This window comes from Alcaligenes ammonioxydans, assembly GCF_019343455.1.
Classification (GTDB): Bacteria; Pseudomonadota; Gammaproteobacteria; order Burkholderiales; family Burkholderiaceae_B; genus Alcaligenes; species Alcaligenes ammonioxydans.
Map to the genome: position 1 here is coordinate 1376790 of NZ_CP049362.1, position 230686 is coordinate 1607475.

A 230686-nucleotide genomic window follows, 5' to 3' on the forward strand; every position below is an offset into this window, starting at 1 on the left:
TCCAGTCCGGACAGACGCAGGCGCTTACCCTTGATTTCCTCCAGGTTGCGAATCGGAACGTTGGTATGGAAACCGGATTCATTATTGGTGATGGCGTAGGGGAGGTAGACCATGCCATATTTGCCATAAATCTCGTTATAAAGCTCGGCGCCTCCCCATTCCTTGATCCAGTTGGCGTAGTCCACCGCATTGAATAGACTGGAGTGAGTCCCCAAGGGGGAGAAGGCCGGGTTGCGGCCTGCCCAGTACCCTGGCCAATCAGCCCCTGCCTGAATGGTGCCGGACTCAACGGCACTAAAGACCTCGCCGGTAGGGACAAGGGCGCCGCCTTCGTAGAACTCGATTTTCAGTTCATCTCCAACCAGTTTATTGGCTAGATCGACCCATTTTTTGTCCAGTTCCACCAATTCGATCGAGGCTGGCCAGGTGCTGGTCATGGTCCATTTCTGGGCGGCCTGGCTCAGGCCCGTCATGCCTAGCAAAGCCAGACCGGTCAAGGCGCCAAGTGCCTTTTTTGTCAGTTTCATTATGTCTCCTTGTTGTATTAGGTTCCGTACAGCACGGTGGGTAACCAAGTGGCCAGACCAGGGAAAATGGCCAGCAAGATGCACATCAAAATAATCAGGCCGATAAAGGGGATGACGCCGGTAATGATCTCCATGGTCTTGACCGATTTGGGTGTGATGGCCCGCAAATAGAACAGGGCATAACCGAAAGGCGGGGTCAAAAAGGACGTTTGCAGGACAACCGAAACCAGAATCACAAACCAGAGCAGGCTGATGCCCATCTCCTGCACAATCGGCAGCAGGATGGGGAAAGACAGCAGGACGATGCCGGTCCAGTCCAGAAAGCAGCCCAGAATAAAGATGATCAGCAGCATGACGACGATCAGCAGCCAGGGTTCCATGTCTAAACCGCGCATGATGTCCTGGGCAGCGCCCAAACCGCCGGTGATGTTAAAGACCCCGGTAAAGGCCGTGGCACCGACCACAATGAACAGAATCATGGAGGAGGTGCGACCGGTTTCATACAGGGCATTGAGAAAAATGGACCATTTGAACTTGCCCCGGAAAATCACGATCAGCAAGGACAGCAGCACCCCGATAGCGGAGGCTTCGGTGGCCGTGGCAATGCCGGCCAGCATGGAACCTAAAATGCCCAGAATCAGAAAGATGGGTGGCACGGCTTCCACCAGCAGCATGCGGATCAAGGCGGGCCTGGAGATCTTTTCATCGGGCTCCACGGAAGGGGCGCGTTCAGGATGACGCCAGGCAACAAACACGACCCACAGGGCATAGAGCAGGCCCAGCAGCACGCCAGGAATCAGCGCGCCGGCAAACAGCTCGCCAATCGACAGTGGGGAGTAGCTGGCCATCAGGATCAGCATGATGGACGGCGGGATCAGGATGCCCAGGCAGCCCGAAGCGGCAATCACACCGGTGGTCAACTTGGGGCAATAGCCATAGCGCAGCATGGGGCGCAGTGCCATCATGCCGGTAACCGTAATCGAGGCGCCGATAATGCCGGTGGTGGCTGCCAGCAAGATGGAGATAAATACCACAGCCAGCGCCAGCCCACCCCGAACGCGAGACATCAGCAGGCGCAAGGCCTCAAACATCTTGTCGGTGACTTCTGAGTCGGACAGAAAACGTGCCATCAGAATAAACAGCGGGATGGCAATCAGCGTGTAGTTGTCCAGGACATCGCCGTAAATGCGGTTAACCACAATGCCCAGAACCATGGGTTTGCCCGCCACCAGCGCGCCGATGACAGCCGTGCTGCCCAGAACAAAGGCCAAGGGGTGTCCCATGAACAGCCCCAGCAACAGCAGGCCACCCATGACAAGTGCAATCAATTCAGGCGTCATGGCGGGGGGCGTCCTTCTGACTGAGCAAACGGATAACTTCAGCAATTCCCTGGAGCAGCAGCAAGGCGGCCGCCAGAACCATGGAGAGTTTGAGTGGATAAACAGGTAATTGGACCGCGCCGTAGGTGGTCTCGCCTTGAGCCCAGGAGCGCATGGCAAAGTCATAGCTGCGGGTCAGGAAAACCCAGGCGAAGGGGAAAAAGAAAATCAGGTAACCTGCAATTTCCGTCCATTTGCGGACGGCAGGAGAAAAGCGCTGGATGAGCAGATCGACGCGGACGTGGGCCTGGTGCTTGAGTGCGTAGGCGCCCAACATCAGAAAGTAAAACCCATATAGCTGCTTGGTGACGTCAAAAGTCCAGCGTGTGGGCTGGTTCATCACGTAGCGCATGAAGACTTCGTAAATAATGATGGTGGAAAAAATGATGGCGATAAAGGAAATAAGCTTCCCTATCCATTCATTGAGCGAGTCGATTAGACGTAAAACCATGCTTGTCCCTTTTGTACATTCTTATTGGCTACACATCGGGTTTAGTCTATGAGTAAGCTTTGCCGTGTCACAACTTGGGTTTACCCTTACGTCAACCTGAGAGAAGGCATTAAGGGTAATAAGGTGTAAATGAGGGCGTGTAAAAGGTTTTTCCGTCTGAATCTGTGTTATTGGCGTGAAATATCGGGGGCCTAAAGGGTTGGGGGCTCTCGGCTACCGCTTGTCTGCACATAGAAAAAGCCACCCCAAAGGGTGGCTTTCGAGTGCCGGGCTTCAGCCCTTGCTCCAGGTCTACTCTCCCACGATTGCAGGATGAGAGGTCGTCTGTGGGTGCGGACCTACGCCTGTGGAGCCAGCCCCTGGCTGCGGCAACACGGCCCCTGGCAGGGCCGTGTTGGGCGCAGGGGATCTTAACGGACGCTTTGCGCCGCCAGGCCCAGGGCCAGATGCTGTTTCATGCGTTTCTTGTAGAAAGGCAGGCAGATGAACAGCGCCAGGAACCAGAACGGCGTGGCAATCAGGCCGATCAGGGTTTCTTCTTCCTGGCTGAACAGATAGAGCGCGAAGGCAAAGAAAGCCAGGGTCAGGTAACACATGGGAATCGCAAAGGGCATTTTGTAGCTCGATGCGGCATGGGCTTCGGGGCGAACCCGGCGGTACTTCAGGTAGGTGATCAGGATCACGGCCCAGACAAAGATAAAGCAGATGCTGGCCACGGTGGTCACGATGGTGAACACACGCATGACATCGCCTTCTGCATACAGCAGGAACAGGCTGGACAGCAACAGGGCGCAAGAATAGATCAGGCCATTGCGGGGGGTACCATTGCGCGACAGCTGGCTGAATGCTTCAGGAGCCAGCTTGTTCTTGGACAGACCGTACAACATGCGGCCTGTCGAGAACATGCCGCTGTTGGCCGAGGACAGGGCCGAGGTCAACACCACGAAGTTGATGATGGCAGCGGCTGCACCTACGCCGATCAGCAAGAACATGTTCACAAAGGGGCTCTTGTTGGGGGCCACAATATCCCAGGGAGTGACGGTCATGATGGCGGTCAGGGCCAGCACGTAAAACACAATCACGCGAACGGGAATCTTGTTGATGGCTTTGGGCAGGTTCTTGGCAGGGTCCGCTGTTTCAGCCGAGGCCGTACCCACCAGCTCAATACCCACGAATGCGAAGATGGCGATCTGGAAGGCAGCAAAAAAGCCACCCAGGCCATTGGGGAACATCCCGCCCCGATCCCACAAGTGGGTCAGGCTGGCTTTTTCACCGGTTGGGCCCACAAAGCCGGTAAACAGCAGATACGCACCCACGCCAATCAGGGCCACAATGGCAATAATCTTGACCAGTGCAAACCAGAACTCCAGCTCACCAAATAATTTGGCCGACAGCAGATTAAAGACCAGCAAAAAAGCAATGCAGGCCAGTCCTGGTAACCACAATGGAATATCCGGCCACCAGAATTGGGTATAGCCGGTAATGGCCACAATATCTGCAATCCCAATGACTACCCAGCAAAACCAATAACTCCAGCCCAGAAAATAGCCCATGGTCGGGCCTAGAATATCGGCGGCGAAATCGACAAAAGATTTGTATTCCAGATTATGCAGAAGCAATTCTCCCATTGCCCGCATAACAAAAAACAAAAAGAACCCGATGATCATGTACGTAAACAAGACCGAGGGGCCGGCCAGGCTGATCGTGCGGCCTGATCCCATAAATAGCCCTGTGCCGATAGCGCCTCCAATTGCTATCAGTTGCAGGTGCCGGTTTTTCAACGAGCGCTGCAGTCCAGATGAATGTTGCTGAGACACACTGTTCTCCTGATTTTTATTCGTTCAAATGCGTAATTATGACTGTGCTGCGAGAAAACAAAGGGTACAACCCGTCCTCAAGGACGGTTTTCTTGATACCGATCTAAATATGATGGGGAGCGCACAACAGTCCTCCTTGTTCTGATGACATGAAATGTCAGAACAGACCTGTGTGCGATTAAAAATAGAAATAAAGTAGTGGTGGGTCAGGCGTCCAGAAAAGGCACCTGACTATCTGCTCATAGATAGACTCCGGACAAATAGGTGAACAAAGACCATATGGTCTCTGTACCCCCTCTGTCCGTTTACCTGAGAGCTTATCCATCGGTTCGCGATGGTCCCCTTCGGTGGGCACGGGTGTGCCTCTCTCCAGATGGTCAAAGGTTCAGGATTCTTTTGCCTGAGAGATTCCGGGGTCGTTGCTCCGTCGGCGCTTCATCAATGTGAAGACTCTCACCTGAACCGTTATTGACGCCGCTATTGTATAGACAGGCAAAAAGCGATGACTACTAGCGTTAACCTGTAGTGTTTTAAGACGGGTAATTCTTGTTTCTTGGCCGGTTTTGTGGCTATGTGGGACCGCAGACATGAGGCGCAGAACGCTTGGCAGCTGGGCACTGAAGCGGGCCGATGCGATGCATCAGAGGGTCGACAGGCTTAAGAGCGTTTAGCAAGCGGGTGTCAATGACAAGCAAGGCGTAACGCAAGGGGAGTGACTAAGGTTATGGCGGGTCCTGCTCAAGCCGCAGCTCGCGGCTATGAATCGTGCGACCGAAGTGATGTTTCCACAGCTTGATGCCCATCGCGCCGGATCGATCCAGCGATGAACCCACGGTTAGATCGGTAATCAGGGTGGGATGCAGCCCAGCATCAAACAAGGCAAAACCCGCAGCCAGCACGCAGGTATCGGTCTGAATACCGCAGACCAGAATGCGATCGGCCTGATACTGCCGCAGATACTCCATTGCAGCAGGGCTGGGTGTGTAACCATGCTTGATGAAGATGGCGTCGGCATCGATCAGGCAGCAATCATCGCGCGGCGGACACCAGCCGAGCTGACTGAGGAAAGGGGTTTGGGACTCGTCATGCTGCTCGATCAGCGCCTGCAGCAATGCTAGCCTCAGGAGCGTCGGGCAGCCTGCAGGGTGGTCCATCAAACCCCTATTGAAACACGGGCTCAGGAGTTGGGGCGTGCCCAGACCAGGCGCGAGCCAATCACGATCCCCAGCACCGCCAGCAAGGAGGTGGCGGACAAGGTAGACAGGCCACTCAAGCCCTGGCCGATGGTGCAGCCCAGGGCCAGCACACCGCCTACGCCCATCAGGGTGCCGCCGGTCATGGCACGCAGCATGTGGCGCGGTGATTCAAAGCCTTCCAGTTTCCAGCGTCGGCGCAGCAGAGCACTCAGGCAGGAACCGGCCAGCACACCCGCCACCATCAGGATGGTAAAGCGTGGACTCATGCCGGTGGAGATCATGGCGTATTGAATACTTTCCCCAATCGGGGCCACAAAGCTCAGCGAGCTGACGGGCACAGGCTCGAAGGGGTCATCGCCCAGCCAACCGGTGGTCAGCCAGCCTGCTACGATCAGCAGCCCGATAAAGGCGCCTGCCAGCAGATCACTCAGCCGCTGGCCGTCCAGACGGGGGCGCAGGGAAAAGGCGATTAAAGCGGCAACGAGCAGCGCAATGACGATGGATCGTACGGGGCCTGCGGGCAGGGTGACGGCAGGCAGGGTGATGCTGCTGACTTGGGCGAGGTTCATGCGTAGCGGGGCCAGCAGTCCGGTCAAGGTCATGTAAGCGGCGATACCCAGGCATAACAGCACTACAAAAGAGCGCAAATTACCTTGCCCCAACAGAATCAGAGCGCGGGCACCGCAGCCATTGGCCAAGGTCATTCCTATACCAAACAGCACGCCACCGACCGGCACCAGCAGCCAGGAAAAGGTCGGATTCAGGTACAAGACCTTGTCCAGGCTGATCAGCCCACTGCCTGCAGCCAGTTGTGTACCGGCCAGGGCCACGGCCAGCGCCAGGGCAAAGCCCTGGAGCTTGTAGCCGCTGCGCCCGGACCAGCGCTCGGTTAAACCACGATAAAAGCAAAAACCACTGAGCTGGCCACTCATGCCAAAGAGCAGACCAATGGCCAAGCTGACCCACAGTACAAGTTCTGTATTCATCATGTGCGCTGGAGAGGGAACGGGATTGAAACCACTTAGCCTTGGGTGCCCCAGATGTCGCGACTGATTGCGGCATACCAGGCCTCGCCATACTGGGCTTCCTGCTTGCGAAAGGCCGGGCTGGCTTCTTTGGGGCTGACCCCGCCGGAGGCTTCGGCCAACTTGTCATCGGCAAAGGCGTACAAATGCCCCACGGAAATGCCATAGTCAGGAGCGATCAAACTGTAGCAGGTATTGCTCAGGGTCGCCTGTGGCACGGGCTTGCCGTTCAAGGCATTGATGATGGCAGCCGCTGCCAGCTTGGCTTGTGTGTTGGCCGAGAAGCCGGACTTGGGCATGGGCGAGGCAATGGTGGCATCGCCCACCACATAGATGTCTTTGACCTGCTCGGATTCGAAGGTATGCGGGTCAATGGGCACCCAGCCGCTGGCGTTGGTGACACCGGCCTGTTCGGCAATGGTTCCCGCTTTTTGAGGCGGAATCACGTTGAGCACATCGGCCTTGTGGATTTCGCCAAACTCGGTTTCCACGCTGAGCTTGGCGGCATCCACGCGGGTGACTTTGCCGTCCTTGGAGAAGGGCACCCATTCGATCATGTCGCCATAGACGTGTTTCCAACCGTCCTGAAACAGGCCTTGTTTGGAGAAGCTGTCTTTGGCATCCAGAATCAGAATCTTGGACTTGGGTTTGTTCTGCTTGAAGTAGTGAGCCACCATGCTGGCGCGCTCGTAGGGGCCAGGCGGGCAGCGGAATGGGTTTTCGGGGGCCACCATAATAAAAGTGCCGCCGTTGGGCATGGCATCGAGCTGGCGTTTGAGCAGCCGGGTTTGCTCACCGGCTTTCCAGGCATGCGGCGCCAACAAGGCGGCGGCCTCGTCATACCCTTCCAGGGTGTTCCAGCGAAAATCAATGCCAGGCGAGAGCAGCAGCTTGTCGTAGGACAGCGTCTGGCCTTTGGACAGGCTCAGGGTTTTGGCCTGGGAGTCCACTGCCGTTGCCCGATCGTGGATCACCTCAATACCCGCTGCACGCAGGTCCTCAAAGCCGTGGCCCTGCTGTTCAAAGCGGCGCAGACCGGCCAGATACAGATTGCTGAATGGGCAGGTGTAGAAGGTGGTGGCCGGTTCGATCAAGGTTACTTTCAGGGATGGATCGCCGCGCTTGAGGTAGCGGGCCGCAGTGGCACCGCCAAAGCCGCCACCGACCACAATCACATGGGCGGAACGGCTGCGTGCATACACCGGCAAGGCACTCAGAGCCAGGCCAGCGGCACTGGTCTTACCGACACGGCTCAGCCATTGGCGACGGGAGGAGTTTACGGGTGTGCTCATGCTTAACGTCCTTGCGCCATGCTGACAGGGGTGGAGGGAAGTGTCGAGAAGTACTGGGCCAGAGCTTGCAGATCCGCATCCTGGTAGCCTTTGACCAGACGGTTCATGATGGTGGTGCCAGCCGGGGGATTGTCAGAGGCAAAGGCACGCAACTGCTCCAGCAAGGCGGCCTGGGGACGGCCTGCCAGCGAGGGAATGATGGTGGTGGAACGTCCATCCGGGCCGTGACAGTTCGCACAGGAGCTGGCTACGGTCTTGATATCCAGCGTGGAACTGGCCCAGGCCGGTGCCGCGGCACTGCTGGCCGCCAGCAAGGCGGGGGCGAAAAGGAGACGACCTACCAGAGAGAGGGACATGGGCATTCTTCTTGTCAATGTGCTTCGTTGCAGGAAAAGACGCTCAGCGTAGCATTCTCCTTACGCCCACTTTGTATGACTATATAGAACGCTGTTATGAGTTCAGCGCCCAATAGGGGCGCCGAGATGGGGGTAGGGAGTCTGATGGGAACCGAGCAATAATCAGTCGCTGATGCTCAGCTCGGTCTGGCCGGTGATGACAGCGCCCTGGTCGTCCGTCCAGCTCATCTCCAGAACCCCTGAGCGTCGTGCGACAAAAGTAAATTCAAGGTAGGGGTTTTGGGAAATGGCGGTTTCCGGTTGCCAATTGAACAAGAGTTCACCGTTAAAGGTGGCCTTGAATTCGTGGATGATGTTGCGTGGCACAACCTGACCTTCTTTGTTCAGGCGCAGGCCGCTTTCCATGCGGTGTTCTACCAGCGCACGCACGCGCACGATCTCGCCTGTCTTGGGCGTGGCGTTGCTGATCCAGATACGGGGTTTACTCATGAGGGGCTCTTGTTTACATGCCGCAGCCGCCAGCGGTCACGGTGATGTGATGCTGGGCGCTCAGAACGCGGCCATCGCTCAACCGTGCCAGGGCACGGATGGTTTGGGTTTCAATCAGACGCAGGCGCACGGCGACTTCCGTTGTACCTGCCAGGGCGGTAAAGCGAAAGCGGCAGGCCAGGGGGTGTGGGTTGCCCTGGGCCAGAATGATCAGCTCCTGGCAGTACAGCTCGTCATTGACGGGTAGGTCCAGCACGACCTTGACGGGCACTGCGGCGGGGTTGTCTCCAAGGGCGGGCATGTCCAGTTTCAAGCCTTTTTCCTCAGGGGTCGCGCCGTTCAGGAACTCGTTCACCACCGCCTGGACCTGGGCGGCGGTGGCCGGCTTGAGCAATTGATCAAAAGCGACTTGTGCATGCAGATTGACGGGCAGCCAGGCGGCGCCCAGTCCGGCCGCACTGCCCAGCAACAGCTGGCGACGACGCACGAAACGGGAGGGAAGTTTAGAGGAAGTCATTGAAACGGCTCTGGATCCACTGAAAATCTTCTTGAACAAGGTCGGGGGTGCGAACATCCATATCAATCTGTGTTTGCAGCACCTTGCCGCTGGCATCCAGCTCGTACTCAAACTTGACCGAAATTTCTTCTTGCGGGTCCCCATTCACCATCATGTAGCACAGGTTGTCGGGGAGTACCGGCACGACTTCCTTGCCTGCAATCCGTTCGGCCAGGTTCTGGGAAACGATTTTCGCCACGGCATGCGCAACGTGCGCGCTCTTGGGATAGTGGCCGAACTGATCGGAAATAAAGCCCATCGAGTCACCCACCACATAGACATTGTCGTCGTCGCGTGCGGTGAACAGGCGCGGATCAATATTGGCCCAGCCGGTGGGTTTGCCGTCAGGGCCTGTGCCCACCAGACCCGCGTTCCAGACCATGTCGGCCGCCTGATGCGGAGGCATGAGCACGGCATCGTCGAAATCAAAGTCGCCTGCAGTGGTCTTGATGTGTTTTTTGAAGGGGTCGACTTCACGCACCCGTGCATTGGGGACATGGGTGATGATGTCCGGGTACAGCTCCTGGAACGCGGCGCGGTAGCCCTCGCCAATCGGGGCGATATTGGGCTTGGGGTCCAGAATGATGATCTTGCCTGGAATCTTGTTGGTCTTGATGTGCCAGGCCATCAAACAGGCGCGTTCGTAGGGCGAGGGCGGACAGCGGTGGGGCGGCGGGGGCAGCGTCATGACAATGGTGCCGCCCTTGAAGGCCTTGAGCTTGTTCTTCAAAGCAAACATCTCGGCGTTCGGGATGTAGGCATTGGGAAAGTGCTGGCGTGTGTATTCCGCGGCGTAGGTGTCATTGCCAAACCAGGCGTCATAGGCATTGCGTATGCCGCCCGACAGGATCAGGTAGTCGTATTCCAGCGCGCCCTGGGTGGTACGTACGGTTTTCTTGTCGCGTTCGATGGCTGTGACTTCGGCATGCACCAAGCTGTACCCATACTTGATCGAAGGAGCCAGCATGTCATGGTTCAGGAAATCAGTGTTGACGATATCAATCAGCCACTTGTTGCTCATGGGCCCCGACCAGAAGGTGGGGTTGCGCTCGATCAGCACAACCTGAGCTTGGGGAACCAGCTTGGACAGATACTTGGCAGCGGTCATCCCGCCCCAACCGCCGCCACAAATCACAATGCGCGGGCCTTTGGTGTGGCGCGGCAGGATCTGACTGGTGTTGGTGATGATGGCGGGGGCTGAAAGGCTGGTGGAAGGAAGAACAATTGTTCCGAGTGCGGCGGCTGGGGTGGCCAGCAGAAAATTTCTACGATTCATTGTTATGTTCCTCGTGATCATGACATGACACACGTCAATCCTGGTAAGTAGACCGCTTGGTGCGAGCCAGTATAGCCAAGACTGTCGGGGCTGCGTGGGGTTTTTTGCCGGGCCAAGGCGTTGAAACCAAGGTTAGAGGCCGCTCAGGCACGGTGCAGCAGCGCAGTTCAGTGCGGGTGGGGGAAGAACGAAGTGGGGGGGAGGGCTGGTCGTGCGGTGGAAACGTCGGACTGCGGGTAAGGGTTAACACTCGGAAATGCTCAGGAAACAACAGAAAAACCGGATTTTTTGGATTAAAACGTAACGGCGCTATCTTTGTGCACAAAATCGGAGGATAGTGCAGGGAGAGAAATTTTTTCTCTGTTCGTTTTTACATTTAGGACTTATTTTGAAGACAGAAATTGGTATTGTGAAGTGGTTCAACAGCGAAAAAGGCTTCGGATTCATCGTGCCGGAGAACGGCGGCAAGGATCTCTTCGCACACCACAGTGAAATTCAGGGAACCGGGTTCAAAACATTGGAAGAGAACCAACGCGTTTCCTTCATCGAAGGTGCAGGCCAAAAAGGCCCATGCGCAACTAAAATCCAAATTCTTTGATGATGGGCTTGCCTGAACCGGCAAGCACCGCGTCAAACTGAAAAGGCCGGAACCCGCCAAGGTTCCGGCCTTTTTTAATGCTTGGCAAGCTGCCACCTGCAATCCAGAGATGGGCGCTGCGTGCTCTACCAGCAGTAGGTCCGATGTCGGGCAGCTGGAGCGACACGTCGCTTTAGAGCGGCGTTGACGCGCTTAGTGGTACGGTTAGCCGAGCCTCCAGACCGCCACCTTGCCGGTTCAGCAGCTCCAGCGTTCCTCCATGCTGGGTGGCGATGGCGTTCACGATGGACAAGCCCAGTCCGTAACCGGCCTGTTGCTGTGAGCCACGCCAGAAGCGGTTCATAGCCAGATCGCGTTCGCTCTCGCTCAAGCCAGGGCCATTATCCAATACGCTGATACGCAGGTATCCCGGTTCTCCCGCCTCAATTCGCAGGCTGATGGCTGCCAAGGCCTTGGCATAGCGCAGGGCATTATCGATCAGGTTCTGTATGGCTACTGTCAGCAAGGACTTTTCAATTTGCACCGGTCCGGGTTGAGTGTGTGTGTCCAGCGTGATGGCGTCGATGGTGTCACCATGGATGGCCTTGAGCGCATGTAAAGCTGCATAGACGGCTTCATCGGCCTGACTGCTTTCCTGACTCGCGCCCTGGCCGTCCAGCCGAGCCAGCTCCAGCAGCCTTTGCAGGATATTTTGCAGTTGCTGCACACCCTGATCGGCCTGACTTAAGGCGGCATCCAGCGTGTCACGCTCGCCAGGACGTTGGGCCGCCAAATGAGCCACTTGAAGGTGGGTTTTGATGCCTGTCAGCGGGGTGCGCAATTCGTGGGCTGCGCTATCGGTAAAGCGGCGTTCACGCATGATGGCGGCCTGTTGCCGCTCCAGCAGCGCTTCAATCGTACGCAGCAGCGGCTGCAGCTCCACCGGGGCTTTGACCTGGGGAAGCGGGCTGTCGTCACCGGGACGGCGGCGGGCCAGCAAATCCCGAATCCGCTCCAGAGGGGCCAGCCCGTGACCGATCCCTATCCACAACAGGAGCAGACTGCCAAACAGGGCCACTACGAAAGGCAGCCCGGCCGAGAGCATGATTTCCCGTACCAGGGATTCGCGTATCTCGATGCTGTCAGCGGCGGCAATCTGGATATGCCCCTCGCGCAGGACAAAGGTGCGCCAGCGCTTGCCGCCATGGATATGGGTGCCAAAGCCCAAGGCCACTTGCGACATGTCCGGACTGCCGGCGGTACGGCTGACTGCCTGAATCTCCACTTCACTGCGCACCACGCTGATCTCGCAGGCAACCCCGTCGCGGGCAATGATGTCCAAGGGGCGTTCGGCTGACTGGGCCAACTCCTGTAGATTCGGAAATTGGGCCACCAGCCCGGCCACCATTCGCGCCGAGGCCGCCAGACGGCTGTCCAGCGCCTCACGCAGGGAATGGCGCGCATCCATCAGCATCCAGGCCGCCACGGCACTCCATAGCACGGTCAGGGAAATGCCGATCACCAGCAGCAACCTCAGGCGCAAACTCATGTTGTTTCTTTCCTAGCCCGCCGGCCCCAGTCGGTAGCCCAGACCGCGAACGGTCTCAACGATATGGCTGCCCAGCTTGCGCCGCAAATGGTAGATATGGACATTGATGGCATTGCTTTCCAGATCCTGGTCGTACCCGTAGACGCTGTCACACAGCTGTTCGGCACTCAGAATGGCATGGGGTTTGTTGAGCAGGGCGCGCAACAGGGACAGTTCGCGCCGGGCCAGGCTGACTGGCTTGCCATCCAGAGTGACATGGCCGGTCGACGCACAGAAGCTTAATCGTCCATATTCAATGCAGTCGGTTTCGTGACCGGCCAAGCGTCGTGTCAGCACATGCAGACGCGCCAGCAGCTCGTCCAGGTCAAAAGGCTTGATGACGTAGTCATCGCCTCCGCCCAACAAGCCCTCGACCCGGTGATGCAGCGCATCGCGGGCGGTCAGGATCAGAATGGGCAGTTTGCGGCCCTGATCGCGCCAGCGGCGCAGCAGCGTCAGTCCGTCCTGATCGGGCAAGCCCAGATCCAGAATACAGACATCAAAGTGCGAGGACAGCAAGGCCGTATCGGCCAGACTGGCGGTGCCTACGTGGTCCACCGTCAAGCCGTGCAATCGCAGGCCGGCCACAATTCCGCTGGCGACCAGCGCGTCATCTTCAACCAGTAAGACGTGCATTCTCCCCCCTTGTCGCGAATGCGGCGTGTTCAGGCAAAGCCTGATGTTCATTACGTTTCGGCGTTCATGTTAGCAGTCTTGAGGCGGGCGGCAAAAGGCGCCTCTCTCTTAATTTGGCCTTAATCCTGATCCTCTACTGTGAGCTAGATTGCATTGCATTTGCATCTCGGTACTTACTTTTTTAATAAAACCGGCTGGGGCAATGACGTTTCTCCAGGCTTAGCCGCATGATCGATCTCGGGCATTTATTCACATGACTCCTATATTGGGAATATTACTGGCGACCAGTTTTGTCGCCTCTTTGGTGGCACTGGGCATTCTTGTCTGGGCCGTTGCAAACAAACTGATTTTCGTCGGCAAGAACGAGGCTGAAACCATCTTCATGAAAGGGGAGTTGGGCCAGCCTGACGATAGCGCTTCCTTTGGGGAGAAGAGCGAGGCGCAGGCGCATCGTTTTGACGTGTTGCGTGCCGGCATTGATCGCAGTGGCCGAGGGCCGGTTTTGCTGTTGGTGACGGTCGGAATTACCTGGCTGCTGATAGGCTCGGTGTTTGGCGTGATGGCATCGCTCAAACTGCACTGGCCCGACTGGCTGGCCGATGTGGCCCAGGTGACGTTTGGACGGGCGCGCACCTTGCACCTGAATATTGTGGCCTATGGCTGGTTGTCGGTGACCGGAATCGGTGTGGCCTTGTGGCTGTTGCCACGCATTTTTCATACGCCCTTGCGACGGCCCAATATGGTGTACTTCGGTGCCGCCTTGTGGACCCTGGGGGTCTTGGGCGGCACGCTGGCCGTTGCCAGTGGCTGGTCCGATGGCATTGAGTGGCTGGAGTTCCCCTGGCAGATCGATATTTTGCTGGCGGTAGGCGGTTTTTTCCTGGCCTGGCCGGCTATTGAAACTGCGGCCAAGCGCAAGTCGCGCCATATCTATGTGTCAGGCTGGTACTTTCTGGCTGGCATGGTGTGGTTTCCCTTCCTTTTCCTGGTATCGAATATCCCGGGCCTGCACATCGGTGCTCAGCAAGCTACCGTGAACTGGTGGTTTGCTCACAATGTGCTGGGTCTGTGGTTGACGCCGATGGGCGTGGGGGCGGCGTACTACATCATCCCTAAAATCATTGGCAAGCCCGTGTATTCCTACAACGTGTCTTTGCTGGGTTTCTGGAGCCTGGCGCTGTTCTACAGTCAGGTGGGCATGCATCACTTGATGGGGGGGCCGGTGCCGACCTGGGCCGTCACCCTTTCCGTGGTGCATAGCATCATGATGTTTGTGCCTGTGATTGCGGTAGCCATCAACCAGCACGTCACGGTGGCGCAGAACTTGTGGGCCTTCAAGCAATCCATGGCCTTGCGTTTTGTCTGGATTGGCGCACTGATGTACACCCTGTCCTCTTTCCAGGGGTCGCTGGAGGCCATCCGTTCGGTGAACTCGGTGACGCACTTTACGCATTACACCGTCGGTCACGCCCATCTGGGCGCCTACGGCTTTGTGTCCATGGTGATGTTTGGCACTTTGTATTACATGATGCCGCACATTCTGGGACGTCGCTGGCCCTTTCCGGCGCTGATCAAGACCCATTTCTGGCTGGTGACGGCAGGCTTCACGATTTATGTGCTGGCCTTGAGCATTGCCGGGGTCGTGCAGGGCATGGGTCTGATGGACCCGGGCGCCAGTTTCGGCGAGATCACTCGCAAGATGGTTCCGTATCTGGAGGCCCGCTCGATCGGCGGCACCATGATGACCTTGGGTCATTTCATTTTTGCGGCTCACTTTGCCTTGCTGCTGTTGCGCAAAGACACCGCTGTTAATGCGACTCCTACACTTGCTCGGGCAGATGCATCATGAACCGACTCTTACCTTTACTCATCGGAGCCATTGGCGTTTTGCTGCTGGCCACTCTCATGCTGGTGATTCTGCCGGCTTGGCAATTGCGCACCTCGGAGCCTCCTGCGCCATTGAAGCCCTATACCGTCCAGCAGTTGCAGGGCCGTGATCAGTACGTGGCGAACGGCTGCTTGTACTGTCACAGCCAGCAGCCCCGCTCGAGCGGTCAGACTCTGTTTGACACCGCCCGTGGCTGGGGGCGTGCTTCTACGCCCGGTGACTATTTTTACGACTCGCCCCACTTGCTGGGAACGATGCGTACCGGTCCGGACCTGTTCAACGTCGCAGCGCGCATGAAAAGTCGGGATTGGCACTTGACTCACCTGTACCAGCCGCGTGCGATTTTCGACTGGAGCCTGATGCCATCCTACCCTTATATGTTCGAACTGAAAGCTCAGCTCGAACCGGGCGATGTGCTTGTGCGTCTTCCCGAATCCTTGCAGCCAGAGGGCAAGCATGTGGTTGCCCGCCAGGAAGCCCTGGATCTGGTCGAGTATTTGCTGGCCTTGGATCGCACCTACGCGACTACAAGCCAGGAGTTGGATAAACGCGACCGCGGCTACGACCGCCGCCCTGGCGAGACCTTGATGGACTCGGGCGCTCAATAGGACATGTCATGACAAAGAAAAAAGATTCGAGTTCGCCTCTGGTCGAGAATATTGACCCTAGTTTTGAGCCATGGGAGCCACCGCGTCCCATTCCGATTTTTCTGCTGGCCGTGCTGGTGGCGCTGGCCTTGGCGGGCGTGGGCCTTTATCTGCATGATCTGGCCCCGCATGCCGCGCCAGATGAGTCCACTGTCATCGGCTCTCACGGCGGTGGTACGCCAGTCGTGCCGGCAATGGCTGCTTCAAGGGATGCACCGGTGCTGGTGCATTCGGGGCAGGGCAGTGTGTGGAGCTGCGCCTCCTGTCACGGTGAGGCGGGTGAAGGCGCGGGTATCACCCCTCGTCTGGCCGGTATTTCAGAGGCATATCTGCTCAAGCAGCTCGAGGATTTTGCCAGTGGCGCACGTTTGAATGAGTCCATGCAGTATGTGGCTCGTGGCTTGCAACCGGCGGATATGAAAGAGCTGGCCAGCTACTACGCCAAGCTGCCTGTCCCCGCTATTGCAGTACCCAGTTCGGACGCGGATCTGGCGCGTGGGCAGGCCTTGTTCCAGAAAGGAGACTGGAAGCAGAACGTGCCCGCCTGCATCAGCTGTCACGGCAGCCAAGGTGAAGGGGTAGGGGCTGCGTTCCCGCCGCTGGCGGCTCAACAGGCGGACTACCTGTTCAGTCAGCTGTCGGCCTGGAAAGGCGGTCATCGTCACAATTCGCCGCAAACGCTGATGGATGATATTGCCTCGCGCCTGTCCTACGAGGACCTGTATGCGGTTTCCTACTACGCCGCCTCCTTGCCAGCCCCTGGCACGCAGGCGAAATAAGATCAGAACAGAGAGTTTTTTATGAAAGATACGCAAGAGCAGGGTCGTGGCAAACCCGTCATGTCGGGCGGACGCAGACTGGCCTGGGGGGCCGGTATAGGGGTATTGCTGTTTGCCATCGGATATGGTCTGAACGCCAGGGGCTGGTTGTCTTTTTCCCTGGGCTCGCCCGATTCGGCGACGATTAAGGTGGGCGATGTCGGTTACAGCCGTGAGGCCATGCAAGCCGATCGAGAGGCGCAAAGCAAGGACAAGCTCGCGGTCACGGCGGGAATGCCGGTGGGCCCGGACGGCTACTTTGTGCCGCCTGCCGAGAGCAGCATTCCCGACACACCATACGGGGAAGCCGTTCGGCGTGGACAACAGATTTTTATGGAAACCTCCACGACAGTGTCGGATCACGTGGGCAACACACTGGCCTGTGTGAACTGCCACCTGGATGCCGGGCGCCGTGAGCATTCAGCGCCCATGTGGGGGGCTTATGTCAGCTACCCGGCGTACCGTTCCAAGACCAAGGCCATCAGTACCCTGGAAGATCGCATTATTGGTTGTTTTACCTATTCGATGAATGCCCAGGCTTCTTCTACGGGCGTGGCGCCACCGGCAGGCAGCGACGTCTACCGTGATTTGATGACCTATATGTACTGGATGTCTGACGGGGCGCCGACCGGTCAGAAGTTGCCTGGCGCCGGCTTTCCCAAGGTGAAAAAGACGGAGCTGGGCTATGACGTCGCGCGGGGTAAAGAGGTTTACACCAATAATTGTGTGCTGTGTCACGCGGTGGATGGTCAGGGACAGAAGGATGCTGAAAGTGGCGTGGTCTTCCCGCCTTTATGGGGGAATAACTCCTACAACTGGGGAGCGGGGATGGCACGTATTGATACGGCAGCGGGTTTCATCAAGGCCAATATGCCTTTGGGTAAACCATTTTCCCTGACCGATCAAGAAGCCTGGGATGTTGCCGCTTACATCAACAGTCATGAGCGTCCCAAAGATCCTCGTCAGACAGGGACGCTGGAGCAGGCTCGCGTGGAATTTCACGATGGAGAGGAAAGCTACTACGGCAAGAAAGTGAACGGCCTTGTGTTGGGTGGGGGCGTGGACAAGTAAATGTTGGGCTGTTGGAAAGCGAGGTCGTAGGACGCCGGTACTGGGGATTTGCCGATTGATTGCTTCCTTGGACCCATAAGCAAAGTAATTGGGCAGCGGTTTGTGCCGTAAACACCCAATGAAATCAGGTCGATGGATGTTATGCACAAGCAGTTATCGGCAGTTGCAGCATCCGGCTGTCCAGTGACCTTGATGGACTGGGCTGAAAAGCACCCCATTAAACGGCGGATTATCCAGCATATGGTTGTTATTAATATCATAAAGAGATAAAAACCATACCTTATCTGCTTGGCACTCGCCGACCTGTTCCAACTTTTTTGACCTCTTTTTTCGAATGATTCCCTTTAAACAACTTGGCATCTGCGCCTTTGCTCTCGTGCTGGCAGGCTGTGCCGCACATCGGGCTCCTTCCCGCTTTGAGGGCAAACCTGTATCGGAAGCCGTGAACGCCATGCCCAAACGTTTGCAACAGTCTGGAATAACCAACGATGGCAAACCCTACTATTACTGGATATTTGACGAAGTTGAAACGGTGACATTCACAGATAGCTACGCCTATCACAACACCGATCGGCCTGGTATGACCACAGGCCTGTATTTTTATGAACGCGAACTGCCTCGCAAGTGCTCTGTGGTAGTGGTGTATGACGAAGCCACGCAAATCGTGACCGACTTCCAGGTCAATAAAACCCGCAACGCCAAATGCCGGAAAATGGAATCGTATCTGGACGGCAGCGCCTACAAACCCGGCTTTCTGCTGCAGTTCAAAGATCCTCTGCGTTAGAGACATCATTACAGACAGCAGAGTTAGGGCGATGTCTTGATGGGGTGGTCATCCGCCTGTTCTTTTCTAGGGGATGACCGATGTTCAAGCCGGTGCAGAGACAGCGTGAGGGAAGAAGCCCGCACCAGCATTGACGAAAAACGCCTACAAAGCCACCAAGCGCTTCAAGTCCAGCAAGGTGAAATGCCCATGATCCAGCCACCCGCCGGTATCAATGAAAAACACATTGCCCAATTGCCGCATTTTGTGCGTTGTCTGGTGCCCATGCACCAAGGCTCGCACGCCACTGACCAGACCGTCGTAGCCCGTCACATAGCGGTCTCTGGACCACATGCAAACATAGCGGTCATTGGCATCGAAAGCCTGGGTATGGATGTGTTGCCAGTCTTCGTAGGGGAAGTCGGCATGCACCATACCCACTAAACCCAGGGGCGTTTCAATTTCCATTGCCAAAGGCAGGGCTTGCAGGCGTTGCGCGATAAGGGATTGTTCGTCCGGTGTGCAGTCGTCCAGCCATAGCCCGCCATGCACACGATGGTCTACTTCTTGAATCGCTTGTCCAATCGCCCGCCGCCAGGTCAGTTGTTCGTGATTGCCACAAATTGCGTGAAACCAGGGCAGGTCAAGCCAGTCTAGAACCTGGTGCGACTCCGGGCCGCGATCTACCAAGTCCCCCACTGAAAAAAGCCGGTCCTTGGAGGGATTAAACCGAATCCGTTCTAAAGACTTCTTCAGCTTGGTGAAGCAACCGTGAATATCTCCCACGGCAATATCGCGTCCCAAGGTATTTGGCTTAAAGCGGGCTACATGCATTGTCATGTTCGGGCTGGGTGATACGTGCCCATCACGGTACTCATAGCCGGGACTGGAGTCAAGAAAGGCACGGCCTGGCGTAACCTTGCGTGTTGGACAAGCGGTCACGCCCGCCAGGCATCCGGGTAGCGTCAGGGTTGATCGGCCTGCTTCCGATAAACCTTAGTCTGAGCAGACTACGCGATGGGACAAGCAGACCGTGTTGGATGGCTTGGTCTAAAATCCCTGGAGCTTACTATTTTTTCTCTCTGAATTCCGAGGTTTTCATGTCTCACACCAATACGCCTGTTGATCCGGACGGCCTGCTTGAGTATTCGGTGGTCTACACCGATCGCGCGCTAAACCACATGTCGAAAACCTTCCAGGAAGTGATGCGCGAAATCTCTCGCACGCTCAAGCTGGTCTATCAGGCTCACTCGGCGATTGTGGTGCCGGGCAGCGGGTCGTTCGGCATGGAGGCGGTCGCCCGTCAGTTTGCGACTAATCGCAAGTGCATGGTGATTCGTAACGGCTGGTTCAGCTACCGATGGACGCAGATTTTCGATATGGGCTCCATCCCTGCCAGCACGACGGTTCTGAAAGCTCGTCCGATCGAGCCAGGGACGCAGGCGGCCTACGCGCCTGCGCCTGTCGAGGAAGTGATCGCCGCGATTCAGGCTGAAAAGCCGGCCCTGGTGTTTGCCCCGCATGTGGAGACGGCCTCGGGCATTATGCTGCCAGATGACTATATGCGTCAGGTAGCAGATGCGGTGCATGCGGTCGGCGGACTGTTTGTGCTGGATTGCATTGCCTCTGGCACCGTCTGGGTGGATATGAAGCATGTGGGCGTGGATGTCTTGATTAGCGCGCCACAAAAAGGTTGGACCGGTTCAGCGTGTTGCGGCCTGGTGATGTTGAGCGAGCGGGCTCGTCAGCACATTGACAGTACAACCAGCACCAGTTTTGTCTGCGATCTGCGCAAGTGGCTGCAGATTATGGAAACCTATGAAAATGGGGCTCACGCCTACCACGCGACTTTGCCTACGGATTCGTTGAAGGTTCTGCAAGAGGCGATGGCCGAGACCGAAGCGCTGGGTTTTGACTGGGTCCGCAATCGTCAGCTTGAGCTGGGTCGCAAAGTGCGCGCTCTGTTGAGTGAGCACGGTTTTCGCAGCGTGGCCGCGCCGGGTTTTGAGGCCCCGGGCGTTGTCGTGTGCTACACCACGGACGACGGGATTCATTCGGCGGCGAAGTTTGCCAAGGCTGGCTTGCAAGCGGCGTCGGGCGTGCCTTTGCAGTGTGATGAACCTGCCGATTTCAAGACTTTCCGCATTGGTTTGTTTGGCCTGGACAAGCTGACTCATATCGAGCGTTCTGTAGAACGCTTGGCCCAAGCCCTGGATGCCATTGAGGCGCAGTAAGGCGTGGGTGCACACCTTTTTTGCCCCCATGAAAAGGGAGCCGCGAGAGGCTCCCTTCGTGGATGACTGGGCTCGGCCGGAGCCCCTGCCCCGATTGACTGGGCCGGCATTCGAGGCAGGCCCAGCCGGATGGCAGGGTTGGCCAGCCGCCGCTGCTTAAGATTGAGGGTTTAGGGCTCTTTGGGCGCCTGGTTGAGTTCACCCATGGCAAAAGCGAGATTGACGGAGCCCACCAGCCCTGCCGTATGGGCCAGAGTCTGGGCCTCCTGGGCGCCCAGCAGCCCCGTGTGGGCTTCGGTCAGCAAGGTCATGCCGGTCAGACCTTCCTGATAAGACTCCAGCGCGCCCTGGTAGGTGATCTGGGCGGCCTCGACCAGACTGCTGGCGGCCTGGTGGGATTCCAGAGCTGCGCGCAAGGCATCGGCGGCGATGATCAGTTGCTTGTAGGCATCCTGCTCGGTCTTGACGACACGTTCGCGCGCAGTGTCAGCGCGTAACTGGGCTTCGCGCACTTGCTTGTTGCGCAATCCTGCATCGTAAAGCGGGATGCTTAAGGCCAGCACGGCCCCCCGGGAGGAGGCTTGGGGGCTGATCTCTGGCAGGCTGCCGACGCTCAGTGAGCCCATGCGCTTGGACATGAAGCCCATGAGTGCCAATTTGGGCATGAAGCTCGCTTCGGCAGATTCGATGCCCGCCAGACTGGCTTGATGCGCGGCTTGCAATGCCTGAACATCAGGGCGCTGTGCAATGGCTTTTTTCAGGATTGCGTTGCCGGGAATGTCCAGGTCTTCCGGCAAGGGCCGCGAGGCGCTGTCCGCGACCGAAAGCTCCGCCTCGGGCGACAGGCCAATGGCCCCCAATAACGTCTGATAGGACTGCCGTGCCAGTGTGCTGGCATTGACGTGATGCAAACGGGCCTGTGCCTTGAGTTGCCGCGCCTGGGCCACTTCGATCTGGGTGCCCAGGCCATTGCGTTGCCGCTCCAGAGCAATGTCTTCGATCAAGGTGGCATTTTTCAGACCTTGAGCAGAGATGCGCGCGCGCTGACGGGCCGAGTTGTAGTTGAAATAGCTGATGGACACCTCGGCAATAACGGCCTGGTGGACACCGCTGAAGGTGATCCGGCTGGCCATGGCCAGTTTGTCCGCCGCCTTTTGCAAGGCTGCCCGCTTGCCAAAATCGAACAGCAGCCATTTCAAGGTAAGCGAAGGGACGGCACCACTTAAATGGGTGTCGTAGTCCACATCGATTTCTCTGCCCAGAATGTGAACACTGTCATCCCGATCACTGCGTATATAGCCGCCCACCACACTGGCAGAAATAAGCGGCAGGTAGGCGCTTTGCACCATGCCGGCGGCTTCCGCAGCTTGCTGGGCCTCGCCCCAGGCGATACGGGTGCTGGGATTGAGGCGTTGCGCCAGATCGATCAGTTCAGGCAGGCTGTATTCGTGACCCGCCCGGATCGTAGGGATGGGCTGGCTGGACTCGGGGCCCGGCTCGTTGGCCAGTGTCAGTCGGGGCGGCTCAGGGGCATCCTGGCCGGAGGCGGGTGAAGCGACGGACCGATGATCCGGAGCCGCACAGGCCGTCAGGATCAGGACGGCGGTCACGCTCAGGCTAAGACGCAGAGCAGGCAAACAAGACATAAACATACACTCAGGAGGCGGCAGAATGGGTTAGCAGCGTGGCAGCATACTGCTGACCGCCTTCCAGGACCAGCTGCACGGCCATGCAAACCAATAAAAACCCCATGATGCGTGAGATGGCATCGACGCCGCCATGACCAATGACACGCACGATGCTCAAGGAGGAGCGCAGGCAGATGAAAAAAATCAGGCCGATCAGAACCGCCAGAATCACAGGGGCCACCATTAGGACCCATTGGGCATACTGTCCGCGCATGCCATGCATTTGGGACGAGGCACTGAGGACCAGAGCCATGGTGCCGGGCCCCACAGTGGATGGCAGCGTCAAGGGCACAAACGCGATATTGTTGTGCGAGGCCGTATGTTGATCGTTGGCCTGGGACACCATGTCACTGACAGCGGGAGGAAACAGCATGCGGAAACCGATGTAGGCCACGATCAGGCCGCCCGCGATACGTATGTCCACCATGGAAATGCCCAGGGCCGATGTAATCCACAACCCGGCGTAATAGGTCACCAGCAGGGCCAGGATCACGCATAGCGTTGCCTGGCGCAGCTGCTGTTTTTTTTCCTCTGCACTCAGGCTCTCGCCTAAAGACAAGTACATCACCATGGCGGTTAAGGGGTTGGCCATGGGCAGCAAAAATGCCAGCCCCAGGCCGATCAGTTTGAATAGCTGCATGATGTCGTCTGGCATGGGATCTCCTGGGGGTGAGGGTCAGGCGGGCAGGGCGTTCTTGTAGATTTTGCCATCCTTGATGATCAGCAGCAGGTTCTGGTCGGGCTGTTCCAGAAAGTCCAGACTGTGTTCGGGCTCGCCATCGATCAGCAGCAGATCGGCCAGAGCGCCAGGGCGAATGACGCCGAGCTCGCCTTCATATGGCTGGCGCAGGCCGGACAGTTGCAGCAGGCGGCCATTGTCTCCTGTCGCCATTTTCAGCACCTTGAGCGGTTCATAAAAACGGGTCAGTTTGGACAGCATCCGGCCGTGATGGGGAAGATGAGCGGGGGTAAACAAAATATCCGTGCCCCAGGCGGTCTGGATCTGGTATTTGTCGGCCAGTTCGTAGGCACGTACAGTGCCCACGGCAACCTGCTGCTGCTTGGCTTTGCTGTGTGGGTCGCGCTGGACGTTGGCATCCTCGTCGGCCAGGAATGGTTGCAAACTCCACCACACGCCTTCGCCGGCCATCATGCGGGCCGTTTCGTCGTCTGCCAGTTGGCCATGCTCGATGGATTTGACTCCCGCCTTGATGGCACGCTGGATGCCGCGCGCACAGTAAACGTGCACCATTACGTAGGTGCCCCAGTCGCTGGCGGCGCCGACGGCGGCGCGCAGCTCTGCATCGCTAAACTGCAATCCCTCCAGGGGGTCGTACAAGGACGTCACTCCGCCCCCAGCCATCAGCTTGATCTGACTGGCCCCCAACATCAGTTGCTCACGCACGCGACGCAGAACCTGGTCGGGCCCATCGGCAATACAGGTGACCCCGGCCCGTTCGGTGTGACTCAGATCGCCCTGCGCCCGGGGGACTTCGTAACGCATCCGGAAGTCGGCGTGCCCCCCGGTTTGCGCAATCATCGCCCCGCTGGGGTAGATGCGGGGACCGTGCAGCAAGCCCATATCAATACCGCGTTTTAGCGAGAAGCTGGGGCCACCGGCATCGCGCACGGTGGTAAAGCCGCGCAGCAAGGTACGCTCGGCTTCTTTGCTGGCAATCAAATGCAGATCAGCCGGGTCGGCCATCATGGCGGTCATCTGGTCTACTGCACACAGCAGACTATGCCAGTGTGCGTCAATCAGCCCGGGCATCAGCACTTTATTCTGACAATCCATGACGGTGGCATCGGCGGGAATCTCGGCTACCGGCATGACCGCTGTGATTCGACCCTGATCAATCTGAACGGCCAGACCGTTTTTCAACTCGGTGCTCTGGCCATCGAACAGGCGCAGATTGCTCAGAATGAGTTTTGGGGACAGGGCGAGCGGCTTTTGCTCCAAGGCATTGTTGGACTGGAAGGCCGGACCTGTTGGGGTGGCGTTGGGAGCAAAGCTGGCCGCTGCGCTCAGACGCTTGTGAATGAAAGGGATGGAGGGGTGCGCGCAAACACAGGCCGGCACACCGTGGCGATAAGCCAGACGTTGTTGGCGCAGAGCAGGGGAATGGCCCAGGTAAGAATAGGTCTGCATGGCATCCTGAAAAATCAAAGGTAGGGGAAAGAGAAAGAGCGGACTCAAGACATGCGCAATTCGATCAGGTCCAGTAATCGGACCCGTTCGCGAGCGATTTCATCGGATATCTGACGGGTACGCGCCAGGGTGTAAACGGCGTTGCGAGCCGCGCGGATGGCTTGGATTTGCATGTTTTTCTCCAACTCCTGTTCGGCCAGATCCTGGTCAACCCCTTCGGCGGGCGGGCTATGGGCAATGGCGCTCAGGACCCGGTCGGCCATGGCGGTGTAGCGCGTTCCGGAGGACTCGGGATTGTGGGCAATCAGTTCATTCAGTGTTTGCGCGACCGATTGCGCACTGGCGTGTCGCACGGCCTGCTCGGCCAGTTCTTCCTGCTCCTGGCGGCGTCGCAAAGTCGGAAAGGAGACGCGTTTCATCAGGGGAGGTAAAACCAGGCTGGCGGTCAGCAGCGAGACGATAATGACGACCGAGGCCAGAAAGATCGCCAGGTCGCGGGCCGGGAAGGGACTGCCGTCCGTTAAGGTCAGCGGCAAGGTCATGACACCGGCCAGGGTGACGGCGCCCCGCACCCCCGCAACCGACAGGACCAGCACCAGCAGCGGATTGGCCTGAGCGGTTTCGTCGTGATGACGCAGCCCCAGTAGTGAAAGGCCTCGTCGCAGCCATAAATAGCCGTACACGCATAAAAACCGCAGTGCAATCAAGGTGGTACACATGGCCACCGCATACACCAGCAGCCAGGCAGGATTGTGGTGGCCGGTTTCTTGGACCACCTGTACCGCGCCCCGAAAAATGGCTGGCAACTGTTCGCCCAGCAGGACAAACATCATGCCGTTCAAGCTCAGTTGCACGGTGTCCCACACGGTCTTGCGCTGCATGCGGGTGGCGGCCAGCGCATTGCCCGAGAGTTCGGCATAGCTCATGGTAACGCCCGCCGCTACAGCAGCCAGAATGCCGGACGCTTCCCATTGCTCGGCCAGGTAGTAGGACGCAAAGGGCAGCAGCAGGCTGAACAGGACTTCGGCCCCGGGCTCCTCGCCCCAGCGGCGCACAAAGAGATTGCGCACCAGCAGCAGGGCGCGCGTGGTTGCCACACCCACGGCCAGGCCGACAAGCGTTAGCCACAGGAAGTTCTGGCTGGCTGCCGTGACTGAAAAAGAGCCGCCCAGAGCCAGGGCGACAGCAAGCCGAAACGCCACCAGTCCGCTGGCGTCATTGAACAGGGATTCACCTTCGAGCAGGGCTTGCAGTCGTGGCGGCAAGGGCACGCGCCGGGTAATGGCGGAAACGGCGACCGGGTCGGTTGGCGAAACAATGGCGGCCAATGCAAAAGCGACTGGCAAGGGCATGGCGGGAATAAGCCAGTGCAAAACATGCCCCAAGCCGAACACGGTCAAAAATACCAGAATGAAAGCCAGAACCAGAATGCCGATCCGATCTCGAATTAAACCTTCTTTGGAAATGCGCCAGCCGTCCAGAAAGAGCAGGGGCGGCAGAAACAGATAAAAGAACAGGTCCGGATTCAGGGTGATGCCGTGATTGAACCAACCTGCGATCAAAAAGCCGATCAGGATCTGCACCAAAGGGGCAGGGATGGCAACGGGAATCATCTTTACCATGCTGTTGCTGATTAAAACGGCAGCCAGCATGCTCAAGGTCAGGTTTACGTCGTCCATGGCGATTCTGTATAAATGACGGTGGTCATTGAGGCCCTATCAGAAAGTTGCTTGTCACTATACGCGTAAAAATGCGAGAGACACAGATGTACGATCCGGCAGGAATAAAAGGTCTATGCCTGAAAGGGCTCAGGTACAATTCCTCGCAGTTATCTGAGCAAGATACGGGGATCGTATTAAAAATAATCGGGGGGGTGCCACGCATGCGTGCGCTTACAGCCAGTCTGACAGTGCTGCCTTTGTTGGGCGGATGTTCTCTTGCGCCTTCGGTCTATATGGCAGGCTCGTATTTCCCCGCCTGGCTGGTGTGCGTGCTGCTTGCCGTGCTGTTGACCGTGTTGATTCGTTGGGGGTTGATCCGTGTGGGTGTGGACGATGCCCTGCCCATGCGCCTGCCCGTCTACGCCTGTTTGACGCTGGCATTGACGTTTGCCGCACTTCTTCTTTTCTTCGAGTAACTGAGCCATGACCCAGGCACAGACATCTTCTTCTCGTAAAGGCCTTGCCCGTGTATTGAGCGTGCTGATTGTTGTTGCCGCGCTTATCCTGGCCTGGTGGTATTTGCAGCGTTTGGCCAATAATCCCCTGTCTGAAGATGCGGTGATTGGCGCTGACGTTGTTCACATTTCCAGCTCCCTGCCCGGGCGCATTGAGCGCATGGCGGTGCAGGATGGGCAGTATGTCAGCCGCGATGACTTGCTCTTTACCGTAGACCCGGTGTTTTATCAGCTGCGTCTGGAGCAGGCCCAGGCAGAGCTGGCGCTGGCTCAGGCCACGCTGGACATGAAGCAGCGGGCCGTGCGGGCAGAGGGACATAATGCGGTCATTGCCGACGACCAGATCACCCGCGCCAAGACCAATCTGGCCATGGCTGCGCAAAGCCAGCGCCGCCTGGCGAACCTGGCGGCCAAAGGCTACGTTTCTCAGCAGCAGCTGGATGAGGCCAATACCTTGCTGCGCGATGCCCAGGTCACCTTGAAACAGGCCACAGAGCAGTCGGGTGCTGCCCAGGCGCTGGTGGGCAATACCCAGGCCGAGGAAGCGATGGTGCAAGCGCGCCAGGCCGGCTTGGCGATGGCCCAGCGCGATCTGGAACATACCCAGGTCAAGGCTCCGCACAATGGCCGTATCGTCGGTCTGCGTGTCGGGTCGGGAGAGCATTTGATGCCGGGCATTTCTGTGTTCACCTTGCTTGATACCGACTCCTGGTATGTCACTGGCATGTACCGTGAAACCGACCTGAAAGAGATCAAGCCTGGCCATTGCGCGACGGTCTACGTGCTGTCGGACCCTTCGCGCAAGCTCTCGGGCAAAGTCGAGGAAATCGGCTGGGGCGTGAGTAGTCAGGAGCAGATCAACCTGCCGCGCAGCCTGCCTTACATACAAAAATCCCTGAACTGGGTACGGGTGGCGCAACGCTTCCCGGTGCGCATTCGTCTGGATGCCCCCCCTGCGGATCTGATGCGCATGGGCGCCTCGGCCACCACCATCATTCATCGCGATGGCAACTGCTGAAACCGGCTCGCTGGGTCTGGCCCGGCTGGTCTGGCAGGATCTGCAGCCCACTCCCGGCCGTTTGGCGCTGAGCTGGCGCGTAGCAGTCTTGTGCGCCCTGATGGTGTTGTTGGCCATGAACTACGGCATTCCCGAGTCGGCCGTCAGCTGCTTCGTCATCTTTTTTGTGATGAAGTCCGATGCGGGTGAAAGTTCGGTGCTGGCCCTGGCGCTGGTCGTGCTGGTGTCGGTGGTGGTGCTGTTGATGGTGCCGTTGATTCAGGTCACGATCCAGTTCCCGGCCTGGCGTCTGCTGGCCATGGTGCTCACTTCCTTTGTGCTGCTGTTTCTGGGCGTGGCCAGCAAGCTGGGGCCGCTGGGGGGCATTATTGCCTTGGTCATCGCTTTTGTACTGACCTTGCTCGGTTATGTGCCTTTTGGCGAAATTGCTACCCGTGCGGTGCTCTATGCCTGGTTGATGACCGCCTCGCCCATGGCCTTGGTACTGATCTTCAATCTGTGTTTTGGTTTGTACCCGCACAAGGTGTTGCGTCGCGAACTGGCTGCTCGTTTGCGACTGGCCGCGCAGGGCTTGCAGGGGCAGGCCGATACACAGGATTTGTGGGATGAACTGGCGTTGGGCGTCAGCGCCCAACAGAAGCGATTGGGATGGATCAGATTGTTTCACTTGCGGCCTGCTCATGAGCAGGCAGAGCTGGAGCAAGCTATTCTCAATGTGTACCGAGCCTTGCTGGCGGTGGCTGTCTTGCGGGATCAAGGTCTGGATACGGAGCAGTCGGCCGTCTTTGCTCCGTATTGTGAACGCAGTGCTCAAGCCATCGAGCAGGGGCGCCTGCCGTCAGGTCAGGACTTGCCCGAGCTGTCTGCTTCCAGTGCCTTGGCCGTGCAGGACTTGCGCGATGCCTTGTTGGCCTTGTCGGGAGCCGTGTCCATTGGCAAGGCGGACCCCGAGAAGGAGTCTTTCATGGTCCCTGATGCGTTCCGTAACCCGGTTTATCAGCATCATGCCCTGAAGGCGACGGCAGCCGCTGTATTGTGTTATCTGATCTACAGCGCGGCGGACTGGCAGGGTATTCATACCGCCATGATTACCTGTTATGTGGCTGCCTTGGGTTCGACCGGGGAAACCGTTCACAAGCTGGCCTTGCGGATTGTGGGATGCCTGCTTGGGGCGGCGCTCGGCTTTGTGACGATCTTGTTCATCATGCCGTATTTGCAGGATATTGGCGCCTTGATGGCTTTGGTGTTTCTGGTGTCCTTGCTGGGTGCCTGGGTGTTTTACGGGCCCGAACGTATTTCTTATGCCGGTATTCAAATTGCTTTTGCCTTTTATCTGGTGGTTTTGCAGGGCTTTGGCCCCAGCTTCGATCTGGACTCGGCCCGTGACCGGGTGATTGGTATTTTGCTGGGCAATGCGGTGATGTATCTGATGTTTACCCAGGTCTGGCCTGTCAGTATCGCGGGGTCGGTGCGTCAGCGCCTGGGCAAGGCAGCGGAAGGTCTGGTGGGTTTGGGAGCCATGTGGCAAACGCGCCCGGCCCAGGCCGTGCAGCAGTCGGCCAGCGTGGCCCAGGAGTTGTCGGCAGCCAAATATGGGCTGGCCCTCATGCAGCTTGAACCGGGACGCCTGCGCCCCGAGCCCGCGCAGATTCAGGCGATGCAGGCCCAGTGGCAGGAGCTGCGACAGCAGTTCATCGGCCAGGCCTATGTGCCGGTATCGGACCGGCAAAGCGATTGATAACCCTCATTACCCAGAGGTGATTTTCCTGTCCCGGACGGCTCGTAGAATGAGCCTCACTTCCCATTATCGGGATCAAAAGAAGCGCCGCAAAGGCCTCGGTTCGGTCGGAGACACCCCCGTATACCTCTTCTTTCTGCCCATGTCTGCATTCTGTTGCGGGCAGGGGCAGGACTTGTCTTTGCTCAACGCCCGCTTTTGATTCAGGTCGTGAGAGGCGCCTTGCCCCTGGGGGGGCGGGACCTGTCCATTACTGATTCCTGATGACGGCAACGCACCGTTTCAGACATCACAATACTGATAAAGGAGCATGGAGTATGGCTGAGCAAGAATCCGCATTGCGGCCAGGGCAGGAGGCCTTGGCTCCGCCGCTTACGGGTGGTTGGTTGCAACAACATTTTGCGTATACAGAGCGCGGCAGTTCCCTGCGTCAGGAGGTATTGGCAGGGCTGACCACCTTTCTGGCAATGGTGTATTCCGTATTTGTCGTGCCTTCCATGCTGGGTAAGGCGGGTTTTGATACTTCCGCTGTTTTCGTGGCGGTCTGTCTGACCAGCGCCCTGGGCTCTTTGCTGATGGGGTTCTGGGCGAATCTGCCTATTGCCGTGGGCTGCGCCCTGTCTCTGACGGCATTTATGGCTTTCGATCTGGTTCTGGGGCAGCAGCTCAGTCCAGCCGTGGCGCTGGGCGCGGTCTTTCTGATGGGTTTGATCTTCACCCTGATTTCGGCCACTGGCATTCGTACCTGGATCTTGCGCAATCTGCCGTTGGGAATCGCGCACGGCACGGGCATAGGCATTGGTCTGTTCCTATTGATGATTGCCTCCAATGAAGTGGGCCTGGTCACTCGCAATACGGGCGCCGGTTTGCCAGTTGCTTTGGGGGATGTAACTTCCATGCCAGTCTGGCTGAGCGTCGTGGGTCTGGCAGCGATTTTTGGACTGGAGCGACGCCGCGTAACCGGGGGCATTTTGCTGGTGATACTGGGCTTGTCTGCCATCGGCCTGGTGTTCGATCCCAATGTGCGTTTTACAGGCCTGTTCGCCATGCCCAGCTTGTTGGGGGAGCACTCTCTGATTGGGACTATGGATATTGGCGGCGCTTTGAACGCGGTTGTGTTGCCCAGTGTGCTGGCCTTGGTGATGACAGCGGTGTTTGATGCGACAGGGACGATTCGCGCGGTGGCAGGCAATGCCGGACAGTTGGACAAGGACGGCCAGATCATCAATGGCAGTCGTGCCTTGACAACGGACTCCCTCAGCTCCCTGGTGTCGGCCAGTCTGGGGGCGTCGCCCGCTGCTGCCTATATTGAGTCTGCTGCCGGTACCGCGGCAGGGGGGCGGACTGGTTTGACCGCAGTGGTGGTCGGGCTGGGCTTTTTGATGCTGATTTTCCTCTCGCCTCTGGCTGCATTGGTACCCTCCTATGCAACGGCACCGGCCCTCATGTATGTGGGCTTGCTGATGTTGGGTGGCGTGCGTCATCTGAATACCGACGATACGGTCGATACGATGGCAGGCCTGGTGTGCGCGGTGTTTATCGTGCTGACTGTCAATATTGTCACGGGCATCATGCTGGGTTTTTGTACGTTGGTGCTGGGGCGCCTGTTTTCAGGTGAGCTGCGCCGCCTCAATGTAGGTACCGTGCTGATTGCCCTTGCCTTGGCCGTCTTCTATCTGGGTGGTTGGGCCTTGTAAAGCTTGACTTGGGAAGCATGGCTTTCCCCCGTACACTAGCTCTTTTTTTCCACAATGAAAGGGGCGCGTGTGCTGGTCGCATTTGATTTTGATGGCACCATTACAGACCGGGACAGCTTGCAGGACTTCATCCGTCGCATGCGAGGCTGGCCGGTCTGTATTCGGGCCTACCTGGCTTGTGTGCCGCGCTTTCTCGTTTGGGATCGGGGGCCGCTGCGTCGTCAGGCGATCAAGCATTGTTTTCTGCGCAGTGCCCTGGGTGGATTGAGCCGTGCGCAGGTTCAGGCCTTGGCAGACGTTTATGTACGGGATTATCTGCCACGGATTCTACGCCCGGAGATGATGGAACGGGTTCGTGCGCATCGTGAGCGAGGGGACACGGTGTTGTTGGTCAGTGCCTCGCCGTCCATATATTTACAGCTCTGGGCGCACGAGCAGGGGATGGCTCAGGTGCTGGCGACCGATTTGGCATTTGATGAGCACAAAGGTTGTAGGGGCCTGGCCAGCGCCAATTGCTGGGGAGAGGAAAAAGTGCGTCGCCTTCAGGCATGGCTGGGTGACAAGCCCGTGGAGCTGGACATGGCTTATGGTGACAGCCCAGGTGACGGACCGATGCTGGCGCATACGCGCCAGCCCTGGTTGCGGGGGCGTGATGCGGCACTGCCGAGAATGGAGGGCTGAACAGAGGCGGCTGCTTTCGGGGCCGACAATCTGGGTGCCCACGGCGAGATCGTAAAATGCCCGACCCACATGTGTTGCGGGACGGGCATGGTGTGATGAGCCAGTCAGGTCAAAGACGCTCGTCGTGTTCAGGGCGGCGAGCACTCAGGGTCGGCTCAGGTGACATCAGGCTTCGTTGCGTTTGATGGCCATGCCCAGCAACAGGCTGGCCCAACCTTGAGTCAGCAGGTCGATCCCCAGGATCAGGCCTAAAATCCAGACACTATTGCCTGGCCAGCCAGCAGCAATGATCAGCCCCGCCGCCAGCGTGATCAGTCCGGAAAAGGCCATCCAGCCGCCGCCAGCCTGGGCGCGATTCTGAAACCAGATCCACAGCCGGAATGCTCCGGATGCGATCAGGAAAGCGCCAAAAACCAGGGTCAGCACTGTCGCGCCCATCAGAGGATTGCTAATGGCAATCAGACCGGCGAACAAGTACAAAATGCCACTCAAACTCCAGAATAGAAAGCCACGCCAGCCTTTGGAGCTCCAGGCATGGATAAGATGCAGCACTCCGCCTATGCTCATCAGGATACCGATGTAAACGACGCTGGCAACCGTGGCACCTACGACATAGATCAAGGCGATCAGACCCAGAATAATCAGGGCGATGCCCAGACCAATAAACCATCCTGGCTTCAAAGGTAGTTGACGTAGCAATTCAGAGCGATTGGTGTCATGAGGACGTGAGGCCATCTGCATACTCCTTGCAAGGTTAAACCGGCGCTACGGTCTTAACTGTACTCCAGACCCGGGCAGGGGCCTAGTGTTACGCAAAGGCAGGGGCATTGTGTCTGAAGGGCGACGGCCAAAAGACGAAGGCCAAAAGACGAAGGCCCTACCGTTGCGGTAGGGCCTGTGGCCGCTCTGGCGGCGGTGAACTACCATGATGGCAGTTTTGGAAAGCTACGTTTCAGGCAGCTTACTGACACTTTGTCAGTGATTTCACTGTACGTCAGCTAATCAAAACCTGCCAATTATGGAAAACCCGCAAATGTGAAACCCGGCCTTTTCTTCCATGAACGGAGCGGCTATCGGGCCGGATGACACGGGTTCAATGGCCGCCGTGCGCACCGTGGTGGCCTTGGCCCGCCTTGCTGTTCAAGGCGCGTACGGGGGCATGAACCTTCAGCTCCTCTTTCTGGCCGGCGGCATTCAGGATCTCCAAAGTGAGATCCACGGAGCTGCCCACTTCAAGCTGCTTGTCCAAACCCAGCAGCATGATGTGGTAGCCGCCCGGTTTCAAGTCCACTGCTGTATCCGCGGGCAGGTCGATTTTCTCAACCTGGCGCATACGCATGACCTCATTGTCCATAGCCATTTCGTGCACTTCAACCTGTTTGCTCAAGCTGCTGCTGGCACCCAGCAATTGGGCGTTGTCAGTGGACTTGAGCACCATGAAGGCGCCGGTCGCCTGTTGGCCAGGAACGGTGGCGCGTACCCAGGGATCAGTCACAGTGACTTCGGCCTGCGCCAGAGTGGGCAGGCTCAACAAAGCGGCCAGGGAGAATAGAGAGCTCGCAATCGTACGTTTCATATTGGTTATCCTGTTGGGGTTCACTTGCTCAAAGCCAGCACCTGGCGGATATCAGCCGCGGCTTCGTCAGCCGTTTGCGTATGGCGCAGGGCAATTTGCAGCTTGCCTTGGGTGTCATACACATAGGTCAAGGCACTGTGGTCCATGGTGTAGCTGGAGCCGGTCGGAACCTTTTGGTAAAAGACTTTGAAGTCGCTGGCGGTTTTGGCCAGCTCTTCTTCGGTGGGGCGCAGAGCCACGAAACCGGGGTCAAAAGCTTGCATATAGGCACGCAGCAGTTCGGGCGTGTCGCGCTCTGGGTCAATGGAGATAAACAAGACCTGCAGCTTGTCGCCATCCTCACCGAGCTGCTCCTTGATGTCGACGGCACGAGTCAGTGCAGTCGGGCAGACGTCAGGGCATTGGGTAAACCCAAAAAAGATCAGCACGATCTTGCCACGGTAGTCCGCCATCGTACGACGTTGGCCTTCGGTATCCAGCAAGCTGAAATCCTTGGCAAAGTCGGCGCTGCTCATGTCCACCCCTTCCAGGTTACGGAAGGCTGGTTGCTTGGGGGCCTTGTCGCCGCAGGCGCTCAGGACCAAAGGAGTCGCCAGCATGGCAAGCAAAAGCTGGCGGCGAGAGAAGGAGGCGTTCATAGAAATATCCCGCTAATTGACAACATAAGGTGGCCGCGTCGGGCAGCCGGGGCAGGTCAGCAAGCGAGCGAGGAAGGCGGGCCGCGCGCACTCAGGGGCGGGCCCGTTAGGGGAAGAACGGGAGCCGCCGCCTGTTGGGCAGTGTCCCAGATATGAGGGAGTGTGGGTGCCAGATCCCAGGCGGGACTGGGCCCATCGTTAAGAGCTTTTTGCGCCTGGGCCTGCGCGAACAGACAGGCGGCATGCAGGCTGTGCTGCTCATCGTGTTTTGGGTCGGGGAGCTGAGCGCTCCATTGCGCCAGGAAGGGGTCGCCTTGAACGCACAGGCTCAGGGCGGCGGCGTTGTCCGGATTGGCACTCGGCATGTAGCCGTTGGGGATCAGTCCGCGCAGCAGCAGGGCGCACAGTGCCAGCACCAGTAAAAACCGGCTGCGAGTACCCGAGAAGGAAAGTGCGCAGTGCCTGATCATGATCTCAGCATTCTAGTACAGATGGAAATCTGTTTGCCCAGATTCTGTGGCACAGTATTTGCCTATCATCAAGGAGCTTGATATGCGACAGATTTATGGAGTGCTGGGCGCTTTGCTCATGGTCGGCGGACTGATGGCGTGCTCAACTGCGGATCGTTCCTCTGACACAGGCTGGAGTCGGTCATCCGGCGTGCAGGTGTATGGAGAAGTGGATGCCGGAATAGGGACAGTGCAGCAGTCTCGTTAGGGAGACTGCCGCCATCGCTGCTCAGGCCAGCGCCTGGCCCGCGCTGTCAGCCATATCCTGTTTTTTGATGATGTCGTCCGGCTCGGCCTCATCGTTCAGGTACGACAAGGCTTTGCTCAGGCTGTAAGCCGGCTCGAAAGAGTCGGGGTTGGCCATGGGCCAGCCCACCCGGAAAATGGTTTGGCGGTAGTGGCCGCGCAATAGCTCACCTTTCTTCAAATCGGGGAACAGGGCCGACAGAACCCGGACTTCGCCGTTGCTGATGCGGCGGGCAATATGGTGGGGGCGCAGCTGGTTAGGGTGCTCCAGCCCGGCAGCACCCAGCAGCTCGGCCAGCGCTTTGAGCGTATTGCCGTGGAAACTGGCCACGCGCAAGGATTTGTCGTCAACCACCAGCGCTTTTTGACGCTGCGGGTCTTGGGTAGCCACGCCTGTCGGGCATTTGTCGGTATGACAAGCCTGGGCCTGGATGCAGCCCACCGCAAACATGAAGCCGCGGGCGCTATTGCACCAGTCCGCGCCCAGGGCCATGATGCGTGCCATGTCAAAAGCACTGATGATCTTGCCCGAGGCGCCCAGACGAATCTGCTCACGCAGGCCGATGCCGACCAAGGTGTTATGAACCAGACGCAAGGCTTCGCGCAAGGGAGTGCCCACATGGTCAATGAACTCGACGGGAGAAGCTCCGGTTCCGCCTTCGGCCCCATCGACGACGATAAAGTCGGGAGTAATGCCGGTTTTGAGCATGGCTTTGGCAATTGCAAACCATTCCCAGGGGTGTCCGATGCACAGTTTAAAGCCCACCGGTTTGCCGCCGGACAAGGTACGTAGTTGAGCGACGAACTCCAATAGCTCCACGGGTGTGCGGAACGCGCTGTGACTGGCCGGGGAGTTGCAATCCACGCCCTCCGGGACGCCCCGCGCCAGCGCGATTTCGGCCGTCACTTTGGTGCCGGGCAAGATGCCGCCGTGGCCAGGCTTGGCCCCTTGCGACAGCTTGATTTCAATCATCTTGATGTGATCCTGGGTCGCACGCTCGGCGAAACGCTCGGGTGAGAAGTTGCCGTGCTCATCGCGGCAACCAAAATAGCCCGACCCGATGTTCCAGATCAGATCTCCGCCATGGCGCAGATGATACGTGCTGATTCCGCCTTCGCCTGTATCGTGGGCAAAGTTGCCCATTTTGGCGCCCTTGTTCAGCGCCAGAATGGCATTGGCCGACAGCGCCCCAAAACTCATGGCCGAGATGTTCAGCACAGACAGCGAGTAGGGCTGCGTACAGTCTGGCCCGCCCACCTGCACTCGGAACTGCGAGTCCTTGATGTGTTTGGGCGTCATGGAGTGGTTGATCCACTCGTAGCCGTTGTTATAGACCTCTTGATGGGTGCCAAAGGGCTGCTTGTCGATCTGCTGTTTGGCACGCTGGTACACCAAGGAGCGATCGGCACGCGAGAAGGGCAGTTGCTGCTCATCGCCTTCCAGGAAGTACTGGCGAATTTCAGGTCGAATGGCTTCAAAAATAAAGCGCAGATTGCCAATAACCGGGTAATTGCGACGAATGGCATGACGAGTCTGAGTGATATCGACCAAACCTTGCACGCATAGGGCCAGCCCGGGAATGGCCAGCCATAACCAGCTCGCGCTCTTGAACAGGGACAACAGCAAGAAAAAGGCGGTAAGACCAATGATGATGTAGAAGGCGGTGTAGCGTGTCAGCCACTTTTGCATAAAGACTCCTGCCATAAAAACGGGGTGAGGGAACAGGATTTCGGGTACCTGCCCATCAGGATGCCCACATCATAGAACGGCCCCGTACGGTTTGACTATGCCTGGGCTGCGATAGTTAATGAAAACTGACAATGAAAGGCGACCTTGCAGAAAAAGTCCCGATTTGCTGCAAAGGGTTGACGTAGAAAAAGCCTTGGAAACGGGGCAGACAGGCTTGTGCCGCCACGGCGAGCAGCGGTTTGCATTCGAGCGCCAGGTCCTTGAGACAAGCCGTAGCGCAAGTGGCACTCTGCGCCACGACTCGACAATTGAATAGATAGGTGAGCTATCTATATAATTGAAGTTTCGCTCGTTTAGACGTCCCTTTCTTTTATGTCTGTTTCTTTTCCCTGGCTCCAGCTGGACAGGCCTGCGCTGCTGCATGGTTTAAACATGGCGTTGGCTGCCGGCTTGTCGTTTGCGATTGCGGTTTTGCTGTCTGTCGACAACCCGTTCTGGGCCGCCATGCCAGTGTGGGTTCTGTCCCAGCCCTATCGGGGACTGGTGTATGAGCGCGCCTTGTGGCGAATAGTGGGAACCCTGGCAGGGGCAGGGCTGGGGCTGGCCTTTCTGCATTTGCCCCACCCTTATTGGCAATTGCTGGGCATGGCCCTGGTAGTCGGGGTGGCCTCCGCCTTGACCCATGTGTTGCGGGGTGCCTTGTCATATTTGCCCATGTTGGCGGGCATCACGATTGGCGTGGTGGTCCTGCCCTCGGTGCTCTCGCCAGACAGCTCCTTGGATCTGGCGTTGTCGCGCGTGCAGTGCACCCTGATCGGGGTAGTGGTCACTACCGTCCTGTGCTCCCGCACGACGCCGCATAGCCAGCGCCAAACGTATTACCAACGGGTGCGTGTTCTGGCGGCGGACGCTTTGCGTCTGGCGGCGCATGCGCTGGGCCCTGCTTATAAAGAGTCGGACCCGGCCCTGTCCGCACGGATAAGGCAGGAAATAGTGGACTTGGATGCTCAGGCCCGTATTACGGCTGCCGGTTCCTGGGATGCTTATCGTCGCCTGCCCTATGTGGACGTATTTTTATATGCCGTGATCGAGCTGTTGGCCGCCAGTGAGCTGATTGTGCGCCAAAGAGAGCGGGGTCGTTTGCCCGCCGCCGATGAGGCGCAGTTCTTGCTGGAGCAGGCGCAGCGTCTGGAGCAGGGGCATTCTTTGACGGTGTTGGAAAAAACCGGCGTCAGGCCGCCCGAGCAAATCAGTTTGGCGCGGTTGCGTCGAGCCATGGGGCAGATTCGGCGGGCTGAAACGGGTCTGTTTGCCGCTCGGACACCAGCCCGTCGGGGCCCTCACCGGTTCTTGGCCACCCCGGCACGGTCGGTGGACTGGCCTCTGGCAACACGTACCGGCTTGATTAGCGCCTTGGCTACCTTCAGTGCAGGGGCGCTTGCCTTTGCCTTGTCCAGTCCGGCACTGGAGCTGATGGCGATGGGGGTATGTACTTTCTCCATTATTTTGGGCTCCATGCCACGTCCGCAGCTGATGAGTCGCACCATGTTCACCGGAATTACGGTGGGCGTGCTGGTGGCCAGCCTCTATCGCTATCTGATTCAGGGCTATTTGGTGACGGACTGGCAGGTCATCGTTTCAGTGCTGCCTTTTGTGGTGGTGGGTGGTTTGTTGCGGGCCAATCGCCCCACATCTGCTTGGGCGCTGGATGCCAATATGTGTTTCCAACTGGCCAGTCAGGCGGGTATGGCAGCCGTTAGCTGGCCGTTCATCATCAAGGAGTCCGTGCCTTTGCTGGCGGGTTCTGCGGTGGTATGCAGCGCCTTTTTTCTGTTGCCGCGTCGTACCCACCCGCGTGGGCAGGCTTTGGTGCGGCGGGTGGTGCGCGAGCTGTATCCCTTGATCCGTCGTTCCCGGCCACGCCTGTTTCGCGTCTGGCGGGCACGGGTGGCCCGGCAGTGGGTGCGCCTGCTGCACTGGATGGGGGAGCAAGCGCCGCAGGGTCTGGTGTCGCTGATCAATCTGGGGCATGGGATTGTGGCATTGAAGCGTCTGGGCAGGCGGGGCGCGCCGCAGCAGACTTGCGTCAGTCTGGTATGTGAACTGCTGGAGGGGTTTGAGAGCCAGCCGCAGGAGCTGGCTCAACAGTTGCTGCGTATCAGTCAATCTTGTGCCGATCCTGTGCTGGCAGAGGCGATCCGGGATGTTGCTCAGTCCTTGCTGGGGGCTACTCCCGTTCTGGTTTATGCTTACCCCCCTAATACGGTGCCTCGTGCTGTGGAGTCGACCTGATGAATCACCAACTGTATGAACGGTTTGGCTTGTCCATGATTGTGCTGGCGCGTCTTTACCGTCGTGAGCTGGATCAGACGCTGGGGCGTTACGGTGTGTCCGAGGCCACCATCCTGCCTATTCGTTATCTGGCTCAGCTGGGCGAACCCATACGTCAAGGCCAGTTGGCGCGCATGATGCGTCTGGAGGGCCCGACACTGGTTCGTCTGATTGATCAATTGGAATCGACGGGTTTGCTCGAACGTGTGCCCGACGAGCAGGACAAGCGGGCGCGGCTATTGTGTCTGACGGACAAAGGACGTGACTTTCATGCGCATTTGCTGGAACTGTTGCGCCAGTCGCGCGCCCCCTTGTTTGCCGGCATTCCCGAACAGGATATTAAGGCGGCCTTGCGCTGTTTTGACATGTTGGCCAGCAATCTGGGCCTGAAAGCCAGCGATATGAGCAGCCTGTTTGGACAGCATTCAGGGCAGGTTGCTGACACGTAAGCGCATGTTCCAGATGGTGAGAGAACGCGGAACTTTATTTCCTGCCGTATTTCTTTATGTTTGAATAAACCGTCCTTGTGTCCTGATAAGGAGGGTTTGTCATGAAAGATCTGGATCTGGCTAGCCTGGTCAATATCCTGAGCGATGCCAAGCTGACGCTGGCAACGGCGGAATCATGCACGGCGGGTTTGATTGCATCCACCCTGGCCGACCAGAAGGGGGCGGCAGCCGTACTCGACTGCGCGTTTGTGACCTATTCGCCACAAGCCAAGTATCGTTGTCTGGGCGTGGACCAAAGCGTGCTGTCGGAAAACAATCTGTGCAGTGAAGCGGTAGCCAGAGCCATGGCCAAAGGCGCAGCGCAACTGACTCCGGCCAATCTGATCATTGCCAATACCGGCGTGGCCGATGATATTGCCGAGCCACAGATTCCCGCCGGAACGCAGTGCTTTGCGTGGCTGTTCAAGCCGCAGGACAAGTTTGATCCTTTGGTCGTGTATACCGAGACGATTGTGTTTGACGGCACACGGGATGAAATCCGTCAGCAAAGCGCGCGCTATGCCCTGGGCCGTATAGAACACTGGCTGCGGCTGGCCAAACAGGAACGCCAGGGCGTGGGCCCTGGCGTTTGAGAGAAGCGACAGCCTGTTGGCCTAAGCCAGGGTAGGCTTAGTCCTCCAGGTACTTGCGCCAGACGCGGGGCAGGATGCCGCCGTGACGCCAATACTCCATGTCCTCGACAGTATCCAGTCGTACAGTGACCGGTACGGACTGGGTGCTGCCATCCAGACGGTGGATAATCAGCTGGGCTTGCGAACGTACGCCCAGGTTTTCTTCCAGACCCTTGACGTCAAAGGTTTCGGTTCCATCCAGGCCCAATGTGTCGGCATTGGTGCCTTCCTGAAACTGCAGGGGCAGCACACCCATACCGACCAGGTTGGTGCGGTGGATACGCTCGAAGCCTTCGGCAACCACCGCTTTCACCCCCAGCAGTGCCGGACCTTTGGCCGCCGAGTCACGGGACGAGCCGCAACCGTAGTTCTTGCCGGCGATGACCAGCAGCGGAACCTGGCGTTCCTGATAAGTTTGAGCAGCTTCAAAAATGCGCATCACTTCACCCTCGGGCATCACCTTGGTGACCCCGCCTTCCACGCCGGGAACAATCTTGTTGCGCAGACGGATGTTGGCGAAAGTCGCACGCTTGACCACTTCATGGTTGGCACGGCGCGTGGTGTAGTTGTTGAAGTCTTTTTGCTCCACCCCCTTGGACAGCAGGAAGTCAGCGGCAGGCGTGCCCAGGCTGATCGAACCGGAGGGCGAGATATGGTCCGTGGTGATGGAATCACCCAAAATGGCCAGTGGGCGCATACCGTGCAAGTTGGCCACGGGGGCAGGCTCGCGCTGCAGGCCGTCAAAGTAAGGCGGTTTGCGGATGTAGGTACTGTCGGCTTCCCAGGGGTAGTGACCGCCATTGCTTTCGCGGGCCAGGGCGTCCCAAGGCTCGCCACCGTCGTACAGCTCGGCGTAGCGTTCGATGAACAGATCGCGGTCGTAAGCGCCGTGGATGGCTTCTTGCACTTCGGCGGATTTGGGCCAGATGTCGCTCAGGTAGACGTCTTTACCGTCCTGATCTTTGCCCAGCGGGTCGCGGGTCAGGTCCACATTCAGATTGCCGGCCAGGGCGTAGGCCACGACCAGAGCGGGTGATGCCAGGTAAGCGGCACGCACGTTGGCGTGAATGCGGCCTTCAAAGTTGCGGTTGCCCGACAGCACGGCGGTGGCGATCAGCTTTTCCGATTCAATCGCGTTGACGATATTGGCAGGTAGCGGTCCCGAACCACCGTTACACGTGGTGCAGCCAAAACCGGCAATGTTGAAACCCAGCACGTCCAGATCATCCTGCAACTGGGCGCGTTCCAGCACGTCGGCGGTCACCTGGCTACCTGGCACCAGCGAGGTCTTGACCCAAGGTTTGCTGCGCAGGCCACGAGCGACAGCGTTACGCGCAAGCAGGCCGGCGGCCATCATATTGGCGGGGTTGGCCGTATTGGTACAGGAGGTAATGGCGGCAATGACCACATCGCCATCATTTAACACGAAGTCCTCGCCTTCCACGGGCACTGCGCGTTGCGGATCGTAAGGACGGCCGGCAATTTTCTGGTGATGGGCGGGGAAGGACTGGGCCGCGGTATCCAGATCCAGGTGATCTTCAGGATTGCTGGGGCCGGCCAAGCTGGGTTTGATGCTGCTCAGATCCAGCTTCAGCACGGTGTCGTACACGGGAGCGGGAGCGGCCGGATCACGCCACAGCTTTTGTACCTTGCTGTACTGCTCGACCAGATCAATCTGCTCTTGTGGGCGGCCTGTCATGTGCATGTAATGCAGTGCCGCGTCATCGATCGGGAAGAACACCGCAGTGGCGCCGTATTCTGGTGCCATATTGGCGATCATGCCGCGGTCGCCCAGGGACAGCTCGTCCACGCTGGGGCCAAAGAACTCGACAAACTTGCCCACTACCCCCAGCTCGCGCAGTTTCTGGGTAATGACCAGCACCAGATCGGTAGGCAATACGCCGTCGTTTAGCTTGCCGCTCAGTTCAATGCCGACCACCGCTGGCAAGGCAATCGCCACGGGCAGGCCCACCATCACCGCTTCAGCTTCAATGCCACCCACGCCCCAGCCTAGAATGCCCAGGCCGTTGACCATGGGCGTGTGGCTGTCGGTGCCCACGCAGCTATCGGGGTAGACCAGATCCACATCCTTGCCTTCTTCGGTCCAGACGACCTGACCAATATGCTCAATGTGCAACTGGTGCATGATGCCTTTGCCGGGCGGAACCACTTTGACGCCGTCAAAGTTGCTCGAACACCAGCGCAAAAAGGCAAAGCGTTCGCCATTACGCTCGTACTCGCGGGCCAGATTGATGTCGGCTGCCTTGGGGTTGGCCCAGCTGTCCACTTGCAGGGAATGGTCGATAATGACGTCGATAGGGACTTGGGGACGCACGCGGCTGGCGTCGCCTCCGGCCGCTTGTACGCCTTCGCGCAAGGCCGCCATGTCCAGCAACATTACCAAACCCAGAATGTCCTGACCAAATACGCGGGCAGGGTAGAAGGTGATGCCATCGCCCACCTTGCGCTGGAGCAGGGAATCGATTTCCTGATCCACGTCGGCGTGACGCACGGCCTTTTGACGACAGAGGTTTTCCAGCAAGACACGCAGCGAATAGGGCAGCTTTTCAATACCGGGTATGTCGGCAATGGGAACGTAACGCACGGAACGTCCGTTCAGGGACAGCGTTTGTAGGGCAAGAGACTGGGACATGGCAAACGATTCATCCGTAGTAAGTAGCCAGACAGACAGGGCCCGCCTGGGCAAGAGTAATCAATAAAGTTATGCGTCTGGAGCCTTGAAAAAACAATTGAATTGTATTTTGTTTGTATATAGTACAATAAAATGATTGAGAATCGCGTTGATTTTTAGGAAAACCGGCATGAAAGGCCAATCCAATTCTTTGCATGTCACCTTGGCGCATCGCCTGCTGGACTACGTGCGGGCAGGGCATTTGCAGGCCGGGCATCACTTGACGGAACAATCGCTGGCCCACGCGCTGGGTGCATCGCGCTCGCCCATACGGGGAGCGCTGGCCTATCTGGCGGAAAAAGGCATTGTGGGCGCCCAGCCGCCCCGGCGGGGTTTGTACCTGTTGAAAGGGGCCGATCAGCTCGGTGTGATCGAAGAAGAGCTGGGCACCAGCCAGGATGACCAGATCTATTTGCAGCTGGCTCGAGACAAGCTCTCCGGAATTTGGGGCGACACCTTGTCGGAAAACGATGCCATGCGTCGTTATGGCCTGACGCGTGAGCGTGTGCGTCGTGTTCTGGCCCGCGCCGCCAATGAAGGCTGGATGGAACAGCGTGCCAGCAAGGGCTGGTCGTTTCTACCCATGATTGACGGCCCCCAGGCTTGTGAGGAGAGCTATACCTTGCGGCAGATGCTGGAGCCGGCGGCCATGCTGCTGCCCAGCTTTGCAATTGACTCGGCCGTCTTGCGCCGGGTGCGTCTGCAACAGCAAGCCTTGGCCGATGGGGGGTGGCGATATGCGGGACATGCTGAAATGTATCAGGCCAATGCGACGTTCCATGAGGCTTTGGCCTCCTTGTCGGGCAATCGTTTTATCGCTCAGACCGTCACCCGTCAGAACCAGTTGCGGCGCCTGCTGGAATACCAGGAAACGCTGGATCGGGAGCGTATTCGTCGTCAGTGTCTGGAGCATCTGGCGATTCTGGATTTGCTGGAAAAGGGCGAACGCGCCCAGGCCTCAGCTTTGCTAGCCCGCCATCTGGGCAATGCCAGTGAGGAAAAAGTGCAGCAGTTGGAACGACAACAGCGCACGATCCGATCAGACTTTGTTAGTGAACCGATAGTCTCTCACGCCGAACCCATGCAGGAGACGGCGCAGTTTTCTTTAATGGCGCAAGCCAAGAACCAGGAATGACGTGATGAAACAAAAATCCCTTCCCGCCGTGTTCATGCGTGGTGGCACCAGCAAAGCCTTGATGCTCAATATCGCAGATCTGCCTGCCAAGCGCGAGGACTGGACACCGTTGTTTGCGGCGGCCATGGGCACGCCCGACCCGTACGGTCGTCAACTGGACGGTATGGGTGGCGGGGTCTCCTCACTGTCCAAGGTGTGTATTATCGGCCCGTCCAGCCATCCGGACGCCGATGTGGACTACACCTTTGCACAAGTGGCGATCAAGGAAGAGAAGGTGGATTACCGCGGCAACTGCGGCAATATGAGCTCGGCAGTCGGCCCCTATGCCGTTGAACAAGGCATGGTCAAGGTGGAGGATGGCGAAGCGTGTGTGCGCATCCTGAACACCAATACCAACAAGATCATCCATGCGCATTTCACCGTCGAAGATGGCCAGCCCCGGTATGACGGTGATCTGTCCATTCCCGGCGTAGGTGGTACCGGTTCGCCTATCCGTCTGGACTTTGTGGAACCGGGCGGTGCCTCGACCGGCTCCCTATTGCCTAGCGGTGAATTGACCGAATGGCTGGATGTGCCGGGCGTGGGCCGTATTGAAGTCTCGCTGGTGGATGCAGCCAATGCCGCTGTTTTTGTACGCGCTGCCGATGTGGGTCTGACTGGTCTGGAACTGCCTGATTGGCTGGAGGCGCATCCTGACGTGCTGGAGCGTCTGGACGCCATCCGCGTGCAGGCTTCGGTACGCATGGGCATTGCGCCCGATGTGGAAGCTGCGCGTCAGATTCGCATCGTGCCGTTTGTCTGCATTGTGTCACCTGCCCAGGACAACCCCACGCTGTCGGGTGAGGTGGTGCCTGCCAAGGATATTGATCTGGTGGCCCGTGTGATTTCCAATGGTCAGCCGCACCGCGCCTTGCCTTTGACGATCTCGCTGTGTACCGCGGTGGCCGCTCGGCTGACGGGCAGCCTGCCCTCACAATGTCTGTCCGACTCCGTCGCTCCTCAAGGCCCCTTGCGTCTGGGCATGCCTTCCGGCGTGCTGACCGTAGGCGCGGAAGTGGAAAAGAAAGACGGCCAGTGGTTTGCCAAGGCCGGTTCGTTCTACCGTACGGCGCGCCGTCTGTTTGATGGCCGTGTCTGGGTTCCCGGCAAGGCCTTGAAAGACTAATCGACGATGCGCAAGTCCTGCGAGGGCGAACGCCCGAAGCGGGACTTGTAGTCGGCACAGAAGCGGCCGAAATGGTTGAAACCGCAGCGCAAGGCAATCTCGCTGACCTGGGTGCCAGGTGTGGCGGTGCGGATAGCCTGCTGGGCCGCTTCCAGACGAATCTGCTTTAAAAATTGCATGGGGCTCAGGCCCCGTTCCGTACGAAATGCCAGCGTCAGGCTGCGGACACTGGCACAGGCTGCGGTAGCGATTTGTTCCAGCGTCAGGGCCTGGTCCAGACTGGCGCGCATGAAATCTTCCGCCCTTTGTACCCGGCGCGAACTGGCCGGGCGCACAGTTTGCTGCAACTGCCGGCTGTAATTGCCGGGTTGGGTATGAAACAGATGCAGCAACAGATTGTCCTCGGCCTGGCGCGACCATTGATCCATTTCCGGAGGCAGATGTCCGCCATAAGCCAGCAGGCTGCCAATTTGATGCTGCCAGGCACAGCCTTGCGGTGAGTCCAAGGGCATGCCAGCGGCAAACTCAATGGGCCGGTCCAGGCTCAGGCCCAAGGTTTGGCGGGCCACCTCTTCCAGCCTGTAGCGCGGGATCTTCACCAAAAACTGTTCACAGCCTTGCTCCCAGTCCAGCTCGACTTGCAAAGAAGGGGAGATGACGCTGGCGACTTTGGGGTTGGCCTGGACGTACTCCCGACCAACCCGGATACAGGATCGTCCCTGTATCGGCACCTGAAACAGCAGGAAATCTTCCAGAATCCCCGGCGACACCTGCACGGCCGCACCATATTTAAGCAAGACAAAGGAAAAGCTGTGGCTGCTCGCATAGCGCAGCGAGGCATCGACCGGGCCGTCATTCCAGGTCAGGCGATGCTCGGTCAAAAAGCCGGCAGTCTCGCTGCGAGTCTGGTCTGGGCAGCGCGATTGAAAACGCGGCGCACTGTGTTGCAAGGGGGCCAAGCCTGACATAAACCACGCTTGCATGATGGGTGTCTCCAAATTTTTGCCGGTTAGGGATAAGGCTTGCCATATCTGGATAGCCGCCTGTTCTGAGCCGGTCTAATGTATTTCAAACCTAAAACAGTAATCCTGTCCCGGCACCTTAGCAGATTGGGATACGACTGGGAATTGCTGTATTCACGTAGTCTATTGGGCCCGTTTCCCCAGGCCTGCAGGACAAGCGCCGCACAAACCACCGGCGTCAGTGATACACAGTTTCCGGCGTATTGGGGGTGATCCCAGGCAGACCTAAAGTCCAGTTTTTTGAAAGACAGAGGACGGAGACAAACATGAAAAAGCAAGTGGCGTTTTGCATGAGCACGCTGGCCTTGGCCCTGGCCTGTAGCCCGGTGTCCAGTCAGGAAGTATTCAAGGTCGGTTTGCTCACGACCTTGTCCGGTCCCGGAGCGGCCATTGGCGCAGAAATTCGCGATGGGTTCGAGCTGGGCCTGACGCACTCGGGCGGCAAGCTCGGTGGCGTGGATGTGGCCCTGACGGTGCTGGACGATCAGCAAAAACCGATGGAAGGCCGTCAGGCCGTTGACCGTCTGGTCAAGCGCGACAAGGTCGACGTGATCACCGGCATGGCCTTCTCCAATGTGCTGCTGCCCGTGATGCCGACGATTTTGAACAGTGACACCGTCTACATTTCCGCCAACACCGGCCCGGCCGATTACGCAGGCGAGCGTTGCCACCCCAATTTTTTCAGCGTGTCCTGGCAGAACGAGGATATTCCCGCCGCCATGGGCAAGTACGTGACCGATCAGGCGCACAAGAAAGTCTATTTGATCGCCCCCAACTATCCCGGTGGCCGTGAGTCCATTGAAGGCTTCAAGCGCTTGTTCAAGGGCGAGATTGCCGACGAAGTCTATGTGAAGGTCGGTCAGATGGATTATGCGGCCGAGCTGGCGCAAATGCGTGCGTCGGGCGCGGATGCGGTGTTCTTCTTCCTGCCCGGTGGCATGGGTGTGTCCTTTATCAAGCAGCTGATCAACTCGGGCCTGTCCACGCAATTGGCGGTGTACACCCCCGGCTTCTCGGCCGATCAGGACACCATTGCTGCCATCGGTGAGTCCATGAAAGGCATGGCCAATGCCGCTCAATGGTCACCGGATCTGGATAATCCGGTCAATAAACGCTTTGTAGCGGATTTTGAAAAAACCTATGGCCGCTTGCCGTCCATGTATGCCTCTCAGGGGTATGACGCTGCCCTGTTGCTCGATGGCGCACTGAAGGCCGACCCGAAAGCGGCAACCGATCGTGAGGCCTTGCGTAAAGCCTTGCGCAGCGCGCCGTTTGAGTCTGTGCGCGGGGCCTTTGCTTTCAACAACAACCAATATCCGGTGCAGACCTATTACATGCGCGAAGTGGCCCCGAATGACAAGGGCCAGATGAGCAACAAGATTGTGTCCACCGTATTTGAGCAATTCCAGGATCATTTTGCGCCGCAGTGCAAGATGGAAAAGTCATAAGGAGGATGCGTCAAGCATCCGGCAGCAAGGAGGTTAATGATGAGCTATAGCAACGAACAGCTGGCCGCACTGGTGCGGGGAGACAGCGTACATAAATCGGTCTATACCGACCCTGAAATCTTCCGTCTGGAGATGGAACGCATTTATGGCCGTGCCTGGATTTACATTGGTCACGACAGCCAGGTGCCCAATCCGGGCGACTACCACACGACCTTGTTGGGTGGTCAGGACGTCATCATGGTTCGCGGCAGCGACAAGAAGGTGTACGTGCTGTACAACCGCTGTCCCCATAAGGGTGCCAAAGTGGTGGCCGATGGGTGTGGCAATGCCGGCAAGTTCTTCCGTTGCCCCTACCACGCCTGGACGTTCAAGCTGGACGGTCAGCATTTGGCTGCGCCCATGAAAAATGGCTTTGAGGGCACCTGCTTCGACCCCAAACATCCGGACTTTTCCATGCGCCGTGTGGCTCGTGTGGAAACGTACCGTGGTTTTGTGTTTGCCTGTCAAAGTGCCCACGGCCCGGATTTGAAGGAGTTTCTGGGGCCCATCATTAGTTCCATCGATAATCTGTGCGATCGCTCGCCGGTGGGGGAAGTGGAAGTGGCCGGCGGCAGCTTCAAGGTCTGGCAGCCGTCCAACTGGAAAGTGTTCTACGAGAATCTGCACGACACCATGCACGCGAATGTCACGCATGAGTCATCCTACGTGGCGGCCCGCGAGCAGGCCAAAGATTATGGCTCCATGCCGCTGGAGCTGCACATCATGGACGGCAACGGCGAGCCTTACGGTTTCTGGGAAAAGCTGGACTTGTACGCCTTTGATAACGGACATGGCTACATGGAAGGCATTTTCAATCCCGGTGCCATTGAGACTGATCCTGTCACCAAGGCGCACTACGAAACCCTGAAACAAGCCTATGGCGAAGAAAAAGCCCTCAACATTCTGGGCGAGAACCGCCACAACAGCATCATTTACGGCAGTGGCTCGCCCCATACCGTATTCCAGCAGTTTCGCGTGATTCGTCCTGTGGCGGTGGATCGCACACATGTCGAAATTCAGTTGTTCCGCCTGAAAGGGGCGCCGGATGAAATTTACAAACGCGGCCTGATGTATGCCAACCTGATCAACTCCCCCTCGTCCAACGTGATGCCGGACGACATTGAGGTCTATGGTCGTTGCCAGGAAGGTAATAAAACCAACGGTGGCGACTGGATCAGCATGCATCGCTATGACGGCACTGACAAGGAAATTGAAGGCGGTATGGTGGCGACCAATGGCACCAGTGAACTGCCCATGCGTAACCAGTTCCGCGCCTGGAAGCATTTCATGACTACCAGCCTGTACGACGCGCCAGCGCAGTCGGAAGACAGTGGTAAAGCCACGGTGCGTTCGGCTTCCGGTGAGCCTATCGCCCCCGCCTCACAGGCTTAAGCGGGCTGCTGTCCGAGCCAAGGAGAATTCTTATGTTGTTTGATATTGATTTTGACGTCAGCGTGGATCAGGTCACACCTGTGAACCTGAGCCTGGAAGCCATCCGCGAAGTGGAGCAGTTCATCTATCACGAGGCCCGCTTGCTGGACGAGCGCCGCTGGCAAGCATGGCTGGATCTGTGGACCGAGGAAGGCATGTACTGGATTCCTCACAGCTACGATCAGCAAAGCCCGTACGAGCACATTTCCCTGTGCTGGGAAAACAAGCTGCTGCGTGAATTGCGTATTCGCCGCCTGGAAAACCACCGCAACTGGTCCCAGCAGCCGATTACCCAGTCCTGCCGCGTGCTGGGTAATGTGATGATAGACGGGACCGATCCTGAAGGTTATCTGGTGGTGCGTTCCAGCTTTCACTCCATGGAATGGCGCGGCAAAGATCCGGTCCACCGGGTGGGTAGCCTGATTCACAAGCTGCAGGCCCAGGAGGGGGGTGGCTGGAAACTGCGTATGAAGCAGGTGAATCTGGTCGATCGTGATGCGGTCCACGGCGCCATTCAGGTGTACATCTGATGTCGGCAGCCCATCACACCGCCTTGCTGGCTCTGCATTACCAAAACGACGTCCTGCATGCTGATGGCCTGATTCGTGTGGGGGTGGAGGCTGACAGCCCCCAGCGTCAGGCGCTGATCGAGGCCGCAGGCCGTCTGCTGGCACAGGCGCGTGCACAGGGCGTGCCCATTGTGCATGTGCGGGTGGGCTACCGGCCAGACTATGCCGATCTGCTGTGCAACGCCCCGATTTTGCACAATGTGAAACGCATCGGTGCCATGCAGACTGGCAGTTGGGGAGCCCAGTTCTTTGACGGGCTGGCTCCCTTGCCCAACGAGTTTGAAGTCCATCACACGCGCATCAACGCTTTCTTTGGTTCCGCGCTGGAGCCGGTGGTACGTCGTTTGGGCGTGGAGCGCTTGGTGATTGCCGGTGTGGCCACCCATTCCGTGGTGGAAAGCACGGTGCGCCATGCGGTGGATATGGGCTATGAAGTGGCGGTGGTGGCCAGCGCCTGCGGCGCACCGCCCGCCACGCATGAAGCCTCCCTGGCCAGCATGAGCCTGATAGCGCATATTGATCGTGACGAAGATTGGGCAGCCGTCTTTGGCGCGCCACAAGCAGAGTAGGAGAAGCCCATGCAACAGGATATGCAGGTGAATTTACACGCTAAAGTTGCCATTGTGACCGGAGCTACCCAAGGGCTGGGAGCGGATATCGCTCTGGCTCTGTGTGCCGCTGGTGCGTGGGTGTTGGTGGTGGGTCGCAGCCAGGAAGAGGGACAGCGCACTGAAGCGCGCCTGCAGGCTGTGGGCAAGGCCCAGTTTCTGGCTGCCGATATTTGTGATGATGCGCAGCTCGATGCCTGCGTGCAGGCCGCATTGGCACAAACCGGACGCATCGACATTGTGGTGAACAATGCCTGCTCCTACGGGGACGAAGGGCTGGCTTCCAGCCGCGAGTTGTGGCATCAGACTTTGGATGTGAACCTGATCTCCAGCGCGATTCTGGCCCAGAAAGCCACGCCGCATATGGGCCCAGGCGGGGTCATCATCAATATGGGCAGTACCGGTGGGAAGTTTGGCGTGGCCGGACGCGCGCTGTACCCAGCGTCCAAAGCGGCCATTTTGCAGTTCACTAAAAGCTTGGCGGTGGAATTGGCCCCATCGGGGATTCGTGTCCTGACGGTTTCGCCCGCCTGGACCTGGTCGCCGTCCGTTGAGCGCATGAGCGGTGGCTCGCGTGAACTGGCCAATCAGGTGGGCGCACAAGTTCATCCGTTGGGCCGAGTCGGTTCCGGCGAAGAGGTTGCCCAGGTGGTGTTGTTTGCTGTGTCGGGTGCCGCTTCCTGGATGACAGGGATCGACCTGCCCGTCGACGGTGGCTTTTCCGTGCTTGGGCCAGAGCAGGGCAAGTCGCCCCGTCACTGGTTTGAACGCTGGCAGGCGCAGTCGTCTGGCTCATAAATAGAAAAGTGCGGTAAAAGATGCCCAGGGCTTGTTGACAGCTGTTTCTTGCGGCATGTTTACAAGCCCTGAACCCGTTCAGGGCAATTTACAAAAAGGTGTGGGATGACAGATTCAACAAATAACAAGTCATATGCCGTCATTGTGGTGGGCAGTGGCATTAATTCCTTGGTGTGTGCGGCCTTGCTGGCCCAAAAAGGCAAGCAGGTTCTGGTGCTGGAGCGTAACGACCGTGCGGGTGGGTGTATCCGCACCGAGGAGCTGTTCCCCGGTTTTACCCATGAGCTGCTGTCATCCTGGTACCCCTTGTTTACCTCCGGGGCGGCGTATGCACGCCTGAAGGATGATCTGGCTGCCCAAGGGGTGGAGTTTCTGGAAAACGGCTATACCACCGGCGTGGTGGGCAGCGATGGCAAGGGCATGGCCCTGCGTCACGATGTGGGCGATTCGATTCAACGTATCAATGCTTTGCAAACAGGCGATGGCGACGCCTTCGGTGCCATGTGCAGCCAGTTGTTCGAGCGCGATGCCGGTCTTACCTTTGGCTTGCTGGGCACCGAGCCTTACAGCCGTGGCTTGTTGGGTCTGCTGTTTTCGCAATGGCGCAAGCGTCGCATGGACGGCATGGTTCAGTACGGACGTGAGTCCCTGGAGTCCTTTCGCCGCTGGGCCGATCGTGAACTGAAAGATGACCGGGTGCGCGGCATGATGGCTCCCTGGGTCTTGCACTCGGGCCTGGGCCCTGACGACGCCTGCTCGGCCCTGATCGGCAAGCTGACCTTTGCCGCCGTGGTGGCCGGTGGTATGCCGGTGGTGAAAGGCGGTGGCCAGAATCTGGTGCGTGCGCTATGCGCCATTATTGAAAAAGCCGGTGGCCGTATTCAACTGAACACCGAAGTAGAAGAAATTGTGCTGGAAGGACAAAAAGCCCGTGGCGTGCGTGCCGGTGGCCAAGTCTACGAAGCCAGCCATGTGGTGTGCAACGTCACTCCGCCACAGCTTTATGGTCGTCTGTTGCCGGGCGCACCCGCTCAAGTACGCGAGCAAGCCAATGCCTACCGCTTTGGCCGTGGCGACATGCAAATTCATCTGGCGCTGGACAGCATGCCGAACTGGAGCAATCCAGAGCTGCTGAAAGTACCGTTGCTGCACCTGTCCGACAGCCTGGAAGACGTCAGCATGAGCGTGGCCCAGGCCAATAATGGCCTGATTCCTGCCAAGTTCACCGTGGCGATTGGTCAGCCTTGCGCGGTGGACCCCGGCCGAGCACCCCAAGGCAAATGGATTTTGTGGATGCAGATGCAGGACATGCCATCGAAGCTGCGTGGCGATGCGGCTGGCAAGATCGACGTGCCGGAAGACGGAAAATGGACCGAAGAAGTCAGCAAGGCCGTGGCCGAGCGCATTATCGACCAACTGGAAGGCGTCATGCCCGGTCTGCGTCAACAAATTGTGGGCCAGAAAGTGCTTTCGCCCGCCGACCTGGAATCCATCAATTGCAATCTGGTGGGCGGCGACCCGTACTCGGGCATCTGTTCGCCCGACCAGTTCTTCTGGATGCGCCCCTTTGCGGCCAGTAACGGTGCGCGCTCCCACGCAACCCCGTACAAAAACGTCTACCACATCGGTGCGTCTACTCACCCAGGTCCAGGCTTGGCAGGGGCGTCCGGATTCATGGTGGCGGAGCAGATTCGTTAGGGAAGCACGTTTCGGAAAACATAACAGGCCAGACAGACCGTCGTGCGGTCTGTCTGGCCTGTTTGCATGGGGTAGGCTTGGCGGTCCAGGCATCGTATCCTCCCCGAAAGGCGATCGCCGGATCACCGAAGAAGCGGGCGCCTTGCAGCCCTGAGGCTTATGGCTTGAATGTCACGCGCTTGATGTTGACCAGATGCCGTCAATGCACGGGTTCGGAAATATTGCCTCCCCAAAAACCCGACCCTTGCATGAATGAGAGCGCAATATCCGAGCTGATGCCCAACATGCCTTGGGTAGCGGGCATATTGACCAGAATGCGTCCGGCGGGCAGGGTGCTGGCAAACTGATGAATCTCGTCCTGATCTTTGCTGTGGATGACGGCCGAGTGTCCGGCTCCTTCCTGCCACAGCAATTTTGCAGCCAGACTGATTCCCTGGCCGGCCTCAGATTTGGACCGCGTCACAACCGGAGCCATTTTTTCCCGGCTCAGGAAGGCGTGCCGCTCGGGATCGGCGGCAAGCCAGGTCAGCAGGATCATCTTCAAACCTGCTTTGGAAATACGGTCGCCAGGTGCTAGCACAGCGTCGCGTATGGAAAATGCTCCGTTAGTTAGAGGCTGATTTCGTAGTTCATGCTGATAGCCAAGCGGTTCCAGACGTTGATCAAACCGACCAGATACGTTAGATCCACGATTTCCTTGTCATTGAAGTGGGCCTTGAGTTCATGCAGTGGCGTCTGCTTATCGTCCAGATTCTGAATAAAAGTCACTTGCTCAGCCCAGCGCAGCGCCGCCTGCTCCTGCTCGGTGAACAGGGGGGCTTCTTTCCAGGCATTTAAAAGCAGGAGTTTTCGTTCGGAAATGCCTAGACTCAGTGCATGTTTGCTATGGACATCAATGCAAAATGCGCAACCGTTCAGTTGCGAGATTCTGACCTTGATCAGCTCGATCAACTCTTTGTTCAGCGTAGTCTCGCTGTAGATCTGGGCGTCGTACTTGACGAGGGTCTTGTAGATGTTGGGGGACAAATTAGATGGGTTAAGTCGAGTCTTAGACACGGGATCTCCTGTCAGTGGGAAAAGGGTCGGGGCGGGCATGTGAATACGCCGGTTTTAGCCTTGGGTTTTACTATCGTCAGGGCAGGTTCGGTAGTTTTCGAGTTGCCGTAACAGAAAGGTGCTGGCTGAGCAGCTTGGCGTGAGAATGGCGCTTAAAAGAAGCCAGGCAGTCAGGGCCGCTACATCTGGATGGAACCGGTTCATTCCGCCCTAGGTGATATCGACATTATTCAGTGTCCCCCAACTCCCGAAGCGGTCTGCCACCGCAGATAAAAGAGTGAGGTTAAGTGACGGTCTTAAAAAACCACGATGAATGTCATTTTGGTTGCGTTGCTGTGTTCGAGAGGGGGCGCAATGATTTCTTTCTTTGTGTTTAAGAAAATGATTTCATATTTCCTGATTATTTAAGGGCTAATTTTTTAATCTTCGTTTTGCTGTTTGCTATCTAATTGCCTGTTTCCTTGTGTTCTGTGTTTTTTCTTGCCGTCTTATAGTTAAGAAATGCTAGAAGAATAACTTGGTTTTTAATCAAAATAATGATTATTGATAGTGTTTTTTGTTTTATGGGTTTTTATTTTTTTAATTTTCCTTGATTATTTTTTTGGGTTTCATATTTTTTGCGCTTGGTTTTAAGGGTGGTTTTTAGAGCTTGGTTGCGTGTACTGAGCGGTCTGTTGTCCGGGGCGACTCGAAGTTGACCGTGGCAGAATGGGTAGGGCATGCAGTGCAAGGCGATCTGAGCCGGTTGAGAGAGAGGGATTTTTCGTTTGTCCCTTCTGTGTTTTGTGCCAAGAGGATGATTCTTTCGGTATTCTGTGCATGTTTGTGCTGCCCGTATCCCTGTCGGGGCGTGGCCTGATTGTTTAGCCGGAGTTTTATTAATGCGCGCTTTTCGCTGTTCGCGCCTGTGTGCCTTTTTGGCCTTGTGGCTGCTGGCCGTGGTGCTGGCTGTTACCCCTATCCCTGCAGCAGCCGAGACTGCGGCCTGGACGCCTGCACAGGCCAGTGAATCCCTGAATGAATTGCGGGACACGCTGCAAACGGTGCAGCAGCGTTTGCAGAAAAAGGACGGCTTGGGAGATTCTGATCTGGTCGCCTTGCGCAATCAGTTGCTGGCGGCACAGGAACAGGCCCAGGAAATGAGCGTGCGGCTGGAGCCTGAACTGCTCAGTGTGACGGCCCGTTTGAATCAGTTGGGGCCGGTGGACGACCCGGCGGGCGAGTCCGATGACATCGCACGCCAGCGGGCGCAGCTGCAGCAGTCGGTCACCGAGCTGGATGGCATGATCAAGCTGGCCCGCCTGATCGGCGTAGAAACCACCCAAGGGCTGGATTTGGTGTCCAAGCAGCGTCGGGCGATCTTTCAGGCCGAGCTGGGCCTGCAGTCACAGTCGGTTTTGACGCCGCGTTTCTGGAGCAATGTGTCGCGCGACCTGCCCGGCGATCTGGCCCGGGTCGATCGCATGCGCAAGGATCTGGCACAACGGCTCTTGGACTTGCCCACGTATGTGCTGTGGTCAGCAGCAGGCCTGGCGCTGGTTTGGCTGGGTCTGGCGGTCTGGGCGGTGCGCGGGCTGGAGCGCTTTACCATCAGCCATACCAAACCCTCACGTTTGCGGCGTTCTTTCTACGCTGCGGCCCTGATTGTGCTCTATAGCCTGGTGCCCGGGGTTCTGGCCTCCTTGGCGGCGGGCCTGTTTTATTGGAACGGAAATCTGGCTCCCGACTTGTCCAGCTTCGTGTCCAAATCGGTGTTTGCCCTGTATCTGGGCGGCTTCGTGACCGGCATGGGGCGGGTGCTGCTGTCCGCACAGCGGCCTAGCTGGCGCTTGCCTCCGATCCCCAGCAATGTGGCGCTGAAACTGGCCTGGCTGCCGCTTGCGCTGGGCGTAATGGTGGCCCTGACCTGGATGTCACAGCAATTGTTGGGGCTGGTCAATGCGACGCTGAGTACCACCTTGCTGGTCAACAGCTTCAATACGCTGACCCTGAGCATTTTTATTGCCATCGCCGCCTGGAATTTGAGTCAAGGGCGCGAAAAGCCCCCTGTGCCTCAAGAGGGTGACGACCCGCAGAAAACCGTCCCGGTACAACAAGGGTCGACCTGGCTGCGTGCCATTCCCATCACTCTGGGAGTGGTGATCGGGCTGGGAATGATCGCCTTCTTGCTCGGGTACATCGCGTTGAGCAGTCTGATTGTGCAGGAAGTCCTGTGGCTGAGTCTGGTCATTTGTACCTGCTATGTGCTGGTGGCGCTGATTGCCGATATTGGCCAGAGCCTGTTGCTGCAGTTCAAGGAAAAGCGGGCCTCCAACGAGTGGACCAGCGCCCAGGTGCGGGGCAGCAGCCAGATCGTGATTGTTCTGTCGGGGGCGCTGCGCCTGTGCCTGATCATTATGGCCGTTACCCTTGTATTGCTACCGTTTGGCGAAGACCCCACGCAGTGGCTGCAACGCCGTTTGGGCTTTTTGGTCACGGGTTTTTCGTTGGGGCAGGTTCAGCTCAAGCCCAGTTCCGTGCTGCTGGCCGGGATGATTCTGGTATTGGGTGTGTTGTTTGTCAAAGCCCTGCAGCGCTGGGTAGCTAACCAGCTTTTGCCTGCCACCCGTATTGACCCTGGAATGCGGGTCTCGACCGCGAATCTGTTCAGCTATGTGGGCTATTTTGTGGTGGTGGCCACGGCCATTTCTTCCTTGGGCATTGGCCTGGAGCGGATGGCTTGGGTGATCTCTGCCTTGTCGGTGGGGATTGGTTTTGGCCTGCAGGCAGTCGTGCAGAACTTCGTGTCGGGGTTGATCCTGCTGGCTGAACGTCCCATCAAGATTGGCGATTGGGTCAGTTTGAACGGCGTGGAGGGCAATGTGCGCAAGATCAATGCGCGGGCCACGGAAATTGAGATGTTCGACCGCTCGACCCTGATTGTGCCGAACTCGGAGTTCATCACCAAGACCGTGCGCAATGTGACCTTGAGCAACCCCTTGGGTGTGGTGAAGGTCAAGATCAATATGCCCATTGACACAGACGCTAAACGGGTGCGTTCTATCATGCTGGAGGTGATGCAGAATTACAGCGATGTGTTGGCCGATCCTGCGCCAGAAGTGACGCTGGACGGATTTGATGCCAACGGTTTGCAGTTCACCGCCACTTGTTATGTATCCTCGCCGCGTGTCAGTGGCCGGGTGCGCAGCGTCCTGATGTTCGATATTTTGGATGGGTTGCGAAAAGAAGGTCTGGCGCTGCATCACACTCAAACCATGACGGTATTGCCGACCTTGCCGGTGGCCAGCCAGACCGAGGGCGGCAATCCCTTGTTCAATAATTGAACGTTAAAAAAACAGATCGGTCCCCGGGAGGCAAAAGCCATGAAGCCGCTACGACGATGTGCGCAGGTCTTGCTCGTTTTGCTGAGCTTGATGGTGGGCTGGGTGCCGATGGTTCAGGCGCAAGCCCTGTCCGAGTCCGAGCAAGAGCGTCAGATGATGCGCGAGTTGCAGCAGGCCCAGGACGAGCTGCGCCTGATGCAGTATGGCCTGGAAGGCAATCAGGCCTCGATACGACCTGAGCGCAGTTATGAGCAGGATCAGAAACTGCAGCGAACGCAGGACTTGTCCAGCCGCGTGGTGCAATCGCTGGAGCGGCGCAGTCGCTTGTTGCAGGCCCGTCTTCAGGAGTTGGGCGAGGACGCCGGCGATGAGGCCGATCAACTCACACTGCACAATGAGCGTATGCGCCTGCGACGTGCGGATGCCGCCTTGCGCGCGGACTTGCGTGTCGCCCGCCTGGTGCAGTTGGAGTCTCAACAGACCCGTCAGTTGCTGCATGAGGCGACAGCTCGTTATGCCAAAGAAAAACGCTGGCAACGCAGTCCCTCCTTGGTTTTGCTGGAAAGTTTGCCCGAGCTAAGGGCGGCTTGGCCCGAGGATCGTCAGAAGCTGTCCGATCTGGCCGGGCAGTGGCGGCAAACCTGGAAAAACAGCAGTTGGCAGCAAAGCAGCGCCTCCTTGTGGCTGGTGGCTGCTGTTTTGATGCTGGGGATGGTCCTGTTTCGCATGACGCCCATTTGGATCAGTCGTTACCTGCCAGCCGGACGTTTACGTCGATCCAGTCTGACGATCGTCAATTTTTTTCTGTGGTTTATTCTCAGCTGGGTTCTGGTCGATCAACTGGTTGAGTTGGTGATGGAGCGGCCTGGCCTGTCCACCATACAGTACGAACTGCTGGCCTATCTCAACTTGGCGGCATGGCTTGCCGCGGTAGTGCTGGCATCGATCAAGGGCATTGTCATACAGCCTCGCTCTTCCTGGCGCTTGATACCCGTGTCGGCCCAAACCCAAGGTCGCTTGCGTTATTTTGCCTACGCTTTTTTTCTGGTCGCCTATCTGGATGTGGCGGAGAGCTTCTTTCGCGGTTCCATCGGCGTGTCGGATGCGTTTCAGGCCCTGCTCGATGGGGTGAGCAGTGTGCTCTATCTGCTGTTGTATGCCTATGGCTTGTGGGTCATGCGCGATGAGCTGTTTGATCGTACCGAGATACAGGGGCAAAGCGCGGTTCGCACGGGGCGCAGTTGGGCACGTCTGGCCTTTAAAGGCGCTGTCGTGGTTTATGTTCTGGTCTTGGGCTTGTTTATTGGCGGCTGGCAAGTCCTGTCTGATGATTTGATGACTCATTTCATGACGATGCCGCTGGTGTTGGGTCTGCTTGCCTATGTGTTCATGGTCTGTTTGCAGGACATGTCCGATTCCTTGCTGGCCTATCTGCGCAATCGCAGTCGTGACCCGGAAGCGGCGCCGATTCGCGTGCAAAGCCAGCTCGTTGTGGTCTTCTTTGCGCTCGCGCGTATGACCGTGCTGGGTCTGGCCATCTGGATGGGTAGTGGGGACTGGTTGAACGAACCCAAACAGATGCTGGAGTCCGGCCTGGGCGTTTCACGCGATGTCCTGCGACTGGGCGCTGTGCAGTGGCGCCTGGATTTGTGGCTGATTGCCTTGGGCGTCATGTTGGTGGGTGCGGTCCTGATCCACTGCTTGCGGGTCTGGCTGCGTCAGCGCTACATGCCTAACACCACGCTGGAGCCCGGCCTGCAAAATGCGATTGTCGGTGTGGTGGGATATATCGCCTATTTTGTTCTGCTGGTGATCTGCCTGTCTATGCTGGGGGTGCCGATTGAGTCCGTAACCTGGGTTTTCACCGCCCTGACGGTGGGCCTGGGTTTTGGTTTGCGCGGCATTGTGCAAAATATCGCGTCGGGTCTGATGCTGATGGTCGAGCGCCCCGTGAAAGTGGGGGATTGGGTGGAAGTACAGGGCAGTGAAGGCAATGTGCGCCAGATTCGCCTGCGGGCCACCTATGTGGAACGTTTTGATCGCACGATGGTGATGGTTCCCAACTCTCAGATGATGGGTCAGCAGGTTCGCAATCTGACCTACACCCCTAGCTCCCTGGGGGCGATTGAGTCCCGGCTGCTGTTCCCGCTGGATGTGGATGCGGATGCCATCATGCAGATTCTGCGTGAAGCCGTCATGTCCGAACCGGAAATTCTGGACGAGCCGGCCCCCGTCCTGTCGTGTGACGGGATTTTTGGCGATGGTTTGGCTTTTAGCATGCGCTGTTTCATCAACAGCATGCGGGTACAGCGCCGGGTCCGGAGCAACCTGATGCTGGAGATCTTGCGTCGCCTGCGCCAGCAGGGCATTACCTTGCACCCTGCACAGCGCTGGGTGCAACAGGCCATGGATAAAGACAGGGCGCAAGAGCCAGATTTCTAGGGTTTTCCCAGTGATTGAAAGCTGAAATATTCATCCGTATAATTTGTTTAGCCACACTAAACAAAAAAGCGCGTGACGCGCATCAGGATGGATGAGACATGAGTAAGCAACAGCCCCTTCAGGGTCCGGCCCCCGTTTCGCCCTGGCGTGCTGCCAGTGCAGCCGGCTTGGGCACCATGATCGAATACTACGATTTTCAGCTCTATGGCGTGTTGGCCGTGACGCTTAGCGTGCTGTTTTTCCAGACGGGTGATGAAAGCGCTGCTTTGCTGTCCACGCTGGCCGTATTTGGCGGCGCCTTTCTGGCCCGCCCCTTGGGGGGCATCTTTTTTGGCTGGTTTGGTGACAAGCATGGCCGTACCGCTGCTCTGATGTTCACAATTGTGGGCATTGGGGTCGCCAGCGCCTTGATGGGCATGCTGCCGACCTATGCCACCTTGGGGCTGGCTGCTCCCGCCTTGTTGCTGTTGTGCCGTTTACTGCAGGGTTTTTTTGCCGGGGGAGAGATTACCGGGGCCGCCACCTATGTGGCGGAATGCTCGCCAGTGGGCAAACGCGGTTTTTTCGGCGCATTCAATCCGGCCGCGGCGACTCTGGGTCTGTCCCTGGCTACGGGGGTGGCGGGCCTGGTCACCAGTATCGTCGGCAAGGACGCCATGCTGGAGTGGGGCTGGCGGATCCCCTTTTTGTTGTCCATTCCCCTGATCGTGTTGTGTGTCTGGGCTCGCTCGCGTATTGAGGATTCACCGCGATTTAAAGAGATGCTCAAGCGCCATCACCCTGAGCATTCGCCCTTGTCCCTGATTGTGCGTGATTACCGTCGCCCCTTATTGCAGGTGATCGCCATTGGCTTTGCCCAGAATGCGGCCGGCTATGTTGGCGTGGTGTATCTGAGCACCCATTTGATCCATACCCTGAAATACGACGGCACCGCGGTGTTCTGGCTGATTTCCCTGGTCACCTTGTGCTCGGCCTTCATCATGCCTTTTGCCGGCAGCCTGTCTGACCGTTTCGGTCGCAAGCCCTTGCTGACGATTGGCCTGCTCGGTTATCTGGTGCTGGTTCCCTTGACGATGTGGGTGGCCTCCTGGGGCAGCTTCCCGCTGGCCGTCATTGCGGTGGCCGTGTCCATTCTGCCGTTCATTGTGGTCCAGGCCGTGGGTTACCCCCTGTATGCCGAATTGTTTCCTACCCGAGTGCGCTACAGCGGTGTGTCGCTGGGCTTTAACATCGCCACCATTCTGGGTGGAGCGACGGCCCCTTTTGTCGCCTCCTGGCTGACAGGTCTGACTGGTTCGAGCATGGCACCTGCGTTCTATGTGATGGTGGTGGCATTGATCGGGATGGTTGCCTTGAGCACGGTGCAAGAAACCTCGGGTCGCCAATTGGCTGATTGATTTTCAAGGATGTAAACGATGTCTGGGTATTTTCTGTATCACTCCATTGGCATGTTCGAGGGCAAGGAAGCCGCCATGCGTGCCGAGCTGGATCAGTTCAGTCAGGTCTGGTCGGCACCGGATGATGCGCAGTGGGGCTACGCCTTGGGCCAGAAACAGGCTTTCATGGATGCCTGGGCCAGCCTGATTGGCGCTGACTCCAACGATATTGCGCTTAGTGAAAACGTGACCGGCGGCCTGTACAGCATTCTGGGCTCCTTGCCAGCGCACGTGCTGAAAGGACGTACTGTGCTGGTGGCGGCCGATTGCTTTCCCAGCCTGCATTTCCTGCTGCAAAAGCTGGCCCTGCGTCTGGGTTTCACCTTGCGCACCGTGCCTTTGAGCGCCGGTCTGTCCTATGTGACCGATGATGATTTCATCCATGCCTGGGATGACAACGTGGGCCTGGCCCTGGTGACCTGGGTCAGCTCTACCTCCTCGCACCGCGTCAATGTGGACCGTATGGCGCAGTGTGCGACAGAGCATGGCAGCCTGATGGCGCTGGATTTGACGCAAGCGGCCGGTCTGGTGCCGTTTACCGTGCATGAAGGCGTCGCCTTTACCTTGTCTGCTTCCTTGAAGTGGGCTTGTGGTGTGTCGGGAGCCAGCCTTTTGCACGTGCGTGCGGATTTGATCGAGCAGTGCGAGCCCGAGTTTCGTGGCTGGTTCAGCCAGGAAAATCCCTTTAACTGGAATCTGGACCAGTTCAGCTATGCTGACGGTGCGCGTCGTTTCGACCATGGCACACCGGCTGTTTTGGGCAGTATTGCCTCGTTACCCGGCCTGCGTTTCGTGCTGGAAACCGGCGTGGAAAAATTGCTGGAACAAAACCGGGCATTGACGGCTATCTTGCTGGATCGCGCCGCCAAGGCCAAGTGGCCGGTGCTGACGCCTTTGGCCGAAAGTGAACGTGGCGGCAGCATCATGTTGCGTGCCAGCAGTGCCCAGCGTGCGCAGGCCATGGTTGATCGGTTGCGCGAGCAGGAACTGTATTGCGATCAGCGTGATGGCGTTTTGCGCCTGTCCCCCGGCAATGTCTGCACCGAGCAGGATGTGCTGCGCTTGTGCGACACCTTGCAAGCCGGCTGGTAAAGGAGGAAGGGCTATGGATAGTCAAACTTGGGCGCATCAGGCCAGCCGTCGTATCGAGCGATCAGCCAAGGTCGTAATGGACTATATGGCCGATCTGGATGCATTGGGGCGCTGGTCTTTAGGATGCTTGAATACGCAAGGTGTGGGGCCTGGGCTGGTGGTGGGCACTTCCTTGTTTGATGGTGGGCAGACGCACGTCAGCGTCGAGGTTCTTGCTGAGCAAGGCCTGATCCGCTATTGGGTGGGCAGCGCGATACAACGTACGCCGCGCATCAGCGCCATGGTGCAGGCGCTGGATGAGCAGACCTGCATCTTGATCCTGCTGGCCACACGCGCTACGGATATGGATGAAAATCGGTGGTTGCGTTTGCAGCGTTGCCACGAAACCGAACTGGATCTGATCCAGGCCCAGTTGCACCGCGGGGGCTGATCCTCGCGCTCAATAGCTGGGCGGGGTGATCGCTACAATAAAACGCACATCCTGCTCGTAAGGATTGCGATAGGCGTGAGGCAGACTGGAATTGAAGTAACAGCTATCGCCTGTTTGCAAGCAGTGTTGATCATCCCCGACATCAACCAGTAACTGGCCTTCGGTGACCAGCACACATTCTTCGGCAGGGTGGCTCCAGCGCTGCCCAACCGAGCTGCCGCCCGGCGGTAAAAAGCCCGCCAGCATTTCAATACTGCCAAAGCCCGGCGACACCCGCTGGTATTGCACGCCAGAGGCGGACTGAATGCTCATGCGTTCGTTCTTACGCACCACGGCCACTTGTTCCACATCGTCTTCCAGGAGGGAAAACAGGGGCGTATCCAGTGCGCGGGCGATTTGGCGCAAGGTGTCCAGGCTGGGTTGGGTCAGACCTCGCTCTACCTGGCTGATCAGGCCAGGGGAGACTTGCGCCAGCTCGGCCAGCTTGCGCAATGACAGTTTTTTGTGAAGTCGGACCTGGCGAATACGCAATGCGGCCATGGAAAAGCGAGCGATAGGTGAGAAAGACGGTATTGTAAGACAAGCTCGCCAAGCTGAGGCGCCGACAGTTCGGGGCTGTCGGCGTGCAGGCTATCGCTGATATCCGGTACAGACCTAGTCGGCGCGCTTTTGCTCGTCGTTACCTGTCCGGGCACGCACGTTGGATTTCACGTCAGAGAAGGTCGGTGGCCTGGTGCCCAGGGTGTCAGGGTCGTGTTAGTGAGGGCTGGGTGTTCTAGGGTGTGGTGTGCTGCGGTTCATCCGCCCATTTTTCTTTGATGTGCAGCATTTCGGGCAGGCACTTATCCAGCAGCGCAATCAGTTGAGGATCAAAGTGCTGACCGGACTGCTCACGCAGATAGCTGACGCATGTCTCCACACTCCAGGCTTTTTTATAGGGCCGCTCGCTGGCCAGTGCATCAAATACATCTGCAACAGCTACGATGCGGGCAGGCAGGGGAATGTTCTCGCCTTTCAAGCCGTAGGGGTAGCCGCTGCCATCCCATTTTTCGTGATGATACAGGGCAATAGTGCGAGCCAGCTTGAGCAGACCATGTGAATGCTGGCCGATAATGCGCGCGCCAATCAGGGTATGCGTGCGCATGATGTCCCATTCTTCGGGGGTCAGTTTGCCCGGTTTTTGCAAAATGGAATCAGGGATGCCGATTTTGCCTATATCGTGCATGGGCGCAGCATGCAGCATCTCGTCGGCCGCTTCGTTGGAATACCCCAGCCAGTGGGCCAGAATGCGGGTGTAATGGCTCATGCGGATCACATGCCGGCCAACTTCGTTGTCTTTGTACTCGGCGGCCGTACCCAGACAACGAATGATTTGCAGACGGCTGTCGCTTAGCTCCTGCATCTGTACCAGGGACAGGTGATTGCGTATGCGTGCTTTGAGAATGGCCGGGTTAAAGGGCTTGGAGATATAGTCCACTGCGCCCAGGTCCAGGCCCATTTGCTCATCGTGGGGTTGCGAGAGTGCCGTGACAAAGATAATGGGTATATGGCGGGTTCTGGGGTCGGCTTTCAAGGTCCGACACACGTCGTAGCCCGAGAGCTGCGGCATCATGATATCGAGCAAAATCAGGTCGGGCACATCGCGTTGAGCCAGTTCCAGCGCCTTGGCGCCTTCTTTGGCAAAGAGCAGGCGGAAGTCCTGCTGCAGGGTGTGGCGCAGAATCTGCAGATTGGCCGGCTCGTCATCAATGAGCAACAGTGTCTGGCGTGGCGAGCTAAATTCATTCATGGCGTGGCGGATCCTTGGCCAGGCTGGCATTCAATTCCGTGATTAGCGCAGTCAAGATGCTGCTTGCCTGCACAAAGTCAAACAAATCAATGGTTTTATTCAGATTATTCAGCGTCTCGCTTTGTCCGGTACTTTCCAGGTACTGACAGATCGCCTGCAAGGCAGGCTCATCGAGCTCATTGAGTTGCACGCTGCTATGCAGAATGTGCAGGTAATTCAACACCACGTCGGGGCTGTGTACCACGCCTGCTTGTGAATCTGTATAGGGGGCCGGTGGACCATGGTGGCTGAGCTCCTGGGCAATGCGGTTGAACATGTCCTGCAACTGCTCGATGCGTCCGCGCATCTGGCGCGTCTGGCCACGACGGATTTTTTCTTCCAGCTCGGCGCTCAGTAAGGAAACCTGTGGCAGGCCCAGATTGCCTGCCGTGCCGCGAATACCATGCAGACTGCCCAAGACAACTTCCCAGTTTGGTGAAGCCTGTTTGATCTCATCGAGTGGGTAGCGGGTATGCAGATCCGACAAGAAACTAAGCAGCGCACGGCGCAAACGCACTGGCGAGCCCCACAGGCTCAGACCCAGGTCCCAGTCGATCAGGCCGCTTTTCTGGGGCTCGACGCTGTCGTCTGGTGAGCTGGTTGTGGCCAGGCCCATGACTCGTGCAATTTCCTGCATCAAGGCAGGCAGGTCCAGCGGTTTGGTGGCAAAGCCGTTGATGCCGGCTTCCTGTGCAGCGTGGCGATCGGACTCCATGACACTGGCTGTCAGCGCAATCAGCGGTAAAGGCAGGCGTGCTTCACGACGTTCCTGTTCGCGCCATCGACGGGCGGTCTCCAGTCCGTCCAGTTCAGGCATGTGAACGTCTAGTAAAACGACGTCAAAGTCTTCTTTGTCCAGCAGCTCCAGCACCTTGTGGCCGCTGTCGGTGGCGGTGACCGAATGGCCGTGCTGTTCAAGCGTCAGGGTCAGCAGTTCCTGATTAAGGTTGATGTCATCGGCTACCAGAATTCGCAGGGGGGGCAGGTGGGGCACGGCTTGGTTTTCCGGGCTCAGGCAGGGTTCGTTGCCCGGCTCCAGGGGGATGCGGACTTCAAAGACGCTGCCCACACCCAGGGTGCTTTGAACCTCCAGCGTGCCGCCCATCAGGTCCACCAACTGGCGGGCGATGGACACGCCCAGGCCCGTGCCGCCAAAGCGACGGCTGATGGAAACGTCGGCCTGAGTGAAAGGGGTAAATACATGACGCAACTGCTCAGGACTCATGCCGATGCCGGTGTCGGTGACACGGATGGAGACTGCATTGCGTCCGGGCTCGGGGTTGACCTCGACCCGCACTGCACCACTTTGAGTAAATTTGATGGCATTGCCGATCAGATTGTTGAGTACCTGCTGGATGCGCATCGGGTCGCCCTTGTAAAAAGGGTGCAGCTCGGGCGCACAGCTCAGACGGAACTCCAGGTTCTTGGCATCGGCCGCCAAGCGTAAAGAAGCGACGACCTGCTGGCACAGGTCGATCAGAGAAAAGTCCACCTGTTCCAGTTCGACCGAGCCCCGCTCCAGTTTGGTGGTGTCCAGAATATCGTTGAGCAAGGCTAGCAAGGAGCGCGCTGACTGATTGATAATGTTCAGGTGTTTGCTCTGTTGGGCAGTGAGCGCGTCGTTGAGCATCAAGTCGCTAAACCCAATAATCGCATTGAGCGGAGTCCGTATTTCGTGGCTCATATTGGCCAGGAAGGCGCTCTTGGCCTGGGCTGCCTGCTCGGCTTTCTCCGCGCTTTGACGCAAGGATTCCGTCAAGGCGTTGTAGCGGCTCATATCGGTCACAAAGCCGACAAAAATGGGGTCCCCCGGCTGACGCACCCGACCCACCGCCAGCCGCATGGGCATCAGGCTGCCATCCTTGCGCAAGCCGGTGACATCGCGGCCTACGCCGATCACTTTAGGGTCATTGCTGCGCAGATAATTGGACAAATAGCTGTCATGGCGAGAGCGGTCTGGTTCGGGCATGAGCATATTGACGTTACGCCCCAATACTTCACCCGCTTTCCAGCCAAACAGACGCTCTGCCGAATGGTTGAAATCCAGAATAGTGCCGTTGCTGCTGATCGTGATGATGCCGTCAATGGCCGTATCTACAATCGCGCGGTTATGCGATTCACTCTCTTCCATTTTCAGGAACAGTTGACGGTAGCGCAGCAAGCCATTGGCGGCGGCCACCAGCACCGTTACGGTAATGGTGAACGTGGACAGCACCATGGAGGCAAAGGTGCTGTTGAAGATGATCAGGTCATCGGGCGGGGTAGTCTGACCGATAAAACGGGCCGCCGCCATGCCGGTGTAGTGCATGCCAGAGATGGCCAGCCCCAAGACGATGCCACTGATGACCACGCGCTGCAGCAAGGTCAGGCGCGTACGGTGCAGGCGAAAGCGTATCCACAAAGCCAGGGTGGCCAGAATGACTGCGACGCCTATCGACAGGAAGAACGTGACGGGTTCATAGCGCAGCAGGGGAGCCATGCGCATGGCGGCCATGCCGCTGTAATGCATGGTGCCGATGCCCAGCCCCACCAGAACCCCGCCGATAATCAGGTGCGAGCGCTGGACACGGGCTTGCGAGAGAATCTGCAGGGCCACCCAGGACGCGCCTACGCTGGGCAGCACCGACAACATGGTGATGGCCGGATCATAATGCACGCTGGTACAGAGCTCGAAGGCCAGCATGCCGATAAAGTGCATGGTCCAGATGCCACCGCCCAGGGCAATGGCGCCTGTGCAAATGGCGATCTGGCGATGCAGACGCAAATCGGCCATGCGGGCAATATGCGCGGTATGCAGAGCCATGCCCGACGAAAAGATGGCAACCAGCAGGGACAGGATGACCAGGCCACTGTTATAGCTGCCAACCAACAAGGGAGCCATGGGGTCCGCACTGATGAAGAACTGGTCGAGTATCCGCATAGGTGCTGATGTCCGAAGCGGCCCACGGGGGCAAGTTAGACGAAATGTGTCAGGCTCCCTCTGCATAGCAAGAGGGAATGTAACGATGAAACCCGGATAGGTTACCGAGTTTGTCTCTTACTGTGCAGCTTTTTACATGGATTGACGAAAAATATTCATGTTTAAAGCAAGGTTCCGGTCAGCAGCAGCGCCGCTACTGAAAAGTAAATGACCAGCCCGAGCACATCCACCAAGGTGGCAACCAGGGGAGCCGAGGCGCTGGCCGGGTCAAAACCGACGCGTTGCAAGATAAAGGGCAGCATGGAGCCAATGCAGGAGCCAAAGGTCACAATGCCCACCAGAGCCAGCCAGATCGTAAAGGCAATCAGCAAGGAGTGTTCGCCGTAATCGTACAAGCCCAGATGTTGCCAGACTTCAATACGCACAAAGCCGATGGCCCCAAGCAGGGTGCCCAGCACCAGACCGACCGGCAGCTCGCGCAATAGCACACGCCACCAGTCTCGTACCCGCACCTCACCGAGCGCCAGGCCCCGAATCAGCAAGGACGTGGCCTGCGAGCCGGAGTTTCCTCCTGAACTCATGATCAGGGGAATGAACATGGCCAGCACCACAGCCTTTTCCAACTGTATTTCGTAATACTGCATGGCGCTGGCGGTGAGCATTTCGCCCAGGAATAAAATGGCCAGCCAGCCCCCCCGCTTGCGGATCATGGTGCTGAAGCCGGCCTGCAAATAGGGTTTGCCTATATGCTCGGCGCCGCCAAACCGGTTCATGTCCTCATCGGCTTCGTCCATCAAGGCGTCAATGACATCATCTACCGTCACAATGCCGATGATGACCTGAGCCTCGTCGACCACCGGAATAGCCAGAAAGTCGTGTCGCCGAATAAGCTGGGCCACAGCCTCCTTGTCAGTGAGTGCCTGCACCGTGATGGGGCTGTCACCGCTCCACAGATCGGTCAGGGCCGCTTGGGGCGCAGCACACACCAGCTTGCGCAAAGGCACCACAAATTGGAGCTGCTGCTTGTCATTGACGACGTAAATGGCATAGACCGTCTCGCGCGTGCTTTCCACCTCCCGGATGTACTGTAGGGTCTGGGCGACGTTCCAGCTCATGGGAACCTGCAGAAACTCCGTGGTCATGATGCCGCCGGCCGTATCGGCGGGGTAGTACATCAGCCGCATGACGGAGGTACGGGTGGGCTGGCTCAAACGGCTCAGAATCTGCTCCTGATCCTGCGGGTCCAGGTCTTGCAGCAGGTCGGCCATGCGGTCTTCAGCCAGTGTTTCCAGAACAGGCAGGCGTTCTGGCCGACGCAGCTCCATCGCAATGGCGCTGGCCCAGCGCAGTTCGGGTCGTTCCAGCAAAGCCTGCAGTCGCTCATTGTCCAGCTCCTGGGCAGCGAGCAGGGCGGGGCCGCGCTCGAGCTGGTTCAAGGCCAGGACAATATCGGCAATCGGAGTGGGGGGGCCAAGTAGGTCAATAGATGGATGCTTGGGCATGCAATACTCCAGTGGACGTGCAAGTACGGAATGTCGTGGCTTGGCGTGGTGACTGTTGGGCGCGGGGTTCTTGTAACGATCTGCCAGGATTGATTGTCCTGGGCCAGAATGGTGCTAGGATACGAATAGTGTTAACCAGTGGAGCATCTTATGGACATGAAGGCCAAACTGACAGCCCTGACAATCACGGTATTGATGGGCGGAGCCGTTATTCCAATGGCTCAAGCGCAATATGTGGGTCCCTCCAGCCAGAAAACATTCACTAAAGTTGAACAGCTTGTGAACAACGCCAAGGACGATGATCCGGTCGCCTTGCGGGGCAAACTGCTGCGCAAACTGTCCGATGAAACGTATCTTTTTGCCGATGAAACCGGCGAAATTCAGGTCGAGATCGATGACAAGATTTTCCCCCAAGAGCCGGTGGATGCTAACACAACCGTCGAGATCGTTGGCGAGATGGACAAGGCCATCGTTGGCACCAATGAAGTGGATGTCAAGACAATCACTATCGTTCGGTAAACGCGTATCTTGAATGTAAAAAAGCCCGCCGACCCGGTTCGCGGGCTTTTTTATGGTGCCGGCGATGCTATAGTGCCCGCTCTCGCCCCCTGTACTCAAAGGATAAGTTCAGGACACGGCGATTTTGTCCGCTACAAGACCAGGAACCACCATGAGCACCGCAATTAATTTTGATAAAGGCAACTACCGCTTCATTCCGACTGGCGTGAATCGCTTTTCGGGCGGGGTCGCCGCTCAGCCCGGCTATGAGATCTGTCGGGTCGTGTTCTCCGCGCCCGTCCCTCTGAAAGAGGGTTTTGATTTGATTCAGGCCGTGCTGGAAGCCGAAGAACGTCCTTTGACGGCTTTGTGCGCGTGTGAATTGCGTTCGCCTGAGCCTGTCAGCGACAGTGACTTCAATAAATTCAATGAGTTGTACCTGGAAACCCTGAAAGAGTGGGGTTTGCTCAAAGGCAAACATAATCCGGTTGCACGCAGCAATGTGTCGCCTTTGGTGGGGGCTCCGGCCGAGCCCAGCTTTTATGCCTTCAGCTACACGGTGGAAACCGATATTGAAGAGGCCACCTTTGTGATCGCCGGCAGTTGCGAGGTTCCCGAAACCCCGGACGATTACATAGAGAGCATTGTGGCGTATCAGGACGTCTCGCTCGAAGGCCTGTTAAAAAAGGCCCAGTGGGTGCTCGATGAAATGGAGCGTCGCCTGGAAGTGCTGGGTCATGAGTGGGCCGATACGACGGCCACTCATGCTTACACCGTGCATAATCTGCATCCTTTCATGGCCAGTGAGCTGGCCCAGCGCGGCGCGATCAATCATGGTCTGGGCTGGCACTTGGCACGACCTCCGGTCAAGGATCTGGAATACGAAATGGATTGTCGTCGTATTTTGAATGAGCGAATTCTCACGATTGATTAAGCTGCCTGATCAAGCGGCAGACAGGCCCACGCTTGCGTGGGCCTGTGTGTTTTACGCCTGACTGTATACCGGCTCAGCGGCTGAGCGTTGATAACGGCGACGTACCATCAGTCCCCACAGCAGACCCAGCACAGCTGAGGCTAAGGAGCCGCACAGCACGCCCAGCTTGGCCGCATCCAGCAAAACGGGCTCTGCAAACGCGAGGTTGGCAACAAAGATCGACATGGTAAAGCCAATACCGGCCAGCAAACCAATCAGGGTGACGCCGGCCCAGCTCATGCCGGCTGGCAGAGTGCATAGCCCCAAGCGTACAGGCAGCCAGGTTCCCAGCAAGACGCCCAGCGGCTTGCCCACAATCAAGGCAATCGCCACACCAAACAGAGCACTATGTGCACCGGCTGCATTCAGGTCTAAACCGTTCAGGCTGACACCGGCATTGGCCAGGGCGAAAACCGGCATGATGATAAAGGCCACCCACGGATGCAGCAGCGCGGGAATACGCTGCACAGGGGGCAGGATCTCACGTTGAGCAAGTTGCATTTTTTGCAGCGTATGCATGATTTCCTGTGTGTCATGCTGGCTCTCCAGCTTGGTCGCCAGCTCCAGATTCAGATGGCGAGCCTTGCGCGGCAGTGGCAGCGTGCGCACCGGGCTCATCATGCCTAGAACAACGCCGGCCAACGTGGGGTGAGCACCCGTTTTCAAGAGCCCAAACCAGAGAATGGCGCCAGGAAGCACATAGGCCCAGGCCGAACCTATTCCCATTTTCTGTAAGCCCAGCACTGCCGCAATGCCCACGGCGGCGATCAGGAAAGCGCTGTAGTCCAGCCCACCCGAGTAGAAGAAGGCGATGATCAGAATGGCGACCAGATCATCAATGATGGCCAGAGCCAGCAAAAAGACGCGCAGGCTGGGGGGCAGGGAGCGACCCAGCAGAGCCAATACGCCTACTGCAAAGGCAATATCGGTGGCGGTTGGAATAGCCCAGCCCATCAGAACCTGCGGCTCGGGGTTCATTGCCGCATAAATGAGTGCGGGCAGGGTGATGGCAGATAGGGCGGCGCAGATTGGCAGCATGGCCGAGCGCCAGTCGGACAAGGCCCCGTCATGGATCTCACGACGGATCTCCATCCCGACCACTAGAAAGAACAGGGTCATTAAGATATCGTTGACCCAAAAATGCAGATCTTGCGAAAAACGCCAGCTACCCAGCTCCAGGGTGATTTGGGTATGCCATAAGGCCGAGTAACTGTCAGCAAACGGGGAGTTGGCCCAGATCAGGGCGACAGCGGCGGCCATCAGCAAGATGACGCCGCCTAGGGCTTCAATGTGCAAAAGACGCTGAAGTTGGGCCTGTAGTTGGCGGGTCAGGACATGGGCGCGCGGTAAAGGCGCGCCGGAAGAGGGGTGAGACATGGTCGGCAATTCTCCACAAGGCGGCCCGACCCTGCGTAAGCATTTAACCTGCCCTGCTGCACCATGCCAGCAAAACACCCTGCGCAATTATAGGGAGGGAGTTTCTTTAAGGCAAATGTCAGCTTGGGCGGGTCTCGGGGATGATATGCAAGGGAATGGTGACCGGGCCATCATTGATCAGGCTCAACTGCATGTCGGCGCCAAACACACCGCACTGTGTATCGGGCACGCGCACGCGAGCCATCGCCACCAGTTCATCGAACAGCGGCTGGCTGATGGCCGGTGGCGCGGCGCGGCTAAAACCGGGGCGGTTGCCTTTGCGTGTATCGGCGGCCAAGGTGAACTGGCTCACCAGCAGCAGTTGCCCCCCGGCTTGCAGCAGATTCAGGTTCATCTTGCCCTGCTCATCTGAAAAGATGCGTAGAGCCAGTAGTTTGTCCAGCAAACGCGCGGCCTGCTCACTGGTGTCCCCGTGCTCTGCACAGACCAGAACCGCCATGCCGGCACCGATTTTTGCGACAGTCTGGCCGTCAATATCGACCTGGGCCCGCCGTACTCGTTGAATCAAGGCAATCATTGTGTTTCAGTAAAATCAGTGGCCGACGGTTTCAGAGAACAGGTTCACGATCAAGACGCCCACCACAATAAAGGCGATGCCAATCATAGCGGCCAAATCCAGTTTCTGCTTAAAGAACACCCAGCCAATCAAGGAAATCAGCACAATACCGACGCCGCTCCAGATGGCGTAGGCCACGCCCACGGGCATTACCCGCAGGCTTAGGGACAGAAAATAAAAGGCAGCGGCGTAAAACAGAATGGTAAAGGCGCTGGGCATCAGACGGGTGAATTGCTCAGAGCGCTGCAACAAGCTGGTCGCGATGATCTCAAAAATAATCGCGAAGCACAAATGCAAGTAGGCGAGGCTGGCGGGAGTCATTGAAAATCAGGGTTGAAAACTGAGCCAGCCGGGCAAAAGCAGCACACTGGCCCACAGCGCGGCCGAGGCCCAGGAAGAAATATGAAAGCTGAGGGGCGACATGGAGCAGGTGCCGGCAATCAGGGGCACGGTCGAGCGCAAGGGGCCGATAAAGCGGCAAGCCACAATACTAAACCATCCCCAGCGGGCAAAAAACGCTTGTGCCTTGGCATACAGATGTAAACGCTTGCGCGCCCATTCAAAATGGAACAGGTTGCCGCCGTAACGCTGGCCCAGGTAAAAGGAGATGGCGTTGCCCACACCAGCCCCCAAGGTGACGGATAACCAAACCGGCAGCAAGCTCATTTCACCGGCACCGACCAAGGCGCCGACGGACAGAAGAATGGCGGTGCCTGGTATGACCAAAGCCAAAAAGGGCAGGGATTCGATCAGACACAGGGCAAATACGGCGGGGGCAACCCATTGGGGGTTGGCGCTGATCAGCGCCGTGGCTTGCTCTGCAAAATTACTTAAAGTGCTCAGCATATCAATCAGGGAGAGGTGACAGCGACAGGCCGTTCTTTATTTCAAGGCAAGGCTCAGGATCAGACGGTCCTTGTGCTGCAAACCATCCTCAAAAAGAGCCTCGTCGTAATAGCGTAGGAAGTAATCAGGTTCTACCGCCACGACCCGAAAGCCGGCGCGCTGATAGAAAAACAGCGGATACCCGATGGTCCCAGTGGCAACAGTGAGCGTATGGGCACCCTGAGCACGTACATAATCAATGACAGTCGATAACAGTTGCGCACCCAGACCCCGGCCCTGATGCGACGGCGCTACCGCGATATTCATCAACTCCCAGCTCTGAGCATTCTGGGGCTGCACAATGGCGGCCGCAGCCGTGTGCTCCTGATCGTCGATACGCCAGGCATGGGGTGTGTGTCGATATGTCTCGATCAGACGCGGGCTGGGGTCGGCGTGCAAGAGCAACGACAGGGGCAGGCTGGACCCGTGTACCTGCTGTGGGTGGCCCGGCTTGCGGGACGGGTTCATGAGAACTCACCGTCCACGTAAAACCATTGCCCCTGCTCCAGCACAAAGCGGCTGACCTCGTGCAGACGGTTAGCCCGTCCGTGCAGCCGATTGCGGGCGACAAACTCCACAAGAGCGTGCGTGTCGGAAATGCGCTCATGACGGCGCACTTCCAGCCCCAGCCATTGCAAACCTTCCGCATTGGGCTCAAGCGAGTGCGGGCGGGTGGAACTATGCCAAGTGGCCAGCAGGTAGTCCAGGTCGTCGCGTACGAAAGCGCTGTAACGCGAGCGCATCAAAGCAGCGGCATCCGGGGCTTGCAAATAGAGAGGGCCTTGGTGCCAGGGACCACAGCAGGTTTCGTAGGGTTTGGGGTTGCCGCAAGGGCAGGTGTTTTTCGAAAAGGAAGTCTTTTTCAAGGGCGTTACTGCCAAGATCGAACAATGGCACAAGCATACCTGAAAGCAGCGGTGGCTTTAGAGCAATGGCAGCGACCAAACGTAACGGAGCCCGGTATCAAAAAACCCGCCCGCAAAAGCGGACGGGTCAGGGCGAGATGTCAGATCACCTTAAAGCGGCTTATTGGGCTGCGTCAATACGCTGCTGCATACGTTGGGCACGCTCCTTGGAGCCAGGGTGAGAGCTCATGACGCTGCTTTGTCCGCCGTCCAGGGCAGCCAGTTTTTCAAATGCCGTCACCAGCCCTTGGGTCTTGAGCTGGCGCTCGCTGAGCAGTTCAAACGAGTAGTCGTCTGCATCGGACTCTTGCGATTGGGAAAACTGTGCGTTCAGAAAAGCTTCAGACAGCTCGCCCAGCTGGCTGGCGTTCAATTGAGTCACCAAGGTGTTGCCTGTGGCGGCGGCCGCATCACGAGCCGCGGACAGGCTGTAGGCTGTTTGCATGGCTTTCTTGCTGTGGCCCAGTTCCACGTGGCCCATTTCGTGGCCGATGACGCCGCGCAGTTCATCGTCATTCATTTGGTCCATCAGACCCGCGTAGACGCGGATGCAGCCATTGGCCATGGCCCATGCGTTGACTTCCTGGGTCTGGTAGACCTTGAAGCTCGGGGTTTGGCCATTTAACGGTTTCGTCAGCGGCTTGACGACACGTTGCAGGCGCTGGTTGTACTTGCTGTTGGCACTGGCCACTTTATGTTCAGCGTCCATTTGTTGGCAAGATTGATCAGACAAGGCGATCACTTCCTGATCGGACAGACTGAATGCCTGCACGGCCTTGCTGCCAGCGCCTACCATGCCGCCCATGTCCATGGTTTGGCAGCCCGCTGTCAGACCAGCGAGGGCCAGCATTGCGGCCAATGTTCCGATACGAGACATCATCAACTTCCCCTTCTGTTTATGCAAAGAGACGGAATTTTAATGATGAGGTGGCTAAGGAGTGGCTTATAAAACAATATTTAACATTGTTCCGGGTGTGCTTACACAAAGGAAAGGAGACGCTGAAACGTACCCGGCAGGCTGATGTGATGCCGGCCACGGGGATCGGCCTGACCATGACAGGCCTTGACCTCCTTGAGTTTCGGCGAGCCAGATCCGAGTGAATTTAAACGCTGCCTATCAGGGGGCAGTGCTACTATCAAACTCACAAAAACGACAGGGAGGACAAGTAAATGAGTAAAAAAATCATAGTCTTACTAGGGGTTGTGGCACTGACGGCCTGTACGACTCAACCCCGTCAGGAGCGGCATGCGGCTGTCCAGACCAGTGAACGTTGCGCGCCGATTGACGAGGCCAGTGTTGCCGCCTTGTTTGAGCGCTGGAACACGTCGCTGCAAACCGGCCAGCCCGAGGAAGTGCTTGAGAATTACGCAGAGCGTTCGATTTTGCTGCCAACTTTGTCTGGGGTGAACCGTATCAGCCGCGCAGAGAAAGAAGACTATTTTGAGCATTTCTTGGCCGCTCGACCGCAGGGTAAGGTCACCGAAAGGCAAATTACCTTGGGCTGCAACATGGCCGTGGATTCGGGCTCCTATACCTTCCATATGGGAAATAGCGGCGAGGACGTCAAAGCGCGCTACACCTATACCTACCAATGGGATGGCAAGCAGTGGTTAATTGTCAGTCACCATTCCTCGTTGGTGCCAAGGGATAAATAAGGCTTTTATGAGGTTTTCAGTGCCTCCGGCCAGGGCCGGAATGGGCGCTGAACCAGATGGGAGCGGGGTTTGAAGGAGCACTGGGTGCCAAGCCCGGCAGGTAGTGGTGCGAGAATATCGGGGCCTGAGCCTGTGGGGCCTGCATACCGACGACGTTACCCTGTTTTTCATGAACGCAGTCTGAATGAAAATCTCAGAACAGGTTCAGATAGTGGTGCTCATAATAAGGCCAGGCTTGTATGAACAAGCCTGACTTTCCTACTCAAGGAGCTTTATCATGAAACGCTCGACATTGATTTGTACTGCACTGATAAGCGTGACGGGTGCCTTGGCCGGTACAAGCGCAATGGCCCAAAAGCCAGCGCCCATGCCCCATGCCCCCGCCCATACTGCCACGACGACGGCCCCCAAGGCCAAAGCTCCGGAGGCTCCCAAGGCGACCGCGGCTCGTGCCGCTCATAAACCCACCAGCCACACGCCTGCCAAACACACGAAACCTACTCGATGAGCACGTCATCTGGCGCCGTTCTGACAGAACCCGTGCCGCGTTCACGTTTCCTATGGGTCAGGCCTTGCCTGGCCCCTTTTTTTGTCCAGAGCGAGCGAGTACCAACAAAAAAGCCCGCGCGATGGCGGGCTACCGGCGAGGGCGTCAAATTTTCCCCCACTATTATTTTGCGCGAGATTCCAAATTCTCATGAAACCCGCAAGTTATTTGGTGCCCCCCCCGTGAGTCGAACACGGCACCAACGGATTATGAGTCCGCTGCTCTAACCAAGCATGAGCTAGAGGGGCAACAAGTCCGCAATTATTACATAAAGTCCTTGTTTGTGCCTAGCGTGGCCAGTTGTCGAGCCGGACTTTCAACTGTTTGTAAAATGAACAGTATTTTCTCGCGATTGGTAGCACCTTGTTGTCGATCCTTGTAGCACAATGAGCGCGTCTTTCACCCGGGGAAATAAAATTATGAGAACCCTTCTTGTGGCCGTGACCTTGACGGCTATTTTATCTGCCTGTGCCGTCTATACGCCCAGAGGCTCTGTCATTGTCGATCCCGATGGCTATGGCGGCTATGGACAACGTCACTGCCCGCCTGGCCAAGCGAAAAAAGGCAATTGCTAGTAAACGGTGCCGCGTTTGCTGCGCTATTTGCGCTGATATCGTTTGCTGCCCGTGCTGGTTTCGCAATAGTGTCCGCCTCGCGGTCCTGTGCAATAAGTCTGGCTGGAGCAGGGGCAACTGCTGGTGGAGCGCAGGGTTTGAGGGGCGGGCCTGGTGTTGCTTGCTGCAGTACCTGTGTACGCTGGGCAAGACCGTTTGCTGGCGCTGGCTGAGCCATCGCGACAAACAAAGACTTCCCCTTCGCAATGAGAAATGCCGCCTTTTTTTCCCGAACAAGGGGTGTTTCTTGCCTGCGTATCAAGAGGGAGTAGGGTCAGGATCAGGCACAAGAATAGCCACTTCATACTTGTCTCTCGCTGGAAGTCCGTTTTTTGCCCTGGCAATGGCGGTTGGCAGGACACGGATACAGTAATGATTGTTATGCTCTGCGATAAAGCAGATTTTTATTCATGGATGAGCTCATGCGAATCTTAATGCTTGTTCCCGCATTTTTGTTGGCCGCTTGCCAAAGTGCCGTACCCACTGAGAAGGTGGGCAGTTACGCCTGGCTGGAAAAGGTGGATCGTCAACTGGCCGTGTCCGATGGCCAGGGACATGGGCCGGATTACGCCTCGCAGGAATGGTGCAATGTAGTCCATTTCCGTTTGTATGGCCAGATAGCTGAAACCCCCGTGCCGTGTGATCAGGCATGGATGGAGCAGGTCGATCAGCAGTTGAAAAAACGCTAGGCCCTTTATGGGCTTACAAGTAGGGTGGCGAAATGCAAACCCATGCTCTGTCTGTGCTTTGTCTGGCCCTCTCTCCCCCGCCTTAACCCGATTGCTAGCTTGGGTCATCCATCGTGTGCTCGAATCGAAGTGATGTCATCTCCTTAACGCTCCAAGCCGTTAGCCTGATAAAACAAGCTCAGTTCGCGCGGGTTGCGCAGCCTGACTTTAGCTAAACTGCTTTTCTCGAAAACAGTCAGGTATTTATGGCGATTGGGCGGGGTGACAATGGCGATGTGTCGGATCATGTCCCATTTCAGACGGTCTTTGCTACCTGGCAGCGCACCCTGTCGTTTACGTTCCAACAGGGTGCGCCGAAAATAGCGCAGCAAACTAGCTGCCGTGGATATTTCCAGCACGATAAAACCGGTGGCCCGTTCCAGACGAGGGGCTAGGTAGCGTGTGTAATTGCCGTCCATCACCCATTGTTCCCGCGCAATTGCGGCAGCATGTAAGGCGGCAAATTCAGCGTCGGGTCGCGGTACCCAGTCCGTGTGCGGCAGGTGGTAGAGCGGATCCAGGTGGATGGCGGGAAGTGCAAGCTTGCGTTCGATGGCTTTAGCCAGGGTGGATTTGCCGCTATTGGAGGGGCCCAATATGCAGATGCGCGGGCCCAGTTGTTCAAGAGAAAGCATGGTGCAAAAAAAGAGTAGGTTGAACAAAAGTCTTTCGGCTTGCGAATAGGGCTGCCTGATTATCCCCATATCCGCTGTCTGAATGTGACGCTACACTGCTGGGGTCGCGGCACCGGCCGTTTTTACTTTTTTGTGTCCATCATGGCTAAGATCCTTCCTATCTTGATGTTGGTCGTCTCCAATGTGTTCATGACGATTGCCTGGTATGGGCATTTGAAGTATCCCAACAGCCCCCTGCTTAAAGTGGTGCTGATCAGTTGGGGCATTGCCCTGGTGGAGTACTGCCTGGCAGTACCGGCTAATCGTTTAGGACACACCGTCTATAGCGCAGCCCAGTTAAAGACCATGCAGGAGGTGATTACCTTGCTGGTCTTTGTCGTGTTTTCGGTGCTGTATCTCAAAGAGAGCTTCACACTCAACCATCTGCTGGGCTTTACGTTGATTGGTGCGGGGGCATTTTTTATTTTTTACGGACCCTTGAAGTAGCCCATAGGGGGCGTGTCTGTGGCATAAAAAAAAGCCTCGCATGATGCAAGGCCCCAAACCGGATAAATAGGGAGGTGAAAAATGTTATCCGGTCATTCCATACTACGGACGGGCGGGGGCGCTGACTAGGTTCAAAGCATAGCAGTGAGTAACTATTTGTGGCTCATGCGCATAACGTTGTCAGACCCAGGGGAATGGGTCTGGGTCTAAGCATGCCGCTCCATCACAAGTTCCGAAGCTGCCTCAACAATAAACCCCAAGGCCGAAGCAAACTCCAGCCTTGGGGCAGGTGAACCGATTTCTGGCTCGTTCAGTCGGGGCGAGCCCCTTACTGGCTGACTTGCTCAGACTCCACGACCATGTCCAGCACGTCGGCCTTGGATGAGGCGTCGGCGGGCACATTCTTTAGTTCATACCGATTGATGCGCAGTACGTTACGCACGCCAGGGGTATGGGTGTAGCCTTCGATATCACCGTAGTAATACATCCATTCACCGGTATGGGTTTTGACGCCTGCATCGTTATATTGAATTTCTCGTACTTTCAGGCACTGATAGTTTGGCATCATGGGGTGTGAACATGCCTCGCGCTGAGCCGCCACTTCCAGAAACACGCGGGTGGGTTCGCTGCCGTAACGGGTGGAAGCTGTCGGTTCACCCTTCAGGCGCCATTTGGTACCGTCCTTGAAGTTCAGGGTCAGAACGGGGGCGGGGTTGTCCGGGGCGGAATCCGCCTTGGCCATGCTCCAATCTGTTGCCGTCGGAAGCAGTTTGCCCACGGCCTGCTCATTGCGCATCAGCTCGGGGTCTGAACACATTTTCATCGTGCTCACGGGCGAGGTAAACGTGATCTTGGAGCCCTTGATGGTGTAGCCGCTACCCAGAACATTGCACAGATTGTCTACTGACATCATGTTGTCGGTGAAATTCAGGGTAACTGGCTCTCCGTTTGCACCCGTTATGCCAGGGGCTTGCTGGCCACTTTTGTCGGCGGTCGCAAACAGGCGCCAGTGGTAAGCCTGTAAAGAGTTTTCTTTGTCCATCTGGCGCTCGGAAGGGGCGGTATTGCTGCTGTTTGGAGCCGCACAGGCGGCCAGACCCATTAAGGCCAGTGAACCAATCGTCAACTTGAGGGTTTTTGTCATGGGTGGTTTCCTTGATGAGTCATTGGGCTACCGGATGGGGTAGCCCTGGGTTGAAAATAGGCAGTCAGGGTGGGAGTGGCCGGATCGGTCAGTCCCCGCTGCCGGTTCAAGATTGAGGCAAAGCCTGTATCTGATTATCGAGACTTTCGCGCAAGGAATCTGGCAAGGATAGTAAACGTGCCAGCTCGTCCAGATAGGCGCGTTCCATATAGCTTTGTTCATCAATCACCAGAGCGCTGGTCAGATAAATTTCGGCCGACATCTCGGGGGTCTGAGCCAATTGGGCAATGGCCTGAGGATCGACAGGTTTGTGCAGTTCTTGCGAGAACCAGTGACGGGCCTGCTCGGGGGCGGGCATCTTGTTGATCTCTGCATCGATCAGTTCACGCTCGGCATCACCAATATGACCATCTGCCTTGGCAGCGGACACCAGGGCGGCCAGGATGACCATGGCGTGCGTGTCGGCTTGCCCAGTGGCTGCCACTGGTAGCGGCGCGGCCGGAACAGCTTGCACTGGCGCGGGTGTCGCTTGCTTACCCGCATTCTGTTCCTGCCAGTTTTGATAGACTTTGACGGCCAGCGCGCCCAGCGCGGCTGCTCCCCCATAGGCAGCCATGGAGCCGCCCATTTTGCGGAATTTTTTGTTGCCCAGCAGTACGCCCAGAACGCCGCCAACTACGGCGCCGCCGCCAAAACCGCTGGCCTGCTCACTCAGTTTTTTCCCCAGTCCGGAAGAATTCAACTGACCTTGGCCCTGTTTCAGCGCGCCTTGGCCGCTTTGCAGAATTTGTTGCAACATTTGCTGTAGTGACATGGATTCGCTCTATCAGAGGTAAACAGTAGCTTCGTTATAAACTACTTTATTAGGTAAGCCCGCGTACAATTGTAAGCAGACCTGCCGAAGAAGATGCCCTAAGAGGACACGTGCGGCACGGAGAATTTGCTATCGTATGTCCAGATCAATCCATATAGGCGCGGGCGCGCCGATATCAAGGGGGGAAGGGCTTAACTCGCTCTGCATATTATGAAACTGACACGCACTGTCTTTGCTTTATCCGTTGCGCTGGCTGCCCTGGCCGCTCCGGCCCATTCCCAAGTCAAAATCGGCGTTATCGCTTCGGCGACCGGGCCGACGGCGGTCGTCGGTTTGCCACAGCGCAATACGGTTCCTTTGCTGCCGACCAAGATGGGGGATCTGACGGTGGAGTACATCTCCATGGATGATGCCAGTGATCCGAATCAAACGGTGACCTTGTTCAAGAAAATGATCTCCGAGGACAAGATCGATGCCTTGATTGGGCCGACAGGCTCGCCCAATGCCATGGGGCTGATTCAGTTTGCGGCCGATTCGGGCACGCCGGTATTGGCCCCGGTGGGTGCGGCCTCGGTGGTGCTGCCCATGACCGAGCAGAAAAAGTGGATTTTCAAGACCACGCAAAATGATGACATCATTGCGCAGGCCCTGGTCAAGCATATGGTCGACAATGGTGTGAAGACCGCAGGTTTTCTGGGTTTCAACGATGCGTATGGCGAGAGCTGGCTGACGGTGTTCAAAGAGCTGGCCGAGGCGAACAATATCGACATTGTGGCGACCGAACGTTATGTGCGCTCGGACACGTCGGTCACCGGCCAGGCCTTGAAGATTTACGCGGCCAAACCGGATGCGGTGCTGGTTGCAGGTACGGGTGCTGCGGCGGTGTTGCCCCAGGTGACCCTGGTCAAACAGGGTTACAAAGGGCAGATTTATCAAACACACGGGGCTGCTTTACCGGCTTTTCTGAGTCTGGGCGGCGAACAGGTGGAGGGGACGATTCTGGCAGCCAGCCTGATGCTGGTCTTGCCAGAGATTGCGGACAGCAATCCAGCCAAACCCATTGCGCAGGACTATATCCAGCGTTATACCGAACGCTACGGTCAGGCTCCTGCTACCTTTGGCGCCAATGTGTATGACGCGGGTCTGTTGCTGGAGAAGGCGGTTCCGGTTGCTGCTGCCAAGGCCAAGCCCGGCACCCCCGAGTTTCGTTCCGCTTTGCGTGATGCTCTGGAGCAAACGCGTGATCTGATCGCTACGCAAGGTGTCTATACGATGACGCCTGAAGATCACAGTGGCTTTGACGAGCGTGGGCGTGAGCTGATTACGGTGCGTGACGGCCAGTGGCGTTTGCTCAAGCCCTAAGAAACAAGCCTTACGATGAAAAAACGCGGCTCGGGCCGCGTTTTTTCTGGTTAAAGACTGCAGAACAAGCCAGCCTGTTCAAGTCGCTTGGTTGGGCAGGCTGAGCAAAATGTGAGGCTCTTCAACTTCCAGCTCTGTTTTCAGGTACTTGGAACCAAAACGGCTAAGCGCCACGATCAGTTTGGCGGGAATGCCATCCAGCAAAATGTAGTAGTCCTGCTGGCCTTGCTCGATATGTCGGACAACCTCGGGTTGTGAGTGTTGCCAGCCTGCGCCTCCAAGATGGGTGATTCGTTCGTAAGGGTCCCGACGCATATCTTTCGTGACGTATGCAACCTCGATCATTTGCCACCTCATGAAGTTCTTGTTGGGACCTTCATCATTGGGCATATGCCGGTTGGCAGCCATTAGGGATTTTACGAAGCTTAAGACTTAGACTTTCAAGGCCTTGATTAAATAGGGGTCCAGATCCGGCTGGCGCAGCAGCCAGTTTTTATAGTCTTGTGGCACATCGGCAATGGCCATGCCCTTGTGCTTGCCAAAGTGCAGTGTGGTCGGGATACGAGCGTGTTCAGAGAGCTGCCATAACTGCTCCCAAGTATGAATATTCTGGGTCAGGCCCAACAGATGCTGCAGAAGCGACAGACAATTGCGCACATCTGCCAATGCACTGTGCGCATGACGCAGACGCTCACGCGCGTTGGCGCGGTCAATATGATAGATCAGGGCAGATTGGCTGTAGCTGTCCAGTCCTGGTATCAAGTGACGGGCCAGGGCCAGCGTGCAAATGCGCTTGACCGCCGGGTAAGCGGCCACACCCCAGTCATAATCGACGTTATGACCAATAATGTATTGGGTGTCGGCAGGCAGCTTGAACTCGGTATGAGAAGGGCAGTCTTGTAGCTCTTCGTCGTAAATGTGGTGCGTGGCCAGAGCGCCCAGAGTATTGGGCTCATCGGGTCGGTAGCGTTGTTCGAACTCTTCGTTGACCAGCAAGAAGACAGGGTCGCTCAAACGCAGCCAGGCCGCCTCAATCACTTGAGGTTTGGCGGAGCCGGTGGTTTCAGTATCAAACAGCAGGGCAGACATACGCAATCGCTAACAGACAAAGCTGTCATGGTAGTGCATGTGTTCTGCTTTGCCTATACAGGTTTGAGCCGGAAGCCTTCGGGAATGCCCCAGCGGTTGGTGCGCAACAGCCAGTGAGTCTGACAGCTCAGGCAACGGTACTGGGTTTCGTGCGCCCCGTCGGCAGAAGGGGGGTGCTGACCGAGTAAGCGCAAATCAGCGTGCGCTTGGCTGGTGCTTACTCCGTGCGGCAAGGTCAAACACGCCTGGCACAAAGGTGAGGCATAAACTGACGCCATATTACCGCTCCCTGATGGTTTGTTTCGTTTTGACACATCAGTATCGGTTTGCTTACGGGTAACGTCAAGTCCCTGTTTGGGGTTCGGGAAACGGGTAGGAAAAGCTCTGGTCCCGGCCCGCCCGTTTAGCCTCATACAGGGCTTTGTCGGCTTGGCGAAGCAGGGCATGCAGATCCAGGGTGGAAGGCTCCAGAGTGGCAACCCCCAGGCTGGCGGTCATGGTCAGTTGCTGCTGATTGTCCAGAGAAAACGGCAGCAAGGCGATGCTTTTGCGGACTCGCTCGGCCACGGTATGCGCTTGAGCGGCCCCGCAGTCTGGCAGCAAAATGCCGAACTCCTCACCTCCTAGCCGCCCGCATAAGTCGGTATCGCGCAACGCCAAGGAAATGCGTTGCGTAATGGCGCTCAGGGCCAGATCGCCGACATGATGGCCATGCGTGTCGTTAATGGGCTTGAAGTGGTCGATATCCAGAACAATGACGCTGACGGGGATATGTTTCAGGCGGCATTGGGTCAATGCATCCTGGCTTTGCTGGTAAAAAGCCTGTTTGTTGAGCAGACCTGTCAGGGCATCGCGGTGCGCCAGTCGCTGGAGTTTCTCCACCGCCAGATTGCGTGCCGACATCAGGCTGGCGCAGGTAATGCAGGCCAGGGCAATAGAAGCGATTCCAATCCGCAAGGACAACAAATCCAGCGATGTGTGTAACTGGCTGGGCAGAAAGTACACCGGCGGGTTCAGGGCGAAAAGTGTCCAGAGTACGTAAAACAAGGTCAGTAGCGTGGTGGAAAAGAGCGAATAGCTCAACGCGCACCACAATAAAGGCAGAACGGGAAAGGCCATTGAGCCTGGGCCGTCAATCAGCAGGCTCAATAAGCTGGTCAGCAGTAACAATAAAGCGGGTGCCAACTGAGCCAGGCTTGTCAGGTGAGGTTCATTCCAATATTCCAGAAAACGGCGTAGGGGACGGGAAGGGGCCGTTAGAATGACCGGAAGGATCGCCGCGTAGGAAATCATGCCCGTCAGCATCCAGGACAAAATGGCCAGTGACAAAGGCTGGGAGGTATGCAGATACAAGGCAAGGCCGCCTAGCAAGGCCGACACCACGCAAGCCAGACTGCAGTAGGCAGCCAGGGTCAACATGGCCTGGGGGCGACGCAAAGATAGATCCAGCAAAGGGTTGTGCGTGATGAGCCAATAAGCCAGGCCCAAGCCGCTGGCGTCGGCCACGGTCAGTAATAGGGCGATAGGCAAGGGGTTGCCGGCAATCAGTTCGGCACACAGGTAGGCCACTACCACAATGGTCCAGTTAAGAACCTGCCGCCCCCAATCCGGGCGTCGAAGAAACAGCCCCAGAAGCACCGCTTCGGCTGGCCAGAAAATGGTCAGAGCGTCGTAATGGCGCAAGCGGGTACCCAGCAGGGTCAAGACCAAGACCAGGCTGAATAGAAGAAAACGAGAGAGAAAGGAGTGGCGCCGGGATGGGCGCAAGCAGAACGCCTGCTTTGGGTTCATATCCGTTGCCATAGGAGCGCCTGCTCGTCGTGGACGCTTTACAGCGTCGGATAAGTTTCAAGCCGCTACTATTTTAGGATGAAAGCGGAAATGTTTATTTCAAATTGTAATTATATGTTCTTAAATGAAATTAATGCGGGGTATTCCGCTTACCCCGCATTATCTGGCACACATCGCTTTAGTTCAAGGCGGGCATAGGATGACGAGGCGCCACGTGATGCACGTCCTGCAAACGGAAGCGGAACCGCACATTCGCATCCTGACTGTGAGCATCGGCCGTGTAGGTCGTGCAGCCATGTACGGGTGAACTGAAGATCACCGTGCCGGCCATGCGCGGGCCGTTTTTGGGTTGTAGATAAACCGTATCGCCAATGCGAATATCGGTTTTGTTCAGGGCAATATGCTCAGGACGCGAGATCAAGCCAGTTGGATAGATATTTTTCATGTTTTTTTCCTTATCGTGTGGCGTCATTACATCGTTTTTTTATTGAGATTTGATGACACCATGATGGACCGGACTCCACACGGAGACCAGGCCATTACTATTTCAATGTAGATCTTTGCTGACTGGACGACAAATGCACCAGACAAACAAGCTCTGTTGTGGCATGGACAGCGCCTTATTCGTTTGCCAAGCAAATGGACGCAGCGAGACCGCTACGATGCAAAAAATAAGTCTGGATGTGGCTGTCGTCGCCGTAGTGAATGAATACCCGCATGTTTGGGGGACATGCCAAAAGGTCAGCAGGACCTAAGTAGATGGGTACATTCCAAAAAAATTTGACCGCATATTTTTAATCTAATGGATGTGTTGCTGCGATCTGTCGTCTATTAAGACATGATTCGATGGCTTTGTCAAGATATAAAGCGGCAAAGTTATCGGAGGGCGATGTTTCTGACCCACGTCGTGGGGAGTGCTTGTCTTGGTATTTGGGGCTGCCTGTTCTGGCTGATCTAGAATGGATTCCTTGTCTTTTTGCCTTTTGTTGTCGCGACTCATGATTACCATTACCGGTTTGTTTACTCATCCCATCAAGTCCTGCGCAGCCCAGGCGCACCCGCAGGGGGTGCTGGCGAGTGTGGCAGGCCTGGCTTACGACCGAGAGTGGGTGGTGGTCGATCAGCAAGGCGTATTCATGACCCAGCGCCGCTGGCCCCGAATGGCTTTGATTCGCCCTGTTGTGCAGGATGGGCGAATCACCGTCCAGGCGCCCGGTATGGAAACCTTGTCCTGGTCTCTGGACGCGCCGGTCGGCGAGAACGTCGCCGTGTCGGTGCGTATCTGGAGCTCGGACACCTTGGGCCGGGATGAGGGCGACTTGGTCGCACACTGGTTCAGTGATTTTTTGCAAACCCCGTGTCGGGTGCTGCGCAGGCATAGCCGGGCCCGTCGTCATGTCTTGACCGAACGTGTGCGTCCCTGGGAAGAAAAGTCACAGGGCTGGCGTTCAATCGGCGATCAGCAACAGGGTTTTGGCTTTGCGGATGCACTGCCTTTCTTGTTTATCAATGAAGCGTCCGTGGAAGAATTGAATCGTCTGGTGCAGCAGTCCGGTGAGCAGGCCGTGCCCGTCGATCGTTTCCGTGCCAATGTGGTTTTCAAGGGTCTGCCTGCCTACGAGGAAGATTATGTCCTTGGCCTGAGCAGCGAAGGATTAAGTTTTGCCTTCGTTCGCCAATGTACTCGTTGCCCTATGCCTAACGTGAATCAGCTCACCGCCGAGATCGGCACGCAGCCAGGCCTGGCCTTGGCGCAAAGTCGCCAGTTTGCACAAGGTACCTTGTTCGGCATGCAGGCCATGCTGGTCGAGTCACCCGCTCAGAGGCTAACGATTGGTCAGACCCTGGATGTGGAATACAGTTTTTAGGGCGCTGGCGGGCTTGAGTGCCTGAGGGGCGGGCAAGAGGCTTCAGGCATAGTCCAGGGGCAGGCGTGTCGTGAACTTGATTTGCTCCATGGCAAAGCTGGAGCTGACATCGGTCAGCTCAATTTCCGAGATCAGGCGCTGGTAAACACGATCAAAACTCTTGATGTCCGGTACAACGACGCGTAGTAAATAATCGGTATCGCCGCTCATGCGATAGAACTCCACGATCTGAGGAATGGCCTCGACCACGGCGGAAAACTGGCTGTACCACTGCTTGTTGTGCTGATTCGTTTTGATGGCCACAAATACCGTGACACCCACATTCAGCTTTTCCGGGCTGAGCAGCGCCACTCGCTTTTCGATATAGCCATCTTGCTCCAACCGTTGTATGCGACGCCAGCATGGGGTGCTGGACAAACCGACACGATCGGCAATGTCCTGGATGGGCGAAGTGGCGTCGTTTTGCAGTATTTCCAGGATGTGCTTGTCGAACTTATCCAGCATAAGAAAAAATTCCCAATAAAAAGGATGGATGAGGATTTTTATTCTATTTATTCTCCCTATCCTAGGGTGAAAAGGCAATAATTGCCTGCCTGCTCTTGCGTAGACTGTTTCCATTCATCTCTTGTGAACAGGACCAGGAAAACAGCATGCAGGATTGCGATTATCAAAATACCCGTTTGACGCATATGGGTCGGGACAGCCGTGTGTCAGGCGGCTTTGTCAATGTACCCATTTGCCGGGGGTCGACCATTTTGGCCGACAATCTGGAGCAATGGACACAGCGCAAAGAGCCTGAAAACCCGTACGCCTCTTATGGTCGTTTCACCAACCCCACCTTGCAGACCCTGACACAGGCCGTGGCCGAGCTGGAAGGGGGATTTCAGGCCAGCGTGTTTCCTTCCGGTCTGGCTGCTTGTACCCACACCTTGCTGGGCATGCTGGAAGTGGGTGACCATTTGCTCTTGCCTGATTCGATTTATGGTCCGATGCGCACGTTTGCGCAGCAGGTGCTGGCTGGCCGGATGCGTATTCAGGTTCAGTTTTACGAGCCCTGCATCGGAGAGGGGATCGCCAGTCTGATTCGTCCCAACACCAAGGTCGTGTATGTGGAGTCCCCGGGTTCTGCCACTTTTGAAATCCAGGATATCCCCGCTATCGCGCGTTGCGCGCATGCAGCCGGGGCCTATGTATTGCTGGACAACACGTGGGCCACACCGTTGTTTTTCCAAGCTTTTGAGCACGGTGTGGATGTGTCCATACAGGCCGCCACCAAGTATTTGACCGGGCATTCGGATGCCTTGCTGGGGGTTGCGACTGCCAATGAGCGGGCTTGGCCTTTGCTGCGCCGTGCGGCACATGATTTTGGCCAGACAGCGGGGCCGGATGATGCCTTTTTGGCGTTGCGAGGCTTGCGCACCTTAGGCGTGCGCCTGCGTCAGCATCAGGCCAGCGCCTTGCAGATTGCGCGTTTTCTTGAACATCATCCGCAGGTGCGTCAGGTATTGCATCCCGCACTGGAATCGCACCCCGGGCATGCTATCTGGAAGCGGGACTTCACCGGCGCAACTGGCCTGTTCGGCGTGGTGCTCGAGCCCTTGAGCCACGAGCAGCTCTCACGCTTTTTTAAAGCCTTGCAACTGTTCGGTATTGGCCTGTCCTGGGGCGGCTTTGAAAGTCTGGCTTTGCCCATCGATATGCCCAAACGCAACGGGCGTGCCTTGTTTGGCGAAGGACAACTGCTGCGTTTGCATGTCGGGCTGGAGGAGCCCGGGCACTTACAGCAGGATCTGGCGCAGGCACTGGACGCGGCCTATGCGGTGGAAACGTCCGAAAACTCCGTAGGCTTGCGCTTAGTTGCCCAGCAGGCTTAATTGCTGGTTTTCTTGCCGGGCGATCAGGCGGCGTGTCTGCTCCTCGCTGATATCCAGGCTGGGGTCATCCAAGGATGGCTGCGCCGGGCTGGAGATGCGTTCTGCAATCCGGTTCCAGCGCAAACCCAGTTTGCTGGGCTTGGCAGGACGGCGACGACTGCGAGGAGCGGTTTCGTGTTGGTCCGGTGAGTATTGGGTGAGATCAAACTGGCCGGTCACAATCCCCACTTGCTTGAGCAAGACCATGGCTTGCAGGGGGCTTTTGAAGCTGCGTGGATCTTTACTGCGGGCGGTGACCAGCACCGCCTGTCCGGCACGCGTGGCTACCTGTACAAAAAAATGATTGCCTTGTCCTTTGATGGACACACCCAAAATTCCCCCTGCCTGCGTGGCGGCACGCAGTTGCTGAAGGGTAAAGGTGACGATTGCGCCTTGACAGGGCAAAGAGGACATAAATTAGCGCTCAATAAAAAAAGCCCGCCGTGGCGGGCTGGCCGGGCAAATAGCTGCGTCCCCCAAGAGGAGACTCAAGGGCGACATTATGCCAAAAAATAGTCGGCTCGTGGTTTGTGCCGCGCAAGAGAGCTCGCCTCAGACCCAGTCACCTCTCAGGCGCTTGCCGGAGCGCACAGGCGCGGCAAAATGTGATTGGCCAGCAAGGGGGCGAGGGTCAGAGAACGGATTTCTTGAGGGCTGACCCAGCGGGCTTCCTCCAGTTCGGCTGCCGCCTGGATGTCGCGCTCTACTGATAGCGTAAACACATGGGCATGAACCATATGGCCGGGCTCGTTGGCGGCGGGACTTTCAAAGTACGCCTCATAGCGGGCCTGCGCGGTTTCCTGTGCTGTCAGCCCAAGCTCTTCCTCCAGTTCACGCTGCAAGGCTTGTAAAGGCGTCTCACCAGCCTCCAGCTTGCCACCCGCCTGCATGTAATAGGCGCTGCCACGTTTGCGGACCAGCAGGATTTGTCCGGCAGGATTGGTGATATAGGCCGCGGCCAGCAAGATGACAGGAGGAGACATGGAATCTTCAAGCAAAAAAGGAAGCCAGGATCGGTTCAAGCAGGCTATTTTTGCACAGGGCCTGAAGACGTGTCATCCAGGGTTTTGCTGCGGAGCAGATAACGGGTGGCAAAAATGCCGGGAATCAGCAAACCCAGACGGTACCAGCCCAAGTGGCTGGTCAACCACGCGGACACTGCCAGCGACAGCCACAAGATGATCAATGCTCGACGCTTGGCCTGGCGTGTCAGCCCCTGGCCGTTCTCCCAGTTGCGCAGGTAAGGGCCAAGATGGCGCTGATTCAGCAGCCATTGGTGAAAACGTGGGGAGCTACGCGAAAAGCACCAGGCGGCCAGCAGGACAAATGGCGTGGTGGGCAGCAAAGGCAAAATAGCGCCGGCAATGGCCAGCGCCACACAAATCCACCCGGCGCACAACAGGGCGTAGCGCATCATTGTTTAGCGTGGGACACGGCCCAGCATATAAAACTCGTCATTGCAGCGCATGGACATGAAATTGGCCATGCGATTGCTCAAACCGAAAAAAGCACTGATGCCGGCAATGTCCCAGGCGTCTTCGTCGCTAAACCCGTGCTCGTGCAGCGCCTGGAAGTCGGCCTCGTCAATATCCTGGGCGTTTTGCGAGACTTTCAGAGCGAAAGCCAGCATTGCTTTTTGGCGAGCGCTAATGTCGGCCTTGCGCCAGTTGACGGCAACCTGGTCTGCCACCAGCGGGTTTTTGGCGCGGATACGTAAAATCGCGCCGTGGGCGATCACACAGTAATGGCATTGATTGGCCGCCGAGGTGGCCACCACAATCATTTCCCGATCAGCCTGGCTCAGGCCGCTGGGTTTTTCCATCAAGGCGTCATGATAGGCAAAAAAGGCACGGAACTCGTCAGGCCGATGAGCCAGGGCCAGAAACACATTGGGTATGAAGCCGGATTTTTCCTGCACTGCTTCAATACGGCTGCGAATATCGTCGGGCATTTCGGCCAGGGCAGGGACGGGGTAGCGGCTGATGGCAGCGTGAGCGGGTGTCTCGGGCATGGCAGGTCTCCAAGTAAAAAAGCGTGTTCTAGTTCATCGGGTAATTAAATCCAGCTACGCAAAGGTGTCCAGGGTCGGTCAAGGCGATATAATGACATATTGATCCGGCCGCGGGCAGGGCTCTTGTCGAGAGCCTGACAGGCGGAACTGTACTTGCACACCACTACTGACGCGATAATGACAACCATCCTTGAATCTCTTCCAGTCGGCCAGAAGGTCGGCATTGCCTTTTCCGGTGGCCTGGACACCAGCGCTGCCCTTTTGTGGATGCGCAATAAGGGCGCCATCCCTTACGCCTACACCGCCAATCTGGGTCAGCCCGACGAGCCCGATTACGATGCCATCCCTCGCAAGGCCAAGGAATACGGCGCCACCTTGGCCCGCTTGGTGGATTGCCGTCAGCAACTGGTGGCCGAAGGGATTGCCGCTTTGCAGTGCAACGCTTTTCATATCACCACGGGCGGTGTCACCTACTTCAACACCACGCCTATTGGCCGCGCTGTAACCGGTACCATGCTGGTGGCCGCCATGAAAGAGGACGATGTTCATATCTGGGGCGATGGCAGCACCTACAAGGGCAACGACATTGAGCGTTTCTACCGCTACGGTTTGTTGACCAACCCCGAACTGAAGATTTACAAACCTTGGCTAGACCAGACCTTTATTGATGAGCTGGGTGGCCGTGCCGAGATGTCCGAGTACATGCAGGAAAACGGTTTCGACTACAAGATGTCGGCCGAGAAAGCCTACTCCACCGATTCCAACATGCTGGGTGCCACGCATGAGGCCAAGGATCTGGAGTACCTGAATGCCGGCATCAATATCGTCAAACCCATTATGGGTGTCGCGTTCTGGCGTGACGATGTGGCCGTGCCTGCTGAACAAGTGCGTGTGCGCTTTGAGGAAGGTCAGCCTGTTGCTCTGAACGGTGTGGAATTCTCCGACCCTGTGGAACTGATGCTGGAAGCGAACCGCATCGGCGGCCGTCATGGTCTGGGCATGAGCGACCAGATCGAAAACCGCATCATCGAAGCCAAGAGCCGTGGCATTTACGAAGCCCCCGGCATGGCTTTGCTGCACATTGCTTACGAGCGTCTGGTAACGGGTATTCACAACGAAGACACCATTGAACAGTACCGCATCAACGGTCTGCGTTTGGGTCGTCTGCTGTACCAAGGCCGTTGGTTCGATCCACAAGCCATCATGCTGCGTGAAACCGCCCAGCGCTGGGTGGCTCGTGCGGTGACTGGCGAAGTGACGCTGGAACTGCGCCGCGGTAATGACTACTCCATCTTGGATACCGTCTCGCCTAACCTGACCTACAAGGCCGAGCGTCTGAGCATGGAAAAAGTGGATAGCATGTTCTCGCCACGCGACCGTATCGGTCAGTTGACCATGCGCAATCTGGACATCGTGGACACACGCGACAAGCTGTTCACCTACACACAAGCTGGCCTGTTGGCTCCTGCGGCCGGTTCGGCTGTGCCTCAGCTGAAAGACAGCAAGAAGTAAGACCTGCCTTGCAGATCGGGGTGTCTCTGAACGGAGCGCCCTGGTTTGAGGCAGCGCCAACAAAATACCCCAATCCCTGTTGGATCAGGCATTGGGGTATTTTTGTGCATGCGGCGAGTCCCGGTGTGTCTGGTAACGATCCTGTTTAAGCGTTTCAGCGTTTGCTGATCGCGCCGGGCCAATGGGTTGCATCTATCTATCCTCAACCGGGGTTGAGGGGGGCAGCAAGGCCGCGCTACCCAGAGAAAGTGCTGCGCAGCGAATCAGTCGATGAGTTTGCCACTGGGTTCATGGAAGGCGAAGGGGCCGTCGAACTGGCCCACCGTAGCGGTGTGAGTGACAATCTGCCCGTGGCTATCGAGGGCGTGGACAGCATAGCCCGACGGCTCCAGCGTCCAGGCAGAGGCGGCATCATCAGCCAGGTCCAGACACACCTGGTGCGCGACTGAAGGGGCCGTGCTGGCTATTGTTCCACCAAAACGGATCTGGATACTACGATGCAAATGCCCGCTGATGACCCGTTCGACCTGCGTGTGCTGACGAACAATCGCTTCCAGTTGCGCTGCGCCCTGCAGCAGGCCAATCCTGTCCATATGGCCGATCAGGGTGTTGAACGGCGGGTGGTGCAGGGCAATGACAGTGGGACGTGTAGCGTGCTTTGCCAGTTCAGCAGCCAGCCAATCCAGTTGCGCCTGATCCAGGCTGCCTGCGCTGGCTCCCGCGACGGCACTGTCCAGCGCCAGCAGTCTGAGCCCGCCGATATCGACGCCGTAGCAAACCGGCCCGGTTTTGCCCAAATACGTATGGTCGGGGAAGCTTTCCCGTAGTTGCTGCCGGTCATCATGATTGCCAGGCAGCAGGTAGACGGGAATCGAGTCCAGCGGCGCGAGCAATCTGCGCAGTTGCGCATATTCCCGGGCTCGCCCAAAGTCAGTCAGATCGCCTGTCAGCACGATGGCATCCGGTCTTTGAGGCAGCGCCAGAGCATGGTCGATGGCAGCCTGCAAATAGGGGGCGGTATTGAGTCGTCCGTAGGCCAGTCGGCCTTCTTCCCGTATATGCGGGTCGGTCATTTGAATCAGTAGGGTGTTGAGCATCGGTATCAGGTCGCGCTGTGCGCTCCGTGTTGTTATCAGGTGGGGGCCCAAGGGAACCAGGCCTGGGCTGACCGGAAGGTGTGACTGCCTCAGGACATCGGCACCGAGCCAGGTATCAGCGAGTCCGGGTTGAGCTGAATACCCACTGTGCTGCCGAGCACGGCGGCATGGTCACGATCTACCTCGGCAATCAGGGGAGCTTGTCCGGCGACCTCCAGGGTCAACTGGACCCGCCCGCCCATAAAACTGCGTTGCTGAACACGGGCCCGTGCCCAGCCAGCCGGTGCCTCCATGCACACACGGATGTCCTCTGGGCGTAATAGTAATTCCTGTGACCCGCGTAAAGCCTCGGGGCAGGGCAGGCGCAGGTCTGCCAGCCGCACATCGTTATGAAACAGGCTTTGTGCGTTACGTTGCAGGACGTTGACGCGCCCCAGGAAAGTGGCGACAAACGGATGGGCGGGATGCCGGTACAGGCTTTCTCCGTCGCCAATCTGAATAATGCGGCCTTCGTGCATGACGGCCAGCCGGTCAGCAATGGCAAAGGCTTCCTGTTGATCGTGGGTGACGTGAACGGCGGTAATGCGCAGGCGTCGCAGCAGCTCGGCCAGTTCATCGCGCAACGAGACTTTCAGCTTGGCATCCAGGGCAGCCAGGGGCTCGTCCAGGAGCAGGACACGGGGTTGATTGGCGATGGCGCGGGCGATCGCAACCCGTTGTCGCTGTCCACCGGACAGGGCAGAAGGCAGGCGTTTTTCCAGACCATTCAGGCGCATCAGATCGACCAGCTCGCCAACCCGTTGCTGGCGCTCCGCTAGGGCCATGCCCTTGATTTTCGGGCCATAGCCGATGTTCGCCTCAACCGTCATGGCCGGAAACAGGGCGTAATGTTGAAACACCATGCCGACTTCGCGTTTTTCAATCGGCAGATGGGTAACGTCCTGTCCGTCGAACAGGATGCGGCTACCGGCATCGGGCATTTCCAGACCGGCGATCAGCCGCAGCAAGGTGGTCTTGCCGCAGCCCGAGGGGCCCAGCAGCGCCATGACTTCACCCGGGGCGATATCCAGGGTGCTGGGGTGCAAACCCCGTGTGCCATCCGCATAGGTTTTGGCGCATTGTTCAATGCGCACGGGTACGTGTTTAGTTTCCATATTGTTTCTCCAGCAAGCGCGCCAGGGCTTGCAGTGCCCAGAGCACGGGCAAGATGACAAGCATAAAAATCAGCGTATAGGCCGAACCCACTTCGATGCGCATGGAGGCGTAGCTGTCGGCCAAGCCCACTGGCAAGGTACGTGTCAGGGGGGTGTGGAGCATCCAGGTCAGGTTGAACTCCCCCAGCGACAGGGTGAAAACCATCAGGCTGCCGGCGACAACGGCGGGCAAGATGGCGGGAAGTAAAATCCCGAAAAAGATTTGAGTGAAACTGGCCCCCAGGGATCGGGCTGCTTCCTCCAGATCAACCAGGCTGCGTTTTTGCAGGGCGGCGGTGGTAGTGCGCACCATAAACGGCAGGGTAAATACAATGTGACCGACCAGAATGAACCAGAAACTCTGGCGAAAGCCTTGCAGTGAACCGTAAGCCAGCAGCAGGGCAAGGGCGGAGGCCATGCCGGGCACGGCCACGGGCAAGGTCAGCAGCTCCTCGAAACTGCGAGCCAGGCGGGAGCGGCTACGGGCCAGTGCATAGGCGCAAGGCAGTCCCAGTACGATGGCCGCCAGGACACAGAGCAGGGCCAGTTGCAGCGATAGCCAGACCGTACCGCCGTAGTTTGCCCAGACTTGTTCGAGCCATTTCAGCGTTAGGCCGCTTTTCAGACCGATGCGGTAGTTGTTGACCAGTCCTGCCATGACCGAAACCAGGATGGGGCCCAGCAGGAACAGGATGGTCAGGCCGGTAAGCGCCAGGAGCAGGGGAGCGGGCCGCTGAGGATGGGATAGCATTTTTGTGCTCATGATGTCCTCACACCACCACCGCGGGGTCGCGCACCACGCGCCGGGCCAGCCACAAGGTAAACCATGTCAGCAGCCCCAACGATATGGACAAGCTGGCAGCCAAGGTGAAATTCGCATAGTTGGTAAATTCGTTGTAGATCGTGATGGGCAAGACTTCGTAGCGGCTGGACAAGGTGAAGGCCGTCCCGAAGGCACCCATGGAAGTGGCAAATACGATGGCGCCGCAGGACAGCGACGTTGGCGCCAGCTCCGGTATCCAGACGTCCCGGGCAATATCCCAGCGTGTGGCACCACAGGAGCGGGCCGCTTCCTCCAGATTGCGGTCTATGGATTGGGCCGCGGCGGTGTAGGTGGCAATGGCGCGAGGCAGGGAAAAGTACAGATAAGCCAGAAACAGACCCAGCAGGCTATAGGCAAACGTGATCCGCCCCAACCCCAGATCCTGGGTGATCTGGGCCAGCAGCCCCTGGCGACCACCCAGCAAGATGATGAAAAAACCCACGATGACGCCGGGAAAAGAGAGGGGAAGCGTCATCAAGGCGAGCAGCAGGCGTTTGGCAGGCACGCGGTGGCGGGCCATCACGATGCCAACGATGGCGCCGAGCACCAAGGTGGCCAGGGTCACCAGAGCGGACAGGAGCAGCGTTTGCAGCAGGGCCTGCAAGTACCGTCCCGATGTCAACACGACCCAGTAGGTGTCTATGCCTTCCTGAGCGGGCAATGCCAGAAGCTGTATCGCCGGCAACAGCCAGAACGCGGCAAAAAAAGCGACGGCAGGTGCCGAGCACAGGGGCAGCAGGTAGGTGGCTTGCATACGCTAACTCCGTCTGGACCGCTTAGCGGACCTCAGCCAGGTAACGCTCAGCAAAAGGCTTCTGACCTTGTGCCATGCGTGCGTAGTTAACGGCCTTGGCGCGCGCGTAGTCGCTGTCAGGCAGGAAGCGTGACTGTGCCTGCTCGCTGATGGCACTGCTGCGAATCGGGCGCAGGAAGGCATTGGCCCAGATAGCCTGGCCTTGCTCGGAGAGCACGAAATCCAGTACTTTGCGTCCCTGTTCGGCATGTGGGGCGTTCTTGACCAGCGACATGACGTACGGCACCACAATCGTGCCTTCCTGGGGAATGACGAATGCTACATCTTCCCCGTCTTTATATTGTGCGCGGTAGGCGCTGAAATCATAGTCCAGCAAGATGGGGATCTCGCCGGAAATCAGGCGAGCATAAGCGGTTTGCTTGGGGACGATGGGATTGTTCTGTTGCAGGGCCTTGAACCAGTTGATGGCGGGGTCAAAGTTGTCCATATTGCCGCCCAGGGCCTCGTTGATCGCAACGGCGCCGACATAGCCCACGAAGGCAGAGGAAGGGTCCAGATAGCCCACCAGACCTTTGTATTCTTGCTTGAGCAGATCGTTCCAGGACGTGGGCACTGGTACATCGCCCAAGGCCGATTTATTGACCATGATGCCCATGGTGCCCGAATGAATCGCGAACCAATGCCCTTGCGGATCTTTCAATCCTTCCGGAATCTGTTCCCAGCCTTCGGGTTTATAGGCTTGGGTCACGCCGTCTTTCTGGGCCTGGATGGCAAAGGTGATGCCCAGATACGTGACGTCAGCGACCGGATTGGCGGATTCGGCCAGTAGTTGAGCCAGTGACTGGCCGGAGTTCTTGTTATCGGGCGGCACGGTAATGCCGGTATGTTGCTTGATGGCTTCGATCTGGCTGGCCCAATCGGCCCATTCAGGGGGACAGTTGTAGCAAATGGCGGTCTGCGCGGCGACTGCGCTTCCCATTGTCATCAGGGCCAGGGGCAGTGCCACGCGGCAAGCCAATGTGCTCAGCATATGTTTCATGGTTGATCACTCCAGTTAGTAAGTGGTGTCAGGCAAAAGCCGGGAATGGCTTGAACGCAGGGGTGGTGGGAAAGAGTCCCACAGAGGAAAGGGGCCTCATCCTGTATGGGCCCTTGGTGAGCAAGGGGCAGGGGCGCAGGACTCGCCCCGGTCGAAGGTGTAGGGCAGCAGAACCGAGGCCTGCGCGGAAACTGTTTTTTGCTGGGCCACTGCCTCCAGCAGCAGGCCGATGCATTGGCGACCAATTTCTTCATTGGGCTGTGCGATGGTGGCCGGACGCGGAAACAGTTCAGCCCCTAGCGCAATGCCATCAAAGCCGATCACGCTGATATCGTTGGGAACCTGCAGGCCAATCTGTTGCGCTGTGCGCAGACAGCGAATGGCAATCAGATCATTGGAGCCAATCAAGGCCGTGGGACGTTCGGGCTGGCGCAAAAGTCGGGCGACGCTGGCAAGATGCACACCGTCAGAATGTGGCGTTTGCTCCTCTTCGCCCTGATCCATGAACGGCACTTCCAGCAGTGGCATGGGCGCCAGACCCGCCTTGTCCATTCCTTTTAGATAGCCATGGCTGCGTTGCTGGGCGCGATCAGACACATGCAGATGACCGCTTACCATGGCAATGCGGCGATGGCCCAGTGTGGCCAGATGGTGGATCAATTCAATCATGGCCTGCTCGCCGTTGACGGTGACGCAAGGATGCTCGGGGTGCTGGTTGTAAGCCAGTACGTAGGGACAGCGAGTCTTGCCCAGTCGCACTAAAGCAGGGGAATGAGCCGGGTTGGAGACCACCAGCACAATGCCTTCCACATTGCTGGCCAGGAGCAAGGCGACTGCCTGGGATTCACGTTCAAGGTGGTAGTCGGTAAAGAAGGGCAAGATGGCATAGCCGCCGCGGGCTGCCGTATCGGCGATGCCTTTCAAACACTCGGCAAAAACGGGGTTGAGCAAGGTAGGCAAGACGACGCCGATGACCCGACTGCGTTGGCTGCGCAGACTGCGTGCCGAGGCATTGGGCTCATACCCCAGCGCGTCGATCGCGGCTTGCACGCGAAGGCGGGTCTTTTCGCCCACCTTTTCTGGCTCATTGAGCACGCGCGATACCGTGGCAACCGATACCTGGGCTGCTCTGGCGACATCCAGTATTCCTACATTGGCCATGACACCCAGCCGTCAAAATGAAAACGATTACATTTGAGCAAAGGCATATGTCAGGCAAATGACGAACTGTGTTTTTGTTTGCAGCAGACATCCCCTTGATGCCACTTATACGAGCCTGATCGCAAACAGATCCTGGTCTTGATACGGCCAGTTCTACAGTGAGTTCTCTTGAACAACAGGCCTGCGCGGTCAGGCATTCACGTCATGAAACCCATTCTTGTTTTGCAGCACGAGGCCACGCAAGGGCCGGGAGTGCTGCTGGATCATCTGGAGAGCCATGGTCTTCCCCATCACTTGTGCATGTCGCCGCTGGAGGGCGGGGCGCCGGTATCCGCTCGTGATTACAGCGGGGTGGTCGTGCTGGGCAGTGACCGCAGTGTCCATGATTGTTTGCCCTGGATAGAGCAGGAGCACGAACTATTGCAGGACGCGGTTCGGCGCCATGTTCCGGTTCTGGGCCATTGCTTTGGGGCGCAATTGCTGGCTCGTTGCCTTGGGGCTCAAGTGCAGCGCAACCCATATCCGAACATAGGTTGGGGCCAGGTTTGGAGCAGCCCTTACGCGCAGCGTGTCATGGGCCTGCCCAAGCGTGCCATGCTGTTTAACTGGCATTACGACACCTTCCAGATTCCCTCGGGGGCCAGCCGGACTTTATACGGTCCTCATTGCTTGAATAAAGGTTTCTGCCTGGGTCCGCATTGGGCCTTTCAAGGCCATCTGGAAGTGACCGCCGATAGCATCCGACAGTGGTGCGACCACGGCCGCCACGAGCTGGAGCAGGTATACGGTCCTGCGGCTCAGGATGCACAACATATCTTGTGGGGCCTGGATCAGCATTTAAGCCCCTTGCACCTTATTGCCAGACAGGCCTATCAACGCTGGACAGACCAGTTGATGGAGCGTGCCGGCCTCGCCCTGGTCCAAATCCATATGCCGTCTTTATACGTGGGCCAGTAAACACTGCTCTGAATTTATGCCGTCACTCCTAGACTGTCTCTGTCTGCTGCAAGTCAGCATTGATCGGGAGTTCAGGATGACAGCGTCCTTTTTTACGGTTCTGGCAGCAGGGGTATCGCTGGGGCTGTTTATCTATTTGTTCTATGCCTTGCTCAAGGCCGAAAACTTCTAAGTTCAGGCTGGCAAGTGTTCATTGTTTGGAACAGGTGTGCATATGAGTGATTTTTTATTCTTAGCGGTGCTGTTCGCATTCTTTGCGATGGCGACCGGATTTGTGCTCGGTCTTGAAAAACTGTAAGAGGGGCTGTCATGCTGGACGATTTGATGCAGTTCCTGGTGGTTCTGGCCGTCTCTACGGTCTTGTTAGTGGTGGTGGGCAAGTGGATTGCCCATTTTTTCTGTAGCCCGAAGCACAGTTTGATTGAGCGTGGCACGTATCGGCTGTTGGGGGTGAACCCGGACGAGAAGATGTCCTGGAAGCGATATGCGCTGGCGCTGTTGTTAAGCAATGCCGCCATGTTGCTTTTGGGATATGTTCTTTTGCGGGTGCAGGGCGGGATACCGGGAGACAGCCTGCAGCGTGTGGCCCAGTCTCCTGACCTGGCTTTTAATACGGCCATCTCCTTTACGACCAATACCAACTGGCAGGCGTATTCGGGGGAGTCCAGTCTGTCCAATTTTTCCCAGATGGTGGCCATCACCTTTCTGATGATGATCAGTGCCACAACAGGTCTGGCGGCGGCAGGCGGTTTCATCCGTGGTTTAAGCCGGAAAAGTTCGGCTGATATTGGCAACTACTGGGTGGACTTCACTCGTTCTTTGTATCGCCTGCTCTTGCCGTGCAGCTTCTTGCTGGCCTTGCTTTATATCTGGCAGGGTATGCCGCAGACACTGGCGTCTGATGTCGTGGTCAACACGCTGGAAGGGCTTAAGCAGCAGATTATTCTGGGGCCAGTGGCCAGCCTTGAAAGCATCAAGCATGTGGGAACCAATGGGGGCGGTTTTTTTGGCATGAATGCGGCCCATCCTTTTGAAAATCCCACCCCGCTGACCAATACCATTCACATGCTCAGCATGTTGCTGGTTCCCTCGTCCCTGACCTATGCCTTTGGCACCATGCTGAGCCGCCGTCGCCAGGGTTGGGCATTTTTTGCCGCTTTTCTGGTGATGTTCGTGGGCTTTCTGGCCCTGATTTATAGCGCCGAACAGGCAGGCAATCCTTTGCTGACTTCCCTGGGGGTGGACCAAACACAAAGCAGAACGCAGGGTGGAGGCAACCTGGAGGGTAAGGAGCTGCGTTTCGGGGTGGCGCAAAGCAGTCTGTTTGCCACAGTGACCACGGCCGCGACCACTGGCTCGGTCGATGCCATGCATTCGTCGCTGACTCCTTTGGGTGGTCTGGTGCCGATTGCTCAAATGATGCTGAACAATGTGTTTGGCGGGATCGGGGTGGGCTTTATCAGTCTGGTCAGCTACGCCATTTTGACGGTCTTTCTGGTGGGGATGATGATAGGGCGCAGCCCCGAGTTTCTGGGCAAGAAGATTGAGGCGCGGGAGATGAAGTACGTGATGCTGGCCATGTTGGCGCATGCCTTCAGCATCCTGGGCTTTACCGCTTTGGCCAGCCTGCAGCCCTCGACCCTGGACAGTCTGTCCAATATGGGCCCGCATGGCTTTAGCGAGGTGCTCTACGCCTACACCTCGGGCACGGCCAATAACGGTTCAGCCTTCGCAGGCTTTAATGCGAACACTCCTTTCTTCAATACGACGATAGGGCTGGCGATGCTGGTTGGGCGGTATCTGACCTTGCTGCCCTTGCTGGCTTTGGCCGGTGTGCTGGCCGCCAAGAAAGCGGTTCCTGCGGGTCCAGGCACCTTGTCGACGGCTACCCCCTTATTTACGGGTCTGTTGATTTTTGTGGTTCTGGTGGTGGGCGGGTTGACGTTCCTGCCTGCATTGGCGCTGGGCCCGATTGTGGAGCACCTGTTGATGCTCGATGGCATTACTTTTTGAGGATTGACCGTCATGTCTACCCATCACTTTTTGGTTTCGACACTGGCTGCCCCGACGATGAGAAGCTTGTTGCGGCCGGTATTGGTGTCTGCTGTGTTTTTTATGCTGTTGACGGGCATTGCCTACCCCTTGGCCACGACCTTTATCGGCACCGCCCTGTTCCCGGATCAGGCAAAGGGCAGCCTGATTCAACGTGATGGCCAGGTCGTAGGCTCCCGCCAGATTGGCCAGTACTTCAGCCAGCCCGCGTACTTTCACGGCCGCCCCAGCGCGACTGTGGGAGTGGACCCGGCAGATCCTTCCCAAAGTATTGCCCAACCCTATAACGCCGCGGCCAGCGGGGCTGGCAATCAGGGCGTGTTAAGCAGCAGTTTGCTGGATGCTGTGGCGGAGCGCAGCAAGGCCTATCGCCTGATGAACGGTTTGGCAGAGGATGCACCCGTGCCGGTGGATGCCGTGACGGCGTCGGCATCGGGGCTGGACCCCCATATCTCGGTAGCCAATGCCCGTTTGCAGGCCGCTCGTATTGCCAGGATGCGGGACATGTCGCTGGCTCAGGTCCAGGTCTTGATCGATCGCTACACCCAGGCCCGTCAATGGGGAGTGCTGGGCGAGCCGCGTGTGCAGGTCTTGGAGCTTAATCTGGCACTGGACAGGGTCAAGCCTGTTCAGCCCGCCGTGCGTTAGGAACAGGTGTCATTATGTCTATTACTGATCTGAAAGCCATGCAAGAGGCGGGTCATTCATCGTCATTGCGCGCCATACCGTGGGGAACGGTGTGCAAGGAAGCCTTCAAAAAACTCTCGCCCCGGGCGCAATTCAAAAACCCGGTGATGTGCGTGGTGTATCTGGGCAGCATTGTGACCAGCTTGCTGGGCATGCAGGCTCTGCTGGGCCAGGGTGAGGCTCCGGCCGGATTCATCTGGTCGGTGTCGGCCTGGTTGTGGTTTACGGTCCTGTTTGCCAATGCGGCCGAGGCCGTAGCGGAAGGGCGGGGCAAGGCGCAAGCCGATGCATTGCGTTCCACCCGCAAGCGGGTCATGGCCAGGGTATTGAAAGAACCCGCGCGCGATAGCCGTGCCTGGCCGGTCCCCAGCGACGAGCTGCTGCCGGGCGCTTACGTGTTGGTTGAGGCAGGCGAGATTATCCCCGCCGATGGGGAGATTTTGCAGGGTGCCGCCTCGGTGGACGAGTCTGCCATTACAGGTGAGTCGGCGCCGGTGATCCGTGAGTCCGGGGGAGACTTCTGTTCCGTCACGGGCGGTACCCGGGTGCTGTCAGACTGGATCGTGATGCGGGTGACCGCCAAACCGGGTGAGGCCTTTCTGGATCGCATGATAGCAATGGTGGAGGGGGCCAGGCGTGGCAAAACCCCCAACGAGATTGCTTTGACGATTTTACTGGTGGCCTTGACGCTGATCTTCTTGCTGGTGTGCGTCACCTTGTTGCCTTTTTCCAGCTTTGCGACGGTGCTGACCGGACAAGGTTCACCTGTCACGATGACAGCCCTGATTGCTTTGTTGGTGTGCCTGATTCCCACCACCATCGGCGCCTTGCTGTCGGCAGTGGGGGTTGCTGGCATGAGCCGCATGATGCAAGCCAATGTGCTGGCGAGTTCTGGCCGCGCTATCGAGGCAGCCGGGGATGTGGATGTTTTGCTGCTGGACAAGACCGGCACGATCACGCTGGGCAACCGGGAAGCCTGGGCGTTTCTGCCCGCGCCGCAGGTGTCTGAGCAGGCTCTGGCCGATGCCGCCCAATTGGCCTCGCTGGCGGACGAGACTCCCGAGGGGCGCTCCATTGTGGTCTTGGCCAAGCAACTGTTTCATTTGCGAGGCCGTGAGCTGCATGGCGCGCGAACCATTGCCTTTAGCGCCCATACCCGCATGAGTGGAATTGATATTGACGGTCGTCAGATCCGAAAAGGCGCGGCGAGCACGATGCGCGCTCACATTGAATCGTTGGGAGGTATTTTTCCGCCTGAACTGGATGGTCTGGTCAATGAGCTGGCGCGACGGGGCAGCACGCCGCTGGTGGTGACCGAAGGCAATAAAGCGCTGGGTGTGGTGGAGCTGAAAGACATCGTCAAAGGCGGGATCAAGGAGCGGTTTGCTGAGCTGCGGGCTATGGGGATCAAGACCATCATGATTACCGGGGACAACCCGTTGACGGCCGCAGCCATCGCGGCCGAGGCCGGGGTGGATGACTATCTGGCCGAAGCCACGCCGGAGGACAAGCTGCAGTTGATCCGGCGTTATCAGGATGAAGGGCGACTGGTTGCCATGACGGGTGACGGGACCAATGATGCTCCTGCGCTGGCCCAGGCTGATGTGGCCGTGGCGATGAACAGTGGCACGCAGGCGGCCAAAGAGGCGGGCAATATGGTCGATCTGGACAGCAATCCCACCAAGCTGTTGCGAGTGGTGGAAGTGGGCAAACAGATGATTATGACCCGCGGCGCCTTGACGACTTTCAGTATTGCAAATGATCTGGCCAAGTACTTTGCGATTATTCCCGCGGCTTTTGTAGTCACTTATCCCGCTCTGGGTGCCTTGAATGTGATGCAGTTGCACAGCCCGGCCACTGCCATTCTGTCTGCAGTCATTTTCAATGCCCTGATTATCATCGCTCTGATTCCCTTGGCCTTGCGGGGGGTGAAATACCGTGCCGAACCGGCCAGCCGTTTACTCAAGCGAAACCTCTTGATTTACGGCCTAGGCGGGCTGATCGCTCCGTTTGTCGGCATCAAGTTGATTGATCTGCTGCTGACGCCGTTTTTTGGATAAGAGCGTAAGATCATTACCAGTTTTCTGCAGGGAGTACACAGATCCATGTCGCTTGAAGATAGGCCGGACCCGGATGAGCTGTTGCAGGTGGTTGGCGAGGACCCGCACCAGCCTCGCCGGGGGCAGCTCAAGATCTTCTTTGGAGCGTGCGCCGGTGTGGGGAAAACCTACGCCATGCTCAAGGAAGCGCATCAGCGTCAGTCCGAGGGAGTGTCCGTTGCGATTGGTATTGTGGAGACGCATGGCCGTCAGGAAACACAGACGTTGCTGCAGGGGCTGCCCGTACTGGCGCGCAAGGAGTATCAGCGCCAGGGTCGGGTGATCACCGAGTTTGATCTGGATGCGGCCCTTGTGTCGGGGTATCAGTTGCTGCTGGTCGATGAGCTGGCCCATTCCAATCTTGAGGGTAGCCGTCATGCCAAACGCTGGCAGGATGTGGAAGAGCTGCTGGATGCGGGAATCGATGTGTATACCGCGTTGAATGTGCAACATCTGGACAGCCTGAATGAGGTGGTGGGGGGCATTGTCGGGGTGCGGGTTCGGGAGACCGTTCCAGACCGGATATTTGATCGTGCGGCCGATGTGCTGCTGGTGGATCTGCCCCCGGATGATCTGTTGGCTCGCTTGAATGCCGGCAAAGTGTATCTGGCGGACTCGGTGGCCCAGGCGCGTCAACACTTCTTTCGTCGGGGCAATCTGATTGCCTTGCGTGAACTGGCCTTGCGTCGCGTGGCGGACCGGGTCAATGCCGATGTGCATGTCTACCGAATCTCCCATGCCATACGAACCGTCTGGCCTACTCGTGAACTGTTAATGGTGTGCGTCAGTGCGGACAGTGCCCAGGAAGCGCTGATTCGGGAGGGGGCGCGGCTGGCCCAGCAATGGCAAACGCCCTGGATCGTGCTGCATGTGGACACGCCATCGGAAAGCGGTCAGATCAAGGCGCAGGAAGCGTTGGTGCGCCTGGCGGCCAGTGCGCAGCATGCCGGCGCTGAGTTTGCCAATATTGCCGGTCAGGATGTGGCTCATACCGTCCTGGCCTACGCACGGCAACGCAATGCCACCAAGTTGATTCTGGGTAACTCCTCGGCACGTTCGCGCTGGCCCTGGCGGCCTGCCTTGTCGGAGCGGCTGGCGCGTAGCAACCCCGAGATTGGCCTGCTGCTCGTGCGTGTGGATACGGTTCAGCGACCTATCCGCCCCCTTGAGCTGGAGACCCCCATGGCGCAGGGCAAAGCCCTGTCGATTGCCTCCATCATCTGTGTGGTGACGACCTTGCTGGCGGAGCAGTTGTTGCCGTTTTTTGAACTCTCCAATGTGATCATGCTGTTTTTGATCACGGTGGTCTTTACCGCCTTGCGCTTGGGACGGTTGGCCGGTGTGTGGGCCTCGCTGTTGTCGGTGGCCTTCTTTGATTTTTTCTTTGTGGAACCCCGCTATTCGTTTTCGGTTACGGATACCCAGTATGTCTTCACGTTTGGTGTGATGTTGGTGGTGGCCTTGATTATTGGTCAGCTGGCAGCCCGTTTGCAGGCCGAGGCACGAGCGGCGCGCGATGGCGAGCGCCGGGCGGCGGCGTTGACGCGTGTCAGTCGGGATCTGGCCGGGGCGCTGGCATTGGAGCAGGTGCTGGCCGTGTGCCGCGATACCCTGGAGCCTTTGTTTGAGATGCCGATGGTGCTGGTTGTGCCGGATCAGCATAATCAGCTGGTCGCAACTCGCCATACGAGCTTTGTGGAGCTTTCAGTCGCGCAATGGGTGTTCGACCACATGGAAGCGGCGGGCAAGGGAACTGAAACCCTGAATGGGGCCAGTGCCTTGTACTTGCCCTTGAAAGGCCCGATGGCCCCGCGTGGTGTGCTGGTGGCACAGTCTGGTGCGGCAGCTTCGTTACGAACACCCGATGGGCGGCGCTTGCTGGATGCGTGCTGCTTTATATTGGCGCAAGCTCTTGAACGCATTCACTATGTGGCCATCGCCCAAGACACAGTGCTCCGCATGGAGGGGGAGAAAATGCGCAATACCTTGCTGTCGGCCGTCTCGCATGATTTACGTACGCCCTTGACTGTGATCCGGGGTCTGGCTGAAACCCTGGAGCAACCCAAGGGCCTGGGTGAAACAGAACAGCGCGATATTGCGAGGGCCATACGTGTGGAGTCTGATGAGTTGCGTCGTCAGGTGTCCAACTTGCTGGACCTGGCCCGTATGCAAAATGAAGGAGTCAAACTGCACAAGGAGTGGCATGCCTTGGGCGATATTGTGGGGATTGCGCTTGCCCGTTGCGCGGCCGCCTTGCAGCCTCGTCAGGTCGTGACCGAGTTCGCTGCGGACCTGCCGTTAGTCGAAGTCGATGGTGTCATGTTGGAGAGGGTGGTGACGAATCTGCTGGATAATGCCGCCAAGTACACGCCCGATACCAGCACGATCTGGCTGAGGGGGGTGTGGGCGGGTCAGTCCATGTATTTGCTGATCAGCGATGATGGTCCCGGTTTGCCACCAGGGGATCCCGAGCGATTGTTTGATACTTTCACACGGGGACAGAAAGAATCCTCCGTGGCGGGGGTGGGCTTGGGGCTGGGACTGTGTCGAACGATTATTGCTGCACATGGTGGTACGATCAGCGCCAGGCCGCGCTTGCCGCAGGGGGTGGTCTTTGAGATTCGCCTGCCCTGGAAAGCGGCCCCCCGTATGGAGAGTGACGAGCTACCGACATGAACAAAGCCCAGATACTGATCGTGGAGGATGAATCCAATATCCGTCGTTTCGTACGGATTGCCCTGGAGCAGGAGGGCATGGCCGTGATCGAAGCCAGCACCTTGGCGCAAGCGCGTATGGACGCGGCAACCCGTCGTCCCGACTTGATGATTGTGGATTTGGGTCTGCCAGACGGAGACGGCAAGGACTTGATTCGCGATCTGCGCGGCTGGGTCTATTCTCCGATTCTGGTCCTGTCTGCCCGGGATCGAGAAGAAGAGAAGGTGGCGGCCCTGAATGCCGGCGCGGATGACTATCTGGCCAAACCCTTTGGCGTGCCGGAGCTGTTGGCCCGTATACGCGCTTTGTTGCGGCGCTCCCAATTGGTGCCAAACGTGCAGGTAGCCTCGTCGCGGGTCCGCTTTGGAGGGGTGCAGGTCGATCTGGCGTCTCATGAGGTGACGCGGGATGGGCAGGCCGTGCATTTGACGCCTATTGAGTTTCGTCTCCTGACGGCCCTGATTCGGGGGCATGGCAAGGTATTGACGCATCAACATTTGTTGCACGAAACCTGGGGGCCTGCTTACTCAGACCGGCCGCATTATCTGCGGGTGTACATGATGCAGTTGCGTCAAAAGCTGGAGCAGGATGCCGCACAGCCCAAGTATCTGCTGACGGAACTGCAGGTGGGGTATCGCTTGGCGGGTCTGGAAGTTCAGGCGTAAAAAGAAAAAGGGGATACAACGTATCCCCTTTTACATTGTTGAGCCGTTGGCGTGGCTCTGTGGTGTTCAGGCTTGCTGGCGTCCCAGAATCAGGAACTCCATCAATGCTTTCTGAACATGCAGGCGGTTTTCAGCTTCATCCCAGACCACACTTTGTGGGCCGTCGATGACTTCGCCGGTGACTTCCTCGCCGCGATGAGCGGGCAGGCAATGCATAAAGAGGGCGCTCGGGTCCGCCACATCCATCATCTCCTGATCCACACACCAGTCTGCAAAGGCTTTGCGACGCTCTTCGTTCTCGTCTTCGTAACCCATGCTGGTCCACACGTCCGTGGTAACCAGGTGCGCGCCCTTGCAGGCTTCCAAGGGATCGTCGAATTCGCGCAGAATGCTGGAGTCCGGGTTGCCGGTGCGATCCGACTCCAGGTGGTAGCCGTTAGGGGCCGACACATGCAGCGTGAAGCCCAGAATTTCTGCCGCTTGCAGCCAGGTATACGCCATATTGTTGGCGTCTCCGATCCAGGCCACGGTCTTGCCCTTGATATCGCCGCGATGCTCGATAAAGGTAAAGATGTCGGCCAGAATCTGGCAAGGGTGAAACTCGTTAGTCAGTCCATTGATGACCGGCACTCGCGAGTGGGAGGCAAAGCGTTCCAGGCGGGTCTGCTCGAAGGTGCGGATCATGACGATATCGACCATGCGCGAAACCACGCGTGCGGTATCTTCAATGGGTTCGGAGCGGCCCAGCTGCGAGTCAGTGGTGGTCAAATGAATGACCGAGCCGCCCAGTTGATACATGCCGGCTTCAAACGAGACACGGGTACGGGTGCTGGCTTTTTCAAAAACCATCGCCAAGGTGCGGTCGTGCAATGTGTGGTGCGGCTGATAGCGTTTGAACTTGTCTTTGATCAGGCGTGCGCGTTCCAGCACATATAAAATTTCGTCGTGAGAAAAGTCGCGAAATTGCAGAAAGTGCCGAAGCGGTCCTGCTTGCACGATGGCATCCATAAGAAAATCCTGCGGATAAAGAAAGCCATCTTAACCTGTCCGGCTATTTAGAGCAAAGTCGGACCCTGACGGGGGCAGGACGGGGGTGGGCGTTTGGATAAAAAGGGCAGGGCAAAGTAATGCTTGGCAATAAATTGTCAAGTGGCTAATTTATTGAATCCCGGGCTTTGCGCGGCTGCGATCGGATACAATGCGGAGCGACAAAGGAAAAAGTGCAGCCGACCTGTACTGCACGGTGAGCGATTAATTGTTATGACAGAGCCAGTGAAGCAACTTGTAATCCATGGTGTGACCCGGCAGGATCAGCGTTTTCGTCCCAGCGACTGGGCAGAACGCTTGGCCGGTGTAATGTCCCAGTTTCGCCCGGCTGGGGCGATGGGTGGCCATTTGACCTACTCGCCCTATGTGGTGCCGCGGCTGATTGACGGCGTGCGCTGCGTGGTGGTGGATGCTCGTCTGCGAGAGCTCGAGCCTTTGGCCTGGAAATTCGTCTGTGGCTTTGCGCAAGACAATAATTTGAAAATCAGCGGTATCGATCCCGAGAATATGGACCCTGTTGAGTCCTGATCCTGATTTTGCGCAGTCTGCTCAGTCGCCCCCGTTAAACGGCAGGCGACTTGTTTTTTTATAGTGTCAGCGGCGTCAGTACCTTGCCCGTTTTCTGAAACTGCAAGATGTTTTCCAGTGTCAGCGAGAGCATGGCTTCGCGTGTTTCCCGGGTGGCGCTGGCGGTGTGCGGCGCCAGGACAACCTGGTTCAGATCGCGCAAGGCCGCAGGAACCTGGGGTTCCTTTTCGAAGACATCCAGCCCTGCCGCGCCCAGCCGTCCCTGTTGCAAGGCGGCAATCAATGCCGTTTCATCGACGACACTGCCTCGGGCAATATTGACCAGAATCCCGTGCGGGCCCAGGGCGTTCAGGACGTCGACATTGATCAGTCCCCGTGTTTCATCACCGCCCACGGCGGCGATCACCAGGAAATCTGCCCAATAGGCCAGTTCGATCAGGGACGGTTCATAGTGCCAGGGCACATCGTGGCGCGGACGGCGGTTGTGATAGCGCAGCTCCATATCAAAGCCGCCGGCTCGGCGGGCAATAGTCTGTCCAATGCGGCCTAGCCCCACAATACCCAGTTTCTTGCCGCTCACTCGCGTGCCCAGCCCGAAGCCATTTGGTCGGTCCCAGTGGCCAGCGCGCACATAGCGATCGGATTCAGTGACGCGGCGAGCCGCGTCCAGCAGCAAGGCCCAGGCCATATCGGCCACGCAGTCGTTCAGAACGTCGGGGGTGGTGCTGACTTGAATCCCGCGCTGCCTGGCCGCCTGGACGTCGATAGAGTCGTAGCCTACCCCTACACTGCAAATTGCTTGCAACGCAGGCAGGCGCTCCATCAAGGAAGCGGGGGTGGCGGTGACAGCGCTGGTTAACAATACCTGGACGCGTGCAATCTGCTCGTCAGAGAGCTGATTCAGGTCTTGAAGGGAGATGCGCTCGAAATGACGGTCGATATCGTCAAAATAGGGGTGCTGGGCCAAAGATGCCAGTTGCAGCACGATGGGACGTGTCATGGGGACTCGCTCATGAAAACGCAAATCCATAACTTAGCACGATTGGCCTGCACGTTCAGGCAATGGTTTTGTGGCTAATAAAAAAGGGGTGCTAAGCACCCCTTTTTTAACTGGTTTTTAGGCCAGGGCCGATTAAACCATTAAAAATCTTCAGCAATCAGGCCAGTGCCTTGATAGCAGCAGACAGGCGGCTCTTGTGGCGGGCAGCCTTGTTCTTGTGAATGATGTTCTTGTCGGCAACGCGATCAATGATGCTGGTCGCTTTGCGGAATACTTCGTTAGCAGCAGTTTTGTCGCCGGCTTCGATAGCCTGGCGAACGCGCTTGATAGCGGTACGCAGCATGGAACGGATGCTGGCGTTGTGTTTGTTGCGAGCCACTGCTTGGCGGGCGCGCTTGCGTGCTTGTGCGGTATTAGCCATTTTTAATAAAGCCTAAGTTTTAAAGTTTAATCGGCAAAGACAAATATTCTAGGATACTAAGTGCGCTTTGTAAAGTAAGAGGGCCGAATGCCCACGATAAACAACATACCGAAATAGGAAATGCCGCTGGCAGCCAACACCCCACTCAGGGCCAGTACACGCAGCCAGGGGCTTGCCCCCAGACTGATCCAGTCGATGTGGCGGTCTGCCAGCACGAGGATCGCGGCCAAGGCGAGCAAGGCCGGAATGATTCTCAGGAAAAAACGCAACCAGTCGGGATGGGGCTGGTAAATGCCGCGTTTGCGCAGCATCACCAGTAAGGTCAGGGCGTTGACGGTGGCCCCCAGTCCGATGGACAGCGCCAGTCCCGCATGGGCGAAGGCAGGTACCAGCACAAGATTGAAGAGCTGGGTAATGATGAGAACGGCAATGGCGATACGGACGGGAGTGCGGATATCCTGGCGAGCGTAAAAGCCGGGTGCCAGGATTTTGATGGCCAGCAGGCCGACCAGACCGACTGAATACGCTCCCACCGCCAGGCGGGTCTGAGCGACGTCGGCAGCGGCAAAGGCCCCGTAGTGAAACAGGGTGGCCACCAGGCCATCCGAGAGCAAGGCCATGCCCAGTGCAGCAGGCAGACCCAGCAACAGGACCAGGCGCAGGCCCCAGTCAAGCAGGGCGCTGTAGTTCTTGTCATCCTGACCGGCATGGGCGGCAGACAGCTTGGGCAACAGGACGGTACCCAGCGCCACCCCGAGCAGTGCGGTGGGAAACTCCATCAGGCGATCGGCAAAGGATAGCCAGGTGACGCTGCCCGACTGCAGCCAGGTAGCAATATTGGTATTGATCAGCAAGGATATCTGCGCCACAGATACCCCCAGGATGGCGGGCAGCATCTGTTTGAGAATGCGTTGCACGATGGGGTCGCGGCGTGCTTCTCCCAGCCGTAGCGAAAATCGTGGCAGCAGTCCCAGGCGAGCCAGGGCGGCCCACTGCACCAGCAGTTGGGCCAGACCACCGGCCATCACCCCGATAGCCAGGGCATAAATGGGGGTTTCCATGTGTTGGGCCAGAAACAGACTGGCGCCAATCATGGACAGATTCAGCAAGATAGGCGTGAAGGCAGGAATCGCAAAGCGACTCCAGGTATTGAGTACGGCAGAAGCAAACGCCACCAGCGACATGCAGATGATGTAGGGGAACATCAAGCGGGTCATGGTGATGGCGGCGCCAAATTCGGTGTGCCGCTCGGGCGAGGTCAAGCCACTGGCCATGGCGCTGACGACCCACGGCGCCGCCACTATACCGATGATGGTCACCAGCATTACGGCAAAGGTTAACAGCAGCGCAACGCGGTCCAACAACTGCTGGACCTTGTCCTGCTCGTGCTCTTTGCGTACCTGCCCCAGGATGGGAACGAAAGCCTGCGAAAACGCGCCTTCCGCAAACAAACGCCGCAGCAGGTTGGGAATGCGAAAGGCCACCCAGAACGCATCGGTAAGCGGGCCCGCCCCAAAGGCGCGGGCAATCAGAATATCGCGTGCCAGTCCGGTAATGCGCGAGAGCAGTGTCAGGCCACTAATCGTGGCCGCCGAGCGAAACAAACCCATTGGAGCCGATGCAGAAAGTTATTTTGGTGCCATACGAATGGCGCCATCCAGACGGATGGTCTCGCCATTGAGCATTTCATTATTGATGATGCTCTGCACCAGTTGGGAGAAATCTTCAGGGCGACCCAGACGTGATGGGAAAGGGATGCTGGCTGCCAGGGAGTCCTGAACTTCCTGGGGCATGGCAAACATCATGGGGGTGCCAAAGATGCCGGGAGCAATCGTCATGACACGAATACCGGTCTGGGCCAGATCGCGAGCCAGGGGTAGGGTCAAGCCCACGACGCCGGCTTTGGAGGCACCGTAAGCGGCTTGTCCGATCTGCCCGTCGTAGGCGGCAACCGAAGCCGTATTGATCAGCACGCCACGCTCGCCCGAGGCTTCGGGGGTATTGCTGCTCATGGCAGCGGCGGCTAGACGACACATATTGAAGGTGCCGACCAGGTTGATCATGACGGTTTTCTGAAACAGCTCCAGCGTGTGTGGGCCATTACGTCCTACGGTGCGCGAGGCAGGGGCCACGCCAGCACAGTTGACCAAACCGAACAGGGGGCGGGCACTGTCCTGGCAAGCCAGATCCACGACGGCCTGGGCGTCTTGCTCCGAGGTGACGTCACAATGCAGGTAATCTTGGCCCAGCTCTTGGGCCAGCGCCTGCCCGGCTTCATCCTGAATGTCGGCAATCACCACACGCGCACCGTGTTCCACCAGCATGCGCACAGTGCCTGCGCCCAGACCGGATGCGCCGCCCGTCACGATAAAAGTCTTGTTATTGATTTGCATGAGCTTGTCTCCCTTGAATAATGAACAACCGGCCCTGGGGGCCGGTTGAATATTGGCTTAGCTTGCCAGGGCGTCCAGGATACGCTGGCGAATCTCATCGACGCTGCCCACGCCGGAAATCTTGCGATAGGCCGGAGCGTGTGGGTCGCCGGTGGCTGACCATTGCGAGTAGTAATCGACCAGAGGGCGGGTCTGCTCGCGATAGACAGACAAGCGGTGGCGGACGGTTTCCTCACGATCATCGTCGCGCTGAAGCAAGGGTTCACCGGTCACATCGTCTACGCCGGGGGTCTTGGGCGGATTGAAGGTGACGTGGTAGCTACGACCGCTGGCTGCATGGATGCGGCGGCCACTCATGCGTTCAATAATGCTCTCTTCGGGCACGTCGATCTCGATCACGAAGTCCAGTTTGACCTGGGCATCTTTCAAGGCGTCGGCCTGGGGGATCGTGCGAGGGAAACCGTCAAACAGGTAGCCGGGCTCACAGTCTGCTTCTTTCAGACGGTCGCGAACCAGCCCGATGATGATGTCATCGGAGACCAGGCCGCCGGCGTCCATGATTTTTTTGGCTTCTACACCCAGCGGGGATTGGGCTTTGACAGCGGCACGCAACATATCGCCCGTGGAAATTTGTGGAATACCAAATTTCTCGGTAATGAAAGCAGCTTGAGTGCCTTTGCCGGCACCAGGGGGCCCGAGCAGTATGAGTCGCATGAATTCCTCCAGGAAATGCGTCGATCCGATTCTCGCTTGATGATGCGTTGCAGCATGTTTAGCGCATTTTTTATTCGGAAAGCGCAGAAAAAAGATCTTTTATAACCGATTTGCGAAGTGAGCGCGTACTCTTTCCAGGTCTTGCTCGGTGTCCACGCCTGCAGCAGGAATCTCCTGAAGGCGGTGAACCATAATCTGGAAGCCATTTTCCAGGGCTCTGAGCTGCTCCAGAGACTCAAAATGCTCCAGCGGCCCACGCGGCAACTGGGCGTATTGCTGCAAGAAGCGATTTCGGTAGGCGTACAGGCCAATATGGTGCAATGCGGGAAGCTCGTCGGCCAATATCCGGTCTCCCTGGGCCAGGGTATCACGCGCCCAGGGAATGGGGGCGCGAGAGAAATACAGAGCGCGGTCGTTGAGGTCGCACACGACTTTGACGGCATTGGGATTGAACAGCGTCTCGGCGTTGGTGATCGGAGCCGCCAAGGTGGCAATGTCAGCCTGTCCGCTGCGGGCCAGAAGCTGGGCAGCCGCATTGATATGCTCAGGCTGGATCAGTGGTTCATCCCCTTGCACATTGACCACGATTTCGTCTTCGGCCAGGTCCAGCAGTCTTGCCGCCTGGGCCAGTCTGTCGGTGCCAGTGGGGTGTTCGGCATCGGTCAGCAGGGCATGGAAACCATGGGCCTGAACCGCCTCCAGCACCTGCGGCGAGTCGGTCGCGACCCAGACTTGACGCGCCGCGCTTTGCGCTGCCTGTTGAGCACAACGCACGATCATGGGTTGGCCTGCAATATCGGCCAGCGGTTTGTTGGGCAGGCGGGTTGAGCCCAGGCGGGCCGGGATGATGACGGAAAAGGTCATATCAGCGGCTGGCAGGTTCCTGCGCGTCTAGTTGACGAGCTTCGTTGATCAGCATGGTGGGAATGCCGTCCACAATGGGGAAGGCCAGTTTGTCGGCCTTGCAGACCAGTTCTTGCTGTTCGCGGTCGTGGCGCAGCGGGCCTTTGCACAAGGGGCAGACCAGCACTTCGAGTAGGCGAGCTTCCATTATTGAACTCCGGGTAATGAGGGTGAGGTTGAGCGCCGTTCGCGCAGCAGGCTATCCAGTTCAGCAATCCAGTCTGGGCGTGAGAACACGGGCTGGACATCGACAACCCACAGCCGTGGGTCATTCAGGTGCTGGCATTTTACGGCGTCTTTGCGCGTCATGAGTACTGGCCCTTCATGCAGGCCCTGAAAGTCCTGTGCTTGCAAGGCGGCATGGTCGGGCAGGGGGAAAGTCCGGCTTAATTGCAGACCACAGGCGCGCAGCATGGTGAAAAAGCGGGCAGGCTGGCCGATCGCGGCCAGCGCTTGCAGATCCTGATGGCGGTACTCTGTTAGCCAGGCGGCCCAGTCCATGCGACGACCTGAGGCGAGATGCTCCACTTGATAGGGACGCAGGCTCATGGTCAGGGACCGGCCTGACTCAGGAGCTTGAGGCATAGCGGGCGGGGGCTGGTCGGCCACAACCTGGCTGATCAGCCAGTCTGCCTGGTGCAGACGCTCGGGGCCTTCGCGCAGAGGGCCGGCCGGTAGCAGCAAGCCGTTCCCGACACCGCGAGCATCCTGGACCACGACTTCCATATCGCGTTGCAGGGCCAGATGTTGCAGACCGTCGTCCGAAATAATCAGATCGACGGCAGGGAAAGTCTGGAGCAAAGCCTGGGTGGCCAGAGCGCGGCGAGGATGAACGGCGATCGGTGCCTGGGTCTGGGTGGCGAGCAGAGCCGGTTCGTCACCAAATTGCGTTGCGGCTAATTGACCTTGACCAACGCGAGGGGCCGGGCCGATGTCTACGCCATACCCGCGGCTGACAATACCGGGTGTCCATCCCAAAGCGCGCAATTGTTCGGTCAGGGCCATTACGACGGGTGTCTTGCCAGCACCGCCCACGATGATATTACCCACGACAATCACCGGCACCGGACTGCGGTAAGAGGCGTGAGGATCGTTCTCATAACGCTGCCGCTTGCGTCGGACAAAAAAACCGGTCAAGACGGACAGTGGACGCATTAAAACGCTGAACCAGCCTTTCTTCTGCCACTGGCGATGCAGCCAGTTGGTCAGGCGCACGCGCACACTCATGGCGCCTGGGTGGCAAAGTGAATACGGTGGATGCCCGCTTCACGAGCGGCCTCCATGGCCTGGACTACCGTAAAGTGCGGAGCCTGTGCATCGGCCAGAATCAGCAGACTGGTGTTTTGATCCATTTTCTCGCCCGTCAGGGCTTGGCGAAGTGGGGCGCCGCTACTGGCATCCAGCCACAGGCCGTTCAGGGCATACCGTCCGTCCTGGCTGATGGCCAGTAAAAGTTCGGCTTCCTGGGACACCTGGGCCTGAGCCTGGGGCAAGGAGACATCCAGTTGGCGGTAGCGAACAAACGTGCTGGTGGCGGCCAGAAAAATCAGCACCACCAGCAGGACATCAATCAGAGGCACCAGATTCAGCTCCAGGGTGTCTTGATCTTGTGCTCGGCGAAAGCGCATCAGCCAGCCCTCTGAATTAGCAGGCGGTTCAGTGCGCCAGCCTCACATTCCAGACAATGCAGCAGGTAGTCTGCACGGCTACGGAAGTAGCGATGAAAGATCATGGCTGGAACAGCAATCAGAATCCCTAAAGCGGTGTTGTAGAGCGCAACGGAGATGCCGCGAGCGATCAGACTGGGGTCGGCACCGCTGGGGTCGTAGGCGGCAAAAATGTCGATCATGCCGATCACGGTACCAAAAAGGCCCAGCAACGGGGCGATCACGGCCAAGGTGCCCAGTGCCGGGATGTACTTGTTCAACTGGTAGCTGACCTCTCTGCCTTGCGCCTCGACCGCCGCCTCGCGCACAGCGGCAGGCTGATGCCGGTTGCTCAGCACAGTAGCCAGCACACGGCCCAAGGGGGAGTTGTCATACAGTCGGGCTAAGGACTCGTCCTGTATGCGGTTTTGGGCGGTCAGCTCAGTGATCTGGCGGGCCAGGCCGTCCGGTAAGATACGTTTGCTGCGCAGGGCCAGCAGGCGTTCCAGGATCAGTCCCAGGGCTAGAATAGAGCAGGCCAGCAAGAACCAGACGGGCCAGCCGGCGGCATGGATCAAAGTAAGCACAGGTGGAGTTTCCGGTCGCGAAGTAAACCAGTGCTTATTGTAGAGCCCCCGTTTGGATTGCGGGAATGTTCCGGTGTGACCGGAGTACACTTTAGGATCTTTTCTTCCCCCGACGCAGGTACGCCGCTGATGTATGTGAAGTCATAGATGGAGTTCTAAAACTATCCACAAAAACTGTGGATAATTCTGTGTATAAAATGTCCCATAGTGGCTCGGGCGGTGGTTTAGAGGTTCCCTGGCTAATTTTCGACCATCTGTATGTTTTATCAAATGTCTTTTGTTTTCAATGACTTATTGGATTTACATAAAGTTTCGCATCAAGTGTTGAACGGAAGCTATTGTCTTGGCGTCTATTTGACAAACACATGACAGTTGTGGATACGAATCGGTGGAAAAGTGGTTTGGGGCGAAACAAAAATAAAGAATATGATGCATTATCAAGAATCTAGAGCGCCTGTCGTGTGGACAGTGGCACAGTTGAACCGCCGCGTCAGTCAACTGCTCGATGAGCATATGCCAGTGGTGTGGGTTAGTGGCGAAGTGTCCAACTTTACTCAGGCTGCTTCCGGACACTGGTACTTCTCCATCAAGGACGACAAGGCCGCCGTGCGTGCGGTGATGTTTCGGGGGCGGGCCCAGGCTGTGGGTTTTGTGCCGCGGGCGGGTGAACGGTTCGAGTTTCGTTGCTCAGTCACCTTGTATGAGGCACGTGGGGACTTTCAGGTTCAGGTCGAGGGGATGCGGCGCGCCGGCTTGGGTGACTTGCATGAGGCGTTCTTGCGTCTGAAAAGCCAATTGCAAAGTGAGGGGCTGTTTGAGCCGGAGCGCAAGCGCCCGATCGCCAGCTTGCCGCGCAGCATCGGCATCATCACCTCACTGGCGGCTGCCGCGCTGCGGGATGTATTAACCGCGCTGGAGCGACGCGCTCCGCATGTACGCATTATTATTTACCCGGCGCCCGTACAGGGTGCTGACGCGCCAGGCCGGTTGCGGCAGGCGCTGGAAACGGCCATTGAGCGCTCCGAGGTTGATACGCTGCTATTGGTGCGAGGTGGTGGCAGCCTGGAGGATCTTTGGGCGTTTAACGATGAGGGGCTGGCGCGTTTGATTGCTGCCAGTCCCATCCCTGTGATTAGCGGGGTGGGGCACGAGACAGACTTTACGATTGCTGATTTTGTGGCGGACCTGCGCGCGCCCACCCCGACGGCCGCGGCTGAGCTGGCCTGTCTGGGTCGCGATCAACTGCTCGAGCAGGTGTTCGCCCGCCTGGGGGCCTTAAGTCATGGCGTGCAGCGTCACCTGGATCGTGCCTCTTTGCGCCTGGATCGCGCCGTTGCCAAGCTGGTCTCTCCGCATCAGCGGCTGGTTCAACAGCAACAGCGGCTGGATCACTTGACACAAAGGCTGCAGCGAGTGGCCCGAGGAGCTCCCGAGGCGGCGGCGTTGCGTCTGGCTACGCTTAAGGCGCGGCTGGTGCGCAGCATTCCTCAGGTAGCTGCACGAGAGCAAAGTCTGAACTTGCTTTTCCAGCGGCTGGAAAAAAGCCTGGCTCATGCCCTGATTCTGCGTCGCCAGCGTCTGGCGGCGGCCCAGCAAACGCTTCAGGCCTTGTCGCCTCGCCTTATCATCAATCGTGGATATGCCATAGTCAGGGATAGCGAGGGGAAAGTTGTAAAAAATGCGTTAGACTTAAAGATTGGTGAACGACTCGATGTCGAGTTGAGTCGCGGTCATGTGACGGTGGATGTGGTGCGCACGCACGATCTGCTTTAGGCTGCGTCGTCCTTGTTGGATACCAAACACGGTTTTTTTTTAGAAGGAATTGAAATGGCATTCACTCTTCCAGCTCTTCCATACGAACTCAACGCCCTTGAGCCACACATCTCCAAAGAAACCTTGGAGTATCACTACGGTAAGCATCATCAGGCTTACGTCACCAACCTGAACAATCTGGTTGCTGGCACCGAATTCGAAAATGCTTCCCTGGAAGATGTGGTCAAGAAATCCTCCGGTGGCGTGTTCAACAACGCTGCTCAGGTCTGGAACCACACTTTCTACTGGAACAGCCTGGCTCCCAATGGCGGCGGCGCTCCTACCGGCAAGCTGGCTGACGCCATCAATGCAAAATGGGGCAGCTTCGATGCCTTCAAAGAAGCCTTTACCAAGTCTGCTGTTGGCAACTTCGGTTCGGGCTGGACCTGGTTGGTCAAAAAGGCCGACGGTTCCCTGGATATCGTCAACACCAGCAACGCTGGCACGACCCTGACCTCCGATGATGTTGCCTTGATCACCTGTGACGTCTGGGAACACGCTTACTACATCGACTACCGCAACGCCCGTCCCAAGTACCTGGAAATTTTCTGGAACCTGGTGAACTGGGATTTTGCGGCCAAGAACCTGGGCTAAACGCTTTAGGGAAGGGCAGTGCTCATCAGAGGACTGCCCACTAATAAAAAACCGCCAAGCGCATGCTGGCGGTTTTTTTTGGCCTTGAGACTGCTCAGGAAAGCGCGGCTTGAGCCTGGCAGGGGTCTGCTGGTTTTTACATCTGTGATTGCTGATAATTTTCCAGGCCGACTTTCTCTATCAAGCCCAATTGTTTTTCCAGCCAATAGGCGTGGTCTTCTTCTGTGTCACGCAGTTGAGCCAGAATGATGTCGCGCGTCACGAAGTCGCTGGCGGATTCGGCCAGTTCAATCCCTTTGCGCAATGCGGCACGCACTTCGTATTCCAGATCCAGGTCTTTGCGCAGCATGCTCACTACGTCATGCCCGGGCTCAAACGCGGTAGGTCGCATGTCAGGAATGCCGTCGAGCATCAGAATCCGGCGGATCAGGGCGTCGGCATGCTGGGTTTCTTCTTCCATTTCATGGTTCATTCGCTCGTAGAGCCGGGTAAAGCCCAGATGTTCATAAAACCGGGAATGGATAAAGTATTGGTCGCGTGCTGCCAGTTCGCCGCGTAGCAATTGATTCAAATAATTGATGACTTCGGGGTTGCCTAGCATGATGATGAGCCTGTAGGGGGTGTCGACGTGGCAAGTATGCCATGCGCAACGAAATTGCGGGACGTGTGCCGGGGCCGCGGGGCAAGGTGATCAGACAGCCTGTCACGGGGTCTTGTGGCGGGTCGGTCTGGCAAGGGGGGGCGTAGTTTGCTGGTCGGGGCATCGGAAGTCACTCTGTTAAAATGACCACGGTGTGGACAGCCGCAGGGACGGCGAAAATACCCGTGATGTTCAGGCGCTACTATCAAAACAGTAGATTTGGAGCGTTCTGTAGAGGGCGCTCACCTCATTTTATTCCAGTTATCAGGGTGATTTTCATGACTCAGGACGCCTTTATTTGTGACGCAATTCGTACGCCTTTCGGACGTTATGGTGGTTCGCTGTCCGCTGTGAGGGCGGATGACCTGGGCGCAGTGCCCATCGCAGCCCTGATGAAGCGCAATCCGCAAGTCGATTGGAGCAAGCTCGATGACGTGATGTACGGTTGCGCCAATCAAGCCGGTGAAGACAATCGTAACGTTGCGCGCATGTCTGCGCTGTTGGCTGGTTTGCCCGTGGACGTGCCCGGTGTGACCCTGAACCGTCTGTGTGGCTCGGGCCTGGACGCGATTGGATCGGCCGCTCGCGCGATTCGCGCCGGCGATGCCTCCTTCATCCTGGCCGGTGGTGTGGAAAGCATGAGCCGTGCTCCCTTCGTCGTGGGCAAGGCGGAAACAGCTTTTTCCCGCAGCGCAGGAATGTACGACACCACGATCGGCTGGCGTTTCATCAACAAGGCCATGAAAGAGCAGTACGGGGTGGATTCCATGCCCGAAACGGCTGAGAATGTGGCGCAGCAGTTCAACGTGTCGCGTGAAGACCAGGACCTGTTTGCGTTCAACAGTCAGTTGCGTGCGGCCGCTGCTCAGGAGGCCGGCATTCTGGCTGAGGAAATTACGCCTGTAATTATTCCGCAGCGCAAAGGCGATGCCATTGTGGTGGACAAGGATGAGCATCCCCGTGCTACGACGCTGGAGTCTCTGGCTCGTTTGAAACCTGTCGTGCGTGCCGATGGTACCGTCACCGCTGGCAATGCGTCTGGGGTGAACGATGGTGCCTGCGCACTGTTGGTTGCCAACAAGGCAAGCGTGCAGGCGCATGGTCTGACACCTCGGGCGCGTGTGGTGGCCATGGCGTTTGCCGGCGTGGAGCCCCGCATCATGGGTATTGGCCCCGCTCCTGCCAGCCAGAAAGTCCTGGCCCTGGCCGGACTGACCTTGGATCAAATGGATGTGATTGAATTGAACGAGGCCTTTGCCGCGCAGGGTCTGGCGGTCACGCGCATGCTGGGCCTGGCCGACAATGATCCGCGCGTGAACCCGAATGGGGGCGCAATTGCGTTGGGCCACCCGCTGGGTGCCAGTGGCGCGCGTTTGGCGATTGCAGCTATCAATCAACTGCATCGTACTGGTGGCCGCTACGCCCTGTGCACCATGTGTATTGGCGTCGGTCAGGGCGTGGCTTTGATTCTTGAGCGCGTCTAAGCTAGGGTTTTAGAGCAGGCAGGCCGGTGATCTTCTCACCGGCCTTTTTATTGGCCTGCTTAAACCAGCCCTGCTCCATCTCCAGGGCGTAGCGTACGGGTTGCACCGGGCAGTGGGATTGAAGATCAAAGGGTTGCATGGCCTCGATATTGCTAATGGTGCCGTCATCCGTAATGAAGGCAATATCCAGCGGCAAAGGCGTATTCTTCATCCAGAAGCAAGGCATTCCGGTTTGTTCGAATACAAATAACATGCCGTGATCGGGGGGCAGGCTTTCTCGATGCATCAAACCTTGTGCACGCGTCTCATCGCGATCAGCCACTTCGGCCTGGATCTGTTTGGAACCCAGTTTCAGTGTCAGGATGGGAAGAGTCTCATTTGCCAGGGCCGGGGCGCTGATGCAAAACGCGGCCAGAAGACAGGCAAAAAAAACAGGGCGCGCAGGCCCCGTAGTCGTCGTGCGATACTGCATGTGTGTTGCGAACCTGCTTTTGTTAGAATCGAGAGCGCAAGAAATCTTAAGGCGAAGTAATATTAAGTGCCTGCTTGCCTTTGGGGCCTTGGGCAACTTCATACAGAACTTTCTGGCCTTCTTTCAACGTCTTGAACCCGTTCATCTGAATGGATGAAAAATGAGCGAAGAGATCTTCGCCGCCGTTATCGGGTGTAATAAACCCAAAGCCTTTGGCGTCATTGAACCACTTAACGGTCCCGGATAGTTTTTGATTGTCTCCAGTGCCTGCGGTGGTGGTAGTTTCCGACATGCTTGCTGCCTCTCAACTTAGTGTATGGTTGATACTTTTTGCGGCCCCTCCCTGGGCCTGTGATCGCGGTACTCCATTTTTTTATGAAGTTGACACGATCAGTCGGATGATGCTGAATTTTGTTCCCCCCAGTCAACCTATGGAAAGCACCTAGTTCTGTATTATGGCCATTGAGATCGATAAGCAAGGCGCCACAACGGTAGAGCGCCAATCCGCGCGGCTTGCCCCACCACCCATGTATCAGGTCATCTTGCTCAATGATGACTACACGCCCATGGAGTTTGTGGTGAATGTACTGGAGCGGGTGTTTGCCAAAACCCCGGAGCAGGCCGAACAGCTTATGCTTAAAGTACATTACGAAGGTCGGGCTGTCTGTGGGGTGTATCCGCGCGACATCGCGGCCACCAAGGTGGAAATTGTGCGACAACTGGCGCAGTCGCGACAGCACCCTTTGCAGTGCGTGATGGAACCGGTGCCTGATGCTTGACCATTTAATGGTTTACCGTATTGTTCAGATCAGGCAAATTAGTCATAGAATAGCCTTAACCCCTAGTTTTACTCTTGCCGTGTAGGAGGAAGCATGATCTCCGAAGAACTTGAAGTCAGTCTACACATGGCCTTTGTCGAGGCTCGTGCCGCGCGCCATGAATTCATCACGGTAGAGCATCTGCTGTTGTCCCTGCTCGATAACGCCTCCACACTGGAAGTGTTGAAAGCATGTGCTGCCGATATTGATGCACTGCGCCAGAACCTGCGTAAATTCATCAACGAAAATACGCCCACTTTTCCTGGCGAGGGCGAGGTCGACACCCAGCCCACGTTGGGCTTTCAGCGTGTGATTCAGCGTGCCATCATGCACGTATCGTCCAGTAACTCCGGTAAAAATGTGGTGTCCGGAGCGAATGTGCTGGTGGCGATGTATGGGGAAAAAGATTCGCACGCGGTGTATTACCTGCAGCAGCAAGGTGTCACGCGTCTGGATGTCGTCAATTTCCTCTCTCACGGCATTACCAAGGCCAATCCGGAGCCTGCCGCTCCCGAGCCACCCAAACCGGCCGCCGCTTCGGAAACCGATACTCGTTCGGATGCCCAGAAGTCGCCGCTGGATCTGTACGCCACCGACCTGAACACCGAAGCCAGCCTGGGTCGTATTGACCCTCTGATTGGCCGCGAGAAGGAAGTGGAGCGTGTCATCCAGGTGCTGTGCCGTCGCCGCAAGAATAATCCCTTGCTGGTGGGCGAGGCCGGCGTGGGCAAGACCGCAATTGCCGAAGGCCTGGCCTTGCGTATTCAGCGTGGCGATGTGCCGGACATTCTTAGCCAGGCACGTGTGTATGCGCTGGATATGGGTGCCTTGCTGGCTGGCACCAAGTACCGTGGCGACTTTGAGCAACGTCTGAAAGCCGTGCTCAAGCAGCTCAAGGAAACGGCCCAGTCTATTTTGTTTATCGACGAGATCCATACCTTGATCGGCGCTGGCTCGGCGTCGGGTGGTACGCTGGATGCGTCCAATCTGCTCAAGCCTGCCTTGTCTTCTGGTCAGCTCAAGTGTCTGGGGGCGACGACCTATTCGGAGTACCGCGGTATTTTCGAAAAAGACCACGCCCTGTCGCGTCGTTTTCAGAAAATCGATGTGGCCGAGCCGACGGTTGAGCAGACCATCCAGATTTTGCGTGGACTGAAAGCCAACTTCGAAGAGCATCACGGCGTGCGCTATTCGGCGGCCGCCCTGACTGCGGCTGCAGAGTTGTCTGCACGCTACATCAATGACCGCTTTTTGCCGGATAAGGCCATTGATGTGATCGACGAAGCCGGAGCCGCGCAGCGTTTGTTGCCGCGCTCCAAGCAGAAGAAAGTTATTGGCAAGGCCGATATCCAAGCAACGGTCTCGCGCATTGCCCGCATTCCGCCTCAGACCGTATCCAGCGACGATCGCAATAAGCTGGCAACCTTGGCACGCGATCTGAAATCGGTGGTGTTCGGTCAGGACATGGCGATTGATGCCCTGGCTGCCGCCATCAAGATGGCCCGTTCTGGCCTGGGGTTACCCGACAAGCCTATCGGTTCCTTCCTGTTTTCCGGCCCGACCGGTGTGGGTAAGACTGAAGTGGCTCGTCAATTGGCCTTTGTGCTGGGCGTGGAGTTGCTGCGCTTTGACATGTCCGAGTACATGGAGCGTCACACCGTATCGCGTCTGATTGGTGCGCCTCCCGGCTATGTGGGGTTTGATCAGGGTGGTTTGCTGACTGAAGCGGTCACCAAGCAGCCCCACTGTGTGCTCTTGCTGGACGAAATCGAGAAAGCGCACCCGGATGTCTATAACATCCTGCTGCAGGTGATGGATCACGGTACGCTAACGGATAACAATGGCCGCAAGGCAGATTTCCGCAACGTTATCTTGATCATGACCACCAATGCGGGGGCCGAGGCCCTGAACAAGACCAGTATCGGGTTTACGCAGGCTCAGCGCTCGGGCGATGAAATGCAGGATATCAAGCGTCATTTCTCACCAGAGTTCCGCAACCGTCTGGATGCCATTATTGGCTTTAAGCCATTGTCGCGCGATATCATCCTGCGCGTGGTGGACAAGTTCCTGATGCAACTGGAAAACCAGCTTCACGAGAAGCGGGTGGAAGTGACCTTCTCGGATGCCTTGCGCGATCATCTGGCTGCCAAGGGCTTTGATCCTGCCATGGGTGCTCGCCCCATGCATCGGCTTATTCAGGACACCATCCGTCGCGCCCTGGCTGACGAGCTCTTGTTTGGCCGTCTGGTCGATGGGGGACAGGTCGAGGTCGATCTGGACGAGAACGGTGAAGTGGTACTGGAATATCCTTCTTCAGGACCTGATGAGCCCGGCAGCAAGGCTTCTTCGCGTCCCGAGCCGGAATTAGTCGACTAAGCCGTGAGGGCATCGCGCCCCTTGATCGTCTGTACGCATTGTGACACCGTACACGAGCGAGTCCCCGTTCAAGGAGCGGGGCTCGCTCGTTGTGTACGTTGCGATACCGAACTGTACCGCCACAGCCGCTTTTCACCACGTGAATGGCAAGCGCTGGTTTTGGCAGTTTTCATTCTTTTTCTGATTGCCAACCTGTTTCCTGTCGTCCATCTGAGCATGGCGGGAAAAACGGTGGCTCCCACCTTTCCCAAGGCCTTGTTGCTGATCTGGCAGCAAGGGTATTGGGGCTTGTCCGTGATGGCCGGGCTGGTGGGGTTCTGGCTGCCCTTGTTCCAGTTGATCTTTCAATTTTGGGCCTTGGGTCTGATCGCCCGTGAAAAACCGTTGCCCGCGGATTTCGGAGTGGGGCTAAGAGCCTTGAGTCATCTTGAGCACTGGTCCATGACAGCCGTGTTGTTCCTGGGGCTAATCGTGGCTATCGTGAAGTTTGCCGGAATAGGGCATTTGACGGTGGCGCCGGGCTTGTATGCATTTTTTGCCCTGACCTTTTTGCTGACCGGCCTGAGCCGTATTACGGCAGGCCGACTTTGGCGTTGGGCCGAGGATCGTGATCTGGTTCCGATTGCAACCCGCCAGGACTTGAAAGCGTATCCGGCCTGGAGCGCCTGCACCCATTGCGGGTTTGTCCAGTCCAGCCAGAACTCACGTTGTGGCCGTTGTGCAGCGCCCGTTCACAAACGCAAACCCAATAGCCGTGCGCGGGTGGCGGCGCTGGTGCTGACGGCCTGTGTCTTTTACATTCCGGCCAATGTCCTGCCCGTCATGGAACTGCGCAGCATTATGGGCACGAGTGCCCACACTATTTTGGGTGGGGTGATCCAGCTTTGGCAATTGGGCTCCTGGGACTTGGCCCTGATTGTTTTTATTGCCAGTATTGTCGTTCCCATTACCAAGCTCTTGGCCCTGGTGATTCTGCTGATAGGACGGCGCTGGCGAGGCAATGAGGTGCAGCGGCAACGCAACCGCATTTACGATATGGTCGAGCTGATCGGGCAGTGGTCCATGCTGGACGTATTCGTCGTGGTGCTCATGGCAGCCTTGGCGAACTTTCCGGGCTTATCGCAGATCATTCCCGGCGCGGGGGCCTTGAGTTTTGGCATTGTTGTTGTCTTGACCATGCTGGCCGCGTTAAGTTATGACCCTCGCCAGGGCTGGGATCTGGACCCTCGAGAAGAGTTACTCATAGAACCGCGACCAAAGCCGTCTCCGCCTGGTACCCGGGCGACTTCCTGAAGGAAACAAGGTGCAAGAATCAAAAACACATCAGCCTGACGGCCAGACCGAGCCTGCACAACCTAAACTGATTCCCTCCAAGCAATCCCGATTCTCCTGGATCTGGATCTTGCCCATTGCTGCGGCGCTGGTCGGTGCCTCATTGGTGCTGCGTAACTGGATGCTGACCGGACCTCGCATCACGATCAGTTTTGACTCGGCCGAAGGGCTGGCCGTGGACCAGACCAAGCTGCGTTACCGCGAAGTGGATGTGGGGACAATCTCGGACATTCAGGTATCACCAGACCGAAAAGGGGTGCTGGTGACGGCGCAATTGGAGCGCGACGGCTCGGAGTTCATTACTCAGGAAGGAACACGCTTTTGGGTGGTGCGTCCTCGTCTGGGCTTGAGTGGCGTGTCGGGGTTGGGCACCTTGCTGTCGGGGGTATACATCGGTGTGGATGCCCCTTTTGCGGTCGACAAGAAGGCCGAGCAGCTGGATTTTGTAGGTCTGGAAAGTCCGCCCGAGGTGACCAGTGGCCGGGCAGGAAAACGCTATGTGTTGACCGCGCCCGAACTGGGTTCGCTGGATTTGGGCTCACCGTTGTACTACAAGGGCATCCAGGTGGGGCAGGTCAGCAGCTATGAGCTGAATGAGGACGGCAATGGGGTGCGCATACAGGTATTCGTGGACGCTCCTAATGATAAGTTCGTGACGCAGGGATCACGCTTCTGGAATGTTAGCGGTGTCAATATGTCCTTGGATTCCACCGGCTTCAATGTGCGTACGCATTCGCTGGTTTCGGCGCTGGCCGGGGGCCTGGCGTTTGATCAGATGGAAGGCGAACCCTTGGAGGTGGCGAAGGCGGACACTCAATACGAGCTGTTTCCCACGCAGGAGCGCGCCATGGCCGAGCCTGATGGCCCGGCCGTCGAGCTGCGTTTCCATTTCCATCAGTCCGTGCGTGGCTTGGTGCCCGGCTCCAAGGTGGAGTTCCGGGGGCTGGAGCTGGGGCAGGTCTATGATGTGGATCTGGAGTTTGACTTTGAGCGCAAACGTTTCTTTGCCCTGGTGAAAGCGCGTATTTATCCGCAGCGCTTCGGTCATCTGTATGAACAGGTGGTGGAGAATCGTCCGGACGACAAGGACCCGGTCAGCGCCTTGTTCAAACCGATGGTTGAACGTGGTCTGCGTGCCCAATTGCGGCCGGCCAGCCTGATTACCGGCCAGCAATATATTGCTCTGGAGTTCTTTGACAAAGCGCCTGCCGCGGAATTGGATGACACCACCAAACCCCTTGTAGTACCCGTTATTGCTGGCGATTTTGATCGCCTGCAAGAGCAGGTCAGCGATATTGTCACCAAGATTGCGGCGGTTCCTTTTGACCAGATTGGCAAGAATCTGCAAAGCGGGTTGACCGAGCTGGGACAAGTGCTCAAGCAGTTGGACAAGACCACCGTACCGCAACTGAATGGAGCCCTTAAATCCATGGATGCGGCTGTCCAGAAGCTGGGTGCCATGCTCGATTCGGATTCCGCCTTCAATGCCTCTGTCGATCAAACGCTAAGTGAGCTCAAGCGCTCCTTGCGATCCTTGCGTGATTTAAGCGATACCTTGCAAAGCCAGCCCTCTGCCGTATTGCGAGGTCGTTCCCCTGACGTGTTGCCGGAGCCCGCGCCATGATGTCCCGTTTACTGATTCCTGTGGCGATTGCCAGTTTGCTCACCGCCTGTGCCTCGAGCACGCCAACTTATTACACCTTGCAGGCCCCAGAGGCAGTCCCGGCAGACAAGGCGGTTTCCGCACAGCCCTGGAAAGGGTTTCAGTTGCGACGCCTGGATGTACCGGCGCAGTTGGACCGTCGTTCTCTGGTGCTGACGCAAGCGGCAGGGGGGCAGGTCAAGCTGCTGAACGATAGCCAGTGGGCATCGCCTTTGCCCGATGAAATGTCCTTGGCGCTGGTGTCCGGTCTGCAAAATCGCCTGGGCGTGCCCCAGTTGGCCAGCGCAGCAACCAACACGCCCCGTTGGCAGATTGATGTCCTGGTTCAACGTTTTGATTCGGTGTATGGCGAGCGTGCCACCTTGGAACTGAGTTGGACCTTGACGCCCCTGGGTTTTGAGGCACCCATTCGGCAGTGCCGCTGGCTCGATTCCGAGCCTGCCACTGGCATTACTGAATTAGTGACGGCCCACCGTCAATTGCAGCAGCGTTGGGCGGATGCGTTGGCTGCTCAGATGCAAGGTAAACCTATCCCGGTTAACCTGGGCAAGTCTATGCTGTGCGCCGCATAAGATAAAAGGTTAACCCGTTCTGTTGCGGGTTAACCTGAATACAGATTTAGGTTAACCGTCAGTATTATTTCGGCATATCGCAGTCAATACAGCGTAACCGGGATAAGAAGCATGGCCAGCACAACCTTAGGGATTAAAGTCGATATCGAGCTGCGCGAGCGTTTGCGGCGTGCGGCGGATCAATTGCAATGCACTCCGCATTGGCTGCATAAACAAGCGCTGCTGTCGTATATCGAAGGGATAGAACGAGGTGTGCTGCCCAGTGAGCTGGCTCTGTTAAGTGGGGGCGATGCGGAACTGGCCGAAGATGGCGTCGTCATGCCGGCCATTCCTTTCTATGGTTTTGCCCAAGATGTGCAACCCCAAAGTGTCCTGCGTGCCGCGATTACCGCGGCGTACCGCCGTCCTGAAACCGACTGCCTGCCCTTGCTGCTTAGCGCAGCGCGTTCATCGCAAAGTGCCCGCGCCCAGGAACTGGCAGCGCGTCTGGTCAAGGCGTTGCGTGCCAAGCGTCGTGGCGGCGGGGTCGAAGGTCTGATCCAGGAGTTCTCTCTGTCCAGTCAGGAAGGGGTGGCGCTGATGTGTCTGGCCGAAGCCCTGCTGCGCATCCCCGATCGTGCCACCCGTGACGCTCTGATTCGCGACAAGATCAGCCATGGCGATTGGCGTGCGCACGTTGGCGAGTCACCCTCCTTGTTTGTGAACGCCGCCACCTGGGGCTTGATGTTGACCGGCCGGCTGGTCAGCGTCAATAGCGAAAAGAACTTGTCCTCTGCGTTGACTCGCATGATCGGTAAAGGTGGCGAACCCCTGATTCGCAAAGGCGTGGACGTTGCCATGCGCATGATGGGCGAGCAGTTTGTGACTGGGCAAACCATTGCGTCGGCCCTGGCCAATAGTCGAAAGTTTGAGGAACAGGGTTTCCGGTATTCCTACGACATGCTGGGCGAGGCCGCCACCACGGCGGAGGACGCCCAGCGCTACTACCAGGCCTATGAGCAGGCGATCCACGCGATTGGCCGGGCCAGTCAGGGACGTGGGATTTACGAAGGGCCTGGTATTTCCATCAAGTTGTCAGCCTTGCATCCGCGTTATAGCCGGGCCCAGCGCGATCGTGTCATGCGCGAGCTCTATCCGCGCCTATTGTCCCTGGCGCAACTGGCTCATCACTACGATGTGGGTCTGAACATAGACGCGGAAGAGGCAGATCGTCTTGAAGTCTCTCTGGATTTGCTGGACAAGCTGTGTTTTGATCCTTCGCTGGCCGGTTGGAATGGCATTGGCTTTGTGGTGCAGGCTTATCAGAAGCGCGCACCTTTTGTGATTGATTACCTGATTGATCTGGCCCGTCGCAGTGGCCATCGCCTGATGCTGCGTCTGGTCAAAGGCGCTTACTGGGATTCGGAGATCAAGCGTGCCCAGGTCGATGGACTGGAAGATTATCCCGTTTACACGCGCAAGGTTCACACGGATGTGTCGTATCTGGCCTGCGCCCGCAAGCTTTTACAGGCCCCCGACGCTGTATACCCGCAGTTTGCAACGCACAATGCGCAAACGCTGGCGGCAATCTATGTGATGGCAGGCCAGAATTATTACACGGGTCAGTATGAGTTCCAGTGCCTGCACGGCATGGGTGAGGACTTGTATGAGGAAGTGGTTGGCCCGATCAAAGAGGGTAAGTTGAACCGTCCATGTCGTATTTACGCCCCGGTCGGCTCCCACGAGACCTTATTGGCCTATCTGGTGCGTCGTCTGCTGGAAAATGGCGCCAATACCTCCTTTGTGAACCAGATCGGCAACGCGGATGTGGATCTGGATAAACTGGTTGCCGATCCCGTGGCCCAGGCCTTGAGCCTGCAACCATTGGGGCGTCCCCACGACAAGATTCCCCTGCCGCGCCAGCTTTACTGGAGTGCCGAGCAGCGCTTGAATTCGGCCGGTTTGGACCTGAGCAATGAGCATCGCCTGGGTTCGCTGGCTGCCACCTTGATGCAAACAGCTGCCTTGCCGCGCCAGGCTCAGCCTGTATTGGGTCAGGGCAATCCGGTCTGGGACGAGACCAAAGCGATATGGGTGCGCAATCCGGCCAATCATCAGGACGTGGTGGGGCAGGTCATGTATGCCACTTCGCAGGATGTGGAGCAGGCTCTGGAGGCTGCCAGTCATTATGCGCCGATCTGGCAGGCAACGCCGGTGCAGGAGCGCGCCGCCGCTTTGCAGCAGGCGGCTCAATTGCTGGAAGACAATATGCAGGATTTGATGGGCTTGCTGGTGCGTGAAGCCGGGAAGTCCTACGCCAATGCGATTGCCGAGGTGCGCGAAGCGGTAGATTTTCTGCGCTACTACGCCGGACAGGTGCTGCGTGACTTCGATAACGATGAGTATCGTCCTGTAGGCGTGGTGCTGTGCATCAGCCCCTGGAATTTCCCCTTGGCTATTTTTCTGGGGCAGGTATCGGCGGCCTTGGCCGCCGGTAACGTGGTTCTGGCCAAACCGGCCGAACAAACTTGCCTGATTGCGGCGGCGGCCGTAGAGCTGCTGCATAAGGCGGGGATTGCTCCCGGTGCCTTGCAGCTCTTGCCCGGTGATGGCCCATCCGTAGGTGCCCCATTGGCCGCCAGCGACAAGGTTAACGCTGTCATGTTTACAGGGTCGACAGCGGTAGCCCTGGGCTTGAATCGTCAATTAGCCCAGCGCCTGACGGCCGACGGGCGGGCAGTACCGCTGATTGCCGAAACCGGTGGCCTGAACGCCATGGTGGTCGACAGCTCTGCTCTGGCCGAGCAGGTTGTGTTTGATGTGCTGAATTCGGCCTTTGACTCGGCAGGCCAGCGTTGTTCGGCTTTACGCTTGTTGTGTATTCAGGAAGATGTGGCCGACCGCGTGCTGAACATGCTCAACGGGGCCATGCAGGAACTGAGCGTGGGCAATCCGGATCTGCTCAGTACCGACGTAGGCCCCGTCATTGACGAGGAGGCCCGTGCCGGTATCGAAGAGCACATTACGGCGATGCGTGAAGCAGGCTTCCGTGTTACCCAAAGCGAGCAAAGCCGCAGCCTGACCGGTACCTTTGTATTGCCGACGATTATCGAGATTGAGCAGGTCAAGGATCTGGAGCGCGAAATCTTTGGCCCGGTACTGCATGTGATGCGCTTTAAGCGTAGCGAGCTGGATGGCCTGATCGACCAGATCAACGAGCGTGGTTACGGCCTGACTTTTGGTGTTCACACCCGGCTGGACGAAACCGTAGAGCGCGTAGTCTCACGCATTCGGGCGGGTAATGTGTATGTGAACCGCAATATGGTGGGGGCGGTGGTCGGCGTGCAGCCCTTTGGTGGCGAAGGCTTGTCCGGTACCGGCCCCAAAGCGGGTGGCCCTTTGTATCTGCGCCGTCTGCTCAGTCGCTGTCCCCAAAACCTGCCTTTGCAGAGCTGGCAGCAGCACGGTATGGTCTTGCCCGGTCCCACCGGCGAATCCAATCTGTACCAGCTCCACCCGCGTGGGCGTGTGCTGTGCATGCCTGTGAGTGCGCAGGGCTGGCAGGCGCAGCGTGAGGCTTGCACTCGCAGTGGTAATCAGCCCGTCTTGCTGGATCGTCTGGGTCTGGGAGCGTGGCAGGATGCGCCTGCCGAACAAATTGCCATGTCCGATTTGGGTGAGGCAGATTATGATGCTGTTTTATTTGAAGGCGACAGTGACGAACTTCGACTGGTACTGGGTTACGTGGCTGAGCGCCCCGGTCCGATTGTCGGGGTTCAGGGCTTGTTGACACAGGAATTGGAGGGGGGCGCAACCTACGTGGTCGAGCGTTTGCTGCGTGAAGTCTCAGTCAGTACCAATACAGCGGCAGCTGGGGGTAATGCCAGTTTGATGATGGTTGGTTGATCTGGCAGGCACCCGTTTTTATGCACACGTTTGGTCGCACATTTCACCTGGAGCGGCGGCCCTGCGTTCTTTCTCACGGCACGGGCCCACTTGTAGTGCGGCTATATTAAAAAACGAAGGAGAACAATATGCAGTCCATCATGAGCTTTAAATTGGCCTTGGTATCGACAGCGGTTTTTGGGGCACTGGCAGCAGGTCCGGCGTTGGCCGCTGACAAGGTCATCAAGCTGGGTTTTGCCGCCCCCTTGACGGGCCCTCAGGCGCACTACGGTGAAGACATGCGCAATGGCCTGGTGCTGGCGCTGGAAGAGGCCAATGCCCAGAACATTGAAATTGATGGCGCGACCGCCCGTTTCGAGTTGGTCGCCAAAGATGACCAGGCTGACCCGCGCACGGCGGTTCAGGTCGCCCAGCAGATTGTGGACGAGGGTGTGGATGGCGTGTTGGGACACTTCAACTCGGGCACCACCATTCCTGCCTCGCGTGTGTACAACGACGCGGGTATCCCCCAGATCGCCATGGCCACCTCGCCCGAGTACACCCAGCAGGGTTACGACAATACCTTCCGCATGATGACCAGCGACACTCAGCAGGGCGCTGCCGTGGGTCAGTTCATCGTCAAGGATCTGGCCGCCAAGAAAGTGGCCCTGATCGACGACCGTACCGCGTATGGCCAGGGTCTGACGGATCAGGTGGCCCGTGCCGTGGAAAAAGCAGGTGGTCAGATTGTGGCGCGTGAGTACACCACGGACAAAGCCAACGACTTTACCTCCATTCTGACCAACATCAAGTCCAAGCAGCCTGACGCCATCTTCTTTGGTGGTTTGGATGCGCAGTCCGGCCCCATGAAGCGTCAGATGCAAACGCTGGATATCAAAGCGCCACTGGTATCCGGTGAAATGACCCGCAGTGACACCTTCTTGCGTCTGGCAGGCGGGGCGGCCAACGGGACCTACGCCTCTCTGGCTGGTGTGCCTTTGTCCACCATGGCTGCTGGCGAGAAGTTTGCCAAGGACTATCAGGCGCGCTTCAAGGCAGAGCCGGGTGTCTACGCGCCTTACGCGTATGACGGTGCCTGGAACATGATTACGGCCATGAAAGAAGCCGGTTCGTCCAAGGCTGAAGACTATCTGCCCAAGCTGGCTGCTCTGAAACGGAATGGTGCGACCAGCAACAACATCGCCTACGACCAGAACGGTGATCTGAAAGAAATTGCCGTCACCATCTACGAGGTCAAAGATGGCCAGTGGACGATGGTGAAAACCATGGTCAGCCAGGCGAACTAAGCCTTTCTGAGCCTGCAGTTTGAGCCCCTCGGGGCTCATCTTTACCGTGGCCTGTGTCTGGCAGGCCCACGCTCCCTGTTTTATCGTCATGCGCCGGGGCAGGGGGCAATGACCATGAGTCCCAATCTATGGAAATCCTGATACAACAACTAATAAATGGCCTGACCGTGGGCAGTGTCTACGCCCTGGTGGCGCTCGGCTACACCATGGTGTACGGAATTATTGGCCTGATTAATTTTGCGCATGGTGACGTCGTCATGGTTGGGGCGATGCTGGCCACGACAGTGGTGTTATCGCTGGTAGGCGCAGACCCGGCAGGCTTGTCTGCCTGGCTGATGGTCGGCTTGGCTTTGTTGGCCGCCATCCCTGTTTGCATGGGCATAGGCTGGACCGCCGAACGTTATGCCTATCGGCCCTTGCGTCGTGCGCCTCGTTTGGCGGCGCTGATTACCGCCATTGGTGTGTCCTTTATTGTGCAGAACTTGGCCATGATGATCTGGGGCCGCAATTATCTGAGTTTTCCGCACATTATTGAGCCCATGGTTTTCCAGGTGGGCGATGCGCGCATCAGCTTGCTGCAAATTCTGATTATTGTCGGTGCCGCCGCGATCATGTCCGGTCTGATGGTACTGGTGCATCGTACCCGTTTGGGCACTGCCATGCGCGCCACTGCCCAGAACCGGGAAGTGGCGGGCTTGATGGGGGTGAACATCAACACGGTGATTTCCGCCGCTTTTGTCATCGGTTCGGCCCTGGCTGCCGTGGCCGGTGTGATGATCGTCACTTATTACGGGGTGGCTCAATACACCATGGGCTTTATGCTGGGACTGAAAGCGTTTACCGCCGCCGTTCTGGGTGGCATTGGCAATTTGGGCGGCGCCATGCTGGGTGGCTTGCTGCTGGGCCTGATCGAAGCCTTGGGTGCCGGTTACATCGGTGACCTGACCAACGGCGTCTTTGGCAGCAACTATCAGGATGTGTTCTCGTTCATCGTGCTGATCCTGGTGCTGATTTTCCGTCCCTCGGGCCTGTTGGGTGAGCGTGTGGGAGATCGCGCATGAGTCTGAATCAAACATGGGGTGGATCGGGTTCGAAGCCGCGTCCTGCAACACCCGCCAAAGTCTGGGTCGGCGCGCTGCTGATCGGGGTGGTGCTGGCCATTTTGCCTTTTGTGTTGGGCATGGCCGGTCAGAGCTGGGTCCGTACCCTGAACTTTGCCTTGCTCTATGTGATGCTGGCACTGGGCCTGAACATCGTGGTGGGTTTTGCCGGCCTGCTGGATCTGGGCTATATCGCGTTCTATGCGGTAGGCGCCTATGTCTGGGCTATGTTGGCCTCGCCACATTTTGGATTGCATTTGCCCTTCTGGATGGTGTTGCCAGCCGGTATTGCCCTGGCAGCGGTATTTGGCGTTTTGCTGGGCTTTCCGGTGCTGCGCCTGCGTGGGGACTATCTGGCCATCGTGACTTTGGGGTTTGGTGAGATTATCCGCATCTTCATGAACAATCTGGATGCGCCCATCAACATCACCAACGGCCCGCAAGGGATCAATCGGGTCGATACCTTCAAGATTGGTGATTTCATATTCGGTAAAGCGGAAACCCTGTTTGGCATACGGATAACCGGGCCGGAAAAGTACTATTACCTGCTTTTGCTGATCACCCTGCTGATTGTGTTCATCTGCGTGCGCTTGCAGCACTCCCGTATTGGGCGCGCCTGGGAAGCCATTCGTGAAGATGAAATTGCGGCCAAGGCTATGGGCATCAATACCCGTAACGTCAAACTGCTGGCTTTTGCCATGGGCGCAACCTTTGGTGGCGTGGCCGGCGGTCTGTTTGCTTCCATGCAAGGCTTCGTCAGCCCAGAGAGTTTCAGCCTGACCGAATCGATCGCCGTGCTGTGCATGGTTGTGTTGGGAGGGATGGGACATATCCCCGGAGTGATCGTGGGTGCCTTGCTGCTTTCCGTCTTCCCCGAGTTGCTGCGCTCCGTCGTGGTGCCCTTGCAGCAAAGCGTGTTTGGCGACGTGATTCTGGACCCGGACGGCATCCGTATGCTCCTGTTTGGTTTTGCTCTGGTACTGGTCATGATCTACCGCCCGGAAGGGCTATGGCCCTCCGCGGTGCGCCGTCGTGAGCGCAAAATGAAGCAGGTGCAAGCATGAGTGTGACCATGAACCAACACGTAAAAGAGGGCGAGGTGCTGTTGCAGGCAGAAGGCTTGTCCAAGCGCTTCGGCGGTTTGCAGGCCTTGTCCGATGTCAGTTTCAGCATACGCAAAGGTGACATTTACGGTTTGATCGGCCCGAACGGCGCAGGTAAAACTACGCTGTTCAACGTGATGACGGGCCTGTATATCCCTGAGTCGGGCCGCTGCACCTTTGCGGGTCGTAACCTGACCGATTGCAAGCCCCATCAAATTGCTGAGTCCGGTTTTGCGCGTACTTTCCAAAACATTCGTTTGTTTGGCAGCTTGTCTGCCCTGGAAAACGTCATGATTGGTCGTCACGTCCGCACCCGCGCAGGCGTGCTGGGTGCGGTGCTGCGTAACCGCGCTACTCGTCAGGAAGAAGAGCAGATCGAGGCCCGTGCCTACGAGTTGCTGGATTACGTGGGCATCGCCCAGCACGCTAACGAGATTGCCCGGTCCTTGTCCTACGGTGACCAGCGCCGCCTGGAAATCGCCCGCGCCTTGGCAACCGATCCCATGTTGCTGGCCCTTGACGAACCGGCCGCTGGGATGAACCCGTCCGAGACCGTCGTCCTGCGCCAGCTGATTGAAAAAATCCGTGGTGACGGCATTACTGTCCTGCTGATCGAACACGATATGAAGCTGGTCATGGGCCTGTGTGACCGAGTCCTGGTGCTGGAATACGGCAAAGTATTGGCCGAAGGTAAACCTGCCGAAGTCCAGCATAACCCGCGTGTGATTGAAGCCTATCTGGGTGCGGGTGCTGCCAAAGAGCTGGGTATTACCGTTGAAGAGGAAAAGGCATGAGCACAGAACCGTTGATGCTGGATATTCGGGGCCTGGACGTGGCTTATGGTGGCATCCGGGCGGTACGCGGCCTGGACCTGCGAGTCGGGCAAGGCGAACTGGTTTGCCTGATTGGTGCTAACGGTGCTGGTAAAAGCACCACCTTGCGGGCTATTACCGGACTGGTTCCGGCGGCTGCCGGTCAGATTCAACACCAGGGCGAGAGCATAGTCGGCCTGCCATCACACCAGCTCGTGCGCCGTGGTGTGGTCATGGTGCCGGAAGGGCGGGGCATCTTTCCTCAACTGACGATTGAGGAAAACCTGGCCATGGGGGCATACACCCGCAAGGATCATCACGAAGTACGCCAGGATATCGAACGTATCTACACCCTGTTTCCGCGACTGGCTGAGCGTAAAAAACAATCGGCCGGGACGTTGTCCGGTGGGGAACAGCAGATGGTGGCCATGGGACGCGCCATGATTTCACGGCCGTCCTTGCTACTGTTGGATGAGCCGTCGATGGGGCTGGCCCCGATCATGGTTGAGCGGATTTTTGAGCTGATCCAGACCATTGCCAAAGAAGGCGTGACGATCTTGCTGATCGAGCAGAATGCGCGCTTGGCATTGGAACTGGGAGATCGGGGCTATGTGATGGAGTCGGGGCGGATTATTCTGGAAGGCCCGGCTGCGCAGTTGCTGCATGACCCCAAGGTACGAGCCGCGTATCTGGGGGAAGAGGATTTTGCTGCGTAAGTAGGATTTAGGATTAGAAAAAAAAGCCAATCAGCTCAGAGCTGATTGGCTTTTTGATTTTTGTGCTGGGTTTTATAAGTCACGCATACTAATCTTGAGGGGGCCGCTCTCGACCCGTTGCAGTCGTCTGAACGTGCTCGGCCAATGTCCGCTGTGCAGCGATTGCTGCCGATCACGTCTGCAAATCGTAGTACCGCTTTCTGCCAGGTGGCAGCCCACCCAGTGGCACTGCCTTCGGTCCTCAATAGCTGCTTTGGAGTGAGTAACGGTCAGCGAGTAAAAGGTCAGTCAATATGGTGCTGAATTTCAGCTATCACGGGAGATCTAGTGGTGCTATTGCATGGAACCTGCCGCTCATTTCAAGTGTCTGGCTGACATTCGAACCTTCCCTTTGCGCAGCGCTTGGGGTAGGCAGTCATTCGGGAATGTCACGTGATGCCAAGACTTTGGCGTCCTGGGTCATTTCTGCGATCTCCGATGTACGGCATACTTGATCGTTGACTGATCTCTGAGGAACGTACCGATGAATACTTCATCCAAGCGCTTGACCACTGCAGCCAAGGTCGGCAGCCTTTCGTTTGCGACTCATGCTGCAGAGACGGCCCCCCCTTACGCGAACACCCGATTTCTGCCTTTAGATGAAGGCCAGGTTGCATACGATGACACAGGCGGCAGTGGCCCACTGGTTCTGGCCATCCCAGGGATGGGTGATCTGCGTTCGGAATACCGGGCCCTGCGACCGCTGCTTCAGCAGGCCGGATATCGCGTCGTCACTATGGATGTTCGTGGACATGGGGACACTACAGCGCGTTGGCGTGACTATTCTGCGCATGCCGTCGGCCGTGATGCTTTGGCACTTATTGACCATTTGAACGCAGGCCCCGCAGTGATCCTGGGCAATTCATTTGCTGCGGGGTCTGCGTTGTGGGCGGCGCACGATGCGCCAACACAAGTACGTGCCGTCGTGTTGTTGGGGCCCGTGGTGCGTGACGGACAGCCATCATGGTTCGCCAAGACCGCCGTTACCGTAGGTTTTGCTGGCCCTTGGCGTGTGCTTTTCTGGTTGGCATTTTGGAACAGCCTATTTCCGTCTCAAAAGCCAGAGGACCACGCCGAAGCAAAAGCTGCGCTAGCCGCCAATCTCAGAGAACCTGGCCGCATGGAGGCGTTGCGCATGATGATCGGTATATCCAAAGCCGATACTGCCGCTATCGTCGAGCAAAGCCGTGTGCCAGCGCTGGTGGTGATGGGCACGAAGGATCCCGACTTTCCCGATCCTGTAGTTGAAGCGCGGTGGCTAGCATGTGCTCTTGGCTCCATCCCTCTGATCGTTGAAGGAGCAGGCCATTACCCGCATCTAGAGATGCCTGAGCGCGTGGCACCTGCACTATTGAGCTTTTTTGCACGCATCGGCACGAAGTGACTCATGTTTGCTTGCCGCAGACACCCAGATGGGCTTAGAGGCTCAGTGCCGGGAACGCCGAGCAGCCGCGGGGGTTATCCCAGTCCAGCGTTTGAAGGCGCGGTGGAAAGAGCTAGGGTCTGCAAAGCCCAGCAGGTAGACCACTTCGCCCAGTGCAAGGTGCTCATCGGCGATGTAGCGCATGGCCAGCTCACGTCGTACCTCGTCCATCAAGTAGGCAAAACGTGTGCCTTGATCGTCCAGTCGACGCTGAAGGCTGCGTTCGCTCAGGTTCAGGCACCGAGCCACTGCCTGCAGCGATGTCTGTCCGTGGGCCATGCCTTCGGCCAGTTGTCGTCGCACCAACGTGACAATATTCTCTGGTGGGCAATGGCTGGCTGCGAGCAGTTGCTCGGCATGGGCCATGACAATCCGCGACAAACCTGGATCGGCAGCAGGTATCGGGCGGTCCAACAGCTCGCTGGGCAGTACCAGACAAGACACAGAACACTTGACACGGGGTGTAACTCCAAAGACCTCTCGATACGCCTCGAGCTTGTCCAGTGCTGCATGCGCGAACTCGACGCTCAGCGCTTTCACCGGCTTACCGCAGAGCTGAGACGCAACCACCACCAGCGAGGCCAACGTGAACTCTGCGGCCTGCGGACATGGCCGCACGCCTACCACGTCGAATCTGTGCTCGATCCGTGTGGTTTCACCAATAGGGATGATCTCGAAAGTCGCGAGGTCGTGCAGAAGGCGGTTGTAGCGTGCCAGTCGCTGCAGGGCCGTGCGCAAGTCGGGCGCGGTACGCACGGCGTAATCCAGCACATCGAACTCTCCCGGGCGGATCAGACCTGCGGCAAACAAGCCAAACGATGGTTTTTGGGTCAAGTCCGCTGCGCGCGTCCACAGGTGCTCCTCCACCGCAAGCGGCATGCGTGCTTCAGGATCACTCAGCCATTCGGCGTTAAATCCTGTGCTGGACATCAAGTGTGCAGGCTGTACGCCCAAGACGCTGGCACTATGAATGATCAGAGCTCCAATTCGGGCGGAAACTTTCGGACTAGAGGTGCGCGTCGTCATCGTCGGTGCATGTATATCTACAGGAGTCAATACCCGAAGCACATTCTATCCTGTGTTTGGGCAGGGCTTCATCACCATGCAAACCACTGTCTCACCGATTACAGATGCCGCGTCTCAAGTCAAGCCTCGCCATCAGGCGTCTCTCTACCTGAGCCTTTTGCGTCGCGCATGGTGATGGTCACTTGTGCTTATTCACCTCTACAACCTACAGCACCACGCAACAACCGTGACGTCGCTCATCAGATTCACACGTCAGTGCACATTCACTGCCGACCGCGCCAAGGGCATGACCAGCCACGCAACGGAGTTTGGATCCTGCGCTATTCATGTTTAGAAAGCCACGCTGTTGTTATCAGGCAATGAGTTTGACCCTGACGTGGCGTCATACTTGAGGATTGTATTCATGCAAACAATCGACTCTGAAATCAGATCAAACGACCATTTTCGATACACTGGCGATTTACAGTCTTGGCTTCAAGATACGCTGAACGCTTTCTCAACTGGACAAGGTGCCTCAGTGCCGTGCGGCGACTGGAAGGCTTGCTGTCGGGCCGGGTATTTCATTCCGGTTCACCGGCATGAGTGGTCTACCCGTGCGGCCATTCATGCGCGCTTGCTCGTCACACCTCCCGCCCACTGCGACGATGGCAACTACCAACTGATCAGCACGATCCGGTGCGGTCACTGTGCGTTACTCAAAGAAGATGCTTGCTCCATCTACCGCGAGTGGCCACAGACATGCCGCGACTACGACTATCGGCTTTTTGCGTCATCAGGGCTTCTGTCTGGCCATGGCGAAATTGACCAACAAATCGCCCGCGGGCGCTTTCACTACGGCAACGAGGAAAGCAGGCATACGCACGCGGCCAGCCGGGCAACGACAGGCTTTGGCATCAACCACGCAGGGGCGTTCCCAGAAGGGCGCGTTCCCTAGCGGCCCGCCGACATCGTTGTGGTGGCCATCAAGGCACATCTGGTCGTTCTTGGCGCCACGGTGCAAAGTGGTGTCCCTGAAACCATTGCCCAAGTCATTGTGCAGGCTTGCCGCGCGTTTGATGCAACAGCTCGCCTCGCATTCAGAACGATACACACCGCATGAGGCCCCCTTTGAAATCATCGAATTTGACAGTTGGTGAGGTCGCCCGGCGTACCGGCCTGACGGTGCGAACGCTGCACCACTACGATGCGATTGGGCTGGTTCAACCCAGTGGCAGGAGTGAGTCGGGCTACCGGCTCTACAACGCGCGTGACATCGAGCGCCTGCACTCGGTCACGTCCCTCAAACAACTCGGTTTGAGCCTGGATGTCATTGGTGTGGCGTTGGCTGGGGGCGGCATCGCCCCGCTTGAGTTGGTTGGCCGTCAGATCATGGAAGCGGAGCGCACGATCGAGCAGGCACGGGCGCTGAAAGAAAACTTGCAGCTGCTGCACGATACTTTGCTCACCAACAACGGCGGGGAGGACAACACGGAGGCCTTGCTGGCAGGCGTGCACTTGCTGACGAGCTACCAACGCTTTCTTCCGGTGCATGGTATCCGCAAACTACTGGGTAAATGGCGCCAAGCGCGGCCACGCTGGGAGCCTCTCGCCGCTGCCCTCAGCCACTGTCAACGCTCTGATGCGCCCGTGGACATGCCAGAAGTGCAACGCCTGGCGCAGCAGTGGATGAACGTGGCCATGGCCGTCTTCGGCGGTCAACTGAGCGCCGTCATGCAATGGACACAGATGCACCGCCAAGCCCCAGAGACGGCTGCCCATGCTGGGCTGGATCCGGCATTGCTCACGTACTTGGAGCGGGCGATTGGCGCGCGCATGGCCGCGCTGGAGCGACACCTGAGTGCCGAAGACCTGGCACGACTGGATGGCTCCTTAGGCCCAGAGTGGGAGAAGTTCACCGCCGACGGACACGCTTTGCTGCAGGCAGGCACCTTGCCGAACACGCCAGAGGCATGCGCGCTGCATGCCCGCTATCTGGATCTGCTTGCCAGAACCGTGCGCCACGACGCAGCGCTGGCCGAGAAGATGCGTCAAGCCTATAGTGCCGAGCCCATCTTGGCCCACGGGCATTTCGTTTCGCCCGAGCTTCGCGCTTATCTCGCACAAATCACCCCTTGACTCTCACGCTACGTCAGGTTCGAAAGTGCGGTTTTTACCCATTGGAGATTCTGACGATGCACAACCTACCCACGCTTTCCGCCCCCTGCCCGAGCCCATCCGCATTGCGCGTTGCCACCGCGCGCGCCTTGCATCAGTTGCTGGAGCAGCAGCGCGTGCTGGAAGATACGTTCGCACTGGGCTGTCTCGGGCCAGAAACCGCCGCCGCGCTGATGCTGGACCCGGATGCCCACAACGACGTGACGGCCCGATCACTGCGCGCCGGGATTGTGGTGCGCTCAAGGTTCGCTGAAGATCGCCTGCTCAAAGCCATCGCCTTGGGGAGCCGCCAGTACGCCATCATCGGCGCGGGGCTGGACACCTGGGCCCTGCGAGCCGCGCAGGCTCTGCCAACCATCGACGTGTTTGAGCTTGACCAGCCAGCCATGCAGGCGTGGAAGCAGGGCGTGTACGCCGAAAACGGTTGGGCAACACCTGCTCGACTCCGCTGGGTGTCGGCCGACTTGCGCGAAGTCACGGTAGATGATGCGCTCACGCAGGGGGGCGTCGACATGTCTGCCCCCACGGTCGTGTCGATACTTGGCGTGCTGGTGTACTTCCACCCACCGGCTGTGGAGCGCACGATCCACGTGCTGCGCACGTTGCCCATCGGCTCGACGCTCATCATGGATTACCGTCTGGACGAGCAGTGCCTGCCTCCCATCGAGCGAACGATGATGCAGTTCACTGCGCATGTCATGGCGGCCGGGGGGGAGCCCTGGCAGTCATCGGGCACGCCCGAACAGATGAAGGCTTTGCTGGCTACGGCTGGATTCGATGTCGAAGAGGATCTAGGCCCTGCAGAACTCAATTACCGCTACCTTGCACGACGCCGTGATGGGCTGCAGATTGCCGGTGGCGGCTTCCGCTACCTCAGTGCTATCAAGGCCCGCTGATGGTGCGCCGCTACGACCTCGTCATGTTTGATTTGGATGGCACCCTGGCCGACTCGTTGGGTTTCTTTATACGTACGCACAATCTCTTGGCAGCCAAGTACCACTTCCAGCCCATCCAGCCGCATGAGGTCGAGCTGCTGCGGCAGCGTTCGCCGTGCGAAATCATGGACCACCTTGGGCTGCCAAGGTGGAAGCTGCCATTTGTTTCCCGGGATTTCGTGCGTTTGATGCGTCTACACGGCCAGGAAGTGTGCATGTTCGCCGGGGTGGAGCGGGTTCTGCGCGACCTCCATGCGCATGGACTCCAGCTGGCAGTTGTCAGTTCCAACTCGGTAGAGAACTGCCGACGCATTCTCGGCGAAGACCTGTGTCGCTTGATGTCATGCATCGACGGCGGCGCTTCGCTTTTCGGCAAACGCACAAGAATTCTTCGCGTGATGAAGAAACTTAGCATTCAACCGGGCCAGGCGATCTATGTGGGAGACCAGTTGACCGATGCTGATGCGGCCCGGGCGGCGAGCGTGGCTTTCGGTGCGGTGTGTTGGGGTTATGGTGCACCGCAGGCTTTGGCTCAAACTTCGCCCGAGGTGACATTTGAGACTGTTGATACACTTCGGTTGTTGACCTGCAATCCGCAGCCAATCTGATTGAGCCAATCTCCAGTGACAGCTTGTAGGTGCGGAGCAGACCTATCTAGAGGATTTGATGCAACGGCTGCTTTGCTAGCAGCAGTCATTGGTTTTGCTGACTTGAACGGCAGCAACCAGCCTGAAGCCGTCGCTTGTTGCAATGCCTCGGAGGACCGCTCCTGACCGAAAGCTGCCTTGATGAGCTGAACGTTATCGTTCTACTGGGGATATCCATCTGGCATTGTCAAAGAAGGTCCTGCAATTAAGCAGCCACACCAAACAAAGCACCGACGCCAGCCGTTAGCCCCATCGCCAATGCCCCCCAGAAGGTCACGCGGGCGGTCGAGACGAATAGCGGAGCGCCACCTGCCTTGGCGGCGATCAAGCCTAGAAGGGCGAGAAAGAGCAGCGAGCTGCCTGCGACATACCACATGAGTGCAGCCGTCGGCAGCAGCAGAACCACCAGCAAAGGCAGCAGGGCACCTGCGGCAAATGTCGCAGCCGAGGCCAGTGCGGCCTGTACCGGTTTGGCCGCCAAGGTCTCTGATATGCCAAGCTCGTCTCGCGCATGGGCCCCGAGTGCGTCGTGGGCCATTAGCTGGGTCGCGACATGTGACGCCAGATTTTCATCCAGGCCCCGATTGATATAAATGGCTGTGAGTTCGGCATGTTCCTGCTCAGGGTTCTTCGCCAGTTCTGCTTTCTCGCGGGCCAGATCTGCGCTCTCTGTATCGGCTTGTGAACTGACTGATACATACTCACCGGCCGCCATGGACATGGCACCAGCGACCAGGCTGGCAACGCCTGCAACAAGAATGCTCTTGGCACTTGCTCCTGTGGCCGCCACCCCCAAGACCAAGCTGGCTGTCGAGACAATCCCGTCATTCGCCCCTAAAACAGCGGCTCGAAGCCAGCCTGTACGGTGCGTCTTGTGTCTTTCAGTATGTCTCATAGATAGCCCCAGATTGGTGTGTGGTTGCGTACGGTGCCGGTCGTATGACGTATGGCCTGTTTAAGTGAAGCATGAAGCGCGCGCTGTCAGTCCCGGCATCTAATTAACCATCATCAGGATCAACAGTCATGCGATATTGACGCCAGTATGGTTGTCTGCGTGCCGTTCTTCGCGTGAAACCGTGGTGAATCTACATGCCCCCCTGCACCACTTATTTACAAGCAAAGCATACACAAGTCTGTGAAGACTGCGGCAAGACATGATCCTGTTGGTGGGCTAGCGCGTGGGCGAGCGAATGAATGTGGTAGGGGAGTGAGTCGGGGGTATCACTCAGCACCGTCGGTGACAGCCACTTCGGGCCATGATTGGCATACTCAGCGGCAGCGGTTTTGGTAAGCTGGTACTTGGCATCACCAGTGAGTAAGGTCCTGCTGGTGCGATTGCTTGTTTCTCTGTCCTCCATTCAAAGAAGGTGCTCCATGAAGATTTTGATGATTCTGACTTCGCACGATCAACTGGGCAACACAGGTCAAAAAACGGGTTTCTGGCTGGAGGAGTTCGCTGCGCCTTATTACGTCTTTAAGGACGCGGGGGCGCAGATCACGGTCGCGTCGCCACAGGGTGGGCAGGTGCCACTGGACCCCAAGAGCGACGATCCTGCGGCGCAGACCGATGACACACGCCGTTTCAAGGAAGATCCCGCCGCCCAGGCCTTGCTTGGCAACACGCATAAACTGAAGGAGGTTGCCGCCGCCGACTTTGATGCTGTGTTTTATCCCGGTGGCCATGGGCCATTGTGGGACTTGGCCGAAGACCCCTTATCCATTGCGCTGATCGAAACCATGCTGGGCGCCGGCAAGCCGGTCGCTGCGGTCTGCCATGCACCCGGCGTATTGCGTCGTGTCAAGGCGCCTGATGGCACGCCGCTGGTTCGGGGTAAATCCGTCACCGGTTTTGCCAATAGCGAGGAAGAGGCTGTCGGCCTGACCGATGTTGTGCCATTTCTGGTGGAAGACATGTTGAAAGAGAACGGCGGTAATTACAGCAAAGGCGGTGACTGGCAACCCTATGTGGCCAGCGATGGCTTGCTGATCACTGGTCAGAACCCGGCCTCGTCCAAACCGGCCGCCCAGGCCTTGCTGAAGCTCTTGGGCTGACCCAGCCTAGCCAACGATGCTGTGCGCAGCATCGTTGCTGCGGTGGTTCTTGCGCCTGGTAGGGCCGAGGTACGTTCAATTGTTCTGGCAGCCATGGTGTTTGGACGTTGAGACAGCTAAAAGTGCTTGGGTGGTCAGTTGTACCTTTAACTGCTCACGGCGATCGCGCTACTGCGGGCCGTTGCGGCGGCAGGCCTGAATATCCAGTGCGCTCGTGGTTGCGCCAGCCTCACGCTTATGAGACCGGCCATGTGTGTGGCCCTGCAACTCAAGTTGTATGCCCTTTGCCTGACACTGAGGGGCAATGAGCAGCAATGCATCCAAATGGCGTGACAAAGCAGCTGAAAACGTCGCTCGAGGCTACAATGTAAAATTCTTGAAACCTAATCTATATGCTGGGACGCTTCGCGATGCGACGAGTGACACGCAGCTTGCGTCAGCGGCTGATCATGATTTTCGGTGGAGTTTCGCTGCTGTTGGGGCTTGTGTCCTCCGTCGTGATCGAGAATAGAGCCACACAGACCTTAACATCCCTCGGCCAAGACAAGCTGGAAGAAATCTCTCGCTCAATTGCCAGGGTGATGTCCCAGAGTTTGGTAGAACGCCGCCGTGAGATCGATCTTATCAGCCGCTTGCCAACCCTGACTCTTGAGGACTGGCAAACCGAGTCTGTACGGACCATTATTGATGCCGTTAAACAAGGCTATCGGCCTTACGCCTGGATGGGGCTAAGCGACATCAACGGTCGTGTCATTGTGGCCTCCGACGGTCTGCTTGAAGGCGTTGATGTCAGTGCTCGCCCTTGGTTCATCAGGGGTAAAGAACGCTTGTTTACGGGCGACGTTCATGAAGCCCTACTTCTGGCTCGTCATCTTCAGCCCTCCGCATCCCCGTCTGAGCCTCTGCGTTTCATTGACTTTGCCGCCCCGGTCCGCAACAGCCAAGGCGAAATAATTGGAGTCATTGCGACACACGCGCATTGGACGTGGATCGAAGCGGTCATCAAGGAAAGTGTCAGCCAGGAGCATACCAGTCATCAGATTGATGTCTTTCTTGTCGATCGGGCAGGGCAAGTACTGTACACACTTTCAAGAACGCGTGAAGTCGAGCTATTCGGTACCTCATCTGCCAGCGGTGCACTCAACCTCACCTTAACTGAGGACATGTTCAAGGAATATATTTCAGCTCGTGCCGCCATCGTCGGCCCAGGCTCGGAAGACCTTGGATGGTCGGTTGTCGTGCGCCAGCCACGCGAGATTGCACTTGCCAGCGTCAGCATCCTGCACCAGCAGATGCTCTGGCTCGGAATCGGTCTTTCCCTGCTGCTGGTCGTGCTGGCTGACCGGGCCGCTGTCCGGTTCAGCAGGCCGTTGCAAGACATTGAAAGAACCGCGTCTCAGATCAACGCGGGCAAAGAGGACGTCAATTTTTCTGTTAAATCCAGTGGAATCCGCGAACTCGACTCCTTGAGCCTGTCGCTTGCTGGCATGACGCATACGCTGATAACGCGCAAAACAGCGCTACAAGACCTGAATCAGTCGCTTGAGTCTCAGGTGCTGGCTCGAACCGCCGACCTGACAGAAGCGAACAGGAAGCTGGAGTCGCTCGCCTCCACAGATGGTTTAACGGGTTTAGCCAATCGACGCCAGTTCGACAAAATCTTGCTGGAAGAAATTGCACGCGCTCGTCGTCATTCTCATCCTCTTGCGCTAATCCTGCTGGACATTGATTTTTTCAAGCATTTCAATGATCGCTATGGTCATCAAGCCGGTGATGACTGCCTGCGAGCTGTGGCGCAGGCCCTCAAGAGGGTGGGCCGACGCTCGAGCGATTTTGTGGCCCGCTACGGGGGTGAAGAGTTCGCGATTATTTTGCCTGAAACTCCATGCGCTAAAGCCCTGGAGCTGGCAAAGGCCGTTTGCACCACCGTGCGATCCTTGGACATCCCGCATTCGGACTCACCCATCGGGTTTGTCACAATCAGTGCGGGCGTCACCTGTCTCGACACACGCGATCCTCAACCCGCGATCACACTTGTGTCGCGTGCTGACGCGGCGCTCTATAAGGCTAAAGTCAGCGGTCGCAATCAAGCATTCCTCGACAATTCTGGCCATTTGGACGGTAGGGGCAAGCCTACGGCCTGAAGGCTTGAGTTGCTGGGTGGTGGGGGATTGACGTCATTGAGCCGGGCAGCCTCCGAGGGCGCGACGCGTGAGAGTACGGTAGGTCGAAACCGTGTGGACCTAGTGTTCTCGTTGGCGTTGTGTCACCTAAGACTTCCTTAGCAGCGCAAGCGCTGTTTATCTGGCTGTATCTCATCCAGCGTTTGCTACTAGCCTACTGCCAGCGCGCCTTGCGCCAAGCCTCGTGTTCCCTAGCGTCAAGAAACGACCAGGCTACAAACCGACTTTGCTTTTGACCTTGCGTCATTTCAACTGTCTGTATCTTGAAGGCCTTGGCCTTCCTCAAAGCAGACAAGATTCCAGGTAAGTTCGACGCTTTGGACACCAAGCTGCTGAACCATAGCACTTGCCGGCCTACAATCGTGCTTTCTTCTATCATGCGGCGTATAAAGCGTGCTTCACCACCCTCACACCATAGCTCTGCATGTTGCCCACCGAAATTCAGCACAGGCGCCTGTTGTTTAGGCACCGCCTTGCCCAGTCCGCGCCATTTGCGCTGGCTGCCGCTTAAGGCCTCATCGAGCGATGAATGAAAGGGCGGGTTGCATAGCGTCAGGTCAATGTAGTCATTTGCACCCAGGACCCCTTTAAAAATATGGGCGGGCGATTTCTGTTGACGTAACTTGATGGCAGCCGACAGGCCGGGATTGGCATGAATAATCGTGCGCGCCGATGTTAAGGCACTTGCGTCAATGTCCGTGCCCAGAAACTGCCAGCCATACTCGGCATGACCAATCAAAGGGTAGATGGCATTTGCGCCGACGCCAATATCAAGGACACGCACTGCTTCACCGCGGGGAATGCTCCCCTTATTGCTGTTGGCTAGCACATCGGCCAAGTAGTGCACGTAATCGGCACGCCCAGGAATAGGAGGGCACAGGTAATTGGCCGGGATATCCCAATGTGCTATGCCGTAAAAGCTCTTGAGCAGGGCGCGATTCAGGGCTTTGACGGCATTCGGATCTGCGAAGTTGATGCTTTGATCGCCGTAGGGATTGACGAAAACGAAAGCTGCCAGTTCGGGTGTCTCTTTGATCAGGGTGTCAAAGTCATAACGGCCCTGATGGCGGTTACGCGGATGGAGTTGAGCCGCTGTTTTGTTTGATGTGGCTCGTTCAGCGTTGGAACTACCTGTTTTGTGAGAGGGCATTGAAGTCCGAAAATGGCTTGGGTCAGTCTGAATCGTGGCGCTGGCACGCGTGTAGAGCATCGTGTCAGGGCTGTAAAGGAGCGATGCCTGCTGTTGTGGTCAGGCGGGTGTGCATCGCGTCCTTCTCTCGCCTTAAGGCTTAATGCTTGCCTGTGCTGCCAAAGCCGCCTGTGCCACGTTCTGTCTCAGTAGAGAACTCGCTTACCAACTGCAGCGCAACTTGCACGACTGGCTGGAACATGAGCTGAGCGATACGTTCGCCGGGCTGAATGACATAGTCCTGGTCGCTGTCGTTGGCCAGAATCACCCCGATCTCGCCGTGGTAGTCGGCATCAATCACGCCAATGCCTTGTGCAACCCGCACACCGTGTTTGAGGGACAGGCCCGAGCGTGAGGCGACGATGGCAACCAGACCAGGGTCCATCATATTAATGGCCAGTCCGGTTTTAACCAGTGTGCGGCCGCCTGCGGCCAGGGTGACGGCTTCGCTCAGGCAAGCACGCAGGTCCATGGCAGCAGAGCCGTCCGTGGCGTAGCTGGGGGCTTCAATGGTCGTGCCCAACAGATCATTGACGATGCGGGCTTCAATACGGCGATGCATAGACGGTATCCTGAAAAAAAGAGGCAGCGCATCTGCTTGGCGCTGCCCGCAATCATAAAAGAGAAAAAGCGTTAAAGCCGCTGGGCGATATTTTGTACCAGTTGACGTGCAGCCAGCAGTTTATCCTGGGCAGGCCAGTGCATATGGCCTTGCTCGTCAAATAGCACGAGTTCGGTGTCGTCGGCGTTCATGGCGCGCTGGGCCAGGTTGGCAACCAGCAAAGGCACATTTTTACGCTGGCGCTTGGCCTGGGCGTGCTCGATCAAATTGTCTGTCTCGGCGGCAAAGCCGACGCAGAAAGGACCGTTCTTAAGTGCGGCAACCTCGGCCAGAATATCGGGATTGGGGCTGAATTGCAGGTTTGGTGTGGCTTGCTCAGACGTCTTTTTAATCTTGATGTCGCTGGCATTGCTGACGTACCAGTCGGCCACCGCTGCAACGCTGATGAAGATATCGGCATCATCCACTTGAGACATGACGGTGGCGTGCATTTGGCGGGCCGTTTCCACGTTGATGCGACGCACCTGGTAAGGCGTTTCCAGTGCAACCGGCCCTGAGACTAGCGTGACGTGTGCACCAGCCTCCTGAGCCGCCCGTGCAATGGCGTAGCCCATCTTGCCGGAGGAGCGGTTGCTGATGACGCGCACCGGGTCAATCGGCTCGCTGGTAGGGCCAGCGGTAATCAGCACGCGTTTGCCCGCCAGCAGTTTGGGCTGAAAGAACGCCGTCAGCTCAGCAAGCAGTTGGGCCGGTTCCAGCATGCGCCCGTCGCCGGTTTCACCACAGGCCTGGTCCCCTGTGCCGGGGCCCAGAATATGCACACCGTCGCGGCGTAGTTGTTCCACATTGCGCTGGGTAGCCGGATGCAGCCACATTTCCCGGTTCATGGCCGGGGCCAGCAGTAGCGGGCAATGACCACGGGCGATGCACAAGGTACTGAGCAGGTCGTCGGCCAGGCCATTGGCCAGCTTGGCCATGAAGTTGGTGCTGGCCGGCGCAATCAGAATGGCGTCTGCGTCCCGGCTGAGCTGGATGTGGGCCATATTGTTAGGTACACGTGCATCCCACAGATCGGTATAGACCGTGCGGCCCGACAAGGCCTGAAAAGTGACCGGGCTGATAAAACGCGTGGCCGATTCGGTCATCACGACATCAATCCGGGCGCCCAGGTCCTGGCTGCGACGCAAGAGTTCGGCGGTTTTATAAGCAGCGATGCCGCCGGTGATGCCAAACACCAGTTTTTTATTGCTAAGCATAGGACATGATCCTTACAGACTCAGGAGCGCTGTCGTTTGTTGCGGCGCATGCGCAGAAACTCATCCAGCACCAACAAGGCAGCGCCGCAGCTAATGGCGACGTCGGCAATGTTGAAGGCTGGAAAGTAGGACTGATTCCAGTAAAAAAGCAGGAAATCCACAACGTGACCATGCATCAGACGATCGACCACATTACCAACCGCCCCGCCCAGAATCAGGCTCAGTGACAGGCAGAACAAGGGCTGTTTGGCGGATCGACGCAGCATGGTCACGATAAACACCGTGGCAATGGCGGCAATGCCGACAAAGAACCAGCGTTGCCAGCCCTGGCCGCCGGCCAGGAAACTGAACGCAGCCCCGGGGTTGTAGAGCAGGGTGAAGTCAAAAAAAGGCAGGATGTTCCAACGTTCCTGATAGAACAGGTTGCTGTCGAAATACTGCTTGGTCCACTGGTCCAGACCTACGATCAAGGCGGCCAGACCAATCCAGGCCCAGAACTGCCGGGAGGGCAGTCGGGCCTGGTCGGGAGAAGAGGCCATGTCCTGATCAGGCATGGTGACGCACTTCGCCTTCGCCAAACAGATTGTCCTCGCAACGACCACACAGGGTGGGGTGCTCGGCGCTTTGGCCTACGTCAGGGCGATGGTGCCAGCAGCGCTCGCACTTGGCCTGTTCGGTAGGGGTGACATCAATGCGCAAGTCGCCTTCGCCAGCGTGCACGTCGGCACGGGAAACGATCAGCATGAAGCGCAAGTCTTCGCCCAGGGAGCGCAGGAATTCCAGATCCTGATCTTGGGCGTAGATGTCGATCTCGGCAGCCAGGGACGAACCGATGGCGCCGGTGCTGCGTACATCTTCAATACGACGCATCACGTCGGCACGGATGGCGCGCAGACGCTGCCATTTGGCGCTAAGTGCCGACTGCTCGCCTTGCTCGGGCAAGGCATGGAACAGTTCGGTGAAGATGGTGCCGCTAGGAACCGAACCACCGTGCATGTCGCGCCAGGCTTCTTCTGCCGTGAAGGACAGGATAGGGGCCATCAGCTTGAGCAGTGTCTGGGTCAAGTGATACAGCGCGGTCTGAGCCGAGCGGCGGGGCTGACCCTCTTTAGCGGTGGTGTACAGGCGGTCTTTCAGAATATCCAGGTAGAAAGCCCCCAGATCTTCAGAGCAGAAGGTTTGCAAGCGGGCCACGATAGGATGGAATTCGTAGCGCTTGTAGTTCTCCAGCAGGTCGGCCTGCATGTCGGCGGTCATTTGCAGGGCGTAACGGTCGATCTCGATCAATTGATCAACAGGCACTGCATGTTGGGTGACATCGAAGTCGGCCAGGTTACCCAGCAGAAACTTCAAGGTATTGCGGATACGGCGGTAGCCTTCCACAACACGCTTCAGAATTTCATCGGAGATGGACAGCTCGCCCGAATAGTCCGTGGAGGCGGCCCACAGGCGCATGATTTCGGCGCCCATCTTGTCGGCAATCTCTTGCGGCTTGATGATGTTGCCCAGCGATTTGCTCATCTTGCGGCCATTGCCGTCCACCACAAAGCCGTGAGTGAGCAGGGCTTTGTACGGTGCGCGACCGTACAACATGCAGCCAGTCAGCAAGGAGGAATGGAACCAGCCACGGTGTTGGTCCGAACCTTCCAGGTACAGATCGGCAGGCCATTGCAGCTTGTCGGCGTGCGAACCGTGCGTGGTGTGATCCTTGCCGCCCAAAACGGTGGCGTGCGTGGTGCCTGAGTCAAACCACACGTCCAGCGTGTCGCGGTTTTTCTCGTACAGATCGGCCTCGTCGCCCAGGAGCTCACGCGGGTCCAGGTTCTGCCAGGCTTCGATACCGCTTTTTTCGATGCGTTGAGCGACTTGTTCCATCAGCTCGGGCGTGCGCGGATGCAGCTCACCCGTTTCCTTGTGTACAAAGAACGCCATGGGTACACCCCATTGACGCTGTCGCGACAAGGTCCAGTCAGGGCGGTTGGCGATCATGGCATGCAGGCGGGCGCGACCCCAGGAGGGGTAGAACTCGGTGTTGTCAATGGCTTCCAGCGCCATCTCGCGCAGCGTGCGGCCACTGCTGTTTTCCTTGTCCATGCCGGCAAACCATTGGCTGGTGGCGCGGTAGATAATGGGGGTTTTGTGGCGCCAGCAGTGCATATAGCTGTGTGGGTGTTGCTCGGTCTTGAGCAAAGTGCCAGCGTTTTGCAAGGTTTCCACGATTTGTGGGTTGGCCTTCCAGATCAGCTGACCGCCAAACAGAGGCAGATTGTCAGCGTAGTGCCCATTGCCCATGACGGGTTTGAGCATATCGTCGTCCTTCATGCCGTGGGCTTTGCAGGAGATAAAGTCCTCAATACCGTAGGCAGGGGCCGAGTGAACCACGCCAGTACCGCTGTCCAGGGTGACATAGTCGCCCAGGTACACGGGGGAGCGGCGCTGATAGCCAGCATCCACCTTGGCCAGCGGGTGATCAAATTCGATCAGGTTCAGGGCTTCACCCGTCGTGGTGGCAACAATCTGGCCGGTCAGCCCCCATTGTTCCAGACAGGATTTAACCAGATCCTCAGCTACGATCAGCATGGAGCCAGTCGCGCGTGCCGTGTCCAGTTTGACCAGGGCGTAGCGGATTTCGGGGTGGACGTTCAGCGCCTGGTTGGCAGGGATGGTCCAAGGAGTGGTGGTCCAGATGACGATGGCGCCATCGTCCACGTTGCTTACGCCAAAAGCGCTCGCCAATTTGTCTTTCTGGGCGAAGGGGAAAGCCACATGCACGGATGGGTCGGTGCGATCCGCGTATTCAACCTCGGCTTCTGCCAGGGCCGAGCCACAGTCAAAACACCAGTTCACCGGTTTCAGGCCACGAAAGACGAAACCCTTTTGCATGATCTTGGACAGCGCGCGCAGCTCGTCGGCTTCGTTGCTGAAGTTCATGGTCAGGTAGGGATTCTCCCAGTCCGCCAGCACGCCCAGACGTTTGAAGTCCTTGCGCTGGCTCTCGATCTGCTCCAGCGCGTAGGCACGTGCCTTGGCCTGAACGTCGGCCACAGGCAGGCTCTTGCCGTACTTCTTTTCAATCTGAACTTCAATGGGCATGCCGTGGCAGTCCCAGCCAGGCACATATTGCGCGTCAAAGCCAGCCATGTTGCGGCTCTTGACGATGATGTCTTTCAAAATCTTGTTGACCGCGTGCCCGATGTGAATGTCACCGTTCGCATAGGGCGGGCCGTCGTGCAAAATGAACTTGGGACGACCGGCGCTGGCTTGCCGAATTGCTGCATAGACTTTGTTTTCTTCCCACTGGCTAATCCAGCCCGGCTCACGTTTGGCGAGATCACCACGCATGGGAAAAGGCGTGTCGGGCAAATTGAGAGAGTTTTTATAGTCCATTTGAAGCAAAGTAGTCGCGAGCGCGTTGTGCATCGTTGTCGATGGCAGCGATCATTGTGATGAGGTCAGGGAATTTTTCTTCGTCCCTGACAAATTCCAGAAATTCTATACGGGCAAGTTTACCGTAAGCATCCAGGCGTTGGTCCAGTAAATGCACCTCCAAGAGCAGCCGTCCCTGGTCGATGACGGTTGGGCGCACGCCCAGGGAGGCAATGCCGGGCAGAGCCTGCCCGGCCAGTCCGTGAACGCGAACCACGTACACGCCCGAGCGGGCGGCACAGTGCTCAGGGACACGGACATTGAGTGTCGGGTAGCCAATATCCCGGCCCAGCTTCTGGCCATGAATGACATGACCACTAATGTGAAAAGGTTTGCCCAGCAGCGCACGGGCGCGGTCCAGTTGACCGACGGCCAGGGCGGTGCGCACTTCCGAGCTGGAAATGCGGCGGCCATCGGCATCGGCCACGTCGTGCAAGGTCTCGACACTAAAACCATGACGTTTGCCCGCTTCGCGCAACATCTCAATGTCGCCGGCGCGTTTGTGGCCATAGCGGAAGTCTTCGCCCACCAGTAGCCAGCCCGTATTCAGGCCCTGAACCAGAATGTCTTCAATAAAGGTTGCTGCCGACATGTCGGCCATGGCCTGGTTGAAACGGGCCAGATAAATTTGTTCAATGCCGCACTGGTGCAGGGCCTCGACCTTGTCCCGCAAGCCGCTGATTTGCGTCGGTATCAGTTCGGGCCGTTGGCCGCGCTGCGCGAAAAAGGCGCGTGGGTGCGGGGTGAAGGTCATGACACAGGAGCTAAGACCTTGCTGGCGGGCCACGTCATTGACGCGGTGCAAGATGGCCTGGTGGCCCAGATGCACGCCGTCAAAATTACCAATGGTGACCGCGCTGCGGGCCGTGCTGTTGCGCCGTGGCAGAGAGCGATAGAGTTTTAGATCAGATTTCACAAGCGAGAGTTTACAATTTTGGATTCGTTATTTCTCGGGAAACAGGATTTTGACCGATTCCACCGTACCTTGTCGCCTTGTTGTGCTTATTTCAGGCCGCGGCTCCAACTTGCAAGCCATAGGCGAACTGATCAAGACAGCGGGCCTAAATGGCCGTATCGAGGCGGTCATCTCTAACAAGGCCGATGCGCCCGGATTGGCATGGGCACAGCGTCAAGGGCTGCCTGTCCAGACCGTTTCGCATCGCGAATTTGCAACACGCGAGGCCTTTGACCAGGCTTTGGCGCGCGTGATTGACCGCTACCAGCCAGATTATGTTCTACTGGCAGGATTCATGCGCATCCTGAGCACCGATTTTGTTCAGCACTATGCAGGCAAGCTCATCAATATACACCCATCCTTGCTTCCCAGCTTTCCCGGTTTGAATACCCATCAACAGGCACTTGACGCAGGCGTGCAGTTTCATGGCTGCTCGGTGCACTTTGTGACCCCTGTGCTCGATGATGGTCCCATCATTGCCCAGAGCATTGTGCCTGTCTTGCACAACGATGATGCACAAACCTTGGCAGAGCGCGTTCTGGCCACTGAACATCACGTCTATACCGAGGCCGTACGCTGGCTGATCGAGGGGCGCGTGCGTTTGCATGCCGATGGCCGTGTCGAGGTGGCCGGTCTTGCGCATCGCGGCTTTTATTTCCCCGCCTGATTTAAGCGGGTTATTTGGAATTTTTGAATATTCATGTCTGATCACCAACAATCTCGCGGCCGCTCGGACCGCAAGCGCCCATCCTCGACGGACCAACGTAACGAGTCTGGAGCGCGCGGTCGTCCTTATGCAGCACGCCGTGACAAACCCTCGGGCCCACCCGAGCCGGGAGCGATGGCACAGCGTCGTCTGGAACAGGTTTCCAGTGCCCTGGGTGAAGTTTTGCAATGGAAGCATCCCGCCGACCTGGCTTTGACCCGCTGGGCCCGTACACGCCCCAAAATGGGCTCGCGTGACCGTGCCGAGATTCGTGAAGCTGTTTTCGACGTATTGCGTCACTTGCGCCAGTACCGTAATTGGGCAGAAAGCGGCGTGGGCCCGTCCACCCGTCGTCTGGCCATTCTTGGCCTGTCCACCGCGATGGGGCAGGAATCTCTGGCGCTGGGGCTGACACAAGAAGAGCGTCAGTGGCTGAGCCATATCCGTGCCCTGAACGTAGACGGTTTGCCAGTTGGCGTGCGCCTGAGCCTGCCTGAGTGGCTGGAAGAGCGTCTGAAAGAGATTCCGGACTCTTACAAACTGATGGCCGCCATGAACGAGCAGGCTTTGCTGGATCTGCGCGTCAACCCCATGAAAGCCGAGCGCGACACCGTGCTGCGCCAGTTGCAAAACGGTCCCATGGCCCGATTCAAACCGGTTGCCATGCCTTTTTCGCCCTGGGGTATCCGAATTGAAGGCCGCCCCTCTGTCGCTGTATGGCCACAGTATGAAAAAGGTGAGCTGGAAATTCAGGAAGAGGGCAGCCAGTTGCTGACCGCCTTGCTTGAGCCCCGTCGGGGCGAGATGGTCATCGATTACTGCGCGGGCGCCGGTGGCAAATCCCTGCTCCTGGGAGCCCTGATGCGCTCCACAGGCCGCCTGTACGCCTTTGACGTGTCGGCCACGCGCCTGAACAAGGCCAAGCCGCGGTTTGCCCGCGCCGGTCTGTCCAATGTGGTACCGGTGGTCATTCAGGAAGAAGGCGACCAGCGTGTTCGTCGCCTGCATGGCAAGGCTCACCGTGTGTTGGTGGATGCACCGTGCAGCGGATTGGGAACTTTGCGTCGAAATCCTGATCTTAAATGGCGTCAACACCCGCAGGCTCTGGAGCAGTACACTCAGATGCAGGCCGACATTCTGGAACAAGCCGCCGCTTGTGTTGCACCAGGAGGTCGTTTGGTTTACGCAACATGCAGTTTCTTGCCCGAGGAAAACGAGCAACAAGTGCAGGCATTCTTGGACAAACATCCCGAGTTCCGACTGCTGGACGCCCGGGAAATATTGAAGGACAAATGTCCGGCCCTTGCGCTAGAGGGGCCTTATTTAAATCTGCGCACGGACCGTCACCAGACAGATTGTTTCTTTGGTGCGGCACTTGAACGAATCACGGAAAGTGCTTGATTTAAAGCAAGTTCGTCCTTAAATAATGTTATTGTTAAGGGGTTAGGTGAGCTACACTTTTCCAGTTTCCCTTAACAAAAATCAGGTCTAAAAGGGTCTATGCAATCGTTTCTTTCTTTTCTTGCTGACGGATGGCTGCAACTGTCTTGGTGGCAGCTTATTCTCGTTATTTTGGCGATGACACATGTCACTATTGTGGCAGTGACCGTATTTCTTCACCGCAGTCAGGCGCACCGCGGGCTGGACCTGCATCCAGCGCTGATGCATTTCTTCCGTTTCTGGCTTTGGATGACCACTGGCATGGTCACGAAGGAATGGGTTGCGATTCACCGCAAGCACCACGCCAAATGCGAACGTGAAGGCGATCCTCATTCCCCCGTTGTCTTTGGCCTGGGCCAGGTGTTTTTCCGTGGCGCAGAGCTTTACCGCCAGGAAGCCACCAATCCGGAAACCCTCAAGCGTTTCGGTCACGGTACCCCCGATGACTGGCTCGAGCGCAACCTGTACAGCAAGTACAGCATGCTGGGTATTACCATCATGCTGGGTATTGACCTGTTCCTCTTCGGCCTGCTGGGTCTGACTGTCTGGGCGATCCAGATGGCCTGGATTCCTTTCTGGGCAGCCGGTGTGGTGAACGGTCTGGGTCATGCGATCGGTTACCGCAACTTTGCCAGTCCCGATACCAGCACCAATGTGTTCCCGTGGGGCATCATCATTGGCGGCGAGGAACTGCACAACAACCACCACGCTTACGGTACATCGGCCAAGTTCTCCAGCAAATGGTACGAGTTTGATCTGGGCTGGTGCTATATCACGGTGTTCAAGGCACTGGGGTTGGCCAAGGTCAAGAAGGTGGCTCCCAAGCTGCGTCTGGAACCGAGTGTGCCGTCGAATGCCCCCGTGGAAAGTATCAGTCTGTCCACCCTGCAAGGCGTGATCACGCACCGCTACGAAATTTTGGCGCGCTATGCGGACATCATCAAAACCACCGCATCGGAAGAGATCGCCCGTTTGAAGCCACAGGTGAACAAAGACAATCCCAATTGCTCGTGGGCCTTGTTGGAAAGCTGCAACGACTGGATCGGTCGTGGCGACGATGTTCTGGCCCCTGAGCAGCGTGCGGAGCTGGAAAATGTGGCAGCGGGTAACTCGCGCCTGTCCATTCTGGTTCGCATGCAGCGTGAGCTGGCCGGCATCTGGGAGAGTTCCAGCGCATCGAGCGAGCAGTTGCTCGCGGATCTGCGCGCCTGGTGCCAGCGTGCTCAGCAAAGTGGCATTGACAGTCTTGAGCAGTTCGCCTTGCGTCTGCGCCGCTACGCGGCATGATGGATCGCTTAAACCCGGAACAGCGAGCCGCCGTCACCTTACCCTCTGGCCATGCCTTGGTGCTGGCCGGAGCTGGTAGCGGGAAAACCAGTGTCCTGACCTCCCGAATGGCCTGGTTAATCCAGACCGGGCAGGTCAGCCCACACGGCCTTGCTGCTGTTACCTTCACCAATAAAGCCGCGCGCGAAATGCTGACGCGGCTTACTTCTTTATTGCCCATCGACACCCGCGGTATGTGGGTGGGAACCTTCCACGGTCTGTGCAATCGCTTGCTGCGCATGCATTATCGCGATGCCGGGCTGGTACAGACATTCCAGATTCTGGATACGGCTGACCAACTGGCCTCTATCAAGCGCCTGGTCAAGGCCAATAATATTGATGACGAGAAATTCCCGCCCAAGGAAATCCAGAAATTCATCAATGCTTGCAAGGAAGACGGCCAGCGTCCTGGAGACCTGGACGCCCACGATCCCCACCGTCGCCGTCTGATCGAGCTCTATCAGCTGTATCAAGATCAATGCGAACGGGAGGGCGTCGTAGACTTTGGCGAGCTGCTGTTGCGTGCCTACGAGCTCCTGTCTCGTAATGCCCCTATTCGCGAGCATTATCAGCGCCGTTTCAAGCACATTCTGGTCGATGAGTTTCAGGACACCAACGTCCTGCAGTATCGTTGGCTGCGCTTGTTGGCGGGTGAGCAGGCCAGTTTGTTCGCCGTGGGTGATGATGACCAGTCCATCTATGCGTTCCGTGGTGCGAACGTGGGCAATATGGCCGACTTTGAGCGCGACTATGCTCGTGGCAATGTGATTCGTCTGGAGCAGAACTACCGCTCCTGTGGTCATATTCTGGAATCGGCCAATGCGCTGATCGAGAATAACAGTGGCCGTCTGGGCAAGAATCTGTGGACGGATAGTGGCGAAGGCGAGCTGGTGCGCATCAGCGAGCTGGCCTCCGATGCTCTGGAAGCGCAATGGATTGTGGATGAAGTTCGCGCCTTGATTGCCGAGGGCAAGCCGCGCCGCGAGATTGCCATTTTGTATCGCAGCAATGCCCAGTCGCGGGTCATTGAGCACAGGCTCTTTTCCCAGGGGCTGCCCTACAAGGTGTATGGCGGCCATCGCTTCTTCGAGCGCCAGGAGATCAAACATGTGCTGGCGTATCTGCGTTTGATGGATAACGCGGATGACGATACGGCGTTTTTGCGTGTCGTGAATTTTCCCACGCGCGGAATTGGCGCCCGCTCTGTTGAGCAACTGGCCGATTTGGCGCGTGAACGTGGTACGAGTTTGCTGCGGGCCATTCCTTATCTGCAAGGGCGTGCAGCAACAAGTTTGATGCGTTTTGCCACGCTGATTCAGGATATGGCCAGCCAGGCACAGATTTTGTCCTTGCCCGAGCTGATTGAGCATGTGGTTCACCACAGTACCTTGCTGGCTCACTATCAGGCTGACCGTGAAGGCGCTGAACGGCTTGAGAACTTGCAGGAACTGGTGAACGCAGCCACCGTGTTTGTGGGTGAGGAAGGATTTGCCGAACTGCCTGCAGGCCGTGTTCCTGAAGCTGTGCCCGGTGAGTCCGAACAGGCAATGCAAAATCCGGAGCAAGCGGCAGCCTCTGTACTGGCACCCATGTCGCCCTTGGGCTCCTTCCTGACCCATGCTTCGCTGGAAGCGGGCGACAATCAGGCACAGGCGGGTCAGGATGCGATTCAGTTGATGACCATCCATGCAGCAAAAGGACTGGAGTTTGATGCAGTCTTTATCACTGGTCTGGAAGAGGGGCTTTTTCCTCATGAAAACAGCCTGTTTGACCCAGGTGGGATCGAGGAGGAGCGTCGCCTGATGTACGTGGCGATTACGCGGGCGCGTCAGCGTTTGTACATTACCTTGGCGCAAAGCCGCATGTTGCATGGACAAACGCGTTACGCCATGCGCTCTCGCTTTCTGGAGGAGCTGCCGGAACAACACATCAAGTGGTTGTCGGCGCGTTACACCAGTTCGCCCATGCAGTCTGAAGCCAGTTCGGGTGCGTTCCGTCGTGGCCAAAGTTGGGAGTCCAAGGACAAGAGCTACTCGGCTCAGCCCTATGGCGGTCGTAGTCACACCAGTGTTCTGGAGGTGAACGGTCAGACCTTCCGGGTCGGGCAGGGCGTGCACCACAATCGTTTTGGTGAAGGCACCATCATCAACCTGACCGGTCAGGGGGAGGATGCACAGGCTTTGATCCAGTTTCGCGAAGTGGGAAGCAAGACCCTGGCCTTGGCGATCGCCAAGCTGGATACGGTTAGCTAAGCAAGAGCCAGACAGGCCATAGCAAACTGAGGGCCCCCGCAATGACGGGGGCTTTTTTAATGCTCTGTGCCTGGAGCACCGCAAGCTCCTCTACCTTGGCCTATGAGTCTATCTCCGTCTTTGTTTCTTTCTGTTGGCCTTGGGCATGAGCAGGTTTTTTGATCCTGTACGAGTCTACGTCTGCATCTGAACAGGACGATGAACCCGGGCCTGACCCTGAAACCGAACCCGGAATGCGCTTTAAGCCGGTCCCCATCCGGGACGGCAACTTTAATCTCATCCCCAGTCCCACTCCCATTCTGACGCCTGGCCCAGGTCCTGGCCATGGCATTCACCCCAGCCTGAACCAGTGCTTGGAGTCTGGAGCTGATTTTCAGCCTTTGCTCCCCGTGTTTAAGCCGTCACGCCCAGCTTGTACGTGCTGATAAGGCAGACCACTCTTGAACCTTCTGCCATTACGGTCAGATAGTGTGCATTTTTGTCGAGCATCCGACTCCCATCCTGGTCGGTTTAGTGTCTGTCAGCGCGCCACGTCAAGCGGATGGATAAAAGTCTAGCCTTCTTCCTCGGACGGATGAACGACTGCTCGATTTTCTAAAGAACCTTGTTTAGCGCGGGTTTCCGCGCGTTCGTCCTTGCCCTTAAATCTCAATCCAAGCGTTATATATAAGGGTTATATTTTCTAGTTATAAAATGGGTGCCCCCATAAAATCGAAGCCTAAATTAATTACAGTAACAAACATACATGGAGGCGATCATGGAACCTAGCAATCTTTCACGTCGGCGCATGCTTTTGTCGACAGGCGGGGTGATGGCCCTGGCTGGTACCGCAAGTCTGACCCCTTTGTCAGCCGCTCTGGCTCAGGAAAAGGCTAAAACGCAAGCGAAAGCTCTGCCGGCCTATGCGTCCTGGAAACATGCCGACAGTTTGATCGTGCATAGCGCCAATACGATTGAAACCAAACGCAGCGCCTTTGGCTCCGGTTTGATTACACCGCTGGATCGCTTGTTCGTACGCAATAATGTAGCCCCTCCGTCCGAGCAGATCGTGGCTGATCCGGATGCCTGGGTATTGTCCATCAAGGGGGTGAAGAACCCACAGGACATGACCGTGGCCCAGCTCAAGCGTCTGGGTCTGGTTGCCGTGCCGATGGTGCTGCAGTGCTCGGGTAACGGCCGTGCCTACTTTCCTGAAAAACCCAGCGGCACCAAGTGGACCGTGGGTGCAGCAGGCTGTGTCGTGTTCTCGGGCGTACCTGTCAAGGCTGTGCTGGAAGCTACCGGCGGAATGGACGCCGGCGCTAAGTACATGACGGGTACCGGTGGGGAGGATATTCCAGAAGGCCTGGACCCCAATACCATCATGGTGGAGCGTTCACTGCCGCTGGAAGCGATTGATGACGCTATTTTGGCCTGGGAGATCAATGGTCAGCCCATTCCCCTGGCTCACGGTGGCCCATTGCGTTTGATCGTGCCGGGTTACACGGGCGTCAATAATGTCAAATACATCAAGCAACTGGCCTTTAGCAAGGACCAGTCGGCTGCCAGCATTCAGCAAAACAGCTACCGCATGACGCCTATGGGCGAAAAGACCAATGTGAATCAGGAATCGGTGTGGGAAATGCCGGTCAAGTCCTGGATCACCAGCCCGAACGGCGAGCCTGGCGAAGACCTCAAGGCAGGACTCGTACAGATTCAAGGCCTGGCCTTTGGCGGCATGTCCGCTGCCAAGGAGGTGGAAGTGACGGTGGACGGCGGCAAGAACTGGGTCAAGGCCCAGTTCGTTGGCCCGGACCTGGGCAAGTATGCCTGGCGCCAGTTTGTGGTGGGCATGGACCTGAAGCCTGGTCAATATGAAATCGCCAGCCGCGCGACCAGTGAAGCCGGCACGGTTCAACCTGAGGAGCGCGTGGCTAACAGCCATGGCTATTTGAATAATAGTTGGCGTGACCACATGTTGGCGGTCACCGTTGTTTAAGTATTAAATGTTGTAGCCACCCCGACACGTCGGGGTGGGTTCGGAAGGAAATCATGAAGAAATACCTCGTTGTTGCTGCTGCCTGTTTGTTTGCTGTTGCAGGTCAGGCCCATGCAGATGAGCAAGGCAAAGTTCTGTTTAGCAGCGGTGCCAAACCTATTGCCTGTGCGGTTTGTCATACCTTGGCCGATGCCGGTTCTGCCGGTGCCATCGGCCCTGATCTGGATGAGTTGCAGCCCTCGAAAGAGCAAATCCTGAAAGTCATGAAAGAGGGTATGGGTGCCATGCCCTCGTTCGCGCAGACCTTGAGCGATGAAGAGCGCGACGCCATCGCGACCTACGTCAGTTCCGTAGCAGGACAGTAAAACCTGCGATTGCCCCTTGGGGCAGATCTGGCCGCCTTACCGTTCAGTCTCCTGTTCAGGAGGCAGAAATTCGGTAGGCGGTTTTTTGTTGGCATTGTGATGGAGTACGCGCGCTGGACGACCTTGATCGTCCAGCCAGATTTGGCCCAGCCCTGACCCATTCCAGACGCGCTCACCATGCTGGCGTTGATCGGGCAGGCGGGGTGTGATGCTCAAGTCACGCCGTTGCGTAAACCAATTCAGCGGCGAGCGGGGCGAGTAAAGCCAACGGTTGAGCCGATCCAGCCAGTTGAGCAAACCTTCCGGAAATTCATTTTTAATGCCGCTGCTGGTGACCTGCCAGATATGCGGGATATGTTTGCTATGGCGCACCTGCACGTCGTAGACAAATGAATAATGCACATCACCGGACAAAATGACGTAATTGCCCGGCGTGCGTGAATGCCGGAAAATATTGAGCATGGTGTTGGCGGCTCCGCGGTGGGCCATCCAGTTTTCCGCATCTACTGTCAGCGCAAAACCGGCGTACGTGCAGATTCTTTGTATGACCTCAATCAGTTTGACGCCAAACATAGGGGTGGGCGAGACAATGACCGCAGCGCGTTCATCCAGCAACTCGTGCTGTAGCTCGGTCAGGGATTCCCAATCCATCAGGCCGGAAGGACGGCTGGGCAAGCGGCGGTTGTGCCAGCGGCGTGTACGGGTGTCCAGTACGATCAGCGTAGGCTGAGTGCGCAGCACATAGTCCCATTGACGGAAATCCAGCAGCTCTTTGATCAGGGCGTCCTGGGTCGCATGGTCCAGGCGATGATGCTCGTCTGGTGAACGTGTCCAGGCGTTGACGGTGTTCAGAACGGGCTCAAAGACATCAGGACGGTTGCCCCAGGCCTGACACAACATATACGCCACCAGCGCATTGCCCACGATCTGACGAGAAAAAGGGTGGCCGTAGGCCGTGCTTTCCCATTTGGCCGACAGGTTCCAGTCATCGGTAATGTCGTGGTCATCAAAAATCATCAGTGTCTGTACATGCGCCAGCAAGCGTGCCGCTTGGGGCAGGTCCTGACGAAAACCTTCTAAGGCAAGCGATTCACGTTGCCAGCGCTGCTGGTGCTCAGCGGAGAGCTCTGGCGGAGTGGGCTCGCCAATGATTTGCCAGGCAGTGGGGGACCAGACCAGCAAGTACATGGCCAGGACTTCGGCCAATGTCACCAGGTGATTGTGTGCATTGGCGGTAGTGAAAATGGGTTTTTCCACACCGCCGAAGAAGCGCTCGCGCAAATCTTCATTGGACTTGAAGGCAGGCAGCAGATCAGCCCGCCGATAATAGCTGGCAGGGTGGCGGTAAAGAGATTCGCTGTCGGACACGACCGCGCCTTCCAGATATTCCCCGAACAATCCCAAGCGTTCAATCAGTGCATGGATGGCTGCCAGCATTGGGCCTGCCACATCGTCGGCATAGATCTGATCGCCAGCCAGCATCAGTAAAGCGGGCCGCATATCGGCGTGGCTGATATGTTCGCTCAAGACCCGGTCGGCTTGTGCTAAGCCGTCGCGGGACGCGTGATGCGGCTTGCGGCAAGAGCCAAACATCAGATTGTCAGCGCGGCTGGACAGCACCAGGCTGGGTCGGGTTTGGCCTTGATGCAGCAGGTGAGGGGCCCAATCTGCGATGGTTTGCTCCGTTTCACACGCTGAGTGCAGAATCAGGTCGTAGAAAACAAGCGTATCCAGGGGCAGCGGGTCGGCAAGCTGCACATCAATGAAGTGGATAAAGGCGTGCTTGCCAATGGGCACGATACGGCATTGCCCGGCATCCAGTGCAATGCGATGGGCATGGGCGCCTTGCGGTTCCAGAAGCAGTTCCAGCGACAGGGCTGAGCTGCCAACCAGCCACAAATTCAGACGTTGCGCATCGAGACGACGCAAAATAGGGCCGGCCAGCACGGGCGGCAAGTTCGAGGAGGAATGGGAGAGATTCAAACGGGTTACAGCCAGAATCAGAAAGGACAATGGACAGCATTATGCGCATAAAGTTGCACGTTGGGCGGTGTCATTGTGTGCGGGGGGCGAGGATCGGGTGCGGATGTAGGCTTTTGAGCACAGAGATGCAGATGGCGGACACCATCTGCCTGATGGGCTGTTGTGGGCAGGATGAGTAGGGTTTGGCGGCGCGGCGGTTTAGCTGTTTTCCAGGGCGGGAGTGGCCTGCAAATAAGCGGTGACTTGCGAATCGAGCTCATCCTCATGTACGACACGAACAGGAAAACCCAGTTTCTTGCTCAGCGGGGCGACGAATGCATTCAGGGAAAAGGCCATCAAGGCATTGTTCACGACCACCAGGCTGGCCGCGCAGCACAGGCGTAGACGATCGCGATTGTCTTTGATCCATTGAGAAAATGCTTCTGCGTCATTGTCAGGTCCGTCTGACGCAGCTCCCGGAAGCTCGCGTGTCAGCAGCACAAAGCGCTGACCCTGTTCCAGCAAGGCTTCCAGTTGCTCTTTCCAGTTGGAAGGAGAGTCGTTCGAGATCCAGATACGGGGAAAATCCTGTGTTGCAAGGTGCATGGTCAAGTTCTGATGTGGTCGGTTGAGGGCATAAAGGTACGTGGTGGGGCGTGCTGGCTCTGTTTGCGTCGCCAGCAATGTCGCAGGGGCAAAGCCCTTATCGATCAGGTCGATTCAAGCCTGCCGCCCGATTTCCTCCAGGGCTTCCTGAATCTCCAGCCATTCTTCTTCCAGGGCTTGGTGCGTTTTGCTCAGCTCGCCATGCTCGCTCATCAGGGCGGGGCGTTGATCCTTGTAGCTGTCTGAATAGAAGTCCGGGTCCTGCATCAAGGTATCCAGCTCGTGCAGACGTTGCTGGGTTTTTTCCATTCCGGCTTCCACTTTTTTCAAGCGGCTTTCCAAGGGTTTGCGTTGCTGTGCCTGGCGTTGGCGTAATTCCGCTTCCTGCCTGCGTTGGGTCTTGCGGTCGGTGCCCTCATTGCCGTTATCGTTCGCTCGTGCTTCTTGACGCGCTTCCGAACGTGATTGCGCACTGCGGGCCAGTAGCCAGTCGCGGTAGTCTTCCAGGTCGCCATCAAACTCCTGAACCTGGCCATCGGCCACGATCCAGAAAGAATCAACGGTAGAACGCAACAAATGGCGATCGTGCGATACCAGCAGCACGCTGCCACCGTAATCAGCCAAGGCCGTCGCCAGGGCTTCACGGGTATCCACATCCAAGTGGTTGGTGGGCTCGTCCAGCAGAAGCAGGTTAGGTTTTTGCCAAACAATCAGGGACAGGGCCAGACGCGCCTTTTCACCACCCGAAAAGGGGGCGGTCAGGCTGGTGACCATATCACCGCTAAAGCCGAAGGAGCCGAGGTAGTTGCGCAGCTCCTGCTCGCGCACATCTGGTGCCAGCCGCGCCAGATGCTGCAAGGGAGTCGAGTCGGGATCAATGGAATCGAGCTGGTGCTGGGCAAAGTAACCAATCACGAGCCCCTTGGATTCCAGGCGTTCGCCTGTGACGGGAGCCAGCTTGCCGGCCAGGGTTTTGACCAGCGTGGACTTGCCCGCACCGTTCATCCCCAAAATACCCACCCGGGCGCCGCCCCGCACCATCAGACGTACCTGGCTCAAAATAGGCTTGTCTTGTCCAGGGTAGCCCAGGTCGGCCCGATCCAGCGTCAGCAGTGGGTCAGGGGTGTACTCCGGTGAGGGCAGGCGAATCGATACGCTGGAGTCGTCACGCAAGGGTGTCAAGGTTTGCATGCGTGCCAGGGCCTTGACCCGGCTTTGCGCCTGCTTGGCCTTGGTGGCCTGAGCCTTGAAGCGGTCAATAAAGCTTTGCAGACGGGCGGCTTCACGAGTCTGGCGTTCGTACGCAATCTGACTTTGCTGTACGCGTTCGGCGCGTTGCATCAGAAAGTCGTTATAGCCACCCTTGTAGCGAACCAGTTTGCCTTGGTCTACGTGCAGAATCGAACGAGCCACTGCATCCAGAAATTCGGTGTCATGCGAAATCAGCAAGACAGTGCCGGGATAAGAACCCAACCAGCGCTCCAGCCAGAGCATGGCGTCCAGATCCAGGTGGTTGGTGGGCTCGTCGAGCAAGAGCAGGTCCGAGGGGGCCATCAATGCGCGTGCCAGTGACAAGCGCATTTGCCAGCCGCCGGAGAACTCGCGTACCGGCAGCATCCACTGATCGGGACGGAAACCCAGCCCTGCCAGCAGTTGCTCGGCACGCGAGGGAGCCGACCAGGCATCGGCCTCGATCAGCGCATTTTCCAGCTCAGCAATGGTCTGGCCGTCGCTGTCAGGGGTATTGGCACGCTGTTCCTGCAAGGCTCGCAGACGTTCGTCACCATCGATAACGAATTCGCGGGCGGGGCGGTCACGGTCCGGGATGGTCTGGCGCACACTGGCCACTTCCCAGACCTCAGGAATGCTCAGGTCGCCCCCGTCCAGGTCCAGCTCGCCTTGCAGCAAAGCGAACAGCGAGGACTTGCCTGCGCCGTTCTTGCCCACGATACCCAGACGCTCGCCTGGGTTAACGATGAAATCGGTATTGTCCAGCAGGACTTTGACGCCGCGACGCAGCGTAATTCCAGTAGCGCGTATCACGGGGCCAACTGCTCCCGGCTTAACAGGAGAATCTGGTCTTCAGCGGTTTCCGTGCTTAGCCAGATCGGTTCCAGCTCCGGGAAGGCGGCAACAAAGTTGTCATACTCATTGCCAATTTCCAATACCAGCACGCCTTCGGGGGAGAGGTAATTGGGCGCGGCTTCCAGAATGCGCCGCACCAGATCCATGCCGTCATCGCCTCCCGCCAGGGCCAGTTGAGGCTCGTGACGGTATTCCTGCGGCAGGTTCTGCATGGACTGCTCATTCACATACGGCGGATTGCAAATGATCAGGTCATAGGCGGTTTGCGGCACCTGGTCGAGCAGATCGCTCTTGAACAGGCTCATGCGATCGTTCAGACCGAAGGCATCAATATTTGACTGGGCCACTTCCAGCGCGGCGTCGGACAGATCGACGGCATCGACCTGCGCCTGGGGGAATGCCAGTGCCGTCAAGATAGCCAAGCAACCCGAACCGGTACATAAATCCAAGGCGCTGTAGATGGCATCGGGGTCGGCAATCCAGGGCTGGAGCTGCTCGGCCAGCAACTCGGCTATCGGAGAGCGCGGTACGATGGTGTCGGGCGTGACACGGAAGCGATGACCTTGCAGCCAGGCCTCACCCGTCAAGTAGGCTGCGGGAACACGCTCATTGCAGCGACGGGCGATCAGGGCCAGATAGGCAGCGCGCTCGGACTCCAGAACAATGGCATCCAGATAGGGGTCCAGCGTGTCCAGCGGCAGGTGCAAGGTATGCAGCAGCAGATAGGCAGCCTCGTCCCAGGCATTGTCACTGCCGTGGCCGAAGGCCAGTTCACAGCGGTTGAATTGGCTCACGGACCAGCGCAACAAGTCGCGCACGGTGCGCAGCTCCTGCTGGGCGTGGAGCAGGGAGGAATGATCGATGCAAGGGCTTAACAAAGCAGGGATTCCAATGTACGGCGATAAATGTTTTTAAGAGGCTCAAGATCAGCAATGGCAACATGCTCGTTGATTTGATGAATGCTGGCGTTGAGCGGGCCAAATTCGACCACTTGAGGGCAGATTTTAGCGATAAAGCGACCATCTGAGGTGCCACCGGTGGTGGACAGATCCGTTTCCAGACCGGTTTCAGCTTCAATGGCCTTGGCCAGGGCCTGGCTCAGAGGGCCGGCCTCTGTCAGGAAAGGCTCGCCGCCCAAGGTCCAGGTGAGCTGGAAATCCACGCCGTGACGGCGCAAGATGGACTCCACTTCCGCCTGTAGACCGGCAGGAGTCTGCTCAGTAGAAAAGCGAAAATTGAAGTGGACATCCAACTGGCCGGGAATCACATTGCTGGCGCCAGTTCCGGCGTGGATGTTGGAGATCTGGAAGCTGGTGGGGGGGAAATCGATATTGCCAGCGTCCCACATGCGATCGGTCAGTTCATGCAGTGCAGGAGCGAACACATGCAGCGGGTTGATGGCCAATTGCGGGTAGGCCACATGGCCTTGGCGGCCCTTGACGATCAGGTGGCCTGACAGCGAGCCGCGACGGCCATTTTTGATGGTGTCGCCCAGTTGGCGCGAGCAGGTGGGTTCGCCCACAATGCAGTAGTCCAGCTGTTCGTCGCGCTCTTGGAGAACACGGCAAACATGTACGGTGCCATCGATAGCCGGACCTTCTTCATCCGAGGTCAGCAGCAATGCGATCGAGCCTTTGTGTGCAGGATGGGCGGTGGTGAACTCCTCGACGGCATGAAGGAAGGCCGCAATTGAGGCCTTCATGTCTGCGGCACCGCGGCCATACAGCTGACCATCGCGCACGGTAGGCTCGAAGGGGGGCGAATCCCAGGCCGCTTCCGGCCCGGTAGGCACCACATCTGTGTGGCCTGCAAAAACAAACAGGGGGGCCTGGGTGCCACGGCGGGCCCACAGGTTCGAGACCGGGCCGCTGGGCAAATGTTCCAGCTTAAAGCCAGCTTGCTCCAGGCGGGCACCCAGCCATTGTTGACAGTGTGCGTCCTCGGGGGTGACTGAGGGACGGGCAATCAAGGCTTTAAGGGTATCAAGTACAGAATTGTCAGTGCTCATGTTCAGGCGCGAAGTAAATCGTTAATACTGGTTTTGGCGCGGGTACGGGCATCCACACGCTTGACGATGATGGCGCAGGCCAGGCTGTACAGGCCATCGGGCGAGGGCAGCGAACCCGGCACGACGACCGAGCCGGCAGGCACGCGGCCTTGATAAATTTTGCCCGTTTCGCGCTCGTAGATCTTGGTGCTTTGCGACAGGAATACGCCCATGGCCAGCACCGAATTTTCTTCTACGATTACGCCTTCCACCACTTCAGAGCGGGCGCCGATAAAGCAGTTGTCCTCGATAATGGTGGGATTGGCCTGCAAAGGTTCCAGGACTCCGCCAATCCCTACGCCCCCTGACAGATGGACATGCTTGCCAATCTGGGCGCAGGAGCCGACGGTGGCCCAGGTATCGACCATGGTCCCTTCCCCGACATAGGCGCCGATATTCACGAAAGAGGGCATCAGCACTACGTCGGGGGCGATATAGGCACCTTGGCGTACGACGGCGCCGGGGACGGCGCGAAAACCGGCTTGGGCAAAGGCGGCCTGGTCATGTTGCTCAAACTTCAAAGGCACCTTGTCATAGAAGGGAGCGGGCTCGCCAGCCATGACGCGGTTTTCCTTGATTCTGAAAGACAGGAGAATTGCTTTCTTGACCCAGTCATTGACCTGCCATTGTCCGTCAATCTTTTCCGCCACGCGCAGGGAACCGTAATCCAGCTTTTCAATCACGGTATGGATGGCCGTGCGCAGTTCAATGCTGTGTTCTTGGGGGGAGAGGGAAGCTCGCTGTTCCCACGCCGATTCGATCAGACTTTGGAGGTCGCTCATAGGCTAGGCTCTGTGTGAATTCAGGCCGTCATTGGCAGTATCGGGATACAGAAGGCGCATGATGCGCGGCTTACCACCGCAGCGGCCGAGCTTGAATGGAGGCAACAGGATAACCGAGTCTGCCCCATCCAGGTACGGTTTTATGGCTTTCTGTAGTGCTTTTGAGGGTCTGATGCGGCCGTTCTGGGCTCTGGCTGGAGTCGTGTGCGCGTTGCCGGGCTTGGTGGATAAGAAAAAGCTTGAACCTGATGGCAGGTTTACCGGGAGGAGTGCAGACATTCTTCTGAGATTATTTTTTGAGTTTTTTCATTCTTGTTTTCCGATAATTTTTTATTGACTCGCCATTTTCGCTTATTTCAGTTATTTCATTGGTGCTGGTGGGGGTTATTTATCTATGCTGTGTGCGTAAATAAATATTTCCAAAGACTAAAAAATAAGTATGAAAAGCGGAGTTGGTATTAGCCACCCATCAAGAGTTTTTCACGAAGCACAAGGATGTCGCCTGATAGTTGAGCTTACCGGATATCCGATCTTGCTCTGTGTGGCACGTCAAAAAAGGCTTGCAAGCTTTTTGCAAAAGGGACATGTCAGGGTTTTACAGAGCAATGACCTTGCGTTCCCCGTGCAAATCGAATTGGTTTCGTTTTTTACATTTTATAAGATGTAGGGGTTTTTTATCTGCCTAGAATGACGACGAAGACAGTGTTGTTAATAGCATTTTGCTTTTAATGTCTCATTCGAATGGAGGGGTTATGAGATCAATTCTTTTATGGCTCTTGGGTGTACCTATCCCTATCATCATTTTGTTGGCTTTGTTCTGGCACTGAGGTGCTTGCGATCACAATCCGGAATAAGGAATCATCATGGCTACAACGCAATTTGGTTCAGATGCAGGTTTGGGTACGCACGCCGTAGCGGAGTCCTCGCATTCAGCGGTATCGTGGGGCGCCGTCATTGGAGGGGCCGTCATCGCCGCTGCCATGACCGTGACCTTGCTGGTGGGCGGGACGGGTCTGGGATTCATGGCGATCTCTCCTTGGAACAATGATGGGGCCTCGGGCACCACGATCGCTATCGGCACAATTGTCTGGTTGTTCCTTACACAGATCATTGCTTACGGGATGGCGGGCTATATAACCGGTCGCCTGCGCACCAATTGGACGGGTGTGCATGGTGACGAAGTCCATTTTCGCGATACGGCACACGGTTTCCTGGTCTGGGCTGTCAGTGCCGTCGTCAGTGTGTTTCTGCTGGGTTCTGGGGTGGCATCGCTGGTGTCGGGCACCGCTCAAGCCGGCGCCAATCTGGCCGGGGCTGGGGTAGGCGCTGCCTCGGCGGTGGTGGGGCAGGCGGGTAAGGATCAGATGCAGGGGCCTGGCCTGGGTTACTTTGCCGATAGCTTGCTGCGTCCTGCTGATCCGGCTAATGCACCGGCGCAAACGGCCAATCCAGAGCGTGAGGTCAGTCGTATTCTGGCTCGCAGCCTGGCCGAAGGTCAGGTGTCTCAGCAGGATCAGGACTATTTGCTGAAGCTGATTGCCAATCGTAGTGGTTTGACGCCCGAGCAGGCCAAAGAGCGTCTGGATTCGGTGCAGCAGCAAGCCAAGGAGGCGGCCGAAAAGCTGGAACAACAGGCGCGTGAAGCGGCAGATGCTGCTCGCAAGGCCGCTGCCGCCTTTGCCTTATGGGCCTTTGCCTCGTTGCTGGTCGGTGCGTTTGTGGCGAGCCTGGCCGCAACCATAGGAGGACGGGCGCGTCTGAAGCTCTAAACCGGGTGGTCGGGACGGCGCGCGAGCTCCGTTCCCGTATTCATCCATACAAGGCCCCCGACTCCTGAGCGACCGGGGGCTTTTTTTTGGATCATTGAGCATTACCGGGGAAAGCGGCGCGGATGTTGAGGAAGAAGAACTCATGGACTCGGTAAGCGTAGGCACGCCGCTTAATGAGCTTGATGGTGTTGTTGAAGCCCTCAACGATACTGGTGTTGAGGCGATGTCGGCATGCGGCCAGAATGCCATGCAGATAGCCTTTCGGGCACTGGGCGAAGGTGTTTAAGAGGGTTATTTAACTGTGCTCGGCCTGCTCGCAACAATGATGCCAAGTTTGTTTTGCCCAGGCAGATCTTCGGTAGAACCAGAGTCGCTTGAGTTCGTCCAGCAGGACATAGACCCTCAGCAGACCCCTGCATCGGCGCACACTGTTATTCAATGGTGCCGCCTACCGCTTAGCGATGCTCTCGCTATATGACTTGCCCAGGAAAGCCTCGTTCTACATTGATTCCTTTGCTGCGCGAACTTGTGTTTTTTTGTTCCGTAAGGCTATATGCAGCGCTTGGGACGCTGGATTTTTACCTATACTGAGCAACACAGAATAAACAGGAGTAGGGCAGCATGACAACAGAGATTGCAGTGGTCTTGGGTCTGGCTTTAATAGCGATTGTCTTGTTTGCTACCGAAAAACTCAGAATAGATGCCATTGCCTTGTTGGTGTTAAGCACCTTGGCAGTGCTGGGCCTGGTGACTCCTGAACAGGCGGTGGGTGGGTTTAGCAATCCGGCCACCGTAACGGTGGCTGCCATGTTTGTGCTGGCAGCGGGCCTGCAAAATAGCGGAGCACTCTCGGGAATTGGAGATTTGCTCAGCAAGGCCCGCTCACCGTTCCAGTTTTTACTGGTGTTGTTTCTCGTTCTGGCTGTGATTGCCCCGTTCGTCAATAACACCGCGGTGGTGGCGGTGTTCATTCCCATCGTGATGGCTGCCAGTGTGCGTATCGGGATGTCGGCTTCCAAAGCGCTGATTCCCTTGTCTTATGTGTCGCAAATGGCGGGGGTCTGCACCTTGGTCGGTACGTCCACCAACCTGCTGGTCAATGCCATTGCCCGTGATCTGGGTCATCCCGGCTTTACCATGTTTGAGTTCACCGCCCTTGGTGTGATCTGCATGGTGGTAGGCTGTATTTACTTGCTGACAATAGGACGCTGGTTATTGCCTGACACGCGCGCGGGTGAGCTGGTCGAGCAATATGAATTGGGCAAGTACATTACCGAGCTGCGCGTGATGCCCGACTCGTCTTTGATCGGGCAGTCTGTGGGGGACGCCAAACTGGGCGAGCAGTACGGGGTATTCGTGTTGGAGCTGTTACGAGGCGATACCAAAGTGTGGGGGCCGCGCGAACAGAAGATTGAGGCGGATGATGTGCTCTTGGCGCGCGGTGACTGGACCAAACTCGACGAGTTGCGCAAAGAGGCGGGACTGGAAGTGGACCCGCAATTCAAGCTGGAGCAGCAGTCGTTTGAGCAGGTGGACCAGGTGTTGACTGAAGTCATGATCGCTCCCCGTTCACGAATCAGCGGGCGCACCTTGGGTAGTCTGGGACCGGGCTGGCACAAGAATGCGACGGTGCTGGGCATACATCGTCGTGGTCAGGTGTTGCGTGAGCAGTTGCGGGCGGTACGTTTGCAGGTGGGCGACATTTTGTTGATGTTGACCCCCGCGGCTGAAAAAGCGGACTTGCGTTCGGACAACAACATTATTGTGCTGTCTGAACGGGAGGCGGAAAAGGAGATGGGCTGGCGCGCTCCCTTCGCGCTGTTCACCATGGCTTTGGTGATTGCAATTCCCGCCCTAGGCTGGGTACCTATCAGCATTACTTCCTTGGTGGGGGCGGTGGCCATGACCCTGGCGGGCTGCCTGAAGGCGGATGAGGTGTACGACGCGATTGACTGGCGCATCATCATCCTGATGGCCGGTTTGTTGCCTTTGGGCCTGGCCATGAGTGAGACAGGGGCTGCTCAGTTTCTGGTTGAAAACACGGTGGGTCTGGTCAAGTCATTTGGACCCTTGACCGTGCTGGCGGTGGTGTACATGATGGCGCTGCTGTTGACCGAATTCATGAGCAATGCCGCAGCGGCGGTGTTGCTCACGCCGATTGGCATGTCCACGGCCAAAATGATGGATGTGGACCCTACTCCATTTCTGATTGCCGTCACCTTTGCCGCCTCGACCAGTTTTGCCACGCCCGTGGGGTATCAGACCAATACCATGGTCTATGGCGCCGGGGGTTATCGTTTTGCCGATTTTCTCAAGGTAGGCGTGCCCCTGAATCTGATCTTCTGGGTTCTGGGCGTCGCACTGATTCCTGTTTTCTGGCCTTTTTAAGCGCAAGGCTGGCGACCGCCTCACGAAGGGCCTGGCTCATGTCTTGCTTCCCTTCAAAGAGATGCGCGCTTCAGGTTTGTCAGTTCGCCCGTTGGGCACCTGATTGTATCGAGGCAGAATAGGAGGACCAGCGCCCGGGCATGATAGTGTACCGAGGGGTTTGGGGGCGGGCTTAACCGTAAAAAATGGGATTGCAGGGATTAAATCAGGGAACCGGCGGGCTGCTGATCTCCTGGATTTTTGCGGTGATAGCTCAGTAACAGCACCCATAAGACAGCCAGGCACAAACCGTACGCCATAGCCCCGTAAGAGACGGAGATATCAATGCCACAGACACGGGAGAAGCGGTCGGCTGTATCGCAGATATTTTTAATGGCCAAAATGAACACAACCGTGTTCACGGCCATGGCAAGCCAGGCGGAAAGCGTGCGTTCTGCCCAGATCAGGCTGGCTACGGCCAGCGCTGACAAAGGCATGACGGAGTGAAGCACACTGGTGCGCCAGGCAGAATAAGCCTGGGACGTGTTGAGCCAACTTTCGCTGACGTGCGCAAAGGGAAAGAGTCCGAGCACAATCAGAACAGCGCACAGGAAAAAGATCAGTTTCCTGATGGTAAGGGTGAACACGATAACGGTAGAGATTTGCTTTATGAGGATTTCGAGTGTAACTGATGTGTTTTATGCGCAAAGACAAGTTATGTAAGTTCATTGACACAATTTGCGATAAATTTGTTACTTAAAGATAGCATAAACGCAGGAACATTCGAATTTAATCATGGTTTCATGACAAAACGACGAGAGCGCAGTGCAGGGTGGGGAGATACCCACCCGGAAGACGGTCGTGCCCGTGCGCTGAGCGGATGAAATTGACAGGAGAAAAACGATGAGAATAGCCGCTGCGTGCTTGAGCACCGTACTAAGTGTCATGGCTTTGCCTGTGTGGGCGGATAATCCCGCCTGTCAGTATCGGGCGGCCGAAATTCAGAATCAGATCGACTATGCCCGAGAGCGTGGCAATGTGCATAAGCAGAGCGGCTTGGAGCGCGCCTTGACCCAGGTCCAGCAGCATTGCAAGGATGAAGATCTGCTGCGAGATGCACAGGAAGCGATCCGTGAGCAGCAAGAGGAGATTCAGGAGCGGATGGAGGAAATCGCTCAACAAACGCGCAAGGGAGATACCGACAAGGTTCGGAAGCTCGAGCAGAAACTTGAGCGCGACCGGATCGAGCTGGAGCAGTTACGGGAGGAGTTGAACGAATTGCAGGCGTTGGGCGCGATGTAAAAGAGCGGCGACGCAGGCAAGGAGGGTAGGGGTCAGTGCCCTCTGCAAATAGTCTGCGCCAAGGGGTTCAACGCAGAACACGGGCCCCTTGTGGGGCTACGCGCCGTGTAATGGGAAAGGACTGCTTATAATCACAGCTGTGGTGGGCACAATGTTGTAGGCCGATCACGTATAAAACAAGAGTGGTATGAGCAGAAAGAAGATGGGTCGCGGTATAGGAAAAAGCAGCAGCAGGAAAAAAACAGGGGGAGCGGGTCCGGCTCGTTTTTTGAAATCTGTCCTGGCCGCCGCTCTGACCAGTTTCGGGATTGCCACGGCCTGGCTTCATCCCCAAGGGCTGAACTGGCAAAGTGTGGAGCCCTGGTTGCAGTCGCTGGGCTTGCCTGGCTACACGGCTCAGGACCATGTTCCCGTGCCGGCGTCTGTAGATGGTTATGTTCAGACTTCTTTTGCTCATTGTCCACAGTTCTTTCCCGGCGCCCGACCTGTGGTGCCGATGGCTTACACGCAAAGAGAGCTGTGCTTTAGCTCTTTTGCGATCTTGCATAGCGGTCAAACCAAAACGCCGGTGTTTGTAGCGCAGCGCTTGAATCGACAGCATATTCAGGCGGCCAAAGGCATCAAACGCACCGACCGGTTTTACGCCGAGGCGCGTTTGCCTCGGGCCGAGCGGGCTGAGTTGAATGATTATCGGGGCTCGGGCTATTCACGTGGACATATGGCACCGGCTGGCGACATGGCCTCCGAACAGGGCATGGCTCAAAGCTTTTCGCTGGCCAATATGGTGCCGCAAAATCAGATTCATAACGCGGGACCCTGGAACAAGATCGAAGCTGACACGCGTCAGTATGTCTCTCGTGCGGCAGGTCAAGTCTATGTGTTTACCGGACCTGTTTTTGAGCGTAATGCCAGGACGATCGGGGCCAATCAGGTTGCCGTGCCCAGTCATTTGTTCAAGCTGGTGTACGACGCCACTACAGGGCGCGCCTGGGTACATTGGCAGGCTAACCAAGCCTCTACCCGTGCGGGGCCGCCGATCAGCTATCCAGAGTTCGTGCGCCGTACCGGTTTGCACCTGCTGCCCGATTTAAGCCTCAAAGGGGCGGAGTAAAAACCGTTTTTGGGGTGCCGCCGTCGGGTTGTGCTACTTGTTCAGGACCGCGTGGACCTGATCTTCGGAAAAGTACACGCTGTCACCTTGTTCAAAAACGGTGTAGCTGATGTTCTGCTCACTGACCACGCCCCGGAAATAAGCTTTTGGGGTGGCAGGCGCCTGGGTGATACGAACCGTGATATAGCGTTCGCTGGTGTAGGAAACCAGTTGCACGTGCATGTCCGGTTTCAGATCCAGCGCCCCGGGAAACCGGTCCAGGTCGTCATGGCTGACCACAACCCGGAAAGCCGTGGGTCGGTGAATGACATAAGCCTCCTTGATGCGGTGATGCAAGGTCAGCATCCTGTGCGCCTCTGCGCTGCGTGCCTGATTCGGAGTGCGGACCTGCTGTTCCAGCTCAGCGCTTGGCATGATGTTCAGGACTTGGGCTAAAAGCAGAAATTGTTCGTGAGTCATGAATTGCAAATTGTCAGAAAAAGAGAATCGACGTGCTTTGGAGCCTCGGGGTACAGTGTGCCTATTGTCCGCGATTGGCTTTTGTTTCCATTGGCGGTAAATGCAATAAAGATTTTTTGTGGGGAAAACGCAATGATGGTTCGACGACTAACTCAAAGTGCGGCGGTGTTGGGTTTGGCCGCTTTGCTGGCCGCATGTTCTTCGCCCAAGCCCGGTGCTGGCCCCGTATCAAAACTCTTTAACGAATGTACCTGGGACCGGGAATCCTGCATGTACGAGGGTCGCTACGAAGCGGGCGAGAGTGAGTACGCCGAACGCCAGGCCCGTGATTTGAACCGTCAGTCGGCGGCGCGTTTGCGTCAAAGCCGCCTGTGATTTCTTGGTGGCAGTGAGCGGCCGGCGTTGCACGTCGAGGGTGTGAGCGTGGTGCGAGCGCTATTGGAAAGCAGACAAATTGCCATCTATTTTGGGGTGATGGTGCTTGCTGCCGGTCTTTCCCAGGTCTGGGTGTTGCCGGTCAGTCTAGTGGACTGGATCAATCCGGCGCTGGGCTTCATGCTGTATGTCACCTTTTTGCAGGTGCCCCTTGCCCAGTTGGGCAAGGCGCTGACGCAATGGCGCTTTCTGCTTGTTTTGCTGATTGCCAACTTTGTTCTGATTCCTCTGCTGGTATTTGCCTTGTTGCCTCTGCTGCCCGAGCACGATTTGTTGCGCTTGGGTGTGTTGCTGGTTTTGCTGGCTCCGTGTGTCGACTATGTGGTGACCTTTGCCCATATGGGCCGGGCTGATGCACGTGCACTCTTGGCCGCTACCCCGATATTACTGGCTCTGCAAATGCTGTTGTTGCCTGCCTACCTGCGTTTGGCCTTGGGAGAGCAGTTGGCGTTGTCTATTCAGGCCAGACCCTTTCTGAACGCCTTCGGCTTTCTGATTCTGATGCCGCTGCTACTGGCGGCTGCCACTCAGTATCTCGCTGCCAAACGTGCGGTTTGGGCGAAGATCCATCTTGGTTTGGGTTTGGCGCCTGTGCCTGCCACCGCTGCGGTGCTTTTTATGGTGGTGGCCGCTGTTTGGCCGCAATTGGAACCCGCACTGGACGTGATAGGGCGCATCATACCGGTTTACCTATTATTTGCGGTTCTGGCCCCGATGATTGGCTGGGCGGCGGCGCGGCTGGCGGATCTGGCAGCTCCCATGCGGCGTGCCGTTGCATTTAGCACTGCCACGCGTAATTCGCTGGTTGTCCTGCCGTTGGTTCTCGCGATTCCCGGCGCCATGCCTTTGCTGCCAGCCATCATTTTGGCCCAAACCTTGGTGGAGTTACTGGCACAGCTGGTCTATGTGCGTATGGCAACTCGACGCCAAGAAGGTACGCAGGCTTGAGCAGGCCTGTGAGCCCTGCACAGTTCTTTCTTATAGCGCTTATAAAAAACCCCACATGGTGATGCGCTAGCTACGCTCTATGATCTGCTCCGCCTCCGTGCCGAGTGCAATCTTTTGTGGCGTGCCTGTTCTGTGCTCGCCTATTTACTACTTGGGAAAACTTCAACATGCTAGTTGCCGCTTTTCTGGCGTTTGCAGGCCTGTGCCTGTTCGTGAATGGTGTTCGTCTCTACTACTCTGAAGGCCACCACACGGAAAGACTGGTGAGCGCCAAAGATGCCGCCATCGTTAATTTGTTCACCGCTGTACTGGGATTTATCTGTATGTCCCACATCCTGAATCCCGCCAACAGCGCTGCCTATTCCCCTTTGTCAGCTGTCTATCTGGGCCTGTTTGCCTTGACTTACTTCTGGGTGGGGGTGAATGCCTTCACAGGCAGTGATGGTCGGGCCCTGGGATGGTACTCCTTGCTGGTGGCGTGTATAGCTGTTCCGGCTGCATTGACTAATTTGCGCGTGGCCGAGCAGGTTTTTGACTACTGGCAGGTAGTGAGCTGGCTGTCCTGGGCTGTGCTCTGGTTCATGTTCTTCTTGCTGCTGGTTCTGAACAAGCCTATTGCCAGGCTGACTGGCCTGGTATCTGCGGTGCAAGGGGTACTAACGGCCCTGTTGCCGGCGTTGCTGTATTTTTGGGGTGTGATTTAGGCTCCAGGCTGGAGGGAAAAGAGAGCCCCTCCAGTTCGGGCTGCAAACCCAAGACCGCTATGGCGGTCTTTTTTTATAGGATCGCTTGATACGGGGGGCGCAGTGTGCTTGCGTGTTTTCATTGAGTAAGCTGTTAAGACGCGGGCCAGCTGAGAGGGTTTTTAAGGAAAAATGAAAAGTAAATTAAGGCGGCTAAATATTTGGTTGTCGGTGGGGAATTAACAAATATATTTCCCTAATTTACATGGGAATTGTTAATGATTTTTTTAATTGATGCTAAAGTGAATGGGTTTGCTAGTAATAAGCCGATGCGGTTATTGATTTTTCACTTTTTTAGTGGAATAGGCATATGGCTTTACGATTTTTGATTGATCCGTGAAGGAGTTTGAATCGTGTACCATGCAGCCGCTTCCAGTCCAGCCCCCCAGCCCAGGCCGGAGCCTAAACCCATGCGTTGGCCTGGTGATTTTCCGGGTAAACATGATAGGCAGGATTAGCTTCTGCTAGATGCAAAAAACCGCTCAAGGAGAGCGGTTTTTTCTTATTTGAAAATTAACCCTGTCAGACCTCTACCCCTGAGAGAACCAGGTGTATGCATATAAAAGCAAAAATCAGTTTTTTTTGAATGAGAAAGAGGCGGCTAAGGTTTACCGGTCTTGGCTAAGAAGAATGGCTGAAAGAGGGCTTGCAGAAAGGCATGATGAGGCTTGCAACGCGTTGGGAACATAGTCTGTTAGCAATTTTGGAAATAGGCTGGCTACCGCTCTTTCTTTTTCAAGCCCTTTATAAGCAAAACCGGCTTATTTATAACATCCAAAAAAAGGTACAACGACGATGAAGAAAAGGAGAGGGATGCTGCCTTTCTTTTTGTTGATTCACGGCGTGGTAATGGAAAAAAAGTGCTGCTGATTTGCTTTAATGCTGAAATAAAAGACGGCGGAGTTTTTGTGCTTTATGTCAAGAAAGAAGCGGAATGAAGATGGTACTTGCAATCAAGGGATAGAGGTTTTTCTGGTGATCGATTTTTAACTCAAAAGTATGGTGGCTGATAGCTTGGGGTGTTTGTTTTTTTGTTGTTTTCTATACGGTAACTAGGTCGCTGTATATCAGTATCTTCGGGAATAGGCGCAGTAGGGGCTGGCTATATATCGTTGCCGACAGTAATCTATGATTTGGTGGCTTTCTATCTGATTCGCTGGATGGGGTTTTTACCTAAGTGCCCCAGGCAGTGGCAAAGCAGGAGTAAATGTCATTTATGGGCGATAGATGCTAGCTGATATGGTATTTCAATAATAGTTTTAATTCTTATTTAGGCGTATAGGAAAACGAGATATGCCAAGCAACCCTCAGCCAAACCCCACCCCTAATCCGGACCCTAAGCCCACCCCGGCTCCGGAGCCCGTTCCCGGCCCTAAACCGATGCGCTGGCCCAGTGACTTCCCGGGAAAGCATGATCGACACTCGTGACCGCTGACGAGTGATTCCAGAAGCAAACTTTCGAGTCTTGTAGCCTTAGGGCCGGCGCTTCGTATTCAACGGTGTTTTCGCCCGTTTCCTCCTTCGCAAGGCATAGGTAGAGCGTTGCGCGCACGGACGACTACCGCACAAATTCGCTAGGTAAATTGTGCCCGCCGTGTGGATAAAATGCCGGTACGTGAATTGAGCTGAAAGAAATTTTTGGGGAGTAGCGGAAATGAGTAGGGCAAAACAAGACGGCAACGTGCTTTTTTCAGTGCGCATGCTGGCAGTGTCCCTCGTGTTGGCGATGAGTAGTGCGGCTGCCAAGGATGTGTCAGTCACCTTTTCTCATAAGGATTGGGATCTGAGCTGTGATAACACCCTGACTTGTCGTGCCGCCGGTTACGCACCTGAGAGTGAGGAGCCAGGTTCAACCGTGCTGTTAACTCGTAAGGCAGGCAGGGGGGAGCCGGTTGTCAACAAGGTGATGCTTGCGCACTATGACGATGCTCAGCAGCAGACAGGTGCGGCGCCAGAACTGTTTATCGCAGGTCGTACTGCAGGCCGATTAAGCTCGGCGGGCGATGAATCATGGCAAATGAGCGAGGATCAGTTCACTCGCTTTCTGGCGGCCTTGAAAAAAGACGATGCTCTGTCTTTCCGCCGGGATGACCGAACCTATTTGTTCTCAGGGGCAGGTTCAAGTGCGGTCTTGCTGAAAATGGATGATGTGCAAGGGCGCGTGAATACGCCAGGGGCGATTTTACGTCAGGGAAAGGCGAGTGAGTCGACGGTGAAGCTCCCCCTTGACGCCCCTCGTATTACTCGTGCCCCGGTTATCGATAAGAACCTTCGTCCCATGAATCAGCAAGAGGACGCCTTGATTCGGCCAGTGCTGTTGCAGGCGCTGGCAGCCGATGCCGAGCAGTCCTGTAGTGATGACAGACTGTCCGAACCTTGGGAAATCGCACGACTTGATCCGCAGTTTTCCCTCGTTGCCGCACCGTGCTGGCTGGCGGCTTATAACGCGGGGGACGCCTATTTTCTTGTCAGTAATACCATGCAGTCGGCTCCCGTGTTGGTGAGTGACAGTGCTACCGGGTACGACAATGGTCTTATCTCCTCTGCGATGAAAGGCCGCGGGTTGGGGGATTGCTGGAGCTATGAAACATCGGTCTGGGATGGCAGCCGCTTTGTAGAAAGTGAACGTGGTGATACGGGGCGTTGTGCCCTGATTCGGGCAGGAGGAGCCTGGGATATCCCGGTCTATGTCAGCGAAGTGGTCGGACCCTAGGGAACAAACCGGCCACGGACGCCGTTTGCAGGGCATCCTTGGGCGTGCCGGCCCAAGGGGCCGGTGCAAGCGCCTATACGGTCACCGAATCAGGGCGCGTTCCAGGCGGGCCCTGATCTTTTTTTGCCAGTTCAGGCACTTGCCTAGGGTGAAAATCCACGATAGAATCTATGTCTTTCGTGTTGCGAACGTGGCGGAATTGGTAGACGCACCAGATTTAGGTTCTGGCGCCGAGAGGTGTGAGAGTTCGAGTCTCTCCGTTCGCACCATCAAACGAAAGCCGTTGTTTTACAAAATCAATTTTAAATACGTCAACGGTTTCGTTTTTTCTTCTTATTGTCTGGCTTTTGACAGACTGCTTTCACGCTTTCCAGCGTCTGGCCCTAGTGCACAGAGTTCATTTGCGGTGGTGGGTCGATTTGCTCGGGAGGCTACCTTCTGCGGCAGCCTATTGCGTATCACCCCATTCAGTGACGTTTAGGACTCTTGGCGATCAGGCCACGTGCCTGCCAATCAGCCTGCTGTTCGGCGCTGATGCCTAGGCTGTTCAAGATGTCTTCCGTGTCCTGGCCCAGATGGGGGGCAGGGCGGTATAGGCCGCCGGGTGTCTCGCTCAGCTTGGGGACGATGCCAGGGACTTTCAACGGTGTGCCATCGGGCAGTTGGCTGTCGAGCAACATGTCACGTGCCTGATAGTGCGGGTCGGCCGCTATGTCGGCAATGTCGTAAACACGACCGGCTGGAACGCCTGCCTGATCCAGAATTTCCAGCACCTTGTCCAGTTCCAGGGCGCTGGCCCAGTGGCCGATGGCCGCATCAATCACACCTGCGCTCCTGGCACGCCCATCGTTATGGGCGTAGTCCGGGTTGTCGGCCATGTCGGCACGGCCAATTGCGACCATCAGGCGTTTGAAGATACTGTCGCCGTTGCCCGCGATCAAGGCATATTTACCATCTTTGCATACATAGGCATTGCTGGGCGTGATGCCCGGCAAGCTGCTGCCGGCTGGTTCACGTATGGCGCCAAACGCAGCGTATTCCGGCAGCAGGCTTTCCATCATGTTGAAAACGGCTTCGTAGAGGGCGACATCGATATACTGGCCGACGCCTCCGTTTTGTTCACGTTGCCGCAGAGCCATCATGATGCCGATGACGCCGTGCAAAGCGGCCAGCGAGTCGCCAATCGACACGCCGACACGCACGGGCGGGCGCCCGGCCTCGCCGCTCAGGTGGCGCAAGCCGCCCATGGCCTCACCGATGACGCCAAAGCCAGGCTTGTCCTTGTAAGGGCCGGTCTGTCCATAACCCGAGACCCGCAACATGATCAGGCCGGGATTGATTGCCTTGAGGTCTTCCCAGCCCAGCCCCCATTCCTCCAGGGCGCCAGGACGAAAATTCTCGATGAGGATGTCGCATTCCTTGACCAGGGCGCGCACCACGTCCTGGCATGCAGCTTGACGAAGGTCCAGAGCCAGCGACTTCTTGTTACGAGATTGCACCTCCCACCAGACCGAGTTACCGTCATGCAGCAAACGCCATTTACGCAAGGGGTCGCCGCCTTTAGGGGATTCGATCTTGATAACGTCCGCGCCAAATTCGCCCAGTATCTTGGCGGCAAAGGGGCCGGCGATCAATTGGCCCAGTTCCAGGACCCGGATGCCGCCTAAAGGGGTGTTCATGTGCATGTCAGTCTTGCGTCGGGAAGGTAAAGTAAGGGATGATAGTCCGGCACGGCTGTATTGTCTTGACAGGAAATTATGATTCAAAATACGTTTGTTTGGATTTACCGTGCCAGTTTCCGGTAAAATGCCGGATTACTCTTATCAATTACTCAATTTAATATAGGTCTTCAATGCAGCCCGAGGTTGAAATTCTGTCCGGCTTGGAGCGCCGAGTCGATGTGGTCGTTTCGGTGGCCGACGTAGAAAAACAAGTCCAGGCCCAGCTCAAGCGTGTGGCTCGTACGGCCAAGGTACAGGGCTTCCGTCCCGGTAAAGCGCCTTTGTCCGTTGTCGAGCGCAGCCACGGCCCTGGTATCCGTTACGACGCCATCAACGAAGAAATCGGCAAAGCTCTGGACAAAGTGATCCAGGACTCCAAACTGCGTGTTGCTGGCACGCCCAATCTGGAAGCCAAAGAAGGCGACGTGCCTGAAGGCACCATGGCCTTTACCGCCACGTTCGAAGTCTATCCTGAAGTGAGCTTGCCTGATTTGTCCAAGCTGGAAATCAAGCGTGCCAACACGCCTGTGACCGACGAAGACATCCAGCGCACCGTAGACGTGCTGCGCAAGCAACGTGCCAACTACGAATCCAGTGCTGATCGCGCGGCTCAGGAAGATGACCGTATCACGCTGGACTTTGTGGGCACCATCGACGGCGTCGCCTTTGAAGGCGGTAGCGCTGAAGGGTTCCAGTACCTGCAAGGTCGTGGCCGCATGCTGCCTGAGTTCGAAACGGCTGTTGCCGGTATGAAAGCAGGCGAAACCAAAACATTCCCCCTGGAATTCCCTGCCGATTACACCGGCAAGGAAGTGGCTGGCAAAACAGCCGAATTCAAGATCACCGTGACAGACGTGGCCCAGCCTGTTCTGCCCGAGCTGGATGCTGAATTTGCCAAATCCCTGGGTCAGGCTGAAGGCGATGTCGAGGCCCTGTTGGCTGATATCCGTGCCAACATTGAGCGCGAGATCAAGGCTCGTGTCCACGCTCGCAACAAGTCTGCTGTGATGGATGCATTGTTGTCTGCCAGCGATTTCGAGGTCCCCAAGGCCTTGGTGGACAACGACGTGCAAGGTCGTATTGCTTCGGCTCGCGCTGAACTGAAAGACCGTGGCGTGCCTGATGCCGACAAGATGCCTATTCCGGCCGAGGCGTTCCAGGAAGAATCCACTCGCCGTGTGCGTTTGGGTCTGCTGGTCTCCGAACTGGTCAAGGCCGCTGAATTGCAAGCCAAGCCAGAGCAGGTTCGCGCCCGCATCGAAGAATTTGCCCAGAACTACGAACAGCCCGCCCAAGTGGTGGCCTACTACTTGTCCGATCGCCAGCGTCGCGCCGAGATTGAGGCAGTGGTACTCGAAGACAATGTCGTCGAGCACGTACTGTCCCAGGCCAAGGTGACCGACGAGGAGGTGGCGTTCGACCAAATCATGGGAACCAACTAAATGTCGTCAACCTTTGTCGACTTCTACGCCTCAATGCATGGGGGGCACTCCGTTGCCCCTACGGGTTTGGGCTATGTGCCTATCGTGATCGAGCAGTCTGGTCGGGGAGAGCGTTCTTACGATATCTACTCCCGCCTGCTGCGCGAGCGCATCATTTTTCTGGTGGGCCCGGTTCATGACAACTCGGCCAATCTGATCGTGGCCCAGCTGCTGTTTCTGGAGTCGGAAAATCCTGAGAAGGATATTTCGCTCTACATCAATTCGCCCGGTGGCTCGGTCTATGCAGGCCTGGCCATCTACGACACGATGCAGTTCGTCAAGCCGGAAGTCTCGACATTGTGTACCGGCATGGCTGCCAGCATGGGTGCGTTCTTGCTGTCTTCGGGCGTCAAGGGCAAGCGCCTTGCCTTGCCCAACTCGCGCATCATGATTCATCAGCCCTCGGGCGGTGCGCGGGGGCAGGCTTCCGATATCCAGATTCAGGCCAAGGAAATTCTGAGCCTGCGCGAGCGTTTGAACAAGATCCTGGCCGAGAACTGCGGTCAGCCTGTCGAGCGTATCGAGCTGGATACCGAGCGTGACAACTTCATGGCAGCTGAAGACGCTGTGGCCTATGGCCTGATCGACAAGGTGATGAGTACTCGTGACGAGTAATCACCTTCCCCTGCGAGGGGCGGTCTGAAGCAGTACTATGGCTGTTCGGGGGCGGGACTTGTTCCCGTCCTTTTACCATCCTGAAGTGAAATTTAAATTTATGTCCGAAAAGAAATCGGCCGACGAGAAAGTTCTGCATTGCTCGTTTTGCAACAAAAGCCAGCATGAGGTCAAAAAACTGATCGCTGGGCCTTCGTCCGTGTTTATCTGCGACGAATGTATTGATCTGTGTACCGATATCATTCGTGACGAAGCGGCGGGCGCCACTCCTGATGGTGAACGCAAGGAATTGCCTACTCCCCGGGAAATCAAGGAATTTCTGGACGGGTATGTGATTGGCCAGGAGATGCCCAAGCGCACCTTGGCCGTAGCGGTGTACAACCACTACAAACGAATTCGTAGCGGCAAGGCAAGCCGTGACGATGTAGAGCTGTCCAAAAGCAATATCTTGCTGATCGGGCCAACGGGTTCGGGCAAAACGCTGCTGGCCCAGACACTGGCCCGCATGCTGGATGTGCCTTTTGTGATGGCCGACGCCACGACGCTGACCGAGGCCGGTTACGTGGGCGAGGACGTTGAGAACATCGTTCAAAAACTGCTGCAAAACTGCGATTACGATGTGGAAAAAGCGCAGCGCGCCATTATCTACATCGACGAAATTGACAAGATTTCCCGCAAGTCGGATAACCCTTCGATCACCCGCGACGTCTCGGGCGAGGGCGTGCAACAGGCACTGCTCAAGCTGATTGAAGGTACGGTAGCGTCTGTGCCCCCGCAAGGTGGCCGCAAACATCCGAATCAGGACTTTGTGCAAGTGGATACCACGAGCATTCTGTTCATTGTGGGTGGTGCCTTTGACGGTCTGGAAAAGGTGATCCGCGACCGTACGGAGAAATCTGGCATTGGCTTTGCTGCTTCGGTGAAAGCCAAGTCTGAGCGCGGCGTTGGCGAATTGTTCTCCGAAGCCGAACCCGAGGATCTGATCAAGTTTGGTTTGATTCCCGAGCTGGTGGGCCGGTTGCCAGTGGTAGCCACGCTGGAAGAGTTGCATGAAGATGCGTTGATCCGCATCCTGACCGAGCCTCGCAATGCGCTGGTCAAGCAATTCCAGAAATTGCTGAACATGGAAGGGGTGGAGCTGGAAGTTCAGCCCGAAGCCCTGCGCGCCGTTGCTCAGCGGGCCATCAAACGTCGCACCGGCGCTCGCGGTCTGCGCAGTATTGTCGAGCAGGCCCTGCTTGATACCATGTACGAGTTGCCCTCGCGCAAGGACGTCAGCAAAGTGGTGCTGACCGAAGATGCGGTTCTTGGAAAGAGTAAACCCGAATTGATTTTGGGTCGTCCTTTGTCCGATAGTGAAGCCAGTGACACTGAGTCGCCCTTGAAAAACGCAGTAGCTTAGAGATATTTCCTTGCTGGTGCTCGCTCTGGCTTCGGTCAGAGGCGCGCAGGCAAGACAGGGCGGCAGGCAAGGATTAAGAAAGGGGTGAGAAACCTACGGGCGTAAACGTTGGCCTTTCGTTAACTTTGTAAAGTTCTGTTCTCATGTTCGTTCGGCCTACTTGAAATATCAAAATTTGCCACAATCTGAGCTACAACAGGTTAAACCGTGAAAGGGAAGCCCAGGCTTCCCTTTTGCGTCTAAGGACATTTATAGGAAATGACTATGTCTGCGAGCCAGATTCTTTCTACGGAACCTATTGAGCTGCCGCTGCTTCCTTTGCGCGATGTAGTGGTGTTCCCTCACATGGTGATTCCGCTTTTTGTGGGCCGGCCTCGCTCGATTAAAGCTCTTGAGCTGGCGATGGAGTCCGGCAACAATATTATGCTGGTGGCGCAAAAGTCCGCGGGCAAGGACGATCCTGCTCCCGAGGATCTCTACGAAATTGCGTGTGCGGCCAGTATTTTGCAAATGCTCAAGCTGCCCGATGGCACGGTTAAGGTGCTGGTCGAGGGTTTGCAGCGCGCTCGCATCACGCAGGTTCAGGATGCGGAAACCCACTTCATGGCCTCCGTGGTCGAGGTGCCCGGTGATGCCGGTGATGCGGCTGAAACCGAAGCGCTGCGCCGTGCTGTGCTGAGCCAGTTCGAGCAATACGTCAAATTGAACAAGAAAATTCCTCAGGAGATTCTCACTTCTCTGACGGGGATTGATGACGCCGGTCGTCTGGCCGATACCATTGCTGCTCACTTGCCTTTGAAGTTAGAGCAAAAGCAAGGCATGCTGGAAACGCCCAAGGCTATGGAGCGTCTGGAAGGCTTGTTGTCTCAGTTGGAAGGCGAAATTGACATCTTGCAGGTCGAGAAGCGTATTCGCGGCCGTGTGAAAAAGCAGATGGAAAAGAGCCAGCGTGATTACTATCTGAATGAGCAGGTCAAGGCCATTCAGAAAGAGTTGGGCGAAGGCGAGGACGGTGCGGATGTTGAAGAGCTGGAAAAACGCATCGAACAGGCCCAACTGAGCAAAGAGGCGCTTAAGAAAGCCGAATCCGAAATGAAGAAGCTCAAGCTGATGTCGCCGATGTCAGCCGAAGCTACGGTGGTGCGCAACTACATTGAAACGCTGGTCGGCTTGCCGTGGCGTAAAAAGAGCCGTATCAATAACTCCTTGAGCAATGCCCAGGATGTGTTGGATGCGGATCACTTTGGCCTGGAGAAGGTCAAGGAACGGATTGTCGAGTACCTGGCAGTGCAACAGCGCGTGGACAAGCTCAAGGCACCTATCCTGTGTCTGGTTGGCCCTCCGGGTGTGGGTAAAACCTCTTTGGGTCAGTCGATAGCCAAGGCCACGAACCGCAAGTTCATTCGCATGGCTTTGGGTGGGGTGCGTGACGAGGCCGAGATTCGTGGTCACCGCCGTACGTACATCGGCTCCATGCCCGGCAAGGTGGTTCAGAACATGAGCAAGGTGGGTGTACGCAACCCGCTGTTCCTGTTGGACGAGATCGACAAGATGGGTGCGGATTTCCGTGGTGATCCATCCTCGGCATTGCTGGAGGTTCTGGACCCTGAACAAAACCACACCTTCCAGGATCACTACCTGGAAGTGGACTACGACCTGTCCGATGTGATGTTTGTGGCAACCAGCAACACCTTGAATATTCCACCGGCCCTGCTGGACCGTATGGAAGTGATTCGTCTGTCGGGTTACACCGAAGACGAAAAGGTGCGGATTGCCTTCGATTACCTTCTGCCCAAGCTGATGAAAAACAACGGCGTACGCGAAGGCGAACTCGAGGTGACGGAAGATGCCGTGCGCGACATCGTACGCTACTACACGCGGGAAGCGGGTGTCCGTTCGCTGGAGCGGGAAATCAGCAAAATCTGCCGCAAGGTGGTTCGCAAATTGCTAGTAGCCAATCCTCAGGCTGGCACACGAGCGTCCCGTCACAAGGTTTTGACGCAGGAAACCCTGGTGGTTAACTCGGAGAACCTGAGCGAATACCTGGGCGTGCGTCGTTTCTCCTTCGGCCTGGCCGAGAAAGAGAACAAGATTGGTCAGGTGACTGGTCTGGCCTGGACCGAGGTGGGTGGCGATTTGCTGACCATCGAAGTCGCCGATATGCCCGGTAAAGGCAATGTGCTGCGTACCGGTTCGATCGGTGACGTGATGAAAGAGTCGGTCGAAGCGGCCCGTACGGTTGTGCGATCCCGTGCTCAGAAGTGGGGTATCCCCAATACGGTGTTTGAGAAGCGTGATCTGCACGTACACTTTCCAGAGGGCGCGACGCCCAAGGATGGTCCATCGGCCGGTATCGCCATCACGACCGCTATCGTATCCAGCCTGACGGGTATTCCGGTTCGTGCCGACGTGGCCATGACGGGTGAAATCACCTTGCGCGGCGAAGTTCTGCCTATCGGTGGCTTGAAAGAGAAGCTGTTGGCAGCGCAACGCGGCGGTATCAAAACCGTGATGATCCCGGAGGAAAACGTCAAGGACTTGGCGGATATTCCCGATAACGTGAAAAACACGCTGGAGATCATTCCGGTGCGTTGGATTGATCGCGTATTGGAAGTAGCGCTGCAAGATCCCGTCACGCCCTTGAGCGACGAGGAAGTGGCTCGTTTGGCTGCTGAAGCCCTGGCGGCCTCTCGTGCTGCTGGTGCTGGCTCCGAGTCATTCAAGCACTAAGCCGTTCTTTCTCGCAGGACCAAAAACAGGCTACCTTGGGTTCAAGGTAGCCTGTTTGCATGTTGGGAGTGCTACCCAGGCGGGGCTGAGTCATTCCTGCGCTTGTCGTGCCTGGTAGGGGCAAGCCGTAAAAAACCCCATAGTCCACAATGGGGTATGGGGTTTTGAGCTTGGTCTGTGTATGTCGCCCGGAACCTGGGCCAGGACAGGGGCTTAATGGAGCGGGTTGGTGCGAATGAGACCGACAGCAATGCCTTCCAGGGACAGGGAGTCGGGATCGGTGACGACAATCGGCTCAAAGTCCGGGTTTTCGGGCAAGAGGATTACCTGATTGCTGGAGCGTGACAGGCGCTTGACCGTGACATCATCCCCAATGCGAACCACCACAATCTGACCATTACGTGCCTCGGTGGTTTTTTTGACTGCCAGCAGGTCCCCATCGAAAATACCGGCGTCTTTCATGCTCAGGCCACGTACACGCAGCAGATAGTCGGGCGTTTGAGAGAAAAGGGTGGGGGCAACGCCAATTTCGCGCTCGATATGCTCGGTGGCCAGAATAGGACTGCCGGCGGCAACGCGACCAATGATCGGCAGCAAAAGTGCATCGGCCAAATTGGCCAGTACGTTGTTGCTGCTAGGCGTACTGTCGCGGGTGTCCGTGCCGAGCAGTCGTATGCCGCGCGAAGCGCCGGCCGTCAGCTCGATAGCGCCTTTACGGGCCAGAGCCTTCAAATGATCTTCGGCTGCATTGGCGGACTTAAAGCCCAGCACCTGAGCGATCTCGGCTCGAGTGGGAGGGAAACCGGTCCGTTCGATCTCGGAACGGATGATGTCCAGCACTTGTTGTTGGCGTGCAGTGAGCTTGGCGGTCATAGTATTGTCTGCTGAATATATATACAGTAAAGATTGTGCGTTACCGTTCGTGTTTTGGCAAGCGGCTCAGGCCGTAAAGACTTAACTTTTGGCCTTTGGTGGCACCGAAGCGGGCGGGTTCCAATCCTTGCGGTCCAGTGTATACAGAACATGCGGCACAAGTTTGTGGCCGGCAGGGACGCCGGGATGATCGAAGGTGCCCGGCTGCTCCGTCATGCCCAGACGTTGCATAACGGTTTGCGAAGGGAGGTTCAGTTGCGCGGTGTAAGCAACGATCTGCTCCAGCTCCAGTTCTTTGAAAGCAAAGGCTAGGCAGGCGCGAGCCGCTTCCGTCGCAAACCCCTTGCCCCAGTACTCGGGTAACAGGCGCCAGACCAGTTCTACGCAAGGTTGAAAATACAGATCGGCCGTGGGGCGGTTCAAGCCCACCATGCCGATGAATGCGCCGGTTTCGTTCAGTTCTACTGCCCAAGGGCCCCAGCCGTGTTCTTCGATCAGACTTTGGCTTCGCTGAGCGATGGCATCACTTTGAGCACGATCCAGCGTTGCGGGATAAAAGCGTAGTGCATGCGGATCACGGTTCAAACGGTGAAAGGGCTCCAGATCGGTGGCTTTCCAAGGGCGGAGAAGCAGGCGGTCGGTATGTAGGGAAATCGCGTCGGTCATGAGTGTTTTCCAAGGGCTGTAACAACAACGCCCTTCCGGAGAAGGGCGTTGGTGGGTAGGGCTAAGGCCGGCTTATTTCAGGACTTGAGCGATGGCCTTGGCCACGACGTCAATGTTCTGGCTGTTCAGTGCGGCAACGCAGATGCGGCCGCTGCTGACCGCGTAAATCCCATGCTCCTGGCGCAGACGCTCTACTTGCTCGGCGGTCAGGCCCGAGTAGGAGAACATGCCGCGCTGTTGCAGAACGAAGTCGAAGTTTTGTGCGACGCCGTGCTCTTTCAGCTTGGCAACCAGCTGGGCGCGCATGTCGCGGATGCGCTCACGCATGCCGGCCAGTTCAGTGGCCCAGGTCTGGAACAATTCGGGAGAGTTCAGTACCGTGGCCACTACTTTGCCACCGTGGGTAGGGGGGTTGGAGTAGTTGGTGCGAATCACGCGCTTGACCTGACTGAGCACGCGCGACGTCTCATCCTTGCTGGATGTGACCAGGGTCAGGGCACCCACACGCTCACCGTACAGCGAAAAGGATTTGGAGAACGAGGAGCTGATGAACATGGACAGCCCCAGCTTGGCAAACAGGCGCACGACGCTGGCGTCTTCGTCCAGGCCGTCACCGAAGCCCTGGTAGGCAATGTCCAGGAATGGAACCAGTTGACGCTCTTTAATCAGTTCGGCGATCTGTGCCCATTGTTCCATGCTGGGGTCCACGCCCGTGGGATTGTGGCAGCAGGCGTGCAGCACCACGATGGACTGGGCGGGCATGGTGCGCAAGGACGCGATCATGCCTTCAAAGTTCAGGCCATGGGTGGCGGCATCGTAATAGGTGTAGGTGTCGACCGTGAAGCCCGCACGCTCGAACAGGGCGCGGTGATTTTCCCAGCTTGGATCGCTGATGTAGACCTTGGACTGGGGCAGCAGCTGCTGCAGGAAATCGGCACCGATTTTCAGTGCGCCGGTCCCGCCCAGAGATTGGACAGTCAGGGCGCGTCCTTCGGCAATGACGGGGGAGTCAGCGCCCAGCAACAGGGTTTGAGCGCCCAGATTGTAGGTGTTGATCCCTTCGATGGGCAGGTAGCTGCGGGCAGCAGCAGTGCTCATCATGGCTTGTTCAGCCTTCTGAACCGCCTGCAAAATCGGGATTCGCCCTTGATCGTCGTAGTAAACACCGACTCCAAGATTTACTTTGCCGCTGCGTTCGTCGGCATTGTATTGTTCGTTCAAACCCAAAATGGGGTCGCGTGGAGCCAGTTCGACGGTTTCGAAGAGCGATGTCATGATGATATGGGGGCGTTAGTGCGGAAAGGTAGAAAAACAAAGCATTAATGTGATAATACGGGCTTACCCTAAAGTGTGTCTAGCATGAAATTTGAGCCTGCCTTTCAAGAATTTCCGGGGAGTTCCTTCAAACTTTTCCAACCTTATTTGCCTGCTGGCGACCAGCCGGCGGCCATCGAGCAGTTGGTCGAAGGGATTAATGATGGCTTGATGTACCAGACCCTGCTGGGGGTGACGGGCTCGGGCAAAACCTACACCATGGCCAACATCATCGCGCGTACGGGACGTCCGGCCATTGTGCTGGCACCCAATAAAACCCTGGCAGCGCAGTTGTATGCCGAGATGCGCGAGTTCTTTCCGCGCAATGCCGTCGAGTATTTTGTTTCTTACTACGACTACTATCAGCCCGAGGCCTATGTGCCCTCGCGAGATCTGTTCATTGAAAAGGACTCGTCCATCAATGAGCACATCGAGCAGATGCGTTTGTCAGCCACGAAAAGCCTGCTGGAGCGACCCGACACCATTATTGTGGGCACCGTGTCCTGCATTTACGGCATAGGTAATCCGGGTGACTACCACGCTATGGTGCTGACCTTGCGCAAAGGCGACCGTATTGCCCGGCAGGAACTGCTGGCGCGTCTCGTGGCCATGCAATATGAGCGTAACGACCTGGATTTTCAGCGTGGGGTGTTTCGGGCCCGCGGTGAGGTGGTTGATATTTTTCCGGCGGAAAACGCGGAGCTGGCTTTGCGGGTCAGTCTGTTTGATGACGAACTGGAAGAGCTGGAGCTGTTTGACCCGCTGACCGGCAAAGTGGTGCAAAAGCTCAACCGCTTTACGGTGTTCCCCAGTTCTCACTACGTGACGCCGCGTGAAACGGTGTTGCGGGCGATTGAAACCATCAAGATGGAGCTGCGTGAACGGTTGGAGTTTCTGACCCGTGAAGGGCATCTGGTCGAGGCGCAACGCCTGGAGCAGCGTACCCGTTTTGATCTGGAAATGCTGCAGGAACTGGGGTTCTGCAAGGGAATCGAAAACTATTCGCGGCATTTGTCGGGTGCGGCGCCGGGCGATCCGCCACCGACACTGATTGATTACCTGCCGCGCAATTCCCTGATGTTCATCGATGAAAGCCATGTCACGATCGGGCAATTAGGGGCCATGTATCGAGGTGACCGTTCTCGTAAGGAAACCCTGGTGCAGTTCGGCTTTCGTCTGCCCTCTGCGATGGATAACCGGCCGTTGAAGCTGGAAGAGTTCGAGCGTCGCATGCCGCAGACCGTGTTTGTGTCAGCCACGCCGGCCGCGTACGAGCAGGAACACGCGGACAATGTGGTCGAACAGGTGGTGCGGCCTACTGGCCTGGTGGACCCGGAGATTGAGGTGCGTCCGGCTACCACCCAGGTCGATGATCTGCTCGGTGAAATCAAGCTGCGTACTGCCCAGCAGGACCGGGTGTTGGTGACCACACTGACCAAGCGTATGTCGGAGGACTTGACCGAGTATTTGTCCGAAAACGGAATACGCGTGCGCTATCTGCACTCCGATATTGATACGGTTGAGCGCGCCGAGATCATTCGAGATTTGCGGTTGGGCGTGTTCGATGTTTTGGTGGGGATTAACTTGCTGCGCGAGGGTCTGGATTTGCCCGAGGTGTCTTTGGTGGCGATTCTGGATGCGGACAAGGAAGGCTTCCTGCGTTCGGAGCGCAGCCTGATTCAAACCATCGGTCGGGCGGCGCGCAACCTTAACGGCAAAGCCATTTTGTATGCCGACAGGATGACCGATTCCATGCATCGGGCCATTGAGGAAACCGAGCGGCGTCGCGCCAAACAAATTGCTTTTAATGAGGAGAACGGCATTACGCCACGTGGTGTCAACAAGGCTGTGCGCGAGCTGATTGATGGCGTGGTGGCGTCTGATCCGACTGCCGGTTTGCGCGAGGACATTCCCGAGGAGCTGATCCGCGATGAAAAGGCGGCTGCCCGCGAGATCAAGCGTTTAGAAAAAGAGATGATGGATCACGCGCGCAACCTGGAGTTTGAGCAGGCTGCGGCTGCCCGCGACAAGTTGCAACGACTCAAGGCCAAGCTGCTCATGGGGTGATGTGCCGCAAGGCCTGATCGGACAGGGGAAATCAAGGCGCTTCTTTGCAAGAAGGAGCGCTTCTTTTATTGTTTTGTTGTGTATTTGCAACTTTTTCTGGACGGATAGTCAGAAAAAACAGGGTTCGGCTATCCGCTTTCATCGCACAGGTGTATTGCTTGATTTACCTCAGCCCATCAAGGGCCTTGATCCGCTAAGCAAACAGTGCCGCGCCTTTGGTTTATTCCATACGTCCATCCTTGGCGTATGGCGCTGATTTGCAGCCTCCAAACGATACGGTTTTGCGGTTTTCAAAGCGGTTGACGGGGGCTGTTTCAGGCTCTGTTCTGTCTTGCCTTATTTGGGGTTTTCCCGCAGACTTTGACGCATTATGAGTAAGGTTCTGTTTGTCTGTACAGGGAATATTTGCCGCTCTCCCAGCGCCGAAGGCGTCTTGCGCCAACTGGTCGACCAAGCCAGCTTGTCGGAAGATATTTTGGTGGATTCAGCCGCTACACATGGCTTTCATGTGGGCGAGCATCCTGACACACGCGCACAAATAGCCGCTCGTAAACGCGGTTATGACATCTCTGCCTATCAGGCCCGACAGGTCCAACGCGAGGACTTTCGCAACTTCGACCTTATCTTGAGCATGGACTGGGAAAACCACGCTGCTTTGCAGCAAATGTGTCCGCCCATTTATCGTCACAAGCTCATGCTGTTGATGCGTTTTGCCACCGACTACGAGGCGGCGACCGTGCCCGATCCTTATTATGGTGGCCAGGAAGGCTTCAATAAGGTCATGGACTATATCGAGGATGCCTGTCAGGGCGTATTCGAACTGGTTCGCAAGCGCGTCCCCCATTACCGTGCCGCCTGAGCGCCGCGATAACACTGCAGTATAAGTGTAAAAACACGCGCTCAAGCACGGTAGTTTCCCCTGTATTTGCTATACTGGACCAAATTGGTCGGATTTGCCTTTGGCATTCCGGCCGCTTTCGCCTTTGGCAAGGAAACTATCATGCGTTTGACGACAAAAGGGCGTTTCGCCGTAACCGCGATGATCGATCTTGCGCTGCGCCAGCAAAGTGGACCGGTGACGCTCGCAGGCATCAGCCAGCGACAGGGAATTTCGCTCTCCTATCTTGAACAGCTCTTTGGCAAACTGCGACGCCATGAGCTGGTCGATAGCGTTCGAGGTCCAGGTGGTGGCTATACGCTTGCGCGTCTGGCCCGTCACATTACCGTTGCTGACATTGTGTTTGCGGTCGATGAGCCCGTTGATGCCACCCAGTGCGGTGGCAAGGGTAATTGCAAGCAAGGCACAAACGGACAGAAAGGCGAGTGCATGACTCACGAGCTTTGGGCGACGCTTAGTCGTAAAATGGTCGATTACCTGGATTCTGTCTCTTTGCAGGACTTGGTTGATCAGCAGCGTTTGCGTCAACTCAAGATGGCCGCCCAGGAAGCCGGCCAGCCAGAAGAATGTACCTTGTAGTGGACGCTCGCCGCTACTGATCCGGAGTTTTGTATGAGTCGCGCTCAGCGTATCTATATGGATTATGCCGCCACCACACCGGTAGACCCGCGTGTGGCCGACAGCATGATCCCCTGGTTGACGGAACGATTTGGCAACCCTGCCTCCAGCAGCCATCCTTACGGGTGGGATGCCGAAGAGGCGGTGGACCAAGCGCGCCGCCAGGTGGCCTCGCTGATCGGAGCGGAGCCGCGCGAGATCGTGTGGACCTCGGGGGCGACCGAGGCCATCAATTTGGCGTTAAAAGGGGCCGCCCAGTTTTATCAGGCCAAAGGCCGCCATATCATTACCGTCCGTACGGAGCACAAGGCCGTGCTCGATACCTGCCTGGCCTTGCAGGATGAAGGGTTTGAAATCACCTTTCTGGATGTACTGCCCAATGGACTCATTGACCCGCAGGTGTTTGCACAAGCCATTCGCCCAGACACGATTCTGGCCTCGGTCATGCTGGTCAATAACGAGATTGGCGTGATTCAGGATGTCCAGGCTTTGGGAGCTGTCTGCCGTGAGCACAAGGTGCTGTTCCATGTGGACGCAGCCCAGGCGACCGGTAAGGTGGCGATCAATGTGCAGGAGTGGCCGGTGGATCTGATGTCCATGTCGGCACACAAGACCTACGGCCCCAAAGGGATTGGCGCCCTGTACGTTCGTCGTAAGCCGGCGGTGCGTCTGAAAGCGCAGATCCATGGCGGGGGCCATGAGCGCGGTTTTCGTTCCGGTACTCTGGCAACGCATCAGATTGTCGGCATGGGGCGAGCTTTTGAGCTGGCTGCCCAGGAGATGGATCAGGACAATCAGCGCATTACGGCGCTGCGTGATCGTTTATGGGCGGGGCTGCAAAGTATCCCGGATCTTTACCTGAATGGAAGCTTGGAGCAGCGCGTTCCGCATAACCTGAATATCAGCGTGGACCATATTGAGGGTGAGGCCTTGATGATGGCCTTGACGGAGCTGGCTGTGTCCAGCGGTTCGGCCTGTACGTCGGCTAGCCTGGAGCCCTCCTATGTGTTGACCGCCCTGGGTCGTAGCGATCAGTTGGCGCACAGCTCCTTGCGTTTAAGTCTTGGCCGGTTCACCACCGAACAGGAGGTGGATGACACGATCGCCGCCATCGCCCGTGTGGTCGAACAGTTGCGGGCCATCTCGCCCTTGTGGGATGAGTCTGCGTCGGAGCCGTGCGCACAATGAGATATAGTGACGCCGTCATGGAGCATTTTCTGCACCCGCGTCATGTGGGTGTCATGAACAGCAGTGATGCTGATGTCGGGACAGGGGAGGCGGGTAGCCATAAGACCGGGGCTGTCATCCGTATTCAGCTCAAGGTATCCGACCAGGGCCAGATTCAGGAGAGCTGTTTCAAGGCATATGGTTGTGGTTGCACCATTGCCGCTGCGTCGTTTGCCGCCCAGTGGTTGCAGAATCGCAGTCTGGAGCAGGCAGCCTGCTTTTCGTCCGCGGACGTGCAGCAGGCGTTGGAATTGCCCCCGGTCAAAGTGCATTGTGCTTTGTTGGCCCAGGAGGCGGTTCAGGCCGCCGTTGCCTCGGTGCAGAACAAAGGCGTGTTTTAGTTGTCCAAGCCTGAAGGCTGATTGTGCTTCAGGTGTATAGAAAGGAACAGATTATGTCTATTTCTCTTACTCAGCCCGCCGCAGAACATATCCAGCGTCATTTAAAAAAGCGTGGTGGCGGCTTGGGGCTACGTTTGGGTGTGCGCCTGACCGGTTGTTCGGGTCTGGCGTACAAACTGGATTTTGTTGATGAGCCGGTAGAAGGCGACCAACTGTTTGAAGAGCACGGCGTTAAACTGTTTGTTGATCCCAAAAGCCTGCCTTTCATCGATGGCACGCGTCTGGACTATGGCCGCGATGGCCTCAATGAAGGTTTCAAGTTCATCAATCCAAACGAGAAAGCCTCCTGCGGGTGTGGCGAATCGTTTACCGTGTAGGAACTCATGTCATTACGTTTTGGTTTGGCGGCCAATCAATTGCACCATGATTCGGCAGATGCGGCTTTGTTTCAGTGGTTGCGGCGTTCGGCCAGCGGTATTCGCGAATTGGAGATTGAGCTCTATACGGTAGGGCGTACCTGCAACGCGATTGAGCGTTCGGGCCTGCTGGAAGGTTACGGCGGCCTGGTTCGCTATCCCTACGGTCGTGATGGAGGGTTGATGAAACTGGTTGCCCGGGTGACGCAAAACCCGGACGGCACGCCGCCGTTTGATGGCGCCATTTACTTGATCGACCCGGTGGACCCTTCTTCCATTTTTCCGGAAGCCCTGGCGCTCAAGCGTCAGTGCATTACGCATGGCCGACCCTTTATCTCCACCTTGATGGGGGCCATTGAATGGATCGAAGTAGAGCGTGTCAGCCGCGGTTTGTGGCCAGACTCGAGCTGCAAACGTATTTTCGACTTCCCTAATCAAACCTTGGCCCTGATTGCGCATGATGCCCTCAAGGAGAAAATGGTTGATTTTGCCAGCAAGCATTTTGACCTGCTGTCGCGATTTGGGCAGCGTGTGGGGACGGGCACGACCAGTCGCTTGTTAAACGAGTTGGCCTGGTCCAAAGGCTGGCCCAAGGAAACACCTTGGATTCAGTCTTACTTGAGCGGCCCTTTGGGTGGCGATGCACAAATTGCGGAGCTGGTCTTGGAAAACCGTTGCCAGCGAGTGATCTTCTTTGAAGATCCGCACGTGGCGCGCCAGCACGAAGCCGACATTCAGTTGCTGGAACGCGCGGTGCGTGTGGTGGCGGATAAAGCCTCGTGTTTTTCTTCGCCTGAAGTGGCCCATAAATGGGCGCAGGCGGTGATGCGCTTGCCGGTGGATTGAATGCGCTGTCCGTACAGGCACCGCACGATGTATTGATCGTTGAGCAGACAACAAAAAGGACGCGTTAAGGCGTCCTTTTTGTTGTCCGGGAGGCATGGAGTGCACCAGGCAAGGGGGCATCCAACCTGGCTGTTGCGGCTTGACGAGGTGCTTCGGTCGATTCGGTATGCCGAATTACACCAGAGTCAGTGGCTCAACGAGCGAACATGGCTGTCAGGGTTGCGATGTTCAATCGCCCAGCGCTGTTCACCAAGACGCTCGCCCGGGCCGCCGCGCCGCGTTTAAGCGGCGCAACGGCCCGGGCGAGAGCCGAGTCTGGCGCAGCGATCAGTCTTCGCGACGCAGGTGAGGGAACAGGATCACGTCGCGGATCGCGGGGCTATCGGTCAACAACATGACCAGACGGTCGATGCCGATACCGCAGCCGCCTGTAGGAGGCATGCCGTACTCCAGTGCGCGGATGTAGTCGGCGTCGTAGAACATGGCTTCTTCGTCGCCAGCATCCTTGGCTTGAACCTGGGCCTGGAAGCGAGCTGCCTGATCTTCAGGGTCGTTCAGCTCCGAGAAGCCATTGGCGATCTCGCGGCCAGTGATGAACAGCTCAAAGCGCTCGGTAATGCCCTCCTGGGTATCCGAGGCTCGTGCCAATGGCGATACTTCCACGGGGTAGTCCACGATGAACGTAGGGTGCCAGAGCTTGGATTCCGCAGTTTCTTCAAACAGAGCCAGTTGCAGGGCGCCCAGACCCGCATCGCGCAATGGCGGCGCATTCACGTCCACTTTCAAGCGCGCCAGCTCGGTGCGCAGGAACTGAAGGTCCTGCAACTGCTCCTGGGTGTAGGACGGAGCGTACTTCATGATCGCACCGGTGATGGTCAGGCGATCAAAGGGCTGGCTCAGGTCCAGCTCGCGCTCCTGATATTGCAGGGTTGCCGTGCCACAGGCGCTGATCGCTGCTTCGCGAATCAGATTTTCAGTGAAGTCCATCAGCCATTGGTAATCGGTGTAGGCCGCGTAAAACTCCATCATCGTGAATTCGGGATTGTGACGGGGGCTGACACCTTCGTTACGGAAGTTGCGGTTGATCTCGAACACGCGTTCAAAACCGCCCACGATCAGACGCTTCAGATACAGCTCGGGAGCGATACGCAGGTACATTTCCATGTCCAGCGCGTTGTGATGCGTGATAAAAGGCTTGGCCGAGGCACCACCCGGGATCGGGTGCAGCATGGGGGTTTCCACTTCCAGAAAGTCGGCCTGGGCCATGTGCTGGCGCAGACTGCTCATGACCTTACTGCGGGCAAGGAATGTCTGGCGAGTGTGCTCACCCATGATCAGGTCCACATAACGCTGACGGTATTTCAGTTCCTGATCTGCTAGACCGTGGAATTTGTCGGGCAGGGGGCGCAGGGACTTGGCCAGCAGGCGAACGCTGGTGGCGTGTACCGACAGTTCGCCTTTATTGGTTTTGAAGACGGTGCCTTCCACAGCCAGGATGTCACCGATATCCCAGCCTTTGAATTCCGCGTAGCGTTCTTCGCCCAGTACGCCTTTGTCCAGATAGATCTGGATGCGGCCCGAGGCATCTTGCAATGTGGCAAAACTGGCTTTACCCATGACACGTTTGAGCATCATGCGGCCAGCCACTTTCACCATTTTATTGATTGCTGCCAGGGCATCTTTGTCCTGTTCACCGTACTGACTGTGCAGTTCGGCAGCGTGCGCATCGGGGCGGAAATCGTTGGGGTAAGCGATGCCATTCTCGCGCAGGCGATCCAGTTTGGAGCGGCGCTCGGCGATCAGGCGGTTCTCGTCTACAACGGGTGCGGAAGTGTCTAGCGGTTCAGTCATTGTGTCAGTACTTATTCGTAGTGGCGGATGTCATCCAGAACGTGCTGGCCAAAGGCAGGGCTGTCCAGATAGCGCAGAATTTGCTTGGCTGTGTCGTCCGGGCTGCTTAGCTGCCCTTTCTGATGCAGGTCGATAAAGCGGCTCAGATTCGGGAACTGGTCGCGGGACTGGTTACGGATATGGCCTTGCATATCGGTATCCACCACGCCAGGGGCCAGGGAGCAAACGGCCAGCTCCGGGTTTTCCAGCTTCAGGGTCTGTGTGTAAAAATCCAGCGCGGCCTTGCTGGTTCCATACACGGCCCAGCCCGATACGGGCTTGCGGCCGGCACCCGAAGAGATGTTGAGCACCTGTCGCTGGGCATCCTTGGGGGCGCCTTGTAAAAAGGCGGCGGTCAGGCTCATGACACTGGCGACGTTCAGTTGCAGCGCCTGTGTAATGGCCTGGGCATCGAGCAGGTGGCTGGCCTGCGCAACAGGATCAACCGTGCCTGCATTGTTAATGAGCACGTAGCGTTGAGCCTGGGCCTGGCTGATCAAGGCCTGCACAGCCTTGGCAGCCTGTTGTGTGCCTTCCGCGCTGGCCAGGTCCACTTGTAGATGCTGGTGCGCCCCGGGGGGCGCGTCCAGCTGCAGCTCGCTGCGGGCCAGCGTAATCAACTGGTGGCCAGCGGCCAGCGCCTGACGCGCCAGGGACAAGCCCAGGCCACGTGAGGCACCACTCAAAATGGTCAGCGTGGAAGCGTGCATTTAAATACCCTGTTTCAGGCTGGCCTGAATAAAGGGGTCCAGATCGCCGTCCAGTACCTTTTGCGTATTGGAGATTTCGTAATTGGTGCGCAAGTCCTTGATACGGCTTTGATCCAGCACATAAGAGCGGATCTGGTGTCCCCAGCCTACATCGCTCTTGGAGTCTTCCAGTTTCTGCTGCTCGGCCATACGGTTGCGCATTTCCAGTTCATACAGGCGGGACTTGAGCATTTGCATGGCTTCCGCACGGTTGCGGTGCTGCGAACGGTCGTTCTGACACTGCACCACGATGCCGCTGGGTTCGTGCGTAATACGAACTGCCGAATCGGTTTTGTTAATGTGCTGACCACCGGCGCCACTGGCGCGGTAGGTGTCAATACGCAAGTCGGCCGGATTGATTTCCACTTCAAAGGAGTCATCAATTTCCGGGTAGACAAACACACTGGTAAACGAGGTGTGGCGACCATTGGACGAATCAAAGGGGCTCTTGCGAACCAGGCGGTGTACCCCGGTTTCGGTGCGCAGAAAACCATAGGCGTAATCGCCTTCAATCTTGATGGAGGCCGATTTGATGCCAGCCACGTCCCCGTCAGACTGTTCCAGAATTTCCGCCTTGAAGCCTTTGTGTTCGGCATAGCGCACGTACATGCGCAGCAACATGGAGGCCCAGTCCTGGGCTTCGGTACCACCGGCGCCGGCCTGGATATCCATAAAGCAGTTAAGCGGGTCGGCAGGGTTGGAGAACATGCGGCGAAACTCCAGCTCTTCGATCCGGCTGGCCATGGCGGCGCAATCTTCCTCGATGGCGGCAATGGTGGCATCATCATCGTCCATCGCAGCCAGTTCAAACAGATCCTGCGAGTCTTTCAGACCCTTGTGCAAGGCATCGAGCACATGCACCACGTTTTCCAGACTTTTTTTCTCGCGGCCCAGATCCTGGGCTCGTTGCGGGTCGTTCCAGACGTTGGGGTCTTCCAGTTCGGCATTGACTACGTGCAAGCGATGCGCTTTTTCATCGTAGTCAAAGATACCTCCGTAAGGCATTTTCCCGCTCCGAATAATCGGCAAGGCGGGCTTCCAGTTGATTAAGTCGTTCCGATTCCATGATTCAGCGGCTTTCCTATGTTTGAGGTGCCATGCGCACCAGCGCTGCAAAGGCGGCGCGCGGCAAACTTCCGATTTTACCCTTATCGGCGGTCTATGGCACGTATTGGCCGCTCAGGAACCGGACATTGTGCAAGCGACGGCACGATAGACGGGTGCAGAAGGGTAGGAATCTCGGTTTGATACGGTGCTTTGGGAGTGAGGCGCCGGTTCGGAGAGAGCTTGATCCAGGCTGAAATGCGCCACGACCTGTGCCAGCAACGTGGTTTGCTCCAGTTGTTCCTGGGCTGTGTGGGCGCTGTGTTCAAGCAGTTGGCGATTGCTCTGGCCTTGCTGGTCCAGATGGGTCATGGCCTGGTTCACTGAGTCGATGTGGGTGGCCTGATCCTGGGAGGCCTGTGCAATGTCGGCCACAATACGGCGCATTTCATTGACCTTGTGCTGCGTGCTGGCCATCACCTGCGCCATGCCGCGCGCCGCCGCCGAGCTTTGTTCGGTTTGTTCTACCGAGCTGGAGATCAGGGTGGAAATCTGTTGCAAGGCATCCGTGGAACGAAGGGCGAGGTTGCGTACCTCGGCAGCGACGACCGCAAAGCCATGGCCGTGCACACCGGCGCGGGCCGCTTCCACCGCGGCGTTCAAGGCAAGAATATTGGTTTGAAAGGCGATACTGCGAATGAGCTTGGTGATCTCGCTCATTTTGTGCGAGCTATCGGCAATCGCATTGATGGTCTCGAGCAGGGTGTGCGCAGCCAGATTGCCCTGTGCGACCTGGCTGGAGGTATCTTGGGCCAGATGGTCTGCCGTTTGGGCCTGCCGGGCATTTTGTCTTACGGTGTCGGCCAACTGATTCATGGTTTTGACAGTCTGGTTGAGCTCGGTCGACTGCTCCAGAATCTGTGTGCCCAGGTTCTGGCTTCCCAGTACGATCGCGTGCGCCCCTTCCCGGATCAGACCGGTTTGTTCACGAATTTGATGTACAACGGTTTGTACGCCCTGTCCGATGCCGTTCAGGGCGGTGAGCAAGGTGCCAAACTCGTCGTGACGACGCACGCTCAATTGGGCATTGAGTTTGCCTTGCGCCAGTTCCTTGGCCAGATTGGCACCCTGGTCCAAGGGCTGCTTGATGGAGCGGTACAGCAGGCGCAGTGCGACTGTACTGGCGATGAAGAACAGCGCCAGGGCGGCCAGGGCCAAACTGAAGGCGCGATCACTGCTGCGACCGGCCAACCCCAGGGACTGATCCAGGCGCTCGCTGAACTGATGCTCGAACTGGTCGAGCGTGTGGGTGATTTGGGTGGATGCCTGAATGTATTGCTGGCTGAATACCAGCACTTTGGCCATCAGGGCATTGGGCAAGGCGATCCGGATGGCGCCGTTGCTGTCTTCAAACTGGCCGCTGGCGGTTTGAATGGCCTCGAACTGAACTTGGCTCAATGCCAGGGTCTGATCATAGGCCGAGCGCAGCAGATTCTGTTCGGCCGGTTCCAGGTCCAGATCGTTGAAGCGTTCCAGCATGCTCAGGGTCACCCCCTCCTGATCCGCCTGGGCACCGGTAAACACCGCCAGCAGATGGCGGAAGTTTTCCTGGAATTCGATCTGCTCGCTGGAGACAAACGCGATAGCCTGCCGGCTCAGTAATTCGCTGATGCGTTTGAAGTCTTTGCTGAGCGCTGTGGTTTGATGGCGCTGCGCTTCCAGGTGCTTGCGTTGTTCGATGCTGTTGCTCAGGTGCTGCAGGGCAATCAGCATCAGGACTAAAAACAGGCTCAGGATTGCAAAATAGGCGATAAAGCCTGTTTTGAGCGTCAGTAGTTTTTTCAAGGCGACTCCCACAGTAAAGTGGGGTGCGCCTAGGCGCTGATGGCGTTTGTCGCACCCCTGTCAGGCACGGTTATCTTTGCATCTAATTGTGACAGGGGTGTGGCGATAGGTTTTAGCGACGCTGGGGGCTGCGACGCGGCGCGGAGCTGGGAGCGCCAACGCGTTTGGGCAGGTGGCGGAAAATAATGCGACCTTTGCTCAGGTCGTAGGGCGACATTTCCAAAGTGACGCTGTCGCCAGCCAGGATACGGATGTGGTGTTTGCGCATCTTGCCGCCTGTGTAGGCGATAACTGCGTGACCGTTGTCCAGGGTGACACGAAAGCGCGAGTCAGGCAGGATTTCGGTGACGGAACCTTGCATTTCAAGTAGCTCTTCTTTGGCCATAAATCGGGACTCCTTTAAAAATAATAATTCCCGTCTGGCCCTGCAGGGCGGGACGGGGACAGGCTCAGCCACAAGGCAGACCGACAAACCGGGTAAGGGTATCAAAGGTCCAGCCTGGGACTAGGCCCATAAAAATCGGGGCGAAACAGTGTCTGTCAGGAGCAGGGGGTTCCGGACAGGGTCGGGTTGATCAAATTGAAAACATGCCCAGCGTTCATGAGGGAACCCGCCTGTGCAGACGGAATCTGCATACCTGAAAAGCGGGCAAAAACACGACGACTTGCCAAGAACGTAGACCTGCATTGCACCGCGTGGAACAGGCCCATGCGGTCAACGATACGGGTTGTGGTGCCAAGTAATGCACTTGGGGCGCTTGAACAGGTCAAGCCTTATTCCCAAAAGTGGGGGTGTTTCAAGGTCGATTTACCCTGGGTAGCTGCATCTGCTGTTGTGAAAGCCAGACGAGCGTGAATGGGATGGGCCAATGGTATTCAGTCGGCGCCATGACGTGACAATTGTATGATTATAAATAATATTTATGGATTGGTCAAAGATTGACCAGTTCATGCGTGTGCAAACGGTCCGGTCCAGGCGTAGAGAGCAGGCCGCTCTTGCCTATATACTAGGCCCATCGTAACGGCGCAGCGCTGATCTGAAGAGGGATCAGATGCGCCGTTGCTGTTTTTTAGGACATGCTTGTGAGCACTCAGAAACTGACCCCTGGCACCACTGCTTTACTGGTATTACCCACGATTTTGTGGGCAAGCAATGCGATTGTAGGGCGCCTGATTCATGATCAGGTCCCTCCCATTACCCTGAATTTTTTTCGTTGGCTGGTCGCGTTTACCATCTTGCTTTTTGTGGGGCGGCAGGTGTTGCAACGCAACAGCAACCTGTGGGCCAACTGGAAGCGTTACTCCATCCTGGGTTTGCTGGGCATAGGGATTTATAACGCCTTGCAATACCTGGCGCTACAGAGCTCCTCTCCCATCAATGTGACGCTAGTCAATGCCAGCTTACCGTTTTGGATGCTGGTGATTGGGCGTTTGTTCTTCAAGTCCAGCGTGAATGGCCGTCAGTTGCTGGGCGGCCTGATGTCTTTGCTGGGCGTGCTACTGGTATTGACCCGGGCGGACTGGCAGGAACTGGTGGCGTTTCGTTTTGTGCCGGGCGACCTGTATATGGTGATCGCCACCATTGCCTGGGCGGTGTACAGCTGGATGCTTAGCACGCGGCGCCATGAGGGGGTCATCGCTCAGACCTGGGCGACAGTGGTGATGGCACAAGTCTTTTTCGGGTTGATCTGGTCGGGTGCGTTTGCCGCCATGGAGTGGAAGTTTACCGACTGGCATATCGACTGGTCCTGGGGGCTGGTATTGGCTATTTTGTATGTCGGTACCGGGCCGGCTCTGATCGCTCTCCGATGCTGGGGGGTCGCGGTCCAGCGCGTGGGTGCAGCCACCGCCGGGTTTTTCGTCAATCTGATGCCTGTCTTTGCCGCGTTGATGTCCGTCTTTATTCTGGGCGATACGCCCAAGCCCTACCATGGCGCGGCTTTTTTGCTGATTGTGGGCGGTATTTATGTGTCGTCGCGCAAGACGTAAGGGATAAGCTCGTTTGAGCGTCTAACGGTAGGTGGTAGGTGAAAGGTAAAAAGGGCGCTCTGTGGAGCGCCCTTTTCAGGTCTTGAACTCAAGTTCCTGAATGCGGCAGTGACGGCTTACTTGTCGTTGCGCATGCGGCGGAAGATTGTCGCCACCAGAGGTCCGGAAATATTGTGCCAGACACTGAAAATGGCACTGGGCACAGCGGCCAATGGCGAAAAGTGGGCACTGGCCAGTGCCACGCCCAGTCCGGAGTTTTGCATGCCCACTTCAATTGCCAGTGTTTTGCGTTGAGGTAAAGGCATGCCGCTCAGGCGGGCCAACAAATAACCGAGGAGGTAGCCCAGCGTGTTATGGATGACCACGACCGAAAATACCAGCAGGCCGCTGGTTGCGATTTTGGCCTGGTTGCCAGCCACCACCGCAGCGACGATAGCCACAATGGCCACTACCGAGATCAGGGGCAGGGCGGCCACGCCGGCCTGGATTTTCTCACCCAGCAGGGATTGCACAATAATGCCCAGGGCAATGGGCAGAATCACCACCTGAACGATGGACCAGAACATGGCCGTGGCGCTGACTTCCAGCCATTGGCTGGCCAGGAAGTAGATCAGGGCGGGAGTCACAATGGGCGCAAGCAAAGTGGTCACCGAAGTGATGGCTACTGACAGGGCCAGGTCGCCACGAGCCAGGAAGGTCATGACATTGGACGAGGTGCCGCCGGGGCAGCAACCCACCAGAATCACGCCAATGGCCAGTTCGGGTGGCAGAGAAAAAGCGTAGGTCAAAAACCAGGCCAGGGCGGGCATGATGATGAATTGACCCAGTACGCCGATGGCCACCCGGCCGGGCCGGACAAACACTTCGGCAAAGTCCTGACGTGACAAGGTCAGTCCCATGCCGAACATGATGATGCCCAGAAGTGGAACAATATAGGCGCCCAACCAGCGATAGTGGTCGGGGAAGTAGTAAGCCAGAATGGCAAACAGGAGAACCCAGATGGCAAAGGTATTGCCAACAAAACGGCTCAGGCGGGCGATAGCCTGCATGATCAAATTTCCTTCAAGGAGCACGGCTGGCCGGTAGGCTGGCACGATGCGGATTAGTCTGTGACGGGGAGCAGCATGGATCGGGCCGGATTGTCCCGGCCCTACATCGCAATCCTGCTTAAGGACTGGCGACGCGACGTTCCGCAGGGGTGGGATAAAACGCTGGCAACACAGTGCCGTACAGCAGATCTGGGTAAGGTCAGGGGTACAGGCGGCGGTGAGCGAAACGGGCAACATGGCAGGCCATGTCTTTTATCCAGGAAGGTCGAGCTCGGGCGTATTGTAGACCCTGGTCACCGTGGTATTTTGATTAGCTGCCTGGCGAATGTGTGTATTAGGAGAGGGTGGGTGAAGAGAGCGGGATCACGTCTGACGGCCTACGCGTGTTTGGCCTTGTCCATGTCCTTGGTGGGCAGTTATATCGCCCTGACGCGGCCCCTGGTCGCAGCGTTGCCAGTGTTTTTGCTGGCCTGGCTACGCTTTGGCATTGGCGCAATAGCCATGCTGCGCTGGGTACGCAAACCATCGACGGAGCCCGCACTGGACCTGCGTACTCGAGGCCTGATTTTTCTGGAATCCTTCCTGGGCAATTTCCTCTTCACTCTTTGCATGGTGACGGGCATCAGCATGACCAGTGCGGTCTCTGCGGGCGTTATTTTGTCGGCCATCCCTGGCATGGTGGCCTTGTTCAGCTGGTATTTTCTAAAAGAAAGCATAGGACCGCGTACGTGGGCGTCTTTGGCCTTGGGCATGGGGGGTATTGCTTTGTTGGCTTGGGTGCAGGCTGATGAGCACGGGGTGGATCAATTGGAGCCAGGGAAAGTGTGGTTGGGTAATGCACTGATTTTTTGTGCGGTCCTGTGCGAATCGGCCTACGCCGTTATTGGCAAACGCCTGACTGCCATGCTTAGCCCCAAACGTATCAGCGCGATCATTAATCTCTGCAGTTTGGCCCTGATTACGCCACTAGGCTTATACGCCGCCTGGGATTTTGATTTCACGGCACCGGCAGGCTGGATCTGGCCGCTGCTGGTTTTTTATTCTTTGGCCGCCAGTGTCTGGACGGTTTGGCTGTGGATGACGGGTGTGCGTTCCGTGCCTGCTTCGCAAGCCGCAGTGTTTATGGTGCTGATGCCGTTAGGCACCGCAGCAGTGGGTGTGCTGGTGTTGGGGGAGAGCTTCACCACCGTGCATGTGTACGCTTTCATCCTGGCTTTGGCGGGCTTGGTGCTCGCGACTTTGCCGCAGCGTTCAGAAGCCAGATTGTCCTGATGGCTAGCCATTCAAATTGTCCTTATTCGTAAGTATTTCTACAGGGTATTACTGTCGCGCCCATCATTTGTTTACTTGGGTATCATTAGCCCCGCCAGTTTCCTGGTATTAGAAAAAAATATTGATGCTTACGAAAAGGGATATGGGTGATGAGGGGCACGGTTTGGCCCAAGAGGTGGCCTTTGCTGGTTTTGTTTGCGCCGTTTGTTCCTGCATTGGCGCAGACACAAAATGGAATGGCGCAAGAGTTGTTGCGACAGCAGGAACGGGAACGTGTGCTGCGTGAGCAGCAAGAGAGCCTGCCTGATGTGCGTTTGCCGCCTGTGCAAATCCCCGCTCCCGAGCAATTGCCTGACAAGGAAAGTCCTTGTTTTCCTATTTCACAGATCGAGCTGGAGGGGGATCAGTCCCAGCGTTTTATTGGTGGCCGTTACTCGGTGCGTGGCTTTGATGGTGAGCTGATGCTCATGGGTGAGCGTGGCTGGGCCTGGCACAATGAAATCGGTGTATCAGTGGGTGCTTATTATGGTCATGTGGGTGGGCCGTCCACACGCTGGCTTCAAGAGCGCAACTTAGCGGGTTCCGTGATTGGGCTGGGAGCAGGTGCCTGGCACCACCTTGCCTAACCATGGCGGCCAGCGGCAAGAGTAGCAGCACCACGTATAGCGGCATTAGTGGCGCTCAAATCACCATTACAGATCAAGCTAAGCAACAGCTTCTGACAGGGGAAACACTGGATGAGCGTCTGGCCAGTTTGAACCGTGACGTATTGACGAGCCAGGACGGCAGCAATGCTCTTAAGCCGATTTTTAATGAGCAGGAAATTCAGGCGGGGTTTGAGATTGTCGGGGCTTTGCAACGTGAGACCGGCGTATTCCTGAACAATCGGGCCAAAGAAGCCACAGCCGCCAAGAATGCATTGGATCGTGAGCGGAGCAAGCCGGAAGGTGAGCGTGATCCTGCCCGTTTGGCGGCGCTTGAACAACAGCTAAAAGCCACGGCAATCTGGGCCCCGGGTGGTGCTGGCCGTCAGGTGCTGACAGCCCTGGCGGCGGCCGCGGGGGGCAATGTGACTGGCGCCTCCTCACAGTTTGCCCAGAATCTGGTGGTCAATTACCTGCAACAGCAAGGGGCCGGGTTTATCGGCGGCTTAGTTAAAGATGGCACATTGACCGAAGGCAGCGCCTTGCATGCCGCCTTGCATGGTGTGCTGGCATGTGCGGGAGCGGCGGCCAGCGATCAAGCTTGTGCTGGCGGGGCACTAGGCGCTGCAAGCAGTAGCTTGTTGACCAATCTGTTCCTGGATCAACCGGGAGAGACGGCGCAGGCAAAAGAAGCGAAGCGCAATCTGATTGCAACGCTGGTGGCCGGTATCAGTGCAACCGGTGGTCTGGAGGCGGCTACCGCCACCAACAGCGCCATTGCTGCTCTTGATAACAACTATCTGACGCAATCTTCGGTCGATAAAGTGAAAGCCTGCCTGAGCGGCAAGACATGTTCCTCCGAGGAGCAAAAGAAGGCCAGCCAGCAAGAGGCTGAACGGCTCAGTCAGTTTCTAGATAAAGAAATGAATGCGCTTTGCGCGGCCAATCCGCTTGGTGATGCATGTCGTACGGCGGTCAATACGGCCACGCAGTACATTGCCATGCAAGATGCCTGGGCCTTATTGAATGGAGACGTGACTCGTTCGTCCAAAAACACCTTTGATTATGTCTACAACAGCCTTGGAGCAGAAGCGCGCTTTGCGTTGTACTACAACACCATTGATAACCGTGCGGATTTCTTTGGGGCATCGGACCGTTATGAGCAGAACGTCGGTTCGGGGGCGAAGTGGTATGGGGGTGCGGAAGATGTATCGAGGAGGTTCCTGACGGGGCTGGGTGCAGATGGAAGTGGATCTAGTTACACTTTTCTGATGGGGTCTTTATTGGCTGGCGTAAATGCACCCTCCATTTATGAGTGGCGAGCAGAAGCGGGTAACTCACTGATGGATGCTGGGTTTAGTAATTTCAGCAATTTGTATAATAAAACGATTAATAATGTTGTGTCTTGGGATATCAACCAATTAATGATCGAGCAGAAAATTCTTCAGCCAATCCATGAAAAATACCTTACCGAAAGAATTATTTTCAGAACAGCATCAAGAATTTCAGGTGTTGATATTCTGGACTATGCATCACGAGTTCGCTTTGGTTGCAAGTTACTTGGATATAGTGAAGCGCAGGGATGTAAGCCATGAGTAAGTATCCTGTATTGAGAGTCATATTGGCTTTCTCTCTCGTTCCTATGTGGGGAGGGTTGTGTATGGGATTGGCAATTCTATTCACGATGCCTGCTTCCGATACCGTAGGGATTTTGTTGAATGTATGGCTTCAGTTCGTAATGTTGCTGCTCTCTATGGCTGTTGCCCTGTTCTTTGAAGTGGTTCCCGCAGCTATCTTGGGGGCGCTTTATGCTTGGATAAAGCTAAAACGAGGAGCATTGAGTTACTTGCTCGTTTTTATATGTGGAGGTTCTACAGCATATGCTTGGACAGAGTATGTTTTTGGGTTGGGTGGAAATGATCTATCAGCTAGATTTCAACACGCTTATCCATTAATTTTGCAGAACATACAGTCAAAGGCATTCGTATTAGGTGCGATATTTTCGCTGATAACGGCGATGGTTGTTTTGCCCCCATCTAGAGGAGAGCAAAGCTTCAGGTCGTGAAAACCATTTCAAGAGGGTCGACAAATCTGCTCTAATGGGCAGTGGCCTGGATGCAGCTACCGGCACCAACAGTGCCATTGCTGCTCTTGATAGTATTAAGGGATTTGTTTAAGTACCCTAGCGGCGAATCATTTAATTCGTCTTGTGATAAGGGCTGAGGTTTGTTTATGTTTCGACCTCCGAGGTATAGCCAGGAACAGGGGCGCAAGCCATGAGCCCATACCCACGCAGGCGTGTGTTTTTGAGTTTCTTGCTGTGTCCCGTGCTGGCCGGCCCATTTATTGGGGTGTGGCTGGCCTTGTCGGGGTCACAGACCGGGGATGAGGTATGGGTGGTGCTGGTAGGCAGTATGGCAGGTGCTTTGCTGGCCGCACTCAATGCGCTTGTTTTCTATGGTGTTCCAGCGCTGCTATTAGCCTTGCTCTATAGCGTAGTGAAACCTACAAAAACAGGGCTTAGTGTCTTATTGATTACCCTTCTGGGGGCGCTGACTGCCTTGTTTTGGAATATGTTTGTGTTTCCCGGTCTGAAGGATTGGGCGAGTGCGTTGTTAGGAAGCGGCACCTCATTGTTCATGGCCCTATGGGCCTTACCTGAGCAGTCTCCAAATTCGCATCTGAAAGGCACGATGTCGGACAAGTAGAGCGAAATCGACTATGAATGTTGATGTGGGATGTAAATAGGTTCTAACAAGAATTAAAGCAAAGGGCCGATCATTTTTTACACCTTGTCTCAGTAGCGGGGAGTGTGAGCAAAGAGCACTAAGGGACAAGCGGTCACGGCAATCAATAGCGTCCATAGGCCTGCCAAGCTCGGTTGAATCACACTTTCATTTATGTTGCACTAGGGATGAAGCTGCATCGTCGCCGTACCACTTGGTGACAGCAGCAAGCTTTATGTTCTAAACGAGATTTCCTGGTCGTGGTGGCGATGAAAAACAGTAGACAGAGCCTGGTGAATAATCGGATGGATGCAGAGCAGACAGCCAGCGGCTTTACGCGTAGGTCTGGTTCGCGGTTCAGGGGCCTGATTGCAGCGGCTTTGGTGCTGGGCGGGACCATGCTGGGAGTGGCGCAGGGAGAACCGGTGCAGCCCGAGCAGCTTAGTTTTCCTAGCCTTGATACGTGGAAGGGAGATCAGGCTTTAACGCTGGACGGATACCTGTTCAAGCCGGCCGCTCAGGCGCCTTTTCCTGCTGTTGTTATGTTTCATGGCTGCGCCGGAGCATTATCTGCCAAGACCGGGCGCATCACCCCGCGATTTACCAAAATGGCGCAGTTGCTCAACGAGATGGGCTATGCGGTGTTGATGGTGGACAGCTTTAATCCACGCGGCGTGTCACAGATATGCACGACTCCTCTTGCGGATCGGGATATCAAGAACAGACACCGGGTCTTGGATGCTTATGGGGCCTTGCAATACCTGAACTCGCGCTCCGACATTGTTAGGAACAAGATCGGCGCCATCGGGTTTTCGCACGGGGGTAGCGGGGCACTGTCGGTAATGGATGCGACAAGTGAAGCGTATAGGCGTTCGGGCCAGCAATTTGCAGCAGCAGTGGCCTTGTATCCAGGTTGCGGCTGGCAGTCGCGCAAGCGTCCCGAGTTTTCGGCGTATGGCCCCTTGCTGATTTTAGCGGGCGAGAAAGACGATTGGACGCCGGTAGAGCCCTGCCGAGAGTTGGCTACCCGTAGTCAGCAGCGCAACGAGCCCGTTGAACTGCGCGTGTATGAAGGTGCCTATCATGCCTTTGACAGCGACAATGAGGTTTACGTCCGTAAAAATGTTCCCAACGGTGTTAATGGCGAGGCAGGGGTGCATGTAGGAGCCAATCCGGCTGCCCGCGAAGCGGCCTATGAACGCATCCGCGGGTTCTTCCGTGATCATTTGAGTTAACTCATCTGGAGTGCGCTATCCCTGTGCGGCGATAATCAAGGGATAGCGAACGTTAATGGGGTGCGGGCAGGGGATTGGGTTTGGTCAGCCCGCTGGGTTGATGGGGCAGTCCTGAGCGAATTCAATAATGAATTGCACACTGACATTGCCATTCCATTCGTTTTGATCCAGGCGATAAGCGGCTTCGATATGCTCGGGCAGCAAGGCGTCACGATTGAACCAGATGGCATCGAAGTATTCGCCGTTACGCTCCAGGTTCAGTTTCAAATGCTTGTTTTTCAGCAGGCGCTGCTGGCGAACAAAGAACCTGTCGCGGAATACGGGTGCTGGGAAACCTGCCCCCCAGACTTGTTTTTGCAGCATTCCAGCCACCGTGATATTGATGTGCTCAGGCTCCAGGGAGCCGTCTGTTTCAATGACGGGGTCAAATTGGAAGCGACCAGTGAGCTCTTGCACGGCCTCATCAAAAGCCTGCACAAAGACATCGTAATTGTCCTCTTCAATCGTCAGCCCGGCTGCCATGGCGTGGCCGCCAAACTTCAGAATCAGGCCAGGATAGCGTTTAGAGACCAGATCCAGTGCATCGCGCAGATGAACGTCGGGAATGGAGCGGCCTGAGCCTTTGATTTCGCCTTCATCACCTTGGGCGAAAGCCAGGGTCGGGCGCCAGTACTTTTCTTTCAGGCGGGAGGCCACCAGACCCACCACGCCCTGGTGCCATTCAGGATGATAAACGCAGACCGTGGCGCTGGTCTCCGGCTCGGCCAGTTCAGCTGCACGCAGTGCCTCTTCGCGCATGGTTTGCTCAATCGATCGACGATCCTGATTCATCTCCTCCAGTTCGCGAGCTAAATGGGCGGCCTCGTCTTCATCGTCCGTAATCAGGCAGCGTATCCCCAAGGCCATGTCGGCCAGTCGACCCGCGGCATTGATACGTGGGCCCAAGGCAAAACCCAGATCGAAAGCACTGGCCTGGCGGGGGTCACGACCGGCCACCTGGAATAGCGCCCGTAGTCCCACTTGCATTTGGCCTTTGCGCATGCGCTCCAGCCCCTGGGTGACAATCAGGCGATTGTTGGCATCGAGACTAACCACGTCGGCCACCGTACCCAACGCCACCAGATCGGCCAGCTCGTTCAGGCGTGGGCCACCATTGGCGTCAAGAATGCCGCGTTGACGCAGCTCGGCACGCAAGGCCAGCATCAGGTAAAAAATGACCCCGACGCCGGCCAGGTTTTTGGAGGGAAAGGCGCAGCCGGGCTGGTTGGGATTCACAATTGCCAACGCGTCGGGCAACTCATCGCCCGGTAAGTGGTGATCGGTGATCAGCACCTTCATTCCTGCCTGATGGGCAGCCTCGACGCCCTCAATACTGGCAATGCCGTTATCGACGGTGATGAGCAGATCCGGCTTGCCCGAGGGGTGTTGCTCGGCCAGTTCGACGACCGCTGGGGACAGGCCGTAGCCGGTTTCAAAGCGGTTGGGAACCAGAAAGTCCACAATGGCTCCCATGCTGCGCAGGGCGCGCAGGCCTACGGCGCAGGCCGTGGCACCATCACAATCGTAGTCGGCGATGATCAACATGCGATCACGACGGGCAATGGCATCGGCCAGCAGGGCAGCGGCCTCACGGGCCTGTGTCAGCATGGCAGGTGGAATCAGATTGCGCCAGGCTGGATCAATCTGCGCGGCGTCTGTCACTCCTCGGGAGGCCAGCAAGCGGGCCATTAAATCGTGAATTCCGGCCTGTTTCAGGGCTTGGCTGGCGGCTTCTTGGACGGGACGGGTTTTCAGGATAGGGGTGACCACCACTGACTCCAGTTAGAGTGTTGTTTGAACAGGGAAAAAGGCCAGATACGGCGCGCCGCGGGACCGACGTGAGCGTAGCGGTCCAGTCCGGTCAACACCAGCTCTGGCATGGGCCCTGTGAGCAAGGGGGCAAGCAGGGTGCGATCCAATTGGGCCAGTTGTTCAAGCCAAAGCCCCCAGTCTTGCCGTATCAAGCTGTCATGCAAATCATCCACCAGATGCAAGTCCCCAGGTTCGCGGCCTAACTGCTGGCAGGACGCCCCACCAAATAGCCACAAGCTGTTGACACTGGGTAAACCTGCCTGTTCGCGCTGCCGATTGTCGGGCAGGGCAAAGGCCAGCATCTGAAATTCATTGATCAGACGACGCCAGGGGCGGGTTTGCACATCTTGAGTCCACCAATTGTTCAAATTGCTTTGACTGACCAGTTCTGTTGAGGCCGCTTGCACCGTAAAATCAGCCGGTGGTGTGACGCGCCACCATTCGGGGCTGAGATACTCGAATTGAAAGCCAGTGTCGTCCAGGTACGGAGCAATGGCCTGCAACAAGGCTCGGCTGTAGGATTCGGACAAGGCCAATTGGTCGGCGGGGATCAGCATGGCGCCCTCGCGTGACGGGGCAATGTGTACCAGTTCGGCCAGCCAGACAGGCTGATCCGGTGCTACCGAGTGGATTTGTTTCAACTGACGTAGCCGCAAAGGGGCCAGACCTGCGCTAAGATGCTGGGCTTGGTCCCCCGTAAAACCGTGGGCCTGCAACAGCCAGGATTGTGCGGGTGTACACAGGTCCGTCGCTGGGTCGCGTACCGACAGGGTGCCTGTGCCCTGAGTCAGTAGTTGAATCAGCGCAGGGGCCTTCTGGGGCAAGTGTTTAATGAGTTCGCGCGCGATGGCCGGTTCCGGCAGCGCGCCGTTGATTACGATCTGCATGACAGCGATTGTAGTGTTTTCTTTGAGGCGATAGCAGCTCGCATGGGATACGAATTTTGGATTGGGGCGCGGTATGCCGGTCTGGCCAAAGGCCGCAAACGGCGTGGCGGACACAAAGACCGCTTTGTGTCCTTTATTGCGGGCAGTTCAATGGCGGGGATTGCCCTGGGCGTGGCCGCGCTGATTGTTGTGCTCTCCGTGATGAATGGTTTTCAGACTCAGGTGCGTGATCGCATGCTCTCAGTCTTGCCGCATATTGAACTGATTGTGCGCAATGCCGATCATCAGCAGGTCTTGAACGAATGGAACGCTCTGGCGCAAAAAGCCCAGACCAATCCCGCTGTGGTGGGGTCCGCTCCGTATGTTGCGGGGCAGGGTATGTTGGTGCGCAGCAACCAGCTGATGGGGGTGCAGGTGCGCGGGATTGAGCCCGGACAAGAGAGCAAGGTGTCCGAGTTGGCCCAGCAAATGGTCATGGGCCGACTGGAGAATTTGCAACCGGGCACCTTCGGTATTGTGCTGGGTGAGCAGTTGGCCAATCAGCTGCGAGTCAGCACTGGCGACACGGTGATGTTGATGGCTCCGCAAGGCTCGATATCGCCGGCGGGGTTTTCACCGCGCATGCGTCAGTTTACCGTCACCGGTGTGTTCTCCTCGGGCTATTACGAGTACGACGCCAGTCTGGCGTTTGTGAACGTGGAAGATGCCTCGAAGATCTTTCGTGACAGCGGCAACAGCGGCGTGCGTCTGCGTATCAAAGACATGCAGCAAGCCCCTTTGGTGGGACAGGAATTGGCCAGCGCCATGCCGCGTAATGTGCTGGTGTCGGACTGGACCGCCAATAACCGTACCTGGTTTGCAGCTGTTCAAACTGAAAAGCGCATGATGTTTCTAATTCTGGCGCTGATTGTGGCCGTTGCTGCCTTTAACTTGCTGTCGTCGCTGGTTATGGCTGTCAAGGATAAACAGTCGGATATTGCGATTTTGCGCACCATTGGCGCCACGCCTAGCGAGATTGCTCGCATTTTTCTGGTGCAGGGGTCGCTGATCGGGGTGGTGGGTACCCTGTTGGGTGTGGGGCTGGGCACGCTGATTGCCTACAATATCGACGTGATCGTGCCCTTTATTGAAAACCTGATGGGTCGTAAATTCCTGCCCCAGCAGATTTATTTCATTAGTGAACTGCCATCCAATCCGCAGGTTTACGATATTGTGCTGATTGCCATCGTTTCCCTGGTGTTGTCTTTCCTGGCCACGCTGTACCCCAGCTGGCGTGCCTCCAAGCTCCAACCTGCACAGGTGCTGCGTCATGACTGATCTTATCGCTCCCACCGTGTTGCGCGCCCGCGATGTCAGTGTTCAGTACGAAGAAGGCGGCAACACTATCCACGTACTTTCGGGTGTGAATCTGGAAGTATGCCGTGGTGAGATGGTGGCCATTATCGGGGCTTCCGGTTCGGGGAAAAGTACCTTGCTGCATGCTCTGGGTCTGCTGGATAAACCTAATTCAGGCAGTATCGAGGTCAACGGCACGCAGACGGAAAGCCTGAATGAAGGCGAGCGCAGCCAGTTGCGCAACAAGGTGCTGGGTTTTGTCTACCAGTTTCATCATTTGCTGCCTGAGTTTGATGCTTTGGACAATGTGGCCATGCCTTTGATCGTGCGACGCATGAAGCGCAAAGAAGCCCGCGAGCAGGCTCAGCAGATTTTGGAGCAGGTGGGTTTGTCGCAGCGTGTGCATCACTATCCGGGCCAGTTGTCCGGGGGGGAGCGTCAACGGGTCGCTCTGGCGCGCGCCCTGGTGACACGACCAGCCTGCGTGCTGGCGGACGAGCCCACGGGCAATCTGGATCGCTATACCGCCGAAGGCATGTTCGAGCTGTTGAGCCGGGTCAATGAGGAGTTTGGCACGGCGTTTGTGATCGTCACCCATGATCAGGCTCTGGCCTCCTTGGCGCATCGTCAGTTGCTGATGGACAAGGGGTATTTGACCCAGGAAATCAGAGCCAATCGACCGTCCTGACACCCGGCCGGACGCGATGTGGCCCAGTGTATCTGCTCTTTGCTGACCTGAAGGGGCTATTGTCGGAATTCTGTAATGCTTATCGACACACATTGTCATCTGGATGCTCCTGAATTTGACCGGGACCGTGAGCAAGTCATGGCGCGCGCCCGCGCAGCCGGTGTGCAGTCGATTGTGGTGCCGTCGGTCGCCGTGTTTGATTTTCAGACGGCTCGCGAGACCGCCTTGGCAGCGCCCGGTGGTGTGTATGCGCTGGGTATTCATCCATTGTTTACACCGGGAGCAGGGGTAACGGACCTGCAGGCCTTGGAGCGGGAAATCCAGTTGCGGCTGCCTGATCCTCGTCTAGTCGCTTTGGGCGAGATCGGTCTGGATTACTTCGTACCCGAATTGAAAACCGACGAGGCCAGCCGTCATCAGGAATTTCTGTTTGACGCCCAGTTGGGCCTGGCGCAACGCTATGGTCTGCCTGTCCTTCTACATGTTCGCCGCTCCCAGGATCGCGTGCTGAAATATCTGCGCCAATATCCCGCAGTCGGCGGGATTGCCCATGCTTTTAATGGTAGCGAACAGCAAGCGCAGATGTTTGTGCGCCAGGGCTATGCCTTGGGTTTCGGTGGGGCCATGACATTTGGCCGCGCCAAACAGATTCGCCGTTTGGCGCAGGCGTTGAGTCTGGCTGATATGGTGCTGGAGACCGATGCTCCAGATCTGGCCCCGTCCTGGCTGGTGGAGCCCGGGACTGCCTTGGCGTCGGTTCGTAACGAACCGGCACAGGTGTATGGGGTGGCCGACAGTCTGGCGCAGTTGCGGGGGCTTAATGTGGCAGATGTGATTGCGCAGACTGGAGCCGCGGCCCGCCGAGTTTTGCCTCGCCTGGATGCATTTCTGTCGAGCCAGGGACAGTGAATGCGCTTGAGCGATCAGGGTGCGACTGTCTTTTCCCATAACGGTTTTCGCCCTGTCATGTCGCGCCTCTTCTTGACCCGGTTTTGACGGGTTGATGGACGGTTGCGGGAAAGATTCGTAGGTACAAGCCGAGGTGAGCAAAGTTGTTTGCCGTAACGGTCTGATGGTGCCTGGACTCCTAAGCTACAGATTTGGCTTGGGGGCGATATGGCAGGACAGAACGCATGATAGGGCGGGCATGTCTGGCTGCCTTTGTGGCTGCTGCAACATTTACCCATTTTCTGGCACCGTCTTATTTAGGGTATTCAGTCTGGTGCTGGCTGGGTGCAGCGCTGCTGTGCCTGGTGCTAGTCCCACGGTTTCCCGTGAGCTATGTCCTGGTGTTTGCCTTCTTGGGGGCCGGCTACAGCGTTTGGCACATACAGGATCGACTCAGCCAGTCTGTCCTTGAGGAAGATACCAATAAAGTCAGTCGTGTCGAGTTGGAAATCCTTTCTTTAGTGCAGGCAGGACCCAGCCACAGGCAGTTTCAAGCACGGGTTTTGCGCTCCCAGCCGCCGGGTTTGCCAGAGCATATCCTGGTGCGCTGGAATGCAGCCCAACGGTACTCTTTGTATCGAGAGCCCCCTGACCATCACTTCCCGGAACTGATGCCTGGCCAGCGTTGGCGGATGTCTCTCTTAGTTCGACCCCCGCAAGGAGCACGTAACCCCCACGGTTTCGATGCAGAGCGTCATGCCATCACTCAAGGCTGGCGGGCTGTTGGCAGTGTGCGGGGTCAGCCGCAACTCCTGGCTTTTGATCCGGCTGATTCCTGGCATACGTGGACTGAGCGCGTGCGTCATCATCTTCGCAAGCTCTTGCTGCCTTATGTGCAGGAGCGGCGCTGGGGCGGGGTGATGTTGGCGTTGTCCTTGGGGGATCAAGCCAGCATCGCTGCGCCGGACTGGCTGATTTTCAATCGCAGCGGGCTGACTCATTTAGTGTCCATCAGTGGCACGCACGTTACCTTTCTGGCTGTGCTTCTAGCCGGTCTGGTGTCCTGGTGCTGGCGACGTGTCCGCTGGGGACGCTGGGTACTGGCTGAGCAGATTCCGGCTCAGCTCGCTGCTACCTGGGTAGGGATTGCGGGGGCGGGGGTGTATTGCCTTATAGCAGGCTGGGGGGTGCCAGCCCAACGTACGTTCTTGATGTTGCTGGTGGTGGGCCTGTGTCGTGTCCGGGGTTTGCATTTGGGCGCGGGCCGAACCTTGCTGCTTGCGGCATGGGTCGTGGTGTTGCACGACCCCTGGGCGGGGCTGACGACCGGGTTTTATTTGTCCTTTGGGGCTGTATCGGTTCTGTTCGCTTTTGCTCAGCTCATGGGACGGGTGCCGCCAGCTGGGGCGTGGTGGCAGCGTTGGGGACGCAGAATGGGGTTTGCCGCCTGGCTGCAGATTCTGATTACCCTGGCCTTGTTGCCCGCCGTGGCTCCCTTGTTCCACGAGGTATCTCTGGCTTCCTTGCCCGCCAATGCGTACGCCATCACCTTGATCGGTTCGATTGTCACGCCCTTGGTGCTGCTGTTATTGATCCTGGTCGCACTCCAGGCACCGTCGGCCTGGTGTGAGTCCCTCGCTTATCTCGCTCATGCCGCGCTGGACTTCACGATGCAGCCCACGGTATGGCTGGCTGAGCGCCACCTGGCGAGCGTTCCGGTGCCTGCGCAACACTGGGCCTGGACTGTGCTGGCTTTGCTGGGGGTCTTGCTTCTGCTCTTGCCCCGAGGGTTTGTGTCCCGCTTGAGCGGCTTGTCGCTGTTGATCCCCGCTATGGCGATTCGCCCCTCTTTACTTCAGGAAGGGGACTGGGATTTATTTGCGCTGGATGTCGGCCAGGGCAGTGCCGTAGTCTTGCGTACCCGCAGTCAGGTATTGGTATTTGACGTGGGAAACCGTTATGGCCCTGATTCGGACGAGGGCAAACGCAGCATCGCCCCTTGGCTCAAAGCAGCAGGGATAGGGCAGATAGATACCTTGGTGCTGTCCCATGCCGATATGGATCATGTGGGCGGGACGCGCAGCGTCTTGCAGGCCGCCCCGGTCAGTCGGTCATACAGTAGCTTTGATCTGGACCTGCATGTGAGTCGGGAGGAGCGCCTGTTGGGCGTCGCGACGGGCTCCACTCCGCGCCCAGAGCAGATCCGGCGTTGCGAACAGGATGTCAGTTGGGAAGTGGATGGCGTGCGTTTTCGCTTCTGGTGGCCGCCGGCTGAGCCGAGCAGTGACAAGGCTGCCTCCGGTCGCGAGGAGGACAAGAATGCCGTCAGCTGCGTGCTGGAGGTTCAAGGTGCCCGACACAGCGCCTTGCTGTTAGGCGATGCCGGTGTCGCGCAGGAGCAAGCCATTGTGGCGGCTGGCGTGGGGCCCATTGATGTGGTTGTGGTCGGCCACCATGGGTCCCGGACTTCCTCGGGGGCTCATTTTGTCAAACAGATGCAGGCGGGGCTGGCGATTGCCCAACTGGGGTGGTGGAATCGTTTCGGCCACCCCCATGCCCTGGTGCAGGCTCGTTGGGAGCGATCAGGAGCTTTGTTTCTGCGTACCGATCAATGGGGGGCTTTGACGGTGGAGTCACGTCCGTCAGCCTTGTATTACTTTGGCGAGCGTGACCGCTACGCCCGCTACTGGCAATCGTCCCCACCGCCCTGAGCGGGGACATAAACGGCAGGGTAAAGCCGTCAGCCTGGGCTACAATAGCCCTTTATCTGTCAAATTCTTGTCCGAGCGTTCATGACAACTGATCTACAGGAGCCGCGCCTCAATTGGGTTATGTGTGCCAGTGCAGCAGGCACGCATCGCATGGCGTACTGGGAGTGGGGCGATCCCCATAACGATCAGGTCCTGATGTGCGTACACGGGCTGACGCGTACAGGCCGGGATTTTGACCTGCTGGCTCAGCGGCTGTCCAGCCGCTATCGCGTCATTGCTCCTGACGTGGTGGGACGAGGTCGCTCGGACTGGCTGATTGACCCCGCCGCCTATGCCATCCCGCAATACGTGGCTGACATGCTCGTGTTGATCGCCCGCGTGAAGCCGGCACGGCTGGATTGGGTCGGTACCTCCATGGGGGGCTTGATTGCGCTGGGCTTGCAAGGCGCGCAAGCCATGTCGGCCTTGCTGCGACCCACACGCCCCGGCCCAGGCTTGGCATCAGCGCCTTTGCAACTGCCTTTGGGGCGGGTGGTGCTCAACGATGTAGGGCCGGCGCTGAATCTGACAGGTCTGCAACGCATCAGCGAATACGTGGGCCAAGCCGTTCAGTTTGAGACTTTCGAGCAGGCGGTGGACTATGTGCGGTCTGTCTCGGCCTCGTTTGGGGAACACTCCGCCGAAGAATGGGCACAGATGTCCCGTTACGTGTTTGTGGAGCATGAAGGAAAGTGGCGTCGTCATTATGACTTGCGCTTGTCACAAGCCTTTGCCCAGCAGGCGGATGTGGACTTGGAAGCAGCGCAGGCTTTGCTCTGGGGGGCTTATGAGGGTTTGCCAGACAAGGTTCTGATTATGCGCGGCCAGGAGTCTGATCTGCTGAAACCAGAGGTGGCGCAGGAAATGTTGCAGCGCAATCCGAATTCCCAACTGGTGACCATCCCCAAGGTGGGGCATGCGCCCATGCTGCGCAATGCCGAGCAGATCAACCACATCGATTACTTTCTTGCTGGATAGCCCCTTATGAGTGTTCAGGCCTGCCTGCCCGTTGATCTGCATTGCCATTCCATTTATTCAGATGGGGTGCTCAGCCCCGCAGAGCTTGCCGAGCGTGCGCATGCTAACGGTGTGAAGCTGTGGGCCCTGACAGATCATGACGAAATCGGTGGCCTCAAGCAGGCCCGGCACCATGCCGAGCGGTTGGGAATGGGGTTTGTTGACGGGGTGGAAATCTCCGTTACCTGGGCGAACAAAACCATCCATATTGTGGGTTTGGGTGTGAACCCGGACCACGAGCCGCTGCACCAGGCCTTGCAGGACGTGCGTGCTGGCCGTGGACAGCGCGCCCGGCAAATGGGCGAGCGTCTGGCGGAGCTGGGGTTTCCTGACGCGTACGAAGGCGCAGTGCCCTTTGCAGCCAACCCGGAGTTGATCAGCCGAACGCACTTTGCGCGCTTTTTGGTGCAGCAAGGATATTGTGCCGATATGAACGAAGCCTTTCGTCGTTACCTGGCTGATGGTAAACCTGCTGCGGTCGAAACCGTGTGGGCCAGTCTGGAGGAAGCGGTAGGCTGGATACGCGAGTCGGGTGGTAAGGCCATTATTGCTCACCCGGGACGTTATGAGCTGGACGACACCCGCAGTCATGCTTTGTATAGCCAGTTTCTGGAATTGGGGGGCGTTGGGATTGAAGTGTTGACGGGCAGTCACTCTGCTCAGGAATACAGTGTGTATACCCAGGTGGCGCGCAGTTATGGTTTTGAAGTGTCTTGCGGGTCGGATTTTCATGGCCCCCGTGAAGGGCGGATTGATTTGGGCGGTTTGCCGCCTTTGCCTTCGGGGTTGAAGCCTGTCTGGCATGAGTGGCTGTAGCAGGAGCAATCAAAACGATGAATAAAGCCTTTGTAAAAGAGTCCGATCAGGACGATGACGACGATCTGGACACGCCGGCTAGCGCGCTGCCTAGCGGCACCAAAAACTATATGACGGTTCTGGGCTATCGCCGTTTGCGCAGCGAATTGAGCCATCTAATGAACAAAGAACGCCCCGAAGTCGTACAGATCGTCTCCTGGGCCGCCTCCAATGGCGATCGTTCAGAAAACGGCGATTACCTGTACGGTAAGAAACGCCTGCGTGAAATTGACCGTCGCATCCGTTTTTTGACTAAACGTCTGGAAATTGCGGAAGTGGTCGACCCCGGCTTGCAGCCGAACCCGGATCAGGTGTTTTTTGGTGCAACTGTGGTGTACAGCGACAGCCAAGGTGAAGAGTTCACCATCACGATTGTGGGAGTGGACGAGGCCGAGCCTTTGCAAGGGCGTATCAGCTGGATTTCACCGGTTGCCCGTGCTCTGATTAAAGCGCGTGAAGGCGATACGGTTGTGTTGCGTACCCCGGCCGGCAAGGAAGAGCTGGATATTCTGAGCGTGTCCTACCCTGAACCTGCCCCCGCCCCGGATCTGGATGGAGACAGCCCGATTTGAATCCCGTGCCTGGCCCGTGCTGGAGATTGCGGGGCGCCAATCGCTCCGGTCCCTCAAGACGTCCTGTCGCGCTTGCCGGGGTGATCGTGTCTGCAACCCTGGTCGCGAGCCCGTTGTTGGATCTGAATTTTCCTTTTTGTGCACGCCATTTAGTGATGTGACCTCTTGTGTCGCTTCCGGTTAAAATGGCGTGTTTTCTATTTCCCCCACTTTTTTGCCCCTCCCGTATCGTGAGCCAAATCCTGTACTTTCCCGGTTCGTCCGTGCTCTCCGCATTTCGTCGTGAGCGTTTGCTAGAGCGTATCGAGCAGCGTCAACTGCCAGTTGCCGACATTCTTGCCTTGCATGAATACTACGTCTGGACTGAAGAGTCTGGTCTGGATGCCAGTGCCCGTCAGCACCTGAGCGATCTGCTGGACGATGGTCTGCCTGCGCTGGACCCGCAGCCGCCCAAGGGCGCTTTGGTGCTGCGCGTTGTACCTCGACTGGGCACCGTGTCGCCCTGGGCCAGTAAAGCGACTGATATCGCCCACAACTGTGGTTTGCAGGCCGTCCGTCGTATTGAACGCGGTGTGCGCTACATCATTACTCCCAAGCGTGGATTGTTAGGCGCTAAAGAGCTGGATCAGGCGCAGCTGGAGCAACTGGCTGACTTGCTGCATGATCGCATGACCGAGACGGTAGTGGGTCTGGATTTTGACGGACAGGCCTTGTTTACCCAACTGGAGGGCAAGCCGATCCAGACCGTGGATATTCTGGGCGGTGGCGTGGCAACCTTGAAACAGGCCAACGAGCAAATGGGTCTGGCGCTGTCCGAAGATGAAATTGAATACCTGATGGAGGCCTTTACACGTCTGGGTCGTAACCCGCACGATGTGGAGCTGATGATGTTCGCCCAAGCCAATAGCGAACACTGCCGTCACAAGATTTTTAACGCACAGTGGGTAATTGACGGTCAAAGCCAGGGTAAGACCTTGTTTGGCATGATTCGTGAAACCCATGCTGCTCAGCCTGAAAACACCGTGGTGGCTTATGCCGATAATGCCGCCATCATGACGGGCGGTCCAGCCACTCTGTTTCACGCCGGTATCAACGATCAGGCCAACGAGCCCGTGTATCAGCGTCACGAAGCGCTGGTTCACACGTTGATGAAGGTGGAAACGCACAACCATCCCACCGCGATTGCTCCATTTCCTGGCGCATCGACGGGTGCCGGTGGCGAGATTCGTGACGAAGGCGCAACCGGCCGTGGCTCCAAGCCCAAAGCGGGTTTGACCGGCTTTACCGTGTCCAATCTGTGCTTTCCTGAACAAATGGAACCTTGGGAAAAAGACTCCCACGGTATTCCTGACCGTATCGCCAGCCCGCTGGACATCATGATTGAAGGCCCGATTGGTGGTGCTGCCTTCAATAACGAATTTGGTCGTCCCAATCTGCTGGGTTACTTCCGTACCTTTGAACAAACGGCTGGCGATCAGCGCTGGGGCTATCACAAGCCCATCATGATTGCCGGTGGTCTGGGCTCGATTGACGATCGCCTGACTCACAAAGATCCTCTGCCAGTGGGCGCCTTGCTGATTCAGCTGGGTGGTCCCGGCATGCGTATTGGTATGGGTGGTGGCGCTGCGTCCAGTATGGGCGTGGGCGCCAACCGTGCTGAGCTGGATTTTGACTCCGTGCAGCGTGGCAACCCGGAAATGGAGCGTCGTGCCCAGGAAGTGATTGACCGCTGCTGGCAACAGGGCGAGAACAATCCCATTATTGCTATCCACGACGTGGGGGCGGGTGGTTTGTCCAATGCCTTCCCAGAGCTGGTCAACGATGCCGAGCGTGGCGCCATTTTTGAACTGACGCGCGTTCCTTTGGAAGAATCGGGTCTGTCGCCCGCCGAAATCTGGTCCAACGAATCGCAGGAGCGGTACGTCCTGGCTATTTTGCCCAAGGACTTGCCGCGTTTCGAGCGCATCGCTCAGCGCGAGCGTTGCCCCTTTGCCGTCGTGGGTGTGGCTACCGAAGAGCGCCAGTTGCGTGTGACGTTCGGTGAGGGTCTGCCTGGTGTGGACGACGTGCATACCCCCAAGAGCATCGAGGAGCGTCCTGTAGATGTGCCTATGGACGTGATTCTGGGCAAGGCGCCACGTATGGAGCGTGACGTCAAACGTCTGCAAGGGGTGGCTGAGCCGCTGGACCTGACGGAAATCCCCTTGGTCGATGCCATGCATCGGGTGCTGCGTCATCCCACCGTGGCCAACAAGACTTTCCTGATCAGCATTGGTGACCGTAGCGTGGGTGGCTTGTGCAGTCGCGATCAGATGGTTGGCCCATGGCAAGTGCCCGTGGCTGACTGCGCCGTAACCTTGGCTGACTTTGAAGGTGTGCGTGGCGAAGCCATGTCCATGGGCGAGCGTAGCCCTAGCGCCATGATCGACGCTGCTGCCTCCGGCCGTATGGCCGTGGCTGAAGCCCTGACCAACCTGGTCGCCAGCGATGTGCGTGACCTGAAAGACGTCAAGCTGTCTGCCAACTGGATGGCGGCGTGCGGTGTAGACGGCCAGGATGCTGCCTTGTTTGACACGGTTCAGGCCGTCAGCCAGTGGTGCCAAAGCCTGGGTCTGTCCATCCCGGTGGGCAAGGACTCGCTGTCCATGCGCACCAGCTGGGAGCAGGACGGCGAATCCCGTCAGGTGATTTCTCCGGTTTCTCTGGTTGTGACTGCGTTTGCCCAAGTGGCCGATGTGCGTCGCACGCTCACCCCTCAATTGCAAACCAAAGCGGGTGATACTGCCTTGATCCTGATTGACCTGGGGCAGGGCAAGCAGCGCATGGGCGCCTCCGTTCTGGCTCATGCCTTCAATCAGGTCGGACAGTCCGTCCCCGATATGCAGGATGCCCAGGCCATGCTGTCGTTTGTGAAGGTGATCCGTCAGTTGGCCGATCAGGATCTGATCCTGGCCTACCACGATCGATCCGATGGCGGTCTGGCTGCCACCGTGGCTGAAATGGCGTTTGCCGGGCATACCGGCGTGTCCGTGAATCTGGACATGTTGACTATTGACCCACACGCCGCGGACTGGGGGGATTACAAGATCCGCGCCGAGCAAGTTGCCGTACAGCGGGATGAACTTACCTTGCGCGCTCTGTTCAATGAAGAGGCCGGTGCTGTGATTCAAGTACCGCTGGCCCAGCGCGACCGGGTTATGCAAACTCTGCGTGAGGCAGGCTTGTCGGCTCACTCCCACGTCATTGGGGGTCTGAATAAAAACGATCAGATCGAGTTCTACCGTGATGGCGCCTGCATTTATCAGGCACCTCGGGTTGAGCTGGCCCAACAGTGGAGCGAAGTCAGCCGCCGTATCATGGAGCGGCGTGATAATCCCGCTTGCGCCCAGGCTGAATTCGAACGCTGGCAGGATGTGGAAGATCCCGGTATCAGCCCGCGTGTTCTGTTCAATCCGCAGGAAGACATTGCCGCTCCTTTCATCGCTACCGGTAAGCGCCCCCGCGTTGCCATCTTGCGCGAACAGGGTTGCAACAGCCAGGTCGAAATGGCCTGGGCCTTTGACACAGCCGGGTTCGAGGCCGTGGACGTACACATGACCGACTTGCTGTCGGGCCGCGCATCGCTCGAAGGCATGCAGGGCATGGTGGCTGTAGGTGGCTTCAGTTATGGGGACGTGCTGGGCGCAGGTGAAGGCTGGGCCAAAACCATTCGTTTCAACAGTCAGTTGTCCGATCAGTTCGCGGCGTTCTTTGGACGTAGCGATACCTTTGGTTTGGGTATTTGTAATGGTTGTCAGATGATGGCCGCCTTGGCTCCCATGATCCCAGGCGCAGAATTCTGGCCGCGCTTTACCCGTAACCAGTCGGAAAAATACGAAGCGCGTTTCTCCAGTGTGGAAATTGCTGCGTCGCCGTCCCTGTTTTTCAAGGGCATGGAAGGCACCCGCTTGCCGGTTGCCGTGGCTCATGGTGAAGGCTTTGCCAACTTCCAGCGTCAGGGCGATGCATCCAAGGTAGCGGCTGCAGTTCATTTTGTGGATCACCGCGGTCAGCGCACCGAGCAATACCCGCTGAACCCCAACGGCAGCCCTTACGGTTTGACGGGTGTAACCACGGCAGATGGCCGCTTCACCATCATGATGCCTCACCCGGAACGTGTGACGCGCAACGTCATGATGTCCTGGACGCCAGAGCAGTGGGGCGCCGCCGATCAGGGTGCTGATCAAATGGCAAATGGTGGATTTACTCCCTGGATGCGGATGTTTCGCAACGCTCGGGTCTGGATTGCGTAATTGCTTACGCGTATAATCGATTTTTGGACGGAGTTATAAAAGCATGCGTCTCATCAAGAAAGCACTGACCTTCGACGATGTGTTGTTGGTTCCCGCTTACTCCGAGGTTCTGCCTCGCGATACATCCTTGCTCACCCGCTTTACGCGGGACATCACCCTGAATATCCCGCTGGTTTCGGCTGCCATGGACACGGTCACCGAAGCGCGTCTGGCTATTGCCATGGCACAGGAAGGCGGTATCGGGATCATCCACAAGAACCTGACGGCAGATGCTCAAGCACGTGAAGTTGCACGTGTGAAGCGTCACGAGTTCGGTATCGTGATTGATCCGGTTACGGTTACGCCCACCATGAAGGTGCGCGATGCCATCAACCTGCAGCGTCAACACGGTATTTCCGGTCTGCCTGTGGTGGAAGCCGGCAAGCTGGTGGGTATTGTTACCAACCGCGATCTGCGCTTTGAAGACCGCCTGGATCTTCCTTTGCGGGATGTCATGACGCCTCAAGAGCGTCTGATCACCATGCACGAAGGTGCCACGCTGGACGAAGCCCAGGCCCTGATGCACCGCCATCGCCTGGAGCGGGTGCTGATCGTGAACGATCAGTTCCAGCTGCGTGGTCTGGCAACGGTTAAGGATATTGTCAAAAACACCGAGCACCCCCTGGCCAGCAAAGACAGCCACGGTCAGCTGCGCGTTGGCGCTGCAGTTGGTGTAGGTGACGGTACTGAAGAACGTGTCGAGAAACTGGCCGCAGCCGGTGTGGACGTGGTGGTGGTGGACACTGCCCACGGTCACTCCCGTGGTGTTATCGAGCGCGTTCGCTGGGTCAAGAAGAATTTCCCGCGCATTCAGGTCATTGGCGGCAATATTGCCACGGCGGAAGCGGCCCGTGCGCTGGTCGAAGCGGGTGCAGATTGCGTCAAGGTCGGGATCGGCCCAGGCTCTATTTGCACGACGCGTATCGTGGCGGGTGTGGGTGTGCCGCAAATTACCGCGATTGCGGATGTCGCCAAGGCCTTGGAAGGTACGGGCGTGCCGCTGATTGCTGACGGTGGTATCCGCTTCTCGGGCGATGTGTCCAAGGCCCTGGCTGCGGGTGCGTCTGCCTGCATGATGGGTGGCATGTTTGCCGGTACCGAGGAGTCTCCTGGTGAAGTAGTGCTGTTCCAGGGCCGTTCGTACAAGTCCTACCGTGGTATGGGTAGCTTGGGCGCCATGGTTGATGGTTCAGCGGACCGCTATTTCCAGGACCCTTCCAATAACGCAGACAAGCTGGTCCCAGAAGGTATTGAAGGCCGTGTGCCCTACAAGGGCAGTGTCATCGCCATTATTTACCAATTGGTGGGCGGCATTCGTGCTTCCATGGGCTACTGCGGTTGCAAATCCATCGAGGAATTGCATGCCAAGGCCGAGTTCGTGGAAATTACGGCTGCGGGTGTACGTGAGTCTCATGTGCACGATGTGCAGATCACCAAAGAGGCGCCAAACTACCGCGCCGACTGATCGTAGTCAGTCTCTTGCATGCCAAAAAACGCCAACCTGTGGGTTGGCGTTTTTTTTTGCCATGCCGCTTTCCTGTCTGACCGTAGTGGGCGGCCGCCT

General features: G+C 57.2%; 207 protein-coding genes, 2 tRNA genes, 1 pseudogene and 1 riboswitch (1 of these 211 running past the window's edge). Of the genes and pseudogenes, 110 read left to right on the forward strand and 100 right to left on the reverse strand.

Annotated elements, in window-relative coordinates; genetic code table 11:
- The 11 genes from dctP to FE795_RS06260 all read right to left on the reverse strand — a co-directional run.
- Nucleotides 1–527: the 5' portion of a TRAP transporter substrate-binding protein DctP gene (gene dctP / locus FE795_RS06210; RefSeq protein WP_003804550.1), read on the reverse strand. Its footprint begins 571 nt before the window's first position; 527 of the gene's 1098 nt are visible here — the first part of the coding sequence; it begins with the start codon at nucleotides 525–527; its stop codon lies beyond the left edge, outside the window.
- 17 nt (nucleotides 528–544) lie between these two features.
- Nucleotides 545–1867: a TRAP transporter large permease gene (locus tag FE795_RS06215; protein ID WP_003804548.1), complete on the reverse strand. Its 1323-nt coding sequence runs from the start codon at nucleotides 1865–1867 to the stop codon at nucleotides 545–547.
- Nucleotides 1857–2357, reverse strand: a complete 501-nt coding sequence (locus FE795_RS06220) for a TRAP transporter small permease subunit (RefSeq protein WP_003804547.1) — start codon at nucleotides 2355–2357, stop codon at nucleotides 1857–1859. The genes FE795_RS06215 and FE795_RS06220 overlap by 11 nt, the downstream gene beginning before the upstream one ends.
- A gap of 410 nt (nucleotides 2358–2767) precedes the next feature.
- Complete coding sequence (locus tag FE795_RS06225) at nucleotides 2768–4138, reverse strand: amino acid permease (RefSeq protein ID WP_275694131.1); 1371 nt, start codon at nucleotides 4136–4138, stop codon at nucleotides 2768–2770.
- Between the two features lie 414 nt (nucleotides 4139–4552).
- Nucleotides 4553–4642, reverse strand: a riboswitch (glycine riboswitch).
- Nucleotides 4643–4896: 254 nt separating this feature from the next.
- The gene (locus FE795_RS06230) at nucleotides 4897–5328 is read right to left on the reverse strand and encodes an isochorismatase family protein (RefSeq protein WP_230406280.1); all 432 of its coding nucleotides are present in this window, start codon (nucleotides 5326–5328) and stop codon (nucleotides 4897–4899) included.
- A 23-nt stretch (nucleotides 5329–5351) separates the two neighbouring features.
- Nucleotides 5352–6359 (reverse strand): YeeE/YedE family protein, encoded by a 1008-nt coding sequence (locus FE795_RS06235; RefSeq protein WP_051010417.1) that lies wholly within the window; start codon nucleotides 6357–6359, stop codon nucleotides 5352–5354.
- Between the two features lie 32 nt (nucleotides 6360–6391).
- A complete protein-coding gene (locus FE795_RS06240) occupies nucleotides 6392–7687 on the reverse strand; it encodes an NAD(P)/FAD-dependent oxidoreductase (RefSeq protein ID WP_003801731.1) in 1296 nt (431 codons plus the stop codon).
- 2 nt (nucleotides 7688–7689) lie between these two features.
- A complete protein-coding gene (locus tag FE795_RS06245) occupies nucleotides 7690–8043 on the reverse strand; it encodes a c-type cytochrome (RefSeq protein WP_003801730.1) in 354 nt (117 codons plus the stop codon).
- A gap of 162 nt (nucleotides 8044–8205) precedes the next feature.
- Nucleotides 8206–8532, reverse strand: coding sequence for a thiosulfate oxidation carrier complex protein SoxZ (gene soxZ, locus FE795_RS06250; RefSeq protein WP_003801728.1), 327 nt, complete (start codon nucleotides 8530–8532; stop codon nucleotides 8206–8208).
- A gap of 13 nt (nucleotides 8533–8545) precedes the next feature.
- Complete coding sequence (locus FE795_RS06255) at nucleotides 8546–9049, reverse strand: thiosulfate oxidation carrier protein SoxY (RefSeq protein WP_131071463.1); 504 nt, start codon at nucleotides 9047–9049, stop codon at nucleotides 8546–8548.
- Entirely contained in the window at nucleotides 9036–10364 is a 1329-nt protein-coding gene (locus FE795_RS06260) for an FAD-dependent oxidoreductase (protein WP_003801725.1), read from the reverse strand. Before FE795_RS06260 ends, FE795_RS06255 begins: the two co-directional genes overlap by 14 nt.
- 388 nt (nucleotides 10365–10752) lie before the next feature.
- Here FE795_RS06260 and FE795_RS06265 point away from each other — a divergent pair, with 388 nt between their 5' ends.
- Complete coding sequence (locus FE795_RS06265; RefSeq protein ID WP_009461028.1) at nucleotides 10753–10962, forward strand: cold-shock protein; 210 nt, start codon at nucleotides 10753–10755, stop codon at nucleotides 10960–10962.
- Between the two features lie 172 nt (nucleotides 10963–11134).
- Here FE795_RS06265 and FE795_RS06270 read toward each other — a convergent pair whose 3' ends face one another.
- Nucleotides 11135–12490 carry an ATP-binding protein gene (locus FE795_RS06270; RefSeq protein ID WP_131071464.1) on the reverse strand — a complete coding sequence of 452 codons (1356 nt, stop codon included), beginning with the start codon at nucleotides 12488–12490 and terminating at the stop codon, nucleotides 11135–11137.
- A gap of 12 nt (nucleotides 12491–12502) precedes the next feature.
- On the reverse strand, nucleotides 12503–13165 hold the full coding sequence (locus FE795_RS06275; RefSeq protein ID WP_003801720.1) for a response regulator: 663 nt from the start codon (nucleotides 13163–13165) through the stop codon (nucleotides 12503–12505).
- 253 nt (nucleotides 13166–13418) lie between these two features.
- Here FE795_RS06275 and FE795_RS06280 point away from each other — a divergent pair, with 253 nt between their 5' ends.
- The 5 genes from FE795_RS06280 (at nucleotide 13419) to FE795_RS06300 (ending at nucleotide 18373) form a co-directional block, all read left to right on the forward strand.
- Nucleotides 13419–15014 carry a cbb3-type cytochrome c oxidase subunit I gene (locus FE795_RS06280; RefSeq protein WP_219235888.1) on the forward strand — a complete coding sequence of 532 codons (1596 nt, stop codon included), beginning with the start codon at nucleotides 13419–13421 and terminating at the stop codon, nucleotides 15012–15014.
- Nucleotides 15011–15661 carry a cbb3-type cytochrome c oxidase subunit II gene (locus tag FE795_RS06285; protein WP_003801717.1) on the forward strand — a complete coding sequence of 217 codons (651 nt, stop codon included), beginning with the start codon at nucleotides 15011–15013 and terminating at the stop codon, nucleotides 15659–15661. Before FE795_RS06280 ends, FE795_RS06285 begins: the two co-directional genes overlap by 4 nt.
- An 8-nt stretch (nucleotides 15662–15669) precedes the next feature.
- Nucleotides 15670–16479, forward strand: coding sequence for a c-type cytochrome (locus FE795_RS06290; RefSeq protein ID WP_131071465.1), 810 nt, complete (start codon nucleotides 15670–15672; stop codon nucleotides 16477–16479).
- Between the two features lie 21 nt (nucleotides 16480–16500).
- Entirely contained in the window at nucleotides 16501–17589 is a 1089-nt protein-coding gene (locus FE795_RS06295; protein ID WP_003801712.1) for a c-type cytochrome, read from the forward strand.
- 334 nt (nucleotides 17590–17923) lie between these two features.
- A complete protein-coding gene (locus tag FE795_RS06300; RefSeq protein ID WP_131071466.1) occupies nucleotides 17924–18373 on the forward strand; it encodes a hypothetical protein in 450 nt (149 codons plus the stop codon).
- Nucleotides 18374–18517: 144 nt separating this feature from the next.
- Here the strand turns inward: FE795_RS06300 and FE795_RS06305 are convergent, their stop codons facing one another.
- Nucleotides 18518–19192, reverse strand: a complete 675-nt coding sequence (locus FE795_RS06305) for a metallophosphoesterase (RefSeq protein WP_230406281.1) — start codon at nucleotides 19190–19192, stop codon at nucleotides 18518–18520.
- Nucleotides 19193–19452: 260 nt separating this feature from the next.
- Here FE795_RS06305 and FE795_RS06310 point away from each other — a divergent pair, with 260 nt between their 5' ends.
- Entirely contained in the window at nucleotides 19453–20586 is a 1134-nt protein-coding gene (locus tag FE795_RS06310) for an aminotransferase class V-fold PLP-dependent enzyme (RefSeq protein ID WP_059317948.1), read from the forward strand.
- Nucleotides 20587–20756: 170 nt separating this feature from the next.
- Here FE795_RS06310 and FE795_RS06315 read toward each other — a convergent pair whose 3' ends face one another.
- Genes FE795_RS06315 through FE795_RS06330 form a run of 4 tightly spaced genes read right to left on the reverse strand, consistent with a single transcriptional unit; the run spans nucleotide 20757 to nucleotide 26102 of the window.
- The gene (locus tag FE795_RS06315; RefSeq protein WP_230406282.1) at nucleotides 20757–22232 is read right to left on the reverse strand and encodes a TolC family protein; all 1476 of its coding nucleotides are present in this window, start codon (nucleotides 22230–22232) and stop codon (nucleotides 20757–20759) included.
- A 10-nt stretch (nucleotides 22233–22242) separates the two neighbouring features.
- Nucleotides 22243–22929 carry a MarC family NAAT transporter gene (locus FE795_RS06320; RefSeq protein ID WP_003801704.1) on the reverse strand — a complete coding sequence of 229 codons (687 nt, stop codon included), beginning with the start codon at nucleotides 22927–22929 and terminating at the stop codon, nucleotides 22243–22245.
- Between the two features lie 21 nt (nucleotides 22930–22950).
- Complete coding sequence (locus FE795_RS06325) at nucleotides 22951–24423, reverse strand: metal-dependent hydrolase family protein (protein ID WP_003801702.1); 1473 nt, start codon at nucleotides 24421–24423, stop codon at nucleotides 22951–22953.
- A 44-nt stretch (nucleotides 24424–24467) separates the two neighbouring features.
- Nucleotides 24468–26102, reverse strand: coding sequence for a Na+/H+ antiporter (locus FE795_RS06330; protein ID WP_003801700.1), 1635 nt, complete (start codon nucleotides 26100–26102; stop codon nucleotides 24468–24470).
- 203 nt (nucleotides 26103–26305) lie between these two features.
- Between FE795_RS06330 and FE795_RS06335 the strand changes: the two genes are divergently transcribed.
- The 5 genes from FE795_RS06335 to FE795_RS06355 all read left to right on the forward strand — a co-directional run bounded on the left by FE795_RS06335 (nucleotide 26306) and on the right by FE795_RS06355 (nucleotide 31733).
- A complete protein-coding gene (locus FE795_RS06335; protein WP_003801698.1) occupies nucleotides 26306–26560 on the forward strand; it encodes a YtcA family lipoprotein in 255 nt (84 codons plus the stop codon).
- A 7-nt stretch (nucleotides 26561–26567) separates the two neighbouring features.
- Nucleotides 26568–27617, forward strand: a complete 1050-nt coding sequence (gene mdtN / locus FE795_RS06340; protein ID WP_003801696.1) for a multidrug transporter subunit MdtN — start codon at nucleotides 26568–26570, stop codon at nucleotides 27615–27617.
- A complete protein-coding gene (locus tag FE795_RS06345) occupies nucleotides 27604–29355 on the forward strand; it encodes an FUSC family protein (RefSeq protein ID WP_003801695.1) in 1752 nt (583 codons plus the stop codon). The genes mdtN and FE795_RS06345 overlap by 14 nt, the downstream gene beginning before the upstream one ends.
- Nucleotides 29356–29672: 317 nt before the next feature.
- Nucleotides 29673–31052, forward strand: coding sequence for an NCS2 family permease (locus FE795_RS06350; RefSeq protein WP_003801691.1), 1380 nt, complete (start codon nucleotides 29673–29675; stop codon nucleotides 31050–31052).
- A 69-nt stretch (nucleotides 31053–31121) separates the two neighbouring features.
- A complete protein-coding gene (locus tag FE795_RS06355) occupies nucleotides 31122–31733 on the forward strand; it encodes an HAD-IB family hydrolase (protein ID WP_230406283.1) in 612 nt (203 codons plus the stop codon).
- Between the two features lie 165 nt (nucleotides 31734–31898).
- Here FE795_RS06355 and FE795_RS06360 read toward each other — a convergent pair whose 3' ends face one another.
- From FE795_RS06360 to FE795_RS06375, 4 genes are all read right to left on the reverse strand, one after another.
- Nucleotides 31899–32468 (reverse strand): HdeD family acid-resistance protein, encoded by a 570-nt coding sequence (locus FE795_RS06360; protein ID WP_003801687.1) that lies wholly within the window; start codon nucleotides 32466–32468, stop codon nucleotides 31899–31901.
- 358 nt (nucleotides 32469–32826) lie between these two features.
- Entirely contained in the window at nucleotides 32827–33309 is a 483-nt protein-coding gene (locus tag FE795_RS06365) for a copper chaperone PCu(A)C (RefSeq protein ID WP_131071469.1), read from the reverse strand.
- 20 nt (nucleotides 33310–33329) lie between these two features.
- Nucleotides 33330–33947 carry an SCO family protein gene (locus tag FE795_RS06370; RefSeq protein ID WP_131071470.1) on the reverse strand — a complete coding sequence of 206 codons (618 nt, stop codon included), beginning with the start codon at nucleotides 33945–33947 and terminating at the stop codon, nucleotides 33330–33332.
- 56 nt (nucleotides 33948–34003) lie between these two features.
- Nucleotides 34004–34417: a hypothetical protein gene (locus FE795_RS06375; RefSeq protein WP_131071471.1), complete on the reverse strand. Its 414-nt coding sequence runs from the start codon at nucleotides 34415–34417 to the stop codon at nucleotides 34004–34006.
- An 82-nt stretch (nucleotides 34418–34499) separates the two neighbouring features.
- Between FE795_RS06375 and FE795_RS06380 the strand changes: the two genes are divergently transcribed.
- On the forward strand, nucleotides 34500–34664 hold the full coding sequence (locus tag FE795_RS06380; RefSeq protein ID WP_157784347.1) for a hypothetical protein: 165 nt from the start codon (nucleotides 34500–34502) through the stop codon (nucleotides 34662–34664).
- A 21-nt stretch (nucleotides 34665–34685) separates the two neighbouring features.
- Here the strand turns inward: FE795_RS06380 and FE795_RS06385 are convergent, their stop codons facing one another.
- Nucleotides 34686–36392, reverse strand: a complete 1707-nt coding sequence (locus FE795_RS06385) for an FMN-binding glutamate synthase family protein (protein WP_131071472.1) — start codon at nucleotides 36390–36392, stop codon at nucleotides 34686–34688.
- A gap of 372 nt (nucleotides 36393–36764) precedes the next feature.
- On the opposite strand from FE795_RS06385, the gene FE795_RS06390 reads away from it, so the two are divergent.
- The 3 genes from FE795_RS06390 to FE795_RS06400 all read left to right on the forward strand — a co-directional run bounded on the left by FE795_RS06390 (nucleotide 36765) and on the right by FE795_RS06400 (nucleotide 39804).
- Nucleotides 36765–38684 (forward strand): FUSC family protein, encoded by a 1920-nt coding sequence (locus FE795_RS06390; protein ID WP_131071473.1) that lies wholly within the window; start codon nucleotides 36765–36767, stop codon nucleotides 38682–38684.
- A complete protein-coding gene (locus FE795_RS06395) occupies nucleotides 38684–39172 on the forward strand; it encodes a MarR family winged helix-turn-helix transcriptional regulator (RefSeq protein WP_003801677.1) in 489 nt (162 codons plus the stop codon). Before FE795_RS06390 ends, FE795_RS06395 begins: the two co-directional genes overlap by 1 nt.
- Nucleotides 39173–39273: 101 nt before the next feature.
- Nucleotides 39274–39804, forward strand: a complete 531-nt coding sequence (locus FE795_RS06400; protein ID WP_131071474.1) for a CinA family protein — start codon at nucleotides 39274–39276, stop codon at nucleotides 39802–39804.
- 37 nt (nucleotides 39805–39841) lie between these two features.
- Here the strand turns inward: FE795_RS06400 and acnA are convergent, their stop codons facing one another.
- The gene (acnA, locus tag FE795_RS06405) at nucleotides 39842–42496 is read right to left on the reverse strand and encodes an aconitate hydratase AcnA (RefSeq protein ID WP_059317864.1); all 2655 of its coding nucleotides are present in this window, start codon (nucleotides 42494–42496) and stop codon (nucleotides 39842–39844) included.
- 169 nt (nucleotides 42497–42665) lie between these two features.
- Here acnA and FE795_RS06410 point away from each other — a divergent pair, with 169 nt between their 5' ends.
- Both FE795_RS06410 and FE795_RS06415 read left to right on the forward strand, forming a co-directional pair.
- Nucleotides 42666–43670: a GntR family transcriptional regulator gene (locus tag FE795_RS06410; protein ID WP_003801671.1), complete on the forward strand. Its 1005-nt coding sequence runs from the start codon at nucleotides 42666–42668 to the stop codon at nucleotides 43668–43670.
- A gap of 4 nt (nucleotides 43671–43674) precedes the next feature.
- A complete protein-coding gene (locus FE795_RS06415) occupies nucleotides 43675–44835 on the forward strand; it encodes a 2-methylaconitate cis-trans isomerase PrpF family protein (RefSeq protein WP_003801669.1) in 1161 nt (386 codons plus the stop codon).
- Here FE795_RS06415 and FE795_RS06420 read toward each other — a convergent pair.
- On the reverse strand, nucleotides 44832–45818 hold the full coding sequence (locus FE795_RS06420) for an AraC-like ligand-binding domain-containing protein (protein ID WP_059317863.1): 987 nt from the start codon (nucleotides 45816–45818) through the stop codon (nucleotides 44832–44834). The genes FE795_RS06415 and FE795_RS06420 overlap by 4 nt on opposite strands.
- Nucleotides 45819–46123: 305 nt before the next feature.
- Between FE795_RS06420 and FE795_RS06425 the strand changes: the two genes are divergently transcribed.
- The 6 genes from FE795_RS06425 to FE795_RS06450 all read left to right on the forward strand — a co-directional run bounded on the left by FE795_RS06425 (nucleotide 46124) and on the right by FE795_RS06450 (nucleotide 52448).
- Complete coding sequence (locus FE795_RS06425; protein WP_131071475.1) at nucleotides 46124–47305, forward strand: ABC transporter substrate-binding protein; 1182 nt, start codon at nucleotides 46124–46126, stop codon at nucleotides 47303–47305.
- 39 nt (nucleotides 47306–47344) lie between these two features.
- Nucleotides 47345–48736, forward strand: coding sequence for an aromatic ring-hydroxylating dioxygenase subunit alpha (locus FE795_RS06430; RefSeq protein WP_003801664.1), 1392 nt, complete (start codon nucleotides 47345–47347; stop codon nucleotides 48734–48736).
- A 32-nt stretch (nucleotides 48737–48768) separates the two neighbouring features.
- Nucleotides 48769–49305, forward strand: coding sequence for an aromatic-ring-hydroxylating dioxygenase subunit beta (locus FE795_RS06435; protein WP_003801662.1), 537 nt, complete (start codon nucleotides 48769–48771; stop codon nucleotides 49303–49305).
- Complete coding sequence (locus FE795_RS06440; protein ID WP_003801661.1) at nucleotides 49305–49913, forward strand: cysteine hydrolase family protein; 609 nt, start codon at nucleotides 49305–49307, stop codon at nucleotides 49911–49913. The genes FE795_RS06435 and FE795_RS06440 overlap by 1 nt, the downstream gene beginning before the upstream one ends.
- 9 nt (nucleotides 49914–49922) lie before the next feature.
- Entirely contained in the window at nucleotides 49923–50750 is an 828-nt protein-coding gene (locus FE795_RS06445; protein WP_131071476.1) for an SDR family oxidoreductase, read from the forward strand.
- Between the two features lie 105 nt (nucleotides 50751–50855).
- Complete coding sequence (locus FE795_RS06450; protein WP_131071477.1) at nucleotides 50856–52448, forward strand: phytoene desaturase family protein; 1593 nt, start codon at nucleotides 50856–50858, stop codon at nucleotides 52446–52448.
- Nucleotides 52449–52647: 199 nt separating this feature from the next.
- On the opposite strand, the gene FE795_RS06455 is transcribed toward FE795_RS06450, so the two are convergent.
- The gene (locus FE795_RS06455) at nucleotides 52648–52986 is read right to left on the reverse strand and encodes an aldehyde dehydrogenase family protein (protein ID WP_131071478.1); all 339 of its coding nucleotides are present in this window, start codon (nucleotides 52984–52986) and stop codon (nucleotides 52648–52650) included.
- Between the two features lie 71 nt (nucleotides 52987–53057).
- Complete coding sequence (locus tag FE795_RS06460; RefSeq protein WP_165477543.1) at nucleotides 53058–53504, reverse strand: carboxymuconolactone decarboxylase family protein; 447 nt, start codon at nucleotides 53502–53504, stop codon at nucleotides 53058–53060.
- A gap of 881 nt (nucleotides 53505–54385) precedes the next feature.
- Between FE795_RS06460 and FE795_RS06465 the strand changes: the two genes are divergently transcribed.
- The 5 genes from FE795_RS06465 (at nucleotide 54386) to FE795_RS06485 (ending at nucleotide 62227) form a co-directional block, all read left to right on the forward strand.
- Nucleotides 54386–56827 (forward strand): DUF3772 domain-containing protein, encoded by a 2442-nt coding sequence (locus FE795_RS06465; protein ID WP_059317857.1) that lies wholly within the window; start codon nucleotides 54386–54388, stop codon nucleotides 56825–56827.
- 39 nt (nucleotides 56828–56866) lie between these two features.
- Nucleotides 56867–59269, forward strand: a complete 2403-nt coding sequence (locus tag FE795_RS06470; protein WP_131071479.1) for a mechanosensitive ion channel family protein — start codon at nucleotides 56867–56869, stop codon at nucleotides 59267–59269.
- Between the two features lie 98 nt (nucleotides 59270–59367).
- Entirely contained in the window at nucleotides 59368–60666 is a 1299-nt protein-coding gene (locus FE795_RS06475; RefSeq protein ID WP_131071480.1) for an MFS transporter, read from the forward strand.
- Nucleotides 60667–60684: 18 nt separating this feature from the next.
- Nucleotides 60685–61797 (forward strand): aminotransferase class V-fold PLP-dependent enzyme, encoded by a 1113-nt coding sequence (locus FE795_RS06480; RefSeq protein ID WP_003801645.1) that lies wholly within the window; start codon nucleotides 60685–60687, stop codon nucleotides 61795–61797.
- A 13-nt stretch (nucleotides 61798–61810) separates the two neighbouring features.
- Nucleotides 61811–62227, forward strand: coding sequence for a hypothetical protein (locus FE795_RS06485; protein ID WP_003801643.1), 417 nt, complete (start codon nucleotides 61811–61813; stop codon nucleotides 62225–62227).
- A 9-nt stretch (nucleotides 62228–62236) separates the two neighbouring features.
- On the opposite strand, the gene FE795_RS06490 is transcribed toward FE795_RS06485, so the two are convergent.
- The 4 genes from FE795_RS06490 to mgtE form a co-directional block, all read right to left on the reverse strand.
- Complete coding sequence (locus FE795_RS06490; protein WP_003801641.1) at nucleotides 62237–62767, reverse strand: helix-turn-helix domain-containing protein; 531 nt, start codon at nucleotides 62765–62767, stop codon at nucleotides 62237–62239.
- A 235-nt stretch (nucleotides 62768–63002) separates the two neighbouring features.
- Entirely contained in the window at nucleotides 63003–64016 is a 1014-nt protein-coding gene (locus FE795_RS06495) for an HD-GYP domain-containing protein (RefSeq protein ID WP_059317853.1), read from the reverse strand.
- Nucleotides 64009–66975 carry an MHYT domain-containing protein gene (locus FE795_RS06500; RefSeq protein WP_059317852.1) on the reverse strand — a complete coding sequence of 989 codons (2967 nt, stop codon included), beginning with the start codon at nucleotides 66973–66975 and terminating at the stop codon, nucleotides 64009–64011. Before FE795_RS06500 ends, FE795_RS06495 begins: the two co-directional genes overlap by 8 nt.
- Nucleotides 66976–67136: 161 nt before the next feature.
- On the reverse strand, nucleotides 67137–68477 hold the full coding sequence (gene mgtE / locus FE795_RS06505; protein WP_003801633.1) for a magnesium transporter: 1341 nt from the start codon (nucleotides 68475–68477) through the stop codon (nucleotides 67137–67139).
- Between the two features lie 150 nt (nucleotides 68478–68627).
- Here mgtE and FE795_RS06510 point away from each other — a divergent pair, with 150 nt between their 5' ends.
- Both FE795_RS06510 and cnbZ read left to right on the forward strand, forming a co-directional pair.
- The gene (locus FE795_RS06510) at nucleotides 68628–68996 is read left to right on the forward strand and encodes a NirD/YgiW/YdeI family stress tolerance protein (RefSeq protein WP_003801631.1); all 369 of its coding nucleotides are present in this window, start codon (nucleotides 68628–68630) and stop codon (nucleotides 68994–68996) included.
- A gap of 151 nt (nucleotides 68997–69147) precedes the next feature.
- Nucleotides 69148–69909: a 2-amino-5-chloromuconate deaminase CnbZ gene (gene cnbZ, locus FE795_RS06515; protein WP_219235894.1), complete on the forward strand. Its 762-nt coding sequence runs from the start codon at nucleotides 69148–69150 to the stop codon at nucleotides 69907–69909.
- A gap of 51 nt (nucleotides 69910–69960) precedes the next feature.
- On the opposite strand, the gene nhaA is transcribed toward cnbZ, so the two are convergent.
- The 7 genes from nhaA to loiP form a co-directional block, all read right to left on the reverse strand.
- The gene (gene nhaA / locus FE795_RS06520; protein WP_059317850.1) at nucleotides 69961–71325 is read right to left on the reverse strand and encodes a Na+/H+ antiporter NhaA; all 1365 of its coding nucleotides are present in this window, start codon (nucleotides 71323–71325) and stop codon (nucleotides 69961–69963) included.
- Between the two features lie 118 nt (nucleotides 71326–71443).
- Entirely contained in the window at nucleotides 71444–71902 is a 459-nt protein-coding gene (gene dtd / locus FE795_RS06525) for a D-aminoacyl-tRNA deacylase (RefSeq protein WP_059317849.1), read from the reverse strand.
- A gap of 15 nt (nucleotides 71903–71917) precedes the next feature.
- Entirely contained in the window at nucleotides 71918–72262 is a 345-nt protein-coding gene (locus FE795_RS06530) for a DMT family transporter (protein WP_003801624.1), read from the reverse strand.
- 6 nt (nucleotides 72263–72268) lie between these two features.
- Nucleotides 72269–72787: a DedA family protein gene (locus FE795_RS06535; RefSeq protein ID WP_131071486.1), complete on the reverse strand. Its 519-nt coding sequence runs from the start codon at nucleotides 72785–72787 to the stop codon at nucleotides 72269–72271.
- 36 nt (nucleotides 72788–72823) lie between these two features.
- The gene (locus tag FE795_RS06540) at nucleotides 72824–73294 is read right to left on the reverse strand and encodes a GNAT family N-acetyltransferase (RefSeq protein WP_059317847.1); all 471 of its coding nucleotides are present in this window, start codon (nucleotides 73292–73294) and stop codon (nucleotides 72824–72826) included.
- The gene (locus FE795_RS06545) at nucleotides 73291–73692 is read right to left on the reverse strand and encodes a YchJ family protein (protein ID WP_003801617.1); all 402 of its coding nucleotides are present in this window, start codon (nucleotides 73690–73692) and stop codon (nucleotides 73291–73293) included. Before FE795_RS06545 ends, FE795_RS06540 begins: the two co-directional genes overlap by 4 nt.
- 160 nt (nucleotides 73693–73852) lie before the next feature.
- Nucleotides 73853–74611, reverse strand: a complete 759-nt coding sequence (gene loiP / locus FE795_RS06550; RefSeq protein WP_039943293.1) for a metalloprotease LoiP — start codon at nucleotides 74609–74611, stop codon at nucleotides 73853–73855.
- Between the two features lie 290 nt (nucleotides 74612–74901).
- Between loiP and FE795_RS06555 the strand changes: the two genes are divergently transcribed.
- Nucleotides 74902–75387, forward strand: a complete 486-nt coding sequence (locus FE795_RS06555; protein ID WP_003801612.1) for an SgcJ/EcaC family oxidoreductase — start codon at nucleotides 74902–74904, stop codon at nucleotides 75385–75387.
- A gap of 277 nt (nucleotides 75388–75664) precedes the next feature.
- Nucleotides 75665–75895 (forward strand): hypothetical protein, encoded by a 231-nt coding sequence (locus FE795_RS06560; protein ID WP_157784345.1) that lies wholly within the window; start codon nucleotides 75665–75667, stop codon nucleotides 75893–75895.
- 208 nt (nucleotides 75896–76103) lie between these two features.
- Here the strand turns inward: FE795_RS06560 and FE795_RS06565 are convergent.
- A tRNA-Ile gene (locus tag FE795_RS06565) sits at nucleotides 76104–76182 on the reverse strand.
- Nucleotides 76183–76970: 788 nt separating this feature from the next.
- Here FE795_RS06565 and FE795_RS06570 point away from each other — a divergent pair.
- Nucleotides 76971–77237 (forward strand): hypothetical protein, encoded by a 267-nt coding sequence (locus tag FE795_RS06570; protein WP_100214838.1) that lies wholly within the window; start codon nucleotides 76971–76973, stop codon nucleotides 77235–77237.
- Between the two features lie 143 nt (nucleotides 77238–77380).
- On the opposite strand, the gene FE795_RS06575 is transcribed toward FE795_RS06570, so the two are convergent.
- Nucleotides 77381–77911 carry a P-loop NTPase family protein gene (locus FE795_RS06575; protein WP_219235896.1) on the reverse strand — a complete coding sequence of 177 codons (531 nt, stop codon included), beginning with the start codon at nucleotides 77909–77911 and terminating at the stop codon, nucleotides 77381–77383.
- A gap of 138 nt (nucleotides 77912–78049) precedes the next feature.
- Between FE795_RS06575 and FE795_RS06580 the strand changes: the two genes are divergently transcribed.
- Nucleotides 78050–78397 carry a DMT family protein gene (locus FE795_RS06580; RefSeq protein WP_100214837.1) on the forward strand — a complete coding sequence of 116 codons (348 nt, stop codon included), beginning with the start codon at nucleotides 78050–78052 and terminating at the stop codon, nucleotides 78395–78397.
- A 328-nt stretch (nucleotides 78398–78725) separates the two neighbouring features.
- Here the strand turns inward: FE795_RS06580 and FE795_RS06585 are convergent, their stop codons facing one another.
- Together FE795_RS06585 and FE795_RS06590 are read right to left on the reverse strand one after the other, a co-directional pair.
- On the reverse strand, nucleotides 78726–79541 hold the full coding sequence (locus tag FE795_RS06585) for an META and DUF4377 domain-containing protein (protein WP_003801574.1): 816 nt from the start codon (nucleotides 79539–79541) through the stop codon (nucleotides 78726–78728).
- Between the two features lie 106 nt (nucleotides 79542–79647).
- Nucleotides 79648–80355 carry a tellurite resistance TerB family protein gene (locus tag FE795_RS06590; RefSeq protein ID WP_039943287.1) on the reverse strand — a complete coding sequence of 236 codons (708 nt, stop codon included), beginning with the start codon at nucleotides 80353–80355 and terminating at the stop codon, nucleotides 79648–79650.
- Nucleotides 80356–80565: 210 nt separating this feature from the next.
- On the opposite strand from FE795_RS06590, the gene FE795_RS06595 reads away from it, so the two are divergent.
- A complete protein-coding gene (locus FE795_RS06595) occupies nucleotides 80566–81717 on the forward strand; it encodes an ABC transporter substrate-binding protein (protein ID WP_003801571.1) in 1152 nt (383 codons plus the stop codon).
- Between the two features lie 78 nt (nucleotides 81718–81795).
- On the opposite strand, the gene FE795_RS06600 is transcribed toward FE795_RS06595, so the two are convergent.
- The 4 genes from FE795_RS06600 to FE795_RS06615 form a co-directional block, all read right to left on the reverse strand.
- A complete protein-coding gene (locus tag FE795_RS06600; protein ID WP_221081945.1) occupies nucleotides 81796–82062 on the reverse strand; it encodes a DUF3892 domain-containing protein in 267 nt (88 codons plus the stop codon).
- An 87-nt stretch (nucleotides 82063–82149) separates the two neighbouring features.
- On the reverse strand, nucleotides 82150–82806 hold the full coding sequence (locus FE795_RS06605) for a 3'-5' exonuclease (RefSeq protein ID WP_003801567.1): 657 nt from the start codon (nucleotides 82804–82806) through the stop codon (nucleotides 82150–82152).
- A 342-nt stretch (nucleotides 82807–83148) separates the two neighbouring features.
- Nucleotides 83149–84597: a GGDEF domain-containing protein gene (locus tag FE795_RS06610; RefSeq protein WP_230406284.1), complete on the reverse strand. Its 1449-nt coding sequence runs from the start codon at nucleotides 84595–84597 to the stop codon at nucleotides 83149–83151.
- Between the two features lie 178 nt (nucleotides 84598–84775).
- On the reverse strand, nucleotides 84776–85042 hold the full coding sequence (locus FE795_RS06615; protein WP_003801561.1) for a hypothetical protein: 267 nt from the start codon (nucleotides 85040–85042) through the stop codon (nucleotides 84776–84778).
- Between the two features lie 553 nt (nucleotides 85043–85595).
- On the opposite strand from FE795_RS06615, the gene FE795_RS06620 reads away from it, so the two are divergent.
- On the forward strand, nucleotides 85596–86465 hold the full coding sequence (locus tag FE795_RS06620; RefSeq protein WP_100214826.1) for an MOSC domain-containing protein: 870 nt from the start codon (nucleotides 85596–85598) through the stop codon (nucleotides 86463–86465).
- 42 nt (nucleotides 86466–86507) lie between these two features.
- On the opposite strand, the gene FE795_RS06625 is transcribed toward FE795_RS06620, so the two are convergent.
- Nucleotides 86508–86966 carry an Lrp/AsnC family transcriptional regulator gene (locus FE795_RS06625; protein ID WP_039943352.1) on the reverse strand — a complete coding sequence of 153 codons (459 nt, stop codon included), beginning with the start codon at nucleotides 86964–86966 and terminating at the stop codon, nucleotides 86508–86510.
- A 149-nt stretch (nucleotides 86967–87115) separates the two neighbouring features.
- Here FE795_RS06625 and metC point away from each other — a divergent pair, with 149 nt between their 5' ends.
- Entirely contained in the window at nucleotides 87116–88339 is a 1224-nt protein-coding gene (metC, locus tag FE795_RS06630; RefSeq protein WP_219235900.1) for a cystathionine beta-lyase, read from the forward strand.
- Here metC and FE795_RS06635 read toward each other — a convergent pair.
- From FE795_RS06635 to FE795_RS06650, 4 genes are all read right to left on the reverse strand, one after another.
- The gene (locus FE795_RS06635) at nucleotides 88319–88792 is read right to left on the reverse strand and encodes a hypothetical protein (RefSeq protein ID WP_003801553.1); all 474 of its coding nucleotides are present in this window, start codon (nucleotides 88790–88792) and stop codon (nucleotides 88319–88321) included. The genes metC and FE795_RS06635 overlap by 21 nt on opposite strands.
- Before the next feature lie 155 nt (nucleotides 88793–88947).
- Nucleotides 88948–89361, reverse strand: coding sequence for an NUDIX hydrolase (locus FE795_RS06640; RefSeq protein WP_003801551.1), 414 nt, complete (start codon nucleotides 89359–89361; stop codon nucleotides 88948–88950).
- Nucleotides 89362–89405: 44 nt separating this feature from the next.
- Complete coding sequence (locus FE795_RS06645; RefSeq protein WP_039943286.1) at nucleotides 89406–89795, reverse strand: YbaN family protein; 390 nt, start codon at nucleotides 89793–89795, stop codon at nucleotides 89406–89408.
- Between the two features lie 3 nt (nucleotides 89796–89798).
- Nucleotides 89799–90389: a peroxidase-related enzyme gene (locus FE795_RS06650; RefSeq protein WP_003801546.1), complete on the reverse strand. Its 591-nt coding sequence runs from the start codon at nucleotides 90387–90389 to the stop codon at nucleotides 89799–89801.
- Nucleotides 90390–90566: 177 nt separating this feature from the next.
- Here FE795_RS06650 and argG point away from each other — a divergent pair, with 177 nt between their 5' ends.
- Nucleotides 90567–91901 (forward strand): argininosuccinate synthase, encoded by a 1335-nt coding sequence (argG, locus tag FE795_RS06655; RefSeq protein ID WP_003801544.1) that lies wholly within the window; start codon nucleotides 90567–90569, stop codon nucleotides 91899–91901.
- 263 nt (nucleotides 91902–92164) lie between these two features.
- Here the strand turns inward: argG and FE795_RS06660 are convergent, their stop codons facing one another.
- From FE795_RS06660 to FE795_RS06685, 6 genes are all read right to left on the reverse strand, one after another.
- Nucleotides 92165–92998 carry a phosphodiesterase gene (locus FE795_RS06660; RefSeq protein ID WP_003801540.1) on the reverse strand — a complete coding sequence of 278 codons (834 nt, stop codon included), beginning with the start codon at nucleotides 92996–92998 and terminating at the stop codon, nucleotides 92165–92167.
- A gap of 89 nt (nucleotides 92999–93087) precedes the next feature.
- Nucleotides 93088–94152, reverse strand: a complete 1065-nt coding sequence (locus tag FE795_RS06665) for an ABC transporter ATP-binding protein (RefSeq protein ID WP_059317776.1) — start codon at nucleotides 94150–94152, stop codon at nucleotides 93088–93090.
- On the reverse strand, nucleotides 94142–94942 hold the full coding sequence (locus FE795_RS06670; RefSeq protein ID WP_131071902.1) for an ABC transporter permease: 801 nt from the start codon (nucleotides 94940–94942) through the stop codon (nucleotides 94142–94144). The genes FE795_RS06665 and FE795_RS06670 overlap by 11 nt, the downstream gene beginning before the upstream one ends.
- 19 nt (nucleotides 94943–94961) lie before the next feature.
- On the reverse strand, nucleotides 94962–95768 hold the full coding sequence (locus tag FE795_RS06675) for an ABC transporter permease (RefSeq protein WP_003801534.1): 807 nt from the start codon (nucleotides 95766–95768) through the stop codon (nucleotides 94962–94964).
- A gap of 22 nt (nucleotides 95769–95790) precedes the next feature.
- Complete coding sequence (locus FE795_RS06680; RefSeq protein WP_407927746.1) at nucleotides 95791–96798, reverse strand: ABC transporter substrate-binding protein; 1008 nt, start codon at nucleotides 96796–96798, stop codon at nucleotides 95791–95793.
- 105 nt (nucleotides 96799–96903) lie between these two features.
- Nucleotides 96904–97968: a LacI family DNA-binding transcriptional regulator gene (locus FE795_RS06685; protein WP_219235904.1), complete on the reverse strand. Its 1065-nt coding sequence runs from the start codon at nucleotides 97966–97968 to the stop codon at nucleotides 96904–96906.
- A gap of 204 nt (nucleotides 97969–98172) precedes the next feature.
- On the opposite strand from FE795_RS06685, the gene FE795_RS06690 reads away from it, so the two are divergent.
- The 7 genes from FE795_RS06690 to FE795_RS06720 all read left to right on the forward strand — a co-directional run bounded on the left by FE795_RS06690 (nucleotide 98173) and on the right by FE795_RS06720 (nucleotide 107143).
- Nucleotides 98173–98925, forward strand: coding sequence for a type 1 glutamine amidotransferase (locus FE795_RS06690; RefSeq protein WP_003801529.1), 753 nt, complete (start codon nucleotides 98173–98175; stop codon nucleotides 98923–98925).
- Between the two features lie 76 nt (nucleotides 98926–99001).
- On the forward strand, nucleotides 99002–99097 hold the full coding sequence (gene kdpF / locus FE795_RS06695) for a K(+)-transporting ATPase subunit F (RefSeq protein WP_100214825.1): 96 nt from the start codon (nucleotides 99002–99004) through the stop codon (nucleotides 99095–99097).
- Between the two features lie 137 nt (nucleotides 99098–99234).
- The gene (kdpA, locus tag FE795_RS06700; protein ID WP_219235907.1) at nucleotides 99235–100938 is read left to right on the forward strand and encodes a potassium-transporting ATPase subunit KdpA; all 1704 of its coding nucleotides are present in this window, start codon (nucleotides 99235–99237) and stop codon (nucleotides 100936–100938) included.
- 12 nt (nucleotides 100939–100950) lie between these two features.
- The gene (kdpC, locus tag FE795_RS06705) at nucleotides 100951–101625 is read left to right on the forward strand and encodes a potassium-transporting ATPase subunit KdpC (protein WP_219235909.1); all 675 of its coding nucleotides are present in this window, start codon (nucleotides 100951–100953) and stop codon (nucleotides 101623–101625) included.
- Between the two features lie 38 nt (nucleotides 101626–101663).
- Nucleotides 101664–103724, forward strand: a complete 2061-nt coding sequence (gene kdpB / locus FE795_RS06710; protein ID WP_230406318.1) for a potassium-transporting ATPase subunit KdpB — start codon at nucleotides 101664–101666, stop codon at nucleotides 103722–103724.
- 45 nt (nucleotides 103725–103769) lie between these two features.
- The gene (locus FE795_RS06715) at nucleotides 103770–106439 is read left to right on the forward strand and encodes a sensor histidine kinase (protein ID WP_219235912.1); all 2670 of its coding nucleotides are present in this window, start codon (nucleotides 103770–103772) and stop codon (nucleotides 106437–106439) included.
- Entirely contained in the window at nucleotides 106436–107143 is a 708-nt protein-coding gene (locus tag FE795_RS06720; protein WP_003801516.1) for a response regulator, read from the forward strand. Before FE795_RS06715 ends, FE795_RS06720 begins: the two co-directional genes overlap by 4 nt.
- A 66-nt stretch (nucleotides 107144–107209) precedes the next feature.
- On the opposite strand, the gene argF is transcribed toward FE795_RS06720, so the two are convergent.
- A complete protein-coding gene (gene argF, locus FE795_RS06725; RefSeq protein WP_039943281.1) occupies nucleotides 107210–108151 on the reverse strand; it encodes an ornithine carbamoyltransferase in 942 nt (313 codons plus the stop codon).
- 252 nt (nucleotides 108152–108403) lie between these two features.
- Here argF and FE795_RS06730 point away from each other — a divergent pair, with 252 nt between their 5' ends.
- Nucleotides 108404–108718 (forward strand): DUF3579 domain-containing protein, encoded by a 315-nt coding sequence (locus FE795_RS06730; RefSeq protein ID WP_003801512.1) that lies wholly within the window; start codon nucleotides 108404–108406, stop codon nucleotides 108716–108718.
- Nucleotides 108719–108776: 58 nt separating this feature from the next.
- On the opposite strand, the gene FE795_RS06735 is transcribed toward FE795_RS06730, so the two are convergent.
- From FE795_RS06735 to FE795_RS06780, 10 genes are all read right to left on the reverse strand, one after another.
- A complete protein-coding gene (locus tag FE795_RS06735) occupies nucleotides 108777–109718 on the reverse strand; it encodes a 2-hydroxyacid dehydrogenase (protein WP_039943280.1) in 942 nt (313 codons plus the stop codon).
- Between the two features lie 157 nt (nucleotides 109719–109875).
- Complete coding sequence (gene rpsT / locus FE795_RS06740; protein WP_003801510.1) at nucleotides 109876–110139, reverse strand: 30S ribosomal protein S20; 264 nt, start codon at nucleotides 110137–110139, stop codon at nucleotides 109876–109878.
- 56 nt (nucleotides 110140–110195) lie between these two features.
- Entirely contained in the window at nucleotides 110196–111749 is a 1554-nt protein-coding gene (murJ, locus tag FE795_RS06745) for a murein biosynthesis integral membrane protein MurJ (protein WP_003801509.1), read from the reverse strand.
- 18 nt (nucleotides 111750–111767) lie between these two features.
- Nucleotides 111768–112532 (reverse strand): 3-hydroxyacyl-CoA dehydrogenase, encoded by a 765-nt coding sequence (locus FE795_RS06750; RefSeq protein ID WP_003801508.1) that lies wholly within the window; start codon nucleotides 112530–112532, stop codon nucleotides 111768–111770.
- 57 nt (nucleotides 112533–112589) lie between these two features.
- Nucleotides 112590–113246 (reverse strand): adenylate kinase, encoded by a 657-nt coding sequence (gene adk / locus FE795_RS06755; RefSeq protein ID WP_003801506.1) that lies wholly within the window; start codon nucleotides 113244–113246, stop codon nucleotides 112590–112592.
- A gap of 99 nt (nucleotides 113247–113345) precedes the next feature.
- Entirely contained in the window at nucleotides 113346–114110 is a 765-nt protein-coding gene (gene kdsB, locus FE795_RS06760; protein ID WP_219235914.1) for a 3-deoxy-manno-octulosonate cytidylyltransferase, read from the reverse strand.
- Between the two features lies 1 nt (nucleotide 114111).
- Complete coding sequence (locus FE795_RS06765; RefSeq protein ID WP_003801501.1) at nucleotides 114112–114297, reverse strand: Trm112 family protein; 186 nt, start codon at nucleotides 114295–114297, stop codon at nucleotides 114112–114114.
- Nucleotides 114297–115376 carry a tetraacyldisaccharide 4'-kinase gene (gene lpxK, locus FE795_RS06770; RefSeq protein WP_219235916.1) on the reverse strand — a complete coding sequence of 360 codons (1080 nt, stop codon included), beginning with the start codon at nucleotides 115374–115376 and terminating at the stop codon, nucleotides 114297–114299. The genes FE795_RS06765 and lpxK overlap by 1 nt, the downstream gene beginning before the upstream one ends.
- A complete protein-coding gene (locus FE795_RS06775) occupies nucleotides 115373–115777 on the reverse strand; it encodes an ExbD/TolR family protein (RefSeq protein WP_003801497.1) in 405 nt (134 codons plus the stop codon). The genes lpxK and FE795_RS06775 overlap by 4 nt, the downstream gene beginning before the upstream one ends.
- A complete protein-coding gene (locus FE795_RS06780) occupies nucleotides 115777–116382 on the reverse strand; it encodes a MotA/TolQ/ExbB proton channel family protein (RefSeq protein WP_003801496.1) in 606 nt (201 codons plus the stop codon). The genes FE795_RS06775 and FE795_RS06780 overlap by 1 nt, the downstream gene beginning before the upstream one ends.
- A gap of 426 nt (nucleotides 116383–116808) precedes the next feature.
- Here FE795_RS06780 and xseA point away from each other — a divergent pair, with 426 nt between their 5' ends.
- Both xseA and sodB read left to right on the forward strand, forming a co-directional pair.
- On the forward strand, nucleotides 116809–118155 hold the full coding sequence (gene xseA / locus FE795_RS06785; RefSeq protein WP_039943276.1) for an exodeoxyribonuclease VII large subunit: 1347 nt from the start codon (nucleotides 116809–116811) through the stop codon (nucleotides 118153–118155).
- A gap of 54 nt (nucleotides 118156–118209) precedes the next feature.
- Nucleotides 118210–118788: a superoxide dismutase [Fe] gene (gene sodB / locus FE795_RS06790; RefSeq protein ID WP_003801491.1), complete on the forward strand. Its 579-nt coding sequence runs from the start codon at nucleotides 118210–118212 to the stop codon at nucleotides 118786–118788.
- A gap of 136 nt (nucleotides 118789–118924) precedes the next feature.
- Here sodB and bfr read toward each other — a convergent pair whose 3' ends face one another.
- Complete coding sequence (bfr, locus tag FE795_RS06795) at nucleotides 118925–119389, reverse strand: bacterioferritin (RefSeq protein WP_003801489.1); 465 nt, start codon at nucleotides 119387–119389, stop codon at nucleotides 118925–118927.
- Nucleotides 119390–119706: 317 nt separating this feature from the next.
- Here bfr and pcaF point away from each other — a divergent pair, with 317 nt between their 5' ends.
- On the forward strand, nucleotides 119707–120912 hold the full coding sequence (gene pcaF / locus FE795_RS06800) for a 3-oxoadipyl-CoA thiolase (RefSeq protein WP_131071552.1): 1206 nt from the start codon (nucleotides 119707–119709) through the stop codon (nucleotides 120910–120912).
- A 1-nt stretch (nucleotide 120913) separates the two neighbouring features.
- Here pcaF and FE795_RS06805 read toward each other — a convergent pair whose 3' ends face one another.
- Together FE795_RS06805 and FE795_RS06810 are read right to left on the reverse strand one after the other, a co-directional pair.
- Complete coding sequence (locus FE795_RS06805; RefSeq protein ID WP_219235918.1) at nucleotides 120914–121384, reverse strand: DUF192 domain-containing protein; 471 nt, start codon at nucleotides 121382–121384, stop codon at nucleotides 120914–120916.
- A 46-nt stretch (nucleotides 121385–121430) separates the two neighbouring features.
- Nucleotides 121431–121676, reverse strand: a complete 246-nt coding sequence (locus FE795_RS06810; protein ID WP_003801483.1) for a cold-shock protein — start codon at nucleotides 121674–121676, stop codon at nucleotides 121431–121433.
- Between the two features lie 163 nt (nucleotides 121677–121839).
- Between FE795_RS06810 and clpS the strand changes: the two genes are divergently transcribed.
- From clpS to FE795_RS06870, 12 genes are all read left to right on the forward strand, one after another.
- Nucleotides 121840–122163 (forward strand): ATP-dependent Clp protease adapter ClpS, encoded by a 324-nt coding sequence (gene clpS, locus FE795_RS06815; RefSeq protein ID WP_003801481.1) that lies wholly within the window; start codon nucleotides 121840–121842, stop codon nucleotides 122161–122163.
- A 93-nt stretch (nucleotides 122164–122256) separates the two neighbouring features.
- Nucleotides 122257–124578, forward strand: coding sequence for an ATP-dependent Clp protease ATP-binding subunit ClpA (gene clpA, locus FE795_RS06820; protein WP_003801478.1), 2322 nt, complete (start codon nucleotides 122257–122259; stop codon nucleotides 124576–124578).
- A 3-nt stretch (nucleotides 124579–124581) separates the two neighbouring features.
- A complete protein-coding gene (locus tag FE795_RS06825) occupies nucleotides 124582–125871 on the forward strand; it encodes a paraquat-inducible protein A (protein WP_230406285.1) in 1290 nt (429 codons plus the stop codon).
- Nucleotides 125872–125881: 10 nt separating this feature from the next.
- Complete coding sequence (locus FE795_RS06830) at nucleotides 125882–127534, forward strand: PqiB family protein (RefSeq protein ID WP_219235920.1); 1653 nt, start codon at nucleotides 125882–125884, stop codon at nucleotides 127532–127534.
- Nucleotides 127531–128145 (forward strand): PqiC family protein, encoded by a 615-nt coding sequence (locus FE795_RS06835; protein WP_219235922.1) that lies wholly within the window; start codon nucleotides 127531–127533, stop codon nucleotides 128143–128145. The genes FE795_RS06830 and FE795_RS06835 overlap by 4 nt, the downstream gene beginning before the upstream one ends.
- A gap of 111 nt (nucleotides 128146–128256) precedes the next feature.
- Nucleotides 128257–132030, forward strand: coding sequence for a trifunctional transcriptional regulator/proline dehydrogenase/L-glutamate gamma-semialdehyde dehydrogenase (gene putA / locus FE795_RS06840; protein ID WP_219235924.1), 3774 nt, complete (start codon nucleotides 128257–128259; stop codon nucleotides 132028–132030).
- A 140-nt stretch (nucleotides 132031–132170) separates the two neighbouring features.
- Nucleotides 132171–133316 carry a branched-chain amino acid ABC transporter substrate-binding protein gene (locus tag FE795_RS06845; protein ID WP_039943347.1) on the forward strand — a complete coding sequence of 382 codons (1146 nt, stop codon included), beginning with the start codon at nucleotides 132171–132173 and terminating at the stop codon, nucleotides 133314–133316.
- Nucleotides 133317–133444: 128 nt separating this feature from the next.
- Nucleotides 133445–134377 carry a branched-chain amino acid ABC transporter permease gene (locus FE795_RS06850; protein WP_003801466.1) on the forward strand — a complete coding sequence of 311 codons (933 nt, stop codon included), beginning with the start codon at nucleotides 133445–133447 and terminating at the stop codon, nucleotides 134375–134377.
- A 119-nt stretch (nucleotides 134378–134496) separates the two neighbouring features.
- On the forward strand, nucleotides 134497–135480 hold the full coding sequence (locus FE795_RS06855; RefSeq protein WP_230406319.1) for an ABC transporter permease subunit: 984 nt from the start codon (nucleotides 134497–134499) through the stop codon (nucleotides 135478–135480).
- On the forward strand, nucleotides 135477–136313 hold the full coding sequence (locus FE795_RS06860; RefSeq protein ID WP_003801463.1) for an ABC transporter ATP-binding protein: 837 nt from the start codon (nucleotides 135477–135479) through the stop codon (nucleotides 136311–136313). Before FE795_RS06855 ends, FE795_RS06860 begins: the two co-directional genes overlap by 4 nt.
- Nucleotides 136310–137047 (forward strand): ABC transporter ATP-binding protein, encoded by a 738-nt coding sequence (locus tag FE795_RS06865; protein ID WP_131071556.1) that lies wholly within the window; start codon nucleotides 136310–136312, stop codon nucleotides 137045–137047. The genes FE795_RS06860 and FE795_RS06865 overlap by 4 nt, the downstream gene beginning before the upstream one ends.
- A gap of 523 nt (nucleotides 137048–137570) precedes the next feature.
- Nucleotides 137571–138470 carry an alpha/beta fold hydrolase gene (locus FE795_RS06870; protein ID WP_219235926.1) on the forward strand — a complete coding sequence of 300 codons (900 nt, stop codon included), beginning with the start codon at nucleotides 137571–137573 and terminating at the stop codon, nucleotides 138468–138470.
- 42 nt (nucleotides 138471–138512) lie between these two features.
- Here FE795_RS06870 and FE795_RS06875 read toward each other — a convergent pair whose 3' ends face one another.
- The gene (locus FE795_RS06875; protein WP_268885616.1) at nucleotides 138513–139535 is read right to left on the reverse strand and encodes an AraC family transcriptional regulator; all 1023 of its coding nucleotides are present in this window, start codon (nucleotides 139533–139535) and stop codon (nucleotides 138513–138515) included.
- Nucleotides 139536–139938: 403 nt separating this feature from the next.
- On the opposite strand from FE795_RS06875, the gene FE795_RS06880 reads away from it, so the two are divergent.
- The 4 genes from FE795_RS06880 (at nucleotide 139939) to FE795_RS06895 (ending at nucleotide 143232) form a co-directional block, all read left to right on the forward strand.
- Nucleotides 139939–140469 (forward strand): hypothetical protein, encoded by a 531-nt coding sequence (locus FE795_RS06880; protein WP_219235929.1) that lies wholly within the window; start codon nucleotides 139939–139941, stop codon nucleotides 140467–140469.
- Between the two features lie 173 nt (nucleotides 140470–140642).
- Entirely contained in the window at nucleotides 140643–141650 is a 1008-nt protein-coding gene (locus tag FE795_RS06885; protein WP_219235932.1) for a MerR family transcriptional regulator, read from the forward strand.
- A 56-nt stretch (nucleotides 141651–141706) separates the two neighbouring features.
- A complete protein-coding gene (locus FE795_RS06890; RefSeq protein WP_219235933.1) occupies nucleotides 141707–142585 on the forward strand; it encodes a class I SAM-dependent methyltransferase in 879 nt (292 codons plus the stop codon).
- Complete coding sequence (locus FE795_RS06895) at nucleotides 142585–143232, forward strand: HAD hydrolase-like protein (RefSeq protein ID WP_219235935.1); 648 nt, start codon at nucleotides 142585–142587, stop codon at nucleotides 143230–143232. Before FE795_RS06890 ends, FE795_RS06895 begins: the two co-directional genes overlap by 1 nt.
- A gap of 244 nt (nucleotides 143233–143476) precedes the next feature.
- Here the strand turns inward: FE795_RS06895 and FE795_RS06900 are convergent, their stop codons facing one another.
- Nucleotides 143477–144166, reverse strand: coding sequence for a VIT1/CCC1 transporter family protein (locus FE795_RS06900; RefSeq protein ID WP_039943272.1), 690 nt, complete (start codon nucleotides 144164–144166; stop codon nucleotides 143477–143479).
- A gap of 479 nt (nucleotides 144167–144645) precedes the next feature.
- On the opposite strand from FE795_RS06900, the gene FE795_RS06905 reads away from it, so the two are divergent.
- Both FE795_RS06905 and FE795_RS06910 read left to right on the forward strand, forming a co-directional pair.
- Entirely contained in the window at nucleotides 144646–145323 is a 678-nt protein-coding gene (locus FE795_RS06905) for a type 1 glutamine amidotransferase domain-containing protein (RefSeq protein WP_131071557.1), read from the forward strand.
- Between the two features lie 392 nt (nucleotides 145324–145715).
- Nucleotides 145716–147467, forward strand: a complete 1752-nt coding sequence (locus tag FE795_RS06910; protein ID WP_131071558.1) for a diguanylate cyclase — start codon at nucleotides 145716–145718, stop codon at nucleotides 147465–147467.
- A 193-nt stretch (nucleotides 147468–147660) separates the two neighbouring features.
- Here the strand turns inward: FE795_RS06910 and rlmF are convergent, their stop codons facing one another.
- The 6 genes from rlmF to FE795_RS06940 form a co-directional block, all read right to left on the reverse strand.
- A complete protein-coding gene (gene rlmF / locus FE795_RS06915) occupies nucleotides 147661–148656 on the reverse strand; it encodes a 23S rRNA (adenine(1618)-N(6))-methyltransferase RlmF (protein WP_131071559.1) in 996 nt (331 codons plus the stop codon).
- Nucleotides 148657–148795: 139 nt separating this feature from the next.
- On the reverse strand, nucleotides 148796–149257 hold the full coding sequence (gene dut, locus FE795_RS06920) for a dUTP diphosphatase (protein WP_219235936.1): 462 nt from the start codon (nucleotides 149255–149257) through the stop codon (nucleotides 148796–148798).
- Nucleotides 149258–149328: 71 nt separating this feature from the next.
- A complete protein-coding gene (gene coaBC, locus FE795_RS06925; protein WP_003801454.1) occupies nucleotides 149329–150513 on the reverse strand; it encodes a bifunctional phosphopantothenoylcysteine decarboxylase/phosphopantothenate--cysteine ligase CoaBC in 1185 nt (394 codons plus the stop codon).
- Between the two features lie 20 nt (nucleotides 150514–150533).
- Nucleotides 150534–151067, reverse strand: a complete 534-nt coding sequence (gene lspA, locus FE795_RS06930) for a signal peptidase II (RefSeq protein WP_003801453.1) — start codon at nucleotides 151065–151067, stop codon at nucleotides 150534–150536.
- Entirely contained in the window at nucleotides 151060–153900 is a 2841-nt protein-coding gene (gene ileS / locus FE795_RS06935) for an isoleucine--tRNA ligase (RefSeq protein ID WP_219235938.1), read from the reverse strand. Before ileS ends, lspA begins: the two co-directional genes overlap by 8 nt.
- Complete coding sequence (locus tag FE795_RS06940) at nucleotides 153890–154855, reverse strand: bifunctional riboflavin kinase/FAD synthetase (protein ID WP_003801451.1); 966 nt, start codon at nucleotides 154853–154855, stop codon at nucleotides 153890–153892. Before FE795_RS06940 ends, ileS begins: the two co-directional genes overlap by 11 nt.
- A gap of 49 nt (nucleotides 154856–154904) precedes the next feature.
- Between FE795_RS06940 and purN the strand changes: the two genes are divergently transcribed.
- The 6 genes from purN to sorU all read left to right on the forward strand — a co-directional run bounded on the left by purN (nucleotide 154905) and on the right by sorU (nucleotide 162961).
- A complete protein-coding gene (gene purN / locus FE795_RS06945) occupies nucleotides 154905–155561 on the forward strand; it encodes a phosphoribosylglycinamide formyltransferase (protein ID WP_003801450.1) in 657 nt (218 codons plus the stop codon).
- Nucleotides 155562–155735: 174 nt separating this feature from the next.
- Nucleotides 155736–157001 (forward strand): RsmB/NOP family class I SAM-dependent RNA methyltransferase, encoded by a 1266-nt coding sequence (locus FE795_RS06950; RefSeq protein WP_003801449.1) that lies wholly within the window; start codon nucleotides 155736–155738, stop codon nucleotides 156999–157001.
- Between the two features lie 99 nt (nucleotides 157002–157100).
- Nucleotides 157101–158327 (forward strand): DesA family fatty acid desaturase, encoded by a 1227-nt coding sequence (locus FE795_RS06955; RefSeq protein ID WP_003801447.1) that lies wholly within the window; start codon nucleotides 157101–157103, stop codon nucleotides 158325–158327.
- Nucleotides 158324–160618 carry a UvrD-helicase domain-containing protein gene (locus tag FE795_RS06960; RefSeq protein ID WP_059317760.1) on the forward strand — a complete coding sequence of 765 codons (2295 nt, stop codon included), beginning with the start codon at nucleotides 158324–158326 and terminating at the stop codon, nucleotides 160616–160618. The genes FE795_RS06955 and FE795_RS06960 overlap by 4 nt, the downstream gene beginning before the upstream one ends.
- Nucleotides 160619–161375: 757 nt before the next feature.
- A complete protein-coding gene (gene sorT, locus FE795_RS06965; RefSeq protein ID WP_193353490.1) occupies nucleotides 161376–162596 on the forward strand; it encodes a SorT family sulfite dehydrogenase catalytic subunit in 1221 nt (406 codons plus the stop codon).
- A 53-nt stretch (nucleotides 162597–162649) separates the two neighbouring features.
- Nucleotides 162650–162961 (forward strand): SorU family sulfite dehydrogenase c-type cytochrome subunit, encoded by a 312-nt coding sequence (gene sorU, locus FE795_RS06970; protein WP_003801444.1) that lies wholly within the window; start codon nucleotides 162650–162652, stop codon nucleotides 162959–162961.
- Between the two features lie 36 nt (nucleotides 162962–162997).
- Here the strand turns inward: sorU and FE795_RS06975 are convergent, their stop codons facing one another.
- The 6 genes from FE795_RS06975 to dapD form a co-directional block, all read right to left on the reverse strand.
- Nucleotides 162998–164944 carry an alkaline phosphatase D family protein gene (locus FE795_RS06975; RefSeq protein ID WP_230406286.1) on the reverse strand — a complete coding sequence of 649 codons (1947 nt, stop codon included), beginning with the start codon at nucleotides 164942–164944 and terminating at the stop codon, nucleotides 162998–163000.
- Nucleotides 164945–165142: 198 nt separating this feature from the next.
- Nucleotides 165143–165529, reverse strand: coding sequence for a hypothetical protein (locus tag FE795_RS06980; protein ID WP_219235940.1), 387 nt, complete (start codon nucleotides 165527–165529; stop codon nucleotides 165143–165145).
- 114 nt (nucleotides 165530–165643) lie between these two features.
- The gene (locus tag FE795_RS06985; RefSeq protein WP_003801439.1) at nucleotides 165644–167572 is read right to left on the reverse strand and encodes an ABC-F family ATP-binding cassette domain-containing protein; all 1929 of its coding nucleotides are present in this window, start codon (nucleotides 167570–167572) and stop codon (nucleotides 165644–165646) included.
- On the reverse strand, nucleotides 167569–168492 hold the full coding sequence (gene prmB, locus FE795_RS06990; protein WP_003801437.1) for a 50S ribosomal protein L3 N(5)-glutamine methyltransferase: 924 nt from the start codon (nucleotides 168490–168492) through the stop codon (nucleotides 167569–167571). Before prmB ends, FE795_RS06985 begins: the two co-directional genes overlap by 4 nt.
- Nucleotides 168486–169622 carry a succinyl-diaminopimelate desuccinylase gene (gene dapE / locus FE795_RS06995; RefSeq protein ID WP_003801435.1) on the reverse strand — a complete coding sequence of 379 codons (1137 nt, stop codon included), beginning with the start codon at nucleotides 169620–169622 and terminating at the stop codon, nucleotides 168486–168488. Before dapE ends, prmB begins: the two co-directional genes overlap by 7 nt.
- A 2-nt stretch (nucleotides 169623–169624) precedes the next feature.
- Nucleotides 169625–170443 (reverse strand): 2,3,4,5-tetrahydropyridine-2,6-dicarboxylate N-succinyltransferase, encoded by an 819-nt coding sequence (gene dapD, locus FE795_RS07000; protein ID WP_003801431.1) that lies wholly within the window; start codon nucleotides 170441–170443, stop codon nucleotides 169625–169627.
- An 863-nt stretch (nucleotides 170444–171306) separates the two neighbouring features.
- Here dapD and FE795_RS07005 point away from each other — a divergent pair.
- Nucleotides 171307–172212 carry a hypothetical protein gene (locus tag FE795_RS07005; RefSeq protein ID WP_003801428.1) on the forward strand — a complete coding sequence of 302 codons (906 nt, stop codon included), beginning with the start codon at nucleotides 171307–171309 and terminating at the stop codon, nucleotides 172210–172212.
- A gap of 91 nt (nucleotides 172213–172303) precedes the next feature.
- On the opposite strand, the pseudogene FE795_RS17245 reads toward FE795_RS07005, so the two are convergent.
- Nucleotides 172304–172627: pseudogene (locus FE795_RS17245) on the reverse strand (transposase); the annotation flags it as partial.
- Between the two features lie 206 nt (nucleotides 172628–172833).
- On the opposite strand from FE795_RS17245, the gene FE795_RS07015 reads away from it, so the two are divergent.
- Nucleotides 172834–174600 (forward strand): SLC13 family permease, encoded by a 1767-nt coding sequence (locus FE795_RS07015; protein ID WP_003801424.1) that lies wholly within the window; start codon nucleotides 172834–172836, stop codon nucleotides 174598–174600.
- Between the two features lie 200 nt (nucleotides 174601–174800).
- On the opposite strand, the gene FE795_RS07020 is transcribed toward FE795_RS07015, so the two are convergent.
- Complete coding sequence (locus FE795_RS07020) at nucleotides 174801–175226, reverse strand: DUF202 domain-containing protein (protein ID WP_003801422.1); 426 nt, start codon at nucleotides 175224–175226, stop codon at nucleotides 174801–174803.
- A gap of 256 nt (nucleotides 175227–175482) precedes the next feature.
- Here FE795_RS07020 and FE795_RS07025 point away from each other — a divergent pair, with 256 nt between their 5' ends.
- Both FE795_RS07025 and FE795_RS07030 read left to right on the forward strand, forming a co-directional pair.
- On the forward strand, nucleotides 175483–175881 hold the full coding sequence (locus FE795_RS07025; protein ID WP_219235942.1) for a DUF1090 domain-containing protein: 399 nt from the start codon (nucleotides 175483–175485) through the stop codon (nucleotides 175879–175881).
- A gap of 202 nt (nucleotides 175882–176083) precedes the next feature.
- Nucleotides 176084–176992, forward strand: a complete 909-nt coding sequence (locus FE795_RS07030) for a DNA/RNA non-specific endonuclease (protein WP_003801417.1) — start codon at nucleotides 176084–176086, stop codon at nucleotides 176990–176992.
- A 33-nt stretch (nucleotides 176993–177025) separates the two neighbouring features.
- Here FE795_RS07030 and FE795_RS07035 read toward each other — a convergent pair whose 3' ends face one another.
- Nucleotides 177026–177451, reverse strand: coding sequence for a hypothetical protein (locus tag FE795_RS07035; protein ID WP_219235944.1), 426 nt, complete (start codon nucleotides 177449–177451; stop codon nucleotides 177026–177028).
- Between the two features lie 132 nt (nucleotides 177452–177583).
- Here FE795_RS07035 and FE795_RS07040 point away from each other — a divergent pair, with 132 nt between their 5' ends.
- The 5 genes from FE795_RS07040 (at nucleotide 177584) to FE795_RS07060 (ending at nucleotide 182559) form a co-directional block, all read left to right on the forward strand.
- Nucleotides 177584–177826: a hypothetical protein gene (locus FE795_RS07040; RefSeq protein WP_003801413.1), complete on the forward strand. Its 243-nt coding sequence runs from the start codon at nucleotides 177584–177586 to the stop codon at nucleotides 177824–177826.
- A 42-nt stretch (nucleotides 177827–177868) separates the two neighbouring features.
- On the forward strand, nucleotides 177869–178834 hold the full coding sequence (locus FE795_RS07045; protein WP_219235946.1) for a bile acid:sodium symporter: 966 nt from the start codon (nucleotides 177869–177871) through the stop codon (nucleotides 178832–178834).
- Nucleotides 178835–179001: 167 nt separating this feature from the next.
- Nucleotides 179002–179538, forward strand: coding sequence for an AmiS/UreI family transporter (locus tag FE795_RS07050; RefSeq protein WP_219235947.1), 537 nt, complete (start codon nucleotides 179002–179004; stop codon nucleotides 179536–179538).
- A 1693-nt stretch (nucleotides 179539–181231) separates the two neighbouring features.
- Nucleotides 181232–182290: a DUF1176 domain-containing protein gene (locus FE795_RS07055; RefSeq protein WP_219235948.1), complete on the forward strand. Its 1059-nt coding sequence runs from the start codon at nucleotides 181232–181234 to the stop codon at nucleotides 182288–182290.
- Between the two features lie 184 nt (nucleotides 182291–182474).
- Nucleotides 182475–182559 (forward strand) — tRNA-Leu (locus FE795_RS07060).
- Nucleotides 182560–182757: 198 nt separating this feature from the next.
- Here FE795_RS07060 and FE795_RS07065 read toward each other — a convergent pair.
- Nucleotides 182758–183969, reverse strand: coding sequence for a CaiB/BaiF CoA transferase family protein (locus tag FE795_RS07065; protein ID WP_003801404.1), 1212 nt, complete (start codon nucleotides 183967–183969; stop codon nucleotides 182758–182760).
- Nucleotides 183970–184142: 173 nt separating this feature from the next.
- Between FE795_RS07065 and tig the strand changes: the two genes are divergently transcribed.
- The 4 genes from tig (at nucleotide 184143) to lon (ending at nucleotide 190239) form a co-directional block, all read left to right on the forward strand.
- The gene (gene tig, locus FE795_RS07070) at nucleotides 184143–185453 is read left to right on the forward strand and encodes a trigger factor (protein ID WP_059317756.1); all 1311 of its coding nucleotides are present in this window, start codon (nucleotides 184143–184145) and stop codon (nucleotides 185451–185453) included.
- Nucleotides 185454–186107 carry an ATP-dependent Clp endopeptidase proteolytic subunit ClpP gene (gene clpP, locus FE795_RS07075; protein ID WP_039943264.1) on the forward strand — a complete coding sequence of 218 codons (654 nt, stop codon included), beginning with the start codon at nucleotides 185454–185456 and terminating at the stop codon, nucleotides 186105–186107.
- Between the two features lie 100 nt (nucleotides 186108–186207).
- Nucleotides 186208–187509, forward strand: coding sequence for an ATP-dependent Clp protease ATP-binding subunit ClpX (gene clpX, locus FE795_RS07080; RefSeq protein ID WP_039943329.1), 1302 nt, complete (start codon nucleotides 186208–186210; stop codon nucleotides 187507–187509).
- A 264-nt stretch (nucleotides 187510–187773) separates the two neighbouring features.
- On the forward strand, nucleotides 187774–190239 hold the full coding sequence (gene lon, locus FE795_RS07085) for an endopeptidase La (protein WP_003801394.1): 2466 nt from the start codon (nucleotides 187774–187776) through the stop codon (nucleotides 190237–190239).
- Between the two features lie 213 nt (nucleotides 190240–190452).
- On the opposite strand, the gene lexA is transcribed toward lon, so the two are convergent.
- From lexA to FE795_RS07100, 3 genes are all read right to left on the reverse strand, one after another.
- Entirely contained in the window at nucleotides 190453–191112 is a 660-nt protein-coding gene (gene lexA, locus FE795_RS07090) for a transcriptional repressor LexA (protein ID WP_003801392.1), read from the reverse strand.
- A gap of 81 nt (nucleotides 191113–191193) precedes the next feature.
- Nucleotides 191194–191778 (reverse strand): GNAT family N-acetyltransferase, encoded by a 585-nt coding sequence (locus FE795_RS07095; protein ID WP_131071564.1) that lies wholly within the window; start codon nucleotides 191776–191778, stop codon nucleotides 191194–191196.
- A 72-nt stretch (nucleotides 191779–191850) separates the two neighbouring features.
- A complete protein-coding gene (locus FE795_RS07100; RefSeq protein ID WP_003801389.1) occupies nucleotides 191851–193053 on the reverse strand; it encodes an amino acid aminotransferase in 1203 nt (400 codons plus the stop codon).
- 84 nt (nucleotides 193054–193137) lie between these two features.
- Here FE795_RS07100 and uvrB point away from each other — a divergent pair, with 84 nt between their 5' ends.
- From uvrB to FE795_RS07135, 7 genes are all read left to right on the forward strand, one after another.
- Nucleotides 193138–195159: an excinuclease ABC subunit UvrB gene (gene uvrB, locus FE795_RS07105; protein WP_003801388.1), complete on the forward strand. Its 2022-nt coding sequence runs from the start codon at nucleotides 193138–193140 to the stop codon at nucleotides 195157–195159.
- A 367-nt stretch (nucleotides 195160–195526) separates the two neighbouring features.
- Nucleotides 195527–196018: a low molecular weight protein-tyrosine-phosphatase gene (locus tag FE795_RS07110; protein WP_039943261.1), complete on the forward strand. Its 492-nt coding sequence runs from the start codon at nucleotides 195527–195529 to the stop codon at nucleotides 196016–196018.
- Between the two features lie 141 nt (nucleotides 196019–196159).
- A complete protein-coding gene (gene iscR, locus FE795_RS07115) occupies nucleotides 196160–196636 on the forward strand; it encodes a Fe-S cluster assembly transcriptional regulator IscR (protein WP_051010420.1) in 477 nt (158 codons plus the stop codon).
- A 33-nt stretch (nucleotides 196637–196669) separates the two neighbouring features.
- On the forward strand, nucleotides 196670–197863 hold the full coding sequence (locus FE795_RS07120) for an IscS subfamily cysteine desulfurase (protein ID WP_059317754.1): 1194 nt from the start codon (nucleotides 196670–196672) through the stop codon (nucleotides 197861–197863).
- A complete protein-coding gene (locus tag FE795_RS07125; RefSeq protein WP_003801384.1) occupies nucleotides 197860–198243 on the forward strand; it encodes an iron-sulfur cluster scaffold-like protein in 384 nt (127 codons plus the stop codon). The genes FE795_RS07120 and FE795_RS07125 overlap by 4 nt, the downstream gene beginning before the upstream one ends.
- A gap of 53 nt (nucleotides 198244–198296) precedes the next feature.
- The gene (locus FE795_RS07130) at nucleotides 198297–198620 is read left to right on the forward strand and encodes a HesB/IscA family protein (protein WP_003801383.1); all 324 of its coding nucleotides are present in this window, start codon (nucleotides 198297–198299) and stop codon (nucleotides 198618–198620) included.
- 6 nt (nucleotides 198621–198626) lie between these two features.
- The gene (locus tag FE795_RS07135) at nucleotides 198627–199505 is read left to right on the forward strand and encodes a methylglyoxal synthase (protein WP_059317753.1); all 879 of its coding nucleotides are present in this window, start codon (nucleotides 198627–198629) and stop codon (nucleotides 199503–199505) included.
- A gap of 327 nt (nucleotides 199506–199832) precedes the next feature.
- Here the strand turns inward: FE795_RS07135 and lysS are convergent, their stop codons facing one another.
- The 5 genes from lysS to infA all read right to left on the reverse strand — a co-directional run bounded on the left by lysS (nucleotide 199833) and on the right by infA (nucleotide 205418).
- The gene (lysS, locus tag FE795_RS07140; protein WP_059317752.1) at nucleotides 199833–201356 is read right to left on the reverse strand and encodes a lysine--tRNA ligase; all 1524 of its coding nucleotides are present in this window, start codon (nucleotides 201354–201356) and stop codon (nucleotides 199833–199835) included.
- Nucleotides 201357–201367: 11 nt separating this feature from the next.
- Nucleotides 201368–202105 carry an SDR family NAD(P)-dependent oxidoreductase gene (locus FE795_RS07145; RefSeq protein WP_059317751.1) on the reverse strand — a complete coding sequence of 246 codons (738 nt, stop codon included), beginning with the start codon at nucleotides 202103–202105 and terminating at the stop codon, nucleotides 201368–201370.
- Nucleotides 202106–203210, reverse strand: a protein-coding gene (gene prfB / locus FE795_RS07150) for a peptide chain release factor 2 (RefSeq protein ID WP_131071568.1) whose coding sequence is annotated in 2 segments (ribosomal slippage) — nucleotides 202106–203128 and nucleotides 203130–203210 — 1104 coding nt in all. Because the reading frame shifts where the segments join, the coding sequence is not laid out codon by codon here.
- 113 nt (nucleotides 203211–203323) lie between these two features.
- Nucleotides 203324–205033, reverse strand: a complete 1710-nt coding sequence (locus FE795_RS07155; protein WP_059317750.1) for a methyl-accepting chemotaxis protein — start codon at nucleotides 205031–205033, stop codon at nucleotides 203324–203326.
- A 112-nt stretch (nucleotides 205034–205145) separates the two neighbouring features.
- Nucleotides 205146–205418 (reverse strand): translation initiation factor IF-1, encoded by a 273-nt coding sequence (gene infA / locus FE795_RS07160; protein ID WP_003801377.1) that lies wholly within the window; start codon nucleotides 205416–205418, stop codon nucleotides 205146–205148.
- A 692-nt stretch (nucleotides 205419–206110) separates the two neighbouring features.
- Here infA and FE795_RS07165 point away from each other — a divergent pair.
- Nucleotides 206111–207022 (forward strand): DMT family transporter, encoded by a 912-nt coding sequence (locus FE795_RS07165; RefSeq protein WP_059317749.1) that lies wholly within the window; start codon nucleotides 206111–206113, stop codon nucleotides 207020–207022.
- A gap of 116 nt (nucleotides 207023–207138) precedes the next feature.
- Here the strand turns inward: FE795_RS07165 and FE795_RS07170 are convergent, their stop codons facing one another.
- A complete protein-coding gene (locus FE795_RS07170) occupies nucleotides 207139–208071 on the reverse strand; it encodes a bile acid:sodium symporter family protein (RefSeq protein ID WP_003801373.1) in 933 nt (310 codons plus the stop codon).
- A gap of 348 nt (nucleotides 208072–208419) precedes the next feature.
- Between FE795_RS07170 and FE795_RS07175 the strand changes: the two genes are divergently transcribed.
- From FE795_RS07175 to FE795_RS07200, 6 genes are all read left to right on the forward strand, one after another.
- The gene (locus tag FE795_RS07175) at nucleotides 208420–209343 is read left to right on the forward strand and encodes a DMT family transporter (RefSeq protein WP_219235949.1); all 924 of its coding nucleotides are present in this window, start codon (nucleotides 208420–208422) and stop codon (nucleotides 209341–209343) included.
- Between the two features lie 149 nt (nucleotides 209344–209492).
- Nucleotides 209493–209969 carry a ShlB/FhaC/HecB family hemolysin secretion/activation protein gene (locus tag FE795_RS07180; protein WP_165477548.1) on the forward strand — a complete coding sequence of 159 codons (477 nt, stop codon included), beginning with the start codon at nucleotides 209493–209495 and terminating at the stop codon, nucleotides 209967–209969.
- A 2-nt stretch (nucleotides 209970–209971) separates the two neighbouring features.
- Nucleotides 209972–211582: a hypothetical protein gene (locus tag FE795_RS07185; protein WP_207307402.1), complete on the forward strand. Its 1611-nt coding sequence runs from the start codon at nucleotides 209972–209974 to the stop codon at nucleotides 211580–211582.
- Entirely contained in the window at nucleotides 211579–212052 is a 474-nt protein-coding gene (locus tag FE795_RS07190; RefSeq protein ID WP_003801366.1) for a hypothetical protein, read from the forward strand. The genes FE795_RS07185 and FE795_RS07190 overlap by 4 nt, the downstream gene beginning before the upstream one ends.
- Nucleotides 212053–212263: 211 nt before the next feature.
- Nucleotides 212264–212695, forward strand: coding sequence for a hypothetical protein (locus FE795_RS07195; protein WP_131071571.1), 432 nt, complete (start codon nucleotides 212264–212266; stop codon nucleotides 212693–212695).
- Nucleotides 212696–212982: 287 nt separating this feature from the next.
- The gene (locus FE795_RS07200) at nucleotides 212983–213948 is read left to right on the forward strand and encodes a dienelactone hydrolase family protein (protein ID WP_230406287.1); all 966 of its coding nucleotides are present in this window, start codon (nucleotides 212983–212985) and stop codon (nucleotides 213946–213948) included.
- An 84-nt stretch (nucleotides 213949–214032) separates the two neighbouring features.
- Here the strand turns inward: FE795_RS07200 and recJ are convergent, their stop codons facing one another.
- Nucleotides 214033–215757, reverse strand: a complete 1725-nt coding sequence (gene recJ / locus FE795_RS07205; protein ID WP_131071572.1) for a single-stranded-DNA-specific exonuclease RecJ — start codon at nucleotides 215755–215757, stop codon at nucleotides 214033–214035.
- A complete protein-coding gene (locus tag FE795_RS07210; protein WP_059317742.1) occupies nucleotides 215739–216686 on the reverse strand; it encodes a hypothetical protein in 948 nt (315 codons plus the stop codon). The genes recJ and FE795_RS07210 overlap by 19 nt, the downstream gene beginning before the upstream one ends.
- A gap of 42 nt (nucleotides 216687–216728) precedes the next feature.
- Between FE795_RS07210 and FE795_RS07215 the strand changes: the two genes are divergently transcribed.
- From FE795_RS07215 to guaB, 9 genes are all read left to right on the forward strand, one after another.
- The gene (locus tag FE795_RS07215; protein WP_131071573.1) at nucleotides 216729–218003 is read left to right on the forward strand and encodes a lipoprotein-releasing ABC transporter permease subunit; all 1275 of its coding nucleotides are present in this window, start codon (nucleotides 216729–216731) and stop codon (nucleotides 218001–218003) included.
- The gene (locus FE795_RS07220) at nucleotides 217996–218709 is read left to right on the forward strand and encodes an ABC transporter ATP-binding protein (protein WP_003801352.1); all 714 of its coding nucleotides are present in this window, start codon (nucleotides 217996–217998) and stop codon (nucleotides 218707–218709) included. The genes FE795_RS07215 and FE795_RS07220 overlap by 8 nt, the downstream gene beginning before the upstream one ends.
- A gap of 75 nt (nucleotides 218710–218784) precedes the next feature.
- Entirely contained in the window at nucleotides 218785–219618 is an 834-nt protein-coding gene (locus FE795_RS07225; protein ID WP_131071574.1) for a TatD family hydrolase, read from the forward strand.
- A gap of 224 nt (nucleotides 219619–219842) precedes the next feature.
- A complete protein-coding gene (locus FE795_RS07230) occupies nucleotides 219843–222308 on the forward strand; it encodes a DNA internalization-related competence protein ComEC/Rec2 (RefSeq protein WP_131071575.1) in 2466 nt (821 codons plus the stop codon).
- Between the two features lie 120 nt (nucleotides 222309–222428).
- The gene (locus FE795_RS07235) at nucleotides 222429–223325 is read left to right on the forward strand and encodes an alpha/beta fold hydrolase (protein WP_131071907.1); all 897 of its coding nucleotides are present in this window, start codon (nucleotides 222429–222431) and stop codon (nucleotides 223323–223325) included.
- Between the two features lie 6 nt (nucleotides 223326–223331).
- Entirely contained in the window at nucleotides 223332–224180 is an 849-nt protein-coding gene (locus FE795_RS07240) for a PHP domain-containing protein (RefSeq protein ID WP_003801344.1), read from the forward strand.
- A 17-nt stretch (nucleotides 224181–224197) separates the two neighbouring features.
- Complete coding sequence (greB, locus tag FE795_RS07245) at nucleotides 224198–224791, forward strand: transcription elongation factor GreB (protein WP_003801341.1); 594 nt, start codon at nucleotides 224198–224200, stop codon at nucleotides 224789–224791.
- Between the two features lie 230 nt (nucleotides 224792–225021).
- On the forward strand, nucleotides 225022–229083 hold the full coding sequence (purL, locus tag FE795_RS07250) for a phosphoribosylformylglycinamidine synthase (protein ID WP_131071576.1): 4062 nt from the start codon (nucleotides 225022–225024) through the stop codon (nucleotides 229081–229083).
- 43 nt (nucleotides 229084–229126) lie between these two features.
- The gene (gene guaB / locus FE795_RS07255; protein WP_131071577.1) at nucleotides 229127–230587 is read left to right on the forward strand and encodes an IMP dehydrogenase; all 1461 of its coding nucleotides are present in this window, start codon (nucleotides 229127–229129) and stop codon (nucleotides 230585–230587) included.
- The last annotated feature ends 99 nt before the right edge of the window (nucleotides 230588–230686 follow it).

Bases quoted from the DNA above. Each gene is read 5' to 3' on its own strand.
- FE795_RS06870 (WP_219235926.1), top strand. From the start codon at position 137,571: ATGAATACTTCATCCAAGCGCTTGACCACTGCAGCCAAGGTCGGCAGC.
- FE795_RS06320 (WP_003801704.1), bottom strand. From the start codon at position 22,929: ATGCCAGACGACATCATGCAGCTATTCAAACTGATCGGCCTGGGGCTG.
- FE795_RS07135 (WP_059317753.1), top strand. From the start codon at position 198,627: ATGTCATTACGTTTTGGTTTGGCGGCCAATCAATTGCACCATGATTCG.
- FE795_RS06850 (WP_003801466.1), top strand. From the start codon at position 133,445: ATGGAAATCCTGATACAACAACTAATAAATGGCCTGACCGTGGGCAGT.
- adk (WP_003801506.1), bottom strand. From the start codon at position 113,246: ATGCGACTCATACTGCTCGGGCCCCCTGGTGCCGGCAAAGGCACTCAA.
- FE795_RS06680 (WP_407927746.1), bottom strand. From the start codon at position 96,798: ATGCTGAGCACATTGGCTTGCCGCGTGGCACTGCCCCTGGCCCTGATG.
- FE795_RS06665 (WP_059317776.1), bottom strand. From the start codon at position 94,152: ATGGAAACTAAACACGTACCCGTGCGCATTGAACAATGCGCCAAAACC.
- FE795_RS06590 (WP_039943287.1), bottom strand. From the start codon at position 80,355: ATGTCACTACAGCAAATGTTGCAACAAATTCTGCAAAGCGGCCAAGGC.
- murJ (WP_003801509.1), bottom strand. From the start codon at position 111,749: ATGGGTTTGTTTCGCTCGGCGGCCACGATTAGTGGCCTGACACTGCTC.
- FE795_RS07210 (WP_059317742.1), bottom strand. From the start codon at position 216,686: ATGCAGATCGTAATCAACGGCGCGCTGCCGGAACCGGCCATCGCGCGC.
- FE795_RS07200 (WP_230406287.1), top strand. From the start codon at position 212,983: ATGAAAAACAGTAGACAGAGCCTGGTGAATAATCGGATGGATGCAGAG.
- FE795_RS07195 (WP_131071571.1), top strand. From the start codon at position 212,264: ATGAGCCCATACCCACGCAGGCGTGTGTTTTTGAGTTTCTTGCTGTGT.
- FE795_RS06455 (WP_131071478.1), bottom strand. From the start codon at position 52,986: ATGATCCTGCTGACCTGGCTTGCCGCCGATCCCGAGCGGCACGCCTTC.
- FE795_RS06375 (WP_131071471.1), bottom strand. From the start codon at position 34,417: ATGATCAGGCACTGCGCACTTTCCTTCTCGGGTACTCGCAGCCGGTTT.
- FE795_RS06255 (WP_131071463.1), bottom strand. From the start codon at position 9,049: ATGACTTCCTCTAAACTTCCCTCCCGTTTCGTGCGTCGTCGCCAGCTG.
- FE795_RS07055 (WP_219235948.1), top strand. From the start codon at position 181,232: ATGAGTAGGGCAAAACAAGACGGCAACGTGCTTTTTTCAGTGCGCATG.
- FE795_RS06890 (WP_219235933.1), top strand. From the start codon at position 141,707: ATGCACAACCTACCCACGCTTTCCGCCCCCTGCCCGAGCCCATCCGCA.
- FE795_RS07065 (WP_003801404.1), bottom strand. From the start codon at position 183,969: ATGAACACCCCTTTAGGCGGCATCCGGGTCCTGGAACTGGGCCAATTG.
- FE795_RS06245 (WP_003801730.1), bottom strand. From the start codon at position 8,043: ATGTCCCTCTCTCTGGTAGGTCGTCTCCTTTTCGCCCCCGCCTTGCTG.
- FE795_RS06295 (WP_003801712.1), top strand. From the start codon at position 16,501: ATGAAAGATACGCAAGAGCAGGGTCGTGGCAAACCCGTCATGTCGGGC.
- FE795_RS07005 (WP_003801428.1), top strand. From the start codon at position 171,307: ATGGCTACAACGCAATTTGGTTCAGATGCAGGTTTGGGTACGCACGCC.
- FE795_RS07215 (WP_131071573.1), top strand. From the start codon at position 216,729: ATGGGATACGAATTTTGGATTGGGGCGCGGTATGCCGGTCTGGCCAAA.
- FE795_RS06400 (WP_131071474.1), top strand. From the start codon at position 39,274: ATGAAAGATCTGGATCTGGCTAGCCTGGTCAATATCCTGAGCGATGCC.
- FE795_RS06715 (WP_219235912.1), top strand. From the start codon at position 103,770: ATGTCGCTTGAAGATAGGCCGGACCCGGATGAGCTGTTGCAGGTGGTT.
- FE795_RS06425 (WP_131071475.1), top strand. From the start codon at position 46,124: ATGAAAAAGCAAGTGGCGTTTTGCATGAGCACGCTGGCCTTGGCCCTG.
- FE795_RS07235 (WP_131071907.1), top strand. From the start codon at position 222,429: ATGTGTGCCAGTGCAGCAGGCACGCATCGCATGGCGTACTGGGAGTGG.
- guaB (WP_131071577.1), top strand. From the start codon at position 229,127: ATGCGTCTCATCAAGAAAGCACTGACCTTCGACGATGTGTTGTTGGTT.
- FE795_RS06260 (WP_003801725.1), bottom strand. From the start codon at position 10,364: ATGAATCGTAGAAATTTTCTGCTGGCCACCCCAGCCGCCGCACTCGGA.
- rpsT (WP_003801510.1), bottom strand. From the start codon at position 110,139: ATGGCTAATACCGCACAAGCACGCAAGCGCGCCCGCCAAGCAGTGGCT.
- FE795_RS06430 (WP_003801664.1), top strand. From the start codon at position 47,345: ATGAGCTATAGCAACGAACAGCTGGCCGCACTGGTGCGGGGAGACAGC.
- lon (WP_003801394.1), top strand. From the start codon at position 187,774: ATGTCTGCGAGCCAGATTCTTTCTACGGAACCTATTGAGCTGCCGCTG.
- FE795_RS06390 (WP_131071473.1), top strand. From the start codon at position 36,765: ATGTCTGTTTCTTTTCCCTGGCTCCAGCTGGACAGGCCTGCGCTGCTG.
- FE795_RS06230 (WP_230406280.1), bottom strand. From the start codon at position 5,328: ATGGACCACCCTGCAGGCTGCCCGACGCTCCTGAGGCTAGCATTGCTG.
- FE795_RS07015 (WP_003801424.1), top strand. From the start codon at position 172,834: ATGACAACAGAGATTGCAGTGGTCTTGGGTCTGGCTTTAATAGCGATT.
- dapD (WP_003801431.1), bottom strand. From the start codon at position 170,443: ATGAGCGACCTCCAAAGTCTGATCGAATCGGCGTGGGAACAGCGAGCT.
- FE795_RS06280 (WP_219235888.1), top strand. From the start codon at position 13,419: ATGACTCCTATATTGGGAATATTACTGGCGACCAGTTTTGTCGCCTCT.
- nhaA (WP_059317850.1), bottom strand. From the start codon at position 71,325: ATGTCTCACCCCTCTTCCGGCGCGCCTTTACCGCGCGCCCATGTCCTG.
- FE795_RS06895 (WP_219235935.1), top strand. From the start codon at position 142,585: ATGGTGCGCCGCTACGACCTCGTCATGTTTGATTTGGATGGCACCCTG.
- FE795_RS06905 (WP_131071557.1), top strand. From the start codon at position 144,646: ATGAAGATTTTGATGATTCTGACTTCGCACGATCAACTGGGCAACACA.
- FE795_RS07230 (WP_131071575.1), top strand. From the start codon at position 219,843: ATGATAGGGCGGGCATGTCTGGCTGCCTTTGTGGCTGCTGCAACATTT.
- FE795_RS06215 (WP_003804548.1), bottom strand. From the start codon at position 1,867: ATGACGCCTGAATTGATTGCACTTGTCATGGGTGGCCTGCTGTTGCTG.
- FE795_RS06865 (WP_131071556.1), top strand. From the start codon at position 136,310: ATGAGCACAGAACCGTTGATGCTGGATATTCGGGGCCTGGACGTGGCT.
- FE795_RS06860 (WP_003801463.1), top strand. From the start codon at position 135,477: ATGAGTGTGACCATGAACCAACACGTAAAAGAGGGCGAGGTGCTGTTG.
- iscR (WP_051010420.1), top strand. From the start codon at position 196,160: ATGCGTTTGACGACAAAAGGGCGTTTCGCCGTAACCGCGATGATCGAT.
- FE795_RS06645 (WP_039943286.1), bottom strand. From the start codon at position 89,795: ATGATGCGCTACGCCCTGTTGTGCGCCGGGTGGATTTGTGTGGCGCTG.
- clpX (WP_039943329.1), top strand. From the start codon at position 186,208: ATGTCCGAAAAGAAATCGGCCGACGAGAAAGTTCTGCATTGCTCGTTT.
- rlmF (WP_131071559.1), bottom strand. From the start codon at position 148,656: ATGCCCTCTCACAAAACAGGTAGTTCCAACGCTGAACGAGCCACATCA.
- FE795_RS07240 (WP_003801344.1), top strand. From the start codon at position 223,332: ATGAGTGTTCAGGCCTGCCTGCCCGTTGATCTGCATTGCCATTCCATT.
- FE795_RS06750 (WP_003801508.1), bottom strand. From the start codon at position 112,532: ATGCAAATCAATAACAAGACTTTTATCGTGACGGGCGGCGCATCCGGT.
- FE795_RS06640 (WP_003801551.1), bottom strand. From the start codon at position 89,361: ATGTCTCCTCCTGTCATCTTGCTGGCCGCGGCCTATATCACCAATCCT.
- FE795_RS06775 (WP_003801497.1), bottom strand. From the start codon at position 115,777: ATGCGCTTTCGCCGAGCACAAGATCAAGACACCCTGGAGCTGAATCTG.
- sodB (WP_003801491.1), top strand. From the start codon at position 118,210: ATGGCATTCACTCTTCCAGCTCTTCCATACGAACTCAACGCCCTTGAG.
- FE795_RS06435 (WP_003801662.1), top strand. From the start codon at position 48,769: ATGTTGTTTGATATTGATTTTGACGTCAGCGTGGATCAGGTCACACCT.
- FE795_RS06950 (WP_003801449.1), top strand. From the start codon at position 155,736: ATGGCACAGCGTCGTCTGGAACAGGTTTCCAGTGCCCTGGGTGAAGTT.
- FE795_RS06415 (WP_003801669.1), top strand. From the start codon at position 43,675: ATGAAACAAAAATCCCTTCCCGCCGTGTTCATGCGTGGTGGCACCAGC.
- coaBC (WP_003801454.1), bottom strand. From the start codon at position 150,513: ATGCTTAGCAATAAAAAACTGGTGTTTGGCATCACCGGCGGCATCGCT.
- uvrB (WP_003801388.1), top strand. From the start codon at position 193,138: ATGAAATTTGAGCCTGCCTTTCAAGAATTTCCGGGGAGTTCCTTCAAA.
- argF (WP_039943281.1), bottom strand. From the start codon at position 108,151: ATGGATGCCATCGTGCAAGCAGGACCGCTTCGGCACTTTCTGCAATTT.
- FE795_RS06270 (WP_131071464.1), bottom strand. From the start codon at position 12,490: ATGAGTTTGCGCCTGAGGTTGCTGCTGGTGATCGGCATTTCCCTGACC.
- soxZ (WP_003801728.1), bottom strand. From the start codon at position 8,532: ATGAGTAAACCCCGTATCTGGATCAGCAACGCCACGCCCAAGACAGGC.
- mgtE (WP_003801633.1), bottom strand. From the start codon at position 68,477: ATGCCCAAGCATCCATCTATTGACCTACTTGGCCCCCCCACTCCGATT.
- xseA (WP_039943276.1), top strand. From the start codon at position 116,809: ATGATGCATTATCAAGAATCTAGAGCGCCTGTCGTGTGGACAGTGGCA.
- sorU (WP_003801444.1), top strand. From the start codon at position 162,650: ATGAAGAAATACCTCGTTGTTGCTGCTGCCTGTTTGTTTGCTGTTGCA.
- kdpF (WP_100214825.1), top strand. From the start codon at position 99,002: ATGACAGCGTCCTTTTTTACGGTTCTGGCAGCAGGGGTATCGCTGGGG.
- FE795_RS06475 (WP_131071480.1), top strand. From the start codon at position 59,368: ATGAGTAAGCAACAGCCCCTTCAGGGTCCGGCCCCCGTTTCGCCCTGG.
- FE795_RS06685 (WP_219235904.1), bottom strand. From the start codon at position 97,968: ATGGCCAATGTAGGAATACTGGATGTCGCCAGAGCAGCCCAGGTATCG.
- FE795_RS06465 (WP_059317857.1), top strand. From the start codon at position 54,386: ATGCGCGCTTTTCGCTGTTCGCGCCTGTGTGCCTTTTTGGCCTTGTGG.
- FE795_RS07130 (WP_003801383.1), top strand. From the start codon at position 198,297: ATGTCTATTTCTCTTACTCAGCCCGCCGCAGAACATATCCAGCGTCAT.
- tig (WP_059317756.1), top strand. From the start codon at position 184,143: ATGCAGCCCGAGGTTGAAATTCTGTCCGGCTTGGAGCGCCGAGTCGAT.
- FE795_RS06535 (WP_131071486.1), bottom strand. From the start codon at position 72,787: ATGCTGAGCACTTTAAGTAATTTTGCAGAGCAAGCCACGGCGCTGATC.
- FE795_RS06855 (WP_230406319.1), top strand. From the start codon at position 134,497: ATGGCCGGTCAGAGCTGGGTCCGTACCCTGAACTTTGCCTTGCTCTAT.
- infA (WP_003801377.1), bottom strand. From the start codon at position 205,418: ATGGCCAAAGAAGAGCTACTTGAAATGCAAGGTTCCGTCACCGAAATC.
- FE795_RS07095 (WP_131071564.1), bottom strand. From the start codon at position 191,778: ATGACCGACGCGATTTCCCTACATACCGACCGCCTGCTTCTCCGCCCT.
- FE795_RS06955 (WP_003801447.1), top strand. From the start codon at position 157,101: ATGCAATCGTTTCTTTCTTTTCTTGCTGACGGATGGCTGCAACTGTCT.
- FE795_RS06360 (WP_003801687.1), bottom strand. From the start codon at position 32,468: ATGGCCTCACGTCCTCATGACACCAATCGCTCTGAATTGCTACGTCAA.
- FE795_RS06485 (WP_003801643.1), top strand. From the start codon at position 61,811: ATGGATAGTCAAACTTGGGCGCATCAGGCCAGCCGTCGTATCGAGCGA.
- FE795_RS06220 (WP_003804547.1), bottom strand. From the start codon at position 2,357: ATGGTTTTACGTCTAATCGACTCGCTCAATGAATGGATAGGGAAGCTT.
- FE795_RS07165 (WP_059317749.1), top strand. From the start codon at position 206,111: ATGCTTGTGAGCACTCAGAAACTGACCCCTGGCACCACTGCTTTACTG.
- FE795_RS06600 (WP_221081945.1), bottom strand. From the start codon at position 82,062: ATGATCGAGGTTGCATACGTCACGAAAGATATGCGTCGGGACCCTTAC.
- FE795_RS06300 (WP_131071466.1), top strand. From the start codon at position 17,924: ATGATTCCCTTTAAACAACTTGGCATCTGCGCCTTTGCTCTCGTGCTG.
- FE795_RS06350 (WP_003801691.1), top strand. From the start codon at position 29,673: ATGGCTGAGCAAGAATCCGCATTGCGGCCAGGGCAGGAGGCCTTGGCT.
- FE795_RS06910 (WP_131071558.1), top strand. From the start codon at position 145,716: ATGCTGGGACGCTTCGCGATGCGACGAGTGACACGCAGCTTGCGTCAG.
- FE795_RS06480 (WP_003801645.1), top strand. From the start codon at position 60,685: ATGTCTGGGTATTTTCTGTATCACTCCATTGGCATGTTCGAGGGCAAG.
- bfr (WP_003801489.1), bottom strand. From the start codon at position 119,389: ATGCTAGGCAACCCCGAAGTCATCAATTATTTGAATCAATTGCTACGC.
- FE795_RS06305 (WP_230406281.1), bottom strand. From the start codon at position 19,192: ATGACAATGCATGTAGCCCGCTTTAAGCCAAATACCTTGGGACGCGAT.
- FE795_RS06310 (WP_059317948.1), top strand. From the start codon at position 19,453: ATGTCTCACACCAATACGCCTGTTGATCCGGACGGCCTGCTTGAGTAT.
- cnbZ (WP_219235894.1), top strand. From the start codon at position 69,148: ATGAGCACCGCAATTAATTTTGATAAAGGCAACTACCGCTTCATTCCG.
- FE795_RS06335 (WP_003801698.1), top strand. From the start codon at position 26,306: ATGCGTGCGCTTACAGCCAGTCTGACAGTGCTGCCTTTGTTGGGCGGA.
- FE795_RS06690 (WP_003801529.1), top strand. From the start codon at position 98,173: ATGAAACCCATTCTTGTTTTGCAGCACGAGGCCACGCAAGGGCCGGGA.
- FE795_RS06835 (WP_219235922.1), top strand. From the start codon at position 127,531: ATGATGTCCCGTTTACTGATTCCTGTGGCGATTGCCAGTTTGCTCACC.
- FE795_RS06495 (WP_059317853.1), bottom strand. From the start codon at position 64,016: ATGAATGAATTTAGCTCGCCACGCCAGACACTGTTGCTCATTGATGAC.
- dtd (WP_059317849.1), bottom strand. From the start codon at position 71,902: ATGATTGCCTTGATTCAACGAGTACGGCGGGCCCAGGTCGATATTGAC.
- lexA (WP_003801392.1), bottom strand. From the start codon at position 191,112: ATGACCGCCAAGCTCACTGCACGCCAACAACAAGTGCTGGACATCATC.
- FE795_RS06765 (WP_003801501.1), bottom strand. From the start codon at position 114,297: ATGGAAGCTCGCCTACTCGAAGTGCTGGTCTGCCCCTTGTGCAAAGGC.
- FE795_RS06500 (WP_059317852.1), bottom strand. From the start codon at position 66,975: ATGCGGATACTCGACCAGTTCTTCATCAGTGCGGACCCCATGGCTCCC.
- FE795_RS07040 (WP_003801413.1), top strand. From the start codon at position 177,584: ATGATGGTTCGACGACTAACTCAAAGTGCGGCGGTGTTGGGTTTGGCC.
- metC (WP_219235900.1), top strand. From the start codon at position 87,116: ATGCAGGATTGCGATTATCAAAATACCCGTTTGACGCATATGGGTCGG.
- FE795_RS06880 (WP_219235929.1), top strand. From the start codon at position 139,939: ATGCAAACAATCGACTCTGAAATCAGATCAAACGACCATTTTCGATAC.
- FE795_RS06960 (WP_059317760.1), top strand. From the start codon at position 158,324: ATGATGGATCGCTTAAACCCGGAACAGCGAGCCGCCGTCACCTTACCC.
- FE795_RS06315 (WP_230406282.1), bottom strand. From the start codon at position 22,232: ATGTCTTGTTTGCCTGCTCTGCGTCTTAGCCTGAGCGTGACCGCCGTC.
- FE795_RS06615 (WP_003801561.1), bottom strand. From the start codon at position 85,042: ATGAAAAATATCTATCCAACTGGCTTGATCTCGCGTCCTGAGCATATT.
- FE795_RS06290 (WP_131071465.1), top strand. From the start codon at position 15,670: ATGACAAAGAAAAAAGATTCGAGTTCGCCTCTGGTCGAGAATATTGAC.
- FE795_RS07170 (WP_003801373.1), bottom strand. From the start codon at position 208,071: ATGCAGGCTATCGCCCGCCTGAGCCGTTTTGTTGGCAATACCTTTGCC.
- FE795_RS06395 (WP_003801677.1), top strand. From the start codon at position 38,684: ATGAATCACCAACTGTATGAACGGTTTGGCTTGTCCATGATTGTGCTG.
- lspA (WP_003801453.1), bottom strand. From the start codon at position 151,067: ATGCCTGATCAGGACATGGCCTCTTCTCCCGACCAGGCCCGACTGCCC.
- FE795_RS06560 (WP_157784345.1), top strand. From the start codon at position 75,665: ATGAAACGCTCGACATTGATTTGTACTGCACTGATAAGCGTGACGGGT.
- FE795_RS06410 (WP_003801671.1), top strand. From the start codon at position 42,666: ATGAAAGGCCAATCCAATTCTTTGCATGTCACCTTGGCGCATCGCCTG.
- kdpC (WP_219235909.1), top strand. From the start codon at position 100,951: ATGTCTACCCATCACTTTTTGGTTTCGACACTGGCTGCCCCGACGATG.
- FE795_RS06235 (WP_051010417.1), bottom strand. From the start codon at position 6,359: ATGATGAATACAGAACTTGTACTGTGGGTCAGCTTGGCCATTGGTCTG.
- FE795_RS06670 (WP_131071902.1), bottom strand. From the start codon at position 94,942: ATGCTATCCCATCCTCAGCGGCCCGCTCCCCTGCTCCTGGCGCTTACC.
- FE795_RS07190 (WP_003801366.1), top strand. From the start codon at position 211,579: ATGAGTAAGTATCCTGTATTGAGAGTCATATTGGCTTTCTCTCTCGTT.
- FE795_RS06570 (WP_100214838.1), top strand. From the start codon at position 76,971: ATGCGAATCTTAATGCTTGTTCCCGCATTTTTGTTGGCCGCTTGCCAA.
- FE795_RS06620 (WP_100214826.1), top strand. From the start codon at position 85,596: ATGATTACCATTACCGGTTTGTTTACTCATCCCATCAAGTCCTGCGCA.
- sorT (WP_193353490.1), top strand. From the start codon at position 161,376: ATGGAACCTAGCAATCTTTCACGTCGGCGCATGCTTTTGTCGACAGGC.
- FE795_RS06370 (WP_131071470.1), bottom strand. From the start codon at position 33,947: ATGAACGCCTCCTTCTCTCGCCGCCAGCTTTTGCTTGCCATGCTGGCG.
- argG (WP_003801544.1), top strand. From the start codon at position 90,567: ATGACAACCATCCTTGAATCTCTTCCAGTCGGCCAGAAGGTCGGCATT.
- FE795_RS06675 (WP_003801534.1), bottom strand. From the start codon at position 95,768: ATGCAAGCCACCTACCTGCTGCCCCTGTGCTCGGCACCTGCCGTCGCT.
- FE795_RS06440 (WP_003801661.1), top strand. From the start codon at position 49,305: ATGTCGGCAGCCCATCACACCGCCTTGCTGGCTCTGCATTACCAAAAC.
- FE795_RS06585 (WP_003801574.1), bottom strand. From the start codon at position 79,541: ATGACAAAAACCCTCAAGTTGACGATTGGTTCACTGGCCTTAATGGGT.
- FE795_RS06805 (WP_219235918.1), bottom strand. From the start codon at position 121,384: ATGCAGTATCGCACGACGACTACGGGGCCTGCGCGCCCTGTTTTTTTT.
- FE795_RS06345 (WP_003801695.1), top strand. From the start codon at position 27,604: ATGGCAACTGCTGAAACCGGCTCGCTGGGTCTGGCCCGGCTGGTCTGG.
- greB (WP_003801341.1), top strand. From the start codon at position 224,198: ATGAATAAAGCCTTTGTAAAAGAGTCCGATCAGGACGATGACGACGAT.
- dut (WP_219235936.1), bottom strand. From the start codon at position 149,257: ATGCATCGCCGTATTGAAGCCCGCATCGTCAATGATCTGTTGGGCACG.
- loiP (WP_039943293.1), bottom strand. From the start codon at position 74,611: ATGATGTCTCGTATCGGAACATTGGCCGCAATGCTGGCCCTCGCTGGT.
- FE795_RS06380 (WP_157784347.1), top strand. From the start codon at position 34,500: ATGCGACAGATTTATGGAGTGCTGGGCGCTTTGCTCATGGTCGGCGGA.
- FE795_RS06445 (WP_131071476.1), top strand. From the start codon at position 49,923: ATGCAACAGGATATGCAGGTGAATTTACACGCTAAAGTTGCCATTGTG.
- FE795_RS07120 (WP_059317754.1), top strand. From the start codon at position 196,670: ATGAGTCGCGCTCAGCGTATCTATATGGATTATGCCGCCACCACACCG.
- lpxK (WP_219235916.1), bottom strand. From the start codon at position 115,376: ATGAGTGTGCGCGTGCGCCTGACCAACTGGCTGCATCGCCAGTGGCAG.
- FE795_RS06660 (WP_003801540.1), bottom strand. From the start codon at position 92,998: ATGCTCAACACCCTACTGATTCAAATGACCGACCCGCATATACGGGAA.
- FE795_RS06635 (WP_003801553.1), bottom strand. From the start codon at position 88,792: ATGTCCTCTTTGCCCTGTCAAGGCGCAATCGTCACCTTTACCCTTCAG.
- FE795_RS06490 (WP_003801641.1), bottom strand. From the start codon at position 62,767: ATGGCCGCATTGCGTATTCGCCAGGTCCGACTTCACAAAAAACTGTCA.
- kdpB (WP_230406318.1), top strand. From the start codon at position 101,664: ATGCAAGAGGCGGGTCATTCATCGTCATTGCGCGCCATACCGTGGGGA.
- FE795_RS07225 (WP_131071574.1), top strand. From the start codon at position 218,785: ATGCTTATCGACACACATTGTCATCTGGATGCTCCTGAATTTGACCGG.
- FE795_RS06900 (WP_039943272.1), bottom strand. From the start codon at position 144,166: ATGAGACATACTGAAAGACACAAGACGCACCGTACAGGCTGGCTTCGA.
- FE795_RS07185 (WP_207307402.1), top strand. From the start codon at position 209,972: ATGGCGGCCAGCGGCAAGAGTAGCAGCACCACGTATAGCGGCATTAGT.
- FE795_RS06845 (WP_039943347.1), top strand. From the start codon at position 132,171: ATGAGCTTTAAATTGGCCTTGGTATCGACAGCGGTTTTTGGGGCACTG.
- FE795_RS06385 (WP_131071472.1), bottom strand. From the start codon at position 36,392: ATGCAAAAGTGGCTGACACGCTACACCGCCTTCTACATCATCATTGGT.
- clpP (WP_039943264.1), top strand. From the start codon at position 185,454: ATGTCGTCAACCTTTGTCGACTTCTACGCCTCAATGCATGGGGGGCAC.
- FE795_RS06530 (WP_003801624.1), bottom strand. From the start codon at position 72,262: ATGACTCCCGCCAGCCTCGCCTACTTGCATTTGTGCTTCGCGATTATT.
- FE795_RS06330 (WP_003801700.1), bottom strand. From the start codon at position 26,102: ATGGACGACGTAAACCTGACCTTGAGCATGCTGGCTGCCGTTTTAATC.
- FE795_RS06735 (WP_039943280.1), bottom strand. From the start codon at position 109,718: ATGACACGTCCCATCGTGCTGCAACTGGCATCTTTGGCCCAGCACCCC.
- kdpA (WP_219235907.1), top strand. From the start codon at position 99,235: ATGCTGGACGATTTGATGCAGTTCCTGGTGGTTCTGGCCGTCTCTACG.
- lysS (WP_059317752.1), bottom strand. From the start codon at position 201,356: ATGACTGAACCGCTAGACACTTCCGCACCCGTTGTAGACGAGAACCGC.
- kdsB (WP_219235914.1), bottom strand. From the start codon at position 114,110: ATGACCTTTTCCGTCATCATCCCGGCCCGCCTGGGCTCAACCCGCCTG.
- FE795_RS07025 (WP_219235942.1), top strand. From the start codon at position 175,483: ATGAGAATAGCCGCTGCGTGCTTGAGCACCGTACTAAGTGTCATGGCT.
- FE795_RS06365 (WP_131071469.1), bottom strand. From the start codon at position 33,309: ATGAAACGTACGATTGCGAGCTCTCTATTCTCCCTGGCCGCTTTGTTG.
- FE795_RS06325 (WP_003801702.1), bottom strand. From the start codon at position 24,423: ATGCAGACCTATTCTTACCTGGGCCATTCCCCTGCTCTGCGCCAACAA.
- FE795_RS06875 (WP_268885616.1), bottom strand. From the start codon at position 139,535: ATGACGACGCGCACCTCTAGTCCGAAAGTTTCCGCCCGAATTGGAGCT.
- FE795_RS07030 (WP_003801417.1), top strand. From the start codon at position 176,084: ATGGGTCGCGGTATAGGAAAAAGCAGCAGCAGGAAAAAAACAGGGGGA.
- FE795_RS06285 (WP_003801717.1), top strand. From the start codon at position 15,011: ATGAACCGACTCTTACCTTTACTCATCGGAGCCATTGGCGTTTTGCTG.
- FE795_RS07145 (WP_059317751.1), bottom strand. From the start codon at position 202,105: ATGCACGCTTCCACGCTGACCATTTTGAGTGGTGCCTCACGTGGCCTG.
- FE795_RS06420 (WP_059317863.1), bottom strand. From the start codon at position 45,818: ATGCAAGCGTGGTTTATGTCAGGCTTGGCCCCCTTGCAACACAGTGCG.
- ileS (WP_219235938.1), bottom strand. From the start codon at position 153,900: ATGGACTATAAAAACTCTCTCAATTTGCCCGACACGCCTTTTCCCATG.
- pcaF (WP_131071552.1), top strand. From the start codon at position 119,707: ATGACTCAGGACGCCTTTATTTGTGACGCAATTCGTACGCCTTTCGGA.
- FE795_RS06980 (WP_219235940.1), bottom strand. From the start codon at position 165,529: ATGCACCTTGCAACACAGGATTTTCCCCGTATCTGGATCTCGAACGAC.
- FE795_RS06510 (WP_003801631.1), top strand. From the start codon at position 68,628: ATGGACATGAAGGCCAAACTGACAGCCCTGACAATCACGGTATTGATG.
- FE795_RS06450 (WP_131071477.1), top strand. From the start codon at position 50,856: ATGACAGATTCAACAAATAACAAGTCATATGCCGTCATTGTGGTGGGC.
- FE795_RS06540 (WP_059317847.1), bottom strand. From the start codon at position 73,294: ATGAACCCGTCCCGCAAGCCGGGCCACCCACAGCAGGTACACGGGTCC.
- FE795_RS06650 (WP_003801546.1), bottom strand. From the start codon at position 90,389: ATGCCCGAGACACCCGCTCACGCTGCCATCAGCCGCTACCCCGTCCCT.
- putA (WP_219235924.1), top strand. From the start codon at position 128,257: ATGGCCAGCACAACCTTAGGGATTAAAGTCGATATCGAGCTGCGCGAG.
- acnA (WP_059317864.1), bottom strand. From the start codon at position 42,496: ATGTCCCAGTCTCTTGCCCTACAAACGCTGTCCCTGAACGGACGTTCC.
- FE795_RS06610 (WP_230406284.1), bottom strand. From the start codon at position 84,597: ATGAACCCAAAGCAGGCGTTCTGCTTGCGCCCATCCCGGCGCCACTCC.
- FE795_RS06730 (WP_003801512.1), top strand. From the start codon at position 108,404: ATGACAGAGCCAGTGAAGCAACTTGTAATCCATGGTGTGACCCGGCAG.
- clpS (WP_003801481.1), top strand. From the start codon at position 121,840: ATGGCCATTGAGATCGATAAGCAAGGCGCCACAACGGTAGAGCGCCAA.
- FE795_RS06240 (WP_003801731.1), bottom strand. From the start codon at position 7,687: ATGAGCACACCCGTAAACTCCTCCCGTCGCCAATGGCTGAGCCGTGTC.
- FE795_RS06275 (WP_003801720.1), bottom strand. From the start codon at position 13,165: ATGCACGTCTTACTGGTTGAAGATGACGCGCTGGTCGCCAGCGGAATT.
- FE795_RS06575 (WP_219235896.1), bottom strand. From the start codon at position 77,911: ATGCTTTCTCTTGAACAACTGGGCCCGCGCATCTGCATATTGGGCCCC.
- FE795_RS07050 (WP_219235947.1), top strand. From the start codon at position 179,002: ATGCTAGTTGCCGCTTTTCTGGCGTTTGCAGGCCTGTGCCTGTTCGTG.
- FE795_RS06595 (WP_003801571.1), top strand. From the start codon at position 80,566: ATGAAACTGACACGCACTGTCTTTGCTTTATCCGTTGCGCTGGCTGCC.
- FE795_RS07035 (WP_219235944.1), bottom strand. From the start codon at position 177,451: ATGACTCACGAACAATTTCTGCTTTTAGCCCAAGTCCTGAACATCATG.
- FE795_RS06810 (WP_003801483.1), bottom strand. From the start codon at position 121,676: ATGTCGGAAACTACCACCACCGCAGGCACTGGAGACAATCAAAAACTA.
- FE795_RS06470 (WP_131071479.1), top strand. From the start codon at position 56,867: ATGAAGCCGCTACGACGATGTGCGCAGGTCTTGCTCGTTTTGCTGAGC.
- mdtN (WP_003801696.1), top strand. From the start codon at position 26,568: ATGACCCAGGCACAGACATCTTCTTCTCGTAAAGGCCTTGCCCGTGTA.
- FE795_RS06605 (WP_003801567.1), bottom strand. From the start codon at position 82,806: ATGTCTGCCCTGCTGTTTGATACTGAAACCACCGGCTCCGCCAAACCT.
- dapE (WP_003801435.1), bottom strand. From the start codon at position 169,622: ATGAGCACTGACAATTCTGTACTTGATACCCTTAAAGCCTTGATTGCC.
- FE795_RS07125 (WP_003801384.1), top strand. From the start codon at position 197,860: ATGAGATATAGTGACGCCGTCATGGAGCATTTTCTGCACCCGCGTCAT.
- FE795_RS07180 (WP_165477548.1), top strand. From the start codon at position 209,493: ATGAGGGGCACGGTTTGGCCCAAGAGGTGGCCTTTGCTGGTTTTGTTT.
- clpA (WP_003801478.1), top strand. From the start codon at position 122,257: ATGATCTCCGAAGAACTTGAAGTCAGTCTACACATGGCCTTTGTCGAG.
- FE795_RS07220 (WP_003801352.1), top strand. From the start codon at position 217,996: ATGACTGATCTTATCGCTCCCACCGTGTTGCGCGCCCGCGATGTCAGT.
- FE795_RS06720 (WP_003801516.1), top strand. From the start codon at position 106,436: ATGAACAAAGCCCAGATACTGATCGTGGAGGATGAATCCAATATCCGT.
- FE795_RS06555 (WP_003801612.1), top strand. From the start codon at position 74,902: ATGAGTAAAAAAATCATAGTCTTACTAGGGGTTGTGGCACTGACGGCC.
- FE795_RS07100 (WP_003801389.1), bottom strand. From the start codon at position 193,053: ATGACATCGCTCTTCGAAACCGTCGAACTGGCTCCACGCGACCCCATT.